The sequence below is a fragment of the Deltaproteobacteria bacterium genome (assembly GCA_020848905.1).
Lineage (GTDB): Bacteria > Myxococcota_A > Polyangia.
Genome location: JADLHG010000045.1, coordinates 1 through 230686, shown reverse-complemented (window position 1 = coordinate 230686; position 230686 = coordinate 1). Strand labels below are relative to the sequence as shown.

The 230686-nt window shown below is 70.6% G+C and carries 170 protein-coding genes, 1 tRNA gene and 1 CRISPR repeat array (1 of these 172 cut by a window edge); of the genes, 74 read left to right on the top strand and 97 right to left on the bottom strand.

All coding sequences use genetic code 11. From position 1 onward, the window contains the following. The 6 genes from IT371_20865 to IT371_20840 all read left to right on the top strand — a co-directional run. Positions 1-487 carry the 3' end of an O-antigen ligase family protein gene (locus tag IT371_20865; GenBank protein MCC6750131.1) on the top strand. 944 nt of this gene lie to the left of the window's left edge, so only the last 487 of its 1431 coding nucleotides appear in the window; its start codon lies off the left edge, out of view; its stop codon occupies positions 485-487. Between the two features lie 112 nt (positions 488-599). Further along, positions 600-2138, top strand: coding sequence for a glycine--tRNA ligase (locus IT371_20860; protein ID MCC6750130.1), 1539 nt, complete (start codon positions 600-602; stop codon positions 2136-2138). Positions 2139-2156: 18 nt separating this feature from the next. After that, a complete protein-coding gene (locus IT371_20855; GenBank protein MCC6750129.1) occupies positions 2157-4382 on the top strand; it encodes a hypothetical protein in 2226 nt (741 codons plus the stop codon). Positions 4383-4390: 8 nt separating this feature from the next. After that, positions 4391-5635 (top strand): GNAT family N-acetyltransferase, encoded by a 1245-nt coding sequence (locus IT371_20850; GenBank protein ID MCC6750128.1) that lies wholly within the window; start codon positions 4391-4393, stop codon positions 5633-5635. After that, entirely contained in the window at positions 5632-7164 is a 1533-nt protein-coding gene (locus tag IT371_20845) for an oligosaccharide flippase family protein (protein ID MCC6750127.1), read from the top strand. The genes IT371_20850 and IT371_20845 overlap by 4 nt, the downstream gene beginning before the upstream one ends. 309 nt (positions 7165-7473) lie before the next feature. Beyond that, positions 7474-8811, top strand: a complete 1338-nt coding sequence (locus IT371_20840) for a hypothetical protein (protein MCC6750126.1) — start codon at positions 7474-7476, stop codon at positions 8809-8811. 21 nt (positions 8812-8832) lie between these two features. On the opposite strand, the gene IT371_20835 is transcribed toward IT371_20840, so the two are convergent. The 3 genes from IT371_20835 to IT371_20825 all read right to left on the bottom strand — a co-directional run bounded on the left by IT371_20835 (position 8833) and on the right by IT371_20825 (position 11747). Beyond that, positions 8833-9663, bottom strand: coding sequence for a DUF3473 domain-containing protein (locus tag IT371_20835; GenBank protein MCC6750125.1), 831 nt, complete (start codon positions 9661-9663; stop codon positions 8833-8835). Positions 9664-9787: 124 nt separating this feature from the next. Beyond that, on the bottom strand, positions 9788-11173 hold the full coding sequence (locus IT371_20830; protein ID MCC6750124.1) for a hypothetical protein: 1386 nt from the start codon (positions 11171-11173) through the stop codon (positions 9788-9790). Further along, positions 11154-11747, bottom strand: coding sequence for a hypothetical protein (locus tag IT371_20825; protein ID MCC6750123.1), 594 nt, complete (start codon positions 11745-11747; stop codon positions 11154-11156). The genes IT371_20830 and IT371_20825 overlap by 20 nt, the downstream gene beginning before the upstream one ends. Before the next feature lie 242 nt (positions 11748-11989). On the opposite strand from IT371_20825, the gene IT371_20820 reads away from it, so the two are divergent. Then, positions 11990-13147 (top strand): acyl-CoA dehydrogenase family protein, encoded by a 1158-nt coding sequence (locus IT371_20820; GenBank protein ID MCC6750122.1) that lies wholly within the window; start codon positions 11990-11992, stop codon positions 13145-13147. Positions 13148-13174: 27 nt separating this feature from the next. Here the strand turns inward: IT371_20820 and grxD are convergent, their stop codons facing one another. Both grxD and IT371_20810 read right to left on the bottom strand, forming a co-directional pair. Then, a complete protein-coding gene (grxD, locus tag IT371_20815; GenBank protein ID MCC6750121.1) occupies positions 13175-13495 on the bottom strand; it encodes a Grx4 family monothiol glutaredoxin in 321 nt (106 codons plus the stop codon). Positions 13496-13633: 138 nt separating this feature from the next. Next, positions 13634-14353: a hypothetical protein gene (locus IT371_20810; protein ID MCC6750120.1), complete on the bottom strand. Its 720-nt coding sequence runs from the start codon at positions 14351-14353 to the stop codon at positions 13634-13636. A 225-nt stretch (positions 14354-14578) separates the two neighbouring features. On the opposite strand from IT371_20810, the gene IT371_20805 reads away from it, so the two are divergent. The 3 genes from IT371_20805 to IT371_20795 all read left to right on the top strand — a co-directional run bounded on the left by IT371_20805 (position 14579) and on the right by IT371_20795 (position 17113). Next, the gene (locus tag IT371_20805; GenBank protein ID MCC6750119.1) at positions 14579-15904 is read left to right on the top strand and encodes a GAF domain-containing protein; all 1326 of its coding nucleotides are present in this window, start codon (positions 14579-14581) and stop codon (positions 15902-15904) included. 116 nt (positions 15905-16020) lie between these two features. Next, complete coding sequence (locus IT371_20800; protein ID MCC6750118.1) at positions 16021-16434, top strand: nuclear transport factor 2 family protein; 414 nt, start codon at positions 16021-16023, stop codon at positions 16432-16434. A 247-nt stretch (positions 16435-16681) separates the two neighbouring features. Then, positions 16682-17113 carry a GNAT family N-acetyltransferase gene (locus IT371_20795; protein ID MCC6750117.1) on the top strand — a complete coding sequence of 144 codons (432 nt, stop codon included), beginning with the start codon at positions 16682-16684 and terminating at the stop codon, positions 17111-17113. 31 nt (positions 17114-17144) lie between these two features. Here IT371_20795 and IT371_20790 read toward each other — a convergent pair whose 3' ends face one another. After that, a complete protein-coding gene (locus tag IT371_20790) occupies positions 17145-18029 on the bottom strand; it encodes a 3-hydroxyacyl-CoA dehydrogenase family protein (GenBank protein ID MCC6750116.1) in 885 nt (294 codons plus the stop codon). A 38-nt stretch (positions 18030-18067) separates the two neighbouring features. Between IT371_20790 and IT371_20785 the strand changes: the two genes are divergently transcribed. Continuing rightward, complete coding sequence (locus IT371_20785) at positions 18068-18298, top strand: hypothetical protein (GenBank protein MCC6750115.1); 231 nt, start codon at positions 18068-18070, stop codon at positions 18296-18298. 27 nt (positions 18299-18325) lie between these two features. Here IT371_20785 and IT371_20780 read toward each other — a convergent pair whose 3' ends face one another. Continuing rightward, complete coding sequence (locus IT371_20780) at positions 18326-19519, bottom strand: acetyl-CoA C-acyltransferase (protein ID MCC6750114.1); 1194 nt, start codon at positions 19517-19519, stop codon at positions 18326-18328. Continuing rightward, on the bottom strand, positions 19512-20945 hold the full coding sequence (locus IT371_20775; protein MCC6750113.1) for an aldehyde dehydrogenase family protein: 1434 nt from the start codon (positions 20943-20945) through the stop codon (positions 19512-19514). The genes IT371_20780 and IT371_20775 overlap by 8 nt, the downstream gene beginning before the upstream one ends. A gap of 174 nt (positions 20946-21119) precedes the next feature. Here IT371_20775 and IT371_20770 point away from each other — a divergent pair, with 174 nt between their 5' ends. After that, complete coding sequence (locus IT371_20770) at positions 21120-23033, top strand: PAS domain S-box protein (GenBank protein ID MCC6750112.1); 1914 nt, start codon at positions 21120-21122, stop codon at positions 23031-23033. Between the two features lie 2 nt (positions 23034-23035). On the opposite strand, the gene boxB is transcribed toward IT371_20770, so the two are convergent. The 6 genes from boxB to queC form a co-directional block, all read right to left on the bottom strand. Beyond that, on the bottom strand, positions 23036-24457 hold the full coding sequence (boxB, locus tag IT371_20765) for a benzoyl-CoA 2,3-epoxidase subunit BoxB (GenBank protein ID MCC6750111.1): 1422 nt from the start codon (positions 24455-24457) through the stop codon (positions 23036-23038). A gap of 5 nt (positions 24458-24462) precedes the next feature. Further along, positions 24463-26106 carry a benzoyl-CoA-dihydrodiol lyase gene (locus tag IT371_20760; GenBank protein MCC6750110.1) on the bottom strand — a complete coding sequence of 548 codons (1644 nt, stop codon included), beginning with the start codon at positions 26104-26106 and terminating at the stop codon, positions 24463-24465. 80 nt (positions 26107-26186) lie between these two features. Beyond that, complete coding sequence (locus IT371_20755; GenBank protein MCC6750109.1) at positions 26187-27296, bottom strand: hypothetical protein; 1110 nt, start codon at positions 27294-27296, stop codon at positions 26187-26189. 74 nt (positions 27297-27370) lie between these two features. Then, entirely contained in the window at positions 27371-28153 is a 783-nt protein-coding gene (locus tag IT371_20750) for an enoyl-CoA hydratase/isomerase family protein (protein ID MCC6750108.1), read from the bottom strand. 75 nt (positions 28154-28228) lie between these two features. After that, positions 28229-29407, bottom strand: coding sequence for a hypothetical protein (locus IT371_20745; protein ID MCC6750107.1), 1179 nt, complete (start codon positions 29405-29407; stop codon positions 28229-28231). A gap of 37 nt (positions 29408-29444) precedes the next feature. After that, positions 29445-30134: a 7-cyano-7-deazaguanine synthase QueC gene (gene queC / locus IT371_20740; protein MCC6750106.1), complete on the bottom strand. Its 690-nt coding sequence runs from the start codon at positions 30132-30134 to the stop codon at positions 29445-29447. Positions 30135-30243: 109 nt separating this feature from the next. Here queC and IT371_20735 point away from each other — a divergent pair, with 109 nt between their 5' ends. Both IT371_20735 and IT371_20730 read left to right on the top strand, forming a co-directional pair. Further along, a complete protein-coding gene (locus tag IT371_20735; GenBank protein ID MCC6750105.1) occupies positions 30244-31245 on the top strand; it encodes an NAD-dependent isocitrate dehydrogenase in 1002 nt (333 codons plus the stop codon). Between the two features lie 322 nt (positions 31246-31567). Beyond that, positions 31568-32212 carry a hypothetical protein gene (locus tag IT371_20730; GenBank protein MCC6750104.1) on the top strand — a complete coding sequence of 215 codons (645 nt, stop codon included), beginning with the start codon at positions 31568-31570 and terminating at the stop codon, positions 32210-32212. A gap of 187 nt (positions 32213-32399) precedes the next feature. Here the strand turns inward: IT371_20730 and IT371_20725 are convergent, their stop codons facing one another. From IT371_20725 to IT371_20710, 4 genes are all read right to left on the bottom strand, one after another. After that, the gene (locus IT371_20725) at positions 32400-32864 is read right to left on the bottom strand and encodes a hypothetical protein (protein ID MCC6750103.1); all 465 of its coding nucleotides are present in this window, start codon (positions 32862-32864) and stop codon (positions 32400-32402) included. 199 nt (positions 32865-33063) lie between these two features. After that, a complete protein-coding gene (locus IT371_20720; GenBank protein ID MCC6750102.1) occupies positions 33064-33309 on the bottom strand; it encodes a hypothetical protein in 246 nt (81 codons plus the stop codon). 85 nt (positions 33310-33394) lie between these two features. Continuing rightward, on the bottom strand, positions 33395-34168 hold the full coding sequence (locus tag IT371_20715; protein ID MCC6750101.1) for a hypothetical protein: 774 nt from the start codon (positions 34166-34168) through the stop codon (positions 33395-33397). A 189-nt stretch (positions 34169-34357) separates the two neighbouring features. Beyond that, on the bottom strand, positions 34358-34867 hold the full coding sequence (locus IT371_20710; protein MCC6750100.1) for a hypothetical protein: 510 nt from the start codon (positions 34865-34867) through the stop codon (positions 34358-34360). A gap of 292 nt (positions 34868-35159) precedes the next feature. Between IT371_20710 and IT371_20705 the strand changes: the two genes are divergently transcribed. Then, positions 35160-36209, top strand: a complete 1050-nt coding sequence (locus IT371_20705; GenBank protein ID MCC6750099.1) for a hypothetical protein — start codon at positions 35160-35162, stop codon at positions 36207-36209. A 175-nt stretch (positions 36210-36384) separates the two neighbouring features. On the opposite strand, the gene rmuC is transcribed toward IT371_20705, so the two are convergent. Both rmuC and IT371_20695 read right to left on the bottom strand, forming a co-directional pair. After that, positions 36385-37752 carry a DNA recombination protein RmuC gene (rmuC, locus tag IT371_20700; protein MCC6750098.1) on the bottom strand — a complete coding sequence of 456 codons (1368 nt, stop codon included), beginning with the start codon at positions 37750-37752 and terminating at the stop codon, positions 36385-36387. A 63-nt stretch (positions 37753-37815) separates the two neighbouring features. Then, positions 37816-38277, bottom strand: coding sequence for a VOC family protein (locus tag IT371_20695; GenBank protein ID MCC6750097.1), 462 nt, complete (start codon positions 38275-38277; stop codon positions 37816-37818). A gap of 277 nt (positions 38278-38554) precedes the next feature. Here IT371_20695 and IT371_20690 point away from each other — a divergent pair, with 277 nt between their 5' ends. The 6 genes from IT371_20690 to IT371_20665 all read left to right on the top strand — a co-directional run bounded on the left by IT371_20690 (position 38555) and on the right by IT371_20665 (position 46312). Beyond that, entirely contained in the window at positions 38555-39889 is a 1335-nt protein-coding gene (locus IT371_20690) for a hypothetical protein (GenBank protein ID MCC6750096.1), read from the top strand. Beyond that, positions 39879-41954, top strand: a complete 2076-nt coding sequence (locus IT371_20685) for a hypothetical protein (GenBank protein ID MCC6750095.1) — start codon at positions 39879-39881, stop codon at positions 41952-41954. Before IT371_20690 ends, IT371_20685 begins: the two co-directional genes overlap by 11 nt. Next, on the top strand, positions 41951-44746 hold the full coding sequence (locus IT371_20680; GenBank protein MCC6750094.1) for a hypothetical protein: 2796 nt from the start codon (positions 41951-41953) through the stop codon (positions 44744-44746). The genes IT371_20685 and IT371_20680 overlap by 4 nt, the downstream gene beginning before the upstream one ends. Positions 44747-44777: 31 nt before the next feature. Beyond that, entirely contained in the window at positions 44778-45302 is a 525-nt protein-coding gene (locus tag IT371_20675) for a hypothetical protein (GenBank protein MCC6750093.1), read from the top strand. Between the two features lie 117 nt (positions 45303-45419). Beyond that, on the top strand, positions 45420-45887 hold the full coding sequence (locus IT371_20670) for a hypothetical protein (GenBank protein MCC6750092.1): 468 nt from the start codon (positions 45420-45422) through the stop codon (positions 45885-45887). Positions 45888-45967: 80 nt separating this feature from the next. Further along, a complete protein-coding gene (locus IT371_20665; GenBank protein ID MCC6750091.1) occupies positions 45968-46312 on the top strand; it encodes a hypothetical protein in 345 nt (114 codons plus the stop codon). A 55-nt stretch (positions 46313-46367) separates the two neighbouring features. Here IT371_20665 and IT371_20660 read toward each other — a convergent pair whose 3' ends face one another. From IT371_20660 to IT371_20645, 4 genes are all read right to left on the bottom strand, one after another. Further along, positions 46368-47312: a hypothetical protein gene (locus IT371_20660; protein MCC6750090.1), complete on the bottom strand. Its 945-nt coding sequence runs from the start codon at positions 47310-47312 to the stop codon at positions 46368-46370. Positions 47313-47448: 136 nt separating this feature from the next. Beyond that, on the bottom strand, positions 47449-50787 hold the full coding sequence (locus IT371_20655) for a UvrD-helicase domain-containing protein (GenBank protein MCC6750089.1): 3339 nt from the start codon (positions 50785-50787) through the stop codon (positions 47449-47451). Then, positions 50784-53525 carry a PD-(D/E)XK nuclease family protein gene (locus tag IT371_20650; GenBank protein ID MCC6750088.1) on the bottom strand — a complete coding sequence of 914 codons (2742 nt, stop codon included), beginning with the start codon at positions 53523-53525 and terminating at the stop codon, positions 50784-50786. Before IT371_20650 ends, IT371_20655 begins: the two co-directional genes overlap by 4 nt. A gap of 102 nt (positions 53526-53627) precedes the next feature. Continuing rightward, on the bottom strand, positions 53628-55289 hold the full coding sequence (locus IT371_20645) for a hypothetical protein (GenBank protein MCC6750087.1): 1662 nt from the start codon (positions 55287-55289) through the stop codon (positions 53628-53630). Between the two features lie 289 nt (positions 55290-55578). Between IT371_20645 and IT371_20640 the strand changes: the two genes are divergently transcribed. Beyond that, entirely contained in the window at positions 55579-56229 is a 651-nt protein-coding gene (locus IT371_20640) for a hypothetical protein (GenBank protein MCC6750086.1), read from the top strand. 13 nt (positions 56230-56242) lie between these two features. Here the strand turns inward: IT371_20640 and IT371_20635 are convergent, their stop codons facing one another. Continuing rightward, the gene (locus IT371_20635; GenBank protein MCC6750085.1) at positions 56243-57571 is read right to left on the bottom strand and encodes an amidohydrolase; all 1329 of its coding nucleotides are present in this window, start codon (positions 57569-57571) and stop codon (positions 56243-56245) included. A gap of 242 nt (positions 57572-57813) precedes the next feature. On the opposite strand from IT371_20635, the gene IT371_20630 reads away from it, so the two are divergent. Beyond that, positions 57814-58392 carry a hypothetical protein gene (locus IT371_20630; protein ID MCC6750084.1) on the top strand — a complete coding sequence of 193 codons (579 nt, stop codon included), beginning with the start codon at positions 57814-57816 and terminating at the stop codon, positions 58390-58392. On the opposite strand, the gene IT371_20625 is transcribed toward IT371_20630, so the two are convergent. The 5 genes from IT371_20625 to IT371_20605 all read right to left on the bottom strand — a co-directional run bounded on the left by IT371_20625 (position 58393) and on the right by IT371_20605 (position 64331). Then, entirely contained in the window at positions 58393-59067 is a 675-nt protein-coding gene (locus IT371_20625; GenBank protein ID MCC6750083.1) for a hypothetical protein, read from the bottom strand. It lies immediately after the preceding gene. A gap of 292 nt (positions 59068-59359) precedes the next feature. Next, positions 59360-59980: a hypothetical protein gene (locus IT371_20620; protein ID MCC6750082.1), complete on the bottom strand. Its 621-nt coding sequence runs from the start codon at positions 59978-59980 to the stop codon at positions 59360-59362. A 2-nt stretch (positions 59981-59982) separates the two neighbouring features. Beyond that, entirely contained in the window at positions 59983-61965 is a 1983-nt protein-coding gene (locus IT371_20615; protein MCC6750081.1) for a hypothetical protein, read from the bottom strand. Between the two features lie 190 nt (positions 61966-62155). Beyond that, complete coding sequence (locus IT371_20610; GenBank protein MCC6750080.1) at positions 62156-63685, bottom strand: ROK family protein; 1530 nt, start codon at positions 63683-63685, stop codon at positions 62156-62158. A 13-nt stretch (positions 63686-63698) separates the two neighbouring features. Further along, positions 63699-64331, bottom strand: a complete 633-nt coding sequence (locus tag IT371_20605) for a hypothetical protein (protein MCC6750079.1) — start codon at positions 64329-64331, stop codon at positions 63699-63701. A 108-nt stretch (positions 64332-64439) separates the two neighbouring features. Here IT371_20605 and IT371_20600 point away from each other — a divergent pair, with 108 nt between their 5' ends. Then, on the top strand, positions 64440-65351 hold the full coding sequence (locus tag IT371_20600; protein ID MCC6750078.1) for a 1-acyl-sn-glycerol-3-phosphate acyltransferase: 912 nt from the start codon (positions 64440-64442) through the stop codon (positions 65349-65351). 10 nt (positions 65352-65361) lie between these two features. On the opposite strand, the gene IT371_20595 is transcribed toward IT371_20600, so the two are convergent. The 5 genes from IT371_20595 to IT371_20575 form a co-directional block, all read right to left on the bottom strand. Further along, the gene (locus IT371_20595) at positions 65362-65871 is read right to left on the bottom strand and encodes a ferritin (GenBank protein ID MCC6750077.1); all 510 of its coding nucleotides are present in this window, start codon (positions 65869-65871) and stop codon (positions 65362-65364) included. A gap of 17 nt (positions 65872-65888) precedes the next feature. Next, on the bottom strand, positions 65889-66728 hold the full coding sequence (mutM, locus tag IT371_20590; protein MCC6750076.1) for a bifunctional DNA-formamidopyrimidine glycosylase/DNA-(apurinic or apyrimidinic site) lyase: 840 nt from the start codon (positions 66726-66728) through the stop codon (positions 65889-65891). Positions 66729-66734: 6 nt separating this feature from the next. Then, a complete protein-coding gene (gene mnmA, locus IT371_20585; protein ID MCC6750075.1) occupies positions 66735-67808 on the bottom strand; it encodes a tRNA 2-thiouridine(34) synthase MnmA in 1074 nt (357 codons plus the stop codon). After that, positions 67805-69001, bottom strand: coding sequence for a cysteine desulfurase (locus IT371_20580; protein ID MCC6750074.1), 1197 nt, complete (start codon positions 68999-69001; stop codon positions 67805-67807). The genes mnmA and IT371_20580 overlap by 4 nt, the downstream gene beginning before the upstream one ends. A 91-nt stretch (positions 69002-69092) precedes the next feature. After that, a complete protein-coding gene (locus IT371_20575; GenBank protein MCC6750073.1) occupies positions 69093-69647 on the bottom strand; it encodes a molybdenum cofactor guanylyltransferase in 555 nt (184 codons plus the stop codon). Positions 69648-69929: 282 nt separating this feature from the next. Between IT371_20575 and IT371_20570 the strand changes: the two genes are divergently transcribed. Continuing rightward, positions 69930-70718, top strand: a complete 789-nt coding sequence (locus IT371_20570; protein ID MCC6750072.1) for a hypothetical protein — start codon at positions 69930-69932, stop codon at positions 70716-70718. On the opposite strand, the gene IT371_20565 is transcribed toward IT371_20570, so the two are convergent. After that, positions 70715-71926, bottom strand: coding sequence for a hypothetical protein (locus tag IT371_20565; protein MCC6750071.1), 1212 nt, complete (start codon positions 71924-71926; stop codon positions 70715-70717). The genes IT371_20570 and IT371_20565 overlap by 4 nt on opposite strands. A gap of 139 nt (positions 71927-72065) precedes the next feature. Here IT371_20565 and IT371_20560 point away from each other — a divergent pair, with 139 nt between their 5' ends. Genes IT371_20560 through IT371_20545 form a run of 4 tightly spaced genes read left to right on the top strand, consistent with a single transcriptional unit; the run spans position 72066 to position 75294 of the window. After that, positions 72066-72524 carry a histidine phosphatase family protein gene (locus IT371_20560; GenBank protein ID MCC6750070.1) on the top strand — a complete coding sequence of 153 codons (459 nt, stop codon included), beginning with the start codon at positions 72066-72068 and terminating at the stop codon, positions 72522-72524. Next, positions 72521-73342 carry an MBL fold metallo-hydrolase gene (locus IT371_20555; protein ID MCC6750069.1) on the top strand — a complete coding sequence of 274 codons (822 nt, stop codon included), beginning with the start codon at positions 72521-72523 and terminating at the stop codon, positions 73340-73342. The genes IT371_20560 and IT371_20555 overlap by 4 nt, the downstream gene beginning before the upstream one ends. A 13-nt stretch (positions 73343-73355) precedes the next feature. Next, the gene (locus tag IT371_20550; protein ID MCC6750068.1) at positions 73356-74540 is read left to right on the top strand and encodes a GNAT family N-acetyltransferase; all 1185 of its coding nucleotides are present in this window, start codon (positions 73356-73358) and stop codon (positions 74538-74540) included. After that, a complete protein-coding gene (locus IT371_20545) occupies positions 74491-75294 on the top strand; it encodes a class I SAM-dependent methyltransferase (protein MCC6750067.1) in 804 nt (267 codons plus the stop codon). The genes IT371_20550 and IT371_20545 overlap by 50 nt, the downstream gene beginning before the upstream one ends. Here the strand turns inward: IT371_20545 and clpA are convergent. Together clpA and clpS are read right to left on the bottom strand one after the other, a co-directional pair. Further along, positions 75284-77653 (bottom strand): ATP-dependent Clp protease ATP-binding subunit ClpA, encoded by a 2370-nt coding sequence (clpA, locus tag IT371_20540; protein ID MCC6750066.1) that lies wholly within the window; start codon positions 77651-77653, stop codon positions 75284-75286. The two genes, IT371_20545 and clpA, sit on opposite strands and share 11 nt — an antisense overlap. Positions 77654-77666: 13 nt before the next feature. After that, the gene (gene clpS / locus IT371_20535) at positions 77667-77993 is read right to left on the bottom strand and encodes an ATP-dependent Clp protease adapter ClpS (protein MCC6750065.1); all 327 of its coding nucleotides are present in this window, start codon (positions 77991-77993) and stop codon (positions 77667-77669) included. Positions 77994-78265: 272 nt separating this feature from the next. Here clpS and IT371_20530 point away from each other — a divergent pair, with 272 nt between their 5' ends. The 4 genes from IT371_20530 to IT371_20515 all read left to right on the top strand — a co-directional run bounded on the left by IT371_20530 (position 78266) and on the right by IT371_20515 (position 88039). Continuing rightward, entirely contained in the window at positions 78266-82606 is a 4341-nt protein-coding gene (locus IT371_20530) for a CoA activase (protein MCC6750064.1), read from the top strand. 240 nt (positions 82607-82846) lie between these two features. After that, a complete protein-coding gene (locus IT371_20525) occupies positions 82847-84964 on the top strand; it encodes a hypothetical protein (GenBank protein MCC6750063.1) in 2118 nt (705 codons plus the stop codon). Then, entirely contained in the window at positions 84961-86874 is a 1914-nt protein-coding gene (locus IT371_20520; protein ID MCC6750062.1) for a hypothetical protein, read from the top strand. Before IT371_20525 ends, IT371_20520 begins: the two co-directional genes overlap by 4 nt. Positions 86875-87121: 247 nt before the next feature. Then, positions 87122-88039, top strand: a complete 918-nt coding sequence (locus IT371_20515) for a hypothetical protein (protein MCC6750061.1) — start codon at positions 87122-87124, stop codon at positions 88037-88039. 85 nt (positions 88040-88124) lie between these two features. Here IT371_20515 and IT371_20510 read toward each other — a convergent pair whose 3' ends face one another. Next, positions 88125-89030 (bottom strand): aldo/keto reductase, encoded by a 906-nt coding sequence (locus IT371_20510; protein ID MCC6750060.1) that lies wholly within the window; start codon positions 89028-89030, stop codon positions 88125-88127. Positions 89031-89178: 148 nt separating this feature from the next. Here IT371_20510 and IT371_20505 point away from each other — a divergent pair, with 148 nt between their 5' ends. Both IT371_20505 and IT371_20500 read left to right on the top strand, forming a co-directional pair. Next, positions 89179-89586, top strand: coding sequence for a thioredoxin family protein (locus IT371_20505; GenBank protein ID MCC6750059.1), 408 nt, complete (start codon positions 89179-89181; stop codon positions 89584-89586). A 43-nt stretch (positions 89587-89629) separates the two neighbouring features. After that, on the top strand, positions 89630-91285 hold the full coding sequence (locus IT371_20500; protein ID MCC6750058.1) for a SagB/ThcOx family dehydrogenase: 1656 nt from the start codon (positions 89630-89632) through the stop codon (positions 91283-91285). A gap of 1 nt (position 91286) precedes the next feature. Here IT371_20500 and IT371_20495 read toward each other — a convergent pair whose 3' ends face one another. The 10 genes from IT371_20495 to IT371_20450 all read right to left on the bottom strand — a co-directional run bounded on the left by IT371_20495 (position 91287) and on the right by IT371_20450 (position 106049). Further along, complete coding sequence (locus tag IT371_20495; protein ID MCC6750057.1) at positions 91287-91967, bottom strand: hypothetical protein; 681 nt, start codon at positions 91965-91967, stop codon at positions 91287-91289. 174 nt (positions 91968-92141) lie between these two features. Next, a complete protein-coding gene (locus IT371_20490) occupies positions 92142-93296 on the bottom strand; it encodes a hypothetical protein (GenBank protein ID MCC6750056.1) in 1155 nt (384 codons plus the stop codon). 97 nt (positions 93297-93393) lie between these two features. Beyond that, complete coding sequence (locus IT371_20485) at positions 93394-93771, bottom strand: hypothetical protein (protein ID MCC6750055.1); 378 nt, start codon at positions 93769-93771, stop codon at positions 93394-93396. Positions 93772-93947: 176 nt separating this feature from the next. Continuing rightward, on the bottom strand, positions 93948-96803 hold the full coding sequence (locus IT371_20480; GenBank protein ID MCC6750054.1) for a hypothetical protein: 2856 nt from the start codon (positions 96801-96803) through the stop codon (positions 93948-93950). Beyond that, positions 96803-99070, bottom strand: coding sequence for a 2-oxoacid:acceptor oxidoreductase family protein (locus tag IT371_20475; protein ID MCC6750053.1), 2268 nt, complete (start codon positions 99068-99070; stop codon positions 96803-96805). The genes IT371_20480 and IT371_20475 overlap by 1 nt, the downstream gene beginning before the upstream one ends. Further along, positions 99067-100170, bottom strand: coding sequence for a 4Fe-4S dicluster domain-containing protein (locus tag IT371_20470; GenBank protein MCC6750052.1), 1104 nt, complete (start codon positions 100168-100170; stop codon positions 99067-99069). The genes IT371_20475 and IT371_20470 overlap by 4 nt, the downstream gene beginning before the upstream one ends. 394 nt (positions 100171-100564) lie before the next feature. Continuing rightward, complete coding sequence (locus tag IT371_20465; protein MCC6750051.1) at positions 100565-102118, bottom strand: 2-oxoacid:acceptor oxidoreductase family protein; 1554 nt, start codon at positions 102116-102118, stop codon at positions 100565-100567. Next, positions 102115-103398, bottom strand: a complete 1284-nt coding sequence (locus IT371_20460) for a 2-oxoacid:acceptor oxidoreductase subunit alpha (protein ID MCC6750050.1) — start codon at positions 103396-103398, stop codon at positions 102115-102117. The genes IT371_20465 and IT371_20460 overlap by 4 nt, the downstream gene beginning before the upstream one ends. 72 nt (positions 103399-103470) lie before the next feature. Then, the gene (locus IT371_20455) at positions 103471-104685 is read right to left on the bottom strand and encodes a hypothetical protein (protein MCC6750049.1); all 1215 of its coding nucleotides are present in this window, start codon (positions 104683-104685) and stop codon (positions 103471-103473) included. Further along, a complete protein-coding gene (locus tag IT371_20450; GenBank protein ID MCC6750048.1) occupies positions 104682-106049 on the bottom strand; it encodes a sigma 54-dependent Fis family transcriptional regulator in 1368 nt (455 codons plus the stop codon). Before IT371_20450 ends, IT371_20455 begins: the two co-directional genes overlap by 4 nt. Positions 106050-106129: 80 nt before the next feature. Here IT371_20450 and IT371_20445 point away from each other — a divergent pair, with 80 nt between their 5' ends. Both IT371_20445 and IT371_20440 read left to right on the top strand, forming a co-directional pair. Next, entirely contained in the window at positions 106130-107521 is a 1392-nt protein-coding gene (locus IT371_20445; GenBank protein MCC6750047.1) for a protein kinase, read from the top strand. Further along, on the top strand, positions 107521-108384 hold the full coding sequence (locus IT371_20440) for a hypothetical protein (GenBank protein MCC6750046.1): 864 nt from the start codon (positions 107521-107523) through the stop codon (positions 108382-108384). Before IT371_20445 ends, IT371_20440 begins: the two co-directional genes overlap by 1 nt. A 45-nt stretch (positions 108385-108429) precedes the next feature. Here the strand turns inward: IT371_20440 and IT371_20435 are convergent, their stop codons facing one another. The 5 genes from IT371_20435 to IT371_20415 form a co-directional block, all read right to left on the bottom strand. Next, positions 108430-110862, bottom strand: coding sequence for a DNRLRE domain-containing protein (locus tag IT371_20435; protein MCC6750045.1), 2433 nt, complete (start codon positions 110860-110862; stop codon positions 108430-108432). Between the two features lie 182 nt (positions 110863-111044). Then, a complete protein-coding gene (locus IT371_20430; GenBank protein MCC6750044.1) occupies positions 111045-112259 on the bottom strand; it encodes a phosphatidylserine/phosphatidylglycerophosphate/cardiolipin synthase family protein in 1215 nt (404 codons plus the stop codon). A 175-nt stretch (positions 112260-112434) separates the two neighbouring features. After that, positions 112435-113553, bottom strand: coding sequence for a hypothetical protein (locus tag IT371_20425; protein ID MCC6750043.1), 1119 nt, complete (start codon positions 113551-113553; stop codon positions 112435-112437). After that, positions 113550-114776 carry a hypothetical protein gene (locus IT371_20420; GenBank protein ID MCC6750042.1) on the bottom strand — a complete coding sequence of 409 codons (1227 nt, stop codon included), beginning with the start codon at positions 114774-114776 and terminating at the stop codon, positions 113550-113552. Before IT371_20420 ends, IT371_20425 begins: the two co-directional genes overlap by 4 nt. Before the next feature lie 82 nt (positions 114777-114858). Continuing rightward, positions 114859-115731 (bottom strand): radical SAM protein, encoded by an 873-nt coding sequence (locus IT371_20415; protein MCC6750041.1) that lies wholly within the window; start codon positions 115729-115731, stop codon positions 114859-114861. A gap of 110 nt (positions 115732-115841) precedes the next feature. On the opposite strand from IT371_20415, the gene IT371_20410 reads away from it, so the two are divergent. From IT371_20410 to IT371_20390, 5 genes are all read left to right on the top strand, one after another. Then, positions 115842-116861, top strand: coding sequence for a hypothetical protein (locus IT371_20410; GenBank protein ID MCC6750040.1), 1020 nt, complete (start codon positions 115842-115844; stop codon positions 116859-116861). A 272-nt stretch (positions 116862-117133) separates the two neighbouring features. Beyond that, complete coding sequence (locus tag IT371_20405; protein MCC6750039.1) at positions 117134-118168, top strand: hypothetical protein; 1035 nt, start codon at positions 117134-117136, stop codon at positions 118166-118168. A gap of 89 nt (positions 118169-118257) precedes the next feature. Beyond that, positions 118258-118875 (top strand): hypothetical protein, encoded by a 618-nt coding sequence (locus IT371_20400; protein ID MCC6750038.1) that lies wholly within the window; start codon positions 118258-118260, stop codon positions 118873-118875. Between the two features lie 275 nt (positions 118876-119150). Further along, a complete protein-coding gene (locus IT371_20395; GenBank protein ID MCC6750037.1) occupies positions 119151-120122 on the top strand; it encodes a hypothetical protein in 972 nt (323 codons plus the stop codon). A 255-nt stretch (positions 120123-120377) separates the two neighbouring features. Further along, positions 120378-121013 (top strand): hypothetical protein, encoded by a 636-nt coding sequence (locus IT371_20390; protein MCC6750036.1) that lies wholly within the window; start codon positions 120378-120380, stop codon positions 121011-121013. A gap of 60 nt (positions 121014-121073) precedes the next feature. Here the strand turns inward: IT371_20390 and recA are convergent, their stop codons facing one another. From recA to IT371_20375, 3 genes are all read right to left on the bottom strand, one after another. Further along, positions 121074-122138 (bottom strand): recombinase RecA, encoded by a 1065-nt coding sequence (gene recA, locus IT371_20385; protein MCC6750035.1) that lies wholly within the window; start codon positions 122136-122138, stop codon positions 121074-121076. 41 nt (positions 122139-122179) lie between these two features. Then, positions 122180-123691, bottom strand: coding sequence for a YifB family Mg chelatase-like AAA ATPase (locus tag IT371_20380; GenBank protein MCC6750034.1), 1512 nt, complete (start codon positions 123689-123691; stop codon positions 122180-122182). Between the two features lie 172 nt (positions 123692-123863). Further along, positions 123864-126281, bottom strand: a complete 2418-nt coding sequence (locus IT371_20375; protein ID MCC6750033.1) for a serine/threonine protein kinase — start codon at positions 126279-126281, stop codon at positions 123864-123866. A gap of 173 nt (positions 126282-126454) precedes the next feature. Between IT371_20375 and IT371_20370 the strand changes: the two genes are divergently transcribed. Beyond that, positions 126455-127369 (top strand): hypothetical protein, encoded by a 915-nt coding sequence (locus IT371_20370; GenBank protein ID MCC6750032.1) that lies wholly within the window; start codon positions 126455-126457, stop codon positions 127367-127369. Next, positions 127369-128136 carry a hypothetical protein gene (locus IT371_20365; protein MCC6750031.1) on the top strand — a complete coding sequence of 256 codons (768 nt, stop codon included), beginning with the start codon at positions 127369-127371 and terminating at the stop codon, positions 128134-128136. The genes IT371_20370 and IT371_20365 overlap by 1 nt, the downstream gene beginning before the upstream one ends. 65 nt (positions 128137-128201) lie before the next feature. On the opposite strand, the gene IT371_20360 is transcribed toward IT371_20365, so the two are convergent. Then, positions 128202-133013, bottom strand: a complete 4812-nt coding sequence (locus IT371_20360; GenBank protein MCC6750030.1) for a tetratricopeptide repeat protein — start codon at positions 133011-133013, stop codon at positions 128202-128204. Between the two features lie 325 nt (positions 133014-133338). Then, complete coding sequence (locus tag IT371_20355) at positions 133339-134349, bottom strand: hypothetical protein (protein ID MCC6750029.1); 1011 nt, start codon at positions 134347-134349, stop codon at positions 133339-133341. A 255-nt stretch (positions 134350-134604) separates the two neighbouring features. On the opposite strand from IT371_20355, the gene IT371_20350 reads away from it, so the two are divergent. Next, positions 134605-136545 (top strand): glycosyltransferase family 39 protein, encoded by a 1941-nt coding sequence (locus IT371_20350; GenBank protein ID MCC6750028.1) that lies wholly within the window; start codon positions 134605-134607, stop codon positions 136543-136545. 532 nt (positions 136546-137077) lie between these two features. Here IT371_20350 and IT371_20345 read toward each other — a convergent pair. Continuing rightward, positions 137078-138796, bottom strand: a complete 1719-nt coding sequence (locus IT371_20345; protein MCC6750027.1) for a hypothetical protein — start codon at positions 138794-138796, stop codon at positions 137078-137080. Between the two features lie 23 nt (positions 138797-138819). Further along, positions 138820-139407: a hypothetical protein gene (locus tag IT371_20340; GenBank protein MCC6750026.1), complete on the bottom strand. Its 588-nt coding sequence runs from the start codon at positions 139405-139407 to the stop codon at positions 138820-138822. A 332-nt stretch (positions 139408-139739) separates the two neighbouring features. On the opposite strand from IT371_20340, the gene IT371_20335 reads away from it, so the two are divergent. The 4 genes from IT371_20335 to IT371_20320 all read left to right on the top strand — a co-directional run bounded on the left by IT371_20335 (position 139740) and on the right by IT371_20320 (position 146994). After that, entirely contained in the window at positions 139740-141164 is a 1425-nt protein-coding gene (locus IT371_20335; GenBank protein ID MCC6750025.1) for a hypothetical protein, read from the top strand. A gap of 75 nt (positions 141165-141239) precedes the next feature. Continuing rightward, the gene (locus tag IT371_20330; protein MCC6750024.1) at positions 141240-144173 is read left to right on the top strand and encodes a hypothetical protein; all 2934 of its coding nucleotides are present in this window, start codon (positions 141240-141242) and stop codon (positions 144171-144173) included. A gap of 332 nt (positions 144174-144505) precedes the next feature. Beyond that, on the top strand, positions 144506-145948 hold the full coding sequence (locus IT371_20325) for a hypothetical protein (protein MCC6750023.1): 1443 nt from the start codon (positions 144506-144508) through the stop codon (positions 145946-145948). A gap of 41 nt (positions 145949-145989) precedes the next feature. Continuing rightward, the gene (locus IT371_20320; GenBank protein ID MCC6750022.1) at positions 145990-146994 is read left to right on the top strand and encodes a discoidin domain-containing protein; all 1005 of its coding nucleotides are present in this window, start codon (positions 145990-145992) and stop codon (positions 146992-146994) included. 171 nt (positions 146995-147165) lie between these two features. Here the strand turns inward: IT371_20320 and IT371_20315 are convergent, their stop codons facing one another. From IT371_20315 to IT371_20290, 6 genes are all read right to left on the bottom strand, one after another. After that, entirely contained in the window at positions 147166-147774 is a 609-nt protein-coding gene (locus IT371_20315) for a hypothetical protein (protein ID MCC6750021.1), read from the bottom strand. An 11-nt stretch (positions 147775-147785) separates the two neighbouring features. After that, positions 147786-149948 carry a hypothetical protein gene (locus IT371_20310; GenBank protein ID MCC6750020.1) on the bottom strand — a complete coding sequence of 721 codons (2163 nt, stop codon included), beginning with the start codon at positions 149946-149948 and terminating at the stop codon, positions 147786-147788. Continuing rightward, the gene (locus tag IT371_20305) at positions 149914-150480 is read right to left on the bottom strand and encodes a hypothetical protein (GenBank protein ID MCC6750019.1); all 567 of its coding nucleotides are present in this window, start codon (positions 150478-150480) and stop codon (positions 149914-149916) included. Before IT371_20305 ends, IT371_20310 begins: the two co-directional genes overlap by 35 nt. A 61-nt stretch (positions 150481-150541) precedes the next feature. Further along, a complete protein-coding gene (locus IT371_20300; protein ID MCC6750018.1) occupies positions 150542-150961 on the bottom strand; it encodes a hypothetical protein in 420 nt (139 codons plus the stop codon). Between the two features lie 4 nt (positions 150962-150965). After that, positions 150966-151367 carry a hypothetical protein gene (locus tag IT371_20295; GenBank protein ID MCC6750017.1) on the bottom strand — a complete coding sequence of 134 codons (402 nt, stop codon included), beginning with the start codon at positions 151365-151367 and terminating at the stop codon, positions 150966-150968. A 185-nt stretch (positions 151368-151552) separates the two neighbouring features. Next, entirely contained in the window at positions 151553-156754 is a 5202-nt protein-coding gene (locus tag IT371_20290) for a sigma 54-interacting transcriptional regulator (GenBank protein MCC6750016.1), read from the bottom strand. Positions 156755-156949: 195 nt separating this feature from the next. Here IT371_20290 and IT371_20285 point away from each other — a divergent pair, with 195 nt between their 5' ends. Further along, a complete protein-coding gene (locus tag IT371_20285) occupies positions 156950-157150 on the top strand; it encodes a hypothetical protein (protein ID MCC6750015.1) in 201 nt (66 codons plus the stop codon). 183 nt (positions 157151-157333) lie between these two features. On the opposite strand, the gene IT371_20280 is transcribed toward IT371_20285, so the two are convergent. The 4 genes from IT371_20280 to IT371_20265 all read right to left on the bottom strand — a co-directional run bounded on the left by IT371_20280 (position 157334) and on the right by IT371_20265 (position 161222). Then, positions 157334-158143 (bottom strand): hypothetical protein, encoded by an 810-nt coding sequence (locus IT371_20280; protein MCC6750014.1) that lies wholly within the window; start codon positions 158141-158143, stop codon positions 157334-157336. Between the two features lie 38 nt (positions 158144-158181). Next, the gene (locus IT371_20275) at positions 158182-158616 is read right to left on the bottom strand and encodes a hypothetical protein (GenBank protein ID MCC6750013.1); all 435 of its coding nucleotides are present in this window, start codon (positions 158614-158616) and stop codon (positions 158182-158184) included. Positions 158617-158905: 289 nt separating this feature from the next. Next, positions 158906-159229: a cell division FtsA domain-containing protein gene (locus tag IT371_20270; protein ID MCC6750012.1), complete on the bottom strand. Its 324-nt coding sequence runs from the start codon at positions 159227-159229 to the stop codon at positions 158906-158908. Between the two features lie 28 nt (positions 159230-159257). After that, entirely contained in the window at positions 159258-161222 is a 1965-nt protein-coding gene (locus IT371_20265) for an OmpA family protein (protein MCC6750011.1), read from the bottom strand. A 281-nt stretch (positions 161223-161503) separates the two neighbouring features. On the opposite strand from IT371_20265, the gene IT371_20260 reads away from it, so the two are divergent. Then, entirely contained in the window at positions 161504-162472 is a 969-nt protein-coding gene (locus IT371_20260; protein ID MCC6750010.1) for a hypothetical protein, read from the top strand. A 46-nt stretch (positions 162473-162518) separates the two neighbouring features. Here IT371_20260 and IT371_20255 read toward each other — a convergent pair whose 3' ends face one another. From IT371_20255 to ftsE, 6 genes are all read right to left on the bottom strand, one after another. Then, the gene (locus tag IT371_20255) at positions 162519-164330 is read right to left on the bottom strand and encodes an FHA domain-containing protein (GenBank protein MCC6750009.1); all 1812 of its coding nucleotides are present in this window, start codon (positions 164328-164330) and stop codon (positions 162519-162521) included. A gap of 97 nt (positions 164331-164427) precedes the next feature. After that, entirely contained in the window at positions 164428-165243 is an 816-nt protein-coding gene (locus IT371_20250; protein ID MCC6750008.1) for a divergent polysaccharide deacetylase family protein, read from the bottom strand. A 45-nt stretch (positions 165244-165288) separates the two neighbouring features. Then, a complete protein-coding gene (locus IT371_20245) occupies positions 165289-166560 on the bottom strand; it encodes a S41 family peptidase (GenBank protein MCC6750007.1) in 1272 nt (423 codons plus the stop codon). 80 nt (positions 166561-166640) lie between these two features. Then, positions 166641-167708, bottom strand: a complete 1068-nt coding sequence (locus IT371_20240) for a peptidoglycan DD-metalloendopeptidase family protein (protein ID MCC6750006.1) — start codon at positions 167706-167708, stop codon at positions 166641-166643. Between the two features lie 10 nt (positions 167709-167718). Next, positions 167719-168609: an ABC transporter permease gene (locus IT371_20235; protein MCC6750005.1), complete on the bottom strand. Its 891-nt coding sequence runs from the start codon at positions 168607-168609 to the stop codon at positions 167719-167721. Then, positions 168609-169358: a cell division ATP-binding protein FtsE gene (gene ftsE, locus IT371_20230; GenBank protein ID MCC6750004.1), complete on the bottom strand. Its 750-nt coding sequence runs from the start codon at positions 169356-169358 to the stop codon at positions 168609-168611. Before ftsE ends, IT371_20235 begins: the two co-directional genes overlap by 1 nt. A 194-nt stretch (positions 169359-169552) precedes the next feature. On the opposite strand from ftsE, the gene IT371_20225 reads away from it, so the two are divergent. The 10 genes from IT371_20225 (at position 169553) to IT371_20180 (ending at position 186969) form a co-directional block, all read left to right on the top strand. Further along, entirely contained in the window at positions 169553-170182 is a 630-nt protein-coding gene (locus IT371_20225) for a hypothetical protein (GenBank protein MCC6750003.1), read from the top strand. 469 nt (positions 170183-170651) lie between these two features. Further along, positions 170652-173393 (top strand): vitamin B12-dependent ribonucleotide reductase, encoded by a 2742-nt coding sequence (locus IT371_20220; protein ID MCC6750002.1) that lies wholly within the window; start codon positions 170652-170654, stop codon positions 173391-173393. Positions 173394-173594: 201 nt separating this feature from the next. Next, the gene (locus tag IT371_20215; GenBank protein ID MCC6750001.1) at positions 173595-174305 is read left to right on the top strand and encodes a hypothetical protein; all 711 of its coding nucleotides are present in this window, start codon (positions 173595-173597) and stop codon (positions 174303-174305) included. A gap of 141 nt (positions 174306-174446) precedes the next feature. Continuing rightward, complete coding sequence (locus tag IT371_20210; protein ID MCC6750000.1) at positions 174447-179375, top strand: hypothetical protein; 4929 nt, start codon at positions 174447-174449, stop codon at positions 179373-179375. Between the two features lie 109 nt (positions 179376-179484). After that, entirely contained in the window at positions 179485-182082 is a 2598-nt protein-coding gene (locus IT371_20205; GenBank protein MCC6749999.1) for a VWA domain-containing protein, read from the top strand. Positions 182083-182241: 159 nt separating this feature from the next. Next, positions 182242-183075 (top strand): AAA family ATPase, encoded by an 834-nt coding sequence (locus tag IT371_20200; GenBank protein MCC6749998.1) that lies wholly within the window; start codon positions 182242-182244, stop codon positions 183073-183075. Between the two features lie 105 nt (positions 183076-183180). Further along, positions 183181-183591: a hypothetical protein gene (locus IT371_20195; protein ID MCC6749997.1), complete on the top strand. Its 411-nt coding sequence runs from the start codon at positions 183181-183183 to the stop codon at positions 183589-183591. A gap of 68 nt (positions 183592-183659) precedes the next feature. Next, on the top strand, positions 183660-184802 hold the full coding sequence (locus tag IT371_20190) for a metallophosphoesterase (GenBank protein ID MCC6749996.1): 1143 nt from the start codon (positions 183660-183662) through the stop codon (positions 184800-184802). A gap of 159 nt (positions 184803-184961) precedes the next feature. After that, positions 184962-186860 (top strand): thiamine pyrophosphate-binding protein, encoded by a 1899-nt coding sequence (locus tag IT371_20185; protein MCC6749995.1) that lies wholly within the window; start codon positions 184962-184964, stop codon positions 186858-186860. Positions 186861-186896: 36 nt separating this feature from the next. After that, a tRNA-Ala gene (locus IT371_20180) sits at positions 186897-186969 on the top strand. 87 nt (positions 186970-187056) lie between these two features. Here the strand turns inward: IT371_20180 and IT371_20175 are convergent. Both IT371_20175 and IT371_20170 read right to left on the bottom strand, forming a co-directional pair. Then, complete coding sequence (locus IT371_20175; GenBank protein ID MCC6749994.1) at positions 187057-187734, bottom strand: site-specific integrase; 678 nt, start codon at positions 187732-187734, stop codon at positions 187057-187059. Positions 187735-188293: 559 nt separating this feature from the next. Next, positions 188294-188494 (bottom strand): helix-turn-helix domain-containing protein, encoded by a 201-nt coding sequence (locus tag IT371_20170; protein ID MCC6749993.1) that lies wholly within the window; start codon positions 188492-188494, stop codon positions 188294-188296. Positions 188495-189459: 965 nt separating this feature from the next. On the opposite strand from IT371_20170, the gene IT371_20165 reads away from it, so the two are divergent. Continuing rightward, on the top strand, positions 189460-189738 hold the full coding sequence (locus IT371_20165) for a hypothetical protein (protein ID MCC6749992.1): 279 nt from the start codon (positions 189460-189462) through the stop codon (positions 189736-189738). A 277-nt stretch (positions 189739-190015) separates the two neighbouring features. Here the strand turns inward: IT371_20165 and IT371_20160 are convergent, their stop codons facing one another. The 4 genes from IT371_20160 to IT371_20145 all read right to left on the bottom strand — a co-directional run bounded on the left by IT371_20160 (position 190016) and on the right by IT371_20145 (position 192639). Further along, positions 190016-190333 carry a hypothetical protein gene (locus tag IT371_20160; protein ID MCC6749991.1) on the bottom strand — a complete coding sequence of 106 codons (318 nt, stop codon included), beginning with the start codon at positions 190331-190333 and terminating at the stop codon, positions 190016-190018. 2 nt (positions 190334-190335) lie between these two features. Next, complete coding sequence (locus tag IT371_20155; GenBank protein MCC6749990.1) at positions 190336-191001, bottom strand: hypothetical protein; 666 nt, start codon at positions 190999-191001, stop codon at positions 190336-190338. Then, a complete protein-coding gene (locus tag IT371_20150) occupies positions 190998-191267 on the bottom strand; it encodes a hypothetical protein (protein ID MCC6749989.1) in 270 nt (89 codons plus the stop codon). The genes IT371_20155 and IT371_20150 overlap by 4 nt, the downstream gene beginning before the upstream one ends. Before the next feature lie 1210 nt (positions 191268-192477). After that, on the bottom strand, positions 192478-192639 hold the full coding sequence (locus IT371_20145; protein MCC6749988.1) for a hypothetical protein: 162 nt from the start codon (positions 192637-192639) through the stop codon (positions 192478-192480). 131 nt (positions 192640-192770) lie between these two features. Between IT371_20145 and IT371_20140 the strand changes: the two genes are divergently transcribed. Beyond that, on the top strand, positions 192771-193340 hold the full coding sequence (locus tag IT371_20140; protein ID MCC6749987.1) for a hypothetical protein: 570 nt from the start codon (positions 192771-192773) through the stop codon (positions 193338-193340). 249 nt (positions 193341-193589) lie between these two features. After that, positions 193590-193802: a CRISPR direct-repeat array (repeat unit 30 nt; unit sequence GGGTCGGCCCGGGCGGGCCTGGGTCATAAG). Positions 193803-193840: 38 nt separating this feature from the next. On the opposite strand, the gene IT371_20135 is transcribed toward IT371_20140, so the two are convergent. Next, positions 193841-194437, bottom strand: coding sequence for a SprT-like domain-containing protein (locus IT371_20135; GenBank protein ID MCC6749986.1), 597 nt, complete (start codon positions 194435-194437; stop codon positions 193841-193843). Positions 194438-194526: 89 nt separating this feature from the next. After that, a complete protein-coding gene (locus tag IT371_20130; protein MCC6749985.1) occupies positions 194527-196320 on the bottom strand; it encodes a DUF3987 domain-containing protein in 1794 nt (597 codons plus the stop codon). Positions 196321-197135: 815 nt separating this feature from the next. On the opposite strand from IT371_20130, the gene IT371_20125 reads away from it, so the two are divergent. Then, positions 197136-197879 (top strand): hypothetical protein, encoded by a 744-nt coding sequence (locus IT371_20125; GenBank protein MCC6749984.1) that lies wholly within the window; start codon positions 197136-197138, stop codon positions 197877-197879. A gap of 76 nt (positions 197880-197955) precedes the next feature. Here the strand turns inward: IT371_20125 and IT371_20120 are convergent, their stop codons facing one another. Then, positions 197956-198735 carry a hypothetical protein gene (locus IT371_20120; GenBank protein ID MCC6749983.1) on the bottom strand — a complete coding sequence of 260 codons (780 nt, stop codon included), beginning with the start codon at positions 198733-198735 and terminating at the stop codon, positions 197956-197958. A gap of 388 nt (positions 198736-199123) precedes the next feature. On the opposite strand from IT371_20120, the gene IT371_20115 reads away from it, so the two are divergent. Then, positions 199124-200542 (top strand): hypothetical protein, encoded by a 1419-nt coding sequence (locus IT371_20115; protein ID MCC6749982.1) that lies wholly within the window; start codon positions 199124-199126, stop codon positions 200540-200542. A 61-nt stretch (positions 200543-200603) separates the two neighbouring features. Here IT371_20115 and IT371_20110 read toward each other — a convergent pair whose 3' ends face one another. After that, complete coding sequence (locus tag IT371_20110; GenBank protein MCC6749981.1) at positions 200604-201542, bottom strand: hypothetical protein; 939 nt, start codon at positions 201540-201542, stop codon at positions 200604-200606. A 213-nt stretch (positions 201543-201755) separates the two neighbouring features. Then, complete coding sequence (locus tag IT371_20105) at positions 201756-202652, bottom strand: hypothetical protein (GenBank protein ID MCC6749980.1); 897 nt, start codon at positions 202650-202652, stop codon at positions 201756-201758. 288 nt (positions 202653-202940) lie between these two features. Here IT371_20105 and IT371_20100 point away from each other — a divergent pair, with 288 nt between their 5' ends. The 6 genes from IT371_20100 (at position 202941) to IT371_20075 (ending at position 212342) form a co-directional block, all read left to right on the top strand. Beyond that, a complete protein-coding gene (locus IT371_20100; GenBank protein ID MCC6749979.1) occupies positions 202941-204533 on the top strand; it encodes an AMP-binding protein in 1593 nt (530 codons plus the stop codon). A 206-nt stretch (positions 204534-204739) separates the two neighbouring features. Then, entirely contained in the window at positions 204740-207751 is a 3012-nt protein-coding gene (locus tag IT371_20095) for a beta-propeller domain-containing protein (GenBank protein ID MCC6749978.1), read from the top strand. A 132-nt stretch (positions 207752-207883) separates the two neighbouring features. Further along, complete coding sequence (locus tag IT371_20090; GenBank protein ID MCC6749977.1) at positions 207884-209029, top strand: hypothetical protein; 1146 nt, start codon at positions 207884-207886, stop codon at positions 209027-209029. Positions 209030-209126: 97 nt separating this feature from the next. After that, a complete protein-coding gene (locus IT371_20085) occupies positions 209127-210692 on the top strand; it encodes a hypothetical protein (GenBank protein ID MCC6749976.1) in 1566 nt (521 codons plus the stop codon). Positions 210693-210706: 14 nt separating this feature from the next. Continuing rightward, positions 210707-211510 (top strand): hypothetical protein, encoded by an 804-nt coding sequence (locus tag IT371_20080; GenBank protein ID MCC6749975.1) that lies wholly within the window; start codon positions 210707-210709, stop codon positions 211508-211510. A 40-nt stretch (positions 211511-211550) separates the two neighbouring features. Beyond that, entirely contained in the window at positions 211551-212342 is a 792-nt protein-coding gene (locus IT371_20075) for a class I SAM-dependent methyltransferase (protein ID MCC6749974.1), read from the top strand. Between the two features lie 43 nt (positions 212343-212385). Here IT371_20075 and IT371_20070 read toward each other — a convergent pair whose 3' ends face one another. Genes IT371_20070 through IT371_20050 form a run of 5 tightly spaced genes read right to left on the bottom strand, consistent with a single transcriptional unit; the run spans position 212386 to position 219567 of the window. Then, on the bottom strand, positions 212386-213246 hold the full coding sequence (locus IT371_20070) for an RluA family pseudouridine synthase (protein MCC6749973.1): 861 nt from the start codon (positions 213244-213246) through the stop codon (positions 212386-212388). 8 nt (positions 213247-213254) lie between these two features. Next, positions 213255-213950: a hypothetical protein gene (locus IT371_20065; protein ID MCC6749972.1), complete on the bottom strand. Its 696-nt coding sequence runs from the start codon at positions 213948-213950 to the stop codon at positions 213255-213257. After that, positions 213947-214732 carry a patatin-like phospholipase family protein gene (locus IT371_20060; protein MCC6749971.1) on the bottom strand — a complete coding sequence of 262 codons (786 nt, stop codon included), beginning with the start codon at positions 214730-214732 and terminating at the stop codon, positions 213947-213949. The genes IT371_20065 and IT371_20060 overlap by 4 nt, the downstream gene beginning before the upstream one ends. 8 nt (positions 214733-214740) lie before the next feature. Continuing rightward, positions 214741-216219, bottom strand: a complete 1479-nt coding sequence (gene pap / locus IT371_20055; protein ID MCC6749970.1) for a polyphosphate:AMP phosphotransferase — start codon at positions 216217-216219, stop codon at positions 214741-214743. Positions 216220-216255: 36 nt separating this feature from the next. Further along, on the bottom strand, positions 216256-219567 hold the full coding sequence (locus IT371_20050; GenBank protein ID MCC6749969.1) for a cyclic nucleotide-binding domain-containing protein: 3312 nt from the start codon (positions 219565-219567) through the stop codon (positions 216256-216258). 125 nt (positions 219568-219692) lie between these two features. Here IT371_20050 and IT371_20045 point away from each other — a divergent pair, with 125 nt between their 5' ends. Together IT371_20045 and IT371_20040 are read left to right on the top strand one after the other, a co-directional pair. Next, entirely contained in the window at positions 219693-222098 is a 2406-nt protein-coding gene (locus IT371_20045; GenBank protein MCC6749968.1) for a carbohydrate binding family 9 domain-containing protein, read from the top strand. Positions 222099-222114: 16 nt separating this feature from the next. After that, entirely contained in the window at positions 222115-222828 is a 714-nt protein-coding gene (locus IT371_20040; protein ID MCC6749967.1) for a hypothetical protein, read from the top strand. Here IT371_20040 and IT371_20035 read toward each other — a convergent pair. After that, positions 222825-224135 carry a hypothetical protein gene (locus IT371_20035; protein MCC6749966.1) on the bottom strand — a complete coding sequence of 437 codons (1311 nt, stop codon included), beginning with the start codon at positions 224133-224135 and terminating at the stop codon, positions 222825-222827. The two genes, IT371_20040 and IT371_20035, sit on opposite strands and share 4 nt — an antisense overlap. A 222-nt stretch (positions 224136-224357) precedes the next feature. Between IT371_20035 and IT371_20030 the strand changes: the two genes are divergently transcribed. After that, positions 224358-226301, top strand: coding sequence for a DUF3604 domain-containing protein (locus IT371_20030; protein ID MCC6749965.1), 1944 nt, complete (start codon positions 224358-224360; stop codon positions 226299-226301). 68 nt (positions 226302-226369) lie between these two features. Here the strand turns inward: IT371_20030 and IT371_20025 are convergent, their stop codons facing one another. The 3 genes from IT371_20025 to IT371_20015 form a co-directional block, all read right to left on the bottom strand. Beyond that, the gene (locus IT371_20025) at positions 226370-227764 is read right to left on the bottom strand and encodes a hypothetical protein (protein ID MCC6749964.1); all 1395 of its coding nucleotides are present in this window, start codon (positions 227762-227764) and stop codon (positions 226370-226372) included. A 267-nt stretch (positions 227765-228031) separates the two neighbouring features. After that, entirely contained in the window at positions 228032-228496 is a 465-nt protein-coding gene (locus IT371_20020; GenBank protein ID MCC6749963.1) for a universal stress protein, read from the bottom strand. Positions 228497-228547: 51 nt separating this feature from the next. Further along, positions 228548-230434 (bottom strand): serine/threonine protein kinase, encoded by a 1887-nt coding sequence (locus IT371_20015; GenBank protein ID MCC6749962.1) that lies wholly within the window; start codon positions 230432-230434, stop codon positions 228548-228550. Positions 230435-230686: the final 252 nt, after the last annotated feature.

Sequence of the window (230686 nt, the reverse complement as noted above, 5' to 3'; positions counted from 1 at the left end):
CGAGGCGATGGAGGTGGGCTTCCGGCTCTGGAGCCACTACCCCATCTTCGGCGTCGGCCACAGCCGGATCGACCGCTACCACGTCATCGACCCGCACAACGCCTTTCTCTGCGCGGCCGCGGAGCTCGGCACGCCGGGGCTCCTGCTCTTCACGCTCGGGCTGTGGGCCAACTTCAAGGGGGCCTTCCGCTTGCGCCGACGCGCAAGGGAGGCCGGCAACGCGAAGTACTACCAGCTCGCCACCGGGCTCCTCGGCGCGAACGTCACGAGCACCATCTCGCTCACCTTCTTCCTGTCGACCTACGATCGCCTGAGCTGGATGGTCCCGATGATCTACAGCACGGGGCTCATGCGGGCCGCCAAGGAGGAGCTCCCCGAATTCGAGCTGCGCCTCGACTACAAGGACCTCCTCCTGCTCGTGCCGGCGACCTTCGCCGTGCTCGGCCTCTTCTACGTCGGGCTCATGGCCTCCTTCACGATGAGCTAAGGCGGCCGGCCCGCGAGCCCTCGGACCGGAGGCTCCGGCCCTTCTCAGGCCGCCCCAAAGCGCATATGCTGGCGCCCCCCCGGAACCAGGAGCGCCTGCAGTGTCCGATCTGATGCAGAAAATGGTCTCGCTGTGCAAGCGGCGGGGCTTCGTCTTCCAGTCCTCCGAGATCTACGGCGGTCTGAAGAGCGCGTACGACTACGGCCCGCTCGGCGCCGAGCTGAAGCGCAACCTGATGGGCGAGTGGTGGCGCGACACCGTGCACCGGCGCGAAAACGTCGTTGGGCTCGACGCGTCGATCATCATGCACCCGAAGGTCTGGGAGGCCTCGGGGCACCTGGCCGGCTTCTCCGACCCGCTCGTGGACTGCAAGCTCTGCAAGGAGCGTTTTCGCGCCGACAAGGCCCCCCGCGCCGAGCCGGGGACCGACGCGCCGATCACCTTCGCTGACAAGGGTCAGGCCAAGGTGGCGCACGAGCTGGTGCAAAAGCAGTTCGGCCTCGAGCTCACGCGCGACGGACGCACCCTGAAGGGGGCGAAGGCCGGACCGCAGGGCTACGTCTGTCCCGTCTGCGGCTCGCCGCTCCTCAGCGACGAGCGCCAGTTCAACCTCATGTTCCGCAGCTTCATCGGCGCCACCGATCCCTTCGGCGACGTCGCGAACGCCATCGAGCAGGGCAAGCTCGCGGGCCTCGCCGGTCGCGAGCTCCGCGCGGCGATCGAGGAGCTCACGCGTCCCGCCTCGGTCTACCTGCGCCCCGAGACGGCCCAGGCCATGTTCGTGCAGTTCCTGAACGTGCAGCAGTCCATGTCCATGAAGGTCCCCTTCGGCATCGCGCAGATGGGGCGCTCCTTCCGCAACGAGATCACCGTCGAGCACTTCATCTTCCGCTCGTGCGAGTTCGAGCAGATGGAGATGGAGTTCTTCTGCGAGCCGGGGACCGACGAGGAGTGGGGCGAGTACTGGAAGAACGAGCGGATGGCCTGGTGGCGCCGCTACGCGAATCACCCGGAGAAATTCCGCTTCCGGCCGCACGCGGCCGACGAGCTCGCGCACTACGCGAAGTCCTGCTTCGACATCGAGTACGAGTATCCGTGGGGCTGGGGCGAGCTCGAGGGGATCGCCAACCGCACCGACTACGACCTGAAGAAGCACGCCGAGCACAGCGGCACGCGGCTCGAGTACTTCGACCCCTTCAAGCAGACGAAGTACGTGCCGTACGTGATCGAGCCCGCCGCGGGGGCCACCCGCGGGGCGCTGGTCTACCTGCTCGACGCCTATCACGAGGAGCCGGTGGAGGGGGGCAAGGGAGAGGACGCCACGCGCGTCGTGCTCAAGCTCCACCCGCGGCTCGCACCGATCAAGGTGGCGGTGCTCCCGCTCGTGAAGAAGGACGGGATGCCGGAGAAGGCGCGCAAGGTGGTGGAGGCCTTCCTCGCGCGCGGCATCTACACCAGCTACGACGAGCAGCACGCGGTAGGGCGACGCTACCGGCGCCACGACGAGATCGGCACCCCCTACTGCTTGACCATCGACGGCGAGACGATGGACAACGATACGATCACCATTCGAGAGCGCGACACGATGGCGCAGCGTCGGATCTCTATCGATGGCGCGGTGGCCGAGGTGGAGTCCTTGCTGCACCTTTAGCGCGAGGAGGAAGCGACCATGGTCCGCGAGAGGTGGAGCTTCCTGACAGCCGCGATCTGCGCCGCATCGCTCGTCTCGGGCTGCAGCGCGAAGACCGCCGTGGGCGAGGCGCCGAAGGGGCCCGGCAGAGCGCGTGCCGGGGCGGACTCCACTCCCGACGCGAGGGGACGGTGGGCTCCGGCGGGCTTCGGCGGGGCGGGGAACTATCTGAGCGTGCACCTCGACCCCCGCGGCAACGGCGTCGCCTACGCGGCGAGCGACGTGGCCGGCGTCTACCGCAGCACGGACTACGGGGACCGGTGGGAGATCCGCAGCCTCGGGCTCGGCAACCACGAGGTCTCGTCGTTCGCCATCGACCCCTTCGACCCGAACGTGCTCTACGCGGGCGTCGGCGCGAACCCCGAGGCGAAGAAGTCCGGGCTCTACCTGAGCCCCGACGGCGGCGCGTCGTGGCGGCACCTCCCCGCGAGCCAGAAGGTCGGCATCACCTTCCGGCGCTGGCGCACGGTGGAGGCCATCGCCCCCGACCCCGCGGCGCGCGGAACGCTGCTCGTCGGGAGCGTGCGGAAGGGGATCTTTCGCACCACCGACGGGGGCAAGAGCTTCCACCAGGTCCACGCGGTCGGCACGACGCGCGCCAAGCTCACGTCGACCGACGACGACGACTCGCCGAAGGGCGCCTACCCGACCCCGGTGGCGTTTCTCCTCTTCGACCCGTCGAACCCCAAGGTGGTCTACGCCGCCCTCGACGGCGGGGGCGTGGTGAAGAGCGGCGCGTCGGGCGAGAAGGGGAGCTGGAAGGCCGCGAACGCGGGGCTGCCGGCGCAGGCCACCGTGAAGTTTCTGGCCGCGAGCAAGGGGGGCGTGCTCTACGCGGCCCTCGGGCGAGCCGGGGTCTACAAGAGCACCGACGGGGCCGGGAGCTGGAAGCGCGTCACGGCCGGAATCCCCCTCGCGAACGACGAGGCCTGGGTGAGCGCGGTGGCCGTGCACCCCGAACGACCGGACGAGGCCTGGGCCGTGCTCGCCACCTACGACGAACCGAACGTGTGGAAGACGACCGACGGAGGACGTCGATGGACGGGCAAGGGAGAGCTCGCCTTCGACACCGACGCGAGCCCCACTCGCACCTGGGCCACCGACCCGACCAAGAGCTGGTACATCGCGCTCGACCGGAAGCACCCGCGGCGCCTCTACTACACCAACTTCTGGGGGATCGAACGCAGCGACGACGGGGGAGAGACGTGGGCCGACAAGGTGAGCGGCGCGCAGAACACCTGCGTCACGAGCCTCGTGGTGGACGCCGGGGCGACCGAGGAGGCGCTCTATGCGGCCTTCATGGACGCTGGCATCGCCCGCTCGACCGACGGCGGGCGCTCCTGGCAGATGGCCTTCCCCAAGCACTACGACAAGGAGACGGCCGGGCACTTCTGGGGCCTCGCAGTGGCCGGCAACGGCGCCTCGAAGGTCTACTACGCCACCTCCGACCCGTGGGGCGAGGAGACGAGCTCGCTCTACCGCAGCAGCGACGGCGTGAACTGGCGCCGGGTCTACAAGCGGGCGCGCGCGAAAGACGGCGGGTGGCGCTCGGGGGAGATGGTCGGGCTGGCCGTGGATCCGCGGCAGCCGCAGACCGTGTACGTCACGCAGGACGGCGGGCAGGTGCTGCGCTCCACCGACGGCGGGCGCAGGTTTACGCCCACCGCGCGACAGCCGGCGGGCCGCACCTTCACCCAGGCGCTGCTCGTGGACGGGAGCGGTCGACTCTTCGCCGGCACGCTCAAGGAAGGCCTCTTCCGCTCGACCGACAGCGGCAAGAACTGGCAGCGCGTGCTGACGAAGATCTCCACGGTGTGGCGCGTGGTCGAGGGAGGCGGCGCGCTCTACGCCACGGCCGGTGACGACGGGCACCTCTACCGCAGCACCGACGGCGGCCTGGCCTGGAAGGCCCTCACACCGCCCGCGGCTCCTGACCCGGGAGACGAGGTGGCCGAGCAGGGGATCGCCGTAGCGGTGGATCCCAAGGACCCGAAGCACCTCGTCTTCGGGCGGCGCGACACCTGGCACTCGTGCGACGCGAGCTCGGGCCTGCTCGAGAGTCGAAACGGCGGCGCGAGCTGGCAGCCGCTCAACGCGGGAATGCCGCTCCGCAGCCCGAGCACCCTGGCCTTCGGCGGCGACGGCGCTCTGTACGCTGGCACCTGGTGCGCCGGCACCTGGCGCCTTCCTCGGCCGGGAAAGTAGAGAGGGACGTGGCGACCCTACGTTGCATCCACGAGACCGACGAACTCCTGCGGCTCGCTCCCGCCTGGGAGGCGCTGCTCGCGCAGACGAAGGCGCCGAGCTTCTTTCTCTCCTGGGAGTGGATCTCCGCCTGGCAGCAGGTCTACCGGCAGAAGCACCGCCTGTGCGTGATCGTGGCCGAGGAGGGCGGCGCGCCGGTCGGCATCGCTCCCTTCATGATCGGCGGGGGGCTGGACAGCCTCGCGCCGCGGGGCCAGCAGCTGACCCGCCCGATCCGCTTCCTCAAGTTCCTGGGGCAGGGGGAGTGCTACCCGGAGCAGCTGGACTTCCTCCTGCCGCCGGGGCGCGCAGAGGAGCTCGCGCCTGCGTTCGCCAAGTACGCGCTCACCACGCTCAGCCGCCAGTGGGACGTCCTCTTTCTGCAGAACGTGCAGCCCGAGGCCGCGGTCGCGCAGGCCATGGAGGCGTGGCTCCTCCAGGTCGGGCTGAAGGCCGAACACGCCGAGACGCTCTCGGGCCCCTTCGCCGCGCTCCCCGCCAGCAAGGAGGAGTACTGGAAGGGGCGGAGCGCGAACTTCCGCAGCCAGTACAAGAACAGCGCCAATCGCCTGGCCAAGCGGGGCGAGGTGCGGCTCGAGATCGTGACCGAGGAGAGCGAGCTCGAACCCGCGTTCGCCGAGCTCGTGCGGCTGAACAGCCTGCGCTGGGGTGAGGAGAACCAGAGCTTCCATTCCGAGCCCTACCTGCAGTTCCATCGCCAGCTCATGAAGCGGCTCCTCCCGCGTGGGGAGCTCCTGCTGGCCCTGCTCCGCGTCGACGGTCGCGTCGCCGCCGCGAAGTACGACTTCGTCTACGGCGGCAAGGCCTGGAACTACCAAGGGGGCTGGGACCCCGAGTTCGCGCGCGAGCGGGTGGGGCTCGTCTTGCTCGGACGGATCGTCGAGCACTGCATCGAGCGTGGCCTCGCGGAGTACGACTTCCTCGGCGGCACCGACGCGGGCTACAAGGATCGCTTCGCGACCGGCAGCCGGACCACGGTGGACCTGCTGGCCCCCACGCGCTCGCTGCGCGGACACGCCTTCCGGCTGGCGCGAGAGAGCAGCCACCTGATCCAGGAGCAGGGCCTGCCGGAGAAGGCGCGCGCCATCGGGGCCCGAATGCGCCGCATCACGGAGCGCCTGACCGGTCGCGCCGAGCCCGCGCCGTCCGACGACAGTTCGTCGACCGACCGTCGCGACGACCGCGAGCCATGAACGAGTTCGAGCCCGACGGCCCCGACGACCCCGCGGCAGAGCCGGGGATCGCTCCCGACGCGCCGGAGGCGTCGCCCTCCCTCGCCACCGAGGCCAGCCGCGGCATGCTCTGGACGAGCGTGTCCTCGCTGGCGGCGCGCGGCATCGGCTTTCTCAGCACCATCCTGCTGACCCGCTGGATGTCCAAGGAGGAGTACGGGCGCGCGAGCGCGGTCTACACCATCGCCATCGGGCTCGCCCACTTCTCGGGCCCCGGCCTCAGCTCCGAACTGATCCGACGACGCGAGCGCTTCAAGGACGCGGCGACGCTGGGCACCATGTTCTGCACGGTCATCGTGCTGACCCTGTCGGCAGCCGCGTTCGCCTTCGCCGACCCCATCACGCGCTTCTTCGACGCCCCGGGGGCGGCCCACTACCTGCGCGCGGGGCTCGTGCTGGCGCTGGTCCACGTCGTGCTCATGATGGGCGACATCATCCTCACGCGGGAGCTCCGCTTCGGCGCGCAGGCGCTCCTCGAGCTCGGAGGCAGCTCGCTCATGGTGGCGGTGGCCCTCGGTCTCGCCGCCACGGGGTGGGGAGGCTTCGCCGTGGTGCTGGGTCAGGTGGTGCGCGAGGTGGTCCTGCGCCTCGGCAGCACCGCCCTCACCGGCTTCGGCTGGCTCGGCCGGCCGCGCTGGGACGGGCCTCTCCTGCGCGAGATGCTGGCCTTCGGCGTACCGATCTACATCTCCGAGTCCTTCGACCACATCGCCACCAACTGGGACAACCTCTTCGTCGGGAAGGTGCTGGGCATGGAGGCGCTCGGGGCCTACGCGGTGGCCTACAACCTGGCCTACGTGCCGATCTACACCGTGACCCAGCGCTCGAGCTCGGTGGTCCTGGCCGCCGTGGCCCGCTTCTCCGACGACGTGAAGCGCCGGCGCGAGGCGATTCTGCGGGCGCTCGGAGCCATCTTGCTCGTCCTCTTCCCGGCCGCCGCGCTCGTGATGTTCACCGGCCCCCGGGTGGTCGCGATCCTCTTTCCGGCCAAGTGGACCGACACCGTATCGTCCCTGGTCACCGCGCTCTCCCTCGTGGGCATCGGCCTGCCGCTCCAGTTCCTGCCCGATTACTACTTCCAGGCCATCGGGCGACCGCGCGCCACCACGGTGGTGATGGCCATCAAGGTCGTGCTGATGTTCGGCGCCCTCTTCCTCTTCGGGCGACAGAACGTGGTGCATGCCGCCTGGGCGGTCTCCACCTCCTTCATCGTGGCGGGGCTTCTGGCCTGCGCCCTGCTGAAGGTGGTGGACGAGATCCCCTTCGGGCGGGTGCTGCTCGAGCTCGCCCCCGCCCTCATCGGCAGCACGCTCCTCGCCGCGACGATCCTGGGCCTGAGGCGTGTGCTGCACCTCGACTCGCAGCTCGTGATGTTCGCCCTCGAGGTGATCGCGGGCGGAACCGTCTACCTTGGCTACCTCCTGCTCTTCCACCGCGGGCAGGTGATGGACATCGTGCGCTCGCTCGTCGGGCGCGACGACGACGAGTGAGGCGAGCCGGCTCCTGAACCATCCACGCGGTAGTCTCGCGCGCGGCAGTGGAGTAGCCACCCCGGCCCCCTCGCCCTCCCGCACGCCCCGATTGCCGCGCGCAAAGCGCCGGATCTCATCGACCCGCGCGGCCCACCGGTCCTCGCAGCAGGTGGGACCACCTGGCGTGGTGATTGCACAGGGCGGCGCCAAAGAGCCTCACAGGAAGCAGGTTGGCGTCGCGAGGCGCGCCTCCGGATCAAACGTCCGGGCGCCGCGACACCGGTGGGAGAAGGAGGGGGGTGGAGAGGCTCCGAAGAGGAGTTCACGATGCACCCGCTTCACGTCTCTCGCTACCTCGTCGGGGTCGCCGCGGCGGCCCTCAGCGCGTCCTGCGGCCTCTTCTCGGAGAGCCCGGACGAAGCTCCGTCCCCCGGACTCGAGCGACAGGCCGCCGCCTTCGGAGATCAGTGCGGCGCCGACAAGCCCGAGTACCCCCAGGTGGTCTACGACGTGGGGCGCGCCTGCTCGTATTCGGGCTACTGCAAGAAGATGGCGTGCAGCACGACGCTGCCCGTCTTCTGGTATTCGGCCTGTTGCTACTCGCCGCAGTGCGCCGGCTTCCTCAACGTGATGAAGTGCCCCGAGGCGCTCAAGCAGGCCGAGCAGGACTTCCAGACGTACCTGACCTCCCCCGGGCTGAGAGCCCAGGAATGGTGCGGGGGCGCGACGGACGTGAAGGGGTGCCTCCGTTACCGCGTGAAGGTGCTCAAGGACAAGCCCCTCGCGCAGCTCTCGAAGGGCGACTCGGCCGACCCGGCCGACTACTGCACCTATCAACAGAGCGGGTCGGTCTGCGGGGGCCGCGAGTACTTCTGGACGAGCACGCCCTCCTCGGGCTGGTTCGAGTGCGCGCAGTACCCCTATTGCTCGTACCGCCGGACCTTCAAGAAGATCTGCACCTTCAACAGCATCGACGCCTACAACAAGGACACCAAGCAGTGGCACCTGTACCGCTGCCAGGGAAACGAGAACTGGAGCAACGTGCCCACGGAGCTTCAGTACGCAACCTTCGGCAACGCGGGCGGGTGGATGTGGGAGACGGCAGAGTACAAGGCGAAGGACCCCTGCGCGGCCTGTCCGAACCTGCTACCCGCCCCGCCCGTGGCCCCGAGCACCTCGACCGGCGGCACGAACACGGGGACGGGGACGGGGACCGGCACCGGCTCGTCGGTGAGCTCCACGCCCACCAAACCCACGGTCCCCGCCGGCTGCGTCGCGGACTCCCTGGGGCACATCGGCAACACCTGCTCGAACACCTCCCCCTACGCGTGCTCCACGATCGAGGGGTCGAACTGCTGCGGCAACGGCTCGTACAAGCTCGTCAACAACGCGTGGGAATGGGTCTGGAACTACTCCTCCTGCCCGTGCGGGAGCACCAACATCGCGGCCGGCACCAAGTGCACGACGAGCACGGCCTCTCCGGGGACCTGTCCGACGACCGCCACCGGGACGGTGGGGAACTGGACCGGCTGTTCCAAGCACGCGGACTGCCAGTCGGGGATCTGCGCCTGCGCGAGTCCGACGGGAGACGGGGCCACCCACGGCAGTCAGTGTCTGCCGAACATGGAATACTTCCGCGCCTGGTGCACCGCGTCCGGCTGCTAGTGGTCCGGCGCGAAGCGGCGTCTACTCCCACTCCCCGAGCGGCGTGAAGCGCTGACCGCGCATCAGGCGCCGTAGCTTCGGCTCCGTCGAGGCGAGGTTCACGTAGTACTTGAAGTAGCGCGCCGGCGAGATGCGGCGCATGCGCGGCTGGTCGGGGTCGATCTCGCGCGGGTGCAGGTAGTAGATCACGGGCTGGCCGTGGCGGTTCAGCCACTCCGTCGCGCCGAGGAGCATGGGCCATGGAGTGACGCGCAGGTAGCCTCCGCCGAAGAGGCAGACCCGCTTGCCGAGCAGCTTAAGGGTCGTGATCGGGTATTCGCGCACCGGCCCCGCCGAGGTCTCGATGGTGTGAGGCTCGGTCGGGGCTCCTTCGAAGCCCCCGTGACCGCGCGCCGCCGGAAAGATGGACGACGAGTAGCGGTACCCGGCCTCGGCCAGCACCTCGTAGGCCCAGGGGGTCTCGCGGGTGAAGGAGAAGCCGGGCACGCGAAAGCCGCGCACCTCGGTCCCCGTCTGGTCCTCGAGCACCCGCTTGGCCCGCGTCACGTCTTCGGCGAAGGCCGCCCGCCCCGCCTGGTACGCCAGCAGATGGTTCTGCCCGTGCGAGCCGATCTCGTGCCCGAGCTCGTGACAGCGACGGAGGACCCGCGGATAGCGCTCGGCCGCCCAGCCCAGCCAGAAGAAGGTGCAGCGCACGTCGTACTGGGCGAAGAGGTCCAGCATCTGGTTCATGTTGCGGTCGAGGCGCCCCGGCAACCGCTCCCACTCCGTCGGGTCCGGCGCCCCGCGGGCGTCGAGGATGTGGAACCACTCCTCCACGTCGATGGTCATGGCGTTCGCGGGCTTGTCCACGGGGCGCTCCGTCTGGCGTGTGACGGAAGTGTGCGGGGAGGGGGAAGGTGCGTCAACTGCTGCGGGTGCCGTCGGTGCGCAGGGAGCGGTGCGAGGCGCGGTCGGCCTGGGGAGAACGCCAGGGTTACGCCGCCGGCAGGCCCCGGCTGAGCTCCTTCACGTCGAGGAAGAGCTCGTAGACCACTCGGGAGAGGGCGGCCTTCTGCGCCTGGCGGACCGCGATGCGGTGCGTGAGCTTGCCGCGCAGGCGGGCGTACTCGGCCTTGAAGGTCTCGCGGAAGAGGACGCTACGAGACAGGTCGAAGGCGTCGTAGGCCCGGTACTCCTCGGGCATCTGCTGGTTGAAGAGGCCCGCCAGTCCCACGTCGAAGTTGCCGGCCATGACCCGCTTCGAGGGAAGGATCCGGTCGTAGTCCGCCTTGCCCTTGACCTCCTTCTCCCAGACGGCGCGGTGGATCTGTCCCGACTTCCAGGTGGCGTTGGCCAGCCGGATGCCCCACCGCAGTGCGCGCAGGTCGCTCCCCTGCAGGCCGACACCGTCCTCGGGCTTCTTGCGGAAGGCCTGGTAGTCGGGCTCGGCCCAGTGCGGCTCGCGCGTCCCGTCCGTGACGGGCTGCTTGTCGAAGACCAGCCGCTGGATGTGCGTGTGCATCTCCTCGGCCGTCACGCTGAAGCGGAGGCCGAGGTCCTCGGCGAAGACCTTCGCGACGTCCTCGAGCGAAACGCGCTGCAGGAGCTTCTCGACGTGGCCCTTGATGGCTGCGCGCTGCGGCGTCGCGGTGCCACCGCCCCGCGTCGCGCGGTCGAGCGTCACGAGGAGCGACACCAGATGGTTCCGCGCCACGGGCCCGGCCCCGTTCACGGCGTTGCTGTAGTCGGCGGCCTTGTCGGAGAGCGCGCGGCCGTCCTCGGCGAAGGCCGGCTTGAAGAGCGCGCCGGCCTTGCGGCAGGCCGAGGTGAAGACGGCGCGGATCTCCTTCGTGACCCGCACGTCCGGCACGTTGAGGCCGTACATGGCCATCATCGCGCTCTCGTTCGCCACCCCGTCGGCGAAGGCCAGGCGCCGCGCCTCGAAGTTCTTCCCACGCAGGCCGCGCACCGCGGCGTCTTGTACCCGCTGGCCGAGCACCGCGGCGCGGAAGAGGAAGGGTCGGCGCTTCAGGTCGGCCCAGAAGGCCGAGAGCCCGGTTTCGAACCCCACGAGGCCCGTATAGAGCTTGTTGCGGTTTTTGAAGCTCGGCAGCTGCACAGCCTCGAGGGCCCCTTGCCCGAGCGTGGCGTGCAGCTGCTGGTGATGGCGCGTCGCGGAGAGCAACACGTCCAGGTGCAGCGCGCGCGAGACGAAGTTGCCGAGCTGCCGCGCCATCACGGACGCACGGGAAGGCTTTCCGGCCGGGGACTCATCGTTCGCTCGCGCCTCCGCGCGAGGAGACGCGGCGAGCGTACCTGCCAGCACCATCATCGCCACCCAGACTAGCCGAGAACGGCGGTTACTTCGCGCGGCGTACATGACGCCCTCCTTGCGACGGCGGGACGACTCCGAGCTCCCGCACTTGCTGTTTGGTCAGGGGTCTTCCGTCGAGAAAAAAGGTCGTCCGAGCGAACCACTGCGGGTTGTGGACGATCTGCTGCAATTCGTGGCTCGTGGCGCCCACCGCGTCCTTGGCGAGCGCTTGCTGGACGTCGAGCATGGTCAGGTTGAAGACCACGGTGCCCTTGCGAGCCATCACCCGGCCCATCACCTTCTGGAACTCCTTGGGGTAGTCCGGCCCGCCGGTCGTGGCGGCTCCGATCAAGCCGAGCGCGGGCCACTGCGTGTAGTCCGCAGCGTGGCGCTGCGCCGCGAAGGTCTTGAGCAGGAACTCGTGAGGAGCCGGGTCGCCCTGGCCGTGGGCCACCCGCTCGCGCACCTCCTGGCTCAGCGACAGGCCGAGGGCGATGCGCAGCACGCTCCCGCTGGCGGGGAGGCGCACCTTCCCGCCCTCTTGCCGGGAGCTCGACCGCTTGCCCTTCCGCACCGCGTGCGCGGGCGCGACGACCAGGGTCGCGAGGACGAGCAGGGCGATGCAGCGAAGGTGGCGCATGTGCGGACAGGACTTCTCAGATCAAGATCCGCGCCAACCTCCCAGCCGGGAGTACCGTCGGAGATATGCGTCTTTTCAACGACTTGGCTCCCAGCGGGGGCCGATCCGCGCGCCGCCACTGGCGAAATGGCTGGCCGGTCTGCCGACCCCAGCGCCCCGTGCCCCCACGTCCCCGCAACGCGCCCGAGTCCGCCACGCCCGCGCGAACCACGCCCGCGCAAACCGGGGTAGGATGCCCGGCCATGGAATCACATCCGCTCTTCGAACCGTTTCTGGACGAATCGCATCGGCTCTTTCGCGAGACCTGCCTGCGCTTCGCCGAGCAGGAGATCCGGCCCCACGCCACCGACTGGGAGGAGGCGGAGCGCTTTCCGCGAGAGCTCTTCCGCAAGGCCGCGCGAGCCGGGATCCTCGGCGCGCTCCTGCCCGAGGCGTACGGCGGGGGGGGCGGGGACATGCTCCACACCTTCGTGTCCACCGAGGCGCTCCTTCGCGGCGGGTCGTCGGGGGTGGTGGCCGGCCTCGGGTCCCTCGGGATCGCGCTGCCGCCGCTGCTCCTGCTCGGGGACGAGGCGCAGAAGCAGCGCTTCATCCCGCCGGTCGTGGCCGGAGAGCGCGTGGCGGCCCTCGGGATCACCGAGCCCGGAGCCGGCAGCGACGTGGCCGGCGTGCGTCTGCGGGCCGTGCGCAAGGGAGATCGGTACCTCCTGTCGGGCAACAAACTCTTCATCACCTCGGGGGCGCAGGCCGATCTGGTCATGACGCTGGCCCGCACGAGCGACGACCCGCACGGGGGCCTGACCTTCTTCGTCGTGGAGAAGGGGATGAAGGGCTTCTCCGCCTCGCGCACGCTCAAGAAGACCGGCTGGCGCGCGTCGGACACCGCCGAGCTCGCGTACGAAGAGGTGGAGGTCCCCGAGGAGAACCGCGTGGGCCCCGAAGGGAGCGGCTTTCGCGCGCTGATGCAGAGCTTCCAGACCGAACGCATGGCGCTCGCCGCCTTCGGCCACGCCTCGGCGGAGATCGCGTTCGAGGAAGCGATGACCTACGCGAGGGAGCGCAAGGTCTTCGGGCGGCCGGTCACGGGCTTCCAGGTCACGCGCCACAAGCTGGCGGAGATGGCCACGCAGGTCACCGCCGCGAAGAGTTTCAACTACCTGCTCGCGCGGCGCATCGTGGACGGCGCGTACCTGCCGCGCGAGGTCTCGATGGCCAAGAACTTCTCCGCGGAGGTGGCCGAGGTGGTCTGCCGCGAGGCGGTGCAGCTCCTCGGCGGCATGGGGTACATGCGCGAGACGCTGGTCGAGCGTCTCAGCCGGGACGTGCGCATCCTGGCCATCGGAGGCGGCACCTCCGAGGTCATGAACGAGGTGATCGCGAAGATGCTCCCGCTGGGCTAGTCCCCCCCGGGGACGAGACGCCGGGGGCTACCCCTGGGCCTTCTTCACGCGCTCGACGAGCTCGCCGCTGCGGAACAGCTCGCGCGTGATGTCGGCGCCGCCGATGAACTCCCCCTCGATGTAGACCTGGGGGATCGTCGGCCAGCTCGAGTACTCCTTGATCGCCTCGCGGATCTCCCAGTCGGCGAGCACGTCGATGGCCGCGAACTCGGCCCCGGCCTTGTTCAGGCAGTCCACCGTGGCGGCGGAGAAACCGCACTGCGGGAAGTCGGGCGTACCCTTCATGAAGATCACGATCTTATTGGCCTTGATGGTCTGCTCGATGCGTTGACGAAGGTCCGGGCTCATCCTGGCTGCTCCTATGGTGGGCCCGCGGAGCTCGTGCGTCGGTCGCCGCCGCGTGCCGTGGGTAGTGATAGCCCCTTTGGTACGCTCCGGCCAGGGCGCAGGTTTCTCGGGTCCGCCGCGCTGGAGGCGTCGGAGGCCCTACCGGCCCACGCCGAGGCCGCCCTGCTCCGCCTCGAAGGCGGCGACCAGCTCGCGCAGCGTAATGATTTGGAGGCGCTCGCGGCCCAGCTCGCGCGGGGTCCGCACCCGGTCCGAATAGAGCACGAGCGAGCTCACCGGTTGGGCCCGCTCCACGAGGAAGCGCGAGAACTCGACCATCCCGTCCCCGTCCGTCGGCTGCCCTCCGAGCAGCTCGAGCAGGTTTCTGCCGCGGGCGTCGAGGCGCGCCTGGAGGAGCCAGCTCACGCAGTGATGCCCGGCAAGCCCCTCGAAATCGTAGGCCCCGAGCTCCACGCGGCCGGAGCGCACGTCCTCGAAGTAGCGCGCGAGGTTTCCTTGCTGCTCGCCCGTGAGAGGGATCAAGACCCCGTAGCGCTCCGAGCCGATCGGCCGCACGGGCCCGCACCGGTAGCCGCCGGGGTAGAAGTCGTGGACCGTTCCCCCGAGGCGAAAGTAGATGTGCCCCTTCTGCTTGGGGATCACCGCCTCCAGCACCCCCTCCGCGGTCGCCCGGGTGAAGGCCTGCAGGCTCTGGTTCGTGACCTGCAGGATCGGCCGGCGCGTCCCCCCATAGCGTTTGACGGCCGCAGGCGGCCGCTCCGCGCGCACGAAGCCCTCGAGGCCGTCGGCGCGCGCACTTCCCGCCGCGCCCCCGAGCGCGAGCAACAGTCCGATCGTCCACCCCGCCGCACGCCGCATGGGCACCTCCTGCCGGAGCCCAGCATCGCAAGCCGGATGCCAGGGAAGGCGTCGCGCGCACGACCCACGCTCCTCCGTGATTCCGTGCCCATGGCCGCGGCCCCGAGGGACGCGCGCACCCCCGTCCTCTCCGAAAGCGGGAGGGGGAGCGGCCGGACGCGCCCCCCGCGCGCGAGACGACCGCGGCCCGCGGCTTTCCGCACCTCGCCCCCGGCGAAGCAGGCTATGCTCGGGCGCGTGAGAGAGCCGCTCACCCCCACCGTGCATGCCCGAGGCGACGACCGCCGCCTCGACGCCGTGCTCGACCTCGTGGCCTACACCGCGAGACCTCGCCCCCTCTCCACCTCGCTCGACGAGCTCCCGCGGCGCATCGCGCAGGTCTTTCCGGCCGACGTGTGCTCGATCTACCTCGTGGAGGGCGACGACCTGGTGATGCGGGGCAACGTGGGCTTTCCGTCGGAGGCTCTCGGGGACGTGCGGCTCACCATGGGCGAAGGGATCACCGGCCTGGCCGTGGAGTGCATGCGCCCGATCTCGCTCGACGCGGCCCCGGCTCACACGGCCTACCGCCACTTCGAGCACCTCGGCGAGGAGCGCTTCCCGATCTTTCTGGCCATGCCGATCCTGGGGCCGTCCGGGCCTCTCGGCGCGCTCGTGCTGCAGCGTCGCGACACGCCGGCCTTCAGCGCGGGAGACCTCGAGCTGGCCGCCGCGCTCACCGCTCCCGTGGCGGCGCTCCTCGAGCGCGCGCACCTCACCGACGCGCTGCGCGGCTGGCTGCGCCCCGGCCTCGAGACCAGCCGGCGCGTGACGCTCTCGGGCCGTCCCGCGGTGCGCGGCCGTGCCGTCGGTCCGGCGTGCGCGCTCCGTCGCCCCGCGGCCCGTCCCACCCCCGATTCGCCCCGCTCCCCCGAGGAGATCCTGGTCTCGCTCGAACAGGCGATCGGCTACGCGCGCCGCACGCTCGGCGAGTTCAAGAAGCGCGCGGCCACCCTCGGCCAGCAGGCGTGGTTTCTGGACGTGTTCCAGGTCATCCTCGACGACGCGCGGCTGCGCGAACGCATCGAGGAGCTGGCCCGCGAGGGCGTGGGGCTGACCCAGGCGCTCGGCCGAGCTGCCACCGAGGCTGCCCGCGCGGCCACGCGGCGCGGCGACGACTACAGCGTGGAGCGGGCGAGCGCGATCAACGACACCTACGAGGCGCTGGCCATGCTCGCCACCTCGGACGGCAGCGCGGACGTGCCGCGGGGCGCGATCCTGGTCGGGGACCAGCTCACCGTCTTCGACCTGATCGTCTCGGCCCGCTCACAACCGGCCGCCGTGGCCCTGCGCGAACGGTGCGACGGCGCCGTCGCGCGCGCTCTCTTCTCGCTCATTGGCGCGCCGACGGTGGTGGACGTGGGGGCCCTCTTCCGCTGGGTCTCCGACGGGGATCTCCTGCTGGTCGACGGCGACCACGGCCTGGTGCGCGTGAACCCGAGCCGCGCCGAGGTCTCCCGCCTGCGCGAGGAACGCAAGCGCGGGCCGACCGACCAGGCAGCTGACGGGTAGCGCGCCGGCTCGCGATAGCCACGCGCAGCACGGCGAGGTAGCTTGGTCTACCGGCTTGCGGTCGCGCGGGACGGAGGATCGCCGCTCCACCGGTCGCCCCGGCTGCGAGGTTTCCTGTGCCTTCCCCGGATATCGAGGTCGTCAACGGGTTCTCTGCCGCGCTCGACGCGGATGACTTCGAGGCCGCCTCTCGCCTGATGCGCGCGGACTGCACCTTCGTCAGCGCCGACAAGACCCTCGAGGGCAGAGAGGCGGTCCTGGCGGCCTACGATCGCAACTCCCGACGAGCGCGAGCGCTGTTTTCTCTGGTGCGCTACCGCTCGCGGTTCGATCGCCGGCTGCCGGATGGGGGCTATCGCGTCCTCATGACGGACGAACTCCACGCCGGCGAGGCAGTTCACGAGTACACGAGCCTGCAGACCCTCTATCTCTCGGACGAGGGGTTGATCTACCGAATCCTCTGGGAAGAGCTCCCGGGCCAGCGCGAGGCCACGCGGAGCTTCTGCACGTCGCACGGCATCGCCCTCTGAGCAGGGCGTCCTCATCGCCGACCGTCGACCGCCTCCCTCCCCAACGCGCGAGGCCCATCGCCTCCAGCGTGCCCCCGCCACCAGCCGACCACCGTGGACCGGCTGCTGAGCGACCCGCAATTCGCCTGGTAGCGCGGCTCCCCGCGCGGTAAAGATGCGCCACGGACGACCCCCCACCAGCATGCCGCAAGCCGAACCTTCGCCTTCTGCCCTCTGGCGGCTCGCCCGCCCCGACGACGATGCGGACGTGACCCGGCTCGCGCTCTCCCTCGACGCCGAGGACCCGTTCACGCCGCGACTCACCTCCGCGCGCGTCGCGCACACGCTCGCCGCGCTGCGCGCCGAGCCCACCCGAGGCCGGGCCGTGGTGCTCGAGGACGAGGGGAGGATCGCGGGCTACGCCCTCCTCATCTCCTTCTGGTCGAACGAGCTCGGCGGTGAGGTCTGCACGATCGACGAGCTCTACGTCGTGCCGGCGCTGCGGGGCCGCGGCTTCGGACGCGCCCTGATCGAAGAGGCCGCCGCCGGTGGTAGCGTGTGGCCCCAGAGGCCCGTGGCGCTCGAGCTGGAGGTCAGTCCGCAAAACGTGCGCGCCCGAGCGCTCTACGAGCGGATCGGTTTTTCTGTGCGACGCAACACCTACCTGCGCTGGATCCCGACCCGACCGGGCCCTGCCTGAGCGGGCAGGTCGGCGCGATGCAGCGGGTACGCTACGAGCTCTTCTTCGCCGCCACCTCGTTCCAGCTATGAAAGCCGCGCCCCGTCTTCTTGCCCAGCTCCCCGGCGGCCACCTTCCGACGGAGGAGCTCGGGGGCGCGGTACTGGTCCCCGCCGAGCTCGGTGAAGAGGAAGTCCGCGATCGCCAGCCGGACGTCCAGGCCGACGAGGTCGGTGAGCTTGAGCGGCCCCATCGGATGCCGGTAGCCGAGCTCCATGGCGCGATCGATGTCCTCGGCCGAGGCCACCCCCTGCTCGAGCATGCGCATGGCCTCGAGCCCGAGCACGATCCCGAGTCGGCTCGTGGCGAAGCCGGGCGAGTCCTTCACCACGATGGGCGTCTTGCCGAGCCGCGCCGTTACGGCGAGCGCCGCCTCGCGCGTGGCGTCGTCGGTGCCGGCGTGGACCACGAGCTCCACGAGCGCCATGGCCGGCACCGGGTTGAAAAAGTGCATCCCGAGCACCTGCCCCGGCCGCGCCAGGCCCGCGGCGATCTTGCCGAGGGGGAGCGAGGAGGTGTTGCTGGCCAGGATCGCCCGAGCCGGGGCCTCGCGCTCGAGCTCGGCGAAGAGCCGCTGCTTGAGGGCCAGGTCCTCGACCACCGCCTCGACCACCAGATCGGCCTGCCGCACGGCCTCCCCCCGCGTCTCGGGAAAGGCGAGCCTCGCCAGCGCGGCGTCCCGCTCCACCGCCGATAGCTTGCCCCGCGTCACCGCCGCCCCGAGGCTGGCCTCGAGCTCCCGCCGGGCGCGCCCCCGGGCCTCACCCGAGAGGTCCCAGAGCGCCACCTCCAGCCCGGCCTGCGCCGCGACCTGGGCGATCCCCCGGCCCATGGTCCCTGCTCCGACCACTGCGAGGCGTGCGATCGTGTCAGACATCTCTTCCCTCCGAGGCTACATGTGGTATGGTCCGCGCCATGGCGAAATCTACTTGTCCGATCTCTCAGTCGCAGTTCATGGAGAAGGCCCAGTCCGTGACGGTCAACGTCGCCGGCACCGAGGTGACCGCCGAGCGGAAGACCTTCAGCACGGGCTCCTTCGGCTGGTACTACAACGGCAAGGTCACCGTTACGGTGGACGGTAAGCCGCTCCAGGTGCAGGTCGGAATGAACCTCACGGTGGTGGGTAGCAAGGAAGCGGAGCGCTAGCACCGGCTCCGCCGTCGCGCGCCGTCGTCAGACTCGTTCGACGAGCAGCGCGATCCCCTGCCCCACCCCGATGCACATCGTGGCCAGCCCGTAGCGCCCGCCGCGGCGCCGCAGGGCATGGACGAGTGTTACCAAGATCTTCGCTCCCGAGCAGCCGAGCGGGTGCCCGAGAGCGATCCCGCCGCCGCAGACGTTCACGCGGGCCGGGTCCAGTCCGAGCTCCCGGATGCACGCCAGGGACTGCGCCGCGAAGGCCTCGTTCAGCTCCACGAGGTCGAGGTCGGCGAGCTTGACGCCCGTGCGCTCGAGGAGCTTCCGCGTGGCGGGGACGGGACCGATGCCCATCAGCGCCGGGTCCACACCCACCACCGCTTGACCCACCACGCGGGCGAGCGGCTCGCCGGAGACAGCCCCCTCTTCCGCCACGAGGAGCGCCGCCGCGCCGTCGTTGATCCCGCTCGAGGAGCCGGCCGTCACGGTCCCCTTGTCCTTGCGAAAGGCGGGCTTCAGGCGCGCCAGCTTCTCGAGCGTGAGGTCTCCGCGCGGGTGCTCGTCCACGCGGAACTCCTTCACGCTGCCGTCCCGCTGCGGGAGCGGCACGGGCACGATCTCGGCGTCGAAGAGGCCCTGCTTCTGCGCCTCCGCCGCGCGGCGCTGGCTCTCGAGGGCGAAGGCGTCTTGATCTTCGCGGCTCACGCCGTACTTCTCGGCCACGAGCTCCGCCGTCTCGCCAAGCGGCACGGTCCAGGCCGGCGCGAGGCGCGGGTTCGTGAAGCGCCAGCCCACCGTGCTGTCGGCGATCGCCGGCGGATTCCGGCTCCACGGCACGTCGCTCTTCAGCATCACGTACGGGGCGCGGGTCATGGACTCCACGCCCCCCGCCACCACGATGCGGGCCTCGCCGCCGCGGATGGCCAGGGCGGCGCCGCCCACCGCCTGAAGCCCCGAGCCGCAGAGCCGGTTCACGGTCATCCCCGGCACCTCGATCGGAAGCCCGGCGAGGAGCGCGGCCATGCGCGCCACGTTGCGGCTGTCCTCGCCCCCCTGGTTGCTGCAGCCGAGGATCACGTCGTCCACGTTCTGCCCCGCCACACCGCTCCGCTCGACCACGGCGCGGATCGGCACCGCCGCGAGGTCGTCGGGGCGTACCCCCGCCAGCGCGCCACCGTGCGCTCCCACCGCCGTTCGCACCGCCTGATAGATGTAGACCGGCTTAGCCAAGGTTCACCCACACGGTTTTGGTTTCGAGATAGCCCGCGAGCGCGTCCGGCCCGAGGTCGCGACCGTAGCCCGAGGCCTTGAAGCCGCCGAAGGGGGCGCCGGGGTCGAAGTTGTTATAGGTGTTGACCCACACGGTGCCCGCGCGCACGGCCCGCGCCGCGCGCAGAGCCTTACCGACATCACGGGTCCAGATCCCCGCCGCGAGGCCGTAGATCGTGCGGTTGGCCAGCGCGAGCCCCTCCTCGACGGAGTCGAAGGTCATCACCGAGAGCACCGGCCCGAAGATCTCCTCCTGCGCGATGGTCATCTCCGCCGTGACACCGTCGAAGACCGTGGCCTCCACGAAGCAGCCCTTGCCTCCCACGGTCGCGGCCTTGCCCCCCGCGACGAGAGTGGCTCCGTCCACCTTGCCCTGCTGGATGTAGCCCAGCACCTTCGCCTGCTGGCGGCGCGAGACCAGCGCCCCGAGGAGCGTCTTCTTGTCGAGCGGGTCCCCGGGGACGCGGCGCGCGGCCCCCTTGACCAGCCCCTCTACCACCTGGTCATGCACCGACCGCTCCACGAGCAGGCGCGAGCCGGCGCAGCAGACCTCTCCCTTGCCATAGAAGATGCCGTTCTGCGCGCCACGAATCGCCGCCTGCAGGTCCGCGTCGGCGAAGATCACGTTCGGGCTCTTGCCCCCGAGCTCGAGCGTCACGCGCTTGTTGTCCGCCGCGGCCTCGCGCGCGATCCAGCGTCCGGTCGCCGTCGAGCCGGTGAAGGCGACCTTATCCACGCCGGGGTGGCGCACGAGGGCCTGCCCCGCCTCGATGCCGCCGCACACCACGTTGAGCGCGCCGGGCGGAAAGCCGACCTCCCGGGCCAGCTCGGCCAGCGCGAGCGCCGTGAGCGGTGTCTCGGGAGCGGGTTTGAGCACCACCGTGCACCCCGCCGCCAGCGCGGGCGCCAGCTTCCAGCTCGCCAGGTTGAGCGGAAAGTTCCACGGCACGATCGCCGCCACCACCCCGACCGGCTCGCGCAGCGTGTAGGCGAGCGCATTACCCTCGACGGGCAGGGTCTGGCCGAAGACTTTGTCCGCGTAGCCGCCGTAGTAGCGAAAGACCTCGGCGGTCATCGCGAGCTCGATCTGGGCCTCGAAGATCGGCTTGCCGTTCTGCAAGCTCTCGAGCCGCGCGAGATCCTCACGATGGCTTTCGAGCGCGTCCGCGAGCCGCAGCAAGAGCTTGCCGCGGGCGCGCGCCGAGAGCCGGCGATAGGCCTCGGACTCGAAGCAGGCCCGCGCCGCCGAGACCGCCGCGTCCACGTCGGCGCCCCCCGCGTCGGCGACCTGGGCCAGGGTCTCCTCGGTGGCCGGGTTCTCTACCGAAAAGGTCTTCCCGGAGGCTGCGGCCCGAAACTCGCCGCTGATGAAGAGCTGGGTCTGCATGGCTTCCCCTTCGCGTCGGCACGACCGCTTCGTGCCCCCCGTCCAACCACCGCGCCGCGCTGGCCTTCATAGCCCGGAAGGACCCGCCTGTCCACCGCACGGCCACGGCCAGAGCAGACGGTCCGTGCTACGTTTCGGGCACGGGTTTGGGAATTGGACAGGGGTGGACCGAGCATGTTCAAACAGTGGTCGCGAGATGCAAGCGCACGCGCTCTCGCCGAGCTCATCCGGACGCTCGGGGACGCGGTGCTGATCGTGGATCAGGCGGGCCGCATCCGTCTGCTCAACGCGATGGGAGAGGGGCTCTTCGGCTACGCGGAGCGGGAGCTCCTCGGAGAGCCGGTGGAGCGGCTGGTCCCCGAGGCCGCCCGGGCCCGGCACGTGGCCGACCGGCAAGGCTTCGTGGCCCACGCGCGGAGCCGGCCGATGGGCGCGGGGCTCGAGCTCCAGGCGCTGCGCAAGGACGGCACGACGGTGCCGGTGGAGATCAGCCTGAGCCCGCTCGAAGGGCCTGATGGAATCCTGGTGGCTGCTGTGGTCCGGGACGTCACGGCCCGCCGCGCCGCCGAGCGCGCGGTGCGGGAACGGGAGACAGCGCTCTCCCTCATCCTGAGTAGCGTGTCCGACGCGGTGATCGCCAGCGACGCGGAGCTGCGGCTCACCCGCTGGAACCCGGCCGCCGAGCGCATGCTGGGCTGGCGCGCCGAGGAGGTGCTCGGTCGAACCGGATCTGAGGTCCGCCAGACCGAGTTTCCCGGCTCGAGCCGCGAGCAGGCAATGCACACTCTCGCCACGGAAGGCGTCTTCCGGGGGGAGGTGCTCCTCACGCACCGAGACGGCTCCCGCGTCCCCGTGGAAACTGTCGTCACGACGCTACGCGGGCCGAACGGCGAGCTCCTCGGCTACGTGGCCGTGGACCGGGACATCTCCGAGCGGAAGCGGGCCGAGGCCCAGCTCCTGGCCGCCGACCGCGCCGCCTCGGTGGGACGACTGGCGGGGGGCATGGGCCACGCGGTGAATAACCCGCTCGCGGTGGTCCTCGGCAACGTCAGCCTGGCCGTCGAGCGGCTCGAACACCTCGACGAGAGCCAGCCGCTCACGGGCAAGGCTCTGGCCGAGCTCGTGACTGAGCTCCGGGAGGCCGAGCGCGCCGCGACGCAGGTCGCCACCATCATGACCGATCTGCGCCGCCTCTCGGCGAGCGCCCCCGGGGCGACGCGGCCCGTCGACCCCCGCGAGGCCGTCGAACGCGCGCTCCGGCTCTGCGGCGCGGAGCTCGAGCTCCGGGCCCGTCTCGTCCGGGACCTTGGCTCGGTGCCTCCGGTCCTGGCCGACGAAGCGGTGCTCGGTCAGTGTTTTCTGCACCTGCTGCTGAACGCCGCCCAGGCCCTGTCCAGGGCGCCGCGCGGGGACCACGAGATCCGCGTCTCGACCCACTCCGACGCGGCGGGTAACGCGGTGGTGGAGATCGCCGACACCGGCCCGGGGATCCCCGCCGAGGTACGCGACGCGCTCTTCGTGCCCTTCGGTGGCCAGGATCTCTTCTCCGGCCGGCGGCAGCTCGGTCTCCCCCTCGTGCACCGCACGGCGACCGACCTGGGCGGCACCTTCGAGGTGCTGCCGCGCGACCCTCGCGGCACGATCGTCCGCCTCACCCTGCCCGCCATCGCCGCGAAGGAGCTGGGCGCGCACCCGGTCGAGTCCGCCGCAGCCTCCCCCGCCCGAGGACGCGTGCTGGTCGTGGACGACGACCCCCTCATTCGGTCGGTGCTCAAGCGCGTGCTCTCCGCGGAGCACGACGTCACCCTGCTCCCCGACGGCAGCGCGGCGCTCGACTACCTGGTCGGCGGCGCCCCCGCGGACCTCGTGCTCTGCGATCTGATGATGCCCGGCCTCTCGGGCGCAGACCTCTACGAGCGCCTCCAGGAGGTCCGCCCCGAGATCCTTCCCCGCGTGGTCTTCATCACGGGCGGGGCCTTCCGGGAGGAGACGCGCGAGTTTCTGGCCCGGGCCAACGCCCCCTGCCTCCAGAAGCCCATCGCGCCCGCCGAGCTACGCGCCTTCGTCGCCGCGCGCCTCGCCGGCTGACCTCACGCCTCGGCGCGCACGTACTCGAACGCAATCGGCTGATCGTTGATCCCTCTGGCGGGCGGGGCCAGCCAGTTCGCCATCTGCCCGGCGCCCACCACCGGCTTCGCCATCAGGCTCTGGATGTACTCGCCGTCGGCGCGCGACGGGAGCCAGTCGTCCCGCCGTCGCGCCCACTCCTCGGGCGAGACCGGCCGCCCCTCGGGGTCGAAGGCCTGCCCCGAGTAGATGCCGATGCGGCGGTTGAAGCGCTTGTGGGGCAACGAGAGCCGGTCCGAGAGGCCGTACTTCTCGAGCGTCTTGTTCCAGCGGTCCACGCCGCGCTGACAGTCCTCGATGTAGCCGTCGCGTAGCACCTCGTTCAGCGCCGTGCGCAGCGGCACTTCTTTGCGCGCGAGCGCCCCCTGCTCCACCACGTCCATCGGGTAGAACCCCTCGAGCGCCAGGTGGTCCTTCTGCCGCTCTTCGTGGTCCCGCCCCTTCAGGCCCGAGGCGAAATAGGCCGCCGCGTTGCTCGAGATCTCGCCGCCGAAGAGGTCCAGGCTCACCGCGAACCAGAAGTTCAGGTACCTCTGCACCGTCGGCAGGTCGATGCCTCCGCGGGCGCGCACGTCCTCGGCGAGGCCCTTCTGCTCGCACATGAGCTGGGCCGCGCGCTCCACCACGCGGTTCACCCCCGTCTCACCGACGAACATATGGTGCGCCTCTTCGGTGAGCATGAAGCGCGTGGTACGCGAGAGCGGATCGAACCCGCTCTCCGCCAGCGCGAGGAGCTGGTACTTGCCGTCCCGGTCGGTGAACATGGTGAACATGAAGAAGTCGAGCCAGTTCGTAATCGGCTCGTTGAAGGCCCCGAGGATGCGCGGCCGGTCCTGATTGCCGCTCCGCCGGTCGAGGAGCCCCTCGGCCTCTTCCCGCCCGTCGCGACCGAAGTGCGAGTGCAGCAGGTAGACCATGGCCCAGAGGTGCCGCCCCTCCTCCACGTTCACCTGGAAGAGGTTCCGCAGGTCGTAGAGGCTCGGACAGATCTGCCCGAGCTGCCGCTGCTGCTCGACGCTGGCCGGCTCGGTGTCCCCCTGCGTGACGATCAGCCGCCGGAGCGCGTTTCGGTGCTCGCCCGGGACCTCCTGCCAGACCGGCTGCCCGTAGAGGTCGCCGAAACCGATCGTGCGATCGGGGGTGGGCTCCGCCAGAAAGATCCCCCAGCGGTAGTCGGGAAGCTTCACGTAGTCGAACTGAGCCCAGCCCTTCGCGTCGGCGGAGACGGCCGTGCGCAGGTAGATCTGGTGGTGCGTCTGAAACCCCTCGGGCCCCATGTCCCGCCACCAGTCGAGGTAGCGTGGCTGCCAGTGCTCGAGCGCGCGCTGGAGCCGCTTGTCCGACGAGAGATTGACGTTGTTCGGGATGCGCTCCTCTAGCTCCATGACGCTCAGGTCCTCCGGTAGTCGAGCTCGGGCCGAGCCGAGGGCTGGCCGTACACCTTCAGCGCGCCCCGCTCGCCGACCGCGTTCGGGCGCTGGAAGATCCAGTTCTGCCAGGCCGAGAGGCGGCCGAAGATCTTGGTCTCGAGGGTCTCGGGACCGGCGAAGCGCAGGCTCGCCTCCATGCCGGTGAGCGCGTCGGGGGAGAGGGCCGCACGCTCCTCGAGCGCGAGCCGCACCTCGTCCTCGAAGTCGAGCTCGTCGGGAGCGAAGGTCACGAGGCCGGCGGAGAGCGCCTCGGCCGGGCCGAGGGCCTGACCCGCGCGGGCCACGAGGGCCGCCGCGTGCCCCGCGCGGCCGAGAAAACGCGTCTCGAGGCGCGAGAGCCCGTTGCCCATCGGGTACGCGCCGCCGTTCAGACTCGAGAGGGCGAGCGCGGTCGGGCGACCGGTGTCGTCCAGCATGTACGTGCGGTCGGCCGCCAGGGCCAGCTCGAGGAGCGTGCCGGCGAAGCACGAACCGGGCTCCACGACCGCGATGAGGCTGCGGGCCGTCAGGTCGAGGCGCTTGAGCGTGCGCTTGATGAAGGCGCGGAGCTCGCGCACCAACCAGAAGCCACGGAGCTCCTCGAGCGCCGCGTCCACGGCCAGCACGGCCCGGGGGTCGCCCTCGGTGCCGAGGCGCAGCGTCCCGATCTCGGGCTCGTTGAAGCGCAGGTGGAGGAGCGCGTGGTCCAGCTCGCGAAAGGCGGCGAGCGGCCAGTAGCTCGCGCCGGCAGCCAGGATCGCCTCCGGCGTGCTCGGCTGCGCCCCCTCGGGCCCCTTCACGGTGAGCTGCGCGATGCGGCTCGGCCGGTGGATGGCCAGCGTGACGTGGCGGTAGCGGAGCTCTTCCTCGCGCACCTGGGGCTCGATCGGCGGCAGCGCCACCCCGGGGCCGCTCGTCGGGCGATCGGATTGCGCGGCGAGAACCCGGGCCCGCTCGGCGAGCGCCGCCTCGAACCCGCTCTTCGGCACGACCGCGTCCACGAGCCCCCACTCCACCGCGCGCTGACCGCGCACCCCTTCGGCCGTGGTGCAGAAGAAGTCGGCCAGGTCGCGTCGCACCTTGCGCTTGTCCACGAGCCGGGTGAGGCCGCCGGTGCCGGGGAGCACGGCGAGGAGCGGCACCTCGGGGAGGCTCACCGTCGAGCTGCCGTCGTCCACGAGCACGATCTCGTCGCAGGCCAGGGCCAGCTCGTAGCCCCCGCCGGCGCAGGCCCCGCCCACGCCGCAGACCGAGCGGATCCCCGACGTCGCGGAGAGGTCCTCGAGGCCGAGGCGCGTCTCGTTGGTGAACTTGCAGAAGTTCACCTTGAAGGCGTGCGACGAGAGCCCGAGCATGTAGATGTTCGCCCCGGCGCAGAAGATGCGCTCCTTGCCGCTCCGCAGGACCAGCGCGCGCACCTCGGGGTGCTCGAAGCGCAGCCGCTGGAGCGCGTCGGCCAGCTCCAGGTCCACCCCGAGGTCATAGGAATTGAGCTTGAGCGAATAGCCCGGGGCAAGTCCGGCCGCCTCGTCCACGTCCAGGGCGAGGGTCGCGACCTGGTCGTCGAGCTTCAGTTTCCAATGTTTGTAGCGACTCGGGTGGGTCTCGAACGAGATGGGCGGCATAGGCACGAGGTAGCCCGGGGCCGCGGCTCCGTCAACGATCTTTCTTGACTCGCGTCAATATCGAACTTGATCTAGCTAGGCTATAGGACGTCAAGCGAGACTGCTCTCGCACCGGGCCCCTCGGGAAGCTCCGCCACGCTGGGGCCAGAACGGGGCAGCCTCAGGACCATGCGCCCGGCCCCCACGACCAGCGTGCGCGCGCCGGCGGTGAACCGGACGAAGTCAGCCCGCGCGTCTCCGAGCGTGAGCTGCTGCAGGTTCCGCGCGACCGGGTCCCGGCGCGGGTGAAGAGGCAGCCGCAGCAGCTCGAGGAGCCCCTTCCGCCCGCCGTGGGCCATGAGCTCTCCGTCGGGGCTCACGTCGACGGGAAAAGGCCGCCTGACCTCGCCCGCGAGCTCTCGCCGCTCGAGGATCCGAGGCGGTCCGTAGTCCGAGAGCGGCCGCGCCGCGCCGACGAAGACGCTATCTGTCGGATCGAGAGCCTCGACGGCCACGAAGTCTCCGTGCTCGGTGAGAGCGGTGACGTGCGCCGCGCAGAGCCAGAGCTCCACGACGTTGCTCTCCGGCATCGGGAGCGCTCCGCGCGCGGTTCCGTCCGGAAAGGCGTAGAGCCCGACGCGCCCGTAGCTTCCGAGCCCGAGAAGCCCGAGGCTCTCGGAGAGCGCCACCGAATGGATCACCCGGCCCGGTTCGGTCACCGTCAGCACGCCGCGTCGCTCGACGAGATCCACGACCTCCGCGCGCTCGTCGGCGCGGGCCACGACGGCAAAGCGGCCCGTCTCCGACAGCGTCAGCCGATGGGGCAGCTCGAGCTGCAGCTCGTCGGTCGGGATGCAGACCGGCTCTTGCGGCGGCTCTGACACGGGGTCCCAGAGGCGCAGACCCTCGTAGACGTTGCTCCACATCACGTCGGCTCGCACGACGAGGGGTCCCGCGGCGCCGGCGACGGTGACGCCCTGACGCGGACCGCTGCCCCCCCACGCGGGAGCACGCCCCCCCACCGCCTCGCCTCGTAGAAGGTCGAAGAGCTGAATCGTGCCGCGCCAGGTGCGCACCAGCGCGTAGCGCCCGAGCGCGTCCACCGCGCGCAACCTCGCGCCGCGCGGCAGGGTGAGCCGGCGAGGTCCGGGGTCGGGGCAGCGCTCGGGGGCCTGCCGACAATGCGCGCAGACCAGGCGGCCGCACAGCATGCACGCCGCATCGGCCCCGTGTTGCTGACAATGGCCGCACCCGACCGCTGCCGGCCCGCGCGCGAGCACGCGGGTTAGTCCCCCTTCTTGCTGCGCCACTCGAGGAAGGCGCTCATGCGCTGCACCTTCTCGTCATCCTCGAACAGCACCGCCTGCGCCGTGGCCTCGAGCGCCATCCCGGCGTCGGTCGTCCCCTCGGCTGCGAGGTTCAGCGCGGCCTTGGCCAGCCGCACGGCCAGCGGGCTATGGGCGGCGATGGTGCGCGCGAGCTGGCGGGCCGCCGCGAGGACCTCCTCGTCGGGGACCACCTGGTTCACGAGGCCGATGGTCAGGGCCTCGGCCGCGCTCACGCGCCGCCCGGTGAAAATGATCTCGCGCGCTCGCCCGAGGCCGATGAGGCGCGGCAACCGATAGGTCGCCCCCGCCCCGGGGATGATGCCGAGGCTCACCTCCGGCTGGCCGAGCTGCGCACCCTGCCCGCAGATGCGCAGGTCGCAGGCCAGCGCCAGCTCGCAGCCGCCGCCGAGCGCGTAGCCTCGGATGGCCGCGATGGTCGGCACGGAGAGCTGCTCGATGCGGCGGAAGAGCCCGGCGTTGATCCGTCGGAGCGCGTCCAGCTTCCCGCGCCGCGCGAGCTCGGCGATGTCGGCGCCGCTCGCGAAGGCCTTGTCCCCCGCCCCGATGAAGATGAGCGCGCGGAGCTCCGACCTTTCGCCGAGCCCGGCCACGGCGGCGTCGAGCTCCCGCACCATCTCGAAGTTCAGCGCGTTGTGCACCTCGGGGCGGTTGAGCGTGCAGAGCGCGACCCCGTCGGGGTCCATCTCGAGCTGGATCGTTTCGTAGGTATCCTCGGCCATGCGCCGTAGTGGAGCACCGCCCGAGCGCGATGTCGAGCGGCTGCGGCTCCGCGGAGCGAGCGTCGCAGGGACCTCTCAGGACCGACGTCGCGTCCCCCGTGAGAACGCTGCCAGCGCGAGAGCGAGGCCGAGCAGACCGAGCGCGGCCGTCGAGCCCGAGGCCCCCACCTCGCAGCCGCAACCCCCCGTGTGGTCCATGGAGCCCGCATCCCCCGCCGCGGGCACGTCCCGCTTGGGCGCCGCATCTCTCAAGCCCGCGTCGATCGGAACCCACGCATCGGACCTCCCTCCGTCGCCCAGGTCGGCCCGCCCGTCCGTGCGCCCACCGTCACTCGCCGCGGCGTCCGAGGCCCCGCCGTCCCTCACCGCTCCGTCCGGGACCCCTCCGTCCGCCGGGACGTTGCTGTTCTCGAGCATCACCGCGGCGTAGCGAATCCCACCGCCCGCCACGTAGGCCTCGATGTCGACGATCCGCGCCTTGTTCGTCGTCGCGAGCGCGTTCAGCTCCGCCTCGGTCTTGTCGAGGTACCACCACCACTGCTTGGCCGGGCTCGCGTTCGGGGCGAGCACCACCGCGAACCGCACGTCGGTTCCCACGAGGTAGCGCTCGAGATCCACGATCCGCGCGCCGTGCTGCGTGACCTTGGCCTTCACGTCGGCCTCGGAGAGGTCCACGTACCAGTAGAAGGGGGACGCGTCCGCGCCGGTGTTCACGAAGGCCACGGCCGAGTACGAGCGCGAGGTGCCGACGAGCAGGCAGTCGAGATCCACCGGCCGCGCGTTGTTGTCCGAGAAGTGCTTCGTCAGGTCCGCCGGCTGCGCGGCGGCCCACCACCACCAGTTTCTGGAGGCGAGCGGCACCATCACCGCTGCGTAGCGCGCTTGCCCCGCGACCAGATAGACCTCGAGGTCGATGATGCGGGCCTTGTGCGTACCGACGAGCGTGTTCAGCTCGCCCGAGGTCTTGCCGTGATACCACCAGGACTGGCTGGCGTAGGGGCCCTCGCTCTTCACGAGCACCGCGGCGAAGGTGGGGCCGGCGCCGACCTCCTCGATCTCGATGTCGATGACCCGCGCGCCCTTCGCCGTGGCCTCGGCGTTGATCTGGGCCTCGGTCTTTCCGACGAGCAGCCACGAGGAGACAGGCGTCGTGGCGTTGCGCTCGGGCTCGGCGGCGTGCGCGCCCGTGGCGACGAGCAAGGTCGCGACGACGACCGCGCCGCAGCGTCCACGGGATCTCGTGAGATGTCTCATGTCGCGCCAGCCTCCACGCAGGTTCGGGGACGGAAGATCATGGCAGGTATCGCACAGGATCGGCGAGCCCCGCCTCGGCAAATCCCTTCCGACGGAGGAGGCACGCGTCGCAGCGACCGCACGCGCCCCCGTCCGGCGCCGGGTCATAGCAGCTGTGGGTCAGGCCGTAGTCCACGCCGAGCGCGAGTCCGGCACGGATGATCTGCGCCTTGTCGAGCTCCATGAGCGGTGCGTGAATGCGAAGGCGCTTGCCCTTCTCGGTGCCGAAGCGCGTGGCCTCGGCGGCGAGCGCCTCGAAGGCGGCGATGAAACCGGGGCGACAGTCGGGGTAGCCCGAGTAGTCGAGCGCGTTCACGCCGATGAAGACGTCCTGTACGTCCAGCACCTCGGCCCAGGCCAGCGCGAACGAGAGGAAGATCGTGTTGCGCGCCGGAACGTAGGTCACCGGGATCCCCGTCCCCATCTCCGCCACGTCGCGCCCCTTGGGCACCTCCAGGTCCGCGGTGAGCGCCGAGCCGCCGATGGCACGCAGGTCGATCTCCACGGTGAGGTGCCGCGTGACGCCGAAGGCCTTCGCCACGCGCGCGGCCGCCTCGAGCTCTACCGTGTGCCGCTGCCCGTACCGGAAGGTCAGCGCCGAGCAGGCGAAGCCCTGCTCCTGCGCCAGCGCCAGGCAGGTCGTCGAGTCGAGGCCCCCCGAAAGGAGCACGATAGCCTCCGTTGACACCGCGTTTCGCCCTCCAGTACGGTGGGGTTCGCCTTCTCCGACGAACTTTTCCAGAGCCGCGGGCTATTTCAAACCAAAATCGCTCGTGGGTCGCACCTCAGGAGCCTCCATGAGCACCAAGGTCATCCTCATCCCCGGCGACGGCATCGGCCCCTCCATCGCGGACGCGGTAGTCCGGATCCTGGACGCGGCCGGCGCACGCATCGACTGGACCACGCACCACGCGGGGGCCGAGGTCCTCGCCACCGCCGGAGATCCGCTCCCCCAGACAGTGGTGGACGCCGTGCGGGAGACGGGCGTCGCGCTGAAAGGGCCGGTCTCGACGCCCATCGGAGGGGGCTTCTCCTCGGTGAACGTGCGCCTGCGCAAGCAGCTCGACCTGTACGCGAACCTCCGGCCGGCCCATTCGCTGCCGAACATCCCGAGCCGCTACGAGAACGTGGACCTCGTGATCGTGCGCGAGAACACCGAGGGGCTCTACTCGGGGATCGAGCACGAGGTCATCCCGGGCGTGGTGGAGTCGCTGAAGATCATGACCCGCCAGGCCTGCACGCGGATCAACCAGTTCGCCTTCGGCTACGCGCGCGCCTACAAGCGAAAGAAGGTCACCGCCGTCCACAAGGCCAACATCATGAAGCTGGCCGACGGGCTCTTCCTGAAGTGCTTCCGCGAGGTGGCCGAGCTCTATCCCGAGATCCAGGCCGACGACTGCATCGTGGACGCCGCGGCGATGAAGCTGGTGATCAACCCGAAGGCCTTCGACGTCGTCGTCATGGAGAACCTCTACGGCGACATCCTCTCGGACCTCTGCGCGGGGCTCGTGGGGGGCCTCGGCGTGGCCCCCGGCGCGAACATCGGCGAGAAGTGCGCCGTCTTCGAGGCCGTGCACGGCTCGGCCCCCGACATCGCGGGCCGCAACCTGGCGAACCCGACGGCGCTCCTCCAGTCCGCGGTGCTCCTGCTGCGGCACATCGGGCAGGTGGCCGTGGCCGACCGCATCCACGCGGCGCTCTTGCGCACCTTCGCCGAGGGCGTGCGTACCAAGGACCTCGGCGGCAGCGCGGGGACGACCGAGTTCACCGAGGCCGTCGTGGCGCGGCTGGGGGCGTAGGGGGGTCTCCCGGGCGGGTCGCACGGCCTGCGCGCGACCTTGCTACGCCCCGCATAGCGTGCTCCACTGACCCATGACGAAACCCACTTCGCGCACGGCCTCCACGCTTCTCACGTTGGCCGCGGTCGCGGCGCTCTCGGCTGGACTCTCTCCGGGCTGCTCGGCATCCCAGGCGACGTCCACGGGCTCTGATGGTGGAGCCGCCACCGACGGGTCGCAGGCAAGCTCCGGCACCACGTGTCTGGAGATTGTGAAATGCCTCGGCGACTGCCCCGACACCGAGGGCGCATGCGCCGATGCGTGTGGCGAGAAGGGCAGCCCGGTGGGGCGATCGAATGTCATCGCCCTGGCCTCTTGTATCGAGAAGGAGAAGTGCGCCACCGGCCCCTGCGTCACGGACAAGTGCGCCGCGTCGCTCAAGGACTGCGTGGACTCCAGCAAGCTGAAGCCCGTCGATCCTCCTCCGCTCGTGGGAGGCGGACCGCCTGGAAGCGTTCCGCCCGACCTCGTGGGCGAGTGGGCCGCGACCACGGATGGGAATGGGGGACGACTGATTCTCAACGCCGACGGCACCGGCAGCTGGGCCCGCGGCTTCTCGTATCTCGGGTATCCGCAGGGCAGCTCCACGAGCTGCCTGGTGACCGGCAACACCACGTCGTCCGGCAACGTCGTCGTCGAGGAGATGCCCTCTGACGCGCCCCCCGGAGGTCCCCCGTACGGCAAGATCACCGTCTACGCGACCAGTGTGGTGAAGGCCTTCCGAAACTGCTCGGGGCCGCTCGTCAAGAGCAACGAGCCCCCGGCGACGGTGCAGCTGCAGTGGTACCGCGACTACGATGGATCCGGCTACCAGAATGTCGCCGACCCGAACCTCATCTTCATCATCGACGCCGACTGCGCTGCGAAACAGTCTGGCCAGGGATCCGGCGTCGCGATGTACTGCACGACCCGGGTGAAGCGGAAGTAAGGCGGCCGGCCACAATTAGGTGTGCAGGGATCGTGGTCGAGGCGCCCGGACGGCGAGGCGCGACAAGGGCGCATACCCGTCGGTACGCAACCGAGGAGCAACGAAGCCAGCCGGGATGCATCGGCCGCGAGGATGCACAGGTAATTGTGGCCGGCCGCCTTAGGCACCGGGGGCCACGGTCTCTGCCCTAGTCCACGAGCGGCGTGAAGAGGTGCCGCTCCGTCGCCCCGCTCGGGTCGAGCTCGAGAAGAAAGCCGTGACGAACCGACCAGAGCCCGAGGTCGATGATGGCCCGCGAGATTAGCGCGGCGGTGCGGTTCTTCACGCTCGGATCGCGATCGATCTCCTCCAGCCGGCGCAGGGAGATGATGCCGATGTCGAAGGACGACGCGTCGTGCTCCAGATCTCCGGGGCTCGCCGTGACGACCAGCCTGCCCGAGAGCAACACGCTGCGCCACTCGCCGTCCGCCAGGGCAAGGGGGGCCTTCGCTCGGATCACGAGGATATTCCGCTGCTCGAGCGCCGCGGCGACGCCGTCGAGGCCGAGGTCCACGACCACGCACCCCCGCGAGGTCACGCGCCGCCGCGCCGAGGGGGTCGAGGGACTATCCGCTTGGCTCACCGGGTCGGCACTGCCTTCTCCGCGTCCCATTCTCGTATTCGTCCGCCGCACCGCTCCGACTCGAGCTTGGATCGAGGCTGTGCACGTTTGCTGCACACGCCCCCATAGGCCGAAGTGGCGCCCATCGAGCGCGAGGGGTTTCGAGCGGCGGGTGACCCTCGCGCTCTCCTTCCGCTCGGGTGGCACGGCGCTCACCGGAGGTCACCGAGCTGACCGGGTGGCGAGGCGCCTAGATCACCCCCTCCTTCTTCCATCGCGCGAGGACCTCCTCGACCGGCACCGCCGGGTCGTTGCGGTGTTTCTCGATGAGGCTATGGTAGTGCGCGTCGTCCTCGGAGAGTTCGGCGTGGATGATTCCGCGGATCCATTCCGCCACGCTCTGCTCGTTGTGCTTCGCCGACCGCTTCACCTCGCGGTACATCTTGCCGTCGAGCCGCACCGTGAGCCGGTGCCAGCGCTTGGCCCGTTTCGCCATCGCGTCACCTCGGTGCTCAGCGTGGCAGAGGTGTGTGCAGCTTTACTGCACGCCACACGTCGGAGGACCGGGCTGCGCCCATTCGTCAGCGCGCGGCGTCGTCCACGCCCCCGCCGGGGGGCGGACCGAGGAGCTGCTCGACGGACATGGCGTCGAAGGTGGCCTGGTCGGGCACGAAGACCCCTACGCAGGGGACGGCCTCGTTCGCAGCGTGGAGGAGCTTGGCCTTGAGGTTTCGCCCGTCGCGGGAGCGACGCAGCCCGAGCGCATGAAAGAAGGGGAGCCCGGGCTCCACCTCGGCGTTGCCGAGCCAGGTCATGCAGTTGATCCCGGGCCCACCCGGATAGCGGTAGGGGTTCGCCGCCGGGTTCTCGCGAGCCCGGAGCCAGCCCTTGAGGTGCGCGAGCCTCTGCCCCTCGAGGTCCACGGGAAAGACGATGCACCCCTGTCGCCGCGGCTGAAACTGCGGCCGCAGATCGTGATTCTCCGGGGGCCGGCCGTTGAAGTTCAGGCCCCAGTAGTAGCAATCCCCCGGCTCCACGGCCATCGAGACGTGCGTGTCGCCGTCGTACTGCAGGTTCACGTAGCCCCGCGGAGCCGAGAAGTGCTCGAGGAAGGCGTCGTAGGCGGCCGGCGGCAGCGGGACGAAGAGGCGGTCGACGAGCCGCGCGGCGGGCCCGACCCGCACGACGCGGGGCCTGAGCCCGCGCTCGTCGGCAAAGCGCTCGACCGCGCTCCGCAGACGCGACGGCGCCGCATGGAGCGCGCGCGGCGCGAGGAGGGCGAGCGCCGAAAGGACGAGCGCCGAGGGGATGAGCGCGAGACCGGCGAGCGGAGGACGTGCGGAGACACGAGCCATCGCGTCCGCGAGGCAGCAAGTAGGAGGCCAGGCCCGCTTGTGCACAAAGGGTAGTAATAGCTGGAGTTTCCAGACGGGACAGCGACTCGGTCGCACGAGAACCGGACCGCCTGCTCGCTCGCGCTTCGAAATCCGGACAGCCCGGCCGCGGCAGAGCGGGCACGCGATGGAAGTGCTAGGCGAGCCTGCTCACCGCCGCCGATAGAACTTGAACGAGGCCGGCAGCCCGTCGTTGTGCACGGTCACGCCGTGGCCGTGGAAGTAGGTGAAGAGCGCCCCCGGCGGCACGCCGTAGGCGAAGTCATGGGGCGTGAACCAGCGGCTCGTCGCGCCGAACATGGAGAAGCGCACGTGGGTCGCCTCCTTCACGGTCCGTTCGAGCGTCGGCACCCTCGCGTGCGCCACGCCGTCGGTGGTCAGCCGCTCGCTCCAGCCGAGGACATGGTCGTAGTGGGAGAAGGTCCCGGGCTTCGAGATCTCGACCTCGAGCTTGCCGGTATAGCCCCTCTGGATGAACCCCGAGGCCGCGCTCCAGTACTCGACGTGACAGCCGGACTCCCACGCGCCGAGGGTGCCAAGGTCGAGGCGAAAGTACTCCTCGGCCGACGCGGCCGAGCCCGCAAAGACGAGCGCCACGAGCAGACCGAGGGAGATGCGGCCGCGAACGGCACTCCCGAAATACGACGACCGCGCGCGCATGCGGCGTGCTCCTTGGATACGCAATGCCCCCGGCTGACGAGGGCGTCACGGGCCTCTGAAGCACAACCCATGCCGAGTCGCGGCTGGCCGTGCCCGTTGGAATGCTTGCGATAGTCGCCAAGCCCGGCCGCACCGGTGGCCGCTTGCGCCCACGATCGTTGGCTAGACGAGGCGCCGGGGCCCGTCCGCCTCCCCGCCGCGGCTCTCGCTCGGTTGGCGCGAGGCCTGTGCACGCCTTCTGCACAGGGTCGCCCTAGCCTGAAGGGGCGCCCGGCTGGCGCCCGGAGGCTCGATGCAACTCTTCTTCACGCACCCGGAGCTGGAGGAGGACCCGCCGCCGCTCGACGGGCCCGCCGGGCGGCAGCTCCTGCACAGCTTGACGGCGCTTCTGGCGATCGTCGGGGACCCTTCCAGGGACGCGCGGTCGCGCCGCAGGGCCTTCGCCCGGCATCAGCGACTCCTGATGCTCCAGGCGGGTAATTGGCTGGACTCCTTCACTGAGCCAGCCTGGGTCCGCGCGATGACCCGGGCGGCCCGCCACACCTCCTCGGACCTGCTCGCCCGCGACGTAATCTTCGAGCTCGCCTTCCGGGCTGGCCGCGATGCGCTCGCCAGCTTCGACGCGCTCGGGCGTCACTTCGAGCGCCGACGACAATGGGCACGGCTCGAGCCCGTGGCAAGCGAGCTCATCGAGCAGCTCCGTGCGCTGAATCATCAAGACGCGAAGCGCTGGCTGCGCCTCGTCGCCGAGCGTGCGACGCCCACCTTTGCGCTCGAGGCCCTGACCGCGCTCCTCATGCTCTGGCCCGACCTCGCGCGCGATGGGGAGGAGGAGGCGACGAGCGACGCGCGACAGGCGAATTTCTGGACCGAGCGCACCGCCTACCTCCGCGAGCGCCTCGAACACCGGCCCGAGCTGTTCCGGGCGTTCCCCTTCAGCACCCGGCTCTGGTGCTGCGGCCTCTACGCCTGGCACCTCCTGCTCACGACCTTCGCCCCCTGCGCCTGGCGCCTCCTCGCCCGCATCGACTCGTTCGACGAGAGCGAGGAGCACCTCGCCGGGGCGCTCGCCCACCCCGACCGCCTCGCGCCGCTCGACGAACTCCCCTCGTCCACGGGGCCCTTCCTGTTCCTCGTGCGTCCCTGGGGTGAGGACCTCGGCCGCGCCAAGGCCTCCCTCGCTCAGGCGATCGGTGAGGCGCGAAGGGACCGGCCCGAGGCGCGGCGCGTCCTCGAAACCTTCCGGCGCCGGCTCGCCCGAGCCCGCCCGGAGTCCCTCGTCGGCGAGGTCGCCTCGCGGCGGCTGGGGACGCGGCTGCGGCGGCTCCTGCGTAGGGGCTAGGGCGGCCGGCCACAATGAGGTGTGCAGGGATCGTGGTCGAGGCGCCCGGATGGCGAGGCGCGACGAGGGCGCATACCCGTCGGTACGCAACCGAGGAGCAACGAAGCCAGCCGGGATGCATCGGCCGCGAGGATGCACAGGTAGTTGTGGCCGGCCGCCTAAATCAGGGCCCGGCCTACTCCCCCTCCGAGCTCGGCGTCACCTCGAGGCGCAGCACCCCCTCGGCCTCCGCCGCCGGGAGCTCCTGCACCTCGCGGAGCCGCTTCCCGACGGAACGCGCGCTCCGCGCCGCCTCCTCGACCTTGTTCGAGGCCTCCTGGAGCTTCTTCTGCACGCGGTCGAGGACCTCGCCGTACTTGCTCCACTCGGTCTTCACCGCGGCGAGGAGCTTCCAGACCTCGCTCGAGCGCTGCTGAATGGCCAGAGTGCGAAAGCCCATCTGCAGGCTGGAGAGGATCGACCAGAGCGTGGTGGGGCCGGCAATCACCACGCGGAAGTCGCGCTGCACCCGCTCGGGAAGGCCCGGGCGACGGATCACCTCGGCGAAGAGCCCTTCCGTCGGCAGAAAGAGCACGGCGAAGTCCGTCGTGCGCGGCGGGTTCAGGTACTTGTCGCTGATCTCCTTCGCGCACTGCTTTATCCGCGCCTCGAGCTGACCGCCCGCCTCCTCGGCCGCCACCGCGTCGGCGCGTTCCTGCGCCTCGACGAGCCGCTGGTAGTCCTCGACGGGGAACTTGGCGTCGATGGGGAGCCAGACCACCTCGTCCCGGTCCTCTCCGCGACCCGGTAACTTGACCGCGAACTCGACCCGCTCCCCCCCGTCCTTCGGGGCCACGTTGGCCGCGTACTGCTCCGGGCTCAGCACCTGCTCGAGCATCGCCCCGAGCTGCACCTCGCCCCAGGTCCCGCGCGTCTTCACGTTGGAGAGGACCTTCTTCAGATCCCCGACGCCGGTGGCGAGACTCTGCATTTCCCCGAGCCCCTTGTAGACCTGCTCGAGCCGCTCGCCCACCAGCTTGAAGGACTCGCCGAGGCGTTTCTCCAGCGTGCCTTGCAGCTTCTCGTCGACGGTGGCCCGCATCTTCTCGAGCTGGCCCGCGTTGTCCTCTTGCAGGGCCTTCAGCTTCTCCTCGACGGCCGTCTTGAGCGCCTCGAGCCTCTGCTGGTTCGTCTCGGTGAGCTTGCCGAGCTGCGCCGAGGAAGCCTCGAGCCGCGCGGTCACCGCCTCCCGCATCCGGTCCAGCTTCTGATCGTTCGTCTGCGTCAGCGTGGAGACCTGCTGGTAGAGCGTGTCCCCCACGCTCTTGAGGCTGCCGGTCAGCTCCTCGCGGGCCTGACGCGCCGCGGTCGTCGCCTCCTCGCGGTTCTTCGCGACCTCCTCCCGCACCCCCCGCTCCATCCGCTCATGCGACCTCTCGACCGCCTGCAGGGCGTTCTGGAGCGGCGAGAGGTCCACCCCCACCTTGCGGCGGAGAAGGAGGAGCTGCAGCAGCGCGACCACGGCCAGCAGCGCGAGCGCGACGACGAGCAGAAGGTTGGTCAAGGGACACCTTTCGGCGTCGACGCGTGCGATCAGGCGAGCGACCGTACGCGAAAGAGAGGGACGCTACTTTGGGCCGCCCTGCGCCGCCATCGCCGCCATGGCGGCCTTCATGCGCTGATCCATCTCGGCCGGCGAGAGGTCTTCCTTGTGCGTGGCGATGCCCCAGCCAATTCCGTTCGGGTCCGTCACCTTGCCGAAGCGGTCGCCCCAGAACATGTCCTGCATCGGCATCTTGACCTTGGCGCCCGCCTTCACCGCCCGGTCGAAGGCAGCGTCCGCGTCGGGCACGTACATGAAGATGCTGCCTACCGTCGGCGGATCCTGCATCGCCTCCGACAGCATGACCACCGAGCTGCCGATCTGGAGCTCGGCGTGCATCACGACCCCGCCGGGGCCCGGCATGCGGAAGCGCTCCTCCGCCCCGAAGGCCTTCTTGTAGAACTCGATCGCCTGGTCCGCGCCCTTCAGGTTCAGCGCGGGCGTGAGCGTTTGGTACCCATCTGGAACGGGCTTCACCGGGGACATGCTCCACCTCCGTTGGTTGGGGGAGGCAGGCTAGCGCGACGGCCGCGCCGGGGCAAGGCGCGTGGAAGGCGCCGGGAAGGCGCCCGCGAACCTGCCCCCCCCAACCCCTTGTGGGATCACTTGCAGCCCGAGCAAAGGAAAGAGCGCGTGTGCACTATTTCTGCACACAGGTCCTCTAGTGTATCCGCAGACAGGCGCGCAGCCGCCGCGCCAGCGGCTTCCGCCGACGACGCACAACCCATCGCGCAGGTGTTATGTGCGGTAGAAAGGGGCTATAATGCGTCACCATCCAGCGGGGGCGACGATGCAGCAAAACGACGACCATGTGCAGACGCGTTGGTTCATTCCGGCGCGCGTCGAGGTCCCTCCACGCCGGGCAAGTCTGACGCTCGGGCTCGGGGCGGCCGTTCGCTTCTATCGCGAGCTCCAGGTCCCGGGCATCGGCGGGGTTCGGTTCGTACGGCAGATCTCCTGGGCCGTCGCCGGTCTGGCGATCGCCGAGGAGTGCCACGTTTCCCCGGCGCGCGTCGCAAACGCGATCGAAGCCTTGGCCTGCAAGCACGCGTGGGCGTCGGAAGTCGAGGGGGTGGGTCGCGAGCGGGTGCTCGGCGTGCGCGCCTTCCCGCAAGAACCGGACGCGTGGTCCTTCGCAGAGCTGTGTCAGGCACGGTACTACGTCCAAAACACGTACCGGCAGGCCACCGTCGCGGCCTTGGCCGATGAAGGCGGACTGGGTTTCACCACGGGAAGTCGCCTTTTCAATGGCATGAAACTTTCGGCGCACGGTCGCGAGCTCGCAAAGCTCTTTCTTTCGCAGGTTGCCGGCCGAGGGGAAGCCCGCTTGAGCAAACAGCTCCTCGACTGGGTCGGTGGTGCGAGAAATCTCGGAAGGACTGCGTACACTGCCGGCCGTGCCCTGAGCCCGCGATGGGCCAAGTTTGCGAACGCCGGGGGCCCCGACGAGGGGGCGCTCGTTCTTGCGCGCCTCCAGGCAACGACGCGGGGCGACCTTCCGGGGACCGATCCCGAGCGCCGATCCCATCTGCTGGACGCCTTCGAGGTGCTACAGGGGACCGATGGCCTTCCCCCTTTGCACGCGGCGCTCGTGGAGAGGCTGCGAGTCTCGGGCTACGCGGCGCAGGTGGCCGAGCTCGAGGTCGCTCGTGCCTTCGGCGAGGTCCTCGGGGCCGCGAGGCGCCTCGTGCACGCGGTGGCGCAGGCCCTCGCCGAAGACCAGCGCGAGGTGGCCCCGGCGAGCGAACTGGCTCCCGATGAGCGCGTCCGCGCGGGCGAGGAAAGGTTACTGGCCGCCTTCGAGGACTATCGGAGGTGTGCGCGCGGCCACGGTCGGTCGCACCCCGAGGCGCTGCACATCTGCGACGCGCTCGGTGAGACGGGCGACTCTGCGCGAAGGATCGAGCAGCTCGTCGCGCGAGACGGCGCGATCCTCCGCAGCCCGGGGGCGGGTCGCATCGAACGCGGCGAGCTCTTCGCCTCGCACAAGGAGCTCGCCGTGGACGCCGAGGATGACGAGGCGGCAGAGATCCGTGGGGCGATCACCCCTCGCCTGCGGCAGTTGCACGGGCTCTGGAGGGACTGTCATGCCAGCTAGCGCCGAGGGGCGTCATTCGAGCTACGTCGATCTCTTTGCCCCGCCGGACGAGCAGCGGCAGGGCGTCTTCGGATTGTGTTGCGCCCTCAGCGCGAACGCGCGCTACATCGAGGCCGCCCTCGAGCGCTTTACCGGCCTCGGTCCTCAGGCCCGCGCCCGCGGCGGGCAGCTCGCGATCGTGCTGCTGACCGACCCGCGAGACCCGCGCTTGCCGCCGATCGCCGGGCTCGAGCAGGGACACCCCCACCGATGGCCGGAAAAGACGGAGCTCCTGCACGCGAAGGTGGCTCTCCTTGGCTTCGGTCCCTCGCGGACGGGCGAGCCGGATTTCCTACGACTTGTAGTCTCAACGGGCAATTGGACGCTCGGGGCGGCGAACCACGAGCTGAACCTCGTCTGGACCTGCGAGCTTCGGCTAGGCACGCGGAGCGCCGACGCGCGGGACGCCGAACGCGATCTGCGGCAGACCGCGCGCTTCTTTCGCGCGCTGCTCTCGGATGCAGCGGGCGGGAATGGGTATTACGCGCTGCCGCGAGCCGCGCAGCAGCGGGTTGACGCGCTCCTTGCGCGGTGTGGCCTGACGTCCGAGGACGATCGAGCGGCCGCGGACGCGAGAGACGCGAGGTTCATCTCCACACTCACGGCACCTCCGGCCGCAAAGAGCAGTGCGCCGAGCACGTTTCTCAAGGGCTCCATCGGACGGCAGGTGATCCGCAGCTTCGAGAGGCGTGGGGTGCCGCGCGGCGAGGCGACGCGAGGGCGAAACCTCCTTTTCTGCGGGTCAGGATTCTTCGAGAACGCGCGGGAGGGAGAGTCGGGGCCCCCCGAGGTGCTGACGAGGCTCTGCGCCGAGCTGCAGGAGGCGAAGGTGCTGGCTCAAACGCTGAAGCCCGAGGACAGGTGGCTCGCCGTCAATCCCGAAACGGCGGGGGCCGTTGGCGTGTGGCTTTCGGCGACGGACGAAGACGCGCTGGATTGGACGATTTGCAGGCCCTGGCGATCCGCCGAGGAGGGTCGGCGGGGGAAGGGCGGGTCCGGCGAGCCGGCTCGCCTGCATGCCAAGTATGTCTTCGTCGGTCGCTGCGGAGAGCGTTGCACGAGCGGCCTGCTCTATCTCGGGTCGGGTAACCTGAGCCTGCAAGGCTTTGCCCTTTCCCCTGGCGCAAACGGGAACGTCGAGGCTGGCGTAGTACTCGAGACGGAGGATATGGACGAGCGGATTCTTTGTGCGTCGCTCGGCATTCACCCGGAGGAGGAAGCCGCCCTCGAGGACTTCGATGTCGAGCGAACCGGCGAAGAAGCCGAGACGAAGCCCGAGCTGCAGCAGCGACCGCCACCGCTCGTGGGCCTGACCTGGGACGCGCAGCAATCGAAGCTCGCTCTCGAGTGGCTTGCCGGTGAAGACCGTGAAGGGTGCGAGCTGCGGTGGGGGGCCGTCGTGATCCCGATCGACGCCACGGCCGAGACGGTGGCCGTCCCTCCCGAGGCGCCGCGCGTCGGCCGTGTGAACCTGCTGCGGGGCAACGAGCGCTGGGAGTTATCCGTGTTTACCGCCGCCGGGGACTACTGTCGTCCGCCAGCGGAACGGCGCGGGTTTGACGAGGTGCTGGCACGGCTCGCCGACTTCCCCGGCCAGGCCTGGGATGACGAGGCGGAAGAACCTGCGCGAAGGGGGGATGGGGGGGATGACGGCGACAGGCCGCCGTTCCAGTCGCATGGCGAGGACGAGACGGAGGAGCTCAGGAGGGCCCGCGAGGCCTTCCCGATCCATCGCGCCATGGCCCTCGTCGAGGCCCTCGCCGAGGGAAACCAGCGCGTCGAAGCCGGTCAGATGCCCGACTGGGTGGCGCACCTCCGTCAGGTGCTGCTCGAGGAACTCCAGCCGGAAGCCGCAAAGGCGTTCGCGAGCCTGGGGTGGAATGTTCTGGCGCCGCTGCACGCGGAGCCCGGATTTGCCCCTCGAGCTCCGACGTCGGACTACGAGGTGCTCCTTCGGGAGGTCGAGGCTGCGTGGGCGACGCCCGCGCGACCGCTCCTGCCGTCGGATGGGGGGAGGATGCCATGACCGTCTCGTGGAGCGAGGTCGCCGCCTGTCTCGAAAAGATAGCCTGCGATCCCGCGCGGAGCTGGAAGTTCGGGCAGGCGCGAAGCTTGAGATTTCTCGCGGGTCGAGTCGCGCAGCAGACTGGGGCTCTCATTGCCGACGAAGTGGGGCTCGGCAAGACGCGCCTCGCCCTGGCCTTCATCGAGGCGGTTCAGGCCAATGGCGGCCGCGTGGCGGCGGTTGTGCCGCCCGGCTTGCTCTACCAGTGGGACAAGGAGTGGCGCGATTATCAGCAGCGGCCGGGCGGCGAGGGAGTCGAGGGTCCGCTCCTGCTGCGTGGGTACGCGGATCTCTTCGAGGCAGCGGGGGCGCCCCAGTTTCCGGTCGCGAAGCGCGGCAGATGGCTCCTCTTTTCGCACACCTTCGGAGCTCCGGCGGTGCGGTCCAACTCGCGACCTTGGCGCTTCTATCTGGCGAGCCTCGTGAAGGCGCATTTGCTCGAGCTCGGCGAGGCAGATCGCCCGCGAAAGACGAACCTTTGGAGGTGGGTGGCCTCCGCGAACGCGTGCTGGGAGCTGGAGAAACCGGCAGACCACGAACAGACCGAGTGCCGGTGGTGCATCGAGCGGGCGGCGGCGCAGTATCTCGCCGGACGCGCGGCCGTGCGGGCCCACCTCAAGGACCTCCCACGCACCATGCTAGAGAGCCCCGAGGCGGCTCGAGACCATGCGGCCGGCGAGGAGGGTCGCAAGCTGACCACGCTGCTGATGCGCGAGCTGATCGGCGGGCTCGACCTCGTGGTGATCGATGAGGCGCACAAGAGCCGGGACGACGGCGACGAGCCCACGAAGGTCCTCGGGAGGCTTCTCGCGGAGCTCCTACCGCAAGGAAACGACAATCGAAGACTCGCTCTGACGGCGACCCCCGTCGAACTGAGTGCCGACCAGTGGCGCACCACGCTCGACCGTATCGGCACGCGCCCGCGACCCGACGAAGAGATCGATGCCTTTTCCAAGGCACATGCCACCGCGCATCGACATCCCGATCAGTCGGCTGCGATTCAGGAGCTCATCGCCTCGAGCGGAAACTTCCAAGCGGCGCTCCGGCCCCACGTCACGCGACGCCGGCGGGTCCATCAAGAGGAGATGCGGACGCTCCTCGGCGCGGCGAGCGAGCTTCGCGCGCACGCTCATCGGCGGCTCGGACATCTCGCCATCGATTACGAGGGCATCGACGAGGCATGGAAGCCCATCGTCCTCGCGCTGGAAGGGCTGGGCAAGGCAGCGAAGGGGGCGGGGGTCGAGGGAAGTCGAGATCGTCAGCGGGACCTCCGCTACGCGAGCGGTCATCTAGGGCGCGACCTCGACGGGAGCGAGCGGGCCGGCGCTTCATCGGGTTCTCCGGCGCCCGCCGAGCCGGGCGACGACGCGCTGCGCGGCAAGCGCCAGCGGATGGCCTTCTGGCGCCGGCTCATTGGGGAGCAGCTACAAGGGCTGTCGCGCGGGCGCGAGGTGGAGGAGCTCCTGCTGAAGCATCCGCGGGTCGTGGCGGTGGCCGACCACCTGGAGCGACTGCTCTGGAGCGAGGCCGGCGCCGACGAGAAGGTGCTCGTCTTTGGTGTCTTCCTGCAACCCATGAAGGCCTTACGCACGGTGCTCAACCACCGCGCGGCACTGCGGCTCCTGGATCGGGGCGTACCGGTCCCGGCGGCGAAGGCCGCCCGCGACGAGCTGGAGGCGCTGTGGGCCGAGTACGAGGGCGTCAAGGAGCGTTCGGCCCGCGAAGGGGCACGGGTCCCACCCTTTTCCGGCGCGCTGGCGGTGGAACTCGCTGACCGCGAGGAGCTCGAGCGACTCTTGGCGTCGGCGGGCAGGCGCTACGAGAGCCTGCGCGACGGGTTACAGCGACACATCACCGAGGAGCTACTTCCGGAGCTCCCGGGGGACGCGGCCATCTCTCGGCTGACCAAGAAAAGCCGCCGAGCGCTGGCCGAGCTGCTTCGCGCGCGCGTGTTGAACGAGTGGTTGAGCAACCCCGCCGACGCCCGGCTCCTCGGGGCTGGACGCGATCTGGCGCTCGAACGAGGAGCCGAGGCACCACGCCGTGCGAAGGAGATCTGGGCGGAGATCTTGAGCTGCCAGATCGAGGTTCTCGATCCCGACGCGGAGGAGGAGGCGGAGACCGAGTTTCACGTCGACGAAGAGATTGGAGAGAAGAAGGCGGCGGAATGGAGAGAGCTCGACCGCCGAGGGGACCATTTGAGTCCGAAACAGCTCGAGCACTTGATCGAGGACGAGTACGAGGGAAGCGGAACGCGCCTCAGCAACTTCGCGCGCCTGATGAGCGGCGAGATGCCGATGGAGCGGCGTCGCGTCCTGCAGGCGCAGTTCAACACGCGAGCGGCATTTCCGCGGGTGCTCATCGCCCAGAGCACCGTGGGGCGCGAGGGGCTCAACCTGCACACCGCCTGCCGGCGCGTGGTCCTTTTTCACCCGGAATGGAATCCCGCGGTCGTCGAGCAGCAGATCGGCCGTGTGGACCGGATTGGGAGTCTTTGGCAGGAACGCGCCGAAGCCTGGTTGAAGACTGGCGCGGCCGAGGAGATGCCGCTCATTGAGGTGGAGTCGGTGGTGTTCGAGGGCACCTACGACGAGTACCAGGCGCGGGTGCTCGAGCAGCGACGCCGCAGCCTGAGGGCCCAGCTCTTCGGCGAGCTTCTCGACGAGTCGGCGCTGGAGCGGATACCGGAGACGCTCCGGGAGCGCGTCAGAGCAGCGAGCCCGGACTTCTCTCCGCCGGCGGACGACGCTTAGGGCCCGGGTCGGGGGAACTCAGAACCTTAGGATGGACGACATGCCCAGGATGTTGAATGAGCTGCAGCTCCGCCTGCTCCGAGATTTCGACGGCACGAGAGAGGTACTGACGGCCGCCGACGAGCTCGAGCAGGTGGTCCGGAAGGCTCTGAGCGACCATGTTCGTGCGTGGATAGATGCGGCCCTCGAGGGCGACTGGCAGGCAGACCTGCAGGATCGGAGCGTGATGGGCCGGTTGGCTTTCTGGCGGTCCTCGTGGCGTCGCGAGATCCAAGGCGCCACCGAGATCATGATGTGCGGCTATCTGGGAGTGGACCTGGATGTCGGCGAGGAAGGTGGGTCGTGGACCTGTCACGTGCTGGGTGCCGCGCCGGTGACGTTCCGAGGTGGCATCGCGTTCGACGGGCTGGGCAGGTATCTGGGCGGTCCGGACCGTGCGTTGCGGCTCACCCAGCCGATGCGGGAGCAGCTCTCACGAGGCGGCTTCTTGGTAACGACGGGCCCGGCTGGATTTCGGGAAGGACTACCTGCCCGCACTCGACCACATATGGCGTGAGGCGACGGCGGCCGCCCGATGAGCGCGCTCGCGTCGGAGGCTAGTACAGTGAACGGCTTCGAAGGACCCGGGCTTGGGAGAAAGCGCCAAGTCGAGCCAAAGAAGGCATTCAAGGGCATGGACGTCATGGGAGAAACCCGACCGGTCGTGCCGCGGGTAGGCCGGCGCGTTCGGCGCATGCTGAAGGTCCTTGGCGACATGGCCTGCCCCGAGGTCGAGGTGGGGCTGCACTGTTACGCCCCGTTCGCCTACCCACTCATGGTCGAATGCTGGGCTCACCTGCCTGCGCGGAGCGTGTTCGGTCTCCGTCGGGCTGCCGCCGGGCCGTCGACCCGTCGCTCGAAGGGCGTGCCACGCCTCGTGGCCATCTCTTCGTGGCTTCCGCTGACCGACAGCCACCGCGACGACGAACTCGCCATCGCCGACAGGCAAACTGCCGCGCAGAGCCTCGTGCACGCCGAGCACGGCGACTGCTCGAGGGCCGAGAGGGCCGCTCTGCGCGTGGCCCTGAAGCACTACGGCTCCCGCGACACCGAGGTGATGCTGCAGATCGTGGAGCGCCTGCGTCGGATGGTGCGGCCATGAGTGACCCACAGCCGATTCCAACGCCGTCGCGGTGGACACGATGCCACCTGAAGCACGTGCCTCCGTACGCTGGCCACAGCATGCGTTCGTTCCTCGTGTTCCGGCGGATAGACGACGGCGCAGCGTTCGAGGACGCCGAGTTCCGCGTTTGGTGCGAGGAGTTGGTTCAGGGGACGCTGTGGTGGCGCGTGGAGGCCGCGCCCGAGGATGCGCGCGTTCTCCGCATCTTCTTCCCACCCCACGTCTACGAGGGCATGGCCACGCACGTCGACGTGGAGGTGCCGTCCATGCCGAAGACGGGGTCCATCTGGAGGCTTCGCGCACCACACAACAAGGCCTACGAGCTCTTTCGCCTCGAATCGGCGACGGAAGTGACCGACTCCGGTCTCTCCGAGGAGGAAAGGAGTATGCAGCCTATTCGATAGCACGCGGCGGCGACGAACCACTGAAGGGCCGGCGTCGTGAGGGGCCCCGCCGTACTCAGCCCCGCTTCGACGTGTTCAGGTCGGGGCCCATCCAGATCACGGTGTCTTGCTTCGATGCCCATCGGATCTCGCGCGCCATGTCTTTGGGGGTCTCGATCTTGCGGCTCACCAACCCGGAGTAGATTCTCGACGCCGTGTCCCAATCGCTGCCGTGGACGTCCTCGTCGTAGCCCCTCTCTCTCCACGGCTTGAGGGAATCGTGAAGGGCGTCGCGGGCGACACCCGGCGCAAGCCCCTCCGGATCGCCGCTCTCCGTCATGTCCACGACGATCGAGCAGACGAGACACGTGCCGTCGCCGCAGATCCATCCAAGCGTCGAGCCATCGTGCAGGACGTGGATGTCCCCACCTTGAGGCTCGAGCACGAACTTGGCTCGGGCCCCCCCGCGAGCCTCGCGATAGCGGACGACGCAGTCGCCGCCGATCGCCTGCTGCACGGTCCTCATGTAGGCGGCACGGTTCCAGTCGTCGGCGAGGCGAAGCACGAGGTACTCGCCGGGTGGAAAGGCGCCACACGCGGCGGGTCCCTGATCCCCCTTGGACGGCCTCTTGCCGGGGGCACAGCACGGCTCGGTGACGGGGTGAAACGGCTTCCTCGCGGTGAAGCGTGCCATTTCACGAAACTTCCACAGCACGCCGCCCTTTCCTTCGGCCACGACGATTCCCTCAGGCTGACCGTCGCAGCCCTTCGCGCGGCCTGCCCGCCCCTCCACCTGCCGGAGGATGACGTATTTGCCGGGCGGATGAGCGGACTCGCAGCAGGATCCCCGCGCTCCCCTCCGAGACGGGGCACCTGAGCAGCATCGGCGGGTGACCTCGTAGTGGAACGACTCCGCTGTGCCGGACAGCGCCACGATCTTCCCCCGCACTGAACATTCGTCGCGCCAGTACGTGAAGATGTCCTCGCAGTCGATGATGAGCTGTCCCTTGTCGCCGGCCAAGACGTACCTCACGATCACCTCCGTAGCGTTTCCAGCGAGGCTAGAAGGGTGGTGCGTGTCGTCGGAATTGAGTGACGAGAGCGCATGTTTCTCCTCGCCGCGCAACGAGGCTCCCGAGTAGCTCGAGCGCCCGCCCTCAAGGCCCCACCTGCGGTAGCTCGAGCTCGAGGCAGTAGCCGCTAAGGGGGAAGTGCAAGAGCCCGGTCGGGACCTCGCGGCCCAGGCGACGGAGCGCGGTGGCGTAGGCCACGAGTTGCGGCGAGAGCTCGTCGCTGCGCGCGCGACAGCCGGCCTCTCCCTTATCTGGGTAGCACTTATGGTCGAGGACCACGGCGCCCGAGGGGGTCTCGAGCAAGAGATCGATCGTCCCCTGCAGGCGGCGCGTGCCGGCGGGGTGCGAGAGCAGCGCGACGACGGGGAGCTCGCGGCGGGAGCGCGCCCCGGGCCAGCGGGCCTCGAGGTAGCGGGCGAGCGCGTCGGCCTGCGCGAAGAGCTCGGCGAGGTCGAGGCGGCCCGAAAAGCCCGCCGCGTCGATGAGGCGGGTGGCCCTGCGGCGGCGCTCCTCCACCGCGCGGGGACCCGGGTCGGCGGCGAAGAGGGCGTGGACCAGGGTGCCGAGCTCGGTCCACTCCTCGTCCTCCCTCGGCGCAAAGCCGAGGCGCGCACCCAGGTCGTGGGCGGCGAGGACCGTCGCCGTGGGGAGGCTCGGCCAATCCTCGCGGGCCTTCGAGGGCGAAATGCGATAGCTCGGCCGCGCCCCGGGTCCAGGGCGTCCGGCGAAGCGACGCGGGGGCGAGCTCGGCGCGGGCGTGCGGGCGTCCTTTGCTGGGTCCGCGACCAGGTCCCAGGCGCGCGCGGGGATCGTCGTACCGGATGGGAGCGTAACCGTCGCGGCGCCGGCCGCCCCCGGCTCGGGCAGCTCGAGCAGGGGGGCGCCCTTTGCATCGCGAAGCTCCTCGAGCCAGGTCGCGTAGCGCCGTCGCCCCTGCTTGAGGTTCCTCTCGCGCAGCGCGAGGACGAGATGGTCGCGCGCTCGTGTGAAGCCGACATAGAGCAGGCGTAGGCGCTCCTGCGTTTCGAGGCGCACGGCGCGCTGCCCGACGGCCGTCGTCCCGGCCCTCGCGGCGAGGGCCTTGTGCGCCTCCCCGGCGATGGGCTGGGGCCAGTAGCGGATCCATCGCCCGCCGAGCGGATCCTCGGGGTCAAAGGTCGCGCGGTCGGACTCCGCGCTCAGCCCGAAGGTCTTGTCCTTGGGCGCGGCGTCGAGGCTCGAGAGCACGACCACCGGCCACTCGAGCCCTTTGGCGCGGTGGTAGGTCGAGATCGTGACGACCTCGTCGCCGGTGCGGAAGTGCTGGGCGTCGAGCCGCTCGCCTCCGGGGCGATCTTCCTCGCTCACCTCGTCGAAGAAACGCAGGAGGCCCGAAGGCGTGGCGGGCTCCCGGCGGCGGCGGCAGAGCTCCTCGTAAGCGCGAGCGAGCCCACGCAGCGCGTCGAGGTTCGCGACCCGCTGGACCGGTTCGGGCCAGCGCGCGCACGCCTCGCCCGCGTCCAGCGCCTCGAGCAGCCGGTCCACGAGCTCGCTCGGTGACAGCTCGACGAGCTGGGGGCGGAGCGCGTCGACGGCTTGCACCCAGGCGCATGGACAGCTCGCGGGCGCGGTCCCGCTCGCGGTGGGCGACTCCTCGGGGCTCTCGCCCTTCATCGCGACCTTCGCCGCTTCGAGCCGCGCGGCGAGCCAGGCCTCGGGTTCGGCGCCGATCCAGCCGGAGAGGGCCTCGAGCTCGGCCTCGGCGAGCCGATTTCGCCGGTCGAGCGTGCGCGTGATCGCGGCGCGCAGGAGCGTACCTTCGGGCGTGTCGAGGAGCCCGCGACGAGCGATCGCCGCCGGCACGCCGAGCTGGCTCAAGGCCTGGGCGAGGTCATCGGCCTCCTGGTTCCTTCGGACGAGGACCGCCAGATCGCCCGCGCGACAGGGCCTCACGATCCCGCTGCGCGGGTCGAGGACCGGCGTGGTTTCGGGATCGTCGAGGAGGCGCCGCACGAGGCGTGCGAGGCCCGCTGCCACCGTTTCGTTCTTCTTCCCGTCGACGGAGCAGAGCCCGAGGGGCGGGAGGGCCGCGAGCGCCGCGGGCGTCTCGCGGCTGGCCTGCGTGCGCACCTCCTCGGGCGGCATCCCGTGAGGGGCGAAGGCGCGCGCGAAGAGCTCCGAGGTGAGCTCGACGAGCTCCGGCCGGGAGCGATAGTTGAAAGGAAGCAGCTCGTGGGCCTGGTGTGTGCGCGCGGCCCACTCGGTCACCGCCTCCATCAGCGCGGGATCGGCGCCGGTGAAGCTGAAGATGCACTGCTTGCGATCTCCGACCCAGACCGAGCGACCGATGAGGGCGTGCAAACGCGTGAAGAGGGCGAGCTGCAAGGGATCGGTGTCCTGAAACTCGTCCACCACGAGGAGCTCGAGCCGAGAGGCGAGCTCCTCGCGCGCCGTCGGGAGCTCGAGGAGCTCGAGCGTTGCGTCGACCATGTCGGTGTAGTCCACGACCAGGTGGCGGGCCTTCCAGTCGGCGTAGGCCGAAAGCCCCATCCTCGCGGCCTGGAACAGCCCGTCCAAGAGCTCGTGCAGCTCGGCGTGAAAGCGCGGGTGATGGACGAACGCGCCCGCCGCGGCGTGCAGCGGGGCGACGGCGGTCCGGCCCGTTGCGCCGGCGTCGAGCTCCGAGAGCTTGGCCCAACGCGCCCAGGGAAGGGGCCCGAGGTCGAAGAGCCGGCGTGCCTCACGCACCTCAGCGAGGCCGTCAAGCGTAAGCTTGATGGGACTGTTCAAGGCGTCGAGCGCCGCCTCGGCCGCGCGCAGGGCCTTGCCGAGCTCCGCGTCGAGTCGCTCGGCCTTCCCCGACGGCGGAGGAAAGAGGGCGAGGAACCCCTCGGCGGAGCGATTCGCCATGGCGTCGAGCGCCTCGGGGCGCAGGCGATTCGCGCGGGCTAGGTTCATGAGCTCGCGCACGACACCGACCCAGCCCGAACGGTGCCTCCGGTCATCGTAGGCGACGTGCCACCTATCGGCGAGGGTCTGGAGCCGCTCGACCAGCTCGAGGGGGAGCGCCTCATCGAGGCTCTGCCGCAAGAGGAGCTCGGCCTCGTCGCCGAGCGGCTCGAGGTGCGGCGAGCGCCCCGCGTCGAAGGCCAGCTCGCGCAGCAACCGGAGACAGGTCGCGTGCACCGTGCCGATGAGCGCGAGGGGCAGCCGGCTCGCCTCGACAAAGGCCCCCTGGCGCACGAGCGCGGCGCGCACGCGGGACGCGAGCTCGGCCGCGGCCTTGCGCGTGAAGGTCACCGCGAGAAGCTGGTCGACCGAGAGCGGTGCGCCCGCCTGCGGGTCCAGGGCGGCGAGCACCTCCTGCGTCAGCCGGTGGGTCTTGCCGCTCCCCGCGCTGGCAGCGACAAGGGTGAGGCGCTTCGAGGGGGTCGAGCCGTTCATGGTTGCGCCTCCCAGTGCTTCCCGCAGAGGGTTTGCGCCCGGCAGTACTTGCAGGCGTCGTCCTGCGCGAGTTCGAGGAGCGGCGAGGCGGCTCCGGGCTTCTGCGCGAGGTGCTCGGCGAGAGCCGTAGCGTTCGCGAGCCCGAGCACCGGCGCGTGACCCTCGGCGAGGTGCTGGCCGAGCGCCCCGACGGTGCGGACGAGGCGCGCGTACACCTCTTCGAGCGGCACCTCGTCGAGCACCGTCGCGGAAGGAAAGAGCCCCGCGCGAGAAGCGAAGAGCTGGCCGGTGGAGAGAGAAAAGTAGGCCGCAGGCGCGAGCTCGGCCGCGCGCTTGCCCCCCGCTGCGCCGGCGGCGGCGAGCGCCGCGTAGACGGCGAGCTGCAGCGCCTGGCCCTTCCCGAGGAGCTCGCAGTAGGTGGAGGTCCCCCACTTCAGGTCGACCACCGCGGGCCTCCCCTTCTCGGTACGGGTCAGTAGATCTAGCCGTCCCTGGAGCGTGCCGTGAGGCCAGGGCGCCTCGAGCAGCGGCTCGACCTTCTCGATCGCGAGCCGCGCGGCACCAAGGGCCCGGGCCAGGCTCGCTACGGCCCGCAGCAGCACGCCGCGCACGTGATGCCGGTCGAACGTCGCCCCCGGGGCGAGGAGCGTCCCAGCCTCCGTCTCGATGAGCACGTCGAGAAGCCGACCTGCCTGCTGCGATAGCTCCGCGTCCGAGGTGGCGGAAACCCCTCGCGCGTGGAGCTCCTCGACGAGCCGATGGCCGAGCGTGCCGTAAAGCTGTACCTCCTCGGGAAGGGCTGCGGGACCGGCGTTCGTGAGGCGCGCCAGGCGCTCGAGCACGAAGCGGAGCGGGCAACCGAGGAGCTGCTCGAGCGCGGAAGCGGAGAGCCGCTCGGGCAGGACCGTGCCCGTGGGAATGCTCCAGCTCGTGCGCTGTGCGGGGAGCGGAAGCGGTGCGAGCGTTTCCGTCGGAAGCGTGAGGCCGAAGGAAGCGCCCCGGCCTTCGAGCAGCGCGCGCGCCTCGAGCGTGAGCTTGGCGTAGCTCGCCTCGTCGGGGCAGAGCCGAGCGCGAAGCTCGGTGAGCAACGGGTGCGGCTCGAGGTCGTCGCCGGCGCCGCGGCGGGGCAGCACGAAGAGCAGGCGCCGCGTGGCGAGCTCGGCGGGGCGGTGCCAGGTGCGCGACTCGTGCAGGAGGCGCGCGGCGGGGTCGAGGAGCTCGATTCCTGCCGTGGCGAGGGCGCGACGCTCGGCCTGGCGGAAGGGCGAGCGCACGGCCGAAACCTCGTCGCCCGCCACGGCGTGCCAGAAGACCACCGTGCCACGCGGTCGAAGGAGGCCCACCGGCCGCGCGACGTGCGCCAGGCGGCCGGCCTCCTCGAAGCGCTGGCGAAGGAGCGTCGGACGGAGAACCTCGTCGAGGAGCGCCCGCAGCTCGAGCCGCGGCCAGCGCTTCCCCGCGGCCCCCCGGAGGAGCTCGTCGGCGGTGCGCGCCTGCTCGAGCGCGGCACGGGCCGTGGCATCCAGCGGCCACCGCGCGAGGCGGGCCTTCAAGCAGGCCGTGACCTCCTCGAGGCGACGGAGGAGCGCTTCCGTCGAGGGGCCGACGTCCTGAGGCTCGCCCGGCGCCTCGAGCCAGCTCTCGACACGCACGAGCTCCTCGGCGGAGACCCCGCCGGCCGCCGATGCGGAAGACGCGTCGGCGAGCTCCGCCTTGGCCGCGCGCCAGGGACGACCCCCGACGCCCGGGGCCTCGCAGAGGGCCTCGAGCAGCGCGCGACGCACGCGCGGGGAGAAGGGCGAGACGGGCAGCTCGAGGAGCTCCAGGACGAGCTGCGGATCGCGCGGCGCGTAGTAGAGCTCGAGGGCGAGCGGCAGGAGCTCGAGCGGGGCGCGAAAGGCGTTCGGACTCGTGCTCCCCTGCGTGGCGAGGCCCTGGCGGGTGAACGCCGCATCGAGCAACGTCGTCTCGCCGCTGCGAATCACCACGACGTCGTCGGTCTCGAGGCTCGCGAGAAGCGCGGCCGTGGCCTCCGCGGCCTCGAAGGCCGTCTCGGCGTGAAGCACGAGGAGCGAGCCGTCGCCCCTGAGCTCGGGCGCGGAGCCCTCGAGCGCGCCGAGGCGTGCCTTGAGCGCCGCGAGGTCCGAGCCCGAGGAGGCCGCCGGTACGGGCGAAACCGCCAACTCTTCGATCGTACAGCCCGCGGCTTCGAGGCACGCGAAGATCCGGCGCCAGCGCGCGGGCCAGGTCGCGCGCGGCTCGGCGAGGCGTAGCGCCTCGTAGGGCGCGGTCGCACCCGGTCGAGCGAGCTCGGCCTCGATGGCTCGCAGACGCTCGGCCTCCCCGGCGGGCAGCGCCGGCGCCGCGAGCGCCTCGACCGCTGCCAGCGTTCCGAGCCGCGACCCGCCGTCGGAGATCGCTCGGCCATCCCACCCCGCAAGGCGAAGCTCGTCGCGCCAGCCGAGGAGCTCGCGCGCCGTCCCGCGGCGATCGACGGCGAAGGAGCGCGCGTAGAAGGGGGTCTCGCCGGTGGTCGGTTGCCGAAGCAAGGTCTCGAGCCGCGTGGCGTAAGCGTCGACGCGGAGCGCCTCTGGTACCTCGGGCTCGGGGAGGCCGCAGCGGAGCTCGAGGTCCCCGAGCAGGCGTGAGGGGGGCCAGATGGGCGTGCCCAGACCTCCGGTTTCGTCCTCCTCGGCGAAGGTCGCGCCGCCGAGCCCCCAAGCGAGCAACGGTCTCATCCCGCCCCCCTCTCTAGTGAAATGATGTCCCGTGCAGCCTACTGACAGGGCATCCTAGCACTCTTTCGCGGTCTGTTGGCGGTCACCTCGATGCAGTGACGCTCACGGCTTGACGAGCGCCGCCGCGGCCTCGAGGAGGGTGTCCACGCCGGCCGCGAGGTCGGCCGGGCGGTACTCGAGCGGATGGGTGGGCACGACCGCGCGCCCCTCGAGGGCCTTGCCGTCGGCGTCGACGCAGCGTGCAGTGTCCGAGGCGGCGTAGAGCGCGGGGTCCCGGCTCACCTCGATCGTGACCACCCCGCCACCGAAGCCGCCCGCTGGCGCCGCGCCCACGCGAGGCACGTTCGTCGCCTCGGCCACCGCCCGCAGGAAGTAGTCGGCCGCGCTCACCGCGAGACCGTCCACGAGCACCGCCACCTTGCCCGTGAACGCAAAGAGCGGGTCCGGCGCCACGACGTAGTCGAAGGCCGACTCCCCCCCGTAGAAGGCCGGCGGCTCGCTGTAGGGGATGCGGGAGTCGCAATGGGCGATCTTCGTCGTGCGCACGCCGGGGAAGCCGCCCACGATCGCGAGGCCCACGGGTGTGGCGCCGCCGGTGTTGCCGCGTACGTCCCAGATGAGCCCCTTCGCCTGCTTCACCTTCGCGAACTCGACCGCGAGCTCCTTCTTGAAGGCCTCTATCTCGGCCAGGAGCTCGGGCATGGTCTTCCCCTTGAACCCGCCGGCGGGCGTGAAGCCGGTCAGCCGGATGACGCCTACCCCGTCGGGGCGCAGGGTGGCCGCGATGACCGGCGGCGCGGCCGGCGCCCCCCGGTAGCGGCACCAGAGGCCCCCCGTGCCCGGCTTCTCGAGCTTCACCGTGCGCGTGGCTCCGCTCGGGGAGACCACCGTCAGCGTGACCCCGGGGGCGAGCGCCCCGAAGAGCGAGGCGGCCACCTGCGCGTGCTTCGCCCCCTCGGTCGCGGTGCTGCCGGCGCAGATGGTCCGCAGGTAGAGCTCCTCGACGAGCGCCTTGCCGCGCAGCCCGTCGACGGCCGTCACCCGATCGCCCGGCGCGAGCTTGAGCGGGTTCGTCGCCTCGGCGTGCGTCACGACGAAGTGGTCCTGGTAGGGGTGGGCGCAGACTCCGAGCGTGGAGAGCTCGCTCATCGGGGCGTCCGGCTTGCCGCAGCGGAGGCCCGCGTCGAGCCCGGCGTGCCCGATGGGGAAGCCGACGAGCACTCGGCGGGCGGCGCGGAACATCACGCCGTCCTCCTCGGCACCGTGAAAGAGGATCGACTTGGCCGCCGCCGCGAGTGCGGCCACGTCCACGGGCACGTCGTCGACCCAGCCCGACGTCTGGCGCAGGGCGGTCGCGAAGGCCTCGAGCTCCGAGGCCCACCGCTGCTGCTTCGCGGTTGGCGCCGCACACGCGCCCGCCACGCAGTACTCGCCGGGTTTGCAGGGGACCGGCGCGCTCCAGCGCAGGACGCCGCGACCGTCACGCTCGCAGCGGCGCGTGGCCTCTCCCGCACACTCGGAGGCGCCCGGCCCGGGGCAAAGCGACGAACCGACCGCGTCGCCCCGCGCCAGATCGGCCGCGGTCGCGTCGCCCCTCGCGTCGGTCGTCCTCCCAGCATCGGGGCTCGACGCAGGCGTCCCGCACCCGCTCGCCCCGGTGAGCTCGGTGAGCGCGGTGAGCCCCACGAGGAGCAGCGCGGCCGACCGTGCCGCGGCGTGCTCCCACCCGCCCCTGCGATTCGCTTCGAGCTTCCTCGCGCGCATGGCTGCTTGCCTCTCCTTGAGGGCGTCGATCGGGCTGACCTCGCCCCCCCGCCGACGCCAGCGAAGGAGTAGAACAGGCGTTTGACGGGCAATAGTCCCGGGGTCCGCCCAGGCGGGGTCGTGACTCCCCGCGTAACAAGCGTGTCCCCTGGACAGCCGGCCCCAGCGCGGTCGCGAGGCCAGCGCGATCACCGTAAGCAACTGGAAATACACGCAGTGGATCGCGTGACGGGAGGCGTCATAGTCGGCACACGGGTTGCAGTTCGCCGGGCCGCCAGAGGTGATGCCGATGCGGTCGATTCAAATCTCCAGTGCCCTCCTTCTCGCCCTCGCCCCGAGCCTGGCGCGCGCCACCGACGTGGACGACAGCGCCCCGGCCTTCGGTCACGCCGCCCCGGCGAAGGAAACCTCGAACAGCGGCCTGAAGCGCCTCCTTTCTCTCGTGCGGCCGAAGCTGAAGCCGCTCACCGAGCTCGTCGCGCCGCACCCGCGCCTGGGCACCACCCTCGCGCTCGGCCAGAGCCTGATGGCCCGCGTGCAGGGGGTGAAGGACCGGCTCCTCGGGCACGGCCAGGGCGAGCGCCTGCCTCCGGTGCAAGCGACGGTGGTCGCCTCGGCCATGGGGTCCCGCCGCCCGATGCCCGACGCTCCGACGAAGCCCGCGCACCAGCTCGACGCGCTCGTCAAGGCGCTCCAGGCGCTGCCCTACAGCCAGTGGCGCATTCCCGCCCGCGAGGGGCGCACCCCCTCCACCTCCGGCGGCGCGACGATCCACGGCGCCGACGCCGAGCTGCAGCCCGCCCTCTGGGCCGCGAGCCTGACCCTCACCGCGCAGGCGCTGCACGTGGGCGTGCGCTACTGCGTCCCGCGCAGCGAGCGCTCCGGCGCCCCCGAGATGGATCGCATCGGCGGCTGCACCCTCGCCACGTACGGGATGTAAGATCTAGCGCGCTTCACCCCTCGTACCGCCGAAGCTGCGTCAGCGGCTGGCCCGTGAGGCGCAGCGCCCGCCGCTCGGCCTCGTAGAGGATGCGCTCCTCGTCGAGGGTGGTGAGCGCGCCGTCGCGCAGGAGCGCGCGACCGTCCACGAAGACGTGGCGAACGTCGGCGGGATGCGCGGCGTAGACCACGGCCGCGGCGAGGTCGTGGCGCGGCACGAAGTGGGGCCGTCGCGTATCGATCAAGATCAGGTCGGCTGGAGCACCGGCGCGGAGCTGGCCGCTCTCGGGAAACCCGAGCGCCTCGGCCCCGGCGCGGGTGGCGAGCGCGAGCAGCGTGGCCACGGGCAGCGCCTCGGCGTCCTGCGTGGCGAGCTTCTGCACGAGCCCGGCCAGGCGCATGACCTCGAGGAGGTTCAGGTCGAAATTCGACGCGGGTCCGTCCGTGCCGAGAGCCACGCGCACCCCCGCCCCGAGCTGCCGCGAGAGCGGGGCCATCTGCATGGCCAGCTTCATGTATGTCTTGGGCGTGTGCGCCACGTGCACGCCGGGCTGCGCGAGGAGCTCGAGGTCCGCCTCGTCCACGGCGATGCAGTGCGCGGCGAGACACGGCCCGTCGAGAAGCCCGAGCTCGGCCACCTGCGCCACCGGCCGCCTGCCGTGCCGCGCGAGCGAGGCCTGCACCTGCTCCTCGCTCTCGGAGAGGTGCAGGTGCACGCCCACGCCGAACCGCTCGGCCTCCCGGCGCACGGCGACCAGAAACTCTGGCGGACACATGTACGGCGAGTGCGGCCCGAGGGCGCAGCGCAGCCGTCCCTCCGCGCGTCCGTGGTGCGCGCGCACGAAGGCGGTCGTCTCCTCGAGCGAGGCGCCCCCCACCTCGCGTTCGGGCCCGAGGCCGAAGAGGCACCAGGCCAGGAGCGCCTTCAGCCCCGACTCCTCGACCGCCCGCGCCGCGCGGTCCATGAAGAAGTAGTGGTCCGCGAAGCCCACGATCCCGGCCCGGATCATCTCGCAGGCGGCGAGCGCCGTCCCCCAGTAGACGTCCTCGGGCTCGAGGGCCGACTCGGCCACCCAGATCTTCTCGTTCAGCCAGCGCGGAAAGGGCAGGTCCTCGGCGAAGCCCCGCACGAGGCTCATCGCGGCGTGGCAGTGCGCGTTGAAGAAGCCGGGGAGCGCGAGCAGCCCGCGGGCGTCGAGGCGCTCGTCGGGAACGAACCCGGGCGGAACGTCGCCTATCGCCAGGATGCGGCCCCCGTCGAGGGCCAGGTTCACGCCTCGGCGCAGGGAAAGCATCGGTTCGGTGAGCAGGGCATCGGCGCCTTCGATGAGCATGCGGGACATGGCGGCGAGGATAGAGCGGAACGGGCCACCAGGGGCAAGCCAGCCCACCAGGGGCAAGCCAACCCACCACGGGCAAGCCAGCCCATCGGCGGCAAGCGGAGCAGTGGCTCCTGTGGCTGGCCTGGCCAGGCCGAGCGTCCCCGGTCGCCGCCACCCGCGACAAAAGATCAGGCAATTCCCCTGAGTCCGGCGCGAGCGCGAGGCGGCAAGTATTGGCCTGCACCGTGCACTGGCCTGCCCGCATGCCGTCGCCATCCCTCCGCCCCGTCGCTGCCTGCTGTGGCCTCACCCTCTTCCTCGGTCTCACGCTCGGAGCTCCGACGGCCCAGGCCAGCGAGGGTCGCCCGCAATCCAAGGTGCTCGCGTCCCTCGCGAAATGGTGGGCCTTCAGCGCGCTGAACCTCCGGCAGTCCGCCACCCGGCAGCTCGCCTACGTCTCCGGGGCCAAGGACCTGCGCGAGGCCCTGGCCCTCGTGCCCAAGATGCGTTCCGTCCAGCGCGCCGTGAAGCGCGAGCACGAGGCCTTTCCGGTCCTGGCGTTCGAGGCCGAGGTGCGGGGGCGCCTGCTCTCGGGGGACGCCCCGGCACACACCCGGACCGCGTCGAAGCTCAAGCTTCTCGACGGAGGGAACTGGGTCATCACCACCCTCGAGTGGAAGGACTGGTCGGGGGTCGGCCCCGGCACCGTCCGCGTGGAGAACGGTCAGGCACGCTTTCCCTCGAACCTGACTCTGGGCATTGAGACCCTCTTCCCCGAGCTCACCCCCGCGGCCATCGCCGAGCGCATCCGCCAGGACCTGAGGATGCCGGGTAGGCGGTAGTTACCGGTCTCCGCGCCTTTCCTGGGACCCCGGCACCGCGCTTGTAGGAATCAGTCCTCCTAGCTTCCACCCGGTCCTGAGGAGCCAGGTTCGCGGCTCGCGCACCGGCGGGTCTCCGTCGGGGCGAAGCGGCGTGAGGTCCTTCCAGCCGTTGAAGTAGCGCGCCGAGCTGCACGCGTCCAGGTCCCGCCGCGGGACCCACTTGCCCCGCGCGCGTTCGTGCTTGCGTCGATTTTGAAGCACGTACGTGAGGGCGGCCTTCACCTCGCTCGGCGTCTTCAGGATGTGCTGATGGTAGCGGTCCCGAAAGACGCGCCCTTTGCGGCCCACGGTCCCATTCAGCGCGTGCGCCAGGCGGATCGCCAGCGCCCGCAGGCCCTTCATGAGCACGCTCCGGTCCTTGGCCTCGGTCACGAGGTGGAGGTGGTTCTGCTGGATCGAGTAGTGCGCGAGGTTCATCCCGAACCGCCCCGCGGACTTCACGAACGCGCCTTCGATCGCGCGGAGCTGCTTCTTGCTCCGCAGGTTCGGTAGCCCCTCCACCACCTTCATCGTGACGTGCACCGGAAACCGGCTCGCGAGGAGCGGTCGCGCCCGATGCGGCAGCCCGCTCCCCGGCTGTTTCTTCCGCCCGGCCCCCTGGCGCTTCCCGCCCCACCCCGTCGCCTCCCGCATAGGCAGTGGAAGCTGCCTCGCAGAACCCGCTGGCACACGAGTGTCCGACGACCGGTCATCGACCGAGGAGGATTTGCGTTTTCGTGCCAGCATGAATAAGGCCAATACTAGCAGAGAGCTGGTCGGACATCAAGTCGGCGATGTCCTTGCACGAACAAACACGAACAGAACAACAACAACAACACCCTCCCCGCCGCACCGACGCACCCCGACCGCCCGCGTGCGCCCACCACCGCTCGCCCTCTCGCCCACCCCCTCCCCCCAGCTCTCGCACCCCCTCCCGCCCTTTCGCCTAGCTCCCGCTCCTCTTGAACATCCCCCCGAGCCAGACGGGCTTGTAGGTGGTGCCGAGCGCCGGGGCGAGCGCGGCGTTGTGCTTGGCCCGAAAGCCAAGCTCGATCGGACCCGCGCCGCTGAGCTTCACGGTGACGCGGGCCACGGACGCGGCGGCGTTGGCTCGCACGGCCCCCTTGCCCACGTGGCCGATCCCGGCCCATAGCTCGCCCTCGAGCCGCACGGCGAAACGCGAGATCATCCGGCCCTGCGCGGCCCCCCACACCGCTCCGAGCTCCTGCCGGGTCACCGTCACGGCCTTCGGGTCGAAGACCAGCCGGAAGGCCACGCTGTGCAGCTCGGAGAGCCCGCGCGCGACCACCTTCAGCGTGGCCTCGTCTCCCTTCACGCCCTCGAGCTCGAGGGCCACGGCCGAGGTCTCCTGCCCGTTGTCCTCGGGGACGAAGACCCAGGCTCCGCTACCACCGCCACCATCCGACCCCGAGCCGAGGCCGTCCTGCCCCGCGCCGGCGTCGGCTCCCGCCGAAGGAGTCCCGCTGCAGCCCAGGCCGGCGAGCGCGAGGAGCACGACCAGCCCCGGCACCCGTCGCGTCAGAAGTGTTCGCACGATGCGCGACATGACTAGCCTCCCTGCCCGGCCTTGCGACCGAAGCCCTTGAGCAGCACGTCCAGGTCCGCCTGGTCCACGATGCCGTCGAAGTTCAGGTCGGCCCACTCGTCGAAGGCCGTCCCGTAGTGTCCCTTGTAGGTGTAGGTTTGCCCCGCTGCCCGCGCGGTGAGGATCAGGTCCAGCCCGTCCACCTCGCCGTTCACGTGCACGTCGCCCGGCAGCGCGCTCACCTGACGGCAGACGAGCTGTCGCGACGGATCCGCCCGCACGAAGAGCACCTCGCTCTCCGTCTCGACCGTCACGCTCTCCTTCAGATTGGCCATCGGCAGCACCTTGAGCTGCGACTTCCCGTCGAGCGTGTTGAGCTCGAGCTCCACGGGCAGGCCGAAGTCCTGGTCCGCCGTCACGCTGACCTCGGTGCGGTACTTCCCGTCGCTGCTGCGGCCGCCGCGCCGGGTCTCCACGGTGAACGTGGGGTGTCCGGTGCCGTAGATCCACTTGCTCGCGAAACGCGTGAGGTCCTTCCCCGTGGCCCCCTTGAAGGACTCGAGGAGGCTCGTCACGGTGACCTTCTTGCTCGCGTGGTCGGCGCGGTAGCGGGCGAAGGCCGCGCGAAACGCCGCGTCGCCGCCGAGCAGGTAGCGCAGCATGCTCACCACCATCGCCCCCTTGTCGTAGGTCAGGAGCACGTACATCTCCTGCGGGACCTTGTAGATCATGGGCGAGGTGACGGGCGTGTCCTGGCCGGCCTTGGACATGTAGACGTAGGCCGTGCTCTTCATGCTGCGCAGCGCCGGCGCGTAGTCCCCCTTGTTCTCGAGGCTGGCCTGCGCCGCGGTGTAGTCCATCTCGGCGAAGGTGGCCCACCCCTCGTTGAGCCAGGGGCTGTACGACTCGCCGATGCGGATGATCCCGCCGAACCACTGGTGCCCGAGCTCGTGCGCCAGCGTGGTGCGCGTGGACCAGTGGGTGGCGCCAAGGCTGAGCAGCGTGCTGTTGAGGAAGATCGCCGAGAAGGGACCGAAGGCCGCGCCGGCCGCGTCGGGCACCTCCACCACGTCGATCTTCGGCAGGTCGTAGCTGCCGTAGCGCTCGCTGTGGAACTTCATCACGTCGAGCACGGCCTCGCGCCACGCTGCGCCGTGCGGCGCGGACCCCGCGGTGAGAAACGAGCTGACCTGCTTGTCGGCGCCCCAGGCGGAGCTGCCCTTGTCGTAGGCCGCTGCAGCCACCGCGAAGCGGTCACCGTCCACTCCCTGGAAGACATACGTCGTCGTACCGTTCCCGTTCTTCTGCGCCTCCTTCGGCAGCCCCGTCGCCGCCACGAGGATGGGGTCGGTGACGGTCACGTAGAGCAGCGCCTCCTGGGCCTCGGCGATGTCGCTGCTGTAGCCGTCGAGGAGCATCGGCTGCCACGCCGACTCGATGCTGTAGGCCATCTTCGGCGACATCATGCAGCCCTTCACCGAGAGGTACGAAGCCTTGCAGTCCGGCGGCCCGGTCTGGCTCACGGCCAGGCTCAGCGTCTGCCCGCTCGTGAGCGGTTTGCGCAGCGTCACGCCGAGCACCCCGTAGCCGAGCTCCTTCGTGACGAGCTCTCCGCCCGCGTCGCTGACCTTCGCGACGGTGTTGAGGAGCGGCGGCGCATAGAGGTAGAGCTCCGCGACCTGCGGCCCCACGGCCTTGATCGTCAGGTCCGTGCTCACCGCCACGTTCTGCTGGGCCAGATCCAGCGTCACCTTGCCCACGCTGCGCGAGAGCTCGACCTCCGTGGCGGAGCTCATCAGCTTGAGGCTCCCCTGTTGCTTCGGCCGGAGCCCGTCGAGCTGACCGCGGAGCAGGGCGCGTCCTTGCGCCAGCGCCTCCCGGAGAGGGCCCCCGAGTTGCGGCGTCGCGAGGAGTGGGGCGTTGCCCTCGGCGCCCAGGGCAGGGAGAGGGATCGACAGCAACGCCGCGCCGAGCAGCGTGATCCGTGAAGCGCATCCTCGTCTCATGCACACCTCCTATGCGTGCGACCCACACTGCAAGGCGAGGACCAGCCGCGATGGCCCAGCGCGGCCCACGGGATTGCGCGTCTTTCTCGGCGTCAGAGGAGAGCGGCTGGACCAATGCCGCGTTAGAAAGCTAACGGGCGCGACAGCCTCGCCGCCCCGTCGCCCGACGGGACGCGACGAAAAACGCGGGTCAGCCCAGCCAGGGCTCGAGGAACGCGATCGCGCGCCTCACCAGCTCGGGAAGGACCGCGCCGAGGCTGTGGTCGGCGTCGAGAAGCACGAGCTCCACGTTCGGACGCTCGGCGGCGAAGCGCGAGGAGACCTCGGCGTCCACGGTCTCGTCGTGGCGCCCGTGCAGGACCAGCGTCGGGACGCGCACGTCCGGGTACGCCGCGTGGCGACGCGCGTCCTCCATCAGCGCGTAACCGATCGGAAGCGGTCGGCCGTAGGCGTAGTGCATGACCTCGACGGTCCCCGCCCGCTTCCACTCGGCGAGGGTCTCGGGCCCGAGACGCGCCGCCCAGCGGTCGAGGAACTCGAAGGCCGGCGCCATCAGCACGAGCGCCGCGACGCGCCGGCTCCGCGCGGCAAAGAGCGCCGCCGCGTACGCCCCGAGGCTGGAGCCGACGAGGAGCACCGACCCGTCGGGCGCACCCTGCGTCAGCCGGTCGAGCAGCGCGAGCTGCCGCGACAGTGTCAGCTCGGTGAAGCTCCCTTCGTTCAGATCGGGGACCTCGAGTTCCGCTCCGAGAGACGCGAAGGCCTCGGCGAAGCGTACGGCCTTGGTGGAGCCGGGGCTGGAAGCGAAGCCGTGCAGGTAGATCGTGCGCCGCCGGGCGAAACGCTTCCGTCGCTCTCCGAGGACCCACGCCGCGCCCGTGAGCGCCGCGCCGCGCCCGAGAGCCGATGGAAGGAGGGGCACCCGGTGACCGAGCGCCTCGGCCAGCGCCACCTCGGCCGCCGGTAGAAAGAGCGCATGGCTCTGCGCCACCGCTCCGCCGACCACGATGCGGTCGGGACGAAAGGCGCGCACCGGGGAGGCCAGACCCTGCGCCAGCCGCACCGCGAGCTCCGCGAAGAGCGCGAGCGCCGCCGCTTCTCCGCGCCGGGCGCGCTCCGCCGCCTCGGCGAGCGAGACCCCCGCTTCACCGCCGAGAGCCACGTAGCAGGCCTCGAGCGCCGCACGACCGAGGCGCGCTTCGATCGTCTCCGGGCCCTCGGCGAAGGGCTGGTTCCAGAGCCGGCCGAGCGGCGGCACCCCCGGCCCCGTCGACAGCGCCTCGAGCCCGTCCAGAAACGCGCTGCCGAACCCGGTGCCCAGGGTGACCGCGAGCAGGCGACCGCCCCCCTGTCCCGCGCCCCGCACCGCCTCTCCCAGGGCGAAGGCCTCCGCGTCGTTCACGAAGGCCACCGGCCGGTCGCGACCGCCGAGGAGCGGCACGAGGCTCCGCCCCTTGAGCGCGGCAAGCTTGTGCTCCATCCAGAGCGTGCCCGTCAGGTAGTCGGCGGGGTCGGGCAGCGCGACACCCACCCCCTCGACGGAGACGTTGCCTCGCATCGCGGCACCGACCGCGGATCGAAGATCCTCCTCGATCGCCTCGGCGGAGCCCGAGGAGCGGATCGGCCGCACCACGACCTCACCGCGCAGCCCCAGGTCCGGCCCCACGCGCCCCACCTTCACGGTGGTGCCGCCGATGTCCAGCGCGAGGATCTCTCCCACGGGCCGCCGGGGTTTAGGGGCAGTTCGGGTTGGGATTGGTGCAGGCGGTGCAGCTCCCCCCGGAGCACCAGCCGTCCTCGACGAGATTTCCGTCGCCGTCGCACTTCAGCCAGCAGGCCACGCAGCGCCCCTTCCCGACGCCGCAGTGGTTCGACGAGAAGCAGTTCTTCGGCCCCGCCTTGAGGTAGCCCTGATTGATCTGCGACTGAGAGCACGGCCCGAGGCGGCAACTCGCCTCGCAGGTCTTCTCGCCGCAACCGTTCGGACAGCCCACCTTGGTCCCCGGCTCGCAGGCCTCCTTGGGCACCCCGACGCAGTCGCCGTACCCGCTGCAGTCCGCCTTGCACACCTTCCGACCGCTCCCGCACGGGCCGCACGCAGCCTCGGTGCCGGCCGGACAGACGCATCCTCCGTCGGAGCTCGCGCCGCCGCGGTCTTGCCCTCCCGCCGCCCCATCCCCCGGCACCCCGGACGCGTCGGGCCAGGTCCCCTGGTCGCGGCGCGGGTTCGCCACGTAGCTGTCCGCCGCCGCCCGTAGGTCCAGACGCGGCGTGCTCCCCGGACAGCCCGACCCGCCCACCAGCACGCCCACGAGCAGGACAACGCCTCGCGCCCCCCTTCCGATCCTCGAGCTTCCGACGGTCAACGTGCGCCCTCCGTCCTCGAACGCTATCACGCCGCGCGAGACCCGGGCAAACCGCGGTCCCTTCCGCGCCGCTTGACGCGAGCTCGCGAGAACGGCTTGAATGGCGCCATGTCCGGGGAGGTCCCGCTTCGTCCCACGCCCTCGCAGCTCGCCCTGCTGAGCTCCTTCGAGCGGCAGGCCTTCACCCTCGTGGACTTCGTCAATCGCACGCCCGCGACCAAGGCCGCGGCGGATGCCTTCCTGCGCACCTTCGGGGCCTCGTGGGTCTACCACTGCACGCGTAACCTCGTGCACCTCGTGGGCCTCGACGAGTTGCGCGCGCTGAGACCCCCGCGGGGCCTGCTCCTCGCCTGCAACCACCGCAGCTTCTTCGACCTGTACGTGGTGAGCTGCTGGCTCTACCGCACGACGGAGCTGCTCCAGCGCGTCTACTTTCCCGTGCGGTCGGATTTCTTCTACGAGCAGCCGGCGGGCGTGCTCGTGAACCTCGCCATGTCGGCCCTCGCGATGTACCCACCGATCTTTCGGGACGCCCACAAGCGCGAGTTCAACAGCTACGGCGTGCGGCGCGTGGTGCAGCTCCTGAGGGAGCCCGGGTCCGTGGTCGGCGTGCACCCCGAGGGGCGGCGCAACCGCACCGGCGACCCGTACGCGCTGCTCCCCGCGCAGCCTGGGGTCGGCAAGCTCATCCTGGACGCGGAGCCCACGGTGCTCCCCGTGTTCATCAACGGGCTCGGCAACGATCTGGCCCGCCAGGTGCGCGGCAACTTCGACGGCACGGGAGAGCCGGTGATCATCGTGCTCGGCCGGCCGGTCGAGCCCGAGACCTTCCACGCGCAGCGCAACAGCCTCCGCGCCCAGAAGGCCGTCGCGGACCGCGTGATCGAGGAGATCGGCCGGCTGGGAGAGGTGGAACGCGCGCTCAGAGCCCGACTCGGAGCGCGGCCAGCGCGAGGGCCGGTCTTCCACCCGCTCCCCGAGGAGAGCGAGCCTCCGCGGCGCAGCGTCGTCGGGGGTTAGACTCTCGGGCTCAGGCCGCGGCGGTCGTCAGCACGCGCTTGCCGAGCTCCTGGTCCAGCATGAAGAGCCCGCTGCCGCTGTCGCCGATCAGCTTCAGCTTGTGGATCAGCTCCACGAGCTGAGACTCCTCCTCGACCTGCTCGGTCACGAACCACTGCAGGAGGTTCGCGCTGGCGTGGTCCTTCTCCTTGATCGCGAGCTCGGCCAGGTCGTTGAAGCGCTGGCTGACCATCCGCTCGTGCTTGAGCGCCTCCTCGAAGAGCACGAGCGAGGTCTTCCAGTTCCCCCCCGGCGCGGCGACGGCCTGCAGGCTCACCTCCCCCTCGCGCGCCAAGATGAAGTCGTAGAGCTTCATCGCGTGGATCAGCTCCTCTTGGGCCTGGATGCGAAACCAGTGAGCCGCCCCCGCCAAGTTCTTGTGCGAGAAGTGGGCCGACATCGCCAGGTAGAGGTACGACGACCCGAGCTCGTAGCCGAGCTGCTCGTTGATCGCCTTCTGCATCTTCTTGGTGAACGCCATGGCGCGCTCCTTCCTGGTTAGCGAGAGCCGAAGTGTCGTCGATCCCCCTGCCGCTGGCAACCGGGGCAGTAGAATGTGCTGCGCTGCTGCTGCGTGACCCGCACGATGGCCGTGCGGCAGCGCCGGCAGGGCTCCCCTTCGCGCGCGTAGACCGCCAGGTAGCGCTGGTAGCCGCCCACCTCGCCGCGCGAGTCCTGAAAGTCGGAGAAGGTGGTCCCACAGTGCTTCACCGCCGCGGTGAGGACCTCGGAGACGGCGCGGTGGAGCCGTCGCGTCTCGCCCGCATCGAGCGAGCCGGCGCTGCGCGCGGGGTCGAGGCGCGCCCGATAGAGCGCCTCCGAGGCGTAGATGTTCCCCAGCCCCACCAGGCGGTCCTGGCGGAGCAGCCAGGTCTTGAGCTCCTGCCGGCTTCCCTGGAGAAGCCCGCCCAGCACCTCGGGCGTGAAGCGGTCCTGCAGCGGGTCGACGCCCCCCGTACGGAGCGTCGAACGGTCTTCGTGCAGCTCGACCAGGCCGAAGCGTCGGGCGTCGTAGAAGAGCAGCGCGCCGCGGTCGAGCACGAAGCGGGCCCGCAGGTGCCGCTGGTCATGCGCCGCGTCCGGCTCGGCGCGATAGATGAGCCGGCCGGTCATGCGCAGGTGGACCGCCAGGTAGCGCTCGGCGCGACGAGGACGCGCGAGGGCCAGCACCACCCACTTCCCGACGCGCTCCACGCCGCGGATCACCTGCCCCGCGAGCTCCGCGACAGGGAGGTGGTCCAGCTTGGCGTCGAGGAGCTCCACGGAGGCGATCCGGCGCCCCGCGAGATCCGGCCGAAGCTGGCGTGCGACCGTCTCGACCTCGGGCAGCTCGGGCATGCGCGCTCACTCCGGCAGGGCGCGGTGGATCCAGCCGCCACCGAGAACGCGCTCGCCCTGATAGAAGACGGCCGCCTGCCCCGGCGTGACGGCCTGCTGGGGCGACGCGAAACGCACCTCCGCCCGACGCGCGTCGAGCCGCACCAGCCGGCCGGGCGCCGCTCGATGCCGGTAGCGCACCTGCACCTCGACGGCTCGCTCCTCGCCGACGGAGAGCTCCTCGTGCCAGCGCACGTCGTCGGCCTCGAGTCCCGTGGCCTCGAGCTCGCGTGGCTCGGTGCTCACGACCACCTCGCCGCTCTCGGCGCGGATGGCCGTCACGTAGGCCCGCTGCCCGAGCGCGACGCCGAGCCCCTTGCGCTGTCCCACCGTGAAGTGGTGGATCCCGGGGTGCTCGGCAAGGACCTGGCCCGTCGGGCTGACGATGCGACCGCCCCGGGCCGCCCCATCGAAGCGCTGCCGCAGCGCCTCGGCGAAATCCCCGCGCTGCGCGATGCAGGCGTCCTGGCTCTCGGCGCGCGCGGCGTTCGGCAGCCCGTGGCGCCGGGCCAGTTCGCGCACCTCGGGCTTGGAGAGCTCTCCCACGGGGAGCAGGGTCCGCGCGAGCTGCGCCGGACTCAGCGAGAAGAGGAAGTAGGCCTGGTCCTTGGCGGCGTCCCGCCCGCGGCAGAGCGTCGGCCGCCCGTTCTGCACCATCCGCGCGTGGTGTCCCGTAGCCACGAAGCGCGCGTCGAGCGCGTCGGCCTGCTCGAGCAGGAGCCCGAGCTTGAGGTGCTCGTTACAGGCCACGCAGGGGCTCGGGGTCCTGCCCGTCGCGTAGTCCTGCCACGCGCCGCGCAGCACGCGCTCGCGAAAGCGCGCCTGACCATCCACCACGTAGTGCGGTATGCCGAGCTGCCCCGCCGCCGCCCGCGCCGCCGCCACGCCACCGAGGCCGCAGCAGGAGCGCTCGCTCGCCCCCTCCTCGCAGGCGAAGAGCCGCAGGGTCATCCCCACCACCTCGTAGCCCTGCTCGAGGAGCAACGCCGCCGCGACGCTCGAGTCCACGCCCCCCGAGAGAGCCACCACCACGCGGGTCACGGTCGCGCCTCCTTCGCCGCCGTCAATGCAGCCACGGCGACGTCCACGGCGCTTCCCCGAAGACGCGTGACCAGCCGCGCGAGCACCTCCGCCGTGCGGTCGATCTCCGCGCCGGTGTTCCCCCGACCGAGAGAGAAGCGCAGCGACCCGAGGACCTCCGCCTCGGAGAGGCCCATCGCGCGGAGCGCGGGCGAGCCGGCCACCTCCCCCGAGGCGCAGGCCGATCCCACCGACGCGGCGATCCCCTCCAGGTCGAGGCCCATCAGCAGCGTATTCCCCGAGAGCCCGGGCAGGCTCACGTGCAGGGTGTTCGGCAGCCGCTCCACCGGGTGGCCGTGCACCGCCAGCCCCGGGAGGCGCCGCTCGAGCTCCTCGGCCAGCCGATCGCGCAGCGCCGCGACGCGCGCCGCCTCGGAGAGCCGGGCCGCCGCGAGCTCGCACGCGACCCCCAGGCCGACGATGCCGGGCACGTTCTCGGTCCCGGCGCGACGGCGCAGCTCCTGCGAGCCGCCATGGAGCTGGCGCGAGACCTTCGCCCCCCGCCGCACGTAGAGCGCACCGACCCCCTTCGGTCCGTGAAGCTTGTGCGCCGAGAGCGAGAGGAGGTCGACGCCGAGCGCGTCCACCGCGACGGGGAGCTTCCCCACCGCCTGCACCGCGTCCGTGTGTAGCAGCGCGCGACCGTCGAGCGCGGCGGCCAGCTCGGCCACCGGCTGGAGCGTCCCGACGTCGTTCTGCGCGCGCATCACCGAGACCAGCGCCGGACCCCCGTCGAGCGCCGCGACGACCTCGCGCGGCTCGACGCGCCCGAACCCGTCCACCGGGGCGATGGTCAGCCGGTGCCCGAGTCGGCCGAGAGCCCGCGCCGTCTCGAGCACCGCCGGATGTTCCACCGCGCCGACCACGAGCTGCGCCGACCTCCCGCTCGCCTCGGACAGGCCCTCCACGCCGCCGGCGAGCGCGAGCTGATTCGCCTCGGTCCCGCCGCTCGTGAAGACGATCTCGTCGGGCTTCGCCCCGAGGAGCGCGGCCACCTGCTCGCGCGCCCGGTCCACCGCCCGACGCGCGGCCTGTCCCTCGCGATGCACGCTGGACGGGTTGCCGTAGGTGCCGCCCAGGAAGGGCAGCAGCGCCTCCAGCACCGCCGGGTCCACGGGCGTCGTGGCGTTGTGATCGAGATAGATGCGCGACACGCGGCGACTCGGGTCAGTTTCCAGGGCACGCTGTGCCGGGTCCGCAGGCTTGTCAAGCGGGCGCCGGGCCTACCGACCGCCGGAGGAGGGGCTACTCCAGATCTTCGCGGCGGTTCGCGTTGCGCAGGCTGCCCCAGCCCTCGGGGAGCGGCAACGCCACCGCTCGGGCCTCCTCGAGCAGCCGCCACATGGAGAGCGTCCCCTCGTCGAGCTGCGCCCCGACGAGGGGGGCGATGCTGCGATGGTAGAGGGCGAAGAGCGGCTCCCAGCGCGCGCCGCGAAAGGCGACGGCCTTCGCGCCGGCGCAACAGCCGGCGACGAGGTCCTCGACCCATCCCGCGCGCACTCCGATCACGTCGCAGGCGCAGAGCAGCAGCCACGGCTCCTCGGGCCGCAGGTCGAGCAGCGCCGCTTCCAGGCCGCCGAGCGGCCCCATGCCCGGTCGCAGGTCCGCCACTGTGCGGAGCCCGAGGTCCGCGTACTGCCCGGGCGTCCGCGCCACCGCCGTGAGGCGCGTCGCTCGCTCTTCGAGAGCCGTCGCGAGGCCGGTGAGGAGCGACACGCCGCCCCGGACGGCCCGCGCCTTCTCGCTGCCGAAGCGTCGGCTCTCGCCACCCGCGAGGAGGTAGATCGGTACGCGCTCCATCGTCGCTTCTCCCTGGGCGTAACCTAGCACCGCGGAGGCTCCGCGGGCGCCGTAGGCCACGGTCCGGCGTCCCCAAACGGGCCGGAGTGCCTGACATGACATGTGGCCCACATTACGATAGAAGGGCCCACAACGACGCCCACCGGCACCCACTTTCGACGTAAAATATCGTGCCAATAGAGATTTTTACTGTGACAGGATTGACCAGTGAGGACCCTCACGTCATGCTGATATCTACGATTCTCAATGTTGGTCATATTACAAAAAAGGAGGAACAAAGAGATGAGTCGTACGGGACAAAAGGTCGGGCGGGGCGTCCTCGTGGCGGTGCTGTGCTGCGCGGCCTGCGGTGATCCGGAGCTCTCTGGCGACAGCCGAACCCTGGCCCTGCACCAGCAGCCGCTCGCCTCCCTGCAGTTCGACTGCGACGCGATCGCCTACGGCATCGCCTTTGTCCCGGAGGCGCAGCTGCGCGCCCACGTCCCGGCGGGGTACACCCTGCTCTCCGACGGCAGCGGCAACGCCGAGCTCGACCTGGCCTTCGGCCGATGCGCCACCTCGTCGGTGAACGGGGTCCCGAGCGGCCCCATCGACTTCGCCGCCGGGTTCGCCGTCCTCGTTCCTCCGGCCTGGCTGGAGGTCGCCCCCGGCACCGCCGTCGTCTACCAGCTCTGGTACGACACGCAGAACAAACCCTGGCCGAAGGCCCTCACGGCCGCCGGGATGGGCCGCGTAGTGAGCAAGCCGAGAGAGCTCGCTCTCGCCTTCCCCCCCGCGGGCGACGCCTCGGGTAACGTGACGCTCCGGCGCGGTAGCTACGGGTTCGCCGCCAACGTGCCGCCGACGCAGCTCATCACCATACCGAGCAGCACCGTCATCCTCTACGACGGCCCCCGGGGCACGGCGCGCATCACCAAGTCCTGCACCCTCGACCTGAACCCGGCCTTCGGCAGCCTCAGCGCGCACGCCGACCCGCACACCATCCTCGGGTCGATCGCCACCAGCCTCAACGCGATGGTGGCCGACCTCCGCAACGTGAGCTGCACCGAGCAGCTCGAGCTCCGGCGCTAGAACGCTGCCTGGAGCTGCGTCCGGATCCGCCCGTCCTTGCGGCCACCGCCCAGCTCCGAGAGCACCGACGCGTCGGTCTGCCACTTGAAGCCGTGCTTGAAGACGAACAGGTTGAAGCCCACCGTAAACTCCTGCTGGTCGTTGCCGCTCCCCGACCAGACCACCGCGCCGTAGCGCAGCACTGGCTCGAAGCGCTTCGCCAGGAGCAGCCCCGTCTGGGCGTGGACCCCCACCGCACCGAAGCCCTGATCCGAGAAGCTCGGCCCCCTCTGCGCGCTCGCCACGTACGCGCCGCCGGTGAGCGAGAAGCCGTGCACCTTGAGCATCCCGTCCAGCTCGCCCGCCACGCGCGACTTCTGGTTCTCGTCGTAATCGAACTCGGCGAGGAGACTCGCCGCCACGCCGAGCCGCAGCCCGCCGCCCTCCAGGTCCGACTCGCTGTAGGTGTTCGATCCAGCGGTGTGGTACCCCGCGCGCGCCACCAGGGCCGGGTAGAGCTTGGTCGGCACGGTGCTGAACTTGCCGTCCTTCACGCTGCTCTTGCTCGTCTTGGGGTCGGTCTCGACCGTCGCCGAGAAGAGCGGCGCATCCCCCGCACCGTTGAAGACGCCGACCGCCCATTCGAAGCGCCGCGCCTCCTTGTGGTAGCTGTTGTGCAGCATGAACCCGATGTCCCGCTCGCAGAGAAAGGCCTTGTCCGTGAGCGCCCGATCCACGAGCTGCAGGTCTCCCGAGGAGGTGACCTGCTGACGCGAAAAGGGCCGCTTGAACTGGCCCACGCGGAGGCGGAGCCAGGGGGCGAAGGCCCACTCGGCGAAGAAGTCCCGCAGCGTGACGAAGCCCCGCCCGAAGTCCGGCTGGAACTCGAAGGTGAGGCGCGGGGTGAAGAAGTGCCCCGACAGCTTCAGCCGCGCGCGATGGATCGAAAAGGCGAGGCTCGGGCGACCGCCGGCCGAGAGGTCGCTCTTCAGCACCTCGCCCCGGGCCTGCACGCGCGCGTTCACCCGCAGGAGGAAGCGCTCGTCGCCGTCGCGCAGAAAGAACCCCCTGTCGTAGCCGACGACCTTGCGGTCGGCGAGGTTCGGCGCGGGAACCGGCGCCCGCGGCTCGTCGCCCGGCCGGACCTGCGCTCGCGCCACGCCGGGCGCGTGGGCTAGAATGAGCGCCAACGAGACGCTGGTGAGCCAGCTCGGTAGATGGGTGCGCATCGTTTCGTCCTCGCGCCGCAGCGGCAGCTCCCGTATCGCGGCCCCGGGTGACAGGCGCATGACGGGCACGTGACAATTGGCACGAGTCGGCGGCGCAGCACAAGCACGCGCCACGACCGGCAGGAAACGGAGGAGAGCGATGCACGTCACGCTGGTGCGCCACGGAAGAGCCGCGCCCGAGCTCGCGCCGCTCGGAGACGCGGGACGCGTGCTGACGGTGGACGGGCGCGCTCAGGTGCGCGAGACCGGCGAGGCCCTCGCCCGCCTCGGGGCGAGCCCCTCCGAGATCTGGTCGAGTCCCCTCGTGCGCGCGGTGCAGACCGCCGAGCTCCTCGCGGCGGCCACTGGCTACACGGGAGAGATCCGGGTGCAGAGCGAGCTCCTGCCCTACGGCTCGGCGGGGGCCCTGCTCGACGCGATGCGGCTCCTCTCCACCGAGACCGAGCTGCTCCTCGCCGGACACGAGCCCTTCATGAGCCACCTCGCCACCGTGCTCGGCGGCGAGAGGGTCAGCGGCTTCTCCACCGGCGCGGCCTACCGCTACGTGCTGCCGACGGTCGAACCGGGCGCCGGACGGCTGCTCTGGAGACGTCCTTGAAGGTCCATCACCTGAGCTGCGCCTCCCTCTGCCCCGTCGGCGGACGCCTCGTGACGGGGCGCAAGGGACCAGCCGAGATGACCTGCCACTGCCTGCTCATCGAGAGCGACGCGGGGCTCGTGCTGGTCGACACCGGCATCGGCTCGGCCGCGGCGGCCGACCCCGTCGGGCAGCTAAGCGGTCTCTTCGTGAAGGTCGTTCGACCGCGACTCGAGCCCGCGGAGACGGCCGTCGCGCAGCTCGCGGCGCTCGGCTTCTCGGCCCGCGAGGTGCGCCACGTCATCCCCACGCACCTCGACCTGGATCACGCGGGAGGCCTCCCCGACTTCCCCGGGGCCACGGTCCACGTGTTCGAGCCCGAGTATCAGGCCGCGATGGCGCGCGACACGACCACGCGGAAGCGCCGCTACCAGCCGGCGCAGTGGGCTCACGAGCCGCGCTGGGTGCGCTACGAGCCGCGCGGCGAGCCCTGGTTCGGCTTCGAGACCGTCCGTGCGCTGGAGGGCCTTCCCCCCGAGATCCTGCTCGTGCCCCTACCCGGCCACAGCACCGGCCTTTGCGGGGTGGCCGTCCAGGCGCCGGACGGCTGGCTCCTGCACGCGGGGGATGCATACTTCCACCACGCCGAGCTCGAGCCGGAAGGGAAGTGCCCCGTGGCGCTGCGCCTCTTTCAACGCCTGACCGCCGAGGACAACCGGGCGCGCGTGCACAATCAGACGCGGCTTCGCGCCCTGGCTGCCGAGCAGGGGGCCGCGGTGCGCATCTTCTCGGCGCACGATCCCGTCGAGCTCTCTCGCCTGCGGGCCCAGACGCGCTGACGGACCTTCGCGCGTGCGCATCGAGGTCGTCCACAGCTTCGCCGAGATCCCCGCCGCCGACTGGGACGCTCTGGTCGATCCCGAGGACCCCTTCCTCGAGCACGCCTTCCTGCTCGCGCTCGAGGAGAGCCGCTCGGTCACGCCGCAGACCGGGTGGCTCACCTGCCCCGTGATCGTCCGCCGCGGGCGCGAGCTCGTCGGCGCGATCCCGCTCTACCTCAAGGCCCACAGCCTCGGCGAGTTCGTCTTCGATTGGACCTGGGCGCGTGCCGCCGAGCAGGCCGGGATCCCGTACTACCCGAAGCTCGTGGCCGCCGTCCCCTTCACCCCCGTGCCCGGTCGTCGCCTGCTCGTCCGCCCCGGCGAGCCCGAAGCCGAGGTGCTGCACGCGCTGGCGCAGGGCCTGCGACGCGCCGCCGACCTGCTCGGCGCCCACTCGATCCACGTGCTCTTCCAGAGCGCCGCCGAGCAGCGCCACCTGGCCACCGTGCACGGCTACCTGCCCCGCCGCACGCATCAGTTCCTCTGGGAGAATCGCGGCTACGAGAGCTTCGAAGGCTTCCTCGCGGCCTTCCGCGCCCCAGCGCGCAAGGCCGCGCGCAAGGAGCGGCGCGCCGCGGCCGGCAGCGGACTCGTCCTCCGCGCGAGGCGCGGTCCGGAGCTCGGCGATGCCGAATGGTCGGCGCTCTACGCCTTCTACGAGAGCACCTTCGAACGCCACGGCCACGCCCCCTACCTCACCCCGCTCTTCTTCGAACGCGTGCGCGCCACCCTCGCCGAGCGCGTGGTCGCCCCCTTCGCCTACGACGGGGACGAGCCGGTGGCCGGCGCCTTCTGCCTCCAGCGCGGCCAGAGCCTCTACGGACGCTACTGGGGTGCGAGCCGCCACGAGCCCTTCCTGCACTTCGAGCTCTGCTACTACCTACCGATCGAGGAGTGCATCGCGCGCGGCTGGCAGCGCTACGACGCCGGCGCGCAGGGGATCCACAAACTCAAGCGGGGTCTCTTGCCGCGCCCGATCTACAGCGCGCACTGGCTGCCGCACCCGGGGCTAGCCGAAGCAGTGGCGCGCTACCTGGCGCGCGAAGACGCGCTCGTCGCCGAGGAGCTCGAGGAGCTCGCGCGCCAAGGTCCCTACCGGCGGGACCATCCCGAGTCGGCGGGCGAAGGAAGGGAGGAACCGGACCCGGAGCGATAGGCGCCGCGGACAGAGTATCTTCGTCCAGTCGCGTGCCGGCGCGCCGAACCGTGTCATCTTTCCGCCGCGGCTCCCTTGCGCGGCTGCGCCTCTCGACGTCGCCGCGGGCAACGGCAACGCGTCCCTCGCGGCCGCGCGGCGCTTCGCCGAGGTCACGTCCACGGATTACGTCCCCGCGCTCCTCGAACAGGGGCGGCACCGGGCCGAGGCGAATCGGCTGCCCATCACGTTTCGGTCGGCCGACGCCGAGAACCTCCCGTTCGCTGACGCCACCTTCGACGTGGCCCTCTCCACCTTCGGCGTGATGTTCGCGCCGAACCAGGAGCGCGCCGCGTCGGAGCTGCTGCGCGTGGTGAAGCCGGGTGGGCGCCTCGGCCTGGCCAATTGGACCCCCGAGGGCTTTCTCGGCGAGCTCTTCAAGGTGGTCGCCGCCTTCGTCCCGCCGCCCGCTGGCGTGCGGTCGCCACTCGCCTGGGGCACCGAAGCGCGACTGGCGGAGCTCTTCGGCTCCCACGCCCGGGAGATCCGCGCCGAGCGCAAGACCTACGCCTTCCGCTACCGGTCGGCCGCTCACTGGGTCGAGGTGTTCCGGGCCTACTACGGACCGACCCTCAAGGCGTTCGCGGCGCTCGACGAGGGGCGCCAAGCCGACTTCCAGGGCGCGCTCATGGAGCTGCTGGCCCGGCAGAATCGTCACCGCGGCGAGGCGCTCGTCATCCCCGGCGAGTACCTGGAGGTGGTGGTTACGCGCTAGGACCCGCCGCGGTCGGGGGCGCCACGTCCTCGTAGAGCTCTTCCTCCTCGGGGGCCGTCTCCTGCTCGAGCGGCGCGTCGCCGCCCACGGGGGCCATCGGAGTCCCCGCTACCTCGAAGGTCATCTTCCCCTCGACGAAGTCCACCCGTACGAGGCCCCCCTTCGCCAGCCGGCCGAAGAGCAGGTCCTCGCTGAGCGGGCGCTTGACCTGCTCCTGGATCACGCGCGCCAGCGGCCTCGCGCCGAACTTCGGATCGAAGCCCTTGTCGGCCAGCTCCGCGCGCGCCGCCTCCGAGAGCTCGATGCTCACCTTGCGCTCGCCGAGCTGCTTGCCGAGCTGCGCGATGAACTTGTCCACGATCTGCCCCATCACCACCGGGCTCAGGGCGTTGAAGCGAATGCGCGCGTCCAGCCGGTTGCGGAACTCGGGGCTGAAGAGGCGCCGGTACTCCTCGTCGGCCTGCCCCGCATCGCCTCCCGCCTCGCCGAAGCCGACGCGCCGCTTCTCCAGCTCCCGGCTCCCCACGTTGCTCGTCATGAGCAGGATCACGTGGCGGAAATCCGCCTTCTTGCCGTTGTTGTCGGTGAGCGTGCCGTGGTCCATCACCTGCAAGAGCAGGTTGAAGACGTCGGGGTGCGCCTTCTCGATCTCGTCGAGGAGCAGCACCGCGTGCGGCGTCCTCCGGACCGCGTCGGTGAGCAGCCCCCCCTGGTCGAAGCCCACGTACCCCGGAGGCGCGCCGATGAGCCGCGAGACGGTGTGGCGCTCCATGTACTCGCTCATGTCGAAGCGCATGAACTCGAGCGACAGCGTGGCCGCGAGCTGCTTCGCCACCTCGGTCTTGCCCACCCCCGTGGGACCCGTGAGCAGATAGCTACCCACCGGACGGTCGGGAGTCCCGAGTCCGGCGCGCGACATCTTGATCGCGCCGACCAGCTGGTCGATCGCGTAGTCCTGGCCGAAGACCACCTGCTTGAGCTCGGCGTCGAGCGCCTGGAGCCGCTCGCGGTCGTCGCGCGAGACCCGCCGCGGCGGGATCTGCGCCATGGTAGCGAGAACGGACTCCACCTCGCGCGAGGTGATGCGCGTGTCCTTCTGCGCCGCGAGCCGCGCGGCCGCCCCGGCCTCATCGAGCAGGTCGATGGCCTTGTCGGGGAGCTTCTTCTCCTGCAGGTAACGACTCGACAGCTCGGCCGCGGTGCGCAGGGCCTCCTTGGTGTAGCGCACCCCGTGGTGGGCCTCGTACTTGGTCCGGAGCCCCTCGAGGATCTGCACCGTCTCCTCGATCGACGGCTCGTTCACCTCGATACGCTGGAACCGCCGCATCAGCGCGCGGTCCCGCTCGAGGTGCTGCTTGAACTCCTCGTAGGTCGTGGAGCCGATGCAGCGCAAGGTCCCGCTCGTGAGCGCCGGCTTGAGCAGGTTCGACGCATCCAGCGTGCTGCCGCTCGCGGAACCGGCCCCGATCACCGTGTGCAGCTCGTCGATGAAAAGGATCGCGTCGGGCTGCTTGGCGAGCGCCTTGAGGACCGCCTTCATGCGGTTCTCGAAGTCGCCGCGGTAGCGCGTCCCCGCGAGGAGCGCCCCCATGTCCAGGTTGTAGATCACCGCGGCCTTGAGCATCTCGGGGACCTCGCCCCGGTGGATCTTCAGGGCCAGCCCCTCGACGATCGCGGTCTTGCCCACCCCCGAGTCCCCGACGAAGAGCGGGTTGTTCTTCCGCCGCCGCGCCAGGATGTGGAGCGTGCGCTTGATCTCGCGCTCGCGCCCGATGAGCGGGTCGATGCGCCCCGCCGCCGCGAGCTCGTTCAGGTTCGTCGCGTAGGCCTCGAGCGGCCCCTCCTTGCCGCGCGCGTTTCCTTCCCCCTCCTCGTCCTCGTCCTCGTCCGCTCCCGCGGGGGCGAGCGTGCCCTCGTCGTCCTCGAGCTTCGAGACGCCGTGCGAGATGAAGGTCACCACGTCCAGCCGCGTGACCCCCTCCTCGTTGAGGAAGTGCGCCGCCCAGCACTCCTGCTCGGCGAAGATCGCGACGAGCACGTTGGCCCCCGAGACCTCCTCCTTCCCCGCCCCCTCGACGTGCGCCGCGGCCCGCGACAGCGCCCGCTGGAAGGCGAGGCTCGGGCGCGGTGCCCGCCGCTTCGTCTCCGGCACGCTCTCGAGCTGGTCGTTCAGAAAGGCGTCCAGCTTCTTCTTCAGCCGCCCCACGTTGCCACCGCACTGGCGGATCACCGCCGCGGTCTCCTGGTCGTGGACCAGTGCGAAGAGGAGGTGTTCGAGCGTGACGAACTCGTGCCCGCGGTTGGCCGCCTCGTTGAGCGCCACGCTGAGCGAGATCTGCAGGTCCTGGCTGAGCTTCATCGTCGGCCTCGCATTACGCCGCTTCCATGGTGCACATCAGCGGATGGCCGTGCTCGCGCGCCAGGTCGATGGTCTTCTGCACTTTGGATTCGGCGACGTCGTAAGTATACACACCGCACACGCCGACGCCTTTGTGGTGAACGTGAAGCATGATCTGCGTGGCCTCGGTCTGGTCCTTGTTGAAGATTTCCGTGAGCACGTACACGACGAACTCCATCGTGGTGTAGTCGTCGTTGTGCAGGAGCACCTTGTAGAGGCTCGGCTTCTTGGTCTTCGGGCGCTCCTTCAGCCCGAGGCCCTCCTCCTCCCGACGATCGCTTCCCGTACGCGGCTTGCTCATGGAGTCCTCCGCCTCGCAGGGCGGCAAAGCTCCTCCTCTATATATGGCCGAGCTTACGGGCGCAAACGCGCGGACCCGGTCGGAGGGGCGGACGGCACGACCCGTGGACAGAAATACGTCTGCAATCACAGGAGATTGCCCGACGAAAAATCTCCCTGCGGAGGGGCCCGGTTGCTGCTAGTCTGCCCCGTTCGACCGAGGCCCGCCGGGCAAGCATGCCGTTTCGCCCGAAGGGTCCGACCGATTACGACCGCCGCGCATCGAGGTTGCACATGGGCACACGGTTTCTGGGCTGTGACATCGGGGCCGAGACGATCAAGGTGGTGGAGCTGACGCGCACCGCCGAGGGTCTGACGCGCACCCGCCAGGAGCTCGTCGAGCACGGCAAGGAACCGGCCCGCGCCCTCATCGGGCTCCTCGAAGGCCTCGGGTGGACCGAGGTGGACAGCGCCGCCGTCAGCGGACGGTTCGCGCGCCTCGTACGGCTGCCGCGCGTGCCGATCAAGCAGGCGCAGGCCCGGGGCGTCGAGCACCTGCGGGGAGCGCGTCCGACGACGGTGGTCTCGATCGGGGCCCACGGCTTCTCGGTCCTCGAGCGCCGCGAGAGCGGCACCGAGGTCTTCCGCGAGAACTCCCGCTGCTCGCAGGGCACCGGCAACTTCCTGCGCCAGCTCGTGGCGCGCTTCGACCTCTCCATCGAGGCGGCGAGCGCTCTGTGCGAGGAGGTCGCCGACCCCGCCCCCCTCTCCGGCCGGTGCCCGGTGATCCTCAAGACCGACATGACCCACCTCGCCAACAAGGGCGAGAGCCAGGCCCGCATACTCGCCGGCCTCTACGACGCGGTCTGCGAGAACGTGCAGGTGTTGATCAAGCCGCGCCTCTCGCCCCCCGAGGTCATGCTGGCCGGCGGCGTGACGCGGTCCCGTCGCGTGCGCGAGCGCTTCTCGGAGTTCCTCGTCCGCCACAACATGCAGCTCCTCGATGGTCACGACGAAGACGCGATCTACCTCGAGGCCCTCGGCGCCGCGCTCATCGCCGCCGAGCACGAGGTGGCCCCCCCCTCGCTCGAGACCCTGCTCGCCCCCCCCGAGGAGGTGCACCTCGACCGCGTCCCCTCGCTCCGCGAGTCGCTGGACCAGGTGGAGCGCATGCCCCGGCCCCCCGTCGTGACCGACGCGGAGAGCGGCCGGCCGCTCGTCCTCGGCTTCGACATCGGCTCGACCGGCTCCAAGGTCGTGGCCGTGGACGCGACGAGCCGCGCGGTGGCCTGGGAGGGCTACATCAACACCAACGGCAACCCGGTCAGCGCGGCGCAGACGCTGATGCGCAAGTTCGTCGAGAGCGACGCGGCGAGGCGGCCCGTGATCGCCGTGGCCGCCACCGGAAGTGGCCGCGAGATCGTCGGCTCGCTCCTCTCCACCTGCTACGGCTGCGAGTCGGTCTACGTGCTGAATGAGATCGCCGCCCACGCGGAAGGGGCGCTGCACTTCGACGCACGGGTGGACACGATCTTCGAGATCGGCGGGCAGGACGCGAAGTACATCCGGCTCAGCGACGGGCGCGTGGTCGACGCCGCGATGAACGAGGCCTGCAGCGCCGGCACGGGCTCCTTCATCGAGGAGCAGGGGCGCAAGTTCGCCGGCGTGAAGGACGTGGTCCAGCTCGGGCAGGAGGCCCTCTCGTCGTGCTCGGGGGTCTCGCTCGGGCAGCACTGCTCCGTCTTCATGGCCGAGATCATCGACGAGGCGGTCGCGTCGGGCGTCGAGAGCTCGGCGATCATCGCGGGGACCTACGACTCCGTGGTGCAGAACTACCTGAACCGGGTGAAGGGGAGCCGCTCCGTCGGGCAGGTGATCTTCTGCCAGGGGATGCCCTTCTCGGCGGACGCCCTCGCCGCCGCGGTCGTGCGGCAGACGGGGAGCAAGGTCATCGTCCCGCCGAACCCCGGAACCGTCGGCGCGCTCGGCATCGCGCTCCTCGCGCTCAAGCACCTGCCCCTCGCCGAGGCGACCCCCATCCAGCCGGCGCGCTTCCTCGAGGCGCGGCTCACGGGGAAGGACACCTTCGTCTGCAAGTCGAAGAAGGGCTGCGGCGGGACCGGCAATCGCTGCCGTATCGACCGCCTCACCACCCTGGTGGACGGCGAGCGCCAGCGCTTCACCTGGGGCGGGGCCTGCTCCCTGTGGGACAAGGGGACCGGCAAGCGCAAGCTCCCCGACGGTGCGCCCGACCCCTTCCGCGAGCGCGAGGAGCTGCGCGACGAGATCGTGGCGCGGCTGAGCGTGCCGCGCGGCGGAAAGCGCGTGGCGATCTCCGACGCCTTCCAGCTCAAGGGGCTGCTCCCCTTCTTCGCGCGCTACCTGGCCGAGCTGGGCTTCGACCTGATGATCGAGACCAACGCCGATCACGCGACGCTCAAGCGCGGCATCGAGCAGGCCAACATCCCCTTCTGCGCACCGATGCAGCAGTTCCACGGCATGGTCACCGAGCTGGCCGAGCGCAAGCCCGACCTGCTCCTGCTACCGATGATGCGCACTCTGCCGCGCGTCGGTGACGAACCGAACGCGGTGGTCTGCCCCATCGTGCAGGGGAGCCCGGACATGCTGAAGTGGGACCTCGGGCGCGCCAGCGACGTCCCCGTGGTCTCGCCGGTGATCGACTTCGGTCCGGGGAACCTGGAGTCCAAGGCCTTCATCGAGAGCTGCCACAAGATGGCCGCGGAGCTCGGCGTGGTCGGCACGAGGTGGTGGCGCGCCTACGAGGCCGCGCTCCTCGAGCAGAACACCTTCGACATGCGTTGCAAGGAGCTCGGCGCGCGCGCCCTCGCCTTCTGCCGCGAACACGAGCTGACCGCCGTGGTGGTGCTCGGACGCCCCTACACGCTCTACAACACCGTGCTGAACTCGAACGTGCCGGCGATCTTGCGCGAGCAGGGGTCGGTCCCCATCCCGGTGGACTGCTACGGCGTGACCGTCGAGGCGCCGGTCTTCCACGACGTCTTCTGGGGGCACGGGCAGCGCAACCTCCGCGCGGCGCACCAGATCCGGCACACTCCGGGGGTCTACAGCCTCTGGTGCAGCAACTACAGCTGCGGCCCCGACAGCTTCAACCTGCACTTCTACGCCTATCTGATGCAGGGCAAGCCCTTCTCGGTGATCGAGACCGACGGGCATTCGGGCGACGCGGGGACCAAGACGCGCGTCGAGGCCTTCCTGCACTGCGTGCGCGAAGACCTCTCCCGCGCCCGCGCTGCTGGCGCGCCGACGACGGTGGCGCAGCTTCCCCGCGCGAGCGCGCTCAAGTCCATCGAGCACGCCAAGGCCACCCTCCCCGAGATCCGGGCGCGAGGAGAGCGCGTGCTCGTGCCGCGCATGGGAGCCGGAGCCGAGGGGCTCGCCGCGTGCCTGCGCGGGATCGGCGTGGCCGCCGAGGCCCTGCCCCAGCCCGATCGCGAGACGGTGCGCATCGGACGACGCCACACCTCCGGCAAGGAGTGCGTCCCGATGACCATCACGCTCGGGAGCCTCCTGCAGCGCATCGAGCCCGAGAAGGAGACGAACGAGAAGTTCGCCTTCTTCATGCCCACGGCCTGCGGCCCCTGCCGCTTCGGCGTCTACAACGTGCTGCACAAGATCGTGCTCGAGCGCCTCGGCTGGCAGGACCGCGTGCGCGTCTGGTCCCCGGTGGATAGCGACTACTTCGAGGGGGTCCCGGCCGGGTTCGCGGCGCTGGTCTTCACGGGCTTCGCGTCGATGGACATGCTCCTCGACGCGCTCTACGACGTGCGCCCCGTGGAGCGCCGCCCCGGGGCCGCGCAGGAGATCTACGAGCGCTACAAGGCGCTGCTCCTCGAGCGACTCGAGCAGGCGGGGCGCGGCGACCTGTCGGTCCCGGCCGTGCTGCTGCAGGTTGGCAGCGGCCGCATCTTCGGCTGCGCGGACCTCCTGAGGAGCGCCGCCGTGGAGTTCGCGCGCGTGAAGTCGGCCCAGCTCCGCCCGTCGGTGATGATGGTGGGCGAGATCTACGTGCGCTGCGATCCCTTCGCCAACGACTTCATGGTGGAGCAGCTCGAACAGCGCGGCATCCGGGTGCGCTTCGCCCCCTTCACCGAGTGGCTCGAATACTCGGATCATCTGGCCCGCGTGAAGGGGCTCAAGGCCGGCTTCGGCGCCCAGCTCTCGAGCTTCGTGCAACGGCGCATCCTGAACCGCGCCTACGCCCTGATGGCGGCGCCCCTCGCCTGGCCCGAGCGGCTCACCGTGAAGGACACCATCGAGGCGGCCTCGCCGTACCTGCGCGACGATCTCTTCGGCGAGGCGGTGCTCACCGTCGGGGGTCCGGTGCACGAGTGGCGCGCCGGACTCATCGACGGGGTGGTCAGCGTGGGGCCGCTCGAGTGCATGCCGAACAAGATCTCCGAGGCGCAGTTCTTCCACGTGGCCGAGGAGGAGGGGCTGCTCTCCCTCACGCTGCCTCTGAACGGCGACCCCATCGACCCCGTGATCGTGGACAACTTCGCCTTCGAGGTGCAGTCCCGTTTCCGCAAGCGCCAGGAAGCAGCGCGACGAGCGGGGGCCTGGGCTCCGGGTCGCGCGCTCACCGACGCCGTCTAGTCAGCGCGGGGAAGTTGAAGTAGCCCCCTGGCGCGCGATCTGCGCGACCAGCGGCCAGACCCGTAAGGCCCAAACCCGCGCAATAGCTCGCGCCGCGTCGTGGCCCGCAGTATGCAGGGGCGCGCCAGCCAACAGGACCATCTTGCGCAGGCCGCGGACGCCACGAGGCGCCTCGCGCACGCTCCCATCGCGGCGCGTTCGCGAAGGTCGACGTGCGAGCGGCCTGAAGGAGTCACGCCGATGTTTCAGCTCGTCACGACGGTCACCCATCGAACGTGGGCGCGGCAGCTCGCGCTCTTCCTCTGGGCGCTGACGGGAGGCGCGGGGTGCGGGACCACGGCGCCCCAAGGGGATGGGGGCCTGACCGACGCGGCAGCCTCGAGCGGATGGGACGGGGGCGACGGCGGGAGCGCGGTGGATGGCGCGCGCGCGGACGGACGGGCGACCGGCGTCGGCGATGCGAGAGCGGGCGGCGATCGCGCCCTCGGCGGGGATGGCGGGGTTGCGCGCGATGCATATCTGCCCGCGCTGCCCACCGGCGTAACGCCCTGGGTTGTCGTGCCGCGCGTGACGACGGCTCACCTCAACGACCTCTGGGGCGCGAGCCCGACGGACCTCTGGGCCGTGGGTTCCTCGGGGACCACGCTGCACTACGACGGGAAGAGCTGGCAGGCCGTGCCGAACGGGCTCGTGCTCCCGGGCGGCAAGCCCATGTACCTCTGGTCCGTCATGGGTCGCGCCTCGAACGACATCTGGGCCGTGGGCGCCGAGGGGGCGCTCGCCCACTACGACGGCGCGAAGTGGACCGCCGTGCCGAGCGGCACGACGAATAGCCTCTCGAGCCTTTGGATTGATGCCTCGGGCGAGGGCTGGGCCGCCGGGTCGCGAGAGACGATGCTGCAGCTCAAGGGCGGCGCCTGGTCGCGCGTGACGGTCCCCAAGGACCTCGGGGACCTCGGCGGCCTCGGCGGCACCTCGCCCTCGGACGTCTGGGCCTCGGCCTCCCGCTACGTGGCCATCGATCCCACGACAGGGACCTCGGTGACGAAGACGCTGCACTACGACGGCAAGGGCTGGCAGGTGGTCACGGACGGGCCTTCCGTCGGGCCGGCGGAGCACTTCGCCCTGCCCTCCGGCGAGCTCGTGGCCAACGCGGCGTACCGGGTCGGCCTCTTCGACCCCGTGAAGCGCACCACGCGACAGATCCTGCAGATGCACACGCTCGCCACCGCCTCGGTGCGGGGCCCGAGCGCGACGGACCTCTGGGGCGTAGGGTATGGCTCCTCGGGGCCGTCGCAGCTCGGTACGGCGGTGGTCCTGCACTTCGATGGCAGCGGCTGGCTTCGGGCTATCCCCTCGGCGAACGCGCGCTTGAATGCCGTCTGGGCCGGGAGCGGCCAGGAGGTCTGGGCGGTCGGCGAGTACGGCCTGATCATGAAGCTCGGCCGGGCCCCGGCCTTCAACGCGGGAGGGGGTGCGTGCGATCGCCTGAGCTCGCCCGTGCCCGTTCCCGCCTCCCCTCTCGGCGCCCCTGCGACCTCCGTCTGGGGCAGCTCCGACAGCGACGTGTGGGCGGCGAGCGGCGAGACCCTCTACCACTTCGACGGCAAGACCTGGACCGCGGACCCGATCAGCCCCAAGGAGCCGTTCACCTCGCTTCACGGCACGGACGCCTCGAACGTCTGGGCCGCCACGGCGAACTCGATCTGGCGCTACGACGGCAAGACCTGGACCTCGATGTGGAGCAAGCCCTCCTCGATCGGCAAGATCGGCTACTACCGGCAGGTCGTGACCCTCTCGCCCACGGACGTCTGGTCGGGGGACGGGATGGTGGGAGAGGTCCTGCACTACGACGGCAAGACCTGGTCCCAGACGGGCGTCCCGACGCGCCGCGGGATTCATGACATCTCCACCGCCACGCCCGGCGAGCTCTGGGTCCTCACCTTCAACGGCGAGCTCTACCGCACAAACGGCACGACCTGGACCGCCGTCACGGGCCTGCCGCCCGGCCGCGCGACGGCCCTGTGGGTCGGCTCGCCGTCGAATATGTGGCTCGCCACCGAAAGCGTGCTGGCCCACTACGACGGCACGACCTGGTCGCAGACCCCGCTCGGCACCGAGTCGCTCGCCTGGACCACGGCCGTGAAACGCATCGTGGCCAGCCCGACCACGGGCGTGGCGTGGGCCGTGAATCACTGGGGTCAGCCGCTCCGCTTCGACCCGGCGCACGGCTGGGCCCCGACCCGCGCCACGCAGTTCATGAACCTCTCGACCGCGCTGTGGATGTCCCCCTCGGGAGCGCTCTGGAAGGGCGCCTACGGGTCCCTCGAGCCGCAGGTCTGTCGCGCCGTTCCATGAGGCTCCACTATCGGTCTATCGGAAGCGCCCTCGCCGTGGTCCTCATCGGGGCGCTGACCGGCTGCGGGGCCACCGCACCCTGCACCACGCCCGGCGCGCAATGCAGCGATCTCGGCCCGGTCCACGCGGACGGCGCCAGGCCGCCGACCGACGGCCCGCTTCTGGATGCGTCAGTCCCGGCTGACGGAGGCGTCGGCGATCGCGGCCAGCCGCGCGATAGTGGCCTCCCCGATGCTCCTCGTTCCTGCGTCACCACCCCCCTCACCCTGGGCGAGAGCCGCTTCCTCGAGGCCGTCTGGGGCAGCGGCCCAAGCGACGTCTTCGCCGTGGGTTGGAAGGGCGCCATCCTGCACTACGATGGGACGGCGTGGCGTCGGATGACCTCCGGTACCACCCAGGATCTGAAGAGCGTCTGGGGCAGCGACGCAAGCCACGTCTACGCGGTGGGAACGCAGGGCGCCGCCCTCTTCTTCAACGGCAAGACGTGGAGCGCGATTCCCCCCGGCGGCACGATCGGCCTTTTCGGCGTTTGGGGCGTGAGCCCCGCGGAGGTCTACGCCGTGGGGGACAAGGGAACCATCCTCCGGTACGACGGCAAGGCCTGGACCCCGATGGCCAGCAACACGGGCGAATACCTCCGCGCGATCTGGGGCCGTGGCCCAACGGAGGCCTACGCTGTGGGCAACCAGGGCACGCTCCTACGCTTCAACGGCACGAGCTGGAGCGCCCAACCTTCACCCACCACCCGGGCGCTGCAGGCGATTCACGGCAGCGGGACAAAGGACCTCTACCTCGTCACGGACAGGGACTTCTTCGTTCACGACGGCACCCAGTGGAGCCGCAAGGGTGGCGAGTACCCCATTCACGGCGTCTGGGGGACGGATCCCACGAACGTCTACGTCGTCGGGCAAACTTTCGTCTCTCGCTGGGACGGCAAGGCCTACACGAAGCTGATGCACCCCACGAGCTTCCTCTACGGGGTCTGGGGCAGCGGCCCGAACGACATCTTCGCGGCCGGATGGAATGGGGGGGTCGTGCACTTCGATGGTCGGGAATGGAAGCCCATGCTCTACGGCAACGACTGGGTCAGCAGCTGGGGGAGCAGCCGCACCAACGTGTACCTCGGCGGCGAGGAAGGCGCGGTCTTCCGCTACGACGGGCAGCGCTGGAACGGCGTGAGCCACCCTCCGGACCTTCGGTACACCATCAGCAGCATCTGGGGCTCGGGGCCGAGCGACATCTACACCACCGGCGCGGCGACGGAGGGAGTCTTCCGCCTCGATGGGAGCGGCTGGCAGCGCGTCACCATGAAGGGGCCGGCGGGACAGCCGCCGCTCTGGGTGCGAAGGATCTGGGGCTCAGGGCCCTCGGACGTGTACTTCGTCGGAGACTACGGCGTCGGGACTCACCTGTCCGGAACGCAGCTCCTGCCGCTCGACATCAATCCACCCGGCACGTCCGGAGCGGGTTCCCCGGAGGGAATCTGGGGCAGCGGCCCAACGGACGTCTGGGCTCTCGAGCGCTCCGGCACGCTGAGGCACTTCGATGGCACGGCCTGGACCGCGGTGGCGACCGGGGCCGCGAAGGGCCTCACCTATGGGCTCTGGGGCAGCGGTCCGGCGGACATCTATGTCGTCGGAGAGAAGGGGCTCATGCGCCACGAGAACGGCCACGGCTGGAGCACCCTGCCGCAGCAGACCTCCCAGACACTGCTCGCCGTGAACGGGGTCCACGCGAAAGACGTCTGGGCCGTGGGAGAGAAGGGCACCGTCCTGCACTTCGACGGCACCACCTGGACCAGCGTCCCGACGGCCACGACCGCCAACCTCCGGACCGTGTGGCCGCTCGGGGTCGGACAGGCGGTCGTCGCGGGCGCGGAGGGGGTCATCCTGGACGTGCGCTGTCCCTGAGCTCCGAAGGGTGCGGTCTCTCGCGCCCAACCCGCCAGGCGCTCGATCGCCTCGACGTCCACCGACTCGAGCTCGAAGTCGAGGACCGGTACGCGTCAACGACACCGAGACAGCTCGTCGGCGCATTTGCTGTAGCGCCGCCTCGCGGGTCACCGAAACCCGGACGGCTCGGGCTCCGCCCGCGTCCGAAGCCCGCGAACTCACGACGACGGCGCTTGGCGCCCGGATTGCATGTGGAGCGGTCATCATGACTCTCACGGCAATCTACCGCGGCGCCGCGTGCGCGCTCGCTTTGCTCGTCGCCGGCCCCGACACGGCGCTCGCGCGGCAGCTCCGCGAGGAGGCCGATCCGGGACGCGTCCGACTGGGTGCCAAGCTCGTCCTGCGGAATCCGAGGACGGGCGAGCGCAACGAGCCCGCGCGCGTCGTCGCGATCCACCGCCACAAGAGCTCGGGGGCCATCTCGGTGGCCGTCCTCTTCCGGGACGGCACCTTGACGCACGGGCCCCTGGCGCGGATCCGTATCGAGAGCCTGCCCTTCGGCTCACAACGCCGGCTCTTGCGCGCGTTCAAGAACCGCATCCGCGACGCGGTGAGCGACGAGCTCGGGCTCGACGCGCGGCAGGTTCCGCTCTACACCGTCAAGCGCGCCGTCCTCAAAGAACTTAGCCGCCACCGTGACGATCCGTTCCCCGAGCTCGCGGGGGTGTTCAACTGGGGTGGGCGAGCGCTGGCCTCGCGGGACCTGGCCTTCACCTGGCGCCAGATGGTGGCCCACGAGGTGGTCCACGGCCTCTCCGAGATCTTCTCGCGGTACAGTTCGCCCGAGCTCTATGAGGGACTCACCGAGTACTTCTCGATGCGCGTGGCCATTCGGCGGCTGGAACACGCAGGGCCGGACAAGCACCACGCGTACTACCCGCGGTACCTCTTCGCGCTTCGGCTCGCCGAGCTCGTGGGGGAACACGCACTGCACCGCACGTTCTTCACGACCTACGACTACGACGCGCCGGGTGAGCTCGCGAGGCAGGTAGACCACGCCCTCGGCCGTCCGCGGGCTTTCAAGGCGGCGCTCTCGGCGCTCGAGCGAACGAAGGGACGAGACGCTCGCCAGGCGCTCCGCCTGCTCGGTGGACCGCCGCGCACCGACAATCCTTGGCGGTAGTCGGAGCGGCGATCGTCGCGCGCGCGGAGGGGGGTATTCTGGCCGTGCGCTGTCCCTGAGCCCCCGCTGGCGTGGCCTCCCGCGCTTAACCCGCCAGGTTCTCTATCTCCTGGACCTCTACCGAATCGAGCTCGAAGTCGAAGACGGCCAGGTCCTCCGCCATGTGCGCGGCGGAGCTCGTGCCGGTAAGGGCGATCAGGCCCAGCTGGAGCGCGAACCGGAGGACCACCTGAGCCGCCGTGGCGCCGCGATGAACGGCGATCGCCCGGACCCGCGGCGAGTGAAGCACCTCCGCGTTGGCGGTCAGGAGCGAGAAGCCCTGATAGAGCAGGCCCTGTTCGGCACAGAAGGTACGGACGGCGCGATCCCAGCCCCGCGAGGCGTAGCACCGGTTCTGCACCACTCTCGGCTTGACCGAGGCCTGCGTCCAGAGCTCCCGGAGCTGCTCCTCGGACACGTTCGAGATGCCGAGGAGACGAGCCTTCCCCGCGTGGTGCAAGGACTCCATCGCCTGCCAGGTCTCCCAGTCGTCAGCCGTCAACCCCTGGCGCCTCGACGGACCGTGCAAGAGATAGGCGTCCACCCGCCCCACGCCGAGGTGGCCGAGCGAGCTCTCGCAGGATTGTTCGACCTGCGCGCTCAGCGCGGCTGCGGGGTCATACGGGAGCCGACTGTCCTGGCTGGCGCGATTGGTGAACTTCGTCTGAACAAAGACCTCCTCGCGCGCGATCCCTCTCTCCGCGACCGCCGCCGCGAGCGCCTCCCCTACCGCCGCCTCGTGATAGTGTCGGCGCTGGTTGGCGGTGTCGATTCCGCGAAACCCCGCGTCGAGCGCCAGGCGCGTCAGCCGGGCCGTCTCCCCTTCCTTCCAGGCTGTGCCGTAGATGAGCCGCGGCACGCGAACGCCGGCTACCTCCGCGCAGGCTGCGCTCCTCCCCTCGACCACCTGCGCCCCGGGCACCCGGGCTTCTGAGACGTTGGATATCTTCATCGAAAAGCTCCGGCATCCCGTGGTCCGTCTTCCTCTCCCGCCTATACTTTGCCGACCAGGGGCCTCTTCCCGGAAGGGGCCCGGGGCCGCGACCTCGGTCCTCGCCGAGGCGCGTACGCTTCGTATAGCACGTGAAGGAGCAGCTGACATGACGACGCTTGCCCCGGGGGCTCACCCGCACTTCAACGACCGCGGCGCCATCCAGTGGTACACCTCTCTCTCGGACGCCCTCGTCGCGGCGAAGACCGCGAGGAAGAAGGTCTTCATCGAGTTCGGTCGCGAGGCCTGCACTGACTGTCGCGCTCTCGTCGAGGGCGCCATTCCCCAAGAGGCGGTGAAGGCGCGCCTCAACGAATCCTTCATCGCCGTGGCCGCGGACTGTGACGAACCCGACCCCGCTCTGCTGGAGCTCTGGCGACACCACATGCCCTGGGCACGTTCACTTCCCTTCGTCTTCTACGTCGACGAAAACGGTGCGTTCCTGCACGGGACCACCGGAAGCCGCTCGGCCAGCGAGCTTCTCGGTGACCTCGAGGAGGTCGCGCATCGCCGCTGACACGGCCCGAGGCCGACCTCCGTCGAACTCCCCGCTCTCCACCGTGCTCGCGTACCACGAACGAAGCAAGCACGCCCCCGGCCGCTACGCCGCCTCGCTCGGCTACCTCGACTGGGCCACGCAACCGGACCCCTGGCGGCGCTTCGCCGGCGCCCCCCGCTCGGCGCTGCCCCTCGGTGAACCGGACCCGGAGCTCAGCCTCGACGCGCTCGGCGGCCCACACGTCGCGCGGCCGCTCGACGCGTCCACGCTCTCGACGCTCCTCGGCCTGTCGCTCGGACTCACCGCCTGGAAGGCCCACGGCGGCTCGCGCTGGGCCCTCCGAGCCAATCCGTCGAGCGGAAACCTCCACCCGACCGAGGGCTACCTGCTGCTGCCCAGCGTCGACGGTCTCTCCTCGACGCCCGCGATCTTCCATTACCTGAGCCGCGAGCACGCGCTGGAGGAGCGCGCGGTGCTCTCCGAGGAGCTCTGGCGGGAGCTCGCGGCGGGGCTTCCCGAGGCGAGCTTCTTCGTCGCGCTCACCTCGATTCACTGGCGCGAGGCCTGGAAGTACGGCGAGCGAGCCTATCGCTACTGCCAGCTCGACGCCGGGCACGCGCTGGCCGCCGTGGCCTACGCCGCCGGGTGCGTGGGATGGCACACGCGGCTCGCCCCGCACGTGGACGACGACGGCCTGGCGCGCCTGCTGGGCGTGGATCGCGCGAAGGACTTCCCGGTGGCGCCCGAGCGCGAAGTCCCGGAGCTGCTCCTCGCGATCTCTCCCGAGCCCCCCGAAAGCGCGTGGTGCGCGGCCCCCTGGCCCGACGCACGGACGCGCGAGGCGGTGGAGCACGCGCTGTGGCGAGGCCGCGCGGAGACCTTGAGCCCGGACCACGAGCCCTGGGACGTCATCGACGAGGTGAGCCGCGCGACGCACAAGGGGGAGGCGGCCTCGGCGACTGCGGCAGCGCTAGCGTCCACGGGCCACGCGGGTCTCGTCGCGCCGCCTCCCAGCGCGCTCCCCGACACCGGGGCCCCCGTCAGCGCGGCCCACCTGATCCGCTCGCGCCGCAGCGCGCAGGCCTACGACGGCGAGGCCACCCTGTCGGCCGCGAGCTTCTTCGCGCTCCTCGACCGGCTGCTCCCACGCGCCGACCGGCCTCCGCACGAGGCGTGGCCGTACCCGCCCGCGCACGACCTGGTCTTCTTCGTGCATCGCGTGGACGAGCTCGCGCCGGGCCTCTACCTGCTCGCGCGCACCCCCGACGGTGCGGCGCGGCTACGGCAGGCGCTGCGCCCGGACTTCGAATGGAGCCGCCCCGACGAGGCACCCGCCCATCTTCCTTTCTATCGGCTCGCCCCCGGCGTGGTGACCGAGTTCGCGCGCTTCGCGAGCTGCACGCAGGAGATCGCCTCCGACGGGGTCTTCGCGATGAGCTACCTGGCGCGGTTTCGCCCGAGCCTCGAGGGGCACGGGGCCTGGTTCTACCGGGCTCTCTACTGGGAGGCCGGCGCGCTCGGGCAGGTCTGCTACCTCGAGGCCGAGGCGCGCGGCCTTCGCGCTACCGGGATCGGCTGCTTCTTCGACGACGTGGTGCACCGACTGCTCGGGCTCGAGGGCGAGGACCACCAGGTGCTCTACCACCTGGCCGTGGGTCGCGCGCTCGAGGACCGACGCCTCACCACGCTCCCGCCGTATCCCGCCCCGCCGGGGTGAGCTACCTCCGACGCGGCGCGAGGGGGTTCTTGCGCACCGCCTGCGGCCGTCGCGAGAAGACGTGCACCCGCGCCTCGAAGCGCCACGCGGTCCCCTGGTGATCCACGTAGGGTTGCGCCGGGCCATGGTCCTGGTGGCCGAGGCCGGTCCCGAGCTCCTCGAGCGCACGCGTCATCTGCTTCACGCCGTGCGTCGTCACCACGACCACCCTGGCTCGCGCGGCGAAGCGCCGGATGCAGGCGGCGGAGATCAGCGCCGGCTCCGGATGCGAGAGGTGCGCCGTATCGGTGCGCGGTAGGGGCCCCTTCGTGAAGTCCGCCTCCCAGGGGATCACCTCGAGCTCGGTCCAGTTCCGTTCGGTTACGAAGCGCTGCACCGCCGCGAGCACGCCGTCCAGGTGCGCGGGAAGGTCGTTCAGGTAGAGCTTCCCGCGGGGACCGTTTCGCGCCACCAGCTGCTCGATGGTGGCGAAGAGCCGCACGTGTTGCTGCGCGGGGTCAGCCCCCGGCGAGCCGGCGTAGTTCGCCGCGCCGTACTCGATGTGGCTCCAGGGGCGCGGCGGGGCCTTGCCCCGGGCTTGCGCCGCCGGACCCGCGGCGAGCCAGGCCGCGGCCAGCAAGACCAGGGCGAGACCGCGCGCGAAATAGGGTCTACGGGCAGCCGCCCGCGGAACGCTGGCCATCACCCGGGGGCTTCTGCAACTCACGCACCAGGGACGGCCCAGGCCGTGCGGCGCGAGATTGCAGGCTTCCGCCGTCGACCGACGACGAGCTGAGGTCAGGTGTCCCTATGAGGCTTCACGCCGGCGGCCACGTCGTGGCCGCGCGCCCGCGGGGAGATGCCCGGGCCTCCGAGGCTACCGGAAGCCGAGCGCAACCTTCTTGATGGCCTGCTTCATCGCGGGAGAGGCGAGACCGAACGACGTGAGAGCGCCGATCGCTCCCTCGGGAGAGTGCACGCTGAAGGCCTCCAGGTGCTCCCAGTCGTTCTTCCACCAGCGGCTGTCCAGGTTCGACGGATCCTTGACCCGGGAGACCCTCACCTCGGAGTGATTCATCCAGTCCATGAACGGCGCGACGTACTCGGGGTGCTCCGGAGCTCCCTTCTGCAGCGCCCACAGGATGGCCGACAGCTCGTACACGGCCTGAACGGCCGCCCGCGCCTCCACCGCGCTCCGGATGTCCCCCTCGGCCCCCGCCGTCGGGGTGTACCGGATGTAGTACTTGCGCGGCACCGGCCCCTTGGTCGCGAAGGCGCTGCTGCCGGACGCCGAGTAGTGCGCATTCACCTCTCCGACGCCGAACAGACCGTTCCTGTGCATGGAGCCGCTCGCCGACATCTCCCCGCCCTTCACGGCGTCATGCTCCGAGGCCAGCTGCGCGATCCGTCTCTCGAGGTCCACCGCGCGCCGGTACAGCACCCCCGCCGCCTTCTTCGTCAGCCGCCCTGAGGCCGCCTTCTCGACCTCCGCCATGCGCGCCGTGAAGCGCGCGTCGAGCTGCGCCGGAATCGCCTTCGTCGCGGAGGTGAAGGCCGCCAGGGCGCCGGCGGTGCTTCCCACCTGCTCCTCGAGCTTGGTGAGCTCGGCGATCCAGCTCTTCACCGCCTTGCCCGAAGGCCGCACGTCCCACTTCCAGCCCAGCCGAGCGCCGAGGAGCGGTACGGGCTCGCGGCGGGTCGCGGTGTCGAGCTTCACGCTCCCCGGCTGCGCACCGATCGCCGACAGGAGCTTCTCCAGCTCGGCGTTCACCTGCTCTCCCGCCTTCTGCCAGCTCTTCGGCAGGAAGCTCCCCGAGAGCGAGGACTCGAGCGTCCGGATCATCTCGTAGACCTTCCAGCGGCGAGCGCCCGCCTGCTCCGCTGCCGTGACGTACCTCTGCTCGGCGCGCTTGTAGCGCTCCAGGATCTGGGACGTGTTGGCGACGCCTCGGGACTTGGCCGCGTGGGCGCCGGTCGTACCAAGCGCGACCACGAGAGCAATGCACACGAACGGCTGATGCCGTCTCGACATGGGACGCCTCCAGAATGTAGGACAACCCGGCTAAAGCAACCTGCGTGCCACGATGGGCGGCAGTGCCTTCGGTGGGTTAGCTCACCGTTAGCGGGGGTCAGGCGACCCCATGGCCGAAGGTGGAGCGGCCAGCCGGGCTCCGCGCGAGCCGCCACGCGCCCACCGACGCGGCGATGGCCGCGAGCATGAGGAAGACGAGCGCGAAGACCACGTTGTAGAGCGACTCGCCGAGGCCGATGAGCCAGATGTAGCGGTCGTCCGGGTTCACCTTGCCGAGGTGCAGGAGCGAATTCACGAGCCCCATCGAGAAGCCGAGGAGCCCGCTCAGAAGGGTCATGAGCCCGGCGCTCACGAGGAGAGGCATGAACCGCCGCTCGGGCCGCGCCGCGTACCACCCCGCGACTCCGAGGAGCAGAAGGCCAAAGAAGAGCGTCGGCCACATGCCGAACCCACCGACTCGAAACACCTCGTGCATGGTTTTCCTCCCGCTGAAGGTTGGACGGACGACGCCCCTTCGCACGAGGCGTACTGCGCCTCCCGCGCTGCCTGCGGACGTCCTGGATGCAGGCTCGGACACCACCGCGGGCTCAGGGTTCCCGGAGATCTCGCACGAGCAGCGAGCCGGGCGGGATGCCGGCCGCCTAGCGCGCCTCAGACCCCCTGCGAGACGCGGGGCAGGCGGTGATCCTCGTCGAGGTAGGCCAGCCGCTCGGCGCGCGGGATCTCGGCCTCGAAGCCGCAGAGCTCCAGGTTTCGCTGCCACTCGCCGCGGTAGTAGTCCATCACGCGCTCGAGGTCGGCCTTGGCCGTGACCCCCAGGTCCACGAGGTGCTTGAAGCGGGCCTGGAGCGTCATGAAGACCTCCGCCGGATCTCTCGGCGTGGGGTAGAGCTCGAGGTACGGCACGCCGTGCTCGATGGTCACGGGCGAGAAGAGCCCGCCGGCCTCCGCGAGATGCGACAGATCGTAGGTCAGGCTGTCGGCCGTGAACTTCCAGCCGGTCGTGCAGGGCTGCAGGAAGTGGATGAAGCTGCCGCGGTCCCCGTCCTCGAGCGCCCGCGCCACCACCCGGCTGATGTGCTGCTGCCGGTGGATGTTGAGGCGCGCCGAGAGCGGCACGCCGTGGTCCGCGATGATCTCCACGATGGGCTTCTTGCGCAGGTCGTTCCCGAGAGTCCGCGCCTTGCCGCGCGGATTCGTCGTGGTGTTCCCGCCCGGCGCGGTGGCCGCCGAGTACTGGTTCCCCGTGTTCTGGTAGCCCTCGTTGTCGTAGCAGACGTAGAGCGCCCGCTGGTGCAGGGACTCCGCGAGCTCGTCCCGCCCGAGGCGCTGCAGCCGCGAGAAGAGCCCCGAGAGGTTGCCGAAGCCGATGTCGAAGGTCGCCCCGTCCCCCCCCCAGCCGAGGTGCAGCGTGCGCGGGAGCGATCCGTTCGACGCCGCCGGCTGCGCGCCGTGCTTCGCGGCGAACTTGGCCCGCGCGCGCTTGGCCGCGAGGCCGCCGAGGAGCTCCGAGGCCGCCCCGCCGAAGACCCCGTGCAGCGACGGAAAGACCTTCCCCGTGTAGGGCCAGATCCCCGAGTAGACCTCGAAGCAGCCCGTGGCCTCGTAGGTGATGATCTCGTCGTAGCCCAGGCTCTGCGCCGTCTTCAAGACCGTGCCGTAGAGGTTGTTCACCGGGCAGCCGAGGCAGTTGCGGATCCCCGGCTCGAGGCCGGTGCCGCAGGTCACGAGCTGGTCCAGGTTCACCGTCTTCCAGGGGCGCCTGAGCGCGTAGCGCGCCGGCACGCCCGAGAGCGCGAGCGAGACGAGCCGCCCGAGGTCGTGCGCCCCGGGCGCGATGACCTGACGCGGAAGCCGCCGCACCTCGGGCACGATCTTGTCCACGATCACCGCGAGCACGCGCTCGGGCGAGTGCGGCGTCTGGAGCGCGCGACCGAGGCGGATCACGGCGCGGCGGAAGTCGTCCACCGCGACGTCGGCCACCGGCACCGCTCCTCCCCGGTCGAGCGGGACCGCAAGCTCCACTTTGTCCGCGAGCGACCGCAGCGCCTCGAGCGCGGCCAGCAGCGGCGCGTTGCGCAGCACGATCCCCTGCGTGCCGAGCAGCGTGGCGAAGGACTCGCCGCCAAGTCGCGCAGCGACGAGCTCGTCGAGCCGGGCCACCGGATCGCGATTCTCCAGCTCCACGACGAGGCGCAGGGTGCGCACCGCCGTCTGGACCACCTCGTCCAGCCGCCGCTTCTCGAGCACCGCGAGACAGTAGAGCTCGAAGAGCAGCGCCTCCCCGGAGAGCTCGGCCAGCGGCCTCTCCTCGCGCGTCCCCCGGCGCCCCGAGGTGAGGGTCACGCTCAGCCCGCGGCCGAGCGTGGACAGCTCCTCGAGGGCGCGCACGACCCCGGCGTCCGCGGCCCAGGCCGCCGGCTCCCCCGCCTGCCGCACCCCCGCCGCGTAGGCCAGCCAGTTGAGGCGCGGACGCAGCGTCACGAGCGCCCGCCCGAGCTCGCTCTCCATCCAGTGCCGCGGGTCCTCGCTCCCCGCTCCGCCTGCGGCCTGACCCACGAGCTCGCGCTCCTCCTCGGAGAAGCGGAAACAGCGGAGGAGCGCCGCGAGCTCGAGCGCCGGCGCGGCCGCCAGACGTGCCTCCTCCTCGGCCAGACAGGCCGCGAAGAAGCGCCGCACCTCGCCCGCCGCGACGCCGTAGCTCTCCTCCGTCTCCGCCACGAGCTCGGCCAGCTCCTCCACCCCGCAGGCCCCGAGACCGCGGTTGAACTGCCCCTGGGCGAAGACCAGCAGCGTGCTCCCCTGCCGCTCAAGCGCCGCGGCCCGCTCGACGGCCTGCGCGAGCGAAACGGGCGCGACCGCGCTCAGGTCGCACGCGAAAAACCCGCTCGCATAGTTATGGTAGAGGCTCGAGAGGTTGCGGGCGCGGCTTCGCACCCCGAAGGCCTTCATCAGGTGCAGGACCTTCTCCAGGTTGCCGAGCAGGTACTCGAGGCCGAGCCCCGCCTCGCGGGCCAGGGCCACGAGGTGCGAGGGCACCTTCGCCGCCTCGGCCGGGAGGTCGCCGAGCCGCAGCCCGCGCGAAGCCAGGCTCGCCAGCGCGGCCACCTGCGCCTCGCTCGGCGCCCTCGCGGGTTCGAGCTTCTCGAGCTCCTCGACGAGCGACTCGAGGAGGTAGCTCCCCTCGCGTAGCTCGGAGCCGAGCCGTGCGCAGAGTTCGACGATCCCCGCCGCGAGGCGCAGCCGCTTCGGGGTCAAGTGCTCGAGCACCCGCTCCGGCTCGAGCGTCCCGACGCGCGCCGGCAGCGGCCTCGTCCCGAGGAGGAGCTCCACCCCTGCCGGGAGCTCCCGCGCGCGCGCGACGAGCTCCGTCGCGGCCGCGAGCCGCGCCTCCCGCGTCTCTCGCGCCGGCCACAGATAGCGAGGGTCCGTGCCCCCCGGCGCCTTCGCCGCGGCTGCCCCGTCCTCCCCGCGCTTCGGTGTTCCACGTCCCTTGGCCGTGCCCATCAGAGGTTGACCTCCACGTATTCCTTGCCGCGCCTCAGCTCGAGCTCGCCCGCCTCGTCGCGCAGCGCGCGCAGAAGCTCGTCGCGAACCTGAGAGAGCGTCGGGGTTCGCCCCCCGAGCCCGTGGATGCGCGAGTAGAGCCGCGTCCCGCTCTCGGCCAGCCCGAGCTCGTTGACGACCCCCGCGAGGTCCGTGTAGAGCCGTCCCCCCGTCGCACCGAAGGGGTCGTCCCGGTCGTAGACGAAGACCTTCCGCCCGCGCAGCACCTCGGCCCACGCGTCCCGCGGGAAGGGGCGGAGCACGTTCGGGTGCACCACCGCCACCTGGATCCCCGCGCGCGCGAACTCGCGCGCCACCTCCTCGAAGGTGCCGTTCGCCGCCCCCGCCACCACGAAGACCACCTGCGAGGCCTCGAGGTTGTAGGCGTGCACGAAGCCGTAGCGGCGGCCCGAGAGCTCGGCGAACTTCTCGAAGACGCGCGGGATGACCTCGAGCGCGCGCTCCATCGCCAGGTGCCGCTGGTAGTCGGTGTCCATGCGCGCGTTGCTGAGCTGGAGCGCCCCCATGATGCTCCGGTTGGGCGTGTCCACGAAGGTCCGCACGTAGGCGAAGGCCGGATCTTCGTAGAAGCGGCGCACCTGCTCCTCGGAGAGCGCGAAATAGCGCTCGGGGGCGTGGCTCACCTCGAACCCCTCGGAAGCCACGATCACCGGCAACATCACGCTGCGATCCGGCACCAGCTCGAGCTGCCCGCCGTGCCCGTTCTGCTCCACCCGGCGGTACTCGGCGTACATGCCGATGAGGTACGCCAGCAGGTGGAAGTCCGCCCCCTGCTGCACGTCGCGGGTCATGAGCACGACGAAGCCCGCGTCGAGCCCCACCTTGTTCAGATCGCTGTGGTCGTTCTCCACGTCGAGGGGCGAGTTCAGCGACCGGAGCACGTTGGAGATGACCACGTTGCCCATGCGCAGGCCGGCGATGCTGTGCACCACCTCGCTCATCAGGGCGAAGCCCTGCGAGCAGGTGGCCGTGAAGGCCAGCACCCGATCCCGCGCCGCCCCCATCACCGCGCCCCCCGCTCCGTGCTCGGACTCCGGGGTCACCCCCTCCGCCGAGAGCGTCCCGTCGGCGATCATCTGCGCCAGGTGCTCGGCGATCTGGGTCTGCGGCGTGATCGGGTAGGCCGCCACGACCGACGGATACAGGTTCAGGACCGCCGCCACGGCGCGCGCGATGGCGCGGTTGCCGTCCTCGAAGAGCGCCGTCTGCCCGGGTGGGACCACGAGCGGCTGGATCGCCCCGAGCCCGAGCGTCCGGGCGCGTTGCCCGGGCTCGGCCTGGACGCTCGTCCGCGCCGCCTCGAGCACCTCCAGGTTCGTGTCCACCTTCGCCCCCGGGCCGAACTTCTGGGTGAGCGAGCTCTGCACCACGCGCGTGAAGGCCGGGACGTCCGCCGCCCCTTCCCCGAGCACGCCGAGGAGGGCGCCGAGCATGGCGTAGTTTGGCGGAATGCGCCGGCCACGCACCAGCGCCTCGGCGTCCACCGTGTGGAGCGCGACCGGGTCGTAGAAGTCCGCCGCGAGGCGGAAGTCCCCCGGCGTCGCGGCCGCGTTCACCACCAGCGAGAGCTCCTCGGCGCGCAGCCCGCGATAGCTCGCGAGGAGCCGGCGGAGCAGCGGCAAGAGCTTGTAGTCGAAGAGGAGCACGATGTTCGGCGCCTCGAAAGGCGCGTGGCTCAAGATCGGCTCGGCGCTCACGATGGCGTAGCCCTGTACCGGAGCCCCCTTCTTCGACGGATCGAATAGCGGAAAGGCCCGCCCGTAGTAGCCGGCCGAGGTGAAGGCCTCCACCATGTCCTGCACCGCGGAGACCACCCCCGTGCCGGCGCTGCCGAGGAGCAGCACCTTGAGCTGGCGTCCCTCGATGCGCGAGACGACCTGCCGCGCCACCGACGCCAGGTCGCGCTCCGCGTAGGCGCGAAGGAGCGCCGCCCCGGAGAGGCCCTCGGCCTCGAGCTCGAGGAGTCGCTCGAGGACCAGCCGCCCCGGCTCGAGAGACTCCTCGAGCAGGGACTCGATGAGCGCCATCGCCCTTACCTGGTCCAGGCCCGCGAGCGCCTCCTCGGAGAGGTCCCCGAGGCGCGTCCCCCGCCAGGTGAAGGCGAGGCGACCGCGGCTGGCCTGCTGCACCGCGCGGCCGAGGGCCAGAAGCCCCTGGTGCCGCCGCGCGAGGATGGTCGGGTCCGCCGAGAGCTCGAGGGTGCTCATGACTCCACCTGTTTCAGATCGAACTGGCGCGGGGCGCCCAGGATCACGTCGTGCGGGCAGCAGACGATGCACAGCCCGCAGGACTTGCAGTAGTCCGCCGACACCTCGAAGGTGAAGGGCCGCTGCCCCCTCAGGTCCTCCACCTCGGCGGTCGTCGCGTGCGTCCCGTCCAGGCGCAGAAGGTGTGCGCCGAGTCCGCGCACCAGGGAGGGGATCGTCCCCTGCGGCACCTCGTAGACCATGCGAATCGCCGAGCGCGGACCGCCTCCCCCCTCGGGGCAATGCGTGACGCAGAGCGCGCACTCGGGACCCAGACACCGTTCGAGGTGCGCGTAGACCGGGACCTCCTCGCCGTAGGGCGTCTTCCAGGCCACCGAGGTCCCGGGAGGTAGGAGCCCTCCGATGGGCCGTTCCTTGGCTCCCGGCAGCTTCGGCTCGGCGTAGGCCTCGAGGACGAGCGCGGTGAGAAACGCGCGTCCGCCCACGCCCTCGGTATCGAGACCCGCGTGCAGGACCTCGTCGACCAGCCGGTGGAGGATCTCGTCCAGCCGGTACTTGCCCCGCTTGAGCGGCCCGAGCTCGGGGAGCGCGCGATAGCAGAGGGCTAGGCCCGCCCGCACGAGTCTCGGCTCGCGCCCCTGCTCCCGGGCCCAGGCCGCGAGCGCCGCCTCGGGGTCGCGCTCGTCCACGAAGTGCCGCGCGTACCCCGAGAGCTCGAGGAGCGGCCAGAAGTGCGCCGCATCGAGGGCCGCGTGGCAGGCGACGAGGTCACGCGGATCGAGAGGGCCAGGGAGCTGCACGACGCCCCGCGCCGCGGTCGGGTCGGCTACCTGAAACTCCGCCGCCCCGATGGCCTTCCCCTCGAGATAGAGGTTCGGCAGCAGCAGATAGATCGTGGACTCGAGCGTCGGGTTCACCGTCACGAGCCGGATCGCTCGCTCCGGGCAGAGGTCCACGCACTGGCCGCACTGGACGCGGCCGGTGCAGGCCTCGGAGTGCCGCACCTCCCCGTCGGGCTTGCCGAAGCCGTCGTCGGTGTAGACGTGCTTCGGACAGACCTGGATGCAGAGGCGGCACCCCTTGCAGAGGGCGTAGTTCACTTCTTGCGCGTAGAGGAGCTCGCGCTTGTACGCCGCGTCCTCGAGGACCGCCGGAGGGAGGAGCCCCTCGGTGATGAACTCGAGGCGCCGGCCGCGCGCGCCCAGCAGGGCCAGGCTGCCCGGGTTGAAGACCAGCGTCTCGAGCCGGCGCAAGACGGGCTCGCTCAGCAATGCACGGGCGAGCGGCAGGCCGTCCACGCGGAGCCCGGCCGAGGCGGCCAGCGAAAGGAGCTGCTCGAGGCGCGACGCCATCGCGTCACGCTCCGCCGCGGCGACGCCCCCGGCGCTCTGTCCCACGCGGGGCTCGACGCCGGACGCCCTCGCCGGGACCTCGGCGCGCGTCTCGTAGCGTAGGTGCTTGTCCTTCATGGTCTTGGCTCCTGCGATCGTCGGTTCAGTGCGCCCCATCCAGGGCCGGCGTCCCGGCGTGCGTCGCGCGACCCACGACCTTCAGCCGCTCGACCTCGCGTGCGCCGGCCTCGAGCGCCCGCCGGTTGAGGGTCGGGTTCTTCTTCCCCACGCTCTGCATCACCGCGGCCTGCAGCGCCGCCCGCGGGACGATCTCCAGAAACTCGAGAGCCACGGCGAGCGCGAGCACGTTGATGCCCAGCTCGCGCCGAGGCGGGCGCACCTCGCGGCCCAGGATCTCGCCGATCGGCGAGACGACCACGCGCGGGTCGCGATAGGTCTCGGTGACCGCCGTGCCGTTCACCAGGATGCGTCCATCGGCGCGCACCGCGGCACGGAACTTGTCGAAGGACTGCTGGTTCAGGGCCACGAGCACGTCCAGCTCGTGCGCCTGCGGAAAATAGATCTCTCCGTCGGAGACGATGAGGTCGGAGTAGGCCTCTCCGCCGCGCGCCTCGGGGCCGTAGTTCTTGGTGAAGACCCCTTGCTGGCCGGCCTGGAGCGCGCAGGAGAGCGCGATCTCACCCGCCGAGATCACCCCTTGCCCGCCGGAGCCGGCGAAGCGGATGGCGGTGCGCGGCCGCGGCGAGAGCGGCTCGAGCGCGGCCAGCCGGAGCGGTTCCAGCGGCTCGACGACGGGGGCCCCGCCGGCGCGGGCCACGACGGACTGGTAGGCGGGCGAGCTCTGGATGTCCGGCCGGTCGGAGCAGTGGATGAGCCCGAGCGGGATGTGCTTCGGCCGCTCGCCCTCGGGGAGCTCGCGCCAGCGCTCGACGGGCAGCGTGCGCTCCTCGATGTAGCGCCGGTAGCGAAAGGCGTCGCTGCGCTTGTTGAAGCTCCCCCAGCCGGTGTGGCAGGTGCCGCGCACGTTCACGAAGGAGAAGCCTTTGTGCTCGAGCGCCTGCGCGATGAGCTCCTCGAGCTGCTCCTGATGCTCTTGCAGCGTGGTGACCGCCCCTTGTGCCACGAACGAGGCCCCCGCCCCGAGGGCGAGCGAGACGAGGTCGAAGGGGGGCTCGAAGACCCCGTAGGGCGCCGAGCTGCCGAGCTCGCCCATGGGCGAGGTGGGCGAGTACTGCGAGCCGGTCATGCCGTACGACTCGTTGTCGTAGACCACCAGCGTGAGGTCCAGGTTCCGCCGCGCGGCGTGGATGAAGTGGTTCCCGCCGATGGCGAAGATGTCCCCGTCCCCGGCCGCGAGGAGCACGGTCAGGTCGGGACGCGCCATCTTCAGCCCCGAGGCGAAGGCCAGCGACCGCCCGTGCGTGGTGTGCAGCGTGTTCAGGTCCAGATGCCCTGGCATGCGCGAGGTGCAGCCGATGCCGCTGACCATCGCCACGCCGTTCTTCACGCGCTCGAGACCCTCGGGGGTCTTCGGGTCGGCCCCAAGGCGCCGCGCCACGTGGTGCACGAGCGCCCGCGTGAGCGCCTCCTCGAGATTGCCGAGCCCGCACCCCTCGCACCAGATGCTCCGCCGCATCTTCGGGCGAACGAGGTCAACGCGGGCGCGGGAGCCGTTCTGCGGGGCGGCCTGGGTCATGGGACGAGCTCCTTCAGGATCTCCTCGGGGCTGATGAGCAAGGTATCCACGCGGTGCATGGGGCGGATCTCCGGCGGCACACGCTGCGCCCGCCGCGCCCACTGATAGGCCTGCCGCTCCACCTCGAGCACGTACTGGCCGAGGTTCAGCTCCGGAACCACCACGCGGCGCGCCCGGTCGAAGGCGCGCGAGAGCGCCTCGTCGTCGGCGGGCCAGAGCGTCACCGGTCGTACGAGGCCGGCCTTGACCCCCGCGTGCCGCGCCCGCACCACCGCGTCCTTGGCCGCGCGGGCCGTGATGCCGAAGGCCACCACCACGACCTCGGCGTCCTCCATCAGGAAGGCCTCGGTCTTGGTGATCAGCGCACGAGCGGCGGGGGTCTCGAGCTTGCCCTGCAGCCGGAGGAGCTGCTCGGCGATCACCTTCGGGTCCTTGGTCGGCAGCCCGTCCCGCCCGTGGTAGAGTCCGGTGAAGTGCGCGCGGTAGCCCGCGCCGAAGGGGCTGAGGGGCGGCACCCCGTCGGGCGAGAGGCCAAAGGGCTCGTACGCCCCGACGGCGCCCGTGGGGTGGGCCCGGCCCACGACGGGCAGCTCGTCCACCGGCGGCAGGACGAGAGGCTCCTTCATCTGGCTCACCTTCGCGTCGGTGAGCACGATCACCGGCACGCGGAGCGCCTCGGCCAGGTTGAAGGCCCGGACCGTCTCCTCGTAGCACTCCTGCACCGAGTAGGGCGCGAGCACCACGATCGGGTGGTCTCCGTGCGTCCCCCAGCGGGCCTGCATCACGTCCGACTGCCCCACGTCGGTCGGGCCGCCGGTGGAAGGTCCGCCGCGCTGCACGTTGATCACCACGAGCGGCGCCTCGGTGATGCAGGCGTAGCCCAGGTTCTCCTGCTTCAGCGAGAAGCCCGGCCCCGAGGTGGCCGTGAAGGCCTTCACCCCGCCGAGCGAGGCCCCGATCGCCGCGGCGATAGAGGCGATCTCGTCCTCCATCTGCAGGTAGCTCCCCCCCACCTTGAAGATGTGGCGCGCCACGTACTCCAGCACCTCGGAGGAGGGCGTGATCGGGTAGCCGGCGAAGAAGCGCGCCCCGGCGTCGAGGGCGGCCTTGGCCATCGCCTCGTTCCCCCCGAGGGTCAGGCGCCGAACCTGGGTGAGCTCCCCGCGGCGCACCGCGCTACGAATGGGATCGATCTCGGACAGGCGAAGACGCGCCCGTCGCGACGGCGGCCCCGAACGCGTCTCCGTAGCGGGAGCCCCGTTCCGTGTGACGTGCGCCATGGTCATCCCTCGTGCTGTGGCTGGCCCGAAGGGAAATGCTAGCCAGGGTCTGCCGCAGCGCGTTGATCCAGATCAACGCGGGGCGAGGGGCTGGGCCGCCACCTCGCGGAAGCGGGCCAGGGCCGGCTTCGGCGAAAAGTCGGCGCGCACGAGGCCGAAGTGCTCGTCCCGGTCGGTGGGGCTGGTCCCCGTATCGGCGTGGCGCTGCCAGAGCAGTGGGCCCGTGAACGCGGCCCAGGGTCCGAACCACCGGGTGGTGTAGTCCGTGACCCACTGGGCCTGCTGCGCCTCGGTGATCGAGGTCGGGTCGCTCCCCGTGGGCGCCCCCACCGCCGTGGCCCAGATGCGCTTGCTCGCCTCCCCGTTCCGCCGCATCACCTCGGCGACCTGCTCGGTGTAGAGAAAGGCGTTCGTCCCCGGGTCCCCCTGCAGCGGATTCGTCGGAAACGAGGACGGGTGGTGCGCGACCGCGTCGAAGGAGCCCTTGCAGCCCTGCGCGTAGAGTGCCTCCACCCACCGCACGGCGTTGTGGGGATGGGTCACGTCCCCCACCGGCGCGGTCCCCCCGGTCAGGATCACCGCCTCGGGGCTGGCGCGCTTGGCCGCGGCATAGGCCTTCTTGAGGAGCGCGGCGTAGCGGGCCACCTCCGGCGCGGGGAGCCAGAACTCGCCGCTGTTGGGTTCGTTCCAGAGCTCGAAGTGGCGCGCGCGACCGCGGTAGCGCTTCACCGCCGTGGCGAGGAACGCCGCGTAGTCGTCGAGGGCGTCGCGTCCGGCGAGGACCGCCGGCCCGTGGTGCGAGGTGGTCCCGGGGGGCCGCGCCCACTCGGGGGTGTAGGTCACCGTCAGCACCGGGACGAGGCCGCGCGCCACGAGGCCGTCGCAGACGCGGTCGATCACGCCGAAGCTCGGGCTCCCTCGCACGGCCTCGACCACCGACCAGTCCAGGTCGAGCTGCACGTACCGCACCCCGAGACTCTGGATCAGGTCCAGGTGCTTCTTCAGGTTCGCCTCGTCGAGGCGCAGAAGCACGCGCCCCGACGCGATCCCCAGCTGGTCTCCGCGGCGCGCGGACGTGTCGCAGGAGGTCGTCTCCTCGAAGCCGTCCACGCAGCGTACAAGCTTTCCCCCCTCGCAACGCACGGGGCGCGTCCCGTCGCAGGGAGTGAACTCCGTCGGATGGACGAGCAGCGAGCAGGCGCCGAGAGGGCCGAGCGCGACCGCGAGCAGCAGTCGGGCCGACGCGCGGACGGCCCAGCGAGGCGCTTTCGCGACGGGCCGGCTCACGACTCCTCGTCCTCCTCGTCGGGCGCGTCGTCGAGTCCCCGCTGGTCCCGCGCGAGCAGCGTGTGCCGGGCGCCGAGCCGCATCAGGAACTGCCGCGAGACCCCGGCGAGCTCCGCCGCCCGCGTGAAGTTTCCGTCGGTGCGGGCCAGGAGCTGCCGCAGGTACTGCGCCTCGAAGACGTCCCGCGCTCGACGGCGCGCCTCGCTCAGCGAGAGCAGCGGCTCCTGGGGGACCGACGCGCCGCGCGCCGGAGACCGGTCCAGCCCGAGCTCCGGCGGCTGCCCCGGCAAGGCCGCCACGCGCGCGATGGTGTTGCGCAGCTCGCGCACGTTGCCGGGCCAGGCGTAGGAGGAGAGCAGGCGCACGAGCTCCGGGGTCAAGGTCGCCCCGAGCTCGAGCGCGAAGGTGGCCGCGAGCACCGGCAGGTCCTCCGCGCGCTCGCGCAGCGGCGGCAGGCGGAGACGCCCCACGGCCAGACGGTAGAAGAGATCCTGCCGAAAGCGTCCGCGCCGCACCTCCTCGGCCAGGTTGCGGTGCGTCGCGGCCAGCACCCGCACGTCGTGGGGGATCTCGTGCTGGCCGCCGACCCGCCGCGCGCTGCGCCGCTCGAGCGCCCCGAGGAGCGCCGGCTGCACCTCGAGCGGAAGCTCCCCGACCTCGTCGAGGAGCAGCGTGCCTCCGTCGGCCTCCTCGAAGAGCCCGGGACGGCGCGAGGTCGCCCCGCTGAAGGCTCCCGCCTCGTGACCGAAGAGCTCGGCCGCCACGAGCGGAGCCGGGATCGCGCCGCAGTCCACGACCACGAAGGACCCCGCGCGACGCGGGCTCAGCGCGTGCAGCGCCCGCGCGGCCACCTCCTTGCCCGTCCCGGTCTCCCCCTCGAGGAGCACGGTGATGTCGCTCTCGGCATACTGCTCGAGCGCGGCCACGGCCACGCGCATCTTCAGCGAGTGCGCGACCAGCCCCGCCACCTCTCCCGCCCCGGCGAGCGGGATGGCGTGCTTTCGCCCGAGGCTGCGAAACTCGACCGTCGTGTTCCCGAGGCGCAGGCGCATGCGGTCCCCGAGCCGGAGCTGGTCCACGAGCCACGGACCGAGGCGCACCCCGTTCTTGCTGCCCAGGTCGCGGAGCTGGAATCCGCGCGGCAGGGCGAGGATCTCGGCGTGCCGCGTGGAGACCGTCGCGTCGTGCAGCACCACCTCGCACTCGCGCGCCGTGCCGAGTCGCAGCCGCTCGGGCCCGAGCTCCACGCGCAGGCCGCGGTCGGGACCCGACACGACGCGCAGCTCCGCCGCGTCGAGCTCGAGGAGGCCCGTGCCCGCGTGCAGCACCTCGGTGGTGAAAAGCTGTCCTTCCTTCGTGCCCATGCTCTGCGCGCGCGCTCGGCCGCGTTTTGACCGGCCCGCGACGAGGATGTTACGATAAATGCCTTCTTTCGAGGCGTGGATTGACCCACCTGACGCGGCGCGAGGCCACGGATCTCCGGCCGGGCACCCCGATCGGCGAGTACCGCGTAGCCCAGGCCCTCGGCCGCGGCGGCATGGGCACCGTCTACGAGGCGATCCACGTCGAACTCGGCCACTCCGTCGCGATCAAGGTGCTGAACGCGGACCGGGTCACGGATCTGCGCACCGTGGCGCGCTTCGAGCAGGAAGGACGCCTGGTGGCGCGCCTCCGGCACCCGAACATCGTCGGCATCGTGACCTGCGGTCAGCTCCCCGACGGGCGCACCTACTACGTCATGGAGCACCTGCGGGGCATCACCTTGCGGCGAAAGCTGCGCGAGGTGGGGGCGCTCTCCCTCGACGAGGCGCTGCCGATCCTCGGCGCGGTGGCGGCGGCGCTGGACGCGGCCCACGCCCAGGGGATCGTGCACCGGGACGTGAAGCCCGAGAACGTCTTTCTGGTCGAAAACCCGACGGGCCCGGAGTCGTGCGCCAAGCTGCTCGACTTCGGCGTGGCGAAGCTCCTGCAGACCGAGGACCGGATCACGACGGTGGAGACCCAGACGGGCCACATCCCCGGCTCCCCGCACTACATGTCGCCCGAACACTGCCGCGGTCGCGCGGTGGACGGCCGCTCCGACGTCTACTCGCTCGGGGTGGTGGCCTTCGAGCTCCTCTGCGGCGCGCGCCCCTTCGACGCCGAGACCCTCGGCGAGCTCCTCCTTGCGCAGCAGACCCAGGCCGTCCCGCGGCTCGGTGACCGGGACCCGCAGCTCGCGCCGCTCGATGCGCCTCTCGGCCGCGCGCTCGACAAGCGGCCCGAGGCCCGCTTCGACCGCGCGTCGGAGTTCGTGGAGGCGCTCGCCGCCCACCGAGACGCACGCGGCGGGCGCTCGGCTAGGAACGGCGCCGCGAGGCGCCCCGCGCCATCGCGTCACCCGACGAACCGAACGCTGCCTCTGCCGCCCGGCCGCGCCGCGCGTCCCACGCCCGCGACGTTGACCGCGATCGAGGGGCGACCCACCGCAGGCCGCTGGTGGGCCTTGCTCGCCGTCTCCGCTACGGCCCTCGTCGTGGCCGCGAGCCTCGCGGTGTGGCGCTTCACGCGGGTGCGGCAACCCGCGTCGCCCACTGCGTACGGCAGCGCTCTCGCCTCCCGCCCCGCGCCGGCCGCCGCCTCCCGCGCGGCGGACGCGACGCGAGACGACTCGCCGGACGCGCAGGTCCTGGCGCGAGCGGATTCGCTGCGCCCGAGCGCCCCAGCGGCCGTTTCGCCGGGCCCGTCGCCGTCGAAGGCGCGCCGGGCCACTGGGCCTGCCCGCGCTCCAAAGCGAAAGCGCCGGCCGAACCCCGCGCGCGGCGACGTGGTCCCCGACCTGCCGGTGCGCTTCTGATGCGTGCCCTCCTCGCCCCGCGCTCGGTGGCCACGAGCGCGCTCCTCGTCGGGCTCCTCGCCGCCACCTCGGGCCGGGCCGACGAGCTGGAGGCCCAGCTCGCGCGGCAGAAGGAGGCGGCCTACGCGTCCTTCGAGCTCGGGCGCTACGCCGACGCCATCGCCGCCTTTCAGCGCGCGTACGGCCTGCGCCGCGACCCGCGCCTGCTCTACAACCTCGGTCTCTCCTACTACAAGAAGCACGAGCTGGAGGGCCTGGCGCCGGATCTCGTGCAGGCCCGCGAGCACTTCCGGCGCTTCCTCGCGCTCGTCTCGCCGCACGCGTACCCGCGGGAGAGCGCACGCATCCTCAAGGTGCGGGCGCTCGCGACGGGATACCTCGCGGCCATCTCGCGCAAGGAGGCCTCGACGCAGGTGACGCCACCCGGACCCGGACCCTCTCACCGCCCCGTCCCGGCTCCCCGGCGTTCCCCTTCCCCCTCGGTCGCGTCGCCGAACGTCGCGTCGCCGAACGTCGCGTCGTCACCCGCGCCGGCCCCGACTCCGCCTCCGCCCCGCCGTCGCGCCTGGGCCCACTGGCTGCTCTACGGCGTGACGGGCGCGGCAGGCCTCGCGGCGGCGGTGACGGGCGGCCTCGCGCTCCGCGCCGCGAGCCAATCGGAGGAGCTCGGCGCGGCGGGCGACCGTGCGGGGGCGAACGAACGGGCCAGCCGGTCGAGAGCGCTGGCCCTCGGCACCGACGTGCTGTTCGTCAGCGCCGCCGTGACGGTCACCGTGGCCGCCCTCCTGCACTGGCGCAGCCACCGCCGAGAGCCGCGCCTGCGCGCAACCCTCGGCGGTGTGGTTATGGGGTGGGCTTTCTAGAACGTCTCGTCTCTTACGCGGAGGCGGGGGCGGGGGCGGGGCCGGTCAGTGGCAGACCATCGTGCCGCTGTCGGTGAAGGTCTTGCCCGGCTCGGGGAGGAACTTCCAGTCGACGCTGCCGGGGCGCAGGGTCAGGCGCAGCACTCCGTAGGTGTCGGCGTTGCGCACCTCGCTGTTGGCGATGGTGGCGTTGAAGCCGTAGTGGTTCTTGCCGCCCGTCCCGACCACGAACTGGCGCAAGCCGCGCGCCGGGTCCGCGGCCCCCGACGCCGTCTGCGGGGCGAAGCGCTCGTAGTCGTGATCGTGCCCCGAGAGCACGAGCTCGGCGTTGTAGTCGTAGAGCGCCTGCCAGAGCTCGGTCATGGTGGTGTGGCTCCCGTGCTGCCCCGAGCTGAAGCGCGGATGGTGCCAGTAGGCGAGCGTGCACTTCGTGGGGTGCGCGGCCAGGTCGGCCCTGAGCCAGCGCTCCTGCGGAGAACCGGCCCCGCAGCCACCGGCCTTCGAGCAGTTGCTGTTCAGCACCACCACGTGCCAGGTCCCCACGTCGTAGCTGTAGTAGCCCTTCGCCGGGTCCCCCGCCGCCGCGCCGAAGTAGCCGAAGTAGCCCGCGGCCCCCGCCGTGAGGTACTCGTGGTTGCCGACCGCCGGGGCGCTCTTGGCCTTCAGTCGACCCCAGCTCGGGTCGTAGGAGGCCATGTACTTGGCGAGGGTGCCGTCCTCGTACTGGATGTCCCCGAGGACCAGCACCTTGGCCAGGTTCGGAATTGCGAGCATGAGATCGGAGGTCGCCATCTGCCGGCAGTTGTTCGTCGTCCCTCTGCCCCCGTTGAAGTTCCCGTCGCTCGGGTCGCAGGCGATGTCCCCCGCCGCCGCCACGATCGGATCGCTCGAGCTGGGCGGAGCGCTGTCCGCGGTCACGATGCGAGCGTCCGGCTGCGATGCGCCGGCGTCCGGCCGCACGACCGCGGCGTCGGGAGTCGAGGTGATGCCTCCAGAGCCCGGCACGGCGTGGAGCGCGTCCAGGTACGCTCCGTCCCCCGAGGCCGTGGCCCATTCGCTGGCGCTCTCCACGGCCGTCCCCTCGCCCCACTCGTTGAAGGTGGTCACGAGCTGCCAGTTGGCCCCGGAAGCCACCATGTCCCGCACGTTCTGCTGGAAGCGCGCCAGGTCTCTCCCGAGCCGCGTCGGGTCCCCCACCTTGTCGAAGCCCGGACTGATGGCGTACGAGTGCGGGAGCTGGGAGTCCGTGGCCACGGCCGGCGCGTACTGGTGCCAGCCGTCCGGCTGACTCGCGCAGGTCCGATAGCCGGAGAAGACCTTGAGGACCACGTACGCGCCCACGGTGTTGGCCTGCTTCCAGCGCTGCGCCATGGCGCACCCGTCCGCGCCGTCGGTGTAGACGAAAACCACGAAGCGGCCACCGATCCGCAGGAAGCTCGGGTCGCTCGCGTAGCGGTCGCGGATGTGCGTGAGGTGCGCGGTGATCGTGCTCGGGCTCGGATCTCCCTGGCTCTCGAGCTCGTAGTAGAGGCTCCACTTGAAGCTCGTGCCGTGCGCGGCCGAGAGCAGGCCCGGCACCTTCGTGTCGGTGTGGTGCCCGGGTCCCCACCAGGAGGAGATACCGGCTTGAACGTGTCCGTACTGCATCGAGCGGATGTGCTTGGACAGCGTCTGCGCGTCGCGCGCGCTGTAGTAGCCGAGCGTCGGGTGGTACTTCGTGTAGGGATAGATTCCGCTCTGCGTCCAGGCCTCGGGGAACCAGGGATAGTAGAAGGCCGCCCGGATCGGGAAGCGGAGCTCCCCGGTCGGGGTCGCCGCGTCGGCCGTGCCACCCGAGCCGCTGTCTCGCGCCACGCCGGCGTCAGCGATGACTCCCGCGTCAGGCGTCGCTCCGGCCAGCGTCAGCACGAGTCGCGGCCCCTGCGCTCCCGTCTCGCGGGACGAGAAGGCGAACCCGTCCGTGGAACGCGGGAGCACCGCGAGCGAGACCACCGTCTGCCCCACGACCCCCGAGGTCACGTCCACCTCGACCCAGCTCGACGCCGAGGCGCGAGCGATCGAGGCCACCACGGCCCCCGTCATCGCGGGGCGCGTGTTCCAAGTGACGTCGCTTTCGCTCCAGCTCGTAGCGTTCATCGACACCAGGTCGGCCGCGTTCCCCGATGGGTTCACCACGTAGACGAGGAGCTTGGCGGAGACGACCGTGCTGCCCGAAGGGATGCGGAAGCGGAGCAGCCCTTGCTTCGTGGTGCCGCTCGCGTCCCGGTCGGCCTGGACCGAGACCGCACCGCCGTAGGCCCTCGAGGCGTAGCTGCCCGAGCGCACGTAGGTGTCGGCCTCGGGGAGGACGACGACGCTCCCTGCCGCGTAGCTCGCGACCGGAGCGCCCGCCGCAACCTCCAGGTCCTCGTCGGTGTCGATGGGACTCTCGCTGCAGGCCGCGACCAGCCCCGCCACGACGACCCACGAAACAGACATGCTCAGCCTTCGCATCCGTGTGCCTCCCTGGGGTGAAACGAGGTTCGTTGCGGGAGGAGCATTGCAGCGGCCGCGCCAGGGCCTCACCCAAGGAGATCCTTCGGTTTTTTTGTGGGACGGCGGGGGTCGCGACCTCGGGCGTCAACCGCGAGTTGACAGCGTCGGACCCCTGCCCGTGGGCTCTACGTTGCTTTACTGATGAGGCGCGAGATCCAGAGCTCGAGCCGGGTGGCTCGGCGGGCCGGAATCGAGAGGTCCCACTCCTTGGCGAAGCGCGCCTCGACCTGCGCAGGCGCCCGTCCGCCCCGCACCTCCAGGCAGGACTCGCGGACGGTGCTGAAGCCCCCGTGGGTCCAGTTCATGGAACCGGCCAGGAGCAGCTCCCCATCCACCGTCACGGCCTTGAGGTGCGTGACGCGCGCGTCCTTCCGCGGCTTGCGCATGCGCACCTCGATCCCTGCCGCCAGCAGGCGATCGCGCGCGAGGACGGTCAGGAGCCCGAAGGCCACCGGGTCGAGCAGCACCTTGACCTTCACCCCGCGGTGATGCGCCTTCACCAGCGCCTCGGCGGCGTCGAGGTCATCGAACTCGTCGAGCTGCACGTGGATGCTCTTCTTCGCGCGGCGCAGCAGAGGAAAGAGCGCTTCGACTCCCGTTCGTCGCCCGGGGCCGTTGCCCACGAGCCGGGCCCGCCCGTCGCCATCGGCCGGCGGGATGGGCGTGCGCGTCAGTCTCGCGCCGAGGTGCACCGGCTGCACGGTCGCGGCGAGCCCGGGCTGCCGCGCGATGGCGTAGTCCAGGTCGAACTGGTCCGCCAGGTTCCTCGCCACGGGGCCCGCCACCTTCATCATCAGATCGTGCCAGTTGTCGAAGCGCGTGCCGACGTTCGTGCTGCCCACGATGGCCTCCCGCTCGTCGATCACCACGTACTTGTTGTGGTCGAGCGTGCGCCGCTTGTAGACCGCGGAGTGGGGACTGCCGTAGAGGAGCCGGACGCCCGCCTTCTTGAGCTTGCGTACCACGAGCAGCGTGGCGAGCTGCTGCTCCGGCGTCGTACCGAGCGCCCCATCGAGGAGCACGCGCACGTCGAGGCCGGCCCGATGCTTGGCGATCAGCGTGTCGGCGATGCGCATCGCCCGCCGACCCCAGAAGATGTAGAAGTCGAGCCGGATGGAGCGCGTGGCGCGCTTCACGATCGCCTCGAGCTCGGTGAAGGCCTGCTTGTCGAAGAGCACGTCGACGCGGTTCTTCGTGAAACGTGGCGTGGGGGGCCGCAGCGGCGCGTAAACGGCAAGCCCCGCTTCGGGCCCCGACCTGGACTCGGCAGCGCTCGGCCAGGCCGACCCGAGCACGGCCAGCACGCCAAGCACAGCCCTACACCGAGCGCGGTTCTGCATGCGCCAGCGTCGCTCCTGCTAAGTGGAAAAGGGGCGTAATGCAGGAGCCGCACCGACCGTCGGTGCTTGAAATGGTGGGCAAATACGCGGGCTCCGGCTACCAATTCTCGGAGCCACGACCGACTATCAAGGAGATCGCGCCCGAGGACGGGACGCGCTCGGCCGCGCGCGCGACCTACTTCGCCACGGCCATGATCAGGCCGCTCTGCGTGGTCCAGACCACGCGCCGCCCGAGGATCGCCAGGCGACCCACGGCCGAGGAGCTCGTGGCGAGCAGAGAGCGCGCGCCTCCACCGACGGGGGCTCGAAAGATGGCGCCGCCTTGATCGGCCCAGTAGACGCGATCGCCATCCACGGCCACGGCACGAAGCCGGCCTCCATCCGAAGACACGACCGCCGTGGCCGGCCCGCCGCTCCTCGACACGCGCTGGATGGAGCTCCCGTCGGCAAAGTAGACCAGCTCTCCTGCGAGCACGAACGGGCCGCTGACCTTCGTCAGCTCGTTCGGGTCCGGCGGCGTCCCCCCCCTGAGCGGCAGCCTCCAGATCCCCCCCGAGGAGGAGCCCAGATAGTACGCCTCGGCGTCGATCGCCGAGCCGGCTGGATACCAGAAGGTAGAATGCTTCGACACGGGCGACGGCATTCCTCCCCCGACGGACAGCCGGTGGAGCGCACCCTCGTCCAGCCAGTAGAGCTCGCCGCCCGACACCTCCAGGCCTCCGGGGCGATAGAGCCTCTCGGCGAGGGCCACGGGGGCGCCGCTCGTGAGCCCCGCCTTGTAGACCGAGCCGTTCTTTCCGTTCCCCTCCTGGTCCACGTTCGTCCAGTACACCGACGCGTCGTCCACCGTCAGACTGAAGGGGCCGAGCTGCTCCGCGGCCACGACGCGCGGGGCACCGCCCGACGGGGGCAGGTGCACGACGTTCCCCTGGGGCATCCAGCGGGTCCAGTAGAGGCCCGTCTTCGCGGCGGCGAAATCGGCGATGCCGAGCTGGTCCGAGGCCAGCACCGTCGGCTCGCACGTACCGAGCTTGCACGCACCGCCCGCGCAGTCGCGGCCGCAGCCGCCGCAGTGTGCCGGGTCGTTGAGCGTGTCCACGCAGGCCCCAGCGCACGCCGCGAAGCCGCCGTAGCAGCGGCCCGGTGCTCCGCCAGCGTCCACGCGCGCGCCGCCCGACGTCGTCCCTCCGTCGACGAAAGGGGCCGGAAGGAGCGCCGTTCGCCCCCCACAGGAGAGCGTGGCCACGAGAAGCGCTGCCCCTGCGACCGCGGCCCCGCGCCCCAGCGCCGTCATCGCGCCCACCGGCCAATGGCACCGGGCGGATTCGGTCCGGGCGGCGCCAGGTAGCTCGCGTCCGTCGGATCGATCCCCCCCATCGACCAGTACACCGCGGTGCCCGTCACCAGCAGATCGCGCACCCCCGTTTGCCCCGTGGCGATGACCTCCGGCACACCCGCTCCCGGAGCAAGGGAGTAGATCGAGGTCGCCTCCTCCTCGAGCCAGAAGAGCTGACTGCCGTCCACGCGCAGGGCGCCCGGCTTCACCCGTCCCAGGGCCACCGCGGCGAGTTTTCCTCCGGCTCGCGGCGCGCTGAGAAGTCGCCCCCAGTAGAAGTCCGATACCACGAGGCGATCCCCGGCGAGCACGATGCCGTTCAGGTCGCCCGAGCCGCTCGCGAGGAGCTGGACCGCGCCCGTGGACCTGGACACCCGGCAGACCTGCCCCTCGGGGACTCCGCTCGGGTTCGCGGCACCGACCCAGAAGACCGCGTCCCCGTCGACCGCCGCCGCCATCGGGCGCATGAGGCACGGCGCGGTGGAGATCGAACGCGCGGCTCCGCCGTTCAGAGCGCGCCAGAACAGAGACGGTGGGCCGCCGCCTTCGCGATAGGAAAACCCGACGAGAACGCGTCCATCGGTCGCGACGGCCGTGACATCCGAGGCCCCGAACACGGGGACCTCCGCGCCCCCTTCGAGCGGGATCTTGACGAAGCCGCCGTCGACTGCGAGGTAGAGGAACCCGTCCGTCGCGAGAAGTGGACGGCAGCGACCCGTGCAGCTGTGAATGACCGTCGTCGAGCCACCGCGCGTCGGCACCCGCAGGATCTGCTGCGAGCGCGGGCGCGGCTCCTGCCCCGGAGGCGTGGCGGGCACGACCACCTGGGCGACGTAGAGCCACTCGCCCTCCACCACCAGCCCCTCGGGGAAAAAGAGTCCGCTGGCCAGCCGCTGCGGCTGACATCGCCCCCGCTCGCAGCTGCCCCCAAGACAGCCGTGGCCACAGCGCCCGCAATGGTCCGGGTTCGTGCGGTAGTCGACGCACCGATCGCGGCACATCCGTTCCCCGGCCGGGCAGACGTACAGGCTGTCCGGAGGAACGGCATCTCGGCTCGGGCCCGGACCGGGCAGCTGCGCATCGAGCGCACCCGGAGCGGGGGTGCCCGGGCAGCCCGGGAGCGAGGCCAGGACCAGGCTGCAGGCCAGCACGCCCACGCCTCGTCCCCGTTGCGCCTTCAAGACCGGCATCATCGGTGGCGGTACCACGCTCCAGAGCGGGGCGGCAAGTGACCCCGGCGGCCAGCGGCCAAGGTGACCGTGTCTAGAGCCCGCGGCTCCACTCCGGGCGCAAGGGAACGCTCCCCTCGAGCGCGGCATCGATCAGGGCCACGATGCGCTCGCGATCGCGCGGCAGCTCGCCGCGGAGCGGAAGGTAGTTCGAGGCGTGGTTGGTGCGGAAGGTGGCGGCCGTCGGTCGGGCCTCGTCCACGAGCACGCGCAGCTCGCGGAGCAGCTCCGCCGGCCCGGGGAGCACGAAGCGTCCGCGCTCCTCGAGCCGCGCCTGGGGCGTGCCGGGCAGCACGGTGAGCGTCAGCGCCGAGGCGAACCGCGGGTCCATGGCGGTGAGCAGCCGGGCCGAGGCTCGGGCGTGCGCCTCGCTCCGCTCGCGGCCCCCCACCCCGAGGAGGAAGATCACCGAGAGCTCCAGGCCCGCGTCGTGCGCGCGCCGGGCGGCCGCCTCGTGCTCGGCGAACCCCGCGCCCTTCGCGACGCGACGGAGCGTTTCGTCGTCGCCCGACTCGGGCCCGAGGTAGAGGCGCGCGAGCCCGAGCTCCCGCAGGCGGGAGAGCTCCTCGGGGCTCTTCTCGAGCACGTTCTGCGCCGTGGCGTAGGTGCTGACGCGCTTCAGGCGGGGAAAGGCGCGGCGGCAGGCCTCGAGCAGCGGCTCCCACGCACCGAAACCCATGGCCAGCGGATCGCCGTCCGCCACGAAGACCTTCTCCACCGCCTCGCCGTGCCTCGCCGCCACGGCCTCCACGTCGCACAGCACCTCGCGCGTCTCGCGCACCCGGTAGCGCTTGTCGCGGTACATGCGGCAGTAGGTGCACGCGTTGTGCGAGCACCCGATCGTGGCCTGCAGGATGAACGCGTCCGCTTCGCTCGGCGGTCGATAGATGTCGCCCTCGTGGGCCATGGAAAAGATCTGTGTCACATTTGCCCCCGCTTGCGAAGGCTCGCCGCCTCGGAATGCTCGTTCACCCGCCCCAGGAGAGGTGCCCCGTGACCTGTCGATGGTTTTCCCCCATGGCCGCCCGAGCTGCGCTCTGCGTTACCCTGGTCCTCCTCGTAGGAGGGTGCTCGGACAGCGGCGCACGCCTGCCGGACGGAGCCGTTGCGCCGGACGCGGGACCCAGCACCGACGCCGCGGGCACGGCGGACACAGGACCCGCGAGGGACCTCGGGCCCTCCCCCGACCAGGGCTCGGCGCGCGACGCGGCAGCGTCGAAGGACACGGCGCCGGCCACCGACGGAGCGCCACCGGCCGCCGACGGCGCCCCGCCGGTCTCGTGCACGCCCCCCGAGGTGAAGTGCAGCCCCGACGGAAAGAAGCTCCTCTCCTGCCGGAGCGACGGGTCGGCCTACGACGAGGCCGCCTGCGAGGATGGCTGCGACGCCACGGCCAAGCCCGCCGTCTGCAAGGCCACGGACCTCTCCGGCTGGCAGATCGTGCAGTTCCCCCTCACCGATTCCTCGCAGGCCCCCGCTTCCTACACCTTCGCGAGCCAGGGGCTGAAGGCCACCCAGACGGTGAACGCCGATCCCTCGGTCCTGCTGCACAACAAGGTCTTCGGCGCGGTCACCGTGCGCGGGCGCTTCACCGTCGCATCGACCGTCACCGACGACGATTTGATCGGGTTCGTCTTCGGCTGGCAGGACGCGTCCCACTTCTATCTCTTCGACTGGAAGGGAGCGACGCAGAGCAATGGAACGTGCGGCGTGGCCACCGCGGGCATGACCGTCAAGGTCATGTCGCAGGCCACCAAATCCACCTTGTGCAAGGATTTCTGGCCCTCCGCGGGGAGCGCGGGGATGAAGGTCCTCTCCCCCGTCTCCGCGAACCTGGGGGGCTGGGTGAAGGGCAAGCCCTACGACTTCGAGCTCGTCTTCGGCGGGGGCAAGTTCACCATCACCGTCCGCGACGGAACCACGGTGAAGGCCACCATCTCGGTGACCGACAGCACCTTCACGAGCGGGAAGTTCGGCTTCTACAATTACTCGCAGAACGCCGTGACCTACGAGTCCTTCCAGTTCTCTACCCCCTGACCTCTAACTCCGGGGTCGCCTCCAACACCTCGGGGACCGAGCTTCGTAGCGCCCACCGGTGACGCCGGAGTCCGTTTCGCCCCACGCCCCACGCGCTCGGCCGCCATCCCCTTGATCCTCCTCGGGGTCGGGGCCCGATCGTCGGCCCTGTTCCCGGCACGACCACTGCACAGGGCCTCGGGGAACCCCGCGCATAGCCTTCCTTGCCGATGAGCCCGTCGGCTCTCCGGCGGCGAAGGTCTGCGCGCAGCACGCACGAAGGATCGGTGATCATGAAGCGACGTGCGCTCCCCTGCTTCCTCCTCGGGCTCCTCGCGGCCGGCTGCGGCGAGGACCGCGAGTTGGACCGAACCCCCAGCACCGGAGGCTCCCGAGACGGCGGTGCCGGCGTGCTCGCGACCAGGGACGGTGGACCGCGCGATCAACGCAGCCACGACGGCGACGGGGCACGGGACGGGGCACGGGATGGCGCAGGGGACGGTGCAGGGGACGGCGCGTTCGACGGAGCGGCGGTGGCGAGCTGCCTTTCCCCGTTGCCATCGATGAAAGAGGCCTCTCCGCCCACCCCCGCCGACACCTGCGACTGGATGGACTGGAACCTCTCCACCGACGGCTTCTATCTGATCTCGCAGTTCGGCACCACCGCCGACGACACCACCATGGGGCGCGGCACGAGCTGCAGCGGCCTCCTCGTGCACTACATGAACTGGTGCTGCATGTACGACCAGCACCAGAAGGCCTGCGTGGACGGACAGACCCCGCAGTTTCTGAAGTGCCACAGCTGGAAGGATCCCCACCTGCCCAAGATCCCGTGGATCAAGGGCACCGTCGACTACGCCTACGGCACGGTCGTGAACCGCGTCTGGAACTACTTCTACGACCGCAAGGGCAACCTGAAGCCCGCCGCCGAGACCATGAACTTCCCCTACCCGGAGTACTTCTACGTCGCCGGGGCCCAGCGCTTCGGCTGCGGCACCACGCTCCGGGTGACCAACACCGAGAACGGGCGCTGCGTCGTGGCCTACGTCGAGGACGGCGGACCCGGGTCGGCCTACGAGCAGGCGGGCCGCGGAGGGCGCCGCATCCTCGACTCGTCGCCCGCGCTGCACCGGTATCTCGGCAACAAGAAGTCGGGCTGGGCGAACTCGAGCCTGCTCCACGTCGAATGGGGCCTGCCCGGCGATAGGCCCGGTCAGCCCTGCACGCCGTGCCAGTCCACGCCCGCAAAGCGCGGCACGGAAGACCGCCGATCGATCTACGACATCAACCACTACGAAGGGGCCAGAGCGGGAGCCGGGTGTCGCTGAGGCCCGGCGCGCCGAACCCTGGCTGACGAGCAAACGACCACACGCGGAGGGCCCTCCAAGCCTCTGCGACACGAGCAGAGGAGGCGATCATGTCTCGATCCACGATGAGCGGTGCAGTCTGCGTGCTGACCCTGGTGTCCCTGGGCGTGCCGGCGGGCGCGAGAGGCGTCGGAGCGCACGGCGAAGAGCGGCGTGTGGCACCCGTGGTGGTCACGAACCAGACCACCGCCGCCAAGGCCCGGCCGCTGTCGACCCGCGTGCGAGACGCTGCGCGGGCGGTGCGGGATGGCGCCCTCCGGGCCGGTGGCGTGGCGGTCCCGCTCGTCGCCGGAGGTCTCACCTACAGCTTGATGACCCGGAGCGGCCTCCCCGCCTTCGCCTCGGGCTCCACCTCCTACGTGGTGGCCAACGCCGTAGACTTCGCCCTGCACCCCAAGCGTCAGCGGGAGGAGGTCGTGGTCGAGGGGGCCAAGCTCGTCGTGGGAGCCCTTGGCGCCGGCGCCGCGGCTCACGTCCTGCGCGACGTCGCGTGGCCCTCCGCCCTCTCGCCCCAGACCGGCGCCGTCGGCGCGGCCATCCTGCGCGGCACGCTCTTCGACGCGGCCCGAGGAGCCGTGCTCAGGGCCACCGGCGCGGCGACGCACTGGGTCGTGCGCATGGCCGGCGTCCTTGGACTCACCGCGTACAATCAGGCCCACTACTGGTAGCCGTCGATCTCGGGGCCCGGCTCTCCAACACCCGCGGGAAGCAGGTTGAGAGAGCCCGCTTCCCCGTCGGAGAACCGGCCCCACCGACCCCTTCCGTACGAGCTGGCCAAGCCCCCGATTCGTCAGCATCCCGCACCCCAGAGGCGAGGTCTTCTGTGGGCACGACCCGTGCACAGGCGCTCAGCCACGTCACCAGTCAGTCCTCTCCGCACCCGAAGTGCCAGCCGGCGCTCCGCGCCGCGCGGGGGGCTAGCCCGAAGGGAGGAGATCGGCTCATGTCCCGATTCGTCGTGTCTTGCCTCGGCCTCGCTCTGCTCACGATCGGCTGCGGAGAGGGGGACGAGTCCTCCCGCACCGCCAGTCGCGTTCCCGACCCCGACCCGGACGGCGGCGTCGCTGCCAAGCGTGACGGCGGAGATGCTCGAACGAGCCCCGACTGGCGGCCGGGTCTTCCCGAGCACACCTGCCTGGCCACGCTTCCGCCGAAGATCGAGGCCTTTCCCCCGACGTTCGCCGACACCTGCGACTGGATGGACTGGAACCTCTCGTCGGACGGCTTCTATCACATCTCCCGCTTCGGCACGTCCGAGGACAAGACGACCTGGGGCCGCGTCTCCACCTGCGGGGGCCTGCAGCAGCACTACGACCGCTGGTGCTGCCTCTACGACATCCACACCAAGTCGTGCGCCGACGGGCAGACGCCCCAGTACCACAAGTGCGGCCGCAAGGACCCCCGCATCCCCAAGATCCCCTGGGCCGCAGGCCACGTGACCTACGACGCCGGCCCCTTCATCGGCTGGGTCTCGGGCTACTTCTTCGACGGCAAGGGCAACCTCAAGCCCGCCGCCGAAACGATGAACTTCCCCCATCCGGAGTACTTCTACATCGCGGACGCCCAGCGCTTCGGCTGCGGGGCGGTGCTTCGCATGACCAACACCGAGAACGGACGCTGCATCGTGGTCTTCACCGAGGACAGTGGCCCCGGCGCCAGGTACGAACAAGCCGACCGCGGCGGCCGACGCATCATCGACTCCTCTCCCGCCGTGCACCGCTACCTGGGCAAGACCAAGTACGGCTGGGCCAACGCGACGCTCCTCTACGTGGAATGGGGTCTGCCCGGCGACCGTCCGGGCCAGCCGTGCACCCCCTGCCAGTCCACCCCCGCCATGCGCGGGACCGAGAAGTTCCGCACCGCCTTCGACGTGAACCACTTCGACGGCGGCAAGAACGGCATGGGCTGCCGGTAACGGACCCCTCGGGCAGACCGACCGTCGAACGCGTCGCAAACTGCCCGCGTTTCGAAGTGGCCTTCCGGTTCTCGGAGCCTCGCTCCGACCTTCCCTCCCCTCATTTCCCCGACCTGCGTGCCGCGCGGCCGGCGGTTCGGTTCTTGCCCCTACCTCGCCTCCGAGTGTCCGGATCGCAGCCGGCCCTTGATCGAAGGTGAGCGACGGTGGCTCTCACCGTCTCTCGTGGGTCAACGACGAGCGCAGGAGATCGCGATGAGAAGCTACCTTCTTGCCCTGTGGTCCGTGGTGTCCCTCGCGGCCGGCGCCGCGAACGCCGCCGAGCCCAAGGCCAGACCGCCCCTCCAGACCGAGCGTGAGGTGCAGAAGGCGGTACAAAACCGGGGCCTGCCGCACGGCCACCCCATGCGTCAGGCGCTCTATCGCCTGAACCGACTCTGGGGCGACGCGAACATCATGGACGGTCGGGTCAAGGCCTTCAGCGGCCGGATCGCCGCTCCGCGAGGAGGTGCTTCGCCAGCCGAACTGCAAACGTGGGCGAAGCAGGTCCTCACCACGGCCCTCATCGTCGACGAGGAGCCCGCAGCGCAGCGATCGAAGGTCTTCCTGCGGACGAAGGGCGCCATCCTCGACACCGCCAAGCGCGTGGCCCGGGACGGCTTCTGCTACGCCCCGGAGAACGAGGCAGACCTGCTCGACCTCAAGAAGGCTATCGGCCGCAATGTGAAGCGACTCGGCGCCGAGGACCGCGTCCAACGCGTTCTCACGGTGGGGCAGGTGAACGTCGGAACCGCGGACGAGCCCGAGTTCCGCCGCGCCACCGTGAGCCTCTTCCTCGGCCCCGACTCGGGCACCTTCGTCGGCTTCTATACGCGCGAGGGAAGCTACTAAACATGGTCACCTTGATCACGTAGCAGCGTGTTTCTGGGTAGGTCTCTCGCCCCCCCGACTCTACGCTGCCTGCACCGCCTCGTCGGCCTCTCCGCCCTCACCCTCGTCCTCCCCCTTCGCCGTGCTCTCCGCGCTCCGCGCGAGAGACAACACGTGCGCCGCCAGCTTCTCCCGCACCTCGGGCCGCTCTGCGAGCCAACGGCACGCCGCCGGTCGCCCCTGCCCTAGCTGGTGCTCGCCGAGGGCGAACCACGCCCCGCTCTTCTGCACCACCCCCTTGTCGATCGCCAGGTCCAGCACCTCAGCCTCCCGATGCACTCCCTTGCCGTACACGATGTCGAGCTCCGCGGTGCGAAACGGCGGCGCGAGCTTGTTCTTCACCACCTTGACCCGCGTGCGGTTCCCCACCATTTGCTCGCCCTCTTTGAGCGCCCCGATGCGCGCCACCTCGAGACGCACGCTCGCGTAGAACTTGAGCGCCGTCCCGCCCGTCGTGGTCACGTTGCTCCCGTAGGTCACGCCGATCTTCTGCCGCGTCTGGTTGATGAAGAGGATGCTCGTGCCCTGGCGGAACGCGCCTCCGGTCAGCTTGCGCATCGCCTGGCTCATCAGCCGCGCCTGCAGCCCCATGTGCGTCTCTCCCATCTCTCCCTCGATCTCAGCCTTCGGAACGAGCGCCGCCACCGAATCCACCACCACGAGCGCCACGGCGCCCGACCGCACCAGATGATCCGCCACCTCCAGCGCCTGCTCCCCGTAGTCCGGCTGACTCACCAGCAGCTCGCGCAGGTCCACGCCGAGCGCCTGCGCGTAGCCCACGTCGAGCGCGTGCTCGGCGTCGATGAAGGCGCAGATGCCGCCGGCCGCCTGCATCTGCGCGATGGCGTGCAGGGCCAGCGTCGTCTTCCCCGACGACTCCGGACCGTAGATCTCGATCAGGCGCCCCTTCGGCAGCCCTCCCACCCCGAGCGCGACGTCCAGCATCAGAGACCCGCTCGAGAAGGTCTCCACCGCCTGACCTCCGTTCCCCTCTCCGAGGGTCATGATGGCTCCCTTGCCGAACTGCTTCTCGATCGCCGCCACCGCGCCCGCGATCGCCTTCAGCCGTGGACTGCTCTTCGCCATGGTCTCCTCCCTTCGTGGGCGCCGCGCGCGGCGCCGGCTCGTCACAACATCCAGCGGGCCTGCTGCAGCGTGAGCGCGAGCAGCAGGTGTTCCTCCGTCACGTCGTCCCGGTCCTCCAGATCCGCGATGGTCCGGGCCACGCGGCAGGTTCGATGCAGCGCCCGCGCGCTCACGCGATGGGCCTCGGCGTATTCGGTCAGCAAGGCGGTGCTCCTGGTGCCCAGCGCCACGTGTCGCCCGAGCTGCCGGGCGCTCATCTGCGCATTGCAGTGGATGCGCTTGCGACGAAAGCGCTCGGCCTGCCGGCGCCGCGCCCGCGCCACCCGCTCGCGGATGGCCCCGGAGCTCTCGCCCGGTTCGCCGCCGAGGAGCGCCTTCGTCGGAACCGGCCCCACCGAGATGAACAGATCGAAGCGGTCGAGCAGCGGCCCCGAGATACGGCCGCGGTAACGGCGGGCCTCCTTCTCGCCGCAGGTGCACACCCGCACGGTCGACCCTGCGTACCCGCACGGGCACGGGTTCATGGCCGCCACCAGCATGAAGCGCGACGGAAACGTGACCGACTGCCGTGCCCGCACGATTGTCACCTGTCCGTCCTCGAGCGGTTGACGCAACGCCTCGAGCGCCGCCCGCTGGAACTCGGGTAGCTCGTCGAGAAACAGCACCCCGTGGTGCGCGAGACTCACCTCGCCCGGCCGCGGCGGGGCGCCACCTCCGACGAGACCCACGTGGCTGCACGTGTGGTGCGGCGCACGAAACGGCCGCTCCGGCACCAGGTGACGCTCGCCGAGCAACCCGGCCACGCTGTGCACCTTCGTCGCCTCGATCGCCTCGATGCGGGTGAGCGGCGGAAGAATCGTTCCCAGGCGGCGCGCGATCATCGTCTTGCCCGACCCGGGCGGGCCGACGAGCATCAGGTTGTGGCCGCCGGCCGCCGCGACCTCTGCCGCGCGGCGCGCCTCTCGCTGGCCCACGAGTTCCGCGAAGTCCACGCCGGAGTTCTCCTCGCGCACGCTCGTAGGGTCGCTCGGACGCACGGCACCCTCTCCACCCGCCAGCACCGAAACGGCCTGCTGCAGCGTCTCCACGCCGTAGATCTCGAGTCCCTCGACGAGCGCGGCCTCAGCCGCGTTGACGGCTGGGAGCACCATCCCCTTCAAACCCATGCGCGCGGCGAGCTCCGCCAGGGAGAGCACGCCCCGGATCGAACGCACGCGCCCGTCCAGCGAGAGCTCGCCTGCCAGCAGCAGATCCTTCCGCACGTCCTTCAGCAGCCCTTTCGCGACCAGGCTTCCGATCGCAATGGCCAGATCGAAGGCCGCACCCTCCTTGCGCAGGTCGGCGGGCGCGAGGTTCACCGTGACGCGCGAGCAGCCGAGCGAGTAGGAGCTGTTCGCGAGCGCCGCCTTGATGCGCACCGACCCCTCTCGTACGGCGCCCATGGGAAGACCCACGAGGTGGAATCCCGGCAGACCGCCGGAGATGTCCACCTCCACCTCGATCGGAATGGCGTCGATCCCCAGTACCGCGGCACTCGTGAGCCTGCAGAGCATGCCCGGAGGCAAAGCAGCAAGCGCGCCAGCGCCCGCCGCGCCTGATCACGCGCACCTTCGCCGAGCGCACCTCTCCCGCGTCCGAGATCCGGTCCGGCGCGTGCGGTCTCCGGACGCGCCGCGCGAACGACTGGTCCTAGGTTGAAGTGCGAAGCAGGAGAGAAGTACGTCGCTAGCCCGGGGGCTGGCCCCCGCCGGGCTGCTGGATGGTGTCGCTGATCTTCACCTTCTTACCGATCTTGGCCTTGATCTTGTAGACGCGGTGATAGTTCAGCTCGGAGTTCTTCAGCTCGATGGTGTGCTTTCCCGGCTCGATCTTGATCTGGAGCGGCGTGTGGCCGGCCTTCTGCCCGTCGATGGAGACCTCCGCCCAGGCCGGCTTCACGTCCACGACCAGCATGGAGATGTCCGCCACATCGCTATCGACCACCGTGACGATGCCCGTCCCCTTCTGCGGCTTGGTGGACGGAGCGCTCCCCTTGCCCGCCTCGCCCCCGGCGGCCGCCCCCCCTTCGGGAGCCTTGGGCGTTCCGCCAGTTTTGACGCCTTTACTCCCCTTGCTCGTCTTACCACTTTTCCCGACCTTGTCCGCCGCAGAGCCCGAGGAGCCGCCCTTCTCGACCGGAGCCCCCCCCTCTTTCGGCACTCCCGCTCCACCTGGCCGCCCCGACGGGGTGAGGTCCGCGCGGAGCAGAAGCCGCGGGTCGTTCGGCGTTAGCACGAGCCGCTGCATCCAGAGGTCGTGCCCCGGGCTCCGCAACGTGATGAGCAGCTCGCGGCCCAGAGGAAGCCCCTCGATCCGGCACGGGGTCGAGGAGCAGCGCTGCGCCCCGTCCACGGAAACCGCCGTGCTCGCCGGGTTGGCCATTATGTCCACCACCCCGGCCCCCTGCACCTTCGGCTCCGCCGTCGCGCTGCCGGTTCCGGGCTGCGTCACCGGCACGTTGCGACCGAAGACCTCCGGATGCCTCCAGGCCACGAACCCCGCGGCGCCGAGCCCGAGCGCACCCGCGGCCAATCCCACCCACAGCCCGAGGTGCCGCCGCGGCGGCGGCCCGCTCGGACCCACCGACTTCGGCACGGACGTTCGCTGCGTCACCGCCCGCTGCCCCGACTCTTCATGATGTCCGTTGCTCCCTGAGCTCGCCGCCTCGCGCCGGCGCGACGCCCCGTTGGATCCCTTGGCCGAGCCGCGCTCGGGGACCACGGCCCGATGCCTCTCCGACCGTCGCGCGCGCCTGCTATCCTCGGCCTCGTCACGCCCGCGGTCGTCGATCGGCTCGGCCACGCGACGCCCGGGTGGAATCGCCGCGGGAGTGAGCGACTCGTGCGAGAGAACCGCGCGCTCGTCCACCTCCTGCGTATCCGACGGAACGCTCCGGTGCTTCGCTCGGTCCGCACGCTCTCCGCGCTCTCCGCGCTCTCCCCGGTCTCCCCGGTCTCCGCGCTCGCCACGATCTCCGCGGTCCCGCCGCTCCATCGACTCGAGGCTCTCCCTCGCCCCCGTGGGGACCGCCATCCCGAAGGGGGAGGCCACCTCCGTCCCCTCGGGGGGATCGGTGTCGGCGTGATCGGCGACGATCACCGACGGCTCCGGCCGGGGGAGCCGCACGGGCGTACCGGACTCCTCGTCCTTGGTGAAGAGCGGCGTCGGTGGGACGAGCTGGTTGACGTAGTCCCCCAGCTCCTTCGGGAAGGCGAGCAGATCGTTCTGCCGCGCGAAATCGAGCAGGTCGTCGCGAAAGGAGGCCGCGTCCGGGTAGCGCTCGTCGGGATTGTGCGCGAGCGAGCGCATCACCACCGCCTCGAGTTCCTCGGGGTAGTCGGTCCGAATCTCCGTCGGGCGCGGGATCTTTCCCTCGAGCACGCGCCGCATCGCCACGTTGCCGCTCTTGGTCACGCGCGGCAGCCGACCCGTCGTCAGCTGATAGAGCACGACACCGAGGGAGAAGATGTCGGAGCGGTTGTCGACCTCGCCCCCGGTGTACTGCTCGGGGGCCATGTATTGGACCTTGCCCTTGACCACCCCGACCTCGGTGACCTGCACCTTCCCGACGGCCTTCGCGATGCCGAAGTCGGTAAGCTTCACCGCCCCCTCGCGACTACAGAGGATGTTGTGCGGGCTCACGTCGCGGTGAACGACGTTGAGAGGCCGGCCATCGAGCCCCACCTGCCGATGGGCGTAGTCAAGTCCCATCGCGGCTTCCGACACCACGCGCAGGGCGAGCCGCATGGGCACGCGCGCGTTCTTGTGTCGTTCGATGCGGGCGAGCGTGGCCAGGTCGCAGCCGTCCACGTACTCCATGGCGATGAAGTACTGACCATCCTCCTTGCCGAGCTCGTAGATCTGAACGATGTTGGGGTGGTTGAGCTGCGCCGCGATCCTCGCCTCGTCGAGCAGCATCTCGGCCACGTTGCTCACCGCCGAGAACTGCGGAAGGATCTTCTTGATCACGGCGAGTCGCCGGAAGCCGGCGATCCCCTCCTGCCGCGCCAGGAAGACCTCGGCCATACCTCCCTTGCCGAGCTTGCGAAGGATACGGTACGTGGCGGTGGGGGTGCGGCGGTCGGTGATCAGCGTATCGGCCACTGCCGAAAGTGTAGCGACCGGCCTTTGCCCGGGCAATCATTGATCTCCGCGGGTTCCCGCGGATGGCCGGCGCTGGCGCGCTGTGCTACCGTGGGGGCAGCGAGGGTGGCCGCGCGGGTTCTGACGACAGATCGCTTCCGACACCCCTTGACCCCGACCCCGAGAGTCGCCCGGTGATTCGAAGAATCCTCATTGGTTGCACTATCCTCGGCCTGCTCGCCGCGCCCCGAGGTGCTCTCGCCGACACCGACGCCCTGCTCAAGGAAGCGTCCAACTACTACGAGCAGCTCGAGTACATGAAGGCGCTCAAGGTGCTCGTACAGATCCAGAGCGACAAGGGCGCCAACCCGCTGCAGAAGGCCACGGCCTTCCTTTATATGGGCGTCTGCTTCACGGCGCTCGGCAACGCCGAGAACGCGGTCCAGTCGTTCATGATGGTGCTCAAGCTCCGTCCCCAGTTCCGCATGCCGCCGGGCGTCTCGCCGAGCATTCGGGCCATGTTTGCGGAGGCCCTGCGTCGGTTGAAGATGCCCGAGACGCCGCCGCCCCAGGGGCAAGGACAGGGGCAAGGACAGGAGCAAGGGCCGGCGAAGGGCCAAGCCGACGAGCAGACCGTGGACGTTCGCGCGGAGGCGCCGAAGTCCCTCACCGTCGGTCGCCCGATCGAGGTGAAGATTCAGGTCGACGACCCGGACAAGAAGGTGAAGGCCTTCGTGATCCACTGGCGCCGCCACGCGAGCCCGAGCTTCTCGAAGATTCGCCTCCCGCGCGACGCGAAGAAGGCGGAGCTCGTGGCCGTCATCCCCGGCGCGACCGTCGGGGCGCAGTCCGGCCGGCTCCTCTACTACGTCGTCGCCGAGGGCAACGAGGGCGCGGTCGTCGGGGCAGCTGGAAACGACGAGGAGCCGAAGGAGGTGGAGCTCCTCTCGCCACCCCGACGGAGAAGCCGCTGGGGCTGGTACGTCCTCGGCATCGGCGGAAGCCTTGCCATCGCCGGCGGCATCGTCGCCGCCGTCCTCGCCACCCGCGGGAGCGGAAACGGTACGCTGCCTCCCGGTTCGGCCAACCTCTCGGTGACGATCAAGTGATGAGACCTCTCCGCCCGTCCCACTATGGCCCCGTCCTTCTCGTCGCCGCGCTGCTCGCACCGGGGTGTGGCGAGCCTCCGCCCGCGACGCGCCAGATGCAGGCCGCCATCGTCATCGATCGGACCGTCTTCACCTTCATCCGCGTCTTTCAGGTCACCGTCGTCAAGGCCACCACGAAGGACAATGCCTCGGTCACCTGCAGCGACTTCCCCGCACGCTTCAAGGTCGGCGACCCCGTCCTGCGCGAGGTGGCGAGCAAGCAGATCGAGTGGAAGGGCGAGACCACCGAGGCGCGCGTCACCGAGCTCACCGTCCCCGGAGGCGAGAAGCTCGTGGTCCTCGCCAGGGGGCTGGCCCCCAGCAAGGGCGGCACGCATGCCGTCGCCACCGGGTGCGCGGACAACCTGACCTTCGGCGACCAGTCGCAGAACCAGGTCAGCATCGACGTTAAGGCCACGACCGGCGCGATGTGCGACGAGCCGGGGGACTGCGAAGCGGGACTCACCTGTCAGCAGTCCGCCGAGCTCAAGGGAGGCTACTGCGCCAAGTCCGGGTGCGCCGCGGATGACGACTGCCCGCCTGCCAGCCGCTGCGTCGCCGACGCGGGCAGCGGAGGCCTCTGCGCGCGGCAGTGCGCCCGGCCCGGCGCGGGGGACTGCAATACGGGTCCGCCCCAGGTTCAGGACTGCGTTTCCCGCCGCGGCCCCGCCGGCTGCGTGGACGTCTGCGCCTATCCGCTCTGGAACACCGCAGGCCGCTGCGACTGACGACGCCGGAGCACCGTATCCGCCAACGCCCCGACGGGATGAACCGCGGCCAAGGCGGCCCAGGTTCACAGCGCGCGCTTGCACTCCGGATGCCCGCCGCGAAGCTCGTGGCAGGCCTGCACGAGAGCCGCCCGAGCCGGACGACTGGCGGGACGGGCCGCGAGGGCGGCCGCCAGGTACGGCACCGCGCGCCACCGCTTGTGGAGCGACAGGTAGAGCTGACCTAGCTCGAAGTTGACCTGGTAGTGCTTGGGCAGCGCTTCGAGCACCTCTTGCAGCTCTGCGATCGCCGCACCCACCCCTCGACCGCGGCGGTAGCACCGGGCGAGCTGCAGCCCGATGCGCGCCCGCAGCTCCGTCGGCGCGATGGTGCGATCGTAGGCCTCGAGGGCGGCCTGCGCCTGCGCGGTGGCATCCCGCACCTGATCTCTCTTCAGCCGCAGCTCGCTCAAGCCGAGCTCGGCCGCCGGTCGCGCCCGCCGGTCCTCGCGCAGGTCGCGGTAGAAGGCCGCCGCGAGGGCGTCCTTCCCCTGCCGCTGCAGAACCTCCGCGTACCAGAGCCGCGCCTCCCAATCGTCGTCGAGCCACCGGTCACCGAGGCGACGGAGCTCCTGCCCCGCCCGCTCCCACTGGCCGAGCACCATCGCGTAGCGCGCCGAGAGGAGCGTGCCCATGTTGCGGTGGCCGCTCGCCCGCAGGGCCTCGAGGTCGGCCGGCGCCTCCTTGAGACCGAGCTCGATCGAGGAGCGCGCGCGACCCGCGAGGGCCGATAGGTTCTCGGGGTCACGCGCCAGCACCGCCGCGAACTGCGGTCGCGCCGCCGCGAAATCTCCGAGCGCCACGAGCAGGTGTCCCAGCTCGATGCGCAGTCGTCCCCAGTGACCGTTGATCGCCACCGCCCGCTCGAGGTGCGCACGGGCCATCGCCCCTTCGCCCTGCTGGATCTTCACCCGCGCCAGCCCCCACAGCGCCTCGGCGTTGAGAGGCTCCTTGATGAGCGCCGCTCCGAGCGCGTACTCGGCGGCGCGCAGCTCTCCCACCGCCAGCGCCGCGAGCCCGCGCACGAGCAGGACCTCGGCGGCTCCCGGGTGTTGCCGATTGAGGGCCGCCATCTCCTGGAGCGCTTGCTGCGCCTTTCCCTCGGCGAGCAAGATGCGCCCGGCCAGGGCCGCCTGGCGAATCGATCCGTCCTTGGGCAGGAGCTGCAGCGCCTCGCGGGCCCGCGCGAGCGACCCGTGCCGCAGGTGCGCCTCCGCCAGCACGAGACGCGCTCGGGCGCTCGGCTGCATCAAGGAGGCGAGTCGCGACACCGCCGCGCTCACACGATCGAGCGCCAGGTCGATCTCCGCTTGGAGCACCAGCATCCGTTCGTCGAGGGGCGAGAGGCGACGGGCCTGCTCGATCTGCCGGTCGGCCTCTTCGAATCGGCCGAAGGCCTTCAGCAGCTCCGCGGCCCAGTAGTCGAACTCCGAGTCCGCCAGCGGGCGCTCGCGCAGAGCGACCCCGAGCGCGTGGCGACCCGCCGGCGTGCGGCCCGCGAGACGTTCCACCTGGGCCGACAGCAGTCGCGCCCACGCGCGTTCGCTGCTCGACAAGGTCGGCTCCTCGGCCAGGCGACGCAGCCGCGGGAGATTCGCGTCCTCGAGCGTCCCCTCCTCGAGACGGAAGCGGAAGAGCTCGAGCTCGAGCTGCGGCATGGAGAGCCCGTGCTGCGCGGCGCGGCGGAGCGCGGCCCGCGCCTCGCCCGGAAGTCCGGTGCGCCACAGCAGCTGCGCGCGCAGCTTCAGCATGCGGGGGTCCGTCTCGGAGAGGCGCTCGAGCGTCTGTCTCGCACCGTCCAGGTCGCCGCTCTGCAGCTGGGCGCTCGCCAGCAGCAAGCGGAGCCGCCGACTCGCGCCGAAGCGCTGAACGGCCGTGGCCAGGTGAGCCAGGCGCTGCGCGACCGCTTCTTGCGGCTGCGCGAGGTACGCCTCGGCCACCGCGAGGTCTTCGGCCGCCACCGGATCCTGCCGCCCACCGAGCTGACGTCCCTCGTCGATCAGCGCGCGGGCGCTCGAGGCTTCGGTCTCCCCGAGCTCCACGGCCAGCTCGGCGCGGATCGCCGCCGCGAGAGCCACGACCTTGGCCTTGCGGCCACCCAGGTCGGCAGCTGCGCGCGCATGCTGAAGCGCGGTTCGAAGCGCGGCCACCTGCGGCCGACTCGCCCACTCTCTCGCCAGCTGGAGCGCGTCCTCGACCCGCTGATGCTTGCGCGCCCAGAGACCGGCCACCGCGCCACCCGACAGCACGATCACCGCCATGGCCACCCACAGGGGCCAGCTCCGACGGAGCGAGGTGCGGATCGTGCCGCCGCGCGTCCCCGCCGCAGCTTGGGGCTGCGGACCGGTCTGCGGGACCGCCACGGCCGCCGAGCGTGCCGACCCGACGGCCGCCGGGACGAGCGCGGGCGTGGCCACGCTGGCCTGCGGACCCGTCCTCGGCCCGGTGCGCTGCCATTTCGGTTGCGGCCCCGTCTCGGGCACCTGCGCGGGAGGAGCCGACGCCGCACGCGCCGACGCCGGACGCGCCGACGCGGCACGCCCCTTCGCCGGCTGTGGCGGAGCGGGGGGCTGCGGTCCGGTCTCGGGGACCTCGCCTCGCCGGGGGGCCGTCAGGTCGCGCGTCGGCTCTGCCCGGCCGAAGCCCGTCGGCGTCAGGTCGATCGCCTCCACCTCGGGCGGCGTGCGCCGGGAGGCCAGCGCCGTCCGCAGCGCGGTCGGTCGCTCCTCGGCCGGCGTGCCGGGCGAGCTCGCGTCGGCGAGCAAGCGGTCGAGGCTCTCCGCGATCGACGCCGGCAGAGCCAGCGGTGGTAGCGGTTCGGCCTCGCTGCGCGCCGCGGTCCGGAAGGGGACGATGGTCCCGCGTTCCTCGAGCCGAGAGGCGGGCGTGGCCCCGCGACCGGCTCTGCGGCGCCCGCCCAGCCCACGCGAGGTCGGTGAATCCTCGGATCGGAGCAGCGGGAGGTCGTCGCGCGTCGGCTCGCGGCTCACGATATGGAGCAGCCGCGCCGACGGCATCTCGGGCGGGGTCGGATGCGAATCGTGCTCCCAGGCGTCGAACTCGGGGTGGCGCCGCTCGGTGGTGCGCCGCTCACCGTGGCGGCGCTCGGCCTTCCGCCGCTCTTCGGCCCGCCGGTCGGGGCGCATCACCGTCGGCTGCTCGTTCTCCCGGCGCTGCGCCTTGGGCCGCGCGACGGTGGGCTGCGACGCGTCCTCCTCGGACACCTCGCGCGCCTCGCCGGCCCGGCCGGGCTTCGTCCCCTTCTTGGTCGACGAGCGCCGCTTCTTCTTGCCGGTGCGGCGCACGCTGCTGGTGCGGCCGGCCACAGTGGGCTGCGAAGCGTCTTCGTCCACGAGCAGGGCCAGGCGTTCGGCGTCGAGCACCGTCGACAGCGAAACCTCTTCCGTCTCGCTCTGCGGCGCGGGCTTGCCTCGCTTCAGCGTCGGCACCGACGGCTCGTCGACCAGGTCGTCGGGCGGCGGCGTCGAGCCTCTGCCCCCGCGCTTCACGGGCGTCGGGGTCAAGATCGGTACGCTCGCGTCGTCGATCAGATCGTCGAGACTGACGAACGGCGCGCTCTCCTCGGTCGGCTTCCGCGCGGCGCTCGCGGCCCGCGCCGGTGGCACCACCAGCCCGGGCAGGGGCAGGGTCGTGGGCAGCGGCGGCGGAATCGTGGCCGTCACGGGCCGGGAGAGCGGTCCGGTCATGGGCGGACGCACGGGCCCGGTGGCCGGCAACGCTCCGCCTCCATTCGATCCGAGCGGCCGGCCAGCCGGCCTCGAGACCGGCGGCGGCAGCGGAGGAGCCGGCGCTGCGGAGGCCTCGCGGCTCAGGGGGGCGCGCGGCGAGAGCGGCGGCCCATCCCCGAGGAGCCGGCTGAAGAGCGGCTGCGGTCCGGTGGTGGGAAGCGGATTCGCAGCGGCCACGAACCGCTCCACCGCCTCGCTCACCGAGGATGCGCCGGGGCCGAAGAGCGGGCCGTAAGCCACCGTCGACCAGGAGGCCAGGGACCCGGGGCCGGGCTCGAGCCGCAGCTCCTCCTCGGGAGGCAAGGGGGGCGGCTCTTCCAGCTCGTCCCGGGGCGTCACCTCGGTGGCGTCAGCCTCCTCGGCCACCATCCCCGCGCTGACGAGCAGCTCTCGCTCCTCGTCCTTGGACAGCTCGGGAGTGGGCACTGGCCCTTTGCCTCGCACCCAGGCTCCGCTCTGGCTGCGCGCCTCCTCCCAGATCCCCGAGATGGAATCCTCCCACTCCTCGACCGCCGCCGCTCGCTCGGCCGCGGAGACCAGCGTGTCCGAGGCCGGGGCGCGGTCGGGGGAGCGTCCTTGCCCGTTGCGCGGGACCGTCGGCCACTCCTCGGCGTCGGCGTCGTCCTCGCCTCGGGTCGCGCCTTGCCCGGCGACTCCCCTCGCGTCGTCGAACTCGCCGGCCCGCGCGCGCACAGCCGCCTCGCGCCTCGCGCGATCTCCGAGCGCCTGCAGTCGCGCGTCGCTCGGGAAACGCTGCAGCGCCTCCCCCGCCACCTCGAGCGCCTTGTCCCAGTCCTCGAGGGCCAGGCACACCCGCACGAGCAACCCGTAGGCTTCCTGCGCTTCGTGCCGGTAGAGGAGCCGCCCGAGGAGCTCGCGGGCCTTGTCCAGGTGCTTGCCCGCCACGAGCGCCTTGCAGAGAAGGATCGGCGCGTCCTCGAGGAACGGGTCGAGGGCGAGCGCTCGCCGCAGCATCTGCGCGGCCTCGTCCGCCCGACGGCGCACGAGGAGCGCCTTGGCCCGGCGAACCAGGGCCTCGGGACTGGGCGGAGCCGCCTCGTCGAGACGGAATCGCGGTGCCGTAGGCATGGCTAGTTCTCGCGTCTCCGTCCGCTATGCATGGGTGTGCCGCAAGCGGTACGGCCACAGTGCAAGGCCTGGTCCAGCTCCCCAGGTCTATACAACAGCCGGCGGCGACTGATCTATCGGAAATTCAGGAGATCTAGGTCCTCTCCGAGGCTCAAACATCTGCCGGACGACCCTCCGATCCTGGCGTGACAGGAACGCGGCGCCCCCCTGGCCGAAAAAGCCAATCCCCAAAAAAATGGCGGCCCTGCCACCATCGGCAGGGCCGCCTCGCAATCCGTCTCCCGTTGCTATTCAACGGCCAGGCACTGAGATTCCCGCCAGAGAATCAGTAACCCGAACCGACGGCGCTACACACGTCCTGAGCATTGATCGGCGTCGGGGACGCCGTGGGCTTCGGAGGCTCGTCGTACACGTAGATTTCCGCGATGGCGAAGGTCTCTTCCCAGGTCCAGTCCGCTCCATCGTGATTCAGGAAGAGCGCGATCGAGTCCGCGGTCGGCTTGTTCGTCTTGAACTCGAACACGTCGTCACCGCCGTCTCCGTCGGTCACGTTGCAGCGCTCCGACGGCTGGAACCACTTGCCGTTGGTCTTGTTCGGATCCCCCGCGTCGCCAATGCCGAACCACAGGGAGTACACCTTGCCGTAGCTCCCACCCGAACCCTTGCGATCCCGCCACTTCACCACGACCTTGTTGATCGGCGTGGGCTTGTCGAGCGTGATCTTCACCCACCCGTCATAGTCGGCCCAGGCCCAGCCGCCGCCGTAGATCGCCACGGTGCTCGGCTTGTCGTCGGTGAGGAAGGTCTCGTTCCCCTGCTTGGCCGTGTCCTTGGCCTTCCCTTGCGCGCCGATGGCCACGTTCATGGACTCGCGCGTGGGCGTCGTCGGGGGCTTCACGTCGTCGCGCTGCGTGCAGCCGCTGTGCACCACCGTCAGGACCGCCGGCTCGCTCAACCCCTTCTCCGGATCCTGCGCCCGCACTTCGATCGTGTTGGACTGCCCCTTCTTCAGATCCACGGGGAGGCAGAAGTGCCCCGTGCTCGGATGCGCGTCCGTGGCCACCCCGGAGGTCGAGGCGCCCCCGACGGCAAACACGCTGGCTCCCTTGGCCGCGGTCCCCACGATCGCCACCTTGTCCTGGCAGGTGTTCGACCCGGAGGTGGGCATCTCGATGATCGGCCGCGGCACGGCCCCGCCGCCGCCCCCGTCGCCGCCGACCACGCCCGCGTCGCTGTGCTCCCCGCGAGGGTTCTTCGGATCGTCGAGACCACAGCCCATCAACGCCACGAGCGCTCCGAGCGCGGTGGTCATCCCGTAGGCTTTCAGTCGGCTCATGGTTATCACTGGCTCCCGATTCTCTGGCGTACCCGAAAATCGGAGCAAGAAGCGGGCCGCGAAAAAGCTCTCCCCGATGCAGGATAAAGTACCGTAATTGCTGTCAGAGGAGATCTCGTACGGCCCGGTCGGCAGACCCCAGCGCCTGGTCAGTCGATCCGCCGGTGGCCATCGGAGTAGACGCCACCCGTCCCGGCGCGGCCGGTCGCAGCTCGGTTGACATCCACGCGCTCACCGAGGATACACGGAGCGGCCATGACTGCGCGGGACCTGCCCCACCGCTCCTCCGAACGATCTTCACTGCAAGGGACGGTCCCGATTCTGCTCGGCCTCGGCCTGCTCGCGATGACAGCCCAGACCTTTTCGGTCTCGGCCACCCGCCTCCAGCCCCGCTACGACGAGGTGCACTACCTCTCACTGCCGCGGGACTACCAGCGGGAAGGCGGCCTCCTCGGCGCAGTGCGTTGCCACCTGGAGGGCCGCTGCCGCGACGCCAACCGCAACCCGCTCTTCCAGCTCGTCCTCCTCCCCTTCACGCACGACGCGCCGGTCTTCTACGCCGACGCGAAGCTCGTCACCTTCGGCACGGCGCTCCTCCTCGCCCTGGCCATCTTCCTCGTCAGCGCCCGCCGCTTCGCGCACGCGCCGCCTGCCGGTGGCCCCCCCGCCGCCTCGCGCGTGGGCGCGCGCCACCTGGCCGCCGCGGCCGTGCTCCTGCTCTGCCTGATGCCCAGCCTGGCCGAGCTGGCCGGCGGCGTGCTCTCCGACGTGCTCCACGCCGCGCTGGTCTTCACCGCCGTGGCGGCCATCGCCCGCGCCCAGGACCGTGGCCCGGTTGCCTGGATCCTGACCGGCGCGGCGATCGGGCTGGCCTACCTCACCAAGGGCAACGCCCACCTGCTCTTCTTGCCCCTCCTCTGCGTGGGGCTGCATCTGCACGGCCCGCGCCTCCTGCGACGGCCGCAGCTCTACCTCGCCGTGCTGGCCTTCGCCGCGGTGGCCGCCTTCCTCCTCGTGCGCAACGCCCGCGTCTACGGCAACCCGCTCCACAACTTCAACGACCGCACCGTCTGGCTGGATCGCTGGGAAGACACCTGGGCCCTCATGAACAGCCCCGAGTGGAACCGCATCGGACTCGGCTGGTACCTCGAACGTCACTCGGTCTTCGAGCTCGCGGGACGCGTCCTGAAGGGCCTCGGCGAGACGATCGGCGTCTTCGTCTACGTCTGCGGCCTCGGCGTGACCGCCGCGCAACCCACGCACCTGCCCGTCGCCGCCGCGATGGCCCTCCCGCGCGTTCTCACCGGCCTCGCGGTGCTCCTCCTCGCCGGCCTCGGGATGCGGCGCCGCTATCGCGAAGGCCACCGCGCCGAGGTGCTCGCCCCCCTCTACACCACGGGCTGGCTCTTTCTCGCCTTCGGCGTCGGCGCGCAGGGCGTGGGCGAGATCGGCCAGCGCTTCATGCTCCCCTTCGCGGTGCTCTACCTGCCGCACGCCGCCTTCGGCCTCCTCCGCGTGGCCGGCCCCGCGCTCCTCCGGCGTTTGCGCATCCCCGAGGGCGCGGCGCCCTGGTTCGTGGTCGTCGCGGCCTCGGTTCCGCTCTGCCTCAAGCTCGGCTGGTTCGCCTCCGGCCTGGCCACGAACCCGCGCGCGCACGTCGAGGTGCCCCCCGGCTGGGCGCGCACCTCGGCCTGGTTCGCCTCGCACCTCGGCCCGACCGAGCGCTACGCGATCCCCCACAACAGCCTCTATTCCACCTGGGATCGGCCCTTCCCCATGACCGACGCGCGCTTCATCTACAACTTCCAGGGCCCGGCCCAGCCGATGCTCGCGCACCTTCAGGGCGCGCAGGTCACGAAGCTCCTCGTCGACGCCGAGGATCGCGACCTATCGCGCTATCGAGAGAAGCTCTCGCCCGAGGCCGACGCGCACGGGGCGCTCGCCTTCCTCGGGTGGCGGCGCTGCTTCGCCGACGGAGCCAGGCCGAGCCGCTTTCTGATCTACTGCGCTCCTCCTCGGGAAGCGGAGCGCTACTCGCCGACCCGCTTGCGCACCTCGCGCGAGAGGTACCCGCCGCTCAGCGCGTCCAGGTTCGCGGTGATCTCGTCGAGACGAATCGACTCGGTGATCTGCTCCCCCGGATCCTGCGGCGGATTGAGCGCCATGGCCGTGAGCAGCCGCCGGCGCGTGAAGTAGAGCGAGGTGATCTCGCGCAAGAGACCCTCCTGCACGCCCACGAGCGAGGTCACGTCGAGCGTCTCCGCGTTGAAGATCAGTCGGTCGAGCGCCCAGTGCGCCCGCACGCCGATCACGTACGAGAGCCGCCGCGTGTCCTCGAACTCCTTGCCGTCGGGAAAGCGGGTCAGGTAGATCGCGTCCTTCAGGGTGCGATCGTTCTTCGCCATCTCGTTGTTGAAGTTCACCTCGATGTCCGGCATGAGCGCCTTCCAGGACGCCCCGGCCATGTAGCCCTCCACGCGCTCCGGATTCACGCGAAAGAAGCGCAGCGCCGCGCGCTGCACCTCGGAGACGGTGGGCTCTCGTTCGAAGCGCTGCCGGAGCTTGCGGATCACCTTCGGGTTCGGCGGCGGAGGCGCCGGCGGCGGCCCTTGCGGCGGCGGCCCCCCTTGCCCACCCCCCTCGGGCGGCGGCGCGCCCCCCTCGGCCTGCGCGAAGGCGACCCCCGGAAGCACGCACAACGCGCACGACAGCACCCATGCTCTACGGCTCATAGAACACCTCCCGTAACCTGGCTCCAGTAACCGCCGCTCACCGCGTCGAGGAACGCGGCGATCTCCTGGAGGCGAATGCGCCTGAACTCGCGAGCCAGCTCGCTTCGCGGCGGGTCGAAGGCCTCGGCCTTCACGAGCTGCTTGTATTCCACGTAGAGCCGCGCCACGCGCTCCGAGAGCTCGTCGCGCAGCCAGGTCAACGTGCGGTCCACGCGACCGAAGTGCGGCATCTGCCGTCGGTCGAAGATGAAGCGCGTCAGATCCCACATCGCGAAGGCCTCGATCACGAGGCCCCGCTCGCCGAGGCGGTAGAAGTGACTCCACGGCCAGTGCAGGTGCGGGAAGGCCCGGATCGAGACCGTGTCGATCCCGTTCGTGTAGCGCGCCCCGAGGTAGAACTCGGGGAGCATCGCCGCCCACGGCGCCCGGTTGCGGTAGCGCTGGATGTCGGCGAAGTCGAGCTTCTTGTGCTTGGCCACCTTCTTCCAGAGGTCTTGCAGGGACGGCATCCCGCGCAGGTGGTCCACGCGGCTCGCGGCCAGCCGTTGGCGCATCTGGGTCAGCGTGCGCAGCCGATAGATGCGGCGATTCGTGAGCACCCAGAGCTGGGTCGGATCGTTGTCCCAGGCGAGGATCCGGCGCGCCATCTCCTTCGCCCCGAGGTGCATGACCTTGCGCCACTCGGTCCCCGCGTCGTCGGTCATCCAGACCGCGTCGTCGGTCGTGCAATACCAGTAGTTCGCCGTGCTCGTGGCCTGCACCGAGGTCACCACCTGCCCGACGAAGCGCGGGCCGCGGCGCTTCCAGGTCCCCATCTCGCCGCCTTGCCACGAGGCGAAGAAACCGTCCCGCGTGCCCATCAGGCGTACGTTGTTCGGCCCGAGACTGATCCACTGCGCGTCGGCGCGCGGCCCCCAGGTGTCCCAATGGGTCGTGATCCAGTGTTTGCCCCCGTCGGGGCTGGCCATCGCGGAGCCGCCCATGGCCATGTGCACGAGCCCCGCCTGCTGCCGGTCAAAATAGAGGGCGCGGATGTACGAATCGTGGATGTAGTAGTTCATGTCCTTCTCGAGGCTCAGCCCCCGGTCCTCGGAGATGAAGAGCCCCTGGGCCGTACCGACGAGCAAGCGCCGCGGATTCGACGGGTCGGTCACCACGCTCGTCACCATGCGCTCGGCCTGGCCGGCCTTGCCCTGCCAGACGCGCTGGAAGCTGCGCGCCTTGTCCACCGAGAGGTAGAGCCCATCCACCGTGCCGACCCACACGCGGTTCTCGTCGTGCCAGTCCACCTCGATCCAGTTCACGTTCACGCTCTTCTCGCCCTTCTGGACGAGGAGCTGCTGCAGGTTGATCCCCGAGGTGTGCAGCCCCTGCTGGCGCAGCCAGCGCTGAAGGTGCGGCGATTTCCCCGGCAGCCCGAGCGCGTATTCCATGCGCGGGTCGGGGCTGCGCTCGCGCCCGTAGAAGAGCGTGCGCATCGGCGTGACGATGATCTCTTGCCAGGTCTGGCCGTTGTCGACGGAGCGCAGGAGCTTGCCCATCGACGTGCCGATCATGACGAAGTTCGGGTCCCGGTGGCTGATGCCGATGGCCGTGAGCTCCTCCCCGAAGCCCACGGTGCTGACGGGAAAGAACTCCTGGGCCGACGCGCGCGAACCGAAGGCTCCGACGAGGAGCAGCGCTGCCAGAGCTGCGACCGGGCCCCACCCTCGCACGCGCCGAGCCTCCCCGACCCCGCTCATTGGCTACACGAAACGGCGATCACGGCGTCGAGCTGCCCTCGCGCCCCCGGCTGCCCGACGATGCGCACCCAGCGCGCCGTCTTGAGCTGCACGCAGCTCAGGTCCACCGCGCGGTCCTTCTGGCTCCAGAACCCCGCGAGCTTGTAGTCGCGCCCGTCGGCGCTGACCCAGACCTCGAAAGAGCCGGTGCCGCCCGACCCGAGAGGGCAGCCGACCACCTCCACGTTGCTCGCGCTCGCCACCGCGCCCTCGAAGCGGAGGTCGTCCCCAGGCAGGTCGGTGATCTCCGATCCGAGCGCCACCTCCACCGAGGCGTACTCCCCGAGCTGGACCGCCTTCCCGTCGGGCTTGCCGACGCAGGCCTCCACCCCGGGGACAGAGCCCTCGCAGCTCGCGGCGGCGCAGCAGGGGCAATCCGTCGGGCAGTTGCCGCAGCTCTCGCGGAGCGGATCGCAATGGCCGTCGCCGCAGCTCGCCGGCGCGCCCGGCAGGGGCGGGGGCTCCGTCGAGAACTGACACGCCGAGCCGGGGCAGAGAACCCACCCGGCGAGAGCGCCGAGCACCAGCGCAGATCGGAACCGCACGGGGCGCAGCATAGCCAAAGCGGCCCGAGCCGCGCCAAGAAAAATCAACAGTTTGAGATCCCACACCTCGGCGGTGGCTCACCGAGTGGCCGCCGTGAGATCCCGACTCGTCCCTTTGGCCTCGGCCGGTTAGGTCCCGGAGGCTCCGCCGGTCGCCACCCAGCTGGCCACTCGATCCGCCAGAAGTGGGGTCTGCGCTCGCCCCCTACGCCGGGCCACCGTACCCCACCCACAGCACAAGGGGCCGGAATCTGGGCACATGGCAAGGGCGCTGGCCAGGCACATGGCTTGCTTTAGGAGACCCCGTGGCGACGGATCCTCGGAGGACATCGATGAGAGCGACCCTGGCAGGCTTGACCCTCTCCCTGACGGCATGCGGCCTTGGCGGCAGCGTGGGTGGTCCGCAGGCCCACGAGCCGGACCCCGTCGCCCCCGCGCCGTGGGTCAACCGCAAGCCGAGCCTCCACGTGGCCTCGCCGAGCGACATGGCCGTCGGGGACGAGCTCCTGCTCCTCGGAAACGACTTCATCCCGCGGGAAAAAGGGCGCGCCATCGTGGTGCTCAAGGGCACCTTCTTCGACGATCGGGGCGGGCAGTCGCCGGTGGACATCCAGAAGCCCGTGCGCCCGGCCAACGGAACGCGTCTTTCCTGGAGGCTCTGGCCCAACGTGGTCTTCCATCCCGACGGTAACCGCCTCGGCTACTTCCTCGGTCAGGTGCAGGTCATCAACGCCGCCGCCGACGGAACGCAGGAGATTTCGGACCCCTTGCCGGTACGCGTGCAGATCCGGCCCTCCTTGATCCCGCGCCTCGTTCGCCCGACGACGGGGGCCTGCCAGCAGGTGGTGGGCGAGACGCTGGGTGACACGGGCTTCACGGTGATGGTGGACGCTCTCGGGCTGCGCGCCGGCACGAAGGACGCTCCCCTGACCTTCACCTGGGCCTTCCAGCCCGATCAATGGAAGATCGTAAAAGGCTATGGCTCCTTCGACCCGAGCCGCATCGTCCCCGACAAGGGGGCCGTCGTGCTCGAGGAGCAGGTCATGAGCGGCACCGCCTCCGCCGTGGCGGATACCGGCAGCCGGCACTTCCTGGCCAAGATCGGAAACGACCTCCTCGGCGACATGACCGTCAAGGAGATCAAGACCCAGCCCGTGCCGGGCGCGGGCAACAGCTACACCGCGAGCATCGCCGTGGCCGCCGTGGACGCCTCGGGGAAGGCGGCGCGTCTGGCCATCCCGGTCGAGGTCTTCCAGCAGGTCGAGGTGCACTACGACGGCAGCGTGAAGATCGCCGAGCGCGAGGAGCCCCGCAAGGTGAGCGACTGCATCCCCGGCGGCCCCATCGGGACCAACGTGAGCTACCGCGAGGACCAGGCCGAGACCCGGCACAAGAGCGTCTCGCTGCAGGTGCACGCCGAAGCAGGGCTCAATATCGGTCTGCCGCCCAATAACCCCTTCATCGGGCAGCCGCACCTCAACGCCGGCTTCGGTACGGACGTCTCCGAGAGCGTTTCGAGCTCCAAGAGCAACAGCCTCGACATGAGCGGCCAGATCCTGCCCGGGGAGTGGGGCATCTTCTACCGCCAGGTCACCAAGCTCTACCGCATCGCCAAGCTCATCGGCCGCAACAAGTGCGGCGCGTCGGTGGAGCTTGGCGAGGCGATCCTGACCGACTGGGTCTTCACGCCGGAGCTGGCTACCGGACCGGCGTGTGCCCCCGAGAGCCGGCTGCCGAAGGCGGAACAGTTCTTGTAGGGAATATTGGATACCCGGCCACTGGAGTTGTCGCCACGCGGGCGCACCCGGAAGAAGGCCTAGGAGACGATCGAAATGATGCTGCGACGTTCCCATTCGCTACGCCTCTCGCACCTGCTGCTCGCGGCACTTCTCGCCCTGGCTCCTTCCTGGGCCATGGCTCGCGGCGGGCCCCGCGGCGGAGTGGACTACCAGGCTCGGCGGCAGCATCAGCTGACCGTGGCGCAGAAGCAGCAGGACTTCTTCGCCAAGCACGGCAACGCCAAGCAGTTCTACTGGTCGCAGGCGAATAAGCTCCGCGCGGAGGCAAGCGGCCTTCGGCACCAGGCGCAGCAGGCGAAGGCGGGCGGCAACCACGAAGCCGCCGCGCGCCTGTGGAAGCAGGCGAACGCGCTCGAGCAGGGCGCCGCGAAGGCCAGCGAGCACGCGAAGGCCGGCACGCCGGCCCCGCAGGCTCACGGGCAAGCCGCCCCGGTTCACGTCGCGACGACGCCGCAGAGCAAGAATCAGGTCAAGAAGCAGATCCGTAATCTCCGTCGGCAGGCGATGAAGCTCGCCCTCGCGGAGCCGCTCAAGGCTGCCGCGCTCATCGAGGAGGCGGATGGTCTGTCAGCCCGCCTGGCGAGCCCTGCCCCCGTGCAGCAGGTGCAGCCGCGGCAGACGCAGCAGGTGACGCCCGTCAAGAAGGCCATCGAGACGCGCCCCGTGGTGCAGAGCGCCAGCCTGCAGGGGCAGGCTCCGCGGCAGACCACGCGCGAGACCACGAAGGAAGAGCTGCACCAGCTCGTGGATGCCGCCACGCCGCGCGTGGACCGGCGCCAGGCCTCTCGCGAGTTCGACTTCTATAGATTGAAGGGCAAGGACGCCGCGGCGGAGGCCACTCGCCTCGAGGCCGAGGCCCAGAAGACGGGTGACCCGGCGCTCGCGCGCAGGGCACGGGCGCTGCGCGTGACGCAGGCGCGCGCCACCGATAATATGCTTCGCATCCAGCGCGAGGGGATTCTGGCCAAGGCCGCCGCCGCCGACGCGAAGGGCAACAAGACCGTCGCGGCGCAGCTCCGGGCCAAGGCCGCGAACCTCCAGAACCAGCGCAAGGCCCTCCGCTCGGGCATCCACGCGGAGGAGCAGCAGGTCACGGGCCTCGCCGACGTCGCGGTGGTGCAGCGCGCCGCGCAGGACCTGCAGCAGGGCAAGACGCGCCAGGCGGCGACTCAGCAAGGCGGCGCGCTCGCGCCCGAGGCCGAGGTGGAAGGCGACGCCGTGGAGCAGCTCACGCCGGGACAGCAGCAGGCGCGGCAGAACCAGGCGCAGGCGCCGGTCGGCCAGTCGCCCGACGCGGAGCTCGTTCCCGAGCAGTCGAGCCAGGCCGGCAAGCCCCCCGCGGCCCCCGCGCGCAAGGCCTCCCTCGGCGCGATCCGCGAGGCAGTGGGCAATCGCGAGCTCGGCGAGGCCTTCAAGCTCCTCCAGGCCTACGAGCAGCAGCACGAAGGCAAGGGCCCCATCTCGCGCATCAAGCTCGGCATCGCCCGCTGGGTCATGCGGCGCGGCGCGCAGCGCATCGGCGTCGATGCGATCCACATGAGCGAGGGCAGCATCGCGAACCCCGACGGTGAGCGCACCGCTGCCACGGACCAGCAGATCCGCAACGCGCAGCTCGAGTACACCAAGCAGGTGCAGCAGTTCGACGCCATGCTCAACGCCGGCCAGCTTCCCCCCGACGTCGAGCAGGCGCTGGCCGGGCAGTCCCAGGCGCGCCGGCAGTCCGTCGCCGACGGCAAGCTGAAGATGACCCCCGCCGCGCTCGACGCCGCGGACAAGAAGGACCGCGAGATGGCGATCCAGGAGGTCCGCAAGCAGGTCTACGCGCAGGTCGAAGCCGAGTCGCCCAGCCTCGAGCGGGACGGGTCGAACTACTACCACGCGCGCCGGATCCTGGACCACCTGCAGCAGAAGTCGGCTCGGCGAGGTCCGGTGGGCAAGATCGCCTCGATGCTGGCCGGCACGGTCTTCGGGTCCACGGGCCGCGCCCAGGGCAAGCTGAACCGCGAGCTCGTGGCCACCGCGGCGAGCTCCATGGGGCACGGTCCCGCCGGCATGCTCACCTACCGGTTGCTCATGCTCGAGGCCGAAGGCCGGGGCCTGAATCACCTGGGCAAGGCGGGGCTCCGCACCTGGATGAAGTACAAGACCTCCAAGTTCTGGGCGACCAAGGGCCTCTTCGGGCGCAACGGCGTGAACCGCGCGATCAGCAAGGCGCGCGAGATCGGCGATCCCGAGGGTGTAGCGCTGGCCTGGACGCTCAAGCAGAGCTTCGCGATGGACCGCGCCGACCATTCCTCCGCGGCCTTCAAGTGGAGCGACAAGGACGTGCGGCAGATGGAGAAGGACTACGCCGTCGCCCAGCTCAACATGGTCAGCAAGCTGGCGAACATCGCCTCCTGGATCGTGGACCACCCGCAGCAGGCGCAGATGCGCGGCATGTCGCCGGCCGATGCGGCCCGCTACCTTCGCATCGCGCGCCAGGTTCGCTCCGACATCAGCAAGTCCGAGGTGGGACAGACCATGCTTGCCGCCCTCGAGCGCGGGCAGGCGGCGGATCGGGCGGGCCAGGGCGTGAGCCTCGGACTGCGTAACGGCCTCAAGCTCGGCCTCGCCAGCCGCAAGCTGGACCACGTCGAGGGCCAGCTCGTGAAGCTCTCCCGCGGGAACCAGGGCTTCATCGGCTGGGTGAAGGGGCTGCCGGGCGCGGTGATCAGCTTCCCGTTCAAGCTGGCCAAGTTCGTGCTCTACAGCGTGCCCAAGTTCCTCACGGTGGATCAGTACCGCGCGATCAAGTACGGCCACGGCGGCGCGCCGCCCCCCGTGGACCTCCAGGCCTTCGGACCGTCGGTGGACAAGTACCTCCAGAGCCGGCAGCAGGCCGAGGGCGGTGGACCCGGGATGCAGGGCGGGATGGCGCAGGGCGGCGGTCACGCGGGTGGCCTGACTCCTCCGGACTTCGTGAACTGACACGTCTCTTCGGAATCCACGTCCGGATCCCTCCCCGCGCGTTAGCGGGCCCCGTTACCCCCCTCGACCTCCGCACCCTCGCTCGTGGGCCCTCGCTCGTGGGCCCTCGCTCTCGGCGACCGACTCGCCTCTGGCGTGCGTCCCGACACCGCCGAGCCGTCACCGTCGGTGCGCTCGGGTCAACTGGCCCGGCAGCCCTGGTGGCCACATGCCGCGTTTTGGACGTCGAGCTAGATCTCCCTCTTCATGATTTCAGAAACTTATGACCTCTCCCGCTTGGTATGAACCTTGTAGTACCTCGGGCGAGTACAACCGCCTGCAAGGCTGACCGAATGCGCTCACATGTGAAAGCAGTCCTGGTCCTGCTGGTCGGCGTGGTGGGGTGTGGCAGCGAACCCGAGTTGATCGAGGAGACGCCGCTTCCGGTGCGCGAGCTCCCGCAGCCGGTCCTGCGCATGGTGGCTCCGACCTCCATCTCGGCGGGAGCCGAGCTGAGCGTGCTCGGAGAGGGCTTCGCCGACCCCGGCATCGGCACCACGCGCCTGATGTTCGAGGGCACGTATCTGACCACCTCGGGGCAGTCCTATCCCGTCCGTCTCGAGGCGGCTCCCCGCTTCGTGAACCAGGGGATGGTGAGCTGGACCTTCGGACCCAACATCCCCTTTTCGTCGGCCGAGGACACGGGGCAATTCCGCGGGCACATCCGGGCCATCAACATCGGGCGCGACGGCCAGACGAAACAGGCCCCCGAGCCCATCCCGGCCCAGCTCCAGGTGCTCCCCTCGATCATCATCCGCCAGATGCGGCCGGCCGGCTCCGGCTGCCGCGTGGGCATCACCGACACCACCGAGAGCTCGCCCTTCGTCTTCGAGCTCAAGGCGGTGGGCCTAAAGAACGGCACCAACACCGCCCCGCTGCGCTTCGTCTACTCCTTCCTGAAGGAGCACTTCCAGATCACGGGCTTCCTCTCGGACCAGCTCGCCGTGGACCCCGCGGGCCTCTTCCCGAAGAGCGGCCCCGTCAGCCTGATCGACGACGTGCTGGACGGCTCCGTCAGCGTCCTCGGGGCCGGCGCCGCGCGCAAGCTCCAGGTCGTGAAGAGCGGCTTCAACCCCGGACTCGCGTCGATCCCCGCCGCGGCGGAGCGCCTCTTCGGCCTGACGCAGCTCACGACCGCCCCGCTCCCCTCCGTGACGACGGAGTCCTACGACGCCGCGATGACCGTGGTGGCCATCGACAGCCGCGGACAGACGGCCCGCCGCACGATCCCGCTGCGTGTCTGGTCGCCGGTGGAGGTGGACTACGACGGCCGCGCGGAGGTGGTGCGCAGCTTCGACCCGGTCCCCGTGACGGGCTGCCTGCCCGGCGGACCGATCGGACTCGACGTGAGCTACACCGAGCAGAGCACGCAGACCCTCAACCGCGCCTTCTCCGTGCGCGGCAGCCTGGGCGGCGGCTTCGACGTGAAGGTCGCACGCCTCAACGCCGAGTTCGGCATGGACGTGCAGGGCTCCGTGTCCTCGTCCGACTCGAAGAGCCTCTCGATGGCCGTGCGCATCCTGCCGAAGGAGTTTGGCGCCTTCTACCGCCAGACCCTGCAGCTCGAGCGTCGCGCCAAGCTGAAGCTGCATAGCGCCTGCGGCGACGCCGTCCCCGCGGGCGAGGTGGTGGTCACGGACTGGGTATGGTCGCCGGATCTGGGCAAGGGAAGAAGCTGCCCGCCGCTTCCCAAGTCGAATCTCCCGGCGGGTCAGCTCTTCAGACCGGTGCAGTAGTCGAGCCCATGCGGACCGCGCGCCGTATAGACCGGAGCCCCATGTCGCCCACGAATCGTCGATTCTCCCGCTTCACCGCCCTCGCCGCCGCCGCGCTCTGCGCTGCCGCGACCATCGGAGCCGCCGGCTGCGCTGCCGACGCCCCGGGGGGCGCCGCCTGGGATGCGGGCACGGCCGACGCGGGAGTGATGCGACCCGACCTCCCGGGACGCTGTTCGGCCACCGCCTCGCTCCCCGCGCCGACGGTGAACCCGATCGCGGGCCCCACCCAGCACGCGGTGCAGCCCTTCCGGGGCGTGGCGCTCGGGGCCTCCATGATCGTGGCCAAGGGGGGCGCCGGCACCTCCGCGCCGGTGCGCGTCTCCACCGACGGCAAGTTCTGCCTCGAGGTGCAGCTCATTGAGGACGCTCCGAATAGCGTCGTCTTCACCGCGCTCGACGCGCAGGGCTGCCCGGGGCCGAGCACCACGATCACCGTGCAACATCAGACCAGCCGCGGAAAGAGCGACAGCGGCGTGGTGCCGACCTCTACCGAGCCGACGAACATCGCGCTGAACGCGCCGGTGAAGATCAGCCAGACGCCGGACGACGGCGGCGACCCCGCGACCCTCACCGACGGAGATCCCAAGAAGGGGATCAAGGTCACCTTCTGGGACGTGGAGGCCAACGGCGCCTGCAACAACTTCGTCTGGGTGCGCCTCGACTTCGGCAAGAGCTTCACGGTGAGCAAGATCCGCCTGCGCTACCCCGACGACGTGGGGAACGACTTCGCCAAGTGCTTCTCGGTGCTCGTGGCCCGTTCGGCGAACGCCGGAGACCCGGACCCGAAGAACACGAAGGACTGGATCGTGGCGCACGAGGAGAAGAACGGCACGAAGGAGGGGAAGTTCGTCTCCTTCAACCCCGAGTCGGCGCAGGCCGCCGCCGTGCTGCTCTACGAGAACGACAGCCCCGGGCTGCAGGAGACCATCCGCCTGGGTGACATCGAGATCTTCGGCTCCGACCCCAACGTCGTCCCGGCCGCCGCCCCCGACCGCTGCGAGTAGGGGGCCGATCCCGAAGGCGCGACGCCGCCTGCCGGGATGGATCGCGCATCAGGGCTCGCGAGGCGCCCGGCAGGCAAGGAGCGCCGAGCACCGAAGCGGAGCAGCCTTTTCGCGCTGTGAGCATCGGAGCGCAGGCGCGACACCGCCGGCCGGGATGGATCGCGAGCCCTGCTACCTGCCCCGCTTGACGCCGCCGACCGCCTTGCTCATGTACCCACCCGTCATCGCGTCGAGGAGCCCCGTCAGCTCCTCGATGCGGATGCGGTTGCTGATCTTGGTCGCCAGATCCGTCGGAGGCCGGAGCACGTCATCGATCTGCATACGTCGACGGATGTAGTAGGTCGTCGTGACCTCGCGCACCACGCCGTCGAGAATACCGATCAGCGACTGTACGTCGAGCACCTCGGCGTTGAACACCAGGCGGTCCAGGATCCAGCTCGCCTGCACGCGGAAGCCCATGCGGTCGCCGTTGACGCGCTCGTCCTCCTTGAAGGGGAGGGTCGAGTAGAGCCCGTCGTCCATCTTGCGCAGCGAATGGGTGATGTCGTTCGCGAACTCGCCGCTGATGCTCGGCACGAGCGCCTTGAGCTGCGCGTTGCGGGAGAGCGATCGGATGCGCTGCGGGTCCACCTGGTAGTAACGGATCGCCGCCTCCTGCACCTGCCGCACCACCGGCTCGTGAGCGAAGTGGGCCAGGACCTCCTCCTCGGTCTGCGGCACCCGCGCGCCGGCCGGGAGCGCCACGAGCAGCGCAAAGACCACGACAGTTCCTCGGAACATGCGAAACCTCCTCATTCCCAGGGTTCGAACACCTTGGTATCCATTCCCGAGGGGCGCCCGCCACGCTGATAGCGCGCGAGGTACCCACCGGTGACGAAGTTCAAGTACGACTCGAGCTCCTCGAGGCGGAGCTTGTAGGCCAGGCGCACCCGCAGCTCCTTCGGCGGGTCGATGAGCATCGAGGTCCGAAGCCGCTGCCACTCGCCATAGAAGCGGTGCACGGCCAGGCGCACGTAGCTCGAGACCTCGTAGTTCACGCGATCCATGCGCCCGAAGAGCCACGCGTTCAGGTTGAAGACCATGTCCGACAGGTCCCACGAAGCCACCGCCCGCACGTCGTGGAACCGCCCCGTCAGAAACTCGCGCCGGAAGAAGGGGAGCGTCCAGTAGAGGCCCTCGAGCACGCGAGGATACTCCGACTGCCGCAGATACGTGTACGAGAAGTCCAGGCGTGGCACGAGCGCCTTGAACATCGAGCGCCGGCGATAGCGCAGGATCGCGTTCAGCTCCGTCCCCGTGTAGCGATGCGCCGCAAGGAGCACGTCGCTGAGCGACGGGGCGGTCTCGCCGCCGAGCAGCCGGTCCACCTCCGCACGCGTGCGCGCGCTCACTCGCTTCTCGCGCGTCTCCCGGGTGAAGCGCTGCATGCGGGTCACGGCGCGCGACCAGATCATCCACAGCAGGTCCGGATCGCTCGCGTGGCTGTCGAACCACTGCATGGAGCCGTAGGTCACGCCGGAGTAGATCACCTTCCAGGTCTCCCCCCCGTCCACCGACTCCCAGATGAACGCCCCGCCCGTATCCCAGTAGCCGGGCGCGTTCACCGACGGGATCTTGGTGTTGGTGACGGTCCAGAGGTGGCCCTTGTGCTTCGGGCACGCCCTGATGCGGATGGCTTCGTTGCCCGTCAGCGCGAGGCCTCCGAGGCGGTGCCAGTCGTCGGTCCCCCCCTTCAGGATGTCCGTCGAGGCGAAGAGGCCATCGAGCGTGGCGATGTAGCCCACCTTGGGGTCGAAGGCGTCCAGCTCCACGTAGCGCACGATGCGTGCCGCCGGATAGGTGGTGAAGTAGATCCAGTCCCAGTCCTGCCCGCCGTCCTTCGAGCGCAGCAGGCCGTAGTCGGTGGCCGCATAGACGTACTTCGCATCGCGCGGGTGGAAGGCCAGCCAGTTCACCGACCCGCTCCCGACCCCCTGGCTCGGACTCCGCGCGAAGTTCTCGCCCCCGTCCTTCGAGATGTACATGCCATCGCCGGTACCCACGAAGACCATCTGGTCGTTTACGGGGTGCACCGCCACCGTCAGGATGCTGCGCCCGGCGGGGTTGTCACCTTGAAAGGTACGCACCCAGATGAGCCCACCATCGTAGCTCTTGAAGAGGCCGAACTGCGTCGGGGCGAAGACGATCTTGGGGTTTCGCGGGTGCACGACGATCGGCCGCACCTCCGTGGGGCGCGTGCCGCGCATCAGCAGCGTCTGCTTGATGTTGATCCCCGAGGTGGGCTTGCCGAACTTGCGCACGATGAGCTGCAGCCGCGGGGCGCCGCCGGGCAGACCGATACCGAAGTTGGTGTTGCCGAGGCCGCCGCCCCCGCCCCCGGGGCCGATCGGCTCGAGGCGCATCTGCGACAGGTTCATCTTGGACTTGCGGTACTTCTTCTCGTGGTCGCCCACCGCGGCCTCGCGCGTGCCCGCCAGCGTGCTGGAGCCGAGGAGCGGGCGCGTCGGGGCGAGCCCCGTCGACGCGTGGACGGTGCCCCAGTCGGGCGCGTCGAGCCGATGCACGCCGAAGTAGACGCGCTCGCCGAAGTCACCGTAGAAGGGGCGCGTCTCGAGGATCAGCCGCGATTCGTCCCAGGTCTTTCCCCCGTCCACGGTCTTCCAGACGTAACCGTCGTAGGACGCGAGGTACGCCACCTTGGGATCGTGCGGCGAGACGGTCAGGGCGCGGAAGTACGCCGAGCGGATCGTGTTCGACGCGTCCACGTAGTCCACGTCGGGGGTCAGGCTTCCGACGCGGGTCGTGGGAGCCGGTGCGCTCGGCACCGAGGCCGGGCGGCCGGGAAGGGTCGGCAGGTCCTCGGCGGGAGCCGCAGCCGGCCAGAGGCCGAGCAGGAGAACGACGACCTCGAAGGTCCGGCTAGCGCGCCGAAAAGGACAGGGCTTCGATGGCATCGATGGTGGGGGCGCCGCCGACTTGCGGGTCGCGGCTCAGGCGCAGAAAACGAACGTTCGCGATGCTGTTGCAGCGATCGAAGTCGAGCAGCACGCGGGGGGGCTGCAGCACCGCCCGACAGTCCGGCACGGTCCCCGACGGCGCGCTGGGAAAGAATCCGGCCACGACGTACCGCAGCCCGTCTTCGCTGGCCTCCACGCGCACCAGCCCCGAGAGACTCCCGCCGAGGTGAATGGCCAGGTCAGGGGTCCCGACGCGCGCCACGGCGGTTCCCCCAACGAAGGCGGCGTCCAGCGTGCCGCACGCCGCGAGCTCCACGCCCCGCTGATCGGGCCGGCCCGTGGCGAGGGCCCCGCACGCCGCTCCGGGGCAGCGCTCGGGCTGTCCCACCGGCGTGCAGTGCGCCACGCTGGCGTACGGACCCTGCGGCGGCGCGGCCGCTCCGCCGTCGTCAACCGCGGGGGGGGAGGCCTGGCACCCCACCGTCAGGGCGAGGAGCACGAGCGCACCGGCCTGAGGCCCCATCAGCATGGCTGCGCACGTTATCGGCTCGACGGTGGCTTGGCAAGCGCGGGGACCGGCACGACCTCCCTCAGGGACAGGGGGAAGCGCCGTCGCGCGCAAGCACGGCGTCACGCGTCGACGCGCCGTCCGAGAGCCGCAGGTCGCGGCCCCCTCCGTCTCGCGCGCTCGCGTCCGCGGTGCGACCGTCGTGCACTCGACCGTCGCGCCGGCCACCGTCGGGGCACCGACCGGCGTCGCGGCCGACTCCCAGGTCGAGTCCTCCGGACATCGCGTCGCCGGGGGGCGGCAGGCTCCCCCGATCGCCGCCCTCCGCGGCGTCGACCGCGCCGCGCGCGTCCCTCGCCGTGCCATAGCCTGCATCGCCGCGCGCCAGAGCCCCTCCGTCCTCGGCCCCCGGGATAGGAATCGGCGTGGCCACGCAACCCGCGCCGGAGCCCGCACCGATCGCGAGCAGGAGGAGCCCGAGTCGCCAGAGCCGAGCCTTCACGCGTCTACCCGCCCTTCCGCGCGTCGGCCACGCGGCCGTCCCGCGCCGCTCCATCCGCGGCACTCCCGTCCTTCGTTCGCCCGTCCACCGCCGCGCCATCGCGACCGCCGCCGTCCCGCCGACCGCCATCTCTGCCGCGCGCGTCTCCCAGGCCGCCGTCGCGCACCGGTCCAAGGGCGTCGCTCCGCGGCGCAGCATCGGCGCCCGGCTGAGCGGCGCCATCCTTGCCCCCTCCCACACCTCCGTCTGACCTGCTGCTCGCGGGCGCGTCCACCCCGCGGCTGGCGTCCGACAGGAGGCCGATCCCGCCATCGTCGGCCCCCGGAATGGGAATGGGCGTGGCGGTGCAACCGGCAGCCGCACCGAAGAGCCCGAGCACGATCAGCGCGAAAGTCCAGCGACGCACGGCCATTCCCTCCGCAGCTAAGCTAAGCAAGTCCTTTGCCAAACGGAATCCGGCTCGATGGTAGCACGACCCCTGACAATTCAACGACATGCGGTGCCGGGGTCCGGCGTGGATGTCCCCTCGGGAGAAGTCCCTGGCACAGAATGGCACAGCCTCCGGGCAGCTCCGTCACCACCTGCGCGGCCCTACTGAATGCCGTAGTCCTTCAGCCTCCGATAGAAGGTGCGCCGCGGGATCCCGAGCGCCTCGGCGGCGCGGCTGCGGTTCCAGTTGTGCGCCTCGAGCGCCGACAAGATCTCCCGTCGCTCCGCATCCGAGCGCTCGTCCGAGGTGGAGGGCGCCGGCGCCGCGCGAGAGACCTCGGCCACCACCGGCGCCTCGAGCGTGAAGTCCCGCGCGTCGAGCACCGACCCCTCGGAGAGCACGACCGCGTTCATCAGCGCGTGCTCGAGCTGGCGCACGTTTCCGGGCCAGGTGTAGCTCATGAGCGCACGCAGCGCCTCGCGCGTCACCCGCTTGCGCTCCGTCTTGAGCTGGCCGGAAAACCCCTCCAGGAAGTGGTCCACCAGCAGCGGGATGTCCTCGGGCCGCTCGCGAAGCGGGGGGAGCCCGATGCGCACCACGTGGAGGCGGTAGAAGAGATCCTCGCGAAAGGTCCCCTGCTGCACGAGCCTGCGTAGGGGCTTGTTGGAGGCGGCGATGACCCGCACGTCCACCTGCAGGTCCTGCTGCCCTCCGACGGGGCGGATGGTCTTCTCCTGCAGCGCGCGCAGCAGGTCCACCTGCATACGCGGCGGCATGTCCCCGATCTCGTCGAGAAACAGGGTCCCGCCGTGGGCGTTCGTGAAGAGCCCCTTGCGGTCCCGGTCGGCGCCCGTGAACGCCCCCCGCACGTGCCCGAAGAGCTCGCTCTCGAGCAGCGTCTCGGGGATCGCCGCGCAGTTCACGGAGACGAGGCGACCTTTCACGCGCTCGCTGGCCTGATGGATCGCCCGCGCCACCATCTCCTTGCCCGTCCCGCTCTCGCCTTCGATGAGCACCGGGACGTCCGTGACCGCCACCCGCTCCACCAGGTCGAAGACCCGCTGCATCGGCTCGCTCGCGCCGATGATGCCGAGCCGCCCCTTCTGCCCGCCGATGCGGCGCTTCGTCTCGGCCAGGTCCCGCTGGGCCTCGGCCAGCTCGTGGGTGCGCTTCTCGAGCAGCCGGCCGCGCTCCTCGGCGAGCTGCTCGATCTCGCGCTTGGCCTGCTCGAGCGCCTTGGTGTTCCGCAGGTTCTCCGCGATGAGCCGCGCATTCGTCAGCGCAATGGCCACCTGGTCGCCGAACGCCACGAGCAGCCGCTGGTCCTCCGGGGTGAAGCGTCCCGTCTGGAAGCGGCTCTCCATGTAGAGCACGCCCGCCACGGTATCCCGCGCGTGGATCGGAATGCAGAGCACCGATTCGAGCTGGAGCTCCGCCACGCTCGCGTACTCGGAGAAGCGCGGATCGTTGCGCGCGGAGACGGTGATCACCGGCTGCCCCGAGGAGATGACGCGCTCGGCGATGGTGCGGCTGTAGGCGCCGCTGCCGCGCTCCGGGTCGATGTTGCGCGCCACCTCCACCGCGAGCTCGCCGGTCGGACTCCGGAGCAGCAGGAAGCCGCGCTCGGCGCCCGTCAGCTCCACGGCGGCGTCCATCACGAGCCCCAGCAAGCGCTCGAGGTCGAGCTCCGAAGCGATGCGCCGGTAGATCTCGAGGAGCCGGTAGAAGCGCTCCTGCGGCGGATGGCTGCGCGGCGCCTCGTCGGCGGCGAAGGTAGGGAGCGTGGCTGCCAGGTTGACGTCGTGGTCCCGCGTTCCTGCCTGCATCGTTCGCCCGAGCTCCGTGAGTTGGTCCTTGGCGGCCGCCTTGCGCAGCGCGCGCCGCCAGGGGTCCTGGAAGAAGGCCGCCTGAACCTCGGGCGGCAGCTCGTGGGCCATCGAGCGGAGGATCGCGGCCCCCTCGCGAGCGTGTCGCCCCGCGCGCTCCACCTGACCGCGAGCCCCCTCGAGCTCGTGCGCCGCCCCGTGGCACTGCCAGAGGAGCTCCGGTGACTCCAGCGCACGGGCCTGGTCGAGCGCCCCCGCGAGAGCCGCCGCGCTCGCCGCCTTCTCCTCCGCGCTCCCGATGCGGGCCACCGCGCGCGCCCGCAGAGTGACGGCCCGCACCGCGAGGTCCCCGAGCTGCTCGAGCGTGACCTCGCGCCCCGCCCGGTCGAGCGCCTCGCGCGCCGCCTGCGGCTCGCCCACGAGGAGCTCCGCCTCCGCAAGGTCGAGGAGGGCGTCCGCCGCGTCTCGCTTCTGCCCCACCTCGAGGTAGAGGCGCCGCGCCTCGTCGATCTCCCGGCGCGCCTCGTCGAGCCGGCCGCGCCGCGCCTGCCAGATCCCCGTGAGCAACACCGCGAGCGCCTCGCCCCCCGGGCGCCCGAGTCGCCGCATGAGCTCCCGCGTCCGCGCGAGGCTCACGCGCGCCTGCTCGTAAAGCCCCAGCTTGAGCTCGAGGTAGGCCAGGTTGCAGCGCGCGTTGGCTTCGTTCTGCTGCGCCCCCATGGCGGTGAAGAGCCGCGAGCTCTCCTCGAGGTGCTGCAGGCACGCCGCGTACTCGCCGCGCTGCAGGTGGTACGCCGCCAGGTTGAAGCGCACCGCCGCCACGCGCTCCACGTCGCCCACCTCCTGGGCGCACGCGAGGGCCGCGCCGTACCGCTCGGCCACCCGCGAGAAGTCTCCCCGGCGCGTATCCACCGCCGCCCAGCCGTTCAGGATGTTCGCCTCGGCGCGTCGGTCCCCGCAGGCTCGCGCGTCGGCCAGCGCGCGCTCCATCGTCTCCCCCGCCTCGTCGTAGCGTGCGAGCTGCCCGAGAGCCCACGCGCGTCGACGACGGAGGTCCGCACGCGAGAGGGCGTCGGGGCGTCCGAGCGACGCCTCCTCTCGCTCGAGAGTCAGCGCCCGGTCCACGGCCTCGAGCACCCCCTCGTGATGCTCGAGCGCCGTGAGCACCGCCGCCTTCGCCGAGAGCGCCTGGAGCCGCTCCGCCCGCGTGAGCTCCCGGGCCAGACTCTCCTCGAGCACCGCGAGCGCGCGCTCCGCCTGCCCCTCGGCGCGGTAGACGCGCGAGAGCGCGATGGCCGCCTCGGTCAGCTCGCTCCCCTCGGCCCCCTCGCACGCCAGCTCGAGCTCCTCGCGCGCGCGTTCGTAGTCGGCCGCCCCGCGATAGAGCTCCCCGAGCTGGCGCCGCGTCGCCCGCAGCGAAGCGGCCGGCTGCGGCAACGCGACCGCCGCCTCGCAGAGCTCGATGGCGCGCTGGTGCGCCCCCACGGCCCTCAAGCTGGCGAGGGCGCGCTCGAGGTGCGGCGCCGCGAGCGCGAACACCTCGGCGCCGAGCGCGTGACGCGCGCACTCGACGGGATTGCCCTCGCCGCTGCGCTCGAGCAGCTTGAGGGCCGCGCGGTGAAGCGCAGCCCGGCGCTCCCCCCTGACCCACCCATAGATCAGGCGCGACGCGGGCCCCTGCCGGAAGCCCCACGCGCCGTCGGGGTGCCGCAGGATCCACTCCTCCGCCTCGAGGCGTTCGAGCGGCAGCCCCACCTGCAGCTCGCGCCCCGTCTCCGACGCCGCCTCGAGCAGCGCGAGCAGCGCCATCCCCGAGCTCGGCCGACCGAGGACCGCGAGGGCCGCGAGCACGGCTTGCTCGTCGCCGGAGAGCTCGCCGTAGCGCCGCGCGTAGACCTCCTCGAGCCCCCGCGGCGGCGCGAGCTTCTGCAGGTCGGGACGCGGCGGCCAGCCCGCCTCGCACAGCCGCCGCAGCACCTCCATCGAGAAGAGGGGGTTGCCGCTCGTGAGCTGATGGATCCGCTCCGCGAGCGCGGCGTCGCTCCTCCCCGAGGCCACGGCGAGCATGCGCGAGAGCTCCGCCACCGACAGCGGACGGAGCACCACCTCCGGCGGTTGACCGAGCCTGTCGCGCACCCCCTCGTCGGCGCGGTAGCCGGCCACGAGCAGGACCGGTGCGCGCTCCTCCAGAGTGTGACCGAGGTAGCGCAGCGCCGCCTGGCTCTCGCGGTCCGCCTGGTCGGCGCCGTCCACGAGCAGGAGCAGCGGCACGCGGCGCGCGGCTGCCGAGAGGAAGTCGCTCATCTGCTGGTAGAGACCGTAGCGGTCGGCCTCCCCCGCCGGCGCAGCGCGTGCGGCCTCCTGGCCGAGCGGGGAAGCGAGCCCCACGAGCCCCGCCACCTGCGCCAGCAGATCGGAGAGCAGCCCGTAGGCGCGCGGGTCCCCGGCCTGGAAGTCGCCGCGGATCACCTCGACGCCGCCGAGCTGACAGCGCCAGGCCAGCTCGCGCAGCACGGTGCTCCGCCCCGAGCCCGGCTCGCCGGCCAGACTCACGAGCGCGGGTCCCCCCTCGAGCCGCACGATGCGGCGCCGCACCGACACCTCGAGCGCGCTCTGCGCCTCTTGCAGGTTCTCCCCGGGCGGGGGCGGTACGAAGAGGCGCTCCTCGACGCTGGCCGACGCGCCCCCGAGGAGGGTCACGACCTCGCCGAGCGCCAGCGCCACCTCGGCCGCCGAGGGATAGCGTTGCTCGGGGTCGCGCTCGGTGAGCCGTGCGAGCACCCGGTCCAGCTCGGCGGGGACCTCCCGCTCCGGACTCGCCTGCAGGACCGGCCCGTTCAGATGCCAGGCCACGAGCTCCCCGAGCGTCGCCTCCGGCAGCGGGAGGTGTCCGACGAGCAACTGATAGAGCGTCACCCCGAGCGCGTAGAGGTCCGCCCGGCGGTCCACCTTCGCCCCGCGCAGCATCTCCGGCGAGAAGTACGCCGCGGTGCCGCTCGTGCCGCTGATCTGCCCCTCGCCGCGCACGAGCCCGAAGTCGATGAGGTGCGGCCTCCCGTCGGACGAGACGATCACGTTGGCCGGCTTGAAGTCGCCGTGCACGATCCCCGCGCGGTGCAGGATGTCCAGCACCTGGGCCGCGCGCTGGCAGACGAGGCAGAGCTCGAGCACCGACCGGTCGCGGCCGTACGTGGCGAGGTCCTCGCCGTCGATCAGGTCGCGGGTGAAGAAGTACCCGGGCCGGCCGAGCGCCCCTTCGAGCCCGCTCTCCGCGGGGAAGCTGCCGAAGTCGTAGACCCGCGCGAGGAGCGGGTGCCGGAGCGTGGCGAGGACGCGGAACTCCTGGCGGAGCAAGCCGAGGAGCGTCTCGCCGCGGTCGTCCCCGAAGAGCGCCTTGAGGGCCAGCTCGGGCCGCGGCTCACCGGCGCCACGGAGATCTTCCACCCGGTAGACCGACCCGCCGCCCCCCGCGCCCAGGCGGCGCAGGATGCGGTAGCGATTGCGCAGCACGACGGAGCCGTTCGATCCGGAACCCATGGTCTCCACGAGCTTACCGGCCGATCGTGCCGCCGGGCAAGGCACACCTTGGCACGTGCCACGGAGGGCCTCCCCCGCGGCACAGGCGGAGCAGCGCGCACGCCTCCCGGGTATGCATCCTGCAGGGCCTCGGTCCCCGATGGAACAGTACGCCGCCGCGATCCCTCACGACCACCTCGTAGCGTCGAAGTAGGCATGCGACTCCCGCTGGCTCCCACCTTCCACGAAGAGGCCGAGCGCTACGCCCTACGCTTCTGCTGCGAGGACTGCGCGCACTTCGACCCCGACGAGAACGCGTGCGCGCACGAGTGGCCCGACGACGAGCACCGCACGGCCTTCTACGCCGACCCGGCCTGCGACCGGCTGGTCTTCTGCAAGGAGTTCGAGCTCCGATAGTGTGGCGCCACGAACGACGGGCCCCCAGAGCGCCGATCGGTTTGGCCGACCGAGTGAAATCGTCGAGATGCGAGCAGCGCAAGGCGCGACGAGGGAGCATATCGGGAATATGTGACCGAGGAGCAACGCCGCGATGCGACGCAGATCGGCGATTTCACAACCGAGGTCAAACCGTTCGGCGCTCTAGCAGGCGTGCGCCTCGCACGGGCTCCAGACGCAAGAGGGGAGGCACCACTGCCAGCCTCTCTGGCCCCCGGCCGAGCAGCAGCGAAAGGTCGTCCCGTTGTTCCAGGCGCACGCGGCGCCGGACTTCTTCACGCAGGCCCGCTTGCAGTTGGTGCTCGCGTTGCACCCCTCGCGGCTGCAGCTGTCGCAGGTCGGGTGCGGCCCGGAGCAGGACGAATTGCACGCCCCCGGCACCCACGCCCCCCACTGGCAGTCCTGCCCGCATTGCCGCGTGGGCGTCTGCTCCGAGCAGTCGCCGCACTCCTGCGCCGCGCCCGTCTGCCTCTCGCCCGGGGTGCACATGCAGGGAAGTGCGGACTGGTCCGCACGCACGCCCCGGTCGACAGGTGGCAGGCCATCCTGCGCTCCCCCGTCGCCGAGTGCCGCGGCGTCGGCACCCGGGATGAAGCCGTAGAGATCGGCTCCGCCGGCCCGCGTATCACCGAACTTGCCGCTCCCCCCGTCGGTGACGGATTCCACGCACTGGTTCGTCAGCACGCCCGAGAGCTCCCCGTAGCGCCGTCCGGAGGGGCACGCAGGGTCGATGAAACCGCAGTAGCCGGTGGCCTCGCAGAGCCCGAGCTCGCTGCCGCGCTTGCACTGGGTTCCGTCGGTGCAGGTGCGGGACGGCAACGAGGCCGGGCAGCCGGCGAAGAGCGCAGCCCCGCACGCGAGCAGGAGGGCCGAGAGCCCCGTCGGCGACGCGCCCGGAGCGCGACGAGGCGGCCCGGCACGCGAGGCCTCCCTCGGTGAGCTGACGCGTGACACGATCAACGTATTCTACCGCGGATCGACCCGCAGACGAGCTACCAGATGGTCTTTGGCCCCTTCTTGAGGGCGCGCTTCTGGGCCGGCGTCACGTCCTGGGTCACCGTCTCCGCGTAGCGGCCCCACATGAGCTGGGCCTGGGTCACGCGGTTCGGCAGATACACGCCCGGGTCGGTGCGGATGAAGGTGTGGACCTTGAACTGCCCCTGCTTCCCCTGCACGCGGAAGGTGGTCACGAACTTCTCCTCGTGCTTGCTCATCCCGGCGGTGCCCTGGAGCAGCCCGAGCTTCTCGAAGGCCCGCATCTGCCCGAGCGTGAAGCTCTTCTGACCGCGCATCATGCGCCGGTAGGAGCGCTGCATCGCCGTCGCCTCGCCGTCGGTCATCGGGTTCTTCACCCGCGCATCGGCCACGCCCGCCTGCAGGAGCAGGCCGGCCGCCACGAACATCACGAGCGCGCGCATCTTTCGCATGGTGCGATCTCCCTTCCTCGTCCCGGAGGACGAGGTGCTTCGAGACAGAGGGCCCCTCGAGAGGGCCGACGTCCCCGGTCATGGTGGTCTTGGGTTGACGAGGCGCTGCTTAGCGAGAAGCGCGCCAGTCGAAGGGGCCCGCGCGAGGCACGCCGCGGCGCGGTACTGGCTAGGGAAAACCGAGGGTGGAGGTCTCTCGGGGGACCGTCGCGGCCACGCGATTTCGGAGAGGCACGCCGGTTTCACGAGAGCGAGAGATCGCCCCGACGCGCGCGTTGCCCGGCCGCCGTTACTTGCTCTTGTCGTCCTCGAGCTTCTCGCGGATCAGCTTGCGGAGGAGCTCGCGCTCCTTGTCCGTGAGTTTCTCGCGGGAGGGCTTGCGCGCGCGCCGCCCGCCGCCGTCTCGCGCGTCGGACTCCGGGCCCCCGTCCCGTCGCAGGACCTCCCCGGCCTTCTCCTTCACCCCGTCGGCGAGCTCCTGCCCCTCCTTGGAGTCGGCGATGGCCTTCACGTGCTGCCAGATGGTCTTGCCCCCCATCGGCACGGCCACGGCCACGTAGACCAGCCCCCCGAGGAGGGCGACGGAGACGAGGGCTCGTACGAGGGAGAACATCGGGGGGACTGCTACGGCGCTCCGGCGCCTACTGCGACCGCTTGAGGATCACGAATTCCACGCGACGGTTCTTCGACCAGGCGTCTTCGTTATGCCCCTTGTCCACCGGGCGGGTCTCGCCGTAGCCCTTGGACTGCAGCCGCCCCGCCTCCACCCCGTGCTCGACGAGGTAGGTGCGTACCGAGGCTGCACGTCGGTCCGTGAGGTCCAGGTTGTAGGCATCCGCCCCGCGCTCGTCGGCGTGGGCCTGCAGCTCCACCAGCAGGATCTGCGGGTTCCCCTTCAGCGTGGCCACGATCGCGTTCAGGATCGGGTAGCTCATGGGCTTGATCTTCGCGCTATCCGTCTCGAAGTAGATCTTGTCCAAGATCTCGATGCGACCCTTGTGCACGATGACGCGCCCCTTGTCCGGGCAACCGTCCTCGTCCTGGTAGCCGTTGTAGGTCTCCGGCTCGTTCGGACACTTGTCGTCCTTGTCCAGGATGCGGTCCTTGTCGTTGTCCGGGTCCGGGCAGCCGTCCTTGTCCTCGAAGCCGTCCTTGTCCTCGGGGTCGTTCGGACAGAGGTCGTCCACGTCCAGGATCCCGTCCTTGTCGTTGTCCGGGTCCGGGCAGCCGTCCTGGTCCTCGAAGCCGTCCTTGTCCTCGGGGTCGTCCGGGCACTTGTCCTTGTCGTCGGGGATGCCGTCACCGTCCCGGTCGAGCACGTCCGCCTCGGGGCAGCCATCCTGGTCCTCGATGCCGTCCTTGTCCTCGGGCTCGTTCGGGCACTTGTCGTCCCGGTCCAGGATGCCGTCGCGGTCGTTGTCCGGATCGGGGCAGCCGTCCTCGTCCTCGAAGTCGTCGAAGTCCTCCGGGTCGTCGGGGCACTTGTCCACGTCGTCCTTGATCCCGTCGCCGTCCCGGTCGCCGATCGAGGGCTCGAAGATGAAGCCCACGAAGGCGCGCACGTCGGGGGAGCCGAACTGGTAGTTCGCGCCACCGCCACGGAGCCCGCGCCCCGCGCCGAAGGTGAAGTACGAGTTGCGCGCCAGGTAGAGCTTGAATCCGCCGAGGACCTCGTGCGCCGAGTTGTACTTGTCGGCCTTGGCGAACCCGTCGAAGCCCGTCTGCCCGATGAGCTCCGCCACGAACGCGAAGCGCTTGGGCACGATGGCCACCGACGCGCCGATCCCGTAGTGCAGGTTGTGCGTGTTCTCGACGAGCGTGCCGGTGCCGCAGTCGGCCTGCGCCGGCGTCGCCCCCGTGTCGCACTGCCGCGTGTCGCGCCAGCTCGAGTTGCTGCCGAAGCGGAAGCGCGCGCCCACGTTCAGCGCGAGGTGCAGCCGGCCGCGCCAGAACTCCTTGTCCAGGATCACCGACGGCGCGAAGCCGAAGCGCCCCGACCCGAGAAACTTCTCCTTGTCCCCCGTCGGGAAGGAGAAGGAGGTCACCACCGCGAGACCGACCGGGTGCTTGGAGGTGTTCAGGATGCGGCCCTTGAGATGCAGCGCCAGGTCGCCTGCCCCCTGCGCGTCGATGCTCCCCGAATCGCCGCCGCCGCTCGGACCGCTCGGCTGCGTATCCGGATTGGTGTCCCCCTTCCAGAACGTGAGCGGCATGCCGAGCCCGATCTCGAAGTGCTTGAACAGTCCGAGCGCGGCCTGCAGGTTGCCGGTCACCATGTTGTCGATGGCGTAGCGGCTCGGGATGTACTGGTCACTCCCGACGGCGCAGCTGTTGAACCCACCGGCGGTGCACCAGCGGCCCGCGGCGGCGTTCCCCTCGAAGAAGAGCGGGCGTCGCGCGTAATTGAGGATGAGCCCGAAGCTCGGATCGAGGTGCCCGAGCACCTGCGAAGCGTTCAGCGTGATGAGGCCCTTCGAGTCGATCGCCGGTCGAAAGAGCTGGATGTCGACCGGACCACCGGAGCGCTGACCGAGGGCCGTGGCGGCCTCCAGCGAGAGTGCGAGCGCCACAGCGAGGCCGAGCCAGTGGGTACAGCGAGCACGCATCAGGTCCTCCAGTCCGAGTGCCGACCCAGAACAACGCGCCGGGAAACTTCGGGATCTCCGCTACCTAGGCCCACTTCTTCACTAATTCCCGTTTACTACACCGCCTTACCTCGTGTCAACTTTCCCAGGCGGACAAGCAGGCGAGGACATTATGAAAGCCCTCGATCCCGGATCCCCGCTCACGGGCCGCGCGCCTCGGGATCGGCCGTTGCCCGGAGCGGCGCCCGTGGGTCATTATCCCTAATCCCGGTCCCCCTCCCGAGGTTTCAGCGAAGCCCCCCATGATCGCGCTCTCCAGCTCCCTGTGCCCGACGCCGAGCCCACCCCGCCAGCTCCTCGAGCACTGGAAGACGCGGCGGCGGGAGACGGCCCTGGCCCTGGCGCTCGACCGCCGCCTCCCCCCCGCGGTGCAGCGCGAGCTCGTCGAGCTGAGCCTGCCCGGGGGGGTCCTCGTGCGAGAGCTCGCCGTGCCTGGCGAGACCGCCCCACGCCGCCCCGCCCCGCGCGCCACGAGCGCAGACCGCGGCGAGCGTCGCGCGGCCACCGAGCTCTGGCGCGAGCTCGTGGCCTTCGCCGCCAGCCGCGGCGTGGTCCGGCTCGTGGCCTCCCCCGAGCCGCTCGACCTCTCCACCGACAGCATCGAGGCGCTCCGTCGCCGTTTCGCCTGCGCCGAGCCGCTCGAGCTGGAGGCGCTCGAGGACGAGCGGGCCGCCCGAGCCCAGCCCGCCCTCGACGGCTGGCGCGGCCTCCTCGACGGCGTGCTCAAGCAGGCCACCGACCTGGGCGTGACGCTGGCCTTCCTCACCCCCACGGTCTGGCCGCACCAGTGCCCGAACGGCGAGGAGCTCGGACGCCTCGCCGAGGAGTTCGCCGGCGCGCGCCTCGGCACCGTGCACGCGACCGACTGGGCGCACGCCCGCAGCGCCCTGCTCGGTGAACCGGCCACGAGCGCGCCCACCCCGGCCCCGCTCTTTGCCAGCACCGCGTCGGGGCTCTGGCTCCCCCTGCCCGCCTCGGCACCGGCCGCATCGCCCGCCCCGTCGCAGCGCGCCGCCTCTCCCACCGCGCCGCACGATTCGGCGCGCCTCGCCGACGCCTGCGGCCTCAGGCTCCGCCTCCCGCTCGGCACGGGAGAGCTCCCGCTTCCAGCCGCGCTCGAGCACCTCCCCGAGACAGGAGACCGCGTGCTCACCTTCGATACGGCCTGCACCGCCGCCGAGGTCGAACGCAGTCTGGGCTTGCTGGCGTAGGCGGCCGCGCGAGAGCAGCGTCGGCCGTTCGGCTGGCTGGAGCGAACTATTCGAGGGTCACGCCGTTGCGTGCGCACACGCTGCGCAGCAGGTTGCGCTGGGCGGCGTCCAGCCGATCGTAGGCCTTCTTGGCCTGCTTGGCGTTCTTCAGGTAGCACGACGACGCGCCGACGATCTGGAGCGCCTGCCCGCTCGTCGGCGTCTGCTTGAGCACCAGCTTGGCGAACGCGATGGCCTGGCTGTGGTGCCCCGCCACGTACGCGCTCCGCGCCTGCTCGAGCGTCTTCTTCGCGTCCACCGCCGGCTGCGGCGGCGTCTCCGGCTCCACCTTCGGCTGCACGAGCGGGATCCGCTTCACGGCGATCTTCGGCCGCGGCCCGCGCTTCGGGCGAACCTTCGCCCCACCGTCGTCGCCGCCCGGCGTGCCGGGTTCTTCCCCTCCGGGGTCCGCTCCCGTGCCGGGCCGCGTGGCGACCGCGCCGCAGTCGCGCACGTTCGCCTCCGCCTCCGCGTCGTCGGGGACCAGGGTCTGGATCTCGTGCGCCTTGGCCTTCGCGGCGTCGCACTGGCCCTTCTTCGCCAGCTCCTTCACCTCGGGCAGCGCCTGCGCCAAATACTTGGTCCGCGCATCCTTGAACTCGGGGTCTTCGCCGCGCTTCTTGTGGTAGAGGCTCTCGCTCGGGATCTTGTTGTAGAGCCCGAGCGCCTTGGCGTACTCGAGGCTCGTCACCGCCTTGCGCGCGTCCTCGTAGAGCCGCTGGGCCCCGTGTTCGCGCTGCGCCTTCTCGCAGTCCGTCTTGGCCTTCGCCTTCTGCCCCGGAGCGAGCTGGCCGCAGTAGGTGAGCGCCTCGGACCAGGCCTCGGCAGCCAGCGCCGCGGTGATCTTCGGGATCAGCTCGCCCTGCGCCCCCGGGGCTTCTCCGCCCCGCGCCGAGACCTCGTGCCCCGCGTCGGCGGCCGAGGGTCCGCCGCCCGGGGCGAGGACACGCCAGAGCACGACACCCACGCCGGCCACGGCCAGCAGCGCCACGCCAATCCACAGGCCCCCGCCGCCGCGCCCCCCCTTGCTGATGTCCACCACGGTCGCGTCGCGGGCGAAGACGAAGTCCTCTCCCGGCGCGACGAACCGCAGGCGCACGTGCCCGAGGTCGATGAGATCTCCGCGCCGGAGCTCGACCTTGCCGTACTCCTCGCCGTTGATGCGCACGCCGTTCGCGCTCTGCAGATCGACGATGGTGTACCGCCCGTGCTCCTCGACGACGCGCGCGTGGTGCCGCGAGATGGACCGGTGGTTGACCGCGATGTCGTTCTCGTCGGTGCGTCCGACGACCATGACCGGCTTGTTGAGGAGGAACTCGAGCCCGGCGAAGTTGCTGGAGACGCAGACCAGGCGCGCCACGTCGTCGGGCCGCCGCACGGGCTCCCGCATCGTGACGGCCGTCTCGAGGTCGGCCACGTCGGGGGTCTCGCCGGGCGCCGCCCCGGGCAGGCGAATCGGCTCGGTCGTGGCGTGCGCGCGTTCGACCTCCCGCGTGCTCTCGCCGTTGCCCCCCTCGACGGAGACCGTCCCCTCGACCTTCAGGCCGAGGACGTAATCGCCGATCTGAATCCGATCCCCTTCGGTCACCGCCACGCGACCGGAGATGCGGTTCCCGTTGACCTTGATGCCGTTGTAGCTCTCGAGGTCCTCGATGAAGATCGCGCCGTTTTGTTTGACGAGCTTGGCGTGACGACGCGAGACGTTCCGCTCCGTCAGCCGGATGGTATTCCCCTCCTTCCGGCCGATGGTGATCTCGTCCCGAATGAGCGGAACGACGGTGGTCTTCCCCTCGTCGTCTTCGATGATCAGTTTGATCATCTTTGGCCTAGCGTCGCTGGAGGAAGCCTGCCGTACGTCCTCGATCCGATGCTGCTCGATTTCGGCAATATAATTTAGGTTTTAACCGTCCGCCCTGTCAAGGCCCATGACCCACACGAGCCATGACCCGAGACAGTCGAACGAAGAAGGGCCCCAACTGGCGCACGTCGCCGCTTTCGAGGGCTTCGATGGTCGCGGGCAACGGGTGTCCTATGATGACGGCCCAACCGCGTTTCCGCGCCACGCTCACCGCGTCCCTCAGTCTCTTCCTGATACTAACAGGATCCGGGGGATCATCCAAAAACACATCGCGGGTCACGCACGGAGTCCCTCTCCGACGGGCCACGACGCAAATCCGGCTCTCGGGCGTGGTCCGCGAGTCCAGGAACCAGAGCCCCGGACGAGGCATCGCGACGAGGAGGCGCCCGAGCGCGGCCTCCGAGCGGCTGAATGCCGAGCCCATATGGTTGTTGACCCCCACCGCCTCCGGGACCCGGTCCAGACACTCCCGGGCCGGCCCTTCGATGGGCCCCGCGCGCCGCAGGACCACCGGCTCGTCGCTCTCACGGGCCGGGTTCTCCGGCTCCAGGGGCAGGTGCAACAGGATTTCCCGGCCGTGGGCGACGAGGAGGCGGCGCGCCGCGACCGTCTCACGGGCGTGCGGCAGCACCGCGTAGCTCGCGTCGAAGCGGAGCGCGAGGAGCCGCTCGAGCGCGGCGACTTCCCGGCCCACGTCGTCGATCACGAGGGCGAGGCACGGCGAGGCGGGAGTGCAGAGGGGAGCCGCCTCGCTCTGCCCGGCGGTCGTGGGGCGCGGCCAGAGCGCCACGCCGAGGATGGCCAGGAGCAGCACGCCCGCCGCCGCACCGAGGGCGCCCTGCAGAAACCTCGCGCTGAAAGGTGGCCGGCTCACGTCTCCCGACGCTACCACCGGCCCGCCCGGGGCGCGAAAAACGTCCTACCCGCCGTTCGCGCGAAAGATCTCGGCCGCCCGCAGGTAGTCGATCGCGGTCTGTAGCTGGAAGTCCGCCAGCCGCGGCGTGGTCTCGCCCTTCGACGCCAGGGCCTTGCGCGCCTGCTCGTTGCGCAGGTGCCCGCGCAGGTCCCGCTCGCGCGTCACGCGCTCGGTGCGCACCACCGGCGCCGAGGGCTGCACGAGGATGTCCGGCTCGATGCCGTGCTCCTGGATCGACCGCCCCGCCGGCGTGTAGTAGCGCGCCACGGTGAGCTTGAGACCGGACCCGTCCTCGAGGTCGATGATCGTCTGCACGGACCCCTTGCCGAAGGTGCGCGTCCCGAGCACGGCGGCGCGTTTGTGGTCCTGCAGCGCCCCCGCGACGATCTCCGAGGCCGACGCGGAGCCGCCGTTCACGAGACACACCACTGGGAAGTTCTCGAGCGTCCCCTTCTTCTGCGCGCGCTCCACCTCGACCATGCGCCCGCCTTTCCCGGTGGTCTTGACGATGATGCCGCCGGGCAGAAAGAGGTCGGCCACCTTGATCGCCTGGTCCAGCAGCCCCCCCGGGTTATTCCGCAGGTCGAGGACCAGCCCGCGGAGCTTCCCCTTCTTCTGCAGCTCCTCGACGGCGCTCCGCAGGTAGGCGTCGGTTCGCTCCTGGAAGCTCTTGATGCGCACGTAGCCCACGCCCGGCGCGAGGAGCTTCGAGGTCACGCTCACCACGCGGATGAGGTCGCGCACCAGGCTCAGCTCGAAGGTCTTCGCGCCCCGACGGAGCTTCAGCCGAATGCGCGTCCCCCGCGCTCCGCGCATCGAGCGCACGGCCTCCTCCATGCGCAGGTCGCGGCTGCTCTTGCCGTCGATCTCCAGGATCTGATCTCCGGACTGCATCCCGCCCCGGTGGGCGGGCGTCCCCTCGAGCGGCGAGATCACCGTGAGCCAGCCGTCCCGCACCTCCACCTCCACGCCGAGGCCGCCGAACTCGCCCTGCGTCTCGGACTTCATCTGACGGTATTGATCGGGGGGCATGAAGACCGAGTGCGGGTCGAGGCTCTCCAGCATTCCCTTGATGGCGCCGTGCACGAGCTTGCTGTCGTCCACGTGCTCCACGTAGTTGTTCTCGACGTAGGTCAGCACGCGCGCGAAGAGGTTGAGCTTGCGATAGGGGCTGTAGCTCCTCGGCAGGGCGCTCGCGGCTCCGAGCAAGAGCATCGCCACGAGCGCGGCGACCACGCCGCCGCAGAAGAAGGCCGACCCACGGAGCTTGCGCATCAAACCCTCCAGAGAATGCGGTCAGTATAGTAGATCGCAGGGGGAGACGCCCGGCGAGGCCCCAGGGGCCCTTTGGCGGGTTAGCGCGCGGCGAGCCAGGGCGAGGGATCGAGCGCCCGCTGGCCTTCGCGGAGCTCGAAGTAGGCCGCGGGCAGGCCGCTCAGCGGGTCGGTCCCCGCCAGCCCGAGCGTCCAGCCCTCGTCCACGTGCGCCCCGGGCTTGACCTGCACGTGACCGAGGAGGCCGTAGACCGTGTAGTAGCGACCCGGGTGCTCGAGCACCACGAGCTGACCGAGCCCCGCCATCGGCTGCGTGACCCGCACGGTCCCCGCGGCCACCGCGCGCACCGGCGCCCGCGACGCGGGGCGGAAGATGAGACCGCTTTGCAGGGCCGACAGGCCGCTCTCCCGATCCACCGCCTGGCCGAAGCGCCCCGCGATCGGCCCCGCGACGGGCCGGGGGAGGCGCCCCTTCTGCGCGAAGAGGCTGCTCCGCCCGAGCAGGCGGTACCCGAGGCGCTGGATCGTGTCGAGGAGCGCGCGCTCCCGCGCCCCGAGCTGGCCGAGGAGAGCCTGTCGCAGCCGACGACTCCGACGGACCTTGGCGAGGAGCCGCTTCTGCTCCTGCTCCGCGGCCTCGAGCCCCGTCCGCTCGCGCTCGAGCTGCGCCACGAGGACCGTCCGCCGCGCCTGTTGCTCGACGAGCTGCTTGCGCTCCGCGGCGAGGAGCGCGAGCTCGCGTCGATAGGTCCTGAGCTCCTCGACGTCCTGACTCACGAGCCGGGAGAAGATCGTCGCGCGCTGAAACACGTCGCCCGCGCCGGAGGCCTCGACGAGGAGCCGCAGGCTTCCGCCGCGCGAGAGGCGGTAGAGCGTGCGCAGACGCTTCTGCAGGAGCTGCCGCCGCTCGTCGAGGCGGCTGGCGAGCGCGGTCATCTTGCGCACCCCTTCGGCGAGCTGATAGCGCACGAGCTCCTCTTGCTGCCGGAGCTCCTCCAGGGCGGCGCGGCGGCTCGTCACCTGCTGCGCGAGCTGGTCGAGGGCGGCGAGAGACGCGCGCTCCTTCTCGAGCAGCACCGTGAGCTCGGCCGCCGAGGACGCGCGGCTGGAGAGACAGAGCGTCGCGAGGACGAACGCGACGGCGCGCACCCTCCGCACGTCACACCTCAAGGTGTCGCCCCACGGCCAGCCCGCTGCCGAGCACGCCGAGCAGCGCGGCGCCGCCGATCCCGACGAGCAGCTCCGGCGCGCCGAAGAAGGCGAGCGGCGTGTGGCTCACGAGCGCACCGAGAGCCTCCGCCACGCGCGGGGCGGCGCTGCGGAAGAAGGCGAAGAGCACCCCCCAGGCGAGGAGCGCCGCGCAGAGCCCTTGCAGCGCGCCCTCGATGAGAAAGGGCATGCGCACGAAGCCGTCCGTCGCGCCGACGAGCTTCTGGATCTCCACCGCGTCGCGCCGCGCGTAGACGCCGAGGCGAATCGTGGTGGCCACGACGTAGAGGCAGGCGGCCATCACGAGCAGCGCGAGCACGAGTCCCGCGTGCCGTACGAGGCCCGCGAGGGTCCCGAGCTTGTCGGCCCACTGCCCGAGGTAGTCCACCTCCGCCACGCCCGGAGCGCTCGAGAGCACCGCTAGCAGCGGCTGCAGCCGTTCGCGGTCGAGCCCGGGCTGGAGCCGCACCTCGAGCGAGGCGGGGAGAAAGGCCGGGTCCACCTCGGAGAGGAGCTCGGCGCGCGGCCCGAGGCTCTGCTTCAGCCGCGCGAAGGCCTCGGCCGAGGTCACGCGGCGCACCGACTCGACCTCCGGACGACCGGCGAGCAGGCGCTCGAGAGCCGCCGCGCGCTCGTCGCCGGTCCCGGAGCGCAGGGCCACGCTGAGCTGGGTCCCCGCCCCCCAGTGATGCGTCAAGCGCCCCACGTTCAGCACGAGCAACGCCACGCCACCGAGGAGCACGAGGGTGACGGTCAACGTCCCCGTGGCCGCGAGCTGCACGAAGGGACCGGCCTGGATCCCCCGCAGCGCCTGACGCAAGAAGTACGGGAGCTGCCGCATCAGGAGGCCACCTCGAGGAAGGCCGCCAGGCCGAGCGGCTCCAGGGCCGGGCGAGGCCGCGACACCTCGACGGGCGCACGCGCCCCGGCGAGCACCCCTTCGACACGACCGGCCGCGAGCTGGATCACGCGCGTGGCCGCCGCGTGCTCGACCACCATCGGGTCGTGCGTCGCGAGCACCACTGTCGTCCCGCGCCGCGCGATCTGGTCGAGCAGGTCCAGGATGTCGTGCGACCGCTCCGGGTCCAGGTTCCCCGTCGGCTCGTCGGCCAGCACGATGGCCGGCTCTCCGACCACCGCGCGCGCGATGGCCACCCGCTGCTGCTCGCCGCCCGAGAGGACCCCGACCCGCGTCGGGGCCGCGTCCGAGAGCCCCACGGCGGCGAGCGCCTCGAGGCTGCGCCGCCTCACCTCGCGGCCCCCGAGGCCACGGATCTCGAGCGCCACGGCCACGTTCTCGAGCGCGGTGCGCTCCTTGAGCAGCTTGAAGTCCTGAAAGACCACCCCGATGTTGCGACGGAGGTACGGGATCGATCCGCGCCGCAATCGCGAGATGCTGCGCCCGGCGAGCAGAATCTCGCCCTCGTCGGGGCGTTCGGCGGCGAAGATCGTGCGCAGGAGCGTCGTCTTGCCCGCCCCGCTCGGCCCGGTGAGGATCACCAGCTCGCCCTTGCGGATGTGGAGCGTCACGCCCTTGAGCGCCGCCACCTGCGACCCAAAGGTCTTGCTCACGTCCCGGAGCTGGATCATGTCCCGGGGGTATCACGCGCGCGAGGCGTGGGCAAAAAAATGGCCGCTTTGGCCCACCCCGGTAGAATCGACCGATGCGCCGCGTGCTCTGGCTCGTGCTGATCGTCGGTGCCGCGGGCTGCCGGCGCCCCGGCGCTCCGACGGGAGGGGCGGGCAGCGCCGCGGGGCCGACCGAACGCACCGCCGCGCCGCCGATGGACCCGGCGGTGGCCGCCCTCGAGCGCCGGGTGCGGGAGCTCGAGACGCGCGGGACTCTGCCCGACGCGAAGCGGGTGGCCGAGGCGCTCGCCGCCGTGCCCGGACGAGACCTCCGGGGTCCCGCCGGACCACCCGGGCCCCCCGGACCCTCCGGACCGGCAGGCCCCCGCGGAGAGACCGGGCCCACGGGGCCCACGGGGCCGAAAGGGGAAGCCGGACCGGCCGGGCCGACCGGCGAACGCGGTCCTCCAGGGCCCCAAGGACCGCAGGGGCTGCAGGGTCCTCAAGGAATCCAGGGCCCAGCGGGGCTTCGCGGACCCGAGGGACCGGAAGGGCCCGCCGGCGGTTACGGGGACAAGCGCCGGGTCTACGGCGTCTCCGCGCAGCTCAGCCTGGGACCCGGCCTGTCGGGCGCCGCCCTCGCCGCCTGCCGCGAACCCCGGGATCTATGGATCAGCGGGAGCTGCTCGGCCGACCCTGCCTGGCTCGGCGCGCTGAATCAGGCCGGAGGCGCGGACGTGGAGACGCCGGACCGCGCCGCCTCCTGGCGCTGCGAGTACCGGAACCTTTCGACCACGGCTCCCCTCCGCATCACCGCGCGCGTCTTCTGCCTCGCGCGTCGTTAGGGCCCCGAAGTATCTCGCCCTCTCCGTCGAGCGCGCGCTGAACGTCACCCGATCGTCACCGACCGGCTCGGCCGAAAACATTTTTCTTATGACGATTTATCACTGCATCCGGTCGAGCTGCGCCCCGCCGAGCGTTTCGAGTCGCGCCGCCGCCTCCGCGCCGCGCGAAAAAATGGTGCGAACTATCCCCAGCCGATCTCTGCCCGGTTAAGCTGCGGAGCTTCCATTCGCTTTGCGCAGCGACCCACAAACTTATCCACAAGGAACACACAAGCCGTTGGGGCCGCGGGCGCAGCTTGCCACAAGATGTAGTGCAAAAAATATTGACGGGTGTGATCCAGGGCAGTACATCAGGACCAGGCCACTTCGGCCCTCCAAACAACACGTTCGAGACCATAGAATCCAGCGCTCCGCGTCGCGGGGAGTGCTGCATCGGGATCGTTTTCCGTCGAACCTAGCGGGAGGAAGCATGCTGGAGAAGCGGACTGAGACAGTGGGAAGCGACAACGGCCGCAGCGTGAAGGGCGAGCAGAAGGAACCGCGCCGTGCGGGTCTCCGGATTGAACGCTACTTCACCACGGCGGGAGTCGACCCGCTGGACGAGGTGGAGTGGGAAATTCGGGACGCGATGATCTCCGGCGCGGACGGCGAGGTGGTCTTCGAGCAGCGGGGCGTCGAGGTCCCGCGCTCCTGGTCCCAGATGGCCACCAACGTGGTGGTCCAGAAGTACTTCCGCGGCGTCCTGGGCACGCCCGAGCGCGAGCGCAGCATCCGGCAGCTCATCACGCGCGTCGTGAAGTCCATCACGCGGTGGGGGACCGAACAGCGCTACTTCGCGAGCCCGGCCGACGCCCAGACCTTCTCCGACGAACTCGCGTACCTGCTCGTCACCCAGCGCGCCTCGTTCAACAGCCCCGTTTGGTTCAACGTGGGCGTGGAAGAGGCGCCGCAGTGCTCCGCGTGCTTCATCAACGCGGTGGACGATACGATGGAGTCGATCCTCGAGCTGGCCAAGACCGAGGGGATGCTCTTCAAGTGGGGCAGCGGGACGGGGACCAACTTCTCGTCGCTGCGTTCCTCGCGCGAGCACCTGGCCGGCGGCGGGCTCGCCTCGGGTCCCGTCTCCTTCATGCGCGGCTTCGACGCCTTCGCGGGCGTGATCAAGAGCGGCGGCAAGACGCGGCGCGCCGCGAAGATGGTGATCCTGAACGCCGACCATCCGGACATCCTCGAATACATCTGGTGCAAGGCGCGCGAGGAGCGCAAGGCCTGGTCCCTCATCGACGCGGGCTACGACGGCTCGTTCACCGGCGAGGCCTACAACTCGATCTTCTTCCAAAACTCGAACAACAGCGTGCGCGTCACCGACGAGTTCATGGAAGCCGTGATGAAGGACCGGGAGTGGCACCTGCGCTCCGTCACCACCGGTGACGTGGTGGAGACCCTCCCCGCGCGCAAGATCATGCGCGCCATCGCGGACGGCACGCACCAGTGCGGCGACCCCGGGATGCAGTTCGACACCACGATCAATAGCTGGCACACCTGCCCGGGCACGGCGCGCATCAACGCCTCGAATCCCTGCTCGGAGTACATGTTCCTCGACGACAGCGCGTGCAATCTGTCGAGCCTCAACCTGCGCAAGTTCCAGACGGAGACCGGCTCGCTCGACGCGGCGGCCTTCCGTCGGGCGGTGGGCGTGATGGTGCTGGCGCAGGAGATCATCGTCGACAACGCGAAGTACCCGACGAACAAGATCGCCATCAACAGCTACAAGTACCGGCCGCTCGGCCTCGGCTACGCGAACCTGGGCGCGCTCCTGATGAGCCGCGGCCTCCCCTACGACAGCGACGCAGGCCGGGCCTACGCGGCGGCCGTGACGGCGCTCATGCACGGCGAGGCGAACCGCATCTCGGCGCTGGTCTCCGCGGACCGCGGCCCCTTCGAGGGCTACAGTCGCAACGCGCAGCCCATGCTGGCCGTGATGGAACGGCACCGCCGGAACGTGGACCTCATCGACTCGGCTTACGTCCCTTACGATCTGATGGAGACCACGCGCCAGGTCTGGACGGACGTGGTGACCCTCGGCAAGGCGCACGGCTACCGGAACGCGCAGGTCACGGTGCTGGCTCCGACGGGGACGATCGGCTTCATGATGGATTGCGACACGACCGGCATCGAGCCGGACATCGCGCTCGTGAAGTACAAGAAGCTCGTCGGCGGCGGCGTGCTCAAGCTCGTGAACCAGACGGTCCCCGAGGCGCTCGACCGGCTCGGCTACAACGAGCAGCAGGTGAAGGGCATCGTGGGGCACGTGGACGACAAGGGGACGATCGAGGGGGCGCCGCACCTGCTCGAGGAGCACCTGCCGGTCTTCGACTGCGCCTTCCAGCCGCAGGGGGGGAAGCGCTCGATCGGGTACATGGGCCACATCCGGATGATGGCCTCGGTCCAGCCCTTCCTGTCGGGGGCGATCTCGAAGACCGTCAACATGCCGCAGAACGCGACGGTCGAGGACATCGAGGACGCGTACCTGCAGTCCTGGCGGCTCGGGCTGAAGGCCATCGCGATCTACCGCGACGGGTGCAAGCGGGCGCAGCCGCTCTCCACCGGGAAGGACCAGCAGGCGGAGGCCGAGGCGCAGAAGCTCAAGGGGCCCCCGCAGGCCGTGCGCCACAAGCTGCCGGCGGAGCGCCGGAGCCTGACGCACAAGTTCAGCGTCGGTGGGCACGAAGGCTATCTCACGGTCGGGATGTACGAGGACGGCCGCCCCGGCGAGATCTTCACCGTGATGGCCAAGGAGGGGAGCACGATCAGCGGGCTCATGGACAGCTTCGCCACGGCGATCTCGCTGTCGCTGCAGCACGGGGTGCCGCTCACGCTGCTCGTGGACAAGTTCTCGCACACGCGCTTCGAGCCGTCGGGCTACTCCGACAACCCGGCCATCGGCTACGCGAAGTCGATCATGGACTACATCTTCCGGTGGCTCGGCACGAAGTTCCCCGACGGACGGTACGCCGAGCAGCAGGTCCTGCCGGGGATCGAAGCGCCGGCTCCGGCGGCCCCGGCGAGCCCGCCCGTGCAGCTCGAGCTGGGCAAGCCCTTCGTGGCCGAGATGGACGCCCCTCCCTGTCACGAGTGCGGCTCGATCATGGTGCGCTCCGGGGCCTGCCATAAGTGCGTGAACTGCGGCGCCACGAGCGGCTGCAGCTAAGACCTTCCCCTGCCCGAGTGGCCTTCGCGGCCACGCGCGGCCTCTTCGGCCAATGGTTCCAGACGCCACTGCCCTCTCGAAGTCAGAGAGGCGCCGCCGCCGGGCTCTGCCCGAAGCCCGGGTCATTCCGCCGATCGTCCTCTGGCACGAGCGTTGCTCACTGCCGTGCGCACATCCACCCCGGCAACCAGGAGGAGCGCCATGGCGCGCGGCACGTTCATCTCTTCGAAGCTCAGGCTCTGGCTCGGACTCTCCATGCTGTGCCTGACGCCCGCCTGCGGCGGCATCGGACCCGAGGACGGAGTCGAGGGGCCGGAGGGGCAGCGCACCGTCGCTCGCGCTCTCTTCTACAAGCTGGACGGCGTGGCGGTCGACGTGGACGACGCCAAGAAGTACGACGTGAGCTGGGACGACAGCTACAACACCGGGCCCGCTCCCGACGTGGATGGGACCGTCACGATCGGCTACTACGACAAGACCCAGCCCCTCGGGGGCATGGAATTCAGCGCCTACCTTCCGGTGGTGAAGGACAGCTACAACCCCGAGTGGAACTTCACGAGCGACAAGACGCTCACGCGCGAGCACCTCAAGCAGAAGGAGAGCTGGCCCAACCGCATCAGCTGGAACTTCCTCTCGAACGACGAGGCGTCGCCGCGGGTCCGTCTCACCGCGCAGGACCGGGACCTCTGGTTCTCGGGGAGCGACACGATCGACACCTGCCTCGCCAAGATCACCCCCGACCTTCTCGCGCAGGTGGACGTACCGGCCGACGCGAAGACCCCCTGGGCCGGCTGGATCACCGTCGAGGGGAGCAGCTGTGTCAACTCGTCCTACACGGGTAGAATGATCCGCTTCCGCATCCACCTGTCGCCGGCCGACGCCGTGGTGCAGACCGAAGACGGTCCCCGCTAGGCCGAGTCTCCCTCGTCGCCCGCGAAGCTCCTCGCCGCTCGCTGAGCTCCCTCGCGCCAGACCGACCCACGCTCCTCGGGAACTTCCTCCTTCGTCCGGTGTCACGTCTCACAGCGCCGGTCTTCCGAAGGAGCCACCATCATGGGTTGCCTCGAACGTCGCCCCGCACGCGCGGGACGAAGGGTCGTGCCCTGTCTCGTCCTCGGGTTCGCGATGGTCGCCACCAGCGTCGAGGCGCCGATGGCCGGGCCCGCCAGAGCCGCGCTGCCGCCACGAGCCGCCGTCGGAGCCCACGTCGTGGGACCGCGCGTGCTCGTGGCCGGGGGACGGGCCACGCTGCGGGCGCTCGTGCACTGGAGCACCGCCCCCGAGGTGAGCGGCGCGCTCCCCGGCGCCACCGCCGAGCTCGCCCTGCTCGACGGAGCCGGGCCACCGCGCCCGCTCGCTCGCGCGGTGACGGACAGCCACGGCAGCGCGCAGCTGGCCTTCCTCCTACCGAACCTCTCGCCGGGCGACCGCCAGCTCGTGCTGACCGTCTCCCACGCCCTCGGCACCGACCGCCACCAGGCCACCGTCCGCGTCATCGCCGGCGCACGCGTGCTCCTCGCCACCGACAAGCCGCGCTATCAGCCGGGCCAGACGGTCCACCTGCGGGCGCTGGCCCTGCGAGGGCAGGACCTCCGCGCGCTGGCCGGCCGGCCGATGGAGCTCGTGGTTCGCGACCCGAAGGGAAACCTCGTGCACCGGCATCGAGGCCCCACCTCGCGCTTCGGCGTCGCCTCCACCGATTTCATCCTGGCCGACGAGGTGAACCTCGGGGACTACCGGCTCGAGGCCGTGCTCGACGGTCTCGAGGAGTCCCGCGCGACGAAGGCGGTGCGCGTAGAGCGCTACGTCCTGCCGCGCTTTCGCGTGGAGGTGGAGAGCGAGCGCCGCGCCTACCGCCCCGGGGAGACGGTCCACGGCACCGTGCGCGCCCGCTACTTCTTCGGCAAGCCGGTCACGGCCGCCCGCGTGAAGCTCGACGTGTTCGAGAACCGCTCCGGCGCCACGGTACGTCAGACGGTGCCGCTCGGCCCGACCGACGCCGAGGGACGGCGCCCGTTCCGCGTGATCCTGGGCTCGCGGCTCTCGGGTCCCTCGCGCGCCTCGCACGAGGTGCGCCTGGTGGCCACCGTGGTCGACACCGCGCAACAGGAGGAGGCCGGAGACCTCTCCCTGCCGGTGACCGACGAGCTGCTGCGCGTGAAGCTCCTGCCCGAGGGGCGGGCCCTGGTCCGCGGGGTGCGTAACCGCGTCTTCGTCCTCGCCGGGTATCCCGACGGCCAGCCCGCGCCCCGCACCTCCGTCGAGCTGCGCGTGGGAGGGCGGCGCCTGCTCGCCATGACCGACGAGCTCGGCACGGCTACCCTCGAGGTCACGCCGCCGCGTCCTCCAGGCGCCACCACGCTCGCCCCCCGCACTCTGCGCCTCGAGCTCGCCGCCACCGACCCGCGCGGCGAACGCGAGCAACGCACCGAGGAGCTCCCCGTGGTCGACGACGGCCTCCTCGTGCGTCCGGCGAAGTCTCTCCTCGACCCCGGCGAGCCGGCCCAGGTGGAGGTCCTGGACGGCCTCGCCCCGCGCCGCACGCTCGCCCACCTGGATCTGGTGAAAGACGGCCAGGCGATCGCGAGCACCAGCGCCCCACTCGTCGCCGGACGCGCGCGCCTGACGCTGCCGATCCCGCCCGAGACCTCCGGGCTGCTCGAGCTCCGCGCGCACGTCGTCGGCCCCAAGGCCCGTCGCCGGAGCCACACCGCGCTCCTCTACGCCGAGGCCGCGACCGAGCTCCGGGTGACCGCCCGGGCGGATCGGTCGGTCTACCGTCCCGGCGAGCGCGCGCGCATCCACTTCCAGGTGGTCAGCAGCCGCACCAACGAGGGGACCGAAGCCGCGCTCGGGCTCCTCGCCGTCGACGACGCTCTCGTGGCGCTCGGCGGCCTGGACCGCACCGACGCGCGCCTCTTCTTCGCCCTGTCGGAGAGCGCCCGCCGGGGCTCGGCCGCGACGAGCGACCGCCCGGGGGGACGCGATCTCGCGAGCTGGCTGGCCGACCGCTCGTCGGCCGATCGGAGACGCCGCGCGGTCCAGCTCCTGCTCGCGGCGGTGAGCCCGGAGCGCAGCTCCCTCTGGGAGACCGACCCGTGGAGCGAGCGCGCCGTCCGCTGGCGCGCCCAGGCCGGCCGGCTGACCCACGCCGTGCGGACTCTGATGGAGCGCGAGCCCGTCGGGCGCGAGACCCCCAAGGGCTGGCGCTTTCGCGCCGACCTCGTCCGTCGCCTCGTGGCGCTCGGGCTGGCGGATAGCAGCGCCGCCCTCGACCCCTGGACCCGCCCTGTGCGCCCCTGGCACCTCCAGCAGTTCGACGCGCACTTCACCTTCGCGCGGCTCGCGGACGCCCAGGCCTCCCGCCGCCTCTCAGCTCTCTACGAGGTGCTGCAGGACCGCTGGGAGTCGCTCTCCCTCCCGCGCGAACGCGTCCCCCGCCTGGCCCGCCGCTTCTGGCCGGTTCGTCTGCCGAAGGAGCTCGTCTCGCGCCTCGGCCAGGTCGGCAAGCTGCCCTCGCACACGCTCCTCGACCCGTGGGGACGGCGCTACGAGATCCGCTTCGACGCGCAGACCTTCTACAACCCCTACGGCTCGAACCTCGTCTCGCGCTACGTCATCTTCTCGCGCGGCCCCGACGGGCTGCCGAACACGCCGGACGACGTGCTCCCCCCGGGGCCTCGCCGGACCGACCCACGCATCCTTCGCGACCCCCAATCCCCGCGCATCAACCTCGCGGCCGCACCGATCGTGCGCCAGCTCCTGGCCGGCCAGGCCTACGGACGCATGAGCGCGGGGAGCCTCGGCCTCTACGGCGTGGGCGCGGGGGGCGGTGGCTACGGGCGGGCCTTCGGCTACGGTGGCCTGGCCCTCGCCGGCGCGGGGGGGATGCCCGACCGTGTGCGAACTAACTTTCCAGAAACATTGTTCTGGAATCCAGAGATCATTACCGACCGCCAGGGGCGCGCGACCGTCGAGGTCCCGCTCGCCGACAGCATCACCACCTGGCGGCTCTTCGCCACCGCCTCTTCCGCCGACGGCCTGCTCGGCCAGACGGAGCTCCCCCTGCGCGTCTACCAGGACTTCTTCGTGGAGCTCGGGCTCCCCACCGCGCTCACCCAGGGCGACCGGCTGAGCGTGCCGGTCACGATCTACAACTACGTCAAGCAGCGCCAGCGCGTGACCCTGCGCCTACGCGCCTCGGCCGGGATCTCTTCGCTCGGACCGCTCGAGCAGACGGTCGAGCTCAAACCCGACGAGGTGGCGGTCCGGCACTTCCCCGTGGAGGCCCGCGGCCTCGGTTCCCAGGACCTCACCATCGAGGCGCGGGGCGCCGCGCAGCACGACGCGGTCCGGCGCAGCACCCGCGTGGAGCCCGACGGCCAGGAACGCGTCGCCAGCCGTTCGGGGGCGCTGACCCGGGAGGTGACGCAGGAGGTGACGCTCCCCTCCACGGCCATCGCCGGCACCGCGCAGCTTCGTCTCACCATCTCGCCGGGACCCATGAGCCAGACCCTGGAGGGGATGGAGGGGATGCTTCGCATGCCCCACGGCTGCTTCGAACAGACCTCATCGACCCTCTACCCGAACCTGCTGGTCCTCGACTACCTGCGGCAGGCGCGGAAGAGTTCGCCCACCATCGAGCGCAAGGCCAAGGAGTTCATCTCGGCCGGCTACCAGCGCCTGCTCTCCTTCGAGGTCCGAGGGGGCGGCTTCTCCTGGTTCGGCAGCGCCCCCGCGAACCGCATCCTCACGGCCTACGGCCTGATGGAATTTTTCGACCTCGCGCGCGTGCACACCGTCGATCCGCAGGTCATCGCCCGCACGCAGGAGTGGCTCGTCCGGCAGCAGCGCAGCGATGGAAGCTGGGGGCCGGACAGGCAGGCCATCCACGAGGGCGTGACGAACGAGTACGCCCGGGATCTGCTCCGCATCACTGCGTACATCGCGAATGCGCTCCAGCACTCGGGGTACCGGGGCCCTGCCCTGGCGCGCGCCTTGCGCTACGTGACCTCGCGCGCGGAGCAGGCCGAGGACCCCTACACCCTGGCACTGCTCGGCACGCTCCTCGGCCCCCGCGGCGGAGGCGTTGCGGGTCGGGTTCTAGACCGCCTCTGGGCCCTCCGGCAGGAAAACGAACGTGGCATCTATTTCGAGGGGCCGCGCTCCAGCCTGACCTACGGGGCGGGCAAGAGCGCGCTGCTCGAGGCCACGGCGCTGGGCGCCACGGCCTTCCTGGCGGCGAACCGCGTGAACCTGCAGACCGGCCGGCTCATGGACACGCTCGTGGCCAGCAAGGACAGCTTCGGGAGCTGGCACTCCACGCAGGCCACGATCTTGTCACTCAAGGCCCTGCTCCTGCAGCAGCGCTTGCAGCGGGCCCGGGTGAAGGGGTCCGTGGAAGTGCTGGTAGACGACACGCTGCGACGGCGCGTGACGCTCGACGGCGAGGACACCTCGCACGTGGTGGAGCTCTCGTCCCACGTGCGTCCGGGGCGTCAGCGGGTCACGCTGCGCTTCCAGGGCGAGGGACGGGCGCTCTATCAACTCGTCGCGCGTCACCACGTCCCCCGCACCGACCGGGCTCCCGCTCCCGCACCAGGGCTCCAGATCGCCACCCGGCTCGCGCAACCGCGCATCCAGCCGGGCCAGACCACCACCCTCGAGGTCAACGTGGCCAACACCAGCCGTCGCGCGGTGGAGATGCCGCTCCTCGCGGTGGCCCTCCCGCCGGGCGTAGCGGTGGAGGAGGAGGACCTCACGCGCCTCGTGCGAGCCGGCACCGTGGACAAGGTGCAGCGCCAGGGGAACCAGGCCCTGCTCTACCTCTCGCGGCTTGGGCCCGCGGAGCGGCTCCGCCTCACGGTGCGGCTGCGCGGCCAGTACCCGGCGCGCGTGCAGACGCCCCCCTCGGCGATCTACGAGTACTACCGGCCCGAGCACCGCGCGGAGACCTCGCCCCTCACGCTCCAGGTCCTCTGAGCCCGCCGGAACGGCGGACGCTTAGATCGAACACGGCCCTCGCGCGTTACCACCTCCCGAGGCCGCCTTCGCCGCGGCGAAACCACCCCTGGTCCCTCGAGGTGAACGCATGTCCCGACGCACCCCGCTCGTCCGCACGGCAGGGCTTGGGCTCCTCGCCGCTCTGCTTCTCACCCCCAACGCCGGAGCCGCCGACCAAGGGCCCGCCGTCACGAACGGCGGCTACCTCCGCACGCAGGGCCCCCCCGGCAAGACCGTGGCCCTGCCGCTCAAGCACACCGACGTGCGCGCCGAGGTCTCGGGGGTCGTGGCGCAGGTCGCCGTCACGCAGCACTTCCACAACCCCTTCGGCAAGGCCATCGAGGCGGTCTACGTCTTCCCGCTGCCCCACCGCGCGGCGGTCCACGCCATGACCATCCACGTCGGCACGCGCGTGATCCGGGGCGTGGTGAAGAAGCGCGCGGAGGCGCAGGCCGTCTACGACAAGGCTCGCTCCGAGGGGCGGACCGCCGCGCTTCTCGAACAGGAGCGGGACAACGTCTTTACGCAGTCCATCGCCAACATCCTTCCCGGCGACCAGATCCGGGTCGAGCTCTCGTACGTCGAGGCCCTCGTCCCCGAGGGGGGCCGCTACGAGTTCGTCTTCCCGATGGTCGTCGGACCGCGCTACGTGAGCGGCGGCGAGCCCACCGGGCAGAAGAGCGGCAGCGGCTGGGGGACCGACACGACCCGCGTGCCGGACGCCTCGCGCATCACCCCCCCGCTCCTCGAGAAGGGGCTCCGCCCGGGGCACGACATCTCGGTCCGGCTCACCGTGCACAGCGGCTCGGCTCTGCGCGGGCTCCAGGTCGTCTCGCACCGCGCCTCGGTCGCCGCGAAGGGCGCGTCATCGACGGTCACGCTCGACCGGCGCGACCGCGTCCCGAACAAGGACTTCGTGGTGCGCTATCGCCTCGCCGGCGACCGCCCCGAGGCCACGCTCCTCTCGCACCGCGACGCCAAGCAGGGCCACTTCCTGCTCATGATCCAGCCCAAGGCCAAGATGCTCCCCGCGGACATCGCGCCGCGCGAGTACGTCTTTGTGGTCGACAACTCGGGCTCGATGTACGGCACGCCGCTCGCCCAGGCGCAGGCCGTGGTGCGGCGCCTCCTCTCCCAGGTGCGCGAGCGGGACACCTTCCAGATCATCAAGTTCGCCGGAATGCCCGACCAGTTCGCGCCGGCCGCGGTCGCCGCGAGCCCCACCAACGTGGCCGCCGGGATCCAGTACGTGGCCAGCATGCGCGGCGGTGGCGGCACCGAGTTCCTCCCCGCGCTGCGGCTCGCCCTCGAGGCGAAGAAGGACCCCTCGCGCGCCCGCATCGTGCTCTTCGTCACCGACGGCTACATCGGGTACGAGGCCCAGGTGCTGCGCTTCCTGCGCGAGCACGGCAACGGCGTGAACCTCTTCGCCCTCGGCGTGGGCTCCTCGGTGAACCGGATGCTCATCGACGGGATGGCCCGCATCGGCGGCGGCGAGCCCTACTACATCCTGCACCGCGAGAAGCCACAGAAGGTGGTGGACCAGATCTTCTCCACGCTCTCGCGACCGGCCCTCACCAGCGTGGCGCTCGACTTCGGCGGCCTGAAGGTCAAGGACCTCTCGCCGTCGGCGGTACGCGACCTCTTCGCGGACAAGCCGATCGTCGTGGTGGGCCGCTACGACCAGGGGGGCGCGGGCACCGTGACGGTACGCGGCCGCCTCGCGGGGGCGCCGTTCGAGCAGAAGCTGGCCGTCACGCTGCCGGACGCGCCGACGAGCGCGCACGCGGCCATCCCGTTGCTCTGGGCCCGCCAGACGCTGATCGAGCTCACTGACCTCGAGGCCGTCACTCCCACCCCGAGCTCCACGTTCGAGCGCACCATCACGCAGACGGCCCTGCGCTACGGCCTCGTCTCCAAGTACACCGCCTTCGTGGCGGTGGACACGGTGGTGCGCAATCAAGGCGGCCAGCAGGAGCGCGTGGCCGTGCCGGTACCTCTGCCCGCCGGCGTCTCCGAGCGCGCCGCCCCGCGCGCGGCCTATGTGCGGAACGTGCCGCTGGGTCCCGCGCCGGCGACGGCGTCCCCGGTGATGGGCTCGGCCCGACTGTCTCGTCGCAGCGCGGATGGCCCCGTCTACGGCGGGACCGGCTACGGCCGCGGGTACGGCGGGCGCGGCCGCATCGCCCATCGGCAGGCCTCGGCGCCTGTCGCCGCCACCGAGCCAAGCATCCGGCTGGATGGGCTTCTGCCTGGCCGGCGCAGCCACGCCTCGGGCAAGGCGGCGCGGGAAGCGGGAGAAGAGCTTGGCGGCAGTGGCGACGCCGACCGGACAGGCAAGAAAGCGCGCCCGAAGAAGGCCAACTGGGCCGAGCTGGCCGTCGTCGGCTCCCCGCAGGTGAGCGGCCTGCGCTCCACTATCGAGCGCACGCAGCTCGGCGAGGCGATGGCCCGGCTCGTCCGTGAGGTGGGCCGCCGGCTGGGGGTGCAGGCTCGGGCCCTGCGCGGGCGTTTCAGCATGACGCTGCACGTCGGAGCGGACGGTCGCATCACCTCGCTGCGCCTGGCCGGTCACGCCGCCGCGGCCGAGCCCCTCCGCACGGAGCTTCAGCGGCTGCTCGTCGGGCGCCGCCTGACCGCGGCCGGGTCGCCGGCCAAAGTCCACCTGCTCCTCGTCCTAAGCTAGGCGCACCTCCCACTCTCCCCCACACAATGCCGCACCTCGTCGAGAAATCGCCGAGACAAAAGACGACCGCCGACCCTTTCGGTCCTTCTCGGGCACGCCGCTTCCGCGTAGCATGGGTTTTTCAGCGGCGACCAGCGAACAACTCGAGGACGGAAGAGCATGCGGAGCGCGCGGCAGGCGGATGGGGCGTCTTCTCGACACGGCACGGTCCTGTCGCTCTTCGGCGCGAAGGGGGGCAGCGGCGCCACGACGCTCGCGGTGAACCTCGCTGGCGCGGCGCACGCCGAACGTGGCCGGACCGGCGCACGCGTGGCCCTCGTAGATCTGGACCTGCAGACCGGCGATGTGCTCGCGCAGCTGGACCTCACGGGACGCTTCTCCCTCGGTGATGCGTTCCAGGAGCTCGGCCGCCTGAGGGCCGAGCAGCTCCCGTTGCTCCTGCCGCAGCACCCGAGCGGCCTCTACGTGCTGGCCCAGTCGGACCACCCGCTGCACGCCATTCAACCGACGGCCGCCGCGACGGTCGAGCTACTGGCCCTGCTGCGCCGCGCGTTCGACCTCGTGGTGATCGACGGGCTTCGGGACCTCGGCGCGACCTCCCTCGCGGCCCTGGATCAGACGGATCGCATCCTGCTGGTGCTCACGCCGGACGGTCCGTCGATCAAGAGCGGCCGGAGAAGCCTCGACCTCCTGCAGCAGCTCGGCCTCGGAGCGCGGGTCAAGGTCGTGCTCAACCGGTGGCACGCGGCACACGATCGACCGGCGCAGAGCGTGGCCGCCGAGCTCGGCGCCACCGTGGACGCGTTCGTGGAGAACGACTTCCCCACCGTCATCGGCGCGGCCAACCAGGGCCGGCTGCTCCTCGAGACCGCCCCCGACGCCGCCGTGACGCAGGCCATCCGGCAGCTCGCTCGGCAGGTGGGGCAGCGTCCCCGTCGGCGCACCAGCGAGTCCGGCCTCGGACAGCTCGCCCCGGTCGCTGGAGACCAGTGACCCCAGACCGCCGGCGCCTCACCCTCGGATCCTAACGATCCCAAGATCCTACCCGGGCGACACCGCCCCTCCACACGGGCATAGATCCTGCTTTTCGACAGGAGCATGCGCACCGCGGTGTTCACGGTCCTGTTGGCCACGCTGGTCTCGTCCTCGGCCCAGGCCGGCAGGCTGGCCGTGGAAGGTCCGCTGCGCGAGATCTCGTCCGAGGAGTGGTCGCGCACGCAGGAACGCGTGGTAGCTCCGCTCCTCGAGCGCGTCGCGAATGGCGAGTGGGCCCTGCGCGCGACGAGGCTCGAGGCGCCGCTCGGACGCGGCCTGGCGCTCGCCGCGGCGCTACACCAGGGACTGCTCTCGATCGGAATCGCCTCGGAGACCTCGTGCGAGCCGGCCCGCTGGAGCCTGGCCCAGCGCGCTCCCGAGGGAAGCGAGCTCAGCGTGCGGCTCCCCGCCGGCCTGACGGCAAGCCAGCACGACGCCGCGACCGCCACGATCTCGCGCCTCCTCGCGCGCTGATTCCCCCTCGCTCTCCGGATCGACGGTCCCTTTGACCGCCTGCAGCGGACGTGCTGCAATGAGCGGCGATGCGATTGGCCCACCTCAGCGATCTGCATCTCTCGCGCTACGGCGAAACCGGCACCTGGACCCAGCGCGGCGAGGACGAGGAGGGCTGGGAGCAGCTCCACGCCTGGCAGCGCTGGAGCATCGAGGGGCTCAAGGACAAGAAGAACCGCCCCGACCGGGTGCGCCTCGTGGACCCGGAGGGCGTGGTCCACTGGGTGAAGGGGTGGCCCAAGAAGGACGACAAGCTGATCGGCTCCATGCTCTCGCTGGCCATGGAGCGCCACCTCACCTCCTCGGAGAATCTGATCAAGAACCGCCCGGCCCCCGAGGATCTCTCGGCGCTGCTGAAGGTGGACCGGCACAACACCAACCTGCTCTTCCTTAACCTCCTCGAACACCTCCAGCGCCTGACGCCCGAGGTGATCGTCCTGACCGGCGACATGACGGACAACGGCTTCGGCTACGCGCTCATCGAGCACTATCTGAAGCCCTGGATCGACCGGCACCGGCTGCTCGTCGTCCCCGGCAACCACGACACCTACGAGATGTTCCCGCGCAAGGGGCGCAAGGCGCGCATCGCCCTGCGCGAGGATGGCTACAAGTCGTTTGCGGAGCACGTGGAGTGTCAAGCCAACGAGACGGGCGCGTACCTGCGCTACGTGGGAGACGTGGCCGTGGTGGGGCTGAGCTCGTGCAAGGCGCCGATCACGATCCTGAGCGCGAGCGGGGAGGTCACCGAGGACCAGCTCACCTGGCTGCGGCAGCTCGGCACCGACCGCATCTTCGCCAGCGCGCGGCTGCGCATCGCGCTTTTGCACCACCACATCCTGCGCATGCCCTTCGAGCTCACGGGGCGCCAGCCGATCGAGATGGGGATGCGCCTGCGTAACGCCGCGGAGGTGATGCGGGCGTGCACCGAGTCCGGTATCAACATGGTATTCAACGGGCATCGGCACCACGGCTACATGGTGCAGCTCCCGGGCATGCCGTCGGTGATCTCGTCGCCGTCGTCGACGCTCGGATGCAAGTCCACCGACATGCGCTACGTCTGGATGGTGGACCTGGCCGCGCGCTACCCCTTCCCGGTAGCCTTCCCCATGAACGGTCGCTACCGCGGCATGGACATCCCCGAAGCGACGCAACCCAAGTCCCCCTCCGAGTGAGCAACCGGGCTCGCGGCCTGGCCGCCGGAACACCGAAAGCCGGAGCCCCGGGGACCGCGCGGCCGACGCGCGTCCCGCTGGTTCCAGGCCCTTAGCCGCTTCGCGCCCTGGTACGGGGGTTGCCCTCTCGTAGAGCGTCACGAGGGGAAGGACCCGTCCGTGCACCTCTCGCCCCTTCGGGGCCTCCGACATCGCGCGCTCGCCTGGAAGCTCGTCGGGGCGCTGGCCGCGCTCGCGCAGGGCCTCGTCGCGGCGGAGACGCGGGCCGCGGATACGCGAACCACCCCCAGCACGACCACCGCGGCCGAGCGGCTCGTACGCTACCTGGAGGCCGAGGGCGTCACGACCGTCTTCGGCGTGCCGGGCGAGGAGACGCTCTACCTCATCGACGCCTTGCGCCGCTCGCCCACGATCCGCTTCGTGCTGGCCGGCAACGAGCAAGGCGCGTCCCTCATGGCCACGGGCTACGCGCGAGCCACCGGCCGCCTGGGCGTGGTGCTCTCGACGCTCGGCCCGGGAGCGACGAATCTCGTCACTGGCGCGGCGAACGCGCTCTCGGAGAACGTGCCGCTCCTGCTCATCACCGGGCAAGGGCCCATCGAACGCCCCGAGGGCTATCACCAGAAGCTGTCCCTCACGCGGCTCTTCCGTCCGGTCACGCGGCTCTCGCTCGAGGCGCGCCGACCTGGCTCGGTCGTGGCCACCGCGCGCAAGCTCGTGGCGGCGGCGCTGGCGAACCCGGGGCCCGTGCACCTGTCGCTCCCCGCGGCGGTGGCGGGTGCGTCCGTCTCGACCCGCGGCTCCCTCGCCCGAGCGCCCGCTCCAAGGCGCGCGCTCCCCGACGAGGCCAGCCTCGAGACGGCCGCCGCGCTCCTGCGGGATGCGAAGTGCCCCGTGATCCTGGCCGGAGACGGCGTGCTGCAGGAGCTCGCCGGACCCACGGCTCGCCGCGTGCGCGCCTTCGCCCGGCTCCACGGGCTCCCGCTGGTCCCGTCGGCCATCGCCAAGGGGATGTTCCCGTCGAGCGACGCGCTCGTCGTGCCGCCGCTCGACGCCTTCGCCCGGGGGAAGGCCGCCGAGCTCCTGAAGCAGTCCGACCTGATCTTCACGGTGGGGTATCACCCGACGGAGATCTTCGACCCGAAAACCTTCAACCCCGGCGGCCGAGCCCGCATCGTGCACCTCAGCCCGCAGGCCTTTCCCGCAGAGCACCGCGTGACGGGGTTCGACCTGGCGGTGGCGCTGAAGACGGGGATCATCGAGGGCCTGAACGCGCTGCACGGCAAGCTCGGCGAGTATCGCGCCCCCGAGGCGGCGCGCGAGGCGGCCCACGCCCTGCGCGTGCGACACGCCGCGGAGCTCGCCCCGTATCTGGCCGGCGAGGGTGACGCGCCCATCAAGCCCCAGCGCATCATGGCCGAGCTCCGGCGCGCCCTCGACGCGGCCGAGGCGGGCGGCGCGCGCGCGATGGTCTTCGGGGACGTGGGCCTCAACAAGGGCTTCCTGACCCAGTGGCTCGAGGTGCGAAAGCCCGGCGAGGTGATGGTGCCGAACGGGCTCTCCACCATGGGCGTGGCGCTCCCCGCGGCCATCGGCGCCCAGGTTGCGCGCCCCGAGCTCAAGGTCTTCGCGGTGAGCGGAGACGGCGGCCTCATGATGAACGTGCAGGAGCTGGCCACGGCCGCGCAGCAGCGCCTGCCCGTCGTGCACGTCGTGCTCCTCGACCGGCGGCTGGGCCTCATCGAGAACCACCAGCTCCGCAGCGGCCTCGTCCCCGCGGCAGTGGAGGTGCCGGCGCTGAACCTGCGCGCGCTGGCCCAGGGCCTCGGCGCCAAGGGCTACGTCGTGAGGAGCGCGAAAGAGCTCGGCCCGCTCATCCGGCAGGCTCTGCTGCGTGAAGGCCCGACGCTCATCGGCGTGCCCGTGGACTACGGCGAGGCCCAGGCCGCCGCGGCGCAGCTCGGTCAGTCGGCGGGCTCCCAGAGCCGCGGCCCCGCCGAGCCCACCGTCCGCGCCCTCGCCCCGCGTCCCGCTAAAGCTTCGCGTCGCGCCCGTTGACAAGCGCCGCCCCGGATGCTAATTCGCCATAGGTCTGGGGCTGTAGCTCAGCTGGGAGAGCGCTAGAATCGCACTCTAGAGGTCGCGCGTTCGATCCGCGTCAGCTCCACTTCGTTCCGACGACAACCGCCTAATCAGTGGTTGCTCGTACGCCCGGTGGGAAGGGTTGCCGGCAAGCTAGCTTCCCACCGGGCGTCTACTCTCCGCCTACAACAAGACGCAGCATTCGCCGCGCCGTTCCTTCATGTGCCGCCGTCGCGTCAACGTATGCCTCTTGCGACCGCAGATCTCCGTGTCCCAGGTCAGCTTGCAGATCTCTCCGTGCCGCGCCCTCCGCGGCCCCGAGGGATGCCCACGTTCCGCGCAAGCCATGCGGGCACACTACCTGAACCTCAGCCTCGTCACACAGGCGCCGCGTCACCTTCCGCAGCCACGTCTTCCCGCGCGCGCCTCCCGAGGAGCCACCAGGGAAAAGCCACGCAAGCGGCGCGCGTCCCTTCACATGCGCCCGCAGGACCGTAGCCACCGGCTCGCCAACCCACAACGTTCGCCGTCGGGAAGGACGCTTCACCGTCGCCCCTAGTTGCTCGTCGATCCACAAGAGGAGCCCTCGGCCGCCTACGTCGTCCACGTCACGCACGCGCCGCTGTAGCAGCTCCCCAGCGCACGCCCCCGTCGAGAGAATCACGGCCACGGCAAGGCCACCGTCGTCCCCCTCGGCGGCGCGCCGCACCGCATGCGCGAGCAGCGCACGCGCTTCCGCTCCTCGTAACTGCAGCTTGCCCTTGTTGGCGCGGCCCACCTTCTCGATCCCGTCGGCAGGTGACGCGCGCAACCACCCTTGCTTGACGCACCAGCCGAAGAAGTCTCGCACCGCGGCGAGCTCTCCATGATGCGTCGCCACCGAGCACTGCGGCTTAGCTTTCAGGAACCTCCCCGAACCGCTACGTTGCTCGTACCAGCGACACAGCTCCTTGTTCGTGACGCCTTCGATTGACCGGCGTCCGTCGCCGAGGATGCGCCGCAGCCTCCCCGAGACGAGGCTTGCCGAGCTCGGCCGATTGCCGCGCTCTCTCACCTGGTGCAGCTCGAACAGGGCGATTGCCTCGCTCACGGTCGTTCCCTTGTCGATTTCCCGCCGCAACTTCTCTGCGGCGTCGAGCGCGCGTACCTCGCTCCGAAACGTCTTAGCAGTGCGTCCGCGCTCTCCTTCCCCGGCGACGACAACCCGCCACCGTCGGCACCCTCGCTTGTCGTGCTCGAGGGTTGGTCCCCAGACATACTTTGGCTTCGCTTCCATCGCGATCTCCGTCGCGACGGCTCACTTGCGGCGCCGAGCCTATCACGGGCCTCGGAGAGCACTTCGGCGAGCATCGTCGCACCATCGGGGAGCTCGAGCACGTCGAGCACCTCCCGCATGATTCGAACGTGCTTCACCGTTGAGCACCGCAGTCGGAGAGCCAGGCGGCGATCGCAGCCCGCGAGAGCAGGTACCTTGTCCCGAGTCGCCGGTGTGGGATGACGCCGGCGAGAAGCCAGCGATAGAGGGACTTCGGGTGCATGCGCAGGAGCCGCGCCGCTTCTGGGACAGTAACCCGGTCGGAGGGTCCGCGAACCTCGTGTGCTTCTTCCATGAGTACCTCGCCTGTTCTCATGTCCTCTAGCAGGGGTTCGCGGGGACAGCGCTGGACACTTGCAGATCGTCATGTGTCCACCCTCCGGCGTCCGCGCGTGCGCTGTCGCGCCTTCCGCGCCGCCTCGGGACTCTGAGGGGGGCTGAAGGGAGAGTCCCACCGACTGGCAACAGCCCGACAGATCTCGAGCGCTACGTTCTCGGGCAGCTCATACCGCTCTCGCAGGTGGTCTAGGAGTGGTCCCCAGAACCCCTCTCCTTTGACCGGCATAGATGGGATGCCTGATTGCAGGCGCTCGATCTCGCTCCTTATGGACTGTGCCAGCCGAGAAACGCCGCTGTGCGGACCGGCCAGAAGCTTGAGCCTGCTGCCGCCTGCTTCCCGCTCGAGTTCGATCAGGGCCTTCCTGACGCTTGCACCAGCGCGCTCGAGCTGCCGAAGAGCGCGAAGGCCGGGTCCTCTCCCCCTTTTCACGAGATTCTCAGCCGCGTACAAGACGCGCCCGATGTCCTCTTGAGCCAACTGAAGCCGAATCTTTGAAAGCGCCTCTAGATCTATCCGAGAGCGGCCGGCAATCTCCACAAACTCGCGGACTAATTCGTCCCGCGCAGTATCGCCGCGTACCGCCTCCGCAACCACCGTCGCCCAATCGACCGAAGGACGCGATTTTCCCGCCTGCTGGTTGTGTTTGGCCGAAGATTCGGTAGGCTTCGGGTTGCTCACGGCGGTCACGCGTCGGGGGCCACGAGCCGGAGGGTTGGCGCCCTGCCGGCTCTTTCATTTGGAACGGTACGCCCGCGCCTCCCTCGAGAGCAAGTCGCAACGCGCCCCGAGATCTCCACCCACGCCTGGCCATATTGCCAACCGCTAAAAGGTCGACGATTCCGATCGCTTACGTGGAGGGTCGACGGTGACCCCTTCCGTCGGGGATTTCTCGGGGGTATGGCGAATGTCGGAGGTGCGGAATGAACGCCTATTACACAGAGGACATTCGCCGCATGGCGAACGACGTGGCCGGCTGCATCGAGGCCCCAACGGGGCAGATGAATTTCGTGGTGGCGCTGCTCGCGGCGGCGGCGGAGGTCTTGCCGCAGGCCCATCCCGAGTGGGAACTGATACAGCGAGCGCACAACGCGCTACTGGCGAAGGCCGGCGTGCTCGAGGCGACGCGGGCGCTGCTTCTCAGCAAGGAGGAGATTCTGCGCCTGTTTCCCGCGTTGGCGAGCTGCCCCGCGAGCACCTGACTCCCGCTAGAACCCCTGGCACCGCGTCTCCCCCCGGCTTCCGCGGCCCGTAAAGACCTTCCGCCCCACCGAGCCCATCCCCTTCGAGAAGGCCATCGCACTCGGAAAACACGGCGGCCACCGGAAGAAGGGGGAGCAAGGTTCGGACCGAACCTTGAAGCGTGGGGAGAATGCCACCTACCTCCGCGCGCGTCTGGCCCGGGACTTCCCCGAGGTCCTGGCTGCGCTCGAACGGGGCGAGCATCGCAGCGTGAGGGCGGCGGCGGGGAGCGAGAGCCTACGAAGGTCCGCGCTTCGTGAGGGAGAGCCCAGCCTCGCCGTTCACAGCGATGGCCGAGAGGTAGCCCGCGTCGGTCGGTCCGATGCTGAACCCGACGCACACCCCCGACGGAATCGTGAAGCCGTTGCTCTGCGTGACGGCGGCTCCGCCAGCACCGAGAGCCACCACCACGGCCGCGTTCGATGATGCCATGAAGCACCCCTCACCGAGGAGCGTAGAGCACTGCGAGACCGCGCTGTTTGCGACGACGAATTGCGAGGACTTGAACGAGCCAGCGAAGAACGAACTTTTTGCGTCGAATAGATCGGTGGCCATGGCTACCTCGCTCCCTTCTTCGTCGGCGCCGCCGTCTGGCTCTCGCGCCACTTCGCAGCCTCGGCCGGCGTCAGCTCCTTGACCTTGTGGTACCTCGAACTCACGCCCGCATTCTTCGCCGCCCTCACTCCGAGGCCGGAGATGGTCAGCACCTTCGCGGCGAGTGCGAGCGGAACTTCGCTCGTCGCCGAGAGCACGAACACGCGATGTCCCACCCTCTGCGCGTCGCTCTCCGCCAAGTTTTTGAAGAGCGCGGGACCGTCGCTTCCGTCGGAGAGCAGCGGCAACTTGAACTCCGTGCATCCATGTAGCGCGAGTACCGCGCGCGCCGCTTGAATCGCTCGGTGGCGCGGAGCCTCTTTCGAGTTTCCCGAGGATGCGAGCTTCTCACCGAACAGGCAGCCTCTAATCGCGAACGAAGCGCCGGGGTCCTTCGCCGCGAGCAACGGCGAAAGCCAGAACTCGCCAGCCTCGATCATGGCCACGATGCGCCGCTCGGCGAGTCTGTACCGCTCCTCCAACACGATGCGCGCCGTGGAGCCGGTAACAGCCGAGACCTCGTCCCACCATGAGACCGGCGGAACCAACGGCACGGGTGCTTCGATGTGCTGGAGAAACGCGCCTTCGTCCTCGCCGTCGCGGCGTTCGTCGTAGGTGTAGCCGGTCATTTCGTCTCTCCCAGCAACTCGGGTTTGTAGATGGCGGCCAACGCCTTCAGCCGCAGCTCGCGCGGGTCCAGCGCCGCCCGCACCTTCGCCTCGCGTGCCGCTTCCTGCCGGCGCCGGTCAGCCTCGGCAGCGATGGCTTGCTCCTCGGAGAGCTCCTCCGTCGGTGCGGCGCTCTCGGCTCGCATGCGCTTGAGCTCCTCTTTGACCGCGCGGAGCTCCTCCACCAGCCCGCTGATGACCCGTTCTCTCTCGTCGCCGTCGTCCATTCCGTCACTCCTCCGCGGCCATATGCCGCTATGCACGATTTGCCATATTCTCGCGTATCACTGCCACGCGCTGCCGTCGGCGGTCGTCGAGCCCTTCGCGCGCGTCCTCGATTTGCTCTGCCAGGCGATGCGCCGCTGGGATTGCGCTACCGCGTAGGAGCGCCACTAGGCGGTCGAGCTGCCCGGGGGTCTCGTCGAGGCTGACGCAGAATTCGTAACGGCTTGGCGCGGCGGTCAGGTCCTCAAAGAGCACTTCGGAGGGCATGACCAGACCGTATCACGTCTCACGTTGCGAAACTAGGCAATACCGTGATAGCGTTTGAATCGTGCAAGACAAGCAAACCAGCTTGGACCGTGGCCCGGGCTCTCGCGGAGTCCGTCACCCTCGAGAGGGACGACCGGGTCGCGGTCCTGCTTTCTGCCCAACCGTCGGTGCGCCCTGAACGCAACCCGCGCAGTGCGGGGCCGGCGGGCTGGGCGCTTCTCCTCGAGGTGAAACGTGGTCGTGAGATTCCGATTCAGCGGGCAGACGTACCCCGACGCGCGCCTGATGTTCACCTCCAGCGGATGGATGCTGGACGCTGAAGGCCTCCGGGTGGGCGCGTGGCGAATTGACCGCGCAGTCATGGAGCTCGAAGGAGCCGAGGAGGAGCTAGCCCGCTTGCGCGCCATGGGTCACCCACCGGAGCGGATGGCCGAGGCTGAACACTTCTTGCGCGGGGGAGGGTGACCGATGGCACTCCGAGAACAGCGCGAGGCCGAGACGCCGCGCTTCCTGCACTTCCCCACGCATGCCGAGACCGCTCTCGCCGTCGCAATTGAACGTGGCCATGTGACCGCTGTAGACCTCGCCATGCGCCTGGGGGAGCGATGCACGCCTGACGCGATGAAGGGGTTTATTCGCGTCCTGGAACGGCTTGAACGCGAAGGATGCCTATTGTCCTCGCATGACGAACCCGAAGCGCGCTTGCACGTCTACCAGCCCGCATTCGAGGCCACGGCGCGGTTGGAGCAACTACGGCAGGCGAGGCGCGCCAAGAACTGGCCGCCCAACGCGCGTAAGCTGCGGTCGGTGGACGCCGAGCCGGAGGGGTTGCCGCGCCACCTCGTCGAGCTTGTGACCGCCGCGGAGCTCGCCGGGGTCTCGCGAGCGGTCATCCGGCGCCACCTCGAGGTCACGAAGGTCGGCGCCACCGAGGCCGTGAACCGGTCAGATTTCCACCGCTGGCTTGGTGCTCGCGAGGAGCGCAACCCAACCCCGCTGGCTCCCGAAAGGGGTGATGTTCCAGCCGACGCGCGGCCGCTCCGGCCGCTCGCCGAGGAGCACGGCGTTCCCCTCCGAGCGCTTCAGGTGGCCTGCTACCAGGGCCACGTGCGTTCCTGGGTCACGGATGAAGGTCGGCTAGCCCGGAGGCTGGACGTGGGGTTTTTCGCGGTCGCCTACAGGGCAATGAAGCGGCAACGGAAGGAGCGGCGCCGGATGCGCGCTGCGATGGAGGAGTCATGCCGAAACAGTCCATCGTCTCCGCCGCTGGTCCGTACCCGCCCGGGCGAAACTCCGGCAGCTCGAGTCAATGGCGCGTTGCCGTCGAGCTCGCCGGCGGCAAGCGCAGCTCCCGAGGCTTCGCCTCCCGCGAGCTCGCCGTTGCCTTCATGTTGAAGCACGGCCACGCACCGACGACGGATGCGCCCGTAGGCGAGCCAGCGCCCCGTAAGCGCACCCGCCGCACCAGGGCACCCGAGGCCCCTGCCGTCAGCGCCGATGGTTCCATCACGCCACCCAAGGGCGAGGGGCCACGGTTCTGGGCCGCGCTCCTCGAGCACATGGTGAAGGTCGCGTGTCGGGACCCGTCGAACGGCGACGTGTTGAAGCTCCTCAGGGCGAGCTCCGCGGCAGCCGCAGCGGCGGCCCGCTGCGTTGATCAGGTCGAGCTCGAACAGCGCGTGGCGCGCGTTGAGGCTGCGTTCAGCGCCATCGTCGAGGTGGATAGCGACGGCACCGCGGACCCGTTCGACCAGGGCGGATTCCTGCCCGGCGATGATGGCGACGACGCCAGCGAGGCAACCCACTAGCCCCGCCGGGTGTTGCAAGATTGACACAGGGGTAGCTTACGAATTCTACGATCAGGGCGTTGACGTCATAGTCGCCAAGCGTCGGGAATCCGGGCATTGACGCGCTGTGAACGTCGATAGGGGGCCTCACGGGCGGGCTAAGTTGCCTTTTACATTCGGGTAATCGAAAAACCAGCCTAGACGGCGGTCGGTTCGGTCAGGGATGCGATTCCCGATCCCCCCCTCCCCCCTGGGGGTCAGGTTGCCCAGGGGTCGGCCCGGGCGGGCCTGGGTCATAAGCTTTGGCTGATTGGCCAATACTTATGTCCGGGGGTCGGCCCGGGCGGGCCTGGGTCATAAGGTCCTGCAGATTTGCAGTACCTTTCCGCTGCCGGTCGGCCCGGGCGGGCCTGGGTCATAAGCGATGTGCAGGCGCACAAAGCTTATACTCGCGGGTCGGCCCGGGCGGGTGTGGGCCTGCCGGATGTCTCGTAGAAGGTTGTCCTGCGAGACAGGGCGGGTCATGGCTCCCCCGCCTCGGCCTCGCATGCGGTCACAAAGACCTCCCCGTCGGCCAGGCACACGAGCTGAAGGCCCGGCTTGCCCCACACGTTCGTACGACACACGGGGCACGAGTACTTCAACTTGAGCTTGTTCTTTGTCGTCGGCCCCGGCGCCGCTGCCGCACTGCCGCTTGCCCAAGGAAGCAGGATTTCGCGCGGCATCCGTGCGAAGGCCACGTCAAAGGGACCACCATCGACGATGTAGTGGCTCATGCGCTGCCCTGTGCGGCGGCCCCCGGGCTCCGCCGTATCGCTAGGGGTTAGCCCAAGCTCGTCCATCTTGGCTCCCCATTCCTTGTTGTGGTAGCCGCTGCGCGACGGTGAGCCGCACTCTCGCTGCCAGAGATGCGCCATCTCGTGAACGAGCGTGCTCGCCCATTCTCGAGGAGCGCGAGAGAGATGGTCGGGGTTCAGGCTGATTTCGTGTGCCGCGCCAGCGCCGCCCCTCCAGCGCTCGGGCGCGAAGAACCCGCGCATGCGGCTATGCCGCGAGAAGTTCAAAATCACCGCTGGCAGCGCGTTCGCGAAGAGCTCCCGGTTGAAGTAGTCGAACATGGCCTGGTAGGCGCCGAACTGCTGGGGCGTCGGCCCGTCCGGTTCAACGTCGGCTGTGTTTCGTACGATGGAATGTGCTGCTCCGGGGGTCATGCGTCACCCCACGGCCCGGGGTCGCCATCCTCCACAGGGGGCGGACTCCCAGAGGTCCGGCCAGGGGTCCCGTTGCCCTTCCCTTGGGTTTTCACTTCCTGGAACCTATCCTCAGAATCCTCAGAATTGGCCGAGCATGAGCCCTTGCGGGGTGGCGGGGGTGATTGTGAGGATTCTGAGGATGGTTTCTTAGGCGCGTGTCCGTGAGCGTAGGGGTTGACGCGGTACAGCGGGCTTGGCTTCCGGCCCGGCCCTTGGTGGTCAGACTGGACCTCGGCCAAGTAGCCATGGTCCACCAGCCGCTTCAGTGGCTCGTCGAACATCTCCACCAGGGGCATCCCTCCGCGAAGGTCCTGGTGGCAATCGCGCTTGGAGAATCGCTCCCGCCGCTCGCGGCGCACCCAGCGCAGGATGCGGTCGCAGGCCTCGCCCACGTCATCTAGCCGCATGGCGTGAAAGGCCACCTTGGCGTGGGCGACAAAGTATTCGCCGATGGCGGCAGCCGCCCGCATGGTCTCTCCGGCGATAGGGTAACGCCAGGGTCCCTCGGGGTACTCGGCCGCGTGCAGTAGCCCGGCGATGCGTGCTACGGCGCCATGTGCCTTGCTTCCCCATTCGGCCAGGTACTCGAGCTCGCCACCCTCACCTAGAGCAGCCTCGGCACGCATCTGAAAGCCGATAAACTCGGCGTAGGCCTCGCGGCTCAGCGTGAGGTAGGGGCGCGGCTCGGGGTCCTCGGTGCCGAGCATCGCCAGCACGCCAGCGCGATAGATGGCTTGCACTGCCACGGGGCAAGGCTCGGGTTCAGCGTCTCGCCGCCCACGCATCGGGCGCGGCATGGAGTAGAGGAAGCGCGCGAGGAATCCTTGCCCGTCAAAGACCTTCTCGGCGCCCATCCGGCGCAACACAGCCGGCTGCACGCAAAGGCACATGCTCAGCGATGGCCTCGGGATGGAGATGGGCGCGCGGCCCACGCGGTTGATGGAGACGTGGTCCCCGGCGTGACAGGCGAGCAGTAGTTCAAGGTTGGGGTCTCCCTTGCTGTATCGCCCCGCGGCGATACTCAGAATACTCCCTTCGGCGGACATCAGCCCCGCCCGGCCATTCTGCTCCGCGAGCACCATGCCGAGAGCCTCGACGGTGATATCCGCGAGCAGGTGGCGCCGCACTATGGGCGAGTGTGCTTCCACCTCCTCGAGCTCCTCGCGAGCGGCGAAGGCCTCCTTCATGAGCTCGTCGCGCCGCTGTCGGTCATCCTCCTTCGCCGCCTTGCCCTCGAGAGACTTCATCCGCTCGGAGAGCATTCGCACCGTGGCCTTGCTCTCGGCGATCTCGCGAGCGAGAGACTTCGCCTGCTCGGCCTCCCACAGCGCAAGGGGCTCCGTTGCATCGGAGAAGGTCGCGGACTTGCGCTCACCGGGCGGCAGGATGGTGGCGATGTAGAGCGAAGCAATTTCGGCGTAGCCGTCCCTAACCTTCACCTCATACCTCCCAGCCCACACACTCGAGAGAGTGCCAAGAACGCAGCACGCCACCAGGTCAACGGGCACCTGTAACGCTACCGCCTGCGCTTCAACGTAGGCCTTCAGGTAGCCCGGCAACACGTCCGTCGGGAATGGAGGAGGGTCCGCATGTGCGAGGGGAATCGGCGGCTCCCACGCGGGTTCGGTGGCCTTGGGCGCGGGTTCGTCCTTCGGCGCCTCGGTCCTCTGCTCCTCGCGGGATGCTCTCTCTTCGGCAGTCCATCCCAGAATACGCAGAACCGTGTCGTCCGAGATACCCGGCTCCACGCGCTTCGCCTCGGTGTAGATGATGCCGCGTAGCCGCGGCCACTCGCTCTCGGGTTGCAGACGGCACCATCCGCCGGCGCACTCGAGCGCACGGGCGAGCCGTTCGGGACTCGCCCCGGGCGGTAGTCCTCGTAGGGGAGCAAACGCCACGTCTTCCGGGGTCGGCTGCGCCTCTGGCTCCCGCGCCGCACTATCATTCGCGGGCGGCGGTTTCCGAGGGGAACCGGGTGGTTCCACATGGACGTAAAACGGCTCGCTGACGTGAACCCGAGAGTTTGCTACAGTCATCGCGTTGCCCTTTGGCCCCGGTGGAGATGGCGTCTCCTCGGGGCCTTTTCTTTAGGGCCCCACCGAGGCTAGTGCGGACTTCCCTCCGCAACCGGGCAACTTCGCAAGTGAACCGTCGCAGCATAGGAAGTCCTCGCGACGGATGTCGTTGAAACGAAATGCGATCCGAGCTCAATCGCACTCTAGAGGTCGCGCGTTCGATCCGCGTCAGCTCCACCAAGTCATTCGACGGAATTCTTCGACATCGCAGTAGCCCGCCTGCCGCTGGGAGATCGCCTTGGGGAGGCGGCTCTTCCACCCGGCCCTCCAGCACGGCCCGGCCCTCCCTCGCCACGCATCGAAGCGGCCGCCGGCCGGAGGCGACGCCGGCATGGCGCGACCTCTAGGACCAGCCAGCCGCGGTCGTCGGAGGTGGGGACACGAGACCGCCGCCGCGCCGGCCCGACAGCGCGAAGTGGCCGATCATACGTCCGGCGGAACCTGGCGCACGTCTTGCTGAGCTTGCGGTCACCACCGGAGCCGAACCCATGACCGCGAGCCGAGCCGCCGCGTTGGCCTTGCTTCTCACCTTGGCGCCAACCGCAGCGCGGGCTGACGATTTCTGGGACACGACGATGGCCGAGGTCGTGGGCAAGGCCCTCGGTGAGGGGGGGTTTGGTGCGCACTGGAACAAGGTGCTCGCGCTCGAGGGCGCCAGCGCCAAGGCAGAGGCGCGCACGAACGGGGGCCGAGAAGGCGCTGCGACCCCCGTGGGCGTCGAAACGCTGGTCCCTCTGGGCGCGGGCCGCGACTTCCGCCTCGCTTACGCGTTCGAGCGGCCCGGGCGAAGAGGGTCCACGACGGCCTGGAATCCCCTGCCCGGCGAGGGAGAGCTCGTGAACATGGACGCCTACGTGAATCCGGCGTTCGGGCGAACGGAGCTGACGATCGTGGAGGTCGTGAACGGAAAGGCGGCCAAGAGGAGCTTCGCCAGCCTGCCGCTGATCAAGAACCTCAAGGGACAGCCGCTCGTCACCGTACGCTACGAGATGCGGCAAGGGCAGCGCCCGGACGAGGGGCCGCTCGGCTGGAGGACCGCCTCGTTCAGCTTTCTGCTCGGAGGTCCCGACGGAAAGGTAAAGACGCCAGGGGGAGCGATGCTGCAGAGAGTGGCGGGGTTCCTCTTCCGCGTCGCTGACGCCCTCGCGCAGCCCTCCGCTAGAGAGCGCGACGCCGGAGGTTTCCTTCGCCCCGCGCGGTCGCACGAGATGCGACGCGCTCTCGTCCGGTAGCAGGCGTCCGTCCTCGCGCCTCTGACCTCGACAACGTGCGCCGCACGGGCCCGTCGCCCGCAACGGTTCCTCCAGCCTACGGCGCAAGCTCGAGGATCAGCCGCGGTCGCCGGCCGTCGAGGCCCTCGCGCGACACGGCGATGAGGCCGTCGGAGGTGCGCCCGTCGATCACGAGGCCGAAGTTCGTCTCCGGACGCGCGAACCAGCCGTCCACGAGGCTAGGCGGCAGCTCGAGGACGAAGCGCGCCCCCAGGGCGAGCGGCCCCTTCAGGCCGGCCACCGGCGTAGCGTCACGCGACGCGCCCCGCGCGCCGGCTCCCGACCACGGCGTTCCCGGTCGGCGTCGGTTCCAGCTCGCGTCGCCCGCCTTGCGACAGGCAGCGCCCTCTTGCCAGAGCTCGAGGAGCCGATAGGCGTCGATCCCGCCGTTGGGCCCGAGGTCGCTGTCGGGGCCCGTGTCGGTCCAAAGCTCGAGCCGGGCGCGCAAAATCTTGGCCGGGCGTGGCACGGTGGTCAGATCGAAGCGCAGCAGGATGGAACTGGTGAAGGCCTGCCCGTCGGCGCGGAGCTCGAGGCAGGCGCCGCGCGTGTCGTCGGGCTGCTCGAGCACGATGGTGTCGTCGAGAGTTCGGCCGCGCACCTCGTCGCCGGCGTTGTCGCCTATCACGACCGTCCGCGAGAGCGCGTCGGAGGGCCGCGCGTCGGCGGGCCGCGCGTCGGCGGACCGGAGGTCGTTGGAGATCGTTCCGTCCCCCGGAGCCCCTTTTGCGCCATCGGACACGGTGCCACCGTCGCCAGGCTCGAAGCCGAGTCGAAGACACGCGCCGAGCGAGAACGCGCACGCAATCAGGGCCACGACCGCGCCTGCTGGTGCCCGCGACCTGTTACTGGATGAGAAAGGCCACGCGAACGATGGTAACGCCGGCAGGTCGCGCCTGCCACGCGCTTGTCCGGCCACACGATTGTCCGGCGACGCGCCTGTCCCCCGACGCGCGCCAGTTCTGCAGCCAGCCGCCGCCTCCCGGATGCCGCGCGAGGAGCCCGCCGCGGCGTGGGGACTTCGCCCCCAGAGCGTCGCTCCGGCGCTGCGCCACCTCGCGACGCGAATGCCGTGCTGACGCGCCGGTCGGTTTCCCAAGGCCGCCTGGTTCCTCGCGAGGCGAGGCGTCGGCGACGCGGACGAACCCGCCAGGCTCTCGTCCCGCTGGGGCACGACCCTTGCACCATTCCAGCGCAACCACGACGTGGAGTTCCATCTGCGACCCGCGCGCCCGTTTATCTGCTCGTTCGCCTGCCTCTTGCTCGCCTACCTTTCGCTCGCCTGCGGCGGCACGCTCTCGGGAGGAACGCACGCCCCGAGCGACGGGAGCCACGCGGGCAGCGACGAGAGCCCAATCGCCACGTGCGATGGCGGAGGCTGCAGCGGAGCCGATGCCTGCGACTCCTGTCTGGTGACCTCCGACGGGGGCGGCGGAGGCGAAGGAGGCCTTTTCGAAGGAGGTGTGGTCGGGGGAGGCGGCGTGCTCGACGCGAGGATCCCCCCCGAGGCCGCCGTACGTCCGCGCGCCGACGGAGGCAAGCCGTCAGCCGACGCCGCGCGCCCACGCGATCGCGGTTTGGCCGTCGCGGACGCACCCGCGCGACGGGACAGCGGCGTCACCTCCACCTGCGGCGACAAGACCTGCGCCGGCGGCGAGACCTGCGCGAGCTGCCCGGGAGACTGTGGCTCGTGCGTAGTGCCCGAGTCCTGGTCAGCCTGCCTTGCACGTTCGGGGAGCACGGCCACCGTCGTCTCGGGGGCCCAGGGCGTCTACAAGAACGCCGCACCGCCCGCCAACTGGAACCTGGACCTCACCCAGGCCACCTTCACCGGCTACCCCGCCGTCTCGACCACCGGCGTCAGCGTCGGCACGACGACCGCGGGCGCGCGCCAGTGCATCGGGGGCGGAATCGTGATCGGTCAGCAGTCCCGCTCCCTCACCTGGAAGGACATGCACGACACGATCGGAGGCGGCGGTTACCGCATCACCACGCGTCCGGGCGAGTGGGCCCGCATCGACGGCATCCGAGTCGACAACGTCGAGGACGCCCTGAAGCCGCGAGGGCCCGACGGCCGATGGGAGCTCTGGAACGCGTACATGACCTATATCCGGGACGACTGCATCGAGAACGACGAGACCGCGCCCGGGAGCGTGCACGACTCCCTCTTCGACGGCTGCTACACCGGCTTCAGCGAGCAAATGCAGAGCGGCTGCTGCGACGCGAGCCCGGGGGAGGTGTTCGTGGTAGAGCGCTCCCTCATGCGGCTGCAGAAGATGCCGGGGCCCTACAACAACAACGACCCGTCGGTCTACGGCCACGGGAAGTTCTTCAAGTGGCAGACCCCCGTGCCGCACCCGGTGCGCATCTCCGACTCGATCTTCATGACCGAGCTGCCCCCCACGAGCAGCTCGAACTGGCCCTTCCCGCCCGGCACCGTCACGACCAACGTGACGATCGTGTGGCTCGGGCCGGGGGCGTGGACCTGGCCAGTGCCGCAGGGAACCACGGTCACGACGGACCGCACGGTCTGGGACCGCGCCCGTCAGCGCTGGCTCGACCGCCACGGCTGCACGAGCTTCACGAGCTGCACGAAGCTGCTGAATCCGGACCCCTGGCCGTAGGCCCTTTCGAGGAAGAGGCCCCTCGGCCGCGCCTCCCCTCCCCCAGACCGCATCGAACCGTTCACTTCGCCTTGCGCGGACCCACCAGGTGCCCGAGCACGAAGTAGCGCGTGCCGGTCTTGGCCCGCGTGGCCCAGTGCGCCTTGCGCCAGGCCTGACCCGGAGCGAACCAGGCATCGCGCCAGCGCGACGCCTCCGGGACCGCCTGCTGCCGCTCCGGCGTGTTCCAGAGCTTCAGCTCCGCCATGTACTCGTCGGGCAGAGCCGAGAAGCCCACGAGGCTCATCGCGCCGGGGGTGTGCTGATCGGCGGGAGTGCCGCGGGGCAGCATCCCGTCGCGGGCCATGCTCCGCAGGCCCTTCTGGGACCCCAGTGCCTGGTGGAATATGGCGCCCAGCACGAGCGGGGTGACCTGCGCTTTCTCCTGGGCGGTGCCATGGGCTCGCACGATGGCGAGCGCGTCGATCGCGCCCGGATCCGCGTACGGAAGGTCGTAGCCGCGCTCGGGCTCGAGCACCGCGAGCGCTCGCTGCACGCCTTCGGTGCGGGCGCCGCTCGCCACGAGCGCCCGGGCCACGTTCATGTCGAAAAAGTGCACGCGAAGGTGGCCTTCGATGGCCAGCAGGGCCGGGGTGGCCCGCGGGTGCCGAGAGCGTCCCAGCGCCGCGAGCAGGGCCGGGGTGTTGTAGTCGAGCCGCGTCTTCCACCGTTCGCTCTTGTCGCGCGCCACGACCTGCGCCGCACGCAAGAGGAAGCGCGGCGCGTGCTCCGCGGCGTGTTCGGCGAGCGCCCGGAACTCGGGCTTGGAGAGCGTGCGGAGTGCCTTTGCGGGGCGATGGCCGTACTGGGCGAAGAGCTGCGCCCCGTCCGGAGCCGCGGCAGCGACCGGCGAGCTCGTCTCCTCGGCGGGAGGAGCCCCTGCCCGGGCCGGCCCGACGGTGCTCAGCAGCACGAGGCCCAGCAGGGCGCCTGTCACTCCGTAGCAACCTCGTCGTCGCATGTTTCGACCCCTGCGAAGCCGTCCGACGCGAGATCGATGCAAGCCGCATTCCGTGCCGCTGTCGCGCGAAAGGCATGAAATCGCGGCCCACTTCGACGCCGCGGGGCAGCGTTCGGCGAAGCCTGGGGTGGGATGGCCCGGCCAGTGGGCTCGCCGGCGGCACCCCGGGCGCTAAGGGTCGCGCCGCGCCTCGCCCCGCCCGCCGTCCGTGCGCTAGGGCGTGCAGATCCCCTGCACACAGCTCGCCGGGGCCGGGGGGGCGCACTTCACGGCGCAAGGGGGAACGAGCTGGGCGCAGCCGAACGAGCTCCACTTGTCGATGGTGGGCTTCATAAGCGCCTGGTTCGCCACGTAGACCGGACAGCCGCACGGCAGGCCCCCTTGCACGGTGTCGAGGCACGAGTTGCTCCCGACCTTGGCCACGCACCGCCGCGCCTGCTGCACCTTGCTCTGGTATTCCCGCTGCAGGAACTCGCAGGTGCTGGTCTGCACCTCCACCTCGACGGGCGGGGAGACGGCCGTGTCCGTGCGCGCGCAGCCGGCCCCGCTCAGCGGCTTGTTCGGCGCGCAGCCCGTCCCGTAGACCACCTTGAGACGCCACATGCCGAGCTCGGAGAGGCTCGTCGTCTCGGTGAGCGTGGACCCGGGCTCCACCTTGCGCGCCACCCCTTCCCAGCCGCACATGATGGTAGGCCCACGGTCCTGCCACGCGCCGCCCTGCAGGTGCTGGCGGTCGAGGACCGCGCAGCCCGGCAGATAGATCGGCTCCTTCAGGCCATTGTGGACCGTCCCTACCGTCTCGCTGTAGAGCGCGTAGATCAGCCTGTCGGTCGTGACCGTCACCAGCCCCGAGGGCGGGCTCGCGTCGGCGCGACGGAGGTCCGCGGGCGCCTGCGCATCGGTCGCGCCCCGGTCCACCCCGGGCGCTCCGCCGTCGGCCGTCCCGCGGTCCACGCGCACCGCGAGGTCCGCGCGCAGCGCCAGGTCGGCGCCACCTCCCTGGTCCGTCGCGACGCCTCCGTCCTCGACGAGAGGGAGCCGGCTCGTGCACCCGGCGAGGGCCGAGACGGCAATGATCCAACCGATCCGAACTGCGCTTCGCGTGGTCATGATGCGCGCCTCCGAGGGGACACTGAGCCTCTTAGCAAGCGAAGGGCCAGGCCCCGTCGGACCCCAGGACCGCGCCGCGGCTGCGCTTTTTCTCGTGACTCCTCAGATTCCTGAGAGGCGCCGCGCCCCGACCCACCCATTTCGGCGTAGGATGCGGCCCTCAAGGCCGCCGCGCAGACGCGGTTCGAACGGGAGGACACGGGAATGGGAATGGGAATGAAGACGCAGCTCGATTACGCCTACGAGTGGGAGCAGCGAACGCCCCACACCATCTGGCTCCGGCAGCCCATGGGCGGAGGACGCCTGCTCGAGCTGACCTGGTCGCAGGCGCTCGACCAGGTGCGCCGGATGGCCGCGCACCTCGAGTCGCTCGGTTTTCCGCGCGGCAGTCAGATCGCGCTCTTCTCGAAGAACACCGCGTGGTGGTTCCTCGCGGACCTGGCCATCTGGATGAGCGGCCACGTCTCGGTGCCGCTCTACCCGACGCTCACGGCGGACACCATTCGCCAGATCCTCGACCACAGCGAGGCGAAGCTGGTCTTCGTCGGCAAGCTGGACGGCTACGACGCGATGGCGCCGGGGATCCCTGCCGAGCTGCCGCGCATCGCCATGCCGCTCTCGCCGAAGCTCGACGCCCCGAGCTGGGACGACCTCATCGCGCGCACGGCGCCGCTTACCGGCCAGCCGAAACGCGACCCGAAGGAGCTGGCCACGATCATCTACACCTCCGGCAGCACCGGCGTGCCGAAGGGGGTGATGCACAGCTTCGAGACCATGTGCGCGGCGTCGAACGGCTTCGTGCGCATGCTGAAGATGCAGAGCTCCGACCGGATGCTCTCGTACCTGCCGCTCGCGCACGCCTTCGAACGAGCGCTGGTGGAGACCCCGACGCTGATCTCCGGGGCGCAAATCTGGTTCGCGGAGAGCCTGGAGACCTTCGTCGAGGACCTCAAGCGCGCGCAGCCGACCCTGTTCGTCTCGGTGCCGCGGCTCTGGCACAAGTTTCAAACGGGCGTTCACGCCAAGGTCCCGCCGAAGAAACTCGACCGGCTGCTCAAGATCCCGCTCCTCGGCGCCATGATCCGCAAGAAGGTCCTCCGCGGGCTCGGGCTCGACAAGGTGCGCTTCGCGGGCTCCGGCTCAGCGCCGATCCCCAGCGAGCTCATCACCTGGTACCGCCGGCTCGGGCTCGACCTCCTCGAGGGCTACGGGATGAGCGAGAACTTCGCCTACTCCCACCTCACGCGCCCCGGCGAGGTCTCCCCGGGCTACGTGGGGCGACCGCAGGACGGCGTGGAAGCCACCCTCGGGCCCGACAAGGAGGTCTGGGTCAAGAGCCCCGGCACCATGCTCGGCTACTTCAAGGCCCCCGAGCTGACGGCCGAGGTCTTCTCGCCCGACGGGTTTCTAAAGACCGGGGACCAGGGCGAGGTGGACCAGGCCGGGCGGCTGAAGATCACCGGCCGGGTGAAGGAGCTCTTCAAGACCAGCAAGGGCAAGTACGTCGCGCCCGCGCCGATCGAGAACCAGCTCCTGCTCCACCCCCACGTCGAGCAGGCCTGCGTCTCGGGCAACGCCATGCCGCAGCCCTTCGGCATGGTGGTGCTCTCCGAGCCCGCCCGCAAGGCGCTGCACGACGCCGAGGAGCGCAAGGCCCTCCACGACAGTCTCATGGCGCACGTCTCCGAGGTGAATAACGCGCTCGACCCGCACGAGCGGCTCGAGCTCGTGGCGGTGATCCAGGACGAGTGGACCATCGAGAACGGCATGCTCACTCCCACCATGAAGATCAAGCGCAGCGCCATCGAGGAGCGCTACGGCACGCGCGCCGACGCCTGGTACGCGCGCAAGGCTCCGATCGTCTGGGCCGAAGAGGCCTGAGACCGTAGCCCGCCGTCAGATTGCCGAGCCCGCCGCGCGGGGGCCCCCTCGGGAAACCGAGGCCTCGCCCGCGCAACCTCCGAGAAGCGCGTCGCGCAGCGCGTGGCACGTGCCTTGCTCAGCCAGGGCGCGTTCGAAGACGTTTCGTCTCATTCACCACGTTGAACCGTCGGAGGTGTCCTATGCGGAGTAGGGGAGAGAGGTGTATGCGCCGGCTGTCCTGGCTGGCGGCGACCGTCCTTCTGGGCGCGTGCGGCGCGGCGAGCGAGCCCGTCACACCCACGCCGCCGCCCACCACGCAGCCACCCACTACGCAGCAGCCCGCCCCCGGGCTCGACCCGAGCATCTTCCCGAAGCCCGGGGCCACCCAGTTCATGTCGGCGAACGAGCGCGAGCTCCTCTCGAGCGGCGCCGAAGGGGCGCAGCCCGGGCGGAACGGGCAGCTCGAGCTGAGCGAGGACTCGAACGCGAAGGGCGCGGGAGCCCCGGGGACCTCGCCTCCCGCGCCGACGGAGCCCAAGCCCGATCCGAGCCGCGAGATCGTCGAGGCCGACATCTTCAAGCTCGAGGGAAATCTCCTCTACGTGTTGAACCGGTATCGCGGTTTGGTCATCATCGACGTCACGAACCCCGATCAGATGGTCATCAAAGGACGCCTGCCCTTCCAGGCGGTGCCGGTCGAGATGTACGTGCGGGACGGTCGGGCCTACGTGGTGAACACCGACTACTTCACCTACTGGCAGTACGACCCCGAGGCCGACCCGCACGGCTTTCACGGCAGCCAGGTGCTGATCGTGGACGTGAGCAATCCGGCGCGGCCGAAGGAGCTCGGCTCGCTCAAGCTCGAGGGCGAGGTCACCGACACGCGCATGGTCGGTGACGTGCTCTACACCGTGAGCAAGCGCCGCCCGGACTACTGGCGCTACAACACGGCCGACTGGGAGGACCGCACCTGGATCGTGTCGCTCAACGTGGCCGACCCGGCGAAGATCCGCGAGATCGATCGCATCACCTTCCGCGGGACCAGCACGCTGATCCACGTCGCGCACCACGCGATCTTCGTGGCGGCGTGGGACCCGAACTTCTACCTCACGAACCCGGGCCTCGAGCAGGAGACGCTCGTGACCTACGTGGACATCAGCGACGCGGCGGGCAAGCTCAAGGAGCGCGGCAAGGTCTACATCCCGGGCCAGATCGCCGACAAGTTCAAGATGGACTGGCACGACAGGCACCTGCGCGTGCTCAGCCAGCGGTGGTCCTCGTCGGACACGATCACGCTCCACGTGGTCGCCACGGCGCACCCCGATCAGCTCAAGATCGACACCACGCTCGACCTCGCGGGGGTCAAGCGCAGCGGGCTGCAGGCCACGCGCTTCGCCGGTCCGCGGGCTTTCGCCTTCTCGCGCGGCTGGGACTACAACCTGACCTGGCGGCGCCTGCACACCGTGGACCTGAGTCAGCCCCTGCAGCCGCGGCTCGCCGGGCAGCTCGACGTCTCCCTCGACGCGACGCACGTGGAGGTGCACGCCGACCGGCTGCTCGTGCTCGGCTCGCACTACCAGAAGGGCTCGAGCACCTACGGCGACACGCGCACCGCGCTCGCCCTCTTCGACGTGGCGAACCTCGGTCTGCCGACGGAGCGCTCGCTCGTGCGCCTCGGCGAGGGCTGGAGCAGCAGCGCCGCGAACTACAACTACAAGGCGCTGAAGACCTTCCCCGCGCTGGGCCTCATCCTCGTGCCGCTGCAGTACTGGACGAACGGCACGAGCTTCACGGGGCTGCAGCTCGTGGACTGGGCGAGCGACCGGCTGACCCAGCGCGGCCGCGTGGAGAACGTGGGGGGCGTGACGCGCGCCTTCCCCGTGGGGAATCGACTCGTGGCGGTGGGCGAGATGGCCGCGGCGACGATCGACGCGACGAACCGCGACCAGCCCAAGGTGACGCGCCAGCTCAAGCTGGTCCACCGCGCGCACGACGTCTTCGACGTCAAGGGGCTGCAGGTGCAGCTCGTCACGGACGCCTACAGCGGGCAGGTGCGGCTCGAGACGCGGGCCTTCGCCGCCGAGGACGACGGGCCGACGCTGGCCACCTTGAACCTCCCCTTCACGGGCGCGCCGTTCGTGCTGCGCGACGGGGACAGCCTGCACCTCATCGGCAACGTGCTGCACGTCGGCCAGGTGGTGCACAACGCCGACCTGACCGACCCGAAGAACCCGAAGCTGCGGGGGAACATGGTGCTGACCGACGCCTTCCAGACCATCTTTCACCCGGGCTGGGGCTGGTACACGCACTACTGGAGCCCCTACGCCGGGCTGCCGCTACGCAACCAGATCGTCCCCGCCACGTTCCGTGAGGTGGTGACCGGAGCCGGCGGCCGACGCGACTGGCGGAGCGAGCTGCGCTTCCTCGACCTGCGGGACCTCGACAACCCGCGCATCGCGAGCGGCAAGGTGCCGATGAACGAGTTCCCGTTCGTGAACAAGGTGACCCACGGCAACATCCTCTACTCGACGCACGTCGAGCAGGCCACGAGCCCCGACGGAGCGTCGCTGCTCTACCACGTGCGCTCGTACGTGGACCGCGTGGACGTGAGCGACCCCGACCACCCGAAGGCCCTGCCGAGCGTGAACGTGCCGGGCTACCTCGTGGACGTCAGCGACGACGGCACGCTCTGGTACACGGTGGACTTCCAGTGGGACGACTCGGGGCGGCGGCGCAACAGCCTGAACGCGCTGAAGCTGGTGGGCGGCACCGCGGCGAAGCTGATCAGCGTGGTGCCCGTCTCGGACCAGATCAAGCGCGCCGCGCTCAGGCCGGGGCAGCTCTCCGAGCACAGCGGCCGGCCCGCCGGCTGGAGCGACCGCACGATCTGGCTCAACGCGCACAAGTACCCCTGGTGGGGCGTGAAGAGCGACACCGTGAGCAGCCGGCAGCCCTACACCGTCCTTCGGCGACTCGACTTCGCCGCTGACGGCACGGTGGCGAGCGAGCAGCAGACGAGCTTCGAGGGCTACCACTTCGACCTGCTCGACGTGCAGCAGACGCAGGTCTATCTGAGCAGCGCGACCCCGAGCGGCCTGCTCGTGGTCGACGTGGCGAACTTCGCCACCCCGGCGATCAAGACCGCGGCGCGGACCATCGACTACGTGAGTCGCATCGCCGTGAACGGGCCGTTCACCTACGCCCCGCTCGGCATGTACGGCGTCCACCGCTACTAGCCACTACTAGCCGCGCCTTCGCCCTTCGCTTCGCGTAACTCCCGCACTTACTCACTCCTTCACCCCACCCGCGATTGCCAGCCCCTACCTTCGGCGCTATATCCTGCCCGCTTCATCCATGGGAGGGGCACGATGATGACGAAACGGTGGGTGGTGGTCTCCCTCGCGGTGGTGTGCGGAGCGTGCAACGACGCCACCACGCAGAAGGTCTGCTCGGCGGTGGACAACCCGGAGCTCGCGAAGAGCATTCTGGACGAGGTGGCGGTCGACCTCGGCAAGCTCTTCGACAGCGCCGCGAAGGACGACGCTGCCGCCGCGACCTGCCCGGCCGGCGGCACGGCTTCCATCGATCTGAGCGCCGGGAAAGCCAGCTTCTCGGCGTGCAAGATCGGACGCGTCACCCTGGACGGGAGTGTGTCGAGCACGATCGTTCGCGCTGCCGGCCGGACCATCGTGGAGGTCAAGGGGACCCTCAACGTGACCGGGCTCTGCAACGCGCCCATCAACTTCTCGAAGTTCCACCTGGAGCACAGCCCGGCGGGCACCTGCTACCAGGCAGTCGTCGGGAGCTGGGACCTGGCCGGCGGCACCACCGCGTGCGGCGGCGCCCCCGACGCGCGCGTGGACGCGGGCTCGCCCGACGCGAGCCGGCCCGATGCCGCGATGCCGGATGCCGCACGGCCGGACCTCGCGGCCCCCGACGCGGCGCGACCCGACGCGACCAAGCCCGATGCACAGCTCGGTCCCCTCTTCTTCGGCCCGACGCCGTACCTCAAGAAGGCCGACACCCCTGCGGGCTTCGCTCCGGCCACGTGGAGCTATCACCACGTCGAGGATGTCGAGGACCACAAGATCAACACCCCCGGCTTGAGCTCGCCGGCAGGCAGCCTCTCGAGCTCGTTCGGCGCATCGCTCATCGACTCGGTGGACGAGGACGACGGCAATGCGACGAACGGCACGTGCACCAGCTGCGACGCCTGGTGGGGGGGAGGGTCTTTGACCTTCGCCTTCGACGAGAAGGTCCTCGGCAAGCTCCCCACGCGGGTCGGACTGGTCTGGACCGACGGAGCCGGCTCGGTGACCTTCGAGGCCTTCGGTCCTGCCGGCAGCTACGGCAAGCGTACGGGCACCGGCTTTCCCGACAGCGATTTCAACGGCAAGACCGCGGAGGACCGCTTCTTCGGGGTGGTAGCCCCGGACGGTGTGACCAAGGTCATCATTTCCAACAGCGCCGGGGGCGTCGAAGCCGATCACGTCCAGTACGGGCGGGAGCCCTAGAACGCCCCTCCGCCAGGGCACCTGCCCCGTGGGCCAGGCCCTGCTCCACAATCAGTGCTTGACCCGCTGGCGAAACCTGGGCTAGCTCCCCCCTTCAATGCTCTCGAGGCCGTCGGCAACCTATTTCGTCGCCCTGCTCCTGTGGGTCGCGACCCTCGTTCCGATCTGGACGCTGAAGTTCTTTCCCGGCCAGGACACGCCAAATCACCTCTACGCCGTGCACGCGCGCAATCGGCTGGAGCAGGCGCCCTTCAGCACCTACCTGAAGGCCGAGACGCGCGCGAGGACGAATCTCTCCTTCCACGTCCTGATGAAGTGGGTCGAAGGCCCGATCGACCTCAACACCGCGCATCGCGTCTTCCTGAGTCTCTACCTCCTGTTCTTCCTCGCGGGAGCGCTCTACCTGGCGAGCGCCACGGACCCGAAACGGCTGCCTCTGGGCCTATTGGTCATGCCCTTCGCGTTCCACTGGTTCGTGACCATGGCCTTCTACAACTTCCTGGTCACGATTCCCGTCTTTTGCTTTGCCACGGGCCTGCTGCTGCGTTACCCCGAGCCGAGCTGGCGCGTGATCACCACCTTCGCGCTGCTCTTGCTCACGGCCACGGTCTCGCACCCGCTGGGCTCGCTCGTGATCGGCCTGGCCGCCCTCGCCGCGGTGAGGGACTGGACCTCGCGCCTGCGCGTCTGCATCGGCGGCTTCCCGGCGCTCTTGCTGATGGTCTCCGCTAGCGGGGGCCTGGCCGCCTATCACGCCGAGTGGCCGGACAGCTTCAAATCCCCGCTCTTCGCCATCGCGACGGCCTTCTATCGTTTCGCTCTCCCCTTCGGCGCCGACGAGGCAGCCACGGCGATCCCGGCCTACGTCCTCCTCCTCTTCCCGGCCGTGGTCACCGCCCTGCGCTACCGCAAGGAGCCCGCCCCCCCGGCGATCCGCGTCGCGGCGGTCGTGCTCCCCTTGCTCTTCGTCCTGCCCGAGTGGGTGTTCAACAACTACTACATCTTTCACCGCATCGTCCCCTACCTGGCCGTGCTCGTACCGGCCTGGGCGAACTACGACTGGCTGCTCGCGCGCCGCAAGCACTACTTCGCCCTGATCGGGACGCTGTCGCTGCTCGCCACCCTCCAGTTCTACGTCGGCGCGAGAACCATCAACGCCGAGCTGGAGGAGTACACGGCCGGGATCTCCGCCATCCGGGGCGGCCAGACGCTGCTCCCCCTGAACTTCGACCCCAAGCTGGACGAGTCGCGCGTCGTCAAGCCCACGCTGCACGCCTGGGGCTACTACGGCGTCGCCAAGAACCTGGTCTCCCCTTACCTCTTCAATTCGGATCCGAACGTCCCCCGGTCGCTGCTCGTGTTTCGCGACTACGCCCCGAACCCGTCGGCCCCGGCCGAGCACACGCCCCAGATGCTCAGCTCCCCGTGGCACCGGCGCTGGGTGGGGTTGAACTACGGCTTCGACATGGACTGGACTCGGTTCGAGAAGCAGGGCTATCGGTCGATCCTGCTACAGGCCTGCCGGTACGACTACGTCCTCACCTGGGTCGAGCCGCAGACCTTCTACGGCCAGCTCAAGCGCTGCTTCTATCCCACCTTCGTGAAGGGGCGCCTCGTCATCTATCGCAACCGCGCCCTCGACAAGCGCGCGTCCAAGAGCTGAGCCGAACCCGCCCCATGCCCCACGGCCACCGCGCAGCGGTCCTCACGCTCGCCGCTCTGGCTCTCGTCACCGGCGGCGCGCCGGCCCGGGCGAACCTTCGCGCACCGGTGATCCTCGACCGTCCGGCTTCGACCGGGCTGATGCTCCTCTCCGGCGAAGCCACGCTGCGACGAGCAGGGCTCGCGGCCCGCTGCGACGGCGAGCGTTGCTCGCTCCGCGCCACCTACGAGGTGCACGCCGCGTCGGCCGAGCGATGCGTCTTCGCTCTCCTCGTTCCCGAAGGCGCGATCGGCCGGACGGTGCGGGTCAACGGCAAGGAGGTGCGGGTGGCGAGCCTGCCCTTCGTCCCGCGCTCGCCGCGCGAAAAGGAGCTCGTCCCGCAGCGTCCGCTGCTCGGCAAGCTGGTGCGCGCGGCGTTCGAGGCCACGCTGCCCGCGGGGACCTCCCGCCTCGAGCTCTCGTACGCGCAAGGGCTCTCCGCGGAGGAGCGCGGGCACGGCTACTTCAGCAAGGGACGCTTTCTCCACCGGCTCGAGCAGCACCTCTGGCCGCTGAAGGGCTGGACGCTCGCGCCGGACTTCGATCTCGCCGTGGAGGTCCGTCTGCCCCGCAGCCGCCCCGGCTGGTGGAAGCGCACCTTCGGCAAGGTGCGCACGTTTCGCTGCGTGCGCGGGGACGGCCAGTACAAGCCCGAGTCCCCCCTCGGGGCCCAGGCCCCGTCGCAACAGGGCGAGGAGCTCGTCTTCGCCATCCGGCTCGGTCGGGCGATCCCGGATCGTCTGACCTGCTCCTTCGGGGACGACGACCTGCTGCGCTGACGACCGGCCCGCCGCCAGCACGGCGCACCAGGAGAAGGCCATGCCCCTGCCCCGCCTGCAGCTCTTCGAGTTCAACGACGCGCTCTGGGCCCCCGAGCCGCTCCGCGAGACGATGATCGAGACGCTCAGCCGCGCCATCGCGTGGGGTCACATGCTCCGCGACCTGGTGCCCCCCTTCCGCGCGTTTCTCGAGGCGAGCGGCGCGCGCGAGGTGCTGGACCTCTGCGCGGGGGCCGGGGCACCGGCGCAGCTTCTCGCGGAGGAGCTGCTGCGCGTCGGGGTAGAGCCTCCGCGCTTCCTGCTCACCGATCTGCAACCGAAACCCGAGGCCTGGGCCGCGATCCGCGCCGCCCATCCCGGCATCGTGGACTTCGTGCCCGAGCCGGTGGACGCGACGCGCATCCCGGAGGAGCTCGGCCGGGGCCGCGCGCGCGTGGTGATCAATGCGCTGCACCACTTCCCGCCGCACCTCGCCGCGTCGATCCTCCAGAGCGCCGCCGAGGACGCCCCCGGCGTCTTCGTGGCCGAATCCTTCGAGCGCAGCCCGGTCCACTTCGGCGCCTTCGCGCCCACGGGCCTCGCCGCCCTGCTCGCCAACCCGCTGCTCGCCCCGCGGCATCGGCTGGCCAAAGCCTGGCTCACCTGGTGCTCGCCGATCGGCCTCTCCGTGGCCCTCTGGGACGGACTCGTGAGCACGCTCCGCATCTACGGCGAGGCGGAGCTGCGCGCCATGGTCCGCCCCCTCGGCGACGCCTGGAAGTGGACCTACGGCACCTACCCCTTTCGCCCCTTCGGGCGCGGCTGCTACTTCTACGGCGTGCGGCGAAGCTGACCCCCCGTCCGGCTCGTCGGGGCCTCGGACGGATTCGAGCGGCTCAGCTTTGCGCGTGGCCCAGGCGCCGTCGCAGCTGCTCCAGGTCGTCGGCCAGCGGGGCCTCGAAGTGCAGCGCCTCGCCGCTCACCGGATGGCGGAGGCCGAGCTCGGCGGCGTGGAGGGCCAGCCGCTCGGCGGGGAGCTCCCTCCCTCGCGGGCCGTAGAGGCGGTCCCCGAGGATCGGGAAGCCGCGCTCCGAGAGATGGATGCGCACCTGGTGCGTGCGCCCGGTCTCGAGCGTGGCCTCGACGAGGGACGCGCGTCGGCCGAGGCGCTCGACGAGGCGGAAGTGCGTCACCGCCTCCTTGCCCTGCTCGTCGTCTCCGTCGGCGTCGCTGCCGCGGAGCCCGTCGCCGCGGTCGCGCACGAGCTGCGTCGCCACGGTGAACGGCGCCGCCGGGAAGTGACCGCTGACGAGCGCGAGGTAGACCCGCCTGACCTCGTGGCGGAACAAGATCTCCTTGATCTCCCGCTGAGAGGCCTCCGTCAGCGCCACCATCATCAGGCCCGAGGTCGGCTCGTCGAGGCGGTGCACCGCGTGACCCGCGCCGAAGAGGCGGCGCACCTGGCCCACCACGCTCCCCTCGCGCCGCCGACCGGGAGCCTCCACCGCCAGCATGCCCGGCGGCTTGTAGACCACCGCCAGGTGCCGATCGTGGAAGACCACGGCCAGGTCGCGGTTCGGACGCAGCCGGGGCGCGCTGGGCGAGATCACCACGCGCGCCGGATCGACCTGTCTCCCCCCGTCGGCGGTGGGAACCCCGTGATACGCGACCTTCCCCGTCTCGAGGAGGTCGCGCGCCGCGCGGTTCGCGTAACCCAGGGCCCGCAGGTGGTCGATCAGGCGGAGCGGCGAAGACATCTGATCGTCTACGGAGGTGGGGGGATGAAGACAACCTTCCAGCGCCCGGCCTGGCAGTCGGCTCTCGAGCCGCCGCAGGACCCGTACTGGCAGGTCACGCCGTTGGCGCTGCACACCGCGCCGTCGGTCGGAACCTGGGCGGGGCACGCCGCGGCCGGTGGCACGCCGCAGCCCCAGGCGTACTCCTTCCCCGGGGGCGGCCGCACGCCGCTGCACACGTGGCGACAGGTGCAGACCTTCTCCCCGTAGAGGCACTCCGGGGCACCGAGCGCGCAATCCCCGCTGGGCTGTGCGGCCGGACAGGTGTTCGTCCCGGGGCAATCGGGCGTCCGGTAGACCCTGGCCCACCGGCCCTTGTAGCACTCGTGGACGCTCCCGCAGTACCTGAAGGCGCTCGTGTTGTACGGGCAGCGCGTCCCCTCCGGAGCGCACCCCTGCCCGTCGAGCGGCGGCAGCGGCGGACAGCCCGCGAGCCCGCTGTCGATGAGCGGGTCGATGCGCGCGTCGTGCCGCGCGTCGGTGCGCCCCGACGCGCCATCGCGCGCCGACGAATCGCTTCCCGCCGCGGCGTCGGGCTGAAGGGTCGCGTCGCGAGCTACGCCAGCGTCAGCCGCCACCGGCGCGGAACGCGCCTCGCAGCCGGCGGCGAAGGCGAGGAAGATGCAAGAGAGGGTTCGAAGACGGCGACCAGTGAGCATGTTCACCCCGTGCGTCCGTGGCTGTTTACTGCAACCCGCACCGCGCGCCCTTCGAGCGGCTGATCGAGGGCCCGAAGCGTTCCCGACCGAGCCTGCTCGAACGCCGCCGCCCCACGATCGAGGCGGAAGGGGTTCACGCGGGCGAGGCCGGTCAGCGCGAGGGTGATCGCCCCGTCGAGCTCGGGGACACTCAGCGCCGCGCTCCCCTTGCGTCGCCACGGCGAGCGCGAGGTGATCAGGTGATAGAGGACGCGGCTCCCCGTCGGCATGCCGGCGAGGCCCGGCCGGTCGGCGACGCCCCCGTCGAGAAACGGCCGCCCCTCGACCCACACGGGCCGGAAGAGCCCCGGCAGCGCGCACGAGGCACACAGTGCCGGCGCCAGCGCCCCGGCCGAGAGCACGCGCGTCCTGCGCGAGAGCAGGTCGAAGGCGGAGACGGCGAGCCGCGCCCGGCACTGCTCGAAGGTCAAGACCGGGAGCAGCGCCTCGAGCCGCGCCCGGAAGAGACGCCCGCGCAGGAGCCCGGGCCCGAGCGCCGGATCCCAGAAGTCTTCTCGCCGCAGCCGGAGGAGCTCGTCGCGCAGAGCCCGGCTGTCCATCCCCGCGGCCCAGAGGCCGGCCACGAGCGCCCCGGCGCTGGCGCCCGAGAGTCGCCGCGGCAGCAGCCCCTCCTCCTCGAGCACCGAGAGCATCCCCGCGTGGGCGTAGAAGGCGAAGAATCCGGCCGAGAGCGTGAGTCCGAAAGGCTCCTCGGCCAGCCACTCGCGGAGCGTCGGCGCCCGCTTCATGCGCACGTTCATCGCGAGCCCTCCAGCGCACCCGCCAGCGTGCGCAGGATCTTGATGCGCGCGAAGTGCTTGTCGTTCGCCTCCACGAGCGTCCACGGGGCGAGGTCGGTGCTCGTGCGCTCCACCATGTCGTTCACCGCCTGCGCGTACGCGTCCCACTTCTTGCGGTTACGCCAGTCCTCCTCGGTGATCTTGAAGCGCTTGAAGCCGATCTTCTGGCGCGCCCGGAAGCGGGCGATCTGCTCCTGCTTGCTGATCGAGAGCCAGAACTTCACCACCACGATCCCCCGCTCGACCAGCTGCTCCTCGAAATCGTTGATCTCGCGGTACGCGCGCATCCAGTCGGCATCCGAGCAGAAGCCCTCCACGCGCTCCACGAGCACCCGCCCGTACCAGGAGCGGTCGAAGATGGTGACTCGGCCGAGCCGCGGAAGGTGCCGCCAGAAGCGCCACAGATAGGGCTGCGCGCGCTCCTCCTCGGTCGGCGCCCCGACGGCGATGATGTCGTAGTTCCGCGCGTCGAGCGCCGGAGTGACCCGGCGAATGCTGCCCCCCTTGCCCGCCGCGTCGTTGCCCTCGAAGACCGCCACCACCGCGCGCTTCCGGAACGAGGACCGCCGGGTGAGCAGGTTTACCCGCCCCTGCCACTTCTCGAGCTCCTTCTCGTAGCGCGCCTTTCCGAGCCGCTGCGTCAGATCCAGACGGTCCAGCACCTGGACCCCATCGAGCGGCGCGAGGAGCGGCGCGGCCTCGGAGCGCGCGTGCCAGGGCCGCTTCTCGTCGAGTCGCCCGCGGATCCCGGCCAGGAGCTCCCGGCCCACGGTCAGGCTCCGGTAGTTCGCGTCCTCGCCTTCCACGACCACCCACGGCGCCTCGCCCGTGCTCGTCTGGCGGAGGACGTGCTCCGAGACGGCGCGGTAGGTGTCGTACAGGCGGAAGTTATCCCAGTCGGTCTCGGTCACGCGCCAGCGCGTGCGCGGGTCTTTGGCCAGCGCCTTCAAGCGCCGTCGCTGCTTCTCCTTGGAGAGGTGAAACCAGAACTTCAGCAGCAGCGCCCCCTCGTTCACCAGCATCTTCTCGAAACGAACGATCCGCGAGAGCTCGCGGTCGAGCGCCGCGGTCTTCAGCTTCCGGCGCACGCGGTCCACGATCGGGTCGGTGTACCAGGAGCCGAAGAGGATGCCGATGCGCCCCTTCGGCGGCAGCGCGCGCCAGTAGCGCCACATGCGGGGACGCTCCTCCTCCTCATCGCTCGGCTCGCCGAAGGCCCGCGTCTGGATGAGCCGCGGGTCCATCCACGCGTTGAGCAGGTTCACCGTCTCGCCCTTCCCCGCGCCGTCCACGCCGCCGATCAAGATCACCACGGGGAACCGCCCCGCCTCCCTCAGGTCGTGCTGCGCGTCGAGCAGCGCCACCCTGAGCTTCCCCTCCTCGCGCTCGAAGGTCTTCTGCTCGATCCGATGCCCTAGCTCCGCCGATTCGAACATGTCCCTCTCTCCCGTCGCTCACGGCTCTCCGGTCGCTTAAAGCTCTCTCGCGCCGGTCCGGCCCGAGCCGTTTGCGGCCTCCTCGAGGCGCTGGTTGGCCTCTCGCAGCCGCCGGCTGAGCATGCGGATCACGCCCTCGGCGATCTCCACCTGCTCGTGCAGGACCTCGTAGAACTCCTCGCTCCCGATGCAGAGGAGCTCCGTCGCCTCGACCGCCCTCGCCCCCGCGCTGCGCGGCTCCGCGTCGAGGACCGACATCTCGCCGAACGTCTCTCCGGGCCCGAGCTCGGCGAGCAGGCCCCCCGCGCGCGTGATCGCGACCTTGCCACGGGCCACCACGTAGAGCACGTTCCCGAGGTCCCCCTCCTCGAAGATCTCCTCGCCCGCGCCGATGGTCTCGACCTCCGCCACGCGGGCGAGCGGCACGAGGTCCTCGTTGCGGAGCCGGCCGAAGAGAGGGGCCGCGCGCAGGATGAGCAGTTTTTCTACCGTCGAATACATCGGCTCCTCCCCGTCGAACGGGCGTGCGAGACGCTCCCTCGCACGCCCCGCCAGGCTCTGCACGACCGGATCTCCGTCGCGCGCCAGGCGATCCAGCGCCTCGGAGGTACCCTCCGGCCGTAGTCGCACCAGACCGAGCAGCGCCCCTTCGCGGACGAGCGGGTCCGCGTGAGCGACGGCACCGAGGGCTCGAGCCCCAGCGGTGCCGTGCCCGTGCCGCGACAGCGCGTCGAGGGCGACGAAGACCAGGTACGGGTTCGCCGCGCCGAACAGTCGCTCGAGGAACGCGTCCGGGTCCGGCGTTTTCCCCACCCCGGAGCGCGACATCTTCTCCGTGACCCGCACGTCGTCGAAGAAGGTCATGACGAGCGGGCGAAGCGACGCCTCTAGATTCGTGTCCAGCACCTCGAGCGCGTTGGCCCGTCGCAGAGGATCCTCGACCCGCTCGCGCACGAGCCGCAGCGGACCGGGCGCGTAGCGCAGCTCCAGAATCCGGAGCACGCGCCGAGCCCCGCGCAGCGCGACCATCCCCACCTCCTCGTCGAACAGCGGTGTCCCGAGGAGCTCGCGCGCTCGCTCGTAGCCCGAGACGAGCTCGTAGACCCAGACCACCTCGCGCTCGATCCACGTGCGCACCTGGGGCAGCGGCTCGGGCGGGCGAGCCAGCTTCTCCCTCAGGCGCGAGAGCCCCGAGAAGACCCTCAAGCGAATGTGCGGGTCCGCGTCGTCCGTCTGCGCCCGCAGCGCCACGTAGCTCTCGGGACCGCCGATCGCCCGCAGGATGCGCGGAAGGACCAGTCGGATGCCGCGCTCCTCGCGCACGTCGGCGAGGAGCTCGCAGAGCGGTTTCACGGCCGCCGGGCCTGCCCCGCCCAGCGCCGACGCGGCGAGCGTGCGCGTGGGCCGGTCGCGCAGCGCCGAAACGAGGCGCGGCACGAGGCGCGCGTCTCCGATCTCTCGCGCCGCCTCGAGCGCCGCTCGCCGCACCCGAAGGTCGGGGTCGTCGAGGAGCAGCCCCACGCGTCGCCCCGCCGACGGACCGACCCCCCCGAGGGCCCGCGCCCCCGCGATACGATCCTCCACAGCCGACGATGCGAGGAGCCCGGCCACGCGCGTGCCGGCGGCCAGCGCGCCCTCGAAGCCTCCGAAGGAGAGGAGGCCCCGCAGCACCGAGACCCGCACCGTCTGGGAGGGATCGTCGAAGAGCGGAGCGAGCTGCTCCACGGCGTCGTCCCGTCCGAGCTCGGCCTGCGCCAGCGCTGCCGCCGCGCGCACCTCCGCCACCGGATCGGCAAGCGCTCGCCCCACGCCCAGCGCGAGCTCCGGAGCCCGTCCTCCCGCCGCGAGCGGAGTCAACCGCAAGAGGACCGCGATGCGCACCGCCGGCTCCGGGTGCGTCAGGCGCTCGAGGAGCGCGGCCCGAACCTCCGTCTCGGCGGTCGCGCCGAGCTCGTCCGCCGCTGCGAGCGCCACCCGCGCGTCGGCGGCGTTCAATGCGCCCAGCAGGGCCTTGCGCCGACTCGCGTCGAGCACCGGCTCCTCGTCGAGGTGCGCGAGCGCCCCCGCCCGCAGCGTATTCTCGAGGGTGGTCAGGTAGCGCCGCCGGACCACCGGAATGAGCGCGACCCAGCCCAGCACGAGCCCCACCGCCACCCACGACAGCTTCACCGTCCCGAGCGGTCGCGCGAGCAGAATCAGCGCCACGCCCCCGAGTCCGTACGCCACCGGCTTGACCACCGCGTCGAGCAGGGCGCGCGTTCGCACCTTCTGGCCGGCGGGAAAGGGGACGTACAGCGCCTGCATCGTCGTCTCGTGGATCGTGTACTGGAAGCCGTTGTCCGCGAACTTCATCACCGTGGCCACGACCAGGGTGGGAAGCCCGAGCAGCACGCCGCTCGCCGCGCCGAAGACGGCCGGCATGACGCTCATGCCGAGGGCCACGCCGAAGCGAGCCAGGAGCCGGGGCGTGGCGAAGAGCTGGAAGAGAAACGAGACGATCCCCGTGCCGGCATAGAAGAAGCTGAAGAAGCGGGCCAGGTCGTCCTCGCGGTAGGTGGCCCGCGCGATGGCCTTGAACTGGAAATCTCCGATCGTCAGCGCCGCGAAGGCGAAGAGGATCATCAGCGAGAGGGCCACGACGTACCCGTCGCGCAGGATGGACGGGGGTTTCCGGCGGGAGGTCCCTCGCGGCCGGCTGGGCGCCTGCGTCACCCTCGGCTCGCGACCGAGACGGAGCGCGAGCGCCCCGATGAGCAGCATGAGTCCCGCGAGCACGAAGAGGAGCTGCGCCGTGCCGAGAACCCGCACGATCGCCCCGGTGCCGAGCCCGACCACGATCACGCCGAGGACGCGCGCCGCGCCGATCGTGCCGAAGAGGCGCCGCGCCGACCGGGCGTCGTGCAGGTCGTTCGCCAGGGTCCAGAACTGCGAGATGAGCAGGTTGGCGAAGACCTCGGCCCACACGTAGAAGACGGGGTAGATGAAGCTCGCCTGCGCCCGCGCGAGGGCCCACACCCCGAGATAGCTCGCGACGCCGAGGCCGCACCAGACGACGATCATGCGGTCCCGCGCCAGTCGGTCCGCCGCGCGGGCGTAGATCACGGCCGTGAGAGCCGACGCCACGCCGTAGCCCACGAACATCCACGGCAGCGCCGAGAGCGAGTACCGGCTGAGAAAGAGGGTGTCCCGCACCGTGCGTCCCATGACGAACACGGCGGAAGCGAGGAAGAGGTGCAGAAAGAGGAGCAGCGTCCGGCGCTCCTCTCCCGGCCGCACGAGGAGCGCATCGGCGAGAAAGCGAAGTCCGGAGGGACCCGGGTCGGGGGTCCCGGCGACGGGCGAAGGCATCGGCCCGGCATCGTAGCAGCAAAGGGCGGCAGGTGGCGCGCCGACGCGAGGGGACGACGCATGCGGAGCGCGCGGCCCATCATGATTCTCTTTACGCGGCGCCGAGAGCCGCGTTAGATGCGCCCGTGCTGCGGGCCCTCGTCCCCGTCTCCCTCTTCGCCCTCGTCGCTGCGGCGCCAACGCTGAGCTTCGCCGAACGACCCGAGGTCACCGCCTACCGGCTGACCTCGCGGCCGCGCATCGACGGGCGCCTGGACGACGAAGCCTGGCGCAGCGTCCCTGCGGTCGGAGCCTTCGTCCAGCGGCGCCCCGATCCGGGCGCGCCGGCCAGCGAGCGGACCGAGCTGCGCGTGGCCTACGACGACGACGCGCTCTACGTCGCGATACGCCTCCACGACCGCGAACCTGGCCGCATTCGGCGCGCGCTGGCCCGCAGGGACAGCATGCCCGACTCGGATGCCGTGGTCGTCTTTCTCGACCCGCTGCTCAGCCGCGAGCGCGCCTTCGCCTTCGGGGTGAACGCCTCGGGCGTGGTGATGGACGGGACGGTCTCCGGCGAGACCAACCTGGACACGGCCTGGGACGGGGTCTTCCGCGCGGCGGCGTCCGTCGACGCGGGCGGCTGGGGCGCAGAGCTCCGCATCCCCTTTTCGAGCCTGCCCGTCCAGGACCAGCCGCTCCAGCGCTGGGGACTCTGCGTCTTCCGCAACCTGCAACGCCGGCAGGAGGAGAGCTTCTTCCCGGTGATTCCGAAGGACAGCAACACCTTCGTCTCGCGCTTCGCCGATCTCACCGGATTGCGCGGTCTACAACGCCGTGGGGCGTGGCGGCTACAGCCCTACCTCGGGGCAGAACTCCAGCTCGGCCGAGGGGAAGACACGCTCCGCCCGCCGGGGACCTTCTTCCCGAGCGGCGGCCTCGACCTGCGCTACAACGCCGCCGGAGAGCTCCTTGCGGTCGCGAGCCTCAACCCCGACTTCGGCCAGGTGGATGCCGACCCTGCCGTGGTGAACCTGAGCCCCACGGAGAGCTTCTACGGCGAGAAACGCCCCTTCTTCGTCGAGGGGGCGGAGCTCTTCCGCACGCCGATGACGCTGCTGCACACGCGACGGATCGGCGCCGCGCCCCCGGAACCAGACCCGGAAAGGGGCGGCAAGATCGTCGAGCTCCCGACCCAGGCCCGCATCCTCGAGGCGCTCAAGGTGCTCGGCCAGTCCGAGACGGTCTCCTACGGACTCCTTAGCGCCACCGTGCTCCCCACCAGCGCGGTCGAGGCGCTGCCGACCGGCCAGCGCCTGCCGCTCGCCGCCTCGCCGGGCAGCCACTACGGTGCGGCCCGCCTGAAGGTCAGCCTCGGGCGCGTGGGCAACGTGGGGGCCCTCGTCACTGGCCTGACCCGCCCGGGCGAGGTCACCGACACCGACGCCTACGTCGGCGGCCTGGACTGGGACCTGCGGAGTCACGGCGGCTGGCAGGCCACCGGGCAGACCGCCCTCGGCCACACCTCCGACGGCTTCGGCCTCGGTCTCGTGAGCCAGCTCGGCCTGATGGGCGCCCCGCGCGTGCGGTACTGGCTCGAGACGGAGGCCTACTCGCCGCGCTTCGATCCGAACGCGGTCGGCTACCTCTGGCGGCGCAACATGGTGCTGTTCCGTGGACACCTGCAGCACCGCCTCCCCTCCCCCACCCGGCGCCTCCTCGACCACGCGGCGACGCTGCGCGCGACCTACGCCTTCAACATGACGCGACCCGAGCTGGCCTTCGAGCGGCGCGTGGAGCTCGACACCTGGTGGCGCTTCCGCAACCGCCTCGAGCTCTGGCCGGGCGGCGGAGTGCGCTTCTTCTCCTGGGACGATCGCGAGACGCGGGGCGGCCCCGCCTACGGACGCCCCTACGAGCCGTACGTCTGGCTTGGCGGCAAGACCGACCCCACGCGGCGCGTCTTCGGCGAGAGCACGTTCACCCTCGGCCTCGAGAGCGGCGGCTTCGAAGCGGGCTGGTTCGGCACGCTCACCGCCACCGCGCTCTGGGACCGGCTGAGCTTCTCCGTCTACGGGCGCGTCAGCCTCAAACGCGACCTGACCCGCTGGGTCGAGACGCAAACCGTGGCGGGTCGCGACCGCTACCTCTTCGCCGCGCTCTCGCAGGAGGAGCTCGAAGTGAAACCCGGCGCCACGCTGGCCCTGCACCGCGCGCTCGTGCTGCAGCTCTACGCGCAGCTCCTCTACAGCGTGGGCCGTTACCCGCGCGCGCAGGAGCTTCAGCAGCTCGCCGACGGAAGCACCACGCTCGGCGAGACGCCGCTGCGCCTCGACGCGAACTTCTCCGTCCTGCGACTCTTCCTGAACGCGGTGCTGCGCTGGGACCTCGGCGACGGCACCGCGGCCTTTCTGGTCTACAAGCTGGACGGCGGCCTCGACCGCACCGGCGGACCCCAGCCCTTCGAGCTCTTCGGCGAGCTCCGCGACCTCGCCGCGCGGCCGCAGACACACCTCCTCCTGCTCAAGGTGAGCTACGGCTGGAACTTCTGAGCCCCCTCCGCCTCCGTTGTCACGCGCCGACACCGGTCCAAAGGCCGACGCGGGTCCGAAGGGGGACACCCTTGCCCCGGCCGACGCGGGAGACCCCTGCGCCAAGGCCGGGTGCAGCACGAATGCCACCTGCGCGATCCCCGACGGAGGTGCGGCGAAGTGCACCTGCAAGCCGGGCTACGAAGGCGACGGCAAGACCTGCACCGACGTGGCGGCCACGCTCTCCGGGCTGCGCTGGGACCTGCCGTGCACCTCGGGCACCTCCGATGGGACGGCCTGCACGACGTCTCCCAAGGTGACCCACTCCGCGACCCTCGGCGGCGCCTCGAGCAAGACCTACCTCGTCGAGCTGCGCTTCCGCGGCGTCGTCGAGCAGAAGACCTACAACGGCGGCACCAACGACGGGGCGCTCTGGCAGGTCGGGGGCACGCCGGCTGGCGACACCTACAACATCTACGCCCTCGCCCTCTCGGACCCGAAGGAGACCTATTACCTGAACCGGGGGGCCTCGTTGATCACGCGCTGCTTCAGCCTCGACTACACGAAGACCATCGAGGTCAAGGGGGGCGCCAAGGTGGAGCTCGTCGCCGAGTCCCTCGACAACCGCGAGATCATCAACAAGGACGACAAGGGGCAGCCGATCGTGGTGCCGGGCGTCCCCCCCGACCCCAAGCCCTACGATGGGCAGTTCGTCCAGATGGACGTGGTGTCCGTGAAGGCGAAGCCCTAGCGGGTCAACGCGTCGCCGCGACGGGCTTCGCGTCGCGCCTGCCGCCACACGCGCAGCGCCTCCGCGCGCGAAAGGGGCACGAAGGCCCGCACCCGACCGAGCGCCTCCACCTCCATCGAGGCCCGCGCCTGGCCGAGCGTGCGCGCGCTCGAGGAGAGAAGCCGGTACGCCCCCGGAAAGCCTCCCTCGCGCCGCGCGAGCCGCAGAAGCTGCTGCACGTGAACGAGCTCCTCGACGAGGGTGGCGAGATACGGGGCCTCGCCCGCGGGGCGGACGAACTGAACGCGAATCCCCTCGGGGCCCAGGCTCGTGCGGCCGAGCGGTCGGCCTCGACCGGGGAGGCGCTCCACCCACTCGAGCCGCACACCGCGCCGCGCGAGAAGGGTCCCGAACTTGGCGACCTCGGCCTCGCTCGCCCGCCGCCCCACGGGCAGCCGCCCGTCGAACCCGATCTCCTCCTCGGCGAGAAAGACGTCGGGTCGCCGCGCCACCTGCTCCTCGATGTGGCGCACGAGCCCGTCCCGGTGCACGAGGATGCGCCGGAGCTCCGCGTCCGAGAGGAACTCCCGCAGGTCGCCGGCCAGGTCCCCGAAGGAGAGCTCGCGCAGCCGCTCGTAGGTGCGCCGATGAAACCGCGTCACCGCACCCCAGGTGGGGCCGTTGTACTCGAGCCGCACGTTGGCCTGCGGCCTGAGCGCCGCCTCGTTGTCCACCTTGATCACCCGGTAGCGGCCGTCCTTCCAGTGCCGCGCCCGCACGATGTTGTTTCCGTTCTCGTGGTCCCCATCGTGCACCAGCACCTGCAGCACCCGGAGGTCCGAGCTGAAGGCCTCGCGCCGCGGATGCCAGTCGGCCTCGGGAACGCGCCAGACCGGGTGCGCGTCCTCGACGAAGAGCGAGAGCGCTCCCTCGGCGAAGTAGCGGCCGGCCACCCACACGTCGCGACGGTAGGCCGCGGGCGGCACGAGGTTGAGCCCCAGGATGCGGTCCAGCTTGAAGACGGCTACCTCCATCGGGGTCCGGCCCCACCCCTCGCGGTCCCCCAGGACGCGGGGCTTGAAGAGGGCCCAGCGCACGCGCCCCTCGTGCACCACCTTCACCTTGAACAGGACGCCCGTATTCTGATTGGCGCCGAAGGGCGCTCCGTCGAGTAGTTGCCCGTCGTAGAGGTCGCGGAGGATGGCCCGGTCAGCGTCGTCGATGGCGTCGAGGAAGCGACGCGCCTCGGCGGGCGCCCCCCCGAGGAGCCCCCAGGCGAGGGCTAGGATCGTTGCAGCGAAGAGGACCGCCCGACGGCGCCGGAGCATGCGCGGTGCCGCTGCAGGGACCGTACCCGCGGGAAAGCCGAGTGCCGACGGACAACCGACCTCCGTGTCGCGGAGTCGCGGAGGTCTACGTCACCGATCTCCACATGGTCACCGCGTGACCAGGCGTCGGTGCAGGCGCCCGTCGCCGGGTGAGATCTCGCGGTCGAGCCACCCGGCCCGAGGGGAATCGACGCCGCACACCGCAGCGAGTAGAGTGCCGCCGTGCGTCCCCGAGCGCTCGCCGCCCCCGTGCTCTTCCTCGTCGCCGCGTGCAACGCCCCCGGCGAGGAAGCCCCTTTGGGCAGCGAGGTGCGCTACACGGAGGAGCGCGCCCCCTGCACCGCACGAAGCCCCACCCGTCAGCTCCTTTTCGGCGATCTGCACGTGCACACCCACTTCTCCTGGGATGCGAACGGCTACGAGCTCGCCGTGGCCCCCGCGCAGAGCTACGCCTTCGCGCGCGGCGGCACCACGCTGCTGCTGCCCCCTCGGGGAAGCGACGGACGCGGAACCCGGCCCGTGCGACTCGACCGCCCTCTCGACTTCGCCGCGGTCACCGACCACGCGGAGTACCTCGGCGAGGTGCAGGTCTGTCGCACCCCCGGCAGCCCCACCTACGACAGCCCCGCCTGCCGCGAGTTTCGCGCCGGCGACGAGAACGCCGTCACGGCCTGGGGGACCAAGCTCGTCGACCCCGCCGGAGGGCACCGGTCGACGGAGATCTGCGGGGCCGATGGCGCAGCGTGCGCGACGGCCGCCGGTCGGGCCTGGAGCGAGCTCCGCGAGGCCGCCGCCAGCGCCAACGACCGCTCGAGCGCGTGCAGCTTCGTGGCCTTCCTGGGCTACGAGTACACCGCCACCCCGCAGCTCAGTAACCAGCACCGCAACGTCATCTTCCGCAACGATCAGACCGTCGCGCTGCCCGTGAGCTACTACGAGCGTCCCAAGCCCCCCGCGCTCTGGAACGCGCTCGACGCGCAGTGTCTGCAGGCGGGCACCGGCTGCGACGTGCTGCTCATCCCGCACAACTCGAATTGGAGCAACGGTACGCTTTTCTCCCTGAAGACCCTCGAGGCCCAGGCCGGCAAGGAAAAAGAACGCGCCCTCGCTTTGCGCGCCCGCCTCGAGCCGGTGGTGGAGATCATGCAGCACAAGGGGGACATGGAGTGCACGAACGGGCTCGACGGTCCCCCCGACCCGCAGTGCGACTTCGAGAAGCTGCGACGAGGACCCCTGCCGGACTGCGGCGACGGCACCGGCTTCGGCGGGGTCAAGGACCTGGGCTGCGTCTCGCGCCTGGACTTCTTCCGCGGCCTCCTCCTCGAGGGGCTGCGCGAGGACCGACGCACCGGCACGAACCCGCTCCGCCTGGGCGCGCTCGGCAGCACCGACACCCACAACGGGATCGCGGGCCACGTCACCGAGCGGGGCTTCCCCGGTCACGTCGGGATCGCCGACGACGCGCCCGCAGATCGCCTGGGCGAAGGGAACCTGACCCACCGCGGTTGGGTCAACAACCCGGGCGGCCTCGCCGCCGTCTGGGCCGTGGAGCGCTCGCGCGACGCGATCTTCGAGGCGATCCGCAGGCGCGAGGTCTACAGCACGAGCGGGCCGCGCCTCCAGGTGCGCCTCTTCGGGGGCTGGGGCTTCGCCGACGACCTGTGCGACGCGCGCGACCTCGCCGCGCAGGGCTACCGGCAGGGCGTCCCCATGGGGAGCGTGCTACCGCCGGTGGCCGATCCCTCCAGCGTCCCGCAGCTCGTCGTCGAGGCGCTCGCCGACCCCGGTAACGACGCGCACCCCGGTACGCCCCTCGCGCAGCTCCAGATCGTCAAGGGCTGGGTCGGCGAGGACGGTCAGCGGCGCGAGCAGGTCTTCACCGTGGCCGGCGCCACCGGTCCCGAGGCCAGCGTGGACCCGTTGACCTGCCGTCCCCGCAACTCGCGGGGCGCGCGCCGGCTCTGCGCCCTCTTTCGTGACACCTCGTATCGGCCGGGCGAACGAGCGTTCTATTACGCCCGCGTGCTGGAGGAGCCGAGCTGTCGCTGGAGCGCCTTCGAGTGCCTGGCGCTGCCGGAGAACCAGCGTCCCCCGAGCTGCAGCGACCACCGGATGCCGAGCGCCATCCAGGAGCGGGCCATCACGTCGCCCGTCTGGACCCGCTGACCGATTTGTAACGAGGAGGAGCCAGCTTGGGGTGCGCCCCCGAGGGAGGTCGGAGGCGCACCCGCGGCTCAGCGCTTCGCGTCGTGGCGCATCCGGAACCACACGTCAACGACCGAGACGGAGGTGCCGTTCGCCCGCTGGGCGCCACCGAACAGACCGAGCTGATTGCCGTGGGCATCCAGCTCGGGCTTCCGATCGTAGGAGACGGAGATCTTCTGGATGCCGAGCTTCGTCAGCGAGATGAGCTCGTGCGGCGCGGAGCGGCCGTCGCCGTTGTCGCGCCAGGCGACCAGGCGCGAGAAGGCCGGGTCCTCGGCGGAGACCACACCGTCGTGGTTCGCGTCGAGGCGCGCCAGGGCCGCGAAGCCGTTCGGGGCCCAGCCACCGGTGGCCTCGCCGAAGAGCTCGCGCCCGCTCGTGATCTGCCCGTCCCCGTCCAGGTCGATCGCCAGCAGCGCATCGTCCGAGCCGGCGAGCCACCCGACCGACAGGCTCGAGGAGCCGATGAGCGGGAAGGAGGCCCCACCCTCGAGCCCCTGAAGCTGCAGCCCGTCGCCCGCGAGGTCGAGGACCAGCGGCGAGCCGACGCACTTCTCGATCTCGGCGTTGTTGCTGTTGCAGAGCTGCTTCACCGCGTTGCCACCCGCCCCCACGATGCCCGTCTGCACGTTCGCCGCCTGGCTGCCCGCGGGGATCTTGGTGCAGGCCTCGGCCATCGCTCGCGTCACGATCTGGCCCACCCGGCAGCGCCCCTCCTTGAGGCACTCCTCGATGGCCGGCGCGCCGAAGACCCAGTCGTCCGTACCCGGGTGATCGTCGCTGAACTCGGACTTCAGGTAGTCCGCCACGTCCTTGCAGGTACCTTGCCCCACGGTGATGTCACCGGCCTGGAAGTCCAGCAGGCCCTTGCTGGTCGGCGCCGTGATGCGCGACTTGAGACCGATCTTGCCCAGGCTCGTGTTGATGGCGTTGACCACGAGCTGGATCCCGACCGCCACGTCGTCCTTCGTGGCGGCCGACGACCCACCGCTCGCGGGAGGCGTACCATCGGTGCCGCCCGACCCCGGCACGGGCTCGGTCGGCGTGGTCCCCGGCTGGCCGCTGCCCACGGGCTGCGTCGGAGGCGCGATGTCGGGCGTGACGCCGGAGTAGGTCGACGGAGTGCCGGTGGTGCAACCGGAGCGAACGTTGTTGCCGAAGATGTCCACCACGCGAACGCAGTAGTACCCCTCCTGCACGTTCAGCACCGTCAGGTACGGGATCCCCTGAAGCGGACCGCCGCACCAGCTCTTCGTGCCGTCGTTGGCGCAGAGCCGGCCGTCCTGCTGCAGCGTCACCTTCATCCACTGTACGGCCCGTGGATTCGGGTAGCTGCCGAACTGGACGTGCTGCTCATCCACCAGCGCCTGATCCGGCAGGGAGGTGAGCTTCCAGCTCGTGTCGCCGATGGGCAACTCGATCACCCCCGACGAGCACCCTGAAAAAACGACGAACAGACAACCGACTCCTCCAAGCACTCTTCTCACGGCGTACCTCCCTTTTGTGCGTCTACGACGTCTGGGAGGTGGAATTAGCAAGCGACGCGCCAAGACGTGGGCCTGCCCGACCCGGGTTTTCTGGTGGGATTACGCGGCACCGCGGAAGGCTTCCCGGGGCCCTGGGCCGGGAAGTCGTAGCGTGCACGCTACGCGCGTGGCCCTTGCGCTCCCAGGGATCGGATCCTGCGCGTCTCAGGGGTGTTCGAAGCCTTGCTCCGAGGTGCGGACCGTGAGGACGGGGCAAGGCGCCTTGCGCACCACCTTTTCCGTCACCGACCCGAGCAGCGCGTGCCTGACGCCGCCGCGGCCGTGGGTGCCCATCACGATCAAGTCGAAGTCCCCGGCTCGCGCGAGCCGCACGATCTCGACAAAGGGCGTCCCCTGCTGGAGCGAGGCCTGCACCTGCGCCACGCCGAGGCGCTCGGCCTCGCTCTTGGCCTCGTCGAGCCACTTGCCCCACTCACCGAGCATCTGCGCGAAGCGCTCCGCCGAGTAGAGCACGAAGCCCTCGGGGAGCGCGTAGGCCACCGGCTGGTAAATGTGCACGATGGTCAACTCCGCCCCGTAGCGCTGACAGAGGTCGGCGGCGTAGGTCAACGCCTCCGACGAGGGCGGCGAGAAATCCGTGGGCAGCAGGATCTTGCGAATGGGCTTCATGGCGGGCGCCTCCTCAGCGCGGCGAGCCTACCACGGCCTCGGTGCGCCTCGTCAGGGGTCGAGGGCGGCGTCCGCCTCGTGCAGCGCAGCCCCCTCGAGCTCCACGTCGCGCAGGAGCGACTCGAGAAAGACGGAGATCTGGGTGTCGGCCTGGCTCTCTCCCATCGCCGGGCTGGCCACCACCTCCAGCACCTTCGCGTGGGTGAGCTCGACCGCGTCTACGACGAATTCCAGCAGCGAGAGCAACCTCTCGCGTCGCACCGCGACCCGCTCGCGCTCGGCCGTGAGCGCCCGCTTGCGTTGCACCTCCTGTCCGAGCTCGCCGCGCAACTTCTCGCTCCCGGCCCGAGCCAGGCGCTTCTCCAGCGCCGAAACCTCCCCAGCGAGATCGCGGTCCGTCGTGTAGGACAGGAAGGCTGCGCCGGTCTCGGCCTCGAGAGTGACCCGCAGAGCCACGTTCGCGCACCCCATGAGCTTCGGCTTCAGCCTCTCGAGCAAGGGCGCGGCATTGATCCTCGCCTCGGAGATCTCGGCGACCATGCTGAGCAGCGCCGCCATCGCCCGCGCGGCAAGCTGACTCGCGACGTGATCGTGCACCCGGCCGAGTCGGGCGTTCACCGTCTCGAGGCGTACCACGATCGGAGCTCGCCGTTCGGAGCCGAGACGTCGGCGAAGACGCTGCCAGAGACCCTCCCGCACGTGGTGCTGTTCCCCTGGAGCGGGGAAGCGTTGGCGGAGGTCTTCCGGGTCCCCAGCCTCGCGCGCCGGGCGAAGAGCGGCGACGTTTCGCTCCCACCAGGCCCGCTGCTCACAACCGTCGACATGGGCCAGCACGAGCTCGGGTGAGCCGAAGCCGGCGCCGCAGTACTCGCAGCGTGCGAGCGGAGGTTGGGGCATCCCGATGAGCGTGGCCTCGAGATCCTCGTCTTCGAGCACCTCCGGCGCGGCGAAGGCCAGGGCGCGCAGCTCTTCGCGAATGGCGTAGCGTCGAGCGAGGGTGCGCCGCATGAGGTCTCCGATGGCGCGCGCGCTCATGTCGGCGCCGACGCTGAAGATGGCGCGGTCGACGTGCCGGTAGAGCTCCTCCGCCGTGGCAAAACGCTCCTCGGGGCGCGGAGCCAGCGCGCGGACTAGTAGCGCCTCGACAACCGAGGGCAGCTCCGGGCGATATTCGCGTGGGGGCGTGACGTCTCCTGCCTGCACGCGCCGGAGCACCTCGATGGGGCTATCCCCCGCGAAGCAGCGCACCCCGCAGAGCAGCTCGTAGAGCACGGCGCCGAGGGCGAAGATGTCCGCCCGCCGGTCGACGGCTCCGTCCCCGCGCGCCTGCTCCGGCGCCATGTAGGCCGGCTTGCCCTTGATCAGCCCGACCTCGGTGTGGTGCAAGCGGGCCAGCGCGGAGGCAATGCCGAAGTCCACGACCTTGAGCTCGCCTTCGTAGGTCACGAGCAGGTTCTGCGGTGAGATATCGCGATGCACGACTTGCAGCGGATGCCCCTCCGCGTCGGTCTGCTCGTGCGCGGCGTGCAGCCCCAGGCAAGCCTGACCGACGAGGTGCAGCGCTAGCTCCACCGGGAAGGTGCTCGTCCCGCGGTGGAGGGCGTGGCTCAGCGCGGCCAGGCTCTCGCCGTGGACGTACTCCATCACCAGAAAGAGCTGCCCGGACACCTGCTCCAGACCGAAGACCCTGCACACGTTCGGGTGGCTGATGCGGGCCGCGATCATCGCCTCGTCCGAGAACATCTCGAGGAAAGCCCGCTCTCGGGCGAGATGAGGGTGCAGGCGCTTCACCGCTACCAGTCGGCCGGCCGCGTCCGTGGCCAGATAGAGCGTGGCCATGCCCCCGGCCCCGAGCTCGTGGATCAGGCGATATCCGCCGAGCGCGCGAGACTCCGGCGGCACCCGCCGCGGGTGGAACAGATGTTCGCCTTCGGCCACTACTTCTTGATCGCGCGGGGCACCCACAGGTCGACGATGTGAGCCAGACCGGCACCTTGTCAACCAGACCCGGAGGACGCGCCGGCGTCGCCGACCCTCGCGAACGCTGTTCCTCCCCCAGGCTGTCGGGTAGTCTGCCCCCATGCCTCCGCTGATCACCGCCCAGGCGCTGGAGAAGTCCTTCGGCTCGCGCCGCTTGCTCAGCGGCGTCTCCTTCGTGCTCGAGGAGCGCGACCGCGTCGGCATCGTGGG

Coding starts and splice junctions, on each gene's coding strand:
- IT371_20860 (MCC6750130.1), top strand. CDS start 600: ATGCAGAAAATGGTCTCGCTGTGCAAGCGGCGGGGCTTCGTCTTCCAG.
- IT371_20855 (MCC6750129.1), top strand. CDS start 2,157: ATGGTCCGCGAGAGGTGGAGCTTCCTGACAGCCGCGATCTGCGCCGCA.
- IT371_20845 (MCC6750127.1), top strand. CDS start 5,632: ATGAACGAGTTCGAGCCCGACGGCCCCGACGACCCCGCGGCAGAGCCG.
- IT371_20840 (MCC6750126.1), top strand. CDS start 7,474: ATGCACCCGCTTCACGTCTCTCGCTACCTCGTCGGGGTCGCCGCGGCG.
- IT371_20830 (MCC6750124.1), bottom strand. CDS start 11,173: ATGTACGCCGCGCGAAGTAACCGCCGTTCTCGGCTAGTCTGGGTGGCG.
- IT371_20825 (MCC6750123.1), bottom strand. CDS start 11,747: ATGCGCCACCTTCGCTGCATCGCCCTGCTCGTCCTCGCGACCCTGGTC.
- IT371_20820 (MCC6750122.1), top strand. CDS start 11,990: ATGGAATCACATCCGCTCTTCGAACCGTTTCTGGACGAATCGCATCGG.
- grxD (MCC6750121.1), bottom strand. CDS start 13,495: ATGAGCCCGGACCTTCGTCAACGCATCGAGCAGACCATCAAGGCCAAT.
- IT371_20810 (MCC6750120.1), bottom strand. CDS start 14,353: ATGCGGCGTGCGGCGGGGTGGACGATCGGACTGTTGCTCGCGCTCGGG.
- IT371_20805 (MCC6750119.1), top strand. CDS start 14,579: ATGCTCGGGCGCGTGAGAGAGCCGCTCACCCCCACCGTGCATGCCCGA.
- IT371_20790 (MCC6750116.1), bottom strand. CDS start 18,029: ATGTCTGACACGATCGCACGCCTCGCAGTGGTCGGAGCAGGGACCATG.
- IT371_20785 (MCC6750115.1), top strand. CDS start 18,068: ATGGCGAAATCTACTTGTCCGATCTCTCAGTCGCAGTTCATGGAGAAG.
- IT371_20775 (MCC6750113.1), bottom strand. CDS start 20,945: ATGCAGACCCAGCTCTTCATCAGCGGCGAGTTTCGGGCCGCAGCCTCC.
- IT371_20770 (MCC6750112.1), top strand. CDS start 21,120: ATGTTCAAACAGTGGTCGCGAGATGCAAGCGCACGCGCTCTCGCCGAG.
- boxB (MCC6750111.1), bottom strand. CDS start 24,457: ATGGAGCTAGAGGAGCGCATCCCGAACAACGTCAATCTCTCGTCGGAC.
- IT371_20760 (MCC6750110.1), bottom strand. CDS start 26,106: ATGCCGCCCATCTCGTTCGAGACCCACCCGAGTCGCTACAAACATTGG.
- IT371_20755 (MCC6750109.1), bottom strand. CDS start 27,296: ATGCTGTGCGGCCGCCTGGTCTGCGCGCATTGTCGGCAGGCCCCCGAG.
- IT371_20750 (MCC6750108.1), bottom strand. CDS start 28,153: ATGGCCGAGGATACCTACGAAACGATCCAGCTCGAGATGGACCCCGAC.
- IT371_20745 (MCC6750107.1), bottom strand. CDS start 29,407: ATGAGACATCTCACGAGATCCCGTGGACGCTGCGGCGCGGTCGTCGTC.
- IT371_20735 (MCC6750105.1), top strand. CDS start 30,244: ATGAGCACCAAGGTCATCCTCATCCCCGGCGACGGCATCGGCCCCTCC.
- IT371_20725 (MCC6750103.1), bottom strand. CDS start 32,864: ATGGGACGCGGAGAAGGCAGTGCCGACCCGGTGAGCCAAGCGGATAGT.
- IT371_20720 (MCC6750102.1), bottom strand. CDS start 33,309: ATGGCGAAACGGGCCAAGCGCTGGCACCGGCTCACGGTGCGGCTCGAC.
- IT371_20715 (MCC6750101.1), bottom strand. CDS start 34,168: ATGGCTCGTGTCTCCGCACGTCCTCCGCTCGCCGGTCTCGCGCTCATC.
- IT371_20710 (MCC6750100.1), bottom strand. CDS start 34,867: ATGCGCGCGCGGTCGTCGTATTTCGGGAGTGCCGTTCGCGGCCGCATC.
- IT371_20705 (MCC6750099.1), top strand. CDS start 35,160: ATGCAACTCTTCTTCACGCACCCGGAGCTGGAGGAGGACCCGCCGCCG.
- IT371_20695 (MCC6750097.1), bottom strand. CDS start 38,277: ATGTCCCCGGTGAAGCCCGTTCCAGATGGGTACCAAACGCTCACGCCC.
- IT371_20690 (MCC6750096.1), top strand. CDS start 38,555: ATGCGTCACCATCCAGCGGGGGCGACGATGCAGCAAAACGACGACCAT.
- IT371_20685 (MCC6750095.1), top strand. CDS start 39,879: ATGCCAGCTAGCGCCGAGGGGCGTCATTCGAGCTACGTCGATCTCTTT.
- IT371_20680 (MCC6750094.1), top strand. CDS start 41,951: ATGACCGTCTCGTGGAGCGAGGTCGCCGCCTGTCTCGAAAAGATAGCC.
- IT371_20675 (MCC6750093.1), top strand. CDS start 44,778: ATGGACGACATGCCCAGGATGTTGAATGAGCTGCAGCTCCGCCTGCTC.
- IT371_20670 (MCC6750092.1), top strand. CDS start 45,420: ATGGACGTCATGGGAGAAACCCGACCGGTCGTGCCGCGGGTAGGCCGG.
- IT371_20665 (MCC6750091.1), top strand. CDS start 45,968: ATGCGTTCGTTCCTCGTGTTCCGGCGGATAGACGACGGCGCAGCGTTC.
- IT371_20655 (MCC6750089.1), bottom strand. CDS start 50,787: ATGAACGGCTCGACCCCCTCGAAGCGCCTCACCCTTGTCGCTGCCAGC.
- IT371_20650 (MCC6750088.1), bottom strand. CDS start 53,525: ATGAGACCGTTGCTCGCTTGGGGGCTCGGCGGCGCGACCTTCGCCGAG.
- IT371_20645 (MCC6750087.1), bottom strand. CDS start 55,289: ATGCGCGCGAGGAAGCTCGAAGCGAATCGCAGGGGCGGGTGGGAGCAC.
- IT371_20640 (MCC6750086.1), top strand. CDS start 55,579: ATGCGGTCGATTCAAATCTCCAGTGCCCTCCTTCTCGCCCTCGCCCCG.
- IT371_20635 (MCC6750085.1), bottom strand. CDS start 57,571: ATGTCCCGCATGCTCATCGAAGGCGCCGATGCCCTGCTCACCGAACCG.
- IT371_20630 (MCC6750084.1), top strand. CDS start 57,814: ATGCCGTCGCCATCCCTCCGCCCCGTCGCTGCCTGCTGTGGCCTCACC.
- IT371_20625 (MCC6750083.1), bottom strand. CDS start 59,067: ATGCGGGAGGCGACGGGGTGGGGCGGGAAGCGCCAGGGGGCCGGGCGG.
- IT371_20620 (MCC6750082.1), bottom strand. CDS start 59,980: ATGTCGCGCATCGTGCGAACACTTCTGACGCGACGGGTGCCGGGGCTG.
- IT371_20615 (MCC6750081.1), bottom strand. CDS start 61,965: ATGAGACGAGGATGCGCTTCACGGATCACGCTGCTCGGCGCGGCGTTG.
- IT371_20600 (MCC6750078.1), top strand. CDS start 64,440: ATGTCCGGGGAGGTCCCGCTTCGTCCCACGCCCTCGCAGCTCGCCCTG.
- IT371_20595 (MCC6750077.1), bottom strand. CDS start 65,871: ATGGCGTTCACCAAGAAGATGCAGAAGGCGATCAACGAGCAGCTCGGC.
- mutM (MCC6750076.1), bottom strand. CDS start 66,728: ATGCCCGAGCTGCCCGAGGTCGAGACGGTCGCACGCCAGCTTCGGCCG.
- IT371_20575 (MCC6750073.1), bottom strand. CDS start 69,647: ATGGAGCGCGTACCGATCTACCTCCTCGCGGGTGGCGAGAGCCGACGC.
- IT371_20570 (MCC6750072.1), top strand. CDS start 69,930: ATGAGTCGTACGGGACAAAAGGTCGGGCGGGGCGTCCTCGTGGCGGTG.
- IT371_20565 (MCC6750071.1), bottom strand. CDS start 71,926: ATGCGCACCCATCTACCGAGCTGGCTCACCAGCGTCTCGTTGGCGCTC.
- IT371_20560 (MCC6750070.1), top strand. CDS start 72,066: ATGCACGTCACGCTGGTGCGCCACGGAAGAGCCGCGCCCGAGCTCGCG.
- clpA (MCC6750066.1), bottom strand. CDS start 77,653: ATGAAGCTCAGCCAGGACCTGCAGATCTCGCTCAGCGTGGCGCTCAAC.
- clpS (MCC6750065.1), bottom strand. CDS start 77,993: ATGAGCAAGCCGCGTACGGGAAGCGATCGTCGGGAGGAGGAGGGCCTC.
- IT371_20530 (MCC6750064.1), top strand. CDS start 78,266: ATGGGCACACGGTTTCTGGGCTGTGACATCGGGGCCGAGACGATCAAG.
- IT371_20525 (MCC6750063.1), top strand. CDS start 82,847: ATGTTTCAGCTCGTCACGACGGTCACCCATCGAACGTGGGCGCGGCAG.
- IT371_20520 (MCC6750062.1), top strand. CDS start 84,961: ATGAGGCTCCACTATCGGTCTATCGGAAGCGCCCTCGCCGTGGTCCTC.
- IT371_20515 (MCC6750061.1), top strand. CDS start 87,122: ATGACTCTCACGGCAATCTACCGCGGCGCCGCGTGCGCGCTCGCTTTG.
- IT371_20510 (MCC6750060.1), bottom strand. CDS start 89,030: ATGAAGATATCCAACGTCTCAGAAGCCCGGGTGCCCGGGGCGCAGGTG.
- IT371_20505 (MCC6750059.1), top strand. CDS start 89,179: ATGACGACGCTTGCCCCGGGGGCTCACCCGCACTTCAACGACCGCGGC.
- IT371_20495 (MCC6750057.1), bottom strand. CDS start 91,967: ATGGCCAGCGTTCCGCGGGCGGCTGCCCGTAGACCCTATTTCGCGCGC.
- IT371_20490 (MCC6750056.1), bottom strand. CDS start 93,296: ATGTCGAGACGGCATCAGCCGTTCGTGTGCATTGCTCTCGTGGTCGCG.
- IT371_20485 (MCC6750055.1), bottom strand. CDS start 93,771: ATGCACGAGGTGTTTCGAGTCGGTGGGTTCGGCATGTGGCCGACGCTC.
- IT371_20480 (MCC6750054.1), bottom strand. CDS start 96,803: ATGGGCACGGCCAAGGGACGTGGAACACCGAAGCGCGGGGAGGACGGG.
- IT371_20475 (MCC6750053.1), bottom strand. CDS start 99,070: ATGAGCACCCTCGAGCTCTCGGCGGACCCGACCATCCTCGCGCGGCGG.
- IT371_20465 (MCC6750051.1), bottom strand. CDS start 102,118: ATGACCCAGGCCGCCCCGCAGAACGGCTCCCGCGCCCGCGTTGACCTC.
- IT371_20460 (MCC6750050.1), bottom strand. CDS start 103,398: ATGGCGCACGTCACACGGAACGGGGCTCCCGCTACGGAGACGCGTTCG.
- IT371_20450 (MCC6750048.1), bottom strand. CDS start 106,049: ATGGGCACGAAGGAAGGACAGCTTTTCACCACCGAGGTGCTGCACGCG.
- IT371_20440 (MCC6750046.1), top strand. CDS start 107,521: ATGCGTGCCCTCCTCGCCCCGCGCTCGGTGGCCACGAGCGCGCTCCTC.
- IT371_20435 (MCC6750045.1), bottom strand. CDS start 110,862: ATGTCTGTTTCGTGGGTCGTCGTGGCGGGGCTGGTCGCGGCCTGCAGC.
- IT371_20430 (MCC6750044.1), bottom strand. CDS start 112,259: ATGCAGAACCGCGCTCGGTGTAGGGCTGTGCTTGGCGTGCTGGCCGTG.
- IT371_20425 (MCC6750043.1), bottom strand. CDS start 113,553: ATGACGGCGCTGGGGCGCGGGGCCGCGGTCGCAGGGGCAGCGCTTCTC.
- IT371_20415 (MCC6750041.1), bottom strand. CDS start 115,731: ATGGCCCACGAGGGCGACATCTATCGACCGCCGAGCGAAGCGGACGCG.
- IT371_20410 (MCC6750040.1), top strand. CDS start 115,842: ATGGCCGCCCGAGCTGCGCTCTGCGTTACCCTGGTCCTCCTCGTAGGA.
- IT371_20405 (MCC6750039.1), top strand. CDS start 117,134: ATGAAGCGACGTGCGCTCCCCTGCTTCCTCCTCGGGCTCCTCGCGGCC.
- IT371_20400 (MCC6750038.1), top strand. CDS start 118,258: ATGTCTCGATCCACGATGAGCGGTGCAGTCTGCGTGCTGACCCTGGTG.
- IT371_20395 (MCC6750037.1), top strand. CDS start 119,151: ATGTCCCGATTCGTCGTGTCTTGCCTCGGCCTCGCTCTGCTCACGATC.
- IT371_20390 (MCC6750036.1), top strand. CDS start 120,378: ATGAGAAGCTACCTTCTTGCCCTGTGGTCCGTGGTGTCCCTCGCGGCC.
- recA (MCC6750035.1), bottom strand. CDS start 122,138: ATGGCGAAGAGCAGTCCACGGCTGAAGGCGATCGCGGGCGCGGTGGCG.
- IT371_20380 (MCC6750034.1), bottom strand. CDS start 123,691: ATGCTCTGCAGGCTCACGAGTGCCGCGGTACTGGGGATCGACGCCATT.
- IT371_20365 (MCC6750031.1), top strand. CDS start 127,369: ATGAGACCTCTCCGCCCGTCCCACTATGGCCCCGTCCTTCTCGTCGCC.
- IT371_20360 (MCC6750030.1), bottom strand. CDS start 133,013: ATGCCTACGGCACCGCGATTCCGTCTCGACGAGGCGGCTCCGCCCAGT.
- IT371_20355 (MCC6750029.1), bottom strand. CDS start 134,349: ATGAGCCGACTGAAAGCCTACGGGATGACCACCGCGCTCGGAGCGCTC.
- IT371_20350 (MCC6750028.1), top strand. CDS start 134,605: ATGACTGCGCGGGACCTGCCCCACCGCTCCTCCGAACGATCTTCACTG.
- IT371_20335 (MCC6750025.1), top strand. CDS start 139,740: ATGAGAGCGACCCTGGCAGGCTTGACCCTCTCCCTGACGGCATGCGGC.
- IT371_20330 (MCC6750024.1), top strand. CDS start 141,240: ATGATGCTGCGACGTTCCCATTCGCTACGCCTCTCGCACCTGCTGCTC.
- IT371_20325 (MCC6750023.1), top strand. CDS start 144,506: ATGCGCTCACATGTGAAAGCAGTCCTGGTCCTGCTGGTCGGCGTGGTG.
- IT371_20320 (MCC6750022.1), top strand. CDS start 145,990: ATGTCGCCCACGAATCGTCGATTCTCCCGCTTCACCGCCCTCGCCGCC.
- IT371_20315 (MCC6750021.1), bottom strand. CDS start 147,774: ATGTTCCGAGGAACTGTCGTGGTCTTTGCGCTGCTCGTGGCGCTCCCG.
- IT371_20310 (MCC6750020.1), bottom strand. CDS start 149,948: ATGCCATCGAAGCCCTGTCCTTTTCGGCGCGCTAGCCGGACCTTCGAG.
- IT371_20305 (MCC6750019.1), bottom strand. CDS start 150,480: ATGCTGATGGGGCCTCAGGCCGGTGCGCTCGTGCTCCTCGCCCTGACG.
- IT371_20290 (MCC6750016.1), bottom strand. CDS start 156,754: ATGGGTTCCGGATCGAACGGCTCCGTCGTGCTGCGCAATCGCTACCGC.
- IT371_20285 (MCC6750015.1), top strand. CDS start 156,950: ATGCGACTCCCGCTGGCTCCCACCTTCCACGAAGAGGCCGAGCGCTAC.
- IT371_20275 (MCC6750013.1), bottom strand. CDS start 158,616: ATGCGAAAGATGCGCGCGCTCGTGATGTTCGTGGCGGCCGGCCTGCTC.
- IT371_20270 (MCC6750012.1), bottom strand. CDS start 159,229: ATGTTCTCCCTCGTACGAGCCCTCGTCTCCGTCGCCCTCCTCGGGGGG.
- IT371_20265 (MCC6750011.1), bottom strand. CDS start 161,222: ATGCGTGCTCGCTGTACCCACTGGCTCGGCCTCGCTGTGGCGCTCGCA.
- IT371_20260 (MCC6750010.1), top strand. CDS start 161,504: ATGATCGCGCTCTCCAGCTCCCTGTGCCCGACGCCGAGCCCACCCCGC.
- IT371_20255 (MCC6750009.1), bottom strand. CDS start 164,330: ATGATCAAACTGATCATCGAAGACGACGAGGGGAAGACCACCGTCGTT.
- IT371_20245 (MCC6750007.1), bottom strand. CDS start 166,560: ATGCGCAAGCTCCGTGGGTCGGCCTTCTTCTGCGGCGGCGTGGTCGCC.
- IT371_20235 (MCC6750005.1), bottom strand. CDS start 168,609: ATGCGGCAGCTCCCGTACTTCTTGCGTCAGGCGCTGCGGGGGATCCAG.
- ftsE (MCC6750004.1), bottom strand. CDS start 169,358: ATGATCCAGCTCCGGGACGTGAGCAAGACCTTTGGGTCGCAGGTGGCG.
- IT371_20225 (MCC6750003.1), top strand. CDS start 169,553: ATGGACCCGGCGGTGGCCGCCCTCGAGCGCCGGGTGCGGGAGCTCGAG.
- IT371_20220 (MCC6750002.1), top strand. CDS start 170,652: ATGCTGGAGAAGCGGACTGAGACAGTGGGAAGCGACAACGGCCGCAGC.
- IT371_20215 (MCC6750001.1), top strand. CDS start 173,595: ATGGCGCGCGGCACGTTCATCTCTTCGAAGCTCAGGCTCTGGCTCGGA.
- IT371_20210 (MCC6750000.1), top strand. CDS start 174,447: ATGGGTTGCCTCGAACGTCGCCCCGCACGCGCGGGACGAAGGGTCGTG.
- IT371_20205 (MCC6749999.1), top strand. CDS start 179,485: ATGTCCCGACGCACCCCGCTCGTCCGCACGGCAGGGCTTGGGCTCCTC.
- IT371_20200 (MCC6749998.1), top strand. CDS start 182,242: ATGCGGAGCGCGCGGCAGGCGGATGGGGCGTCTTCTCGACACGGCACG.
- IT371_20195 (MCC6749997.1), top strand. CDS start 183,181: ATGCGCACCGCGGTGTTCACGGTCCTGTTGGCCACGCTGGTCTCGTCC.
- IT371_20190 (MCC6749996.1), top strand. CDS start 183,660: ATGCGATTGGCCCACCTCAGCGATCTGCATCTCTCGCGCTACGGCGAA.
- IT371_20170 (MCC6749993.1), bottom strand. CDS start 188,494: ATGGAAGAAGCACACGAGGTTCGCGGACCCTCCGACCGGGTTACTGTC.
- IT371_20165 (MCC6749992.1), top strand. CDS start 189,460: ATGAACGCCTATTACACAGAGGACATTCGCCGCATGGCGAACGACGTG.
- IT371_20160 (MCC6749991.1), bottom strand. CDS start 190,333: ATGGCCACCGATCTATTCGACGCAAAAAGTTCGTTCTTCGCTGGCTCG.
- IT371_20155 (MCC6749990.1), bottom strand. CDS start 191,001: ATGACCGGCTACACCTACGACGAACGCCGCGACGGCGAGGACGAAGGC.
- IT371_20150 (MCC6749989.1), bottom strand. CDS start 191,267: ATGGACGACGGCGACGAGAGAGAACGGGTCATCAGCGGGCTGGTGGAG.
- IT371_20140 (MCC6749987.1), top strand. CDS start 192,771: ATGCCGAAACAGTCCATCGTCTCCGCCGCTGGTCCGTACCCGCCCGGG.
- IT371_20135 (MCC6749986.1), bottom strand. CDS start 194,437: ATGTTCGACTACTTCAACCGGGAGCTCTTCGCGAACGCGCTGCCAGCG.
- IT371_20125 (MCC6749984.1), top strand. CDS start 197,136: ATGACCGCGAGCCGAGCCGCCGCGTTGGCCTTGCTTCTCACCTTGGCG.
- IT371_20110 (MCC6749981.1), bottom strand. CDS start 201,542: ATGCGACGACGAGGTTGCTACGGAGTGACAGGCGCCCTGCTGGGCCTC.
- IT371_20105 (MCC6749980.1), bottom strand. CDS start 202,652: ATGACCACGCGAAGCGCAGTTCGGATCGGTTGGATCATTGCCGTCTCG.
- IT371_20100 (MCC6749979.1), top strand. CDS start 202,941: ATGGGCGGAGGACGCCTGCTCGAGCTGACCTGGTCGCAGGCGCTCGAC.
- IT371_20095 (MCC6749978.1), top strand. CDS start 204,740: ATGCGCCGGCTGTCCTGGCTGGCGGCGACCGTCCTTCTGGGCGCGTGC.
- IT371_20090 (MCC6749977.1), top strand. CDS start 207,884: ATGATGACGAAACGGTGGGTGGTGGTCTCCCTCGCGGTGGTGTGCGGA.
- IT371_20085 (MCC6749976.1), top strand. CDS start 209,127: ATGCTCTCGAGGCCGTCGGCAACCTATTTCGTCGCCCTGCTCCTGTGG.
- IT371_20080 (MCC6749975.1), top strand. CDS start 210,707: ATGCCCCACGGCCACCGCGCAGCGGTCCTCACGCTCGCCGCTCTGGCT.
- IT371_20075 (MCC6749974.1), top strand. CDS start 211,551: ATGCCCCTGCCCCGCCTGCAGCTCTTCGAGTTCAACGACGCGCTCTGG.
- IT371_20070 (MCC6749973.1), bottom strand. CDS start 213,246: ATGTCTTCGCCGCTCCGCCTGATCGACCACCTGCGGGCCCTGGGTTAC.
- IT371_20060 (MCC6749971.1), bottom strand. CDS start 214,732: ATGAAGCGGGCGCCGACGCTCCGCGAGTGGCTGGCCGAGGAGCCTTTC.
- pap (MCC6749970.1), bottom strand. CDS start 216,219: ATGTTCGAATCGGCGGAGCTAGGGCATCGGATCGAGCAGAAGACCTTC.
- IT371_20050 (MCC6749969.1), bottom strand. CDS start 219,567: ATGCCTTCGCCCGTCGCCGGGACCCCCGACCCGGGTCCCTCCGGACTT.
- IT371_20035 (MCC6749966.1), bottom strand. CDS start 224,135: ATGCTCCGGCGCCGTCGGGCGGTCCTCTTCGCTGCAACGATCCTAGCC.
- IT371_20020 (MCC6749963.1), bottom strand. CDS start 228,496: ATGAAGCCCATTCGCAAGATCCTGCTGCCCACGGATTTCTCGCCGCCC.